The following is a 230686-nucleotide window of genomic DNA, read 5'->3' on the forward strand; positions in this document are numbered from 1 at the left end:
CAGTAACGGCCTCGCAGCCGTTAGCGAGACGGCGGCGAGATCAAGCATCGGGCGAGGGGATAGGTAGCCGGTCGGGGCAGCCGGTCGGCGCCTCGAAAACGATAACGGAGTCTAGGTCATGACACAGCGAATTGCGTATGTAACGGGCGGCATGGGCGGCATCGGCACGAGCATTTGCCAGCGGCTGCACAAAGAAGGCTACAGGGTCATCGCAGGCTGCGGCCCGAATTCGCCGCGCCGCGTGAAGTGGCTCGAGGAGCAGAAGGCGCTGGGCTTCGATTTCGTCGCGTCCGAAGGGAACGTCGGCGATTGGGAATCGACCAAAGCCGCGTTCGACAAGGTCAAGGCCGAAGTCGGCGAGATCGACGTGCTGGTGAACAATGCGGGCATCACGCGCGACGTCGTGTTCCGCAAGATGACCCACGAAGACTGGACCGCGGTGATCGATACCAACCTGACCAGTCTCTTCAACGTCACGAAGCAGGTGATCGACGGCATGGTGGAGCGCGGCTGGGGCCGCATCATCAACATTTCGTCGGTGAATGGGCAGAAGGGGCAGTTCGGCCAGACCAACTACTCGACCGCGAAGGCCGGCATTCACGGCTTCACAATGTCGCTCGCGCAGGAAGTGGCCACCAAGGGCGTGACGGTCAACACCGTGTCGCCGGGCTACATCGGCACGGACATGGTCAAGTCGATCCGCCCGGACGTGCTGGAAAAGATCGTTGCGACGATTCCGGTGCGCCGCCTCGGCCAGCCGGACGAAATCGGCTCGATCGTGGCGTGGCTCGCGTCGGAAGAATCCGGTTTTTCCACGGGCGCGGATTTTTCGCTGAACGGCGGTTTGCATATGGGCTGAGTTACAGGCGCGCCGCTCACAAGGCAGCGCGTTCTGGCTCGGATGGTTCCGGCGGCGTCCCGGTTGCGCAAATGCCCGATTGCGCAGCCGGCACGCCGTCCGCGCTCTACTTGCGCTCAAAGGCGTTACATGACCACTACTACAAAGAAAGCAGCCGAACGACTGATCAAGAAATATCCGAATCGTCGGCTCTACGATACCGAGACAAGCACGTACATCACGCTGACGGACGTCAAACAGCTCGTGCTGGACCAGGAGGATTTCAAGGTCATCGATGCGAAGAGCAACGAAGACCTGACGCGTGCGATCCTGCTGCAGATCATCCTCGAGGAGGAGAGCGGCGGCTTGCCGATGTTCTCGTCGTCGATGCTGTCGCAGATCATCCGTTTCTACGGCCACGCGATGCAGGGCATGATGGGCACCTATCTGGAGAAGAACATTCAGGCCTTCATCGACATTCAGGCGAAGCTCGCCGATCAGTCGAAGAACCTGTATGAAGGCAAGGCGATGAACCCCGAGGTGTGGTCGCAGTTCATGAACATGCAGGCGCCGATGATGCAAGGCATGATGACGAGCTACATCGAGCAGTCGAAGAACATGTTCGTGCAGATGCAGGAGCAGATGCAGAACCAGGCGAAGTCCATGTTCGCCACATTCCCGTTCACGCCGGGCGGCGCGGTCAACGTGCCGGGCGGCGCGGCCAACGTGCCGGGCAGCGCCAACACCGCGGCGCCGGCGAGCCCGCAGGCCAATCCCGAACCGGAAAAGAAGTAGCGGTCCGAGCGCGGCGTGCACCCGCATGGCGGTGCGGGCTTGCAGCACGGATGGTGCGGCGCGCAGCAGGCTGGGCGGCGCGAGCGCGGTACAATAGCGGGTTGCGTGCGCGGGACGCTGGTTCTTCGGATCTGGGCGTTGTGAGTTTCCAGTTCCCTGTCCTTGCCGCGCTGTCCCGATCGTCCCCATTGTCGCCACGTCACCGCTATACGCCGGATTCTCCTATGCCGCAGACCATTCCCTCCACCTCGCCGACGCCTTCCAGTCCGAAGGTCGGCTTCGTCAGCCTCGGCTGCCCGAAAGCTCTCGTGGACTCCGAGCAGATCATCACCCAGCTGCGCGCCGAAGGCTATGAAATTTCCGGCACGTATGACGGCGCGGACCTCGTGGTCGTCAATACCTGCGGCTTCATCGACGAAGCGGTGCAGGAAAGCCTCGACGCCATCGGCGAGGCACTCAATGAAAACGGCAAGGTGATCGTCACCGGCTGCCTCGGCGCGAAGAAGAGCGCGAGCGGCTCGGGGCTCATTGAAGAAGTGCATCCGAAGGTGCTGGCCGTCACCGGTCCGCACGCGTTGGGCGAGGTGATGCAGCACGTGCACACGCATCTGCCGAAGCCGCACGATCCGTTCGTCGATCTCGTGCCGGCCGCTGGCGTGAAGCTCACGCCGCGTCACTACGCGTATCTGAAGATTTCCGAAGGCTGCAATCACCGCTGCACGTTCTGCATCATCCCGTCCATGCGCGGCGATCTCGTTTCGCGCCCGGTCGCGGAAGTGATGCTCGAAGCGGAAAATCTGTTCAAGTCCGGCGTGAAGGAACTGCTCGTCATTTCACAGGACACGAGCGCGTACGGCGTCGACGTCAAATATCGCACGGGCTTCTGGAACGGCAAGCCGATCAAGACGCGTATGACCGATCTGGTCGGCGCACTCGGCGAACTGGCCGCGCAATACGGTGCGTGGGTGCGCCTGCACTACGTGTATCCGTATCCGAGCGTGGACGAAGTCATCCCAATGATGGCGGCAGGTCCGTACAAAGGTCACGTATTGCCGTATCTCGACGTGCCGTTCCAGCACGCCCATCCTGAAGTGTTGAAGCGCATGAAGCGCCCGGCCAACGCCGAGAAAGTGATGGAGCGCGTGAAGGCGTGGCGCGAAATGTGCCCGGACCTGACGATCCGCAGCACGTTTATCGCCGGCTTTCCGGGCGAGACCGAAGAACAGTTTCAGACGCTGCTCGACTTCATCCGCGAGGCGGAACTGGATCGTGTCGGCTGCTTTGCCTACTCGCCGGTCGAAGGCGCTACGGCGAACGAACTCGACGGCGCGTTGCCCGATGAAGTACGCGAGGAGCGCCGCGCGCGTTTCATGGAAGTGGCCGAGGAAGTGTCGGCGAAACGGATCGCGAAGAAGGTCGGCAAGACGCTGAAAGTGCTGGTCGACGAAATCAACGTCGACGGCGGTATTGGCCGCACGGCCGCGGATGCGCCGGAGATCGACGGCGTCGTGTATATCGCCCCCGCCGTGAAGGCGTCGAAGCGTTATAAGGTCGGCGATTTCGTGTCGGTGAAGATCACCGGCGCGGACGGCCACGACTTGTGGGGCGAGGTCTGAGCGATGTCGGTGAACATGTCCGCTAAACCGGAAGTCCTCGCGCTCGGCGAGGCGATGATCGAGTTCAACCAGTCGGCGAAAGACGAGCCGAACTATCTGCAGGGTTTCGGCGGCGACACGTCGAACTTCTGCATCGCGGCCGCGCGGCAAGGCGCGCGCACCGGCTTCGTGTCCGCGGTCGGTGCCGATCATTTCGGGCGCCTGTTCATCGATCTGTGGGAACGCGAGCAAGTGGATACCGCGCTCGTACGCGTCGACCCGCATGCGTCCACCGGCGTTTATTTCGTCTCGCATGGCCCGGACGGCCACGCGTTCGACTATCTGCGCGCAGGTTCCGCGGCGAGCCGTTATGCGCCGCGCGACCTGCCGCTTGACGCAATCGCCGCTGCCAAAGTCGTTCACCTGTCGGGCATCAGTCTCGCGATCAGCCTGAGCGCGTGCGACGCCGCGCTCGAAGCCATTGCGCATGCGCGCGCCAACGGCGTGCGGGTAAGCTTCGACACAAATCTGCGCCTGAAGCTGTGGCCGTTGAACCGGGCCCGCGCGTTGATGCTCGAAGCCATCCGTCAGACCGACATCTGCCTGCCGAGCTGGGACGATGTCACCGAACTCACCGGCTTGACCGGTCGCGACGAGATCGTCGATTTCCTTCTTTCGCACGGCCCGCGCGTCGTTGCGCTGAAGCTGGGCAAGGAAGGTTCATACATCGCGACGCCCGACGAGCGGCGCGTCGTGCCGGGCCACGTCGTCAATGCGGTCGATGCAACCGGCGCGGGCGACTGCTTTGGCGGCGCGTTCATCGCGCGGCTGGTCGAAGGCGACGATCCGTTCGAAGCGGCGCGTTATGCGAACGTCGCCGCGGCGCTGTCCACGCAAGGCTATGGCGCAGTTGCGCCGATTCCTTCGCGGGCGGCGGTCGAACAGATTCTGGCGGGCTGAGCGCCGCGCATTACGCGCCGCGATACCGGTCTAGCCAAAGCCAACCATCTTGAGAGACTAAACGAGGAGCGAGCAATGCAACGGGACGTGGTGGTGGTGAGCGGTGTGCGTACGGCAATCGGCGGCTTCGGCGGCAGTCTGAAAGACTTTCCGCCGACCGATCTCGGCGCGCGCGTCGTGCGCGAGGCGCTCGCACGCGCCAATGTGTCCGGCGACGAAGTCGGCCATGTGGTGTTCGGCAACGTCGTGCATACCGAACCGAAAGACATGTATCTTGCCCGCGTGGCCGCAATCAACGGCGGCGTCGCGCAGCACACGCCCGCGCTGACCGTGAACCGTCTGTGCGGCTCGGGCTTGCAGGCGATCGTGTCGGCCGCGCAATGCGTGCTGCTCGGCGACGCGGACATCGCGATCGGCGGCGGCGCGGAGAACATGAGCCGCGCACCTTATTCGATGCCCGCCGCGCGCTTCGGTCAGCGCATGGGCGACGCGCGCCTCGTCGACATGATGGTCGGCGCGCTGAACGATCCGTTCCAGTCTGTTCACATGGGCGTGACCGCTGAGAACGTAGCGCGCAAATACGACATTTCGCGCGAAGCACAGGACGCGCTCGCGCTCGAATCGCATCGCCGCGCAGCCAACGCGATCACGAGCGGTCACTTCAAGGAACAGATCCTGCCGATCACGATTCCGTCGAAGAAAGGCGACACCGTGTTCGATACCGACGAACACGCGCGCATGAACGCATCGGCGGAAGATTTCTCGAAGCTCAAGCCCGTGTTCGCGAAAGAAAACGGCACGGTCACCGCAGGCAACGCTTCGGGCATCAACGACGCGGCCGCTGCCGTCGTCCTGATGGAGCGCAGCGTCGCCGAACAGCGCGGCATCAAGCCGTTGGCGCGGCTCGTTTCGTACGCGCATGCGGGCGTCGATCCGGCCTATATGGGCATCGGTCCTGTGCCCGCGAGCCGCAAGGCGCTCGAGCGTGCCGGACTGACGGTTGCGGACCTCGACGTGATCGAGGCCAATGAAGCGTTCGCCGCGCAAGCCTGCGCGGTCAGCGAGGAACTGGGCTTCGATCCGGCCAAGGTCAACCCGAACGGCTCGGGCATTTCGCTCGGCCATCCAATCGGCGCGACCGGCGCGTTGATCACCGTGAAGGCGCTGTACGAACTGCAGCGCATTGGCGGGCGCTACGCACTCGTCACGATGTGCATCGGCGGCGGACAGGGCATCGCCGCGATCTTCGAACGGATCTGAATGGCCGGAAGCGCGGCAAGCAGTAGTCAGGCAATTGAGGAAAGAACGGATGCAGGAATCGAAATCGGTTAAAGGCGCGATGCGTCGGCGCGGCTGGGCGGCCGTGAGCGTTGCCGCATTGCTGTCCGTGAGCGCGGTGGCGTTGTCGCCGGAAACGGCCTGGGCGCAAAGCGACGCGGTAAAGGAACTCGCCGCGCCCCCGCCGATCCAGTTGCCGCTCAGGCCGAGCCCCGAGTTCGCCAGGTTCCCGCGCTATAGCGGCATGCTCGGCTCACGCCAGATCGTGCTGCGCCTTGGCCCGAAGACGGACGATCCGTCCGGCGTTCATGGCGAGTATCAGTTCACGGACACCGGTGAAGTGATCCTGATCGCCGGCGACCGTGATGGCGACACGCTCGAAGTCGAGGAATCGAACGACGGCACGCACATTACCGGCAACTGGGTCGGCAAGTTCGCGGCTGACGGTTCGGTGACCGGCGACCGGATGAACGTCGACGATTCGAACCCGCAGCCTTTCGATCTCAAGCCGCTGGCGGCAGGGCAAGCTGTGCCGGCAGCCGGCGCGGCCGCGGCGGCTGCCGCGAAAGACGGCAAAGCCGCTGCGGGCGACACGGCTTCCGCGACTCGCCCCGCTGCGACGGCGCCCGCAGCCGCTGCTCCGCCGGCAGCGCCAACGGGAGCAGGGCGGCCTGTAGGCGGCGTCAGCAACCTGCAAACCGGCGAGTGACCCTGCGCGGGGCTCGCGGCTCCAACGCCCGGCGCCCGGCGCCCGGCGCGGCGAAATTCCGCCGACTCGTCTACTCTTGCGTGAGCGGCGCGGCGTTCTCCGCTTTTCGCATCGTCTTTCTTCATTGAATTCACCATGACCCAATCCAAACTCAAACGAGCTTTGCAGACTCGCATCGTGCATGCAGAGGACAAGCTCACGCCGGGCTTCGAGTCTTTCTCCATGCCGGTCACGCGCGCGTCGACCGTCGTTTTTCCGGACCTCGCGACCATGCGCGCGCTCGACTGGAAAAACGACGCGCAATGGCGCTATGGTCTGCACGCAACGCCCACGTCGCTGGCTCTCGCGCAGCGCCTTGCCGCGATCGAGGGCGGCAATCATGCTCTGTTGCAGCCTTCGGGCCTGTCGTCTATTTCGAACGTGTACTTCGGGCTCGTCAAATCGGGCGACGACGTGCTGATTCCCGACAACGTCTACTCGCCGAACCGCGATCACGGCGACTGGCTCGCACGCGACTTCGGCGTGACGGTTCGTTATTACGACCCGATGATCGGTGCGGGCATTGCAGAACTGATCCAGCCGAACACGCGGCTCATCTGGCTGGAAGCGCCCGGTTCCGTGACGATGGAAGTGGCCGACGTGCCTGCAATCACCGCGGCCGCCCGCGCCCGCAACGTGGTGACGGCAATCGACAACACCTGGTCCGCCGGGCTCGGTTTTCGTCCGTTCGATCACGGCGTCGACATCTCGGTGCAGGCGCTCACGAAGTATCAGTCGGGTGGCGGCGACGTGTTGATGGGCGCCACCATTACCGTCGATCGCGAGCTGCATCTGAAGCTCAAGGCGGCGCGCATGCGCATGGGCCTCGGCGTATCGTCGGACGACTGCTCGCTGATCCTGCGCAGCCTGCCGACGATGCAGGTGCGTTTCCAGCAGCACGACCGCTCGGCGCTCGCGCTCGCGCAGTGGCTGAAGACGCGGCCGGAGATCGCCGCGGTGTTGCATCCGGCAATTGCGGACTGTCCGGGACACGAGTTCTTCAAGCGCGACTTCACGGGAGCTGGCGGACTATTTTCCGTCGTGTTCGACGGCCGCTATAGCGCCGCGCAGATCGACACCTTCTGCGAGTCGCTGGAGCTCTTTGCCATTGGCTGGAGCTGGGGCGGCGCGCATAGCCTCGTGATGCCGTACGACATTGCGTCGATGCGTACCGAAGGCGAGTGGCCGCATCGCGGCACGCTGGTGCGGTTCTATATCGGCCTCGAGGAAGAAGCCGATTTGCAAGCGGATATCGAGCAGTGTCTCGCGGCACTCGAGTGAACTGACGCTGCGTCGGCGCAGTGAGACAAGCCCACCGTGATGCGTTCACGGTGGGTTTTTTTCTTATGCTTCGCCCAACGCCTTGGCCGTTTGGCTGATTGTTAGGCGCCATCTCGACCCTGTACGATCGTGTACATCTGACCTCACTGCCAGGCACGATGGCGCGCTTCGATGAACCTGTCTTTGTGGATGTTGCTCAATCTCGGTGTGCCCATCGTCGGCCCCATCTTTACCTTGGCGCTGGTCGCACCCGCACACGGCTGGGCGGTTGCAAAGGAACTGATTGCAGACTCGGTCAAAGATGGGCAACTGTTCTGGTGTGCGATCGGGCTGTGCGCCGCCGGGGTTTATGAGCTGGTGACGGCGTTGGAGCAGGGCGGCAGGGCAGTCGCCGTTCTTGAGTTGGGCATGGTGACTTTTTGCCTGCTGGCTTTCGTATGTTCCATCATCGTCATGTCTTGCCTTCTCAACTCTCACTACGGCAGGGTAGCTAGACGTGTTAGTCGCCCCTACACGCAGCGGACCGGAGGGACTTTCTCGCGAGTGGCAATCGGTTGTTCGATCGTGTCTACCTGTGTTGCGGCTATCTTGTTGGCAATCCTACACATCTATGTGAACCGATTTATTGGATAGTGCAGCATTTATACTGGCTCTCTCAAGGAGGCACTTATGAACAAGCTAGTAACTTTCCTCGCGTCGGAGAGAAATCATTGGCGTATTTTAAAGTGGACCTCGATCGTAATGGCTATCGACCTTCTCTTCATGGTCGTGGCGTTGCTTTGGGCGTTTACGGAAAGATAGTCTGTCCAAGCTGCGCCACCTCGCGCAGCCATTAGACGCAACGAAGACGCAACGAAGACGCAACGAAACGCAACGAAACGCAACTCCCCACCCTGGCATCGAACCTCAAAACAAGCGCAACAACCCATCCAGACCCACGTAGTTGAACGCCACGCTGGCCGCTTCACGTACTACCGGCTTCGCACGGAACGCAACGGAAAGTCCTGCTTCGGCCATCATCTTGAGATCGTTGGAGCCATCGCCCATCGCAATTGCGCGCGACGGGTCGATGTTGAGCCGCGCGCAGGTCTCGCGCAGCGTGCGCGCTTTCACGTCGGCATTGACGATTTCGCCGAGCACTTTGCCCGTCAGCTTGCCCTCCACGATTTCGAGCGTGTTGGCGCGCGTGAAGTTGAGGCCGAGCCGTGCCTTCAGCTTCTCGGTGAAGAAGTTGAATCCGCCCGACACCAGCAGCGTTTTCAGTCCCGCTTCCTTCGCGCCTGCCAGCATCTGCTCGGCGCCCGGCGAAAGCTGCAGGCGTTCTTCATAAACGCGTTCGAGCGCGCTTGCGTCGAGTCCCTTCAGAAGCGCGACGCGGCGCGTCAGGCTTTCGTTGAAGTCTTTGATCTCGCCGCGCATCGAGGCCTCGGTGATCGCGGCGACTTCCGCTTTGAGACCGCAGAAGTCGGCGATTTCATCGATACATTCGATCGTGATCAGCGTCGAATCCATGTCCATTGCGACAAGGCCGAAGTCGTGCAACTGGCGGCCTGCTTCGACGAACGCGTAGTCCAGCCGATGCGTGCCGCAATAAACGTCCAGGTCCGGACGCTGCGCGATATCGGCGTCGGCGATGCGGATCGCGCTTGCGTCGACAACGGTGGCGTGCGAACCGCGCGCGAGCGCAACGAGCGTTTTGTGGTGATCGGCGGAAATCGGCGCAGGGCTTTGGATGACGAGGTTCATGAACGACGCATTGACCAGGAAAAAGGAGCACAGGGCTCGCGGGAGATCCGCTTATTGTAACGGTTCAACGGGATGTGCCATCGCGGCAAGGCTCAAACGCCGAAACGCCGAAACGCCGAAACGCCGAAACGCCGAAACGCCGAAACGGCGAAACGCCAAACGCCAAACGCCAAACGCCAAACGCCAAACGCCCAAACGCCAAACGCCCAAACGCCCAAACGCCCAAACGCCCAAACGCCCAAACGCCCAAACGCGGGTTAGCGGCAATGCAATCCCCGCGTGCCTGGTTCATACTGACGAGTCAAACGACGCTCGACGCTCACTGCATCCACGCCTTCAAGTCGCCGCGAGAACTCCATCAACGAGCGCTGCGCGAAGCGTACAGAGAAAGGCATCGACCAACGCTCGCAAAGCGCACCGAGAGCGCATCGAAAGCGCACTAAAAGCGCGGAGCACGGTCGTTGCGATGCAGGAGCAACAAAGCACACCATACGGAGACAACGCATGCCCACGGCGACCGCCGGCGACACAGCCATCCTCGCGCGCGACTTCGATCTGCGCCATCTGAGCCCTGAGTTCTACGCGAACCCATACCCGGTCTACAGCGCATTGCGCATTCATGAGCCAGTCAAGCGCATGCCCGACGGGTCGCTTTTCCTCACGCGCTTTCGCGACGTGCAGGCCGTATACCGCGACCCGAAGACCTTCAGTTCGGATAAGACCGTCGAATTCAAGCCGAAGTACGGCGACTCGCCGCTTTACGCGCATCACACCACGAGCCTCGTGTTCAACGATCCGCCGCGCCATACGCGCGTGCGCAAGCTGATCGCCGGCGCGCTGACTGCACGCGCGATAGCGGCAATGGAGCCCGGTCTGGTCCGTCTCGTCGACGGCCTGCTCGATGCCGCGGCTGAACGCGGGCGCATCGATCTGATCGGCGAGTTCGCGTCGGCGATTCCGGTGGAGATCATCGGCAACCTGCTCGACGTGCCGCATGCGGAACGCGCGCCGTTGCGCGACTGGTCGCTCGCGATTCTCGGCGCGCTGGAGCCGTCGCTCACCGACGCGCAGTTCGAGCGGGGCAATCGCGCCGTGACCGAGTTCGTCGACTACCTGCGCGATCTGGTCGCGCGGCGCAGGCGCGAGCCGGGCGATCCTCAACACGATGTCCTCACGCGCCTCATTCAAGGCGAGCGCGGCGAAAGCGGCGACGGCGAGCAATTGTCGGAAGAAGAGTTGCTGCAGAACTGTATTTTCATTCTGAATGCCGGTCACGAAACGACCACGAACCTGATCGGCAACGGGCTTGTCACGTTGACCGAATGGCCGGATCAGCGCGCCGCGCTGCTGGAAGAACCGTCGTTGATCGAATCGGCAGTCGAAGAATGCCTGCGCTTTGAGAGTTCAAACCAGCTCGGCAACCGCATGACGACTGTCGACACTGAGATAGGCGGCTTGCCGGTTGCGCGCGGCACGCCGATCACGCTGTGCATCGGCGCGGCCAATCGCGACCCGGAGCAGTTCCCGGAGCCCGACCGCTTCGATATCCGCCGCGCGCCCAATCGGCACCTCGCTTTCGGTTTCGGCATCCATCAATGCGCGGGTCTGTCGCTCGCGCGGCTCGAGGCACGCATTGCTATCGGCCGTTTCATCCAGCGTTTTCCTTCTTATCGACTGGACGGCGAGCCGACGCGCGGCGGGCGCGTGAGGTTTCGCGGGTTCGCTTCCGTACCGCTGATTTGCCGATAGAGGTGCAGGCGGCAATGCAGGGGACTCCGTAGTTTTTGCCGCCATCATGCAAGACTTACAGCGCGGCGTGCGGGTAGGCCAACGCCCTTGCGCCGCGCGTCGTTAAAAGGCCGTGGCACGCTTGGTGCTTCTTCATGGGTCTTAGGCCCAGGGGAGCGCACGATGGCACACATGATCTGGAAAGGCGCGATCAGCTTCGGCCTTGTCCACGTACCGGTGCAGTTGTATCCGGCCACGAAGTCGGAGAAGGTCGGCTTCAACCTGCTCGATAAGCGCACGATCGATCCGGTCGGCTATAAGCAGATCAACAAGCGCACGGGCAAGGACGTGACGCGCGATAACATCGTGCGCGGCTTCGAATACGAGAAGGAAAAGTACGTGGTGCTGACGGATGACGAGATTCGCGCGGCGAATCCGGAATCCACGCAGACGGTGGATATTCTGGCGTTCGTCGACGCACCCGACATCTCTTTCCTCTATCTCGACACACCTTACTTTCTGACGCCCGACCGCAAGGGCGAAAAGGTCTATGCGCTGTTGCGCGAGGCGATGAAATCGTCGGGCAAGGTCGGCGTGGCCAGTGTCGTCTTGCATAACAAGCAGCATCTTGCCGCACTGATTCCGGTCGGGCCGGTGCTTGCCTTGAACACGCTGCGCTGGGCGGAGGAAGTGCGAGACTTCGACGAATTCAAGCTGCCCGCCGAAGGCACCAAGGCGGCGGGTGTCAGCGCGCGCGAGCTCGACATGGCAAAGAAGCTGATCGACGACATGAGCGACAACTGGGACCCGTCGAAATACCACGACACGTTCCGCGACGACATCATGGCGCTCGTCGACCGGAAGGTCCGCGAGGGCAAGACCGAGGAAATCACGGACATCGAAGCGCCGCGCGAGTCGCGTCAATCGGCGGACATTCTGGATCTGTCCGACCTGCTCAAGCGCAGCCTTGGGCGCGGTAAGAGTAAGCCCGCTTCGGGCACGCGCAAGCGCGCTGCCGCCGACGAGACTGCCGACGAAGATAGCGATTCACAAGAGGACAGCGGCTCGACGGCGTCGCGTAAAAAGCCACGCACGACGCGCTCGACAAGCGCGCCTCGATCGAGTGGAAGCGGCAGTAGCAGCGGCAGTGGCGGCGGACGTGCCACGGCCAAGTCGACGACTGCGCGCAAGCGCCGCGCGGCGGCATGATGGAGCGGCGAGCGCAACGGGGCGCAGATAGCGGCACGAACTGCGGCACGAACCCGGCTATGCCCCGACCCGACCGCTCGGTTCGAGCGCCGCAAGCCGTCGCTACCTCGACCCCGATGGAGTCCGCGCCATGAACGACCGACTCGATCTCTATAACCGCAAGCGCCGCTTCGACGAAACGCCCGAGCCTGCCGGCGCCAAGGCGACGAGGAAGCGCGGCGCGCGCAACGCGGCGCGGCCAGGACCAGACGAGGGCTTGTCGTACGTCATCCAGGAGCACCACGCGCGGCGCCTTCACTACGACTTCCGTCTCGAACTGAACGGCACACTGCTTTCATGGGCGGTGCCGAAAGGGCCGTGCCTCGATCCGTCGGTCAAGCGTCTCGCTGTGCACGTCGAAGATCATCCGGTCGAATACGGTTCGTTCGAAGGCGAAATTCCGCCGGGTAATTACGGCGCTGGCACGGTGATCGTCTGGGATCGCGGCACGTGGGAGCCGGTCGGCGGCGCGGCCGAGGCGGCGCGTGCGTATCAGGCCGGCAAGCTCAAGTTTCACCTGCACGGCGAAAAGCTGCACGGCGGCTGGACGCTCGTGCGCAGCCACATGCGCGGCAACGCCGACAAGGAGCAGTGGCTGCTCATCAAGGAACGCGACGACGAGGCGCGTCCCGAGAGCGAATACGATGTTCTCGCAGAACAGCCCGGCAGCGTGCTCGGCGCGGCGCCGGCCCGCAACGGGAAAGCCGGCAAGCAGACGAACAAGCAAACAGATAAGCAAACAGATAAGCAAACAGATAAGCGGCCCGACAAGCAGGTTGCCGCGAAGAAAAGTAAGGCGGCCGCCGTACGCGGCGATCCGAAGCGGCCGGACATCGTGGCGACGCGCAGCAGCGAGTCGTTGCGCGAACTGGCCGCGTCGCCCGCGATAGAAGGTGCGGTGGCAGCGAAACTGCCTGCGACGCTGAAGCCCCAGTTGGCGACGCTCGTCGACGCTACGCCGCCTGGGGATGACTGGTCGTACGAAATCAAGTTCGACGGCTATCGCGTGCTCGCCCGCATCGACGCGAACGCGAAGGGCCGCAATGTGCAGGTCTTCACGCGAGCGGGCAACGACTGGACCGCGAAGTTCGGCAAGCAGGTGAAGGCATTCGAACAACTGGGCCTGGAAAGCGCGTGGCTCGACGGTGAAGCGGTGGTGCTCGACGAGAACGGCGTGCCCAACTTCCAGGCGTTGCAAAACGCGTTCGATTCGAACCGGCCGCAAGACATCGTCGTCTATCTGTTCGACGTGCCGTTTCTGAACGGCTACGACTTGCGCGGCGTGCCGCTGCAGCAGAGACGCGCAATCCTGCGCGCGCTGCTCGAACCGGTCGACGACAGCGTGCTGCGCTTTTCGAACGACTTCGACTTCAGCGCCGACGATCTGCTGAAAAGCGCGTGCGACATGGCGCTCGAAGGCATCATCGGTAAGCGGCGCGAAAGCGGCTATATGTCCGGCCGCTCGGCGACGTGGATCAAGCTGAAGTGCCGCCGACGCCAGGAGTTCGTGATCGGCGGCTATTCGGAACCGTCGGGCAGCCGCGCGGCGTTCGGCGCACTGCTCCTCGGCGTGCACGACAGCAAAGGCAAGTTGCAATATGCCGGGCGCGTCGGCACCGGTTTTGACGCCGCCTTGCTGCGCTCGGTGAAGAAAGAACTCGACGCACACGAGACGAAGCGCATGCCGTTCGCGAGCCCGCCGCGCGAGCGCAGTCGCACGCCGGTGCATTGGGTCGAGCCCGTGCTCGTCGCGGAATGCAATTTCGCGGAATGGACGAGCGACGGTATCGTGCGCCAGGCGTCGTTCGTCAGTTTGCGCAGCGACAAGCCGGCGCGCCAGATCGTCAAGGAAGCACCACGCAAGGGGGACGACGTGCAACAACAAACCGATATTGAGGCCGAATCCGACACGGCGCCGAAGAAGCGTTCGGGACGGCGCGCGGCGGCTGAGACTGATGGCGACGTGCAGACTTCGGGCGCAGATAAGAAGCGCTCCGCCGGCAAGGCAACGGGGGAAGAAGCAACGGGAATGCGCACGGAAAAGGGCGCAAGAAAGGTCGCAAGTAAGGGCACGGAAAAGGGCGCCGAAGCGGTAGCTAAAACCACCGCTAAGGTGACGGCTAAAACGACGGCCAAAACCGGCGGCGAAACAACGGCTACGACCACGGCGGCGGCGAAACCAGCGAGTAAAGCAGCAAAAACCACCACATCAAAAGAAGAAACCGCGGACACTAAAACCGCCGCTCCGCGGTCGAAAAAATCCGCGTCGCCCGCCGAAGTCGCCGGCGTTCGCGTATCGCACCCGGACCGCGTGATCGACAAGAGCACCGGCACGCGCAAGATCGACCTCGTGCAGTACTACGAATCGGTCGCGCAATGGATGTTGCCGCATCTGGCGGACCGGCCCGTGTCGCTCGTGCGCGCGCCCGAGGACATTGGCGGTGAGCTCTTTTTCCAGAAGCACAGCCAGAAGCTGTCGATCCCGAACATCACACAGCACCCCGGGCTCGACCCCGGTCATCCTCCGCTCATCACGGTGGAGAGCGTGAAGGCGCTGGTCGGCGCCGCGCAAATGGGCACGATCGAATTTCACACGTGGAATGGTGTGGCGTCGAATATCGAAAAGCCGGACCGCGTCGTGTTCGACCTGGATCCCGATCCGTCGCTCGGCTGGGACCGGATGATCGAGGCCGCTCAATTGACGCGCTCGCTGCTGGACGAACTCGGCCTCACGTCTTTTTGCAAGACAAGCGGCGGCAAGGGCTTCCATGTCGTGGTGCCGCTGTCGAAACACGCGGGCTGGGACGAGGTGAAGGAGTTTTCGCAGGCCGTCGCTCAGCACATGGCTAGCACGCTGCCCAAGTATTTCAGCGCCAAAATGGGCGCGCAAAATCGCAAGCAGAAGATCTTTGTCGACTATTTGCGCAATAACCGCGGCTCGAGCACGGTCGCCGCGTTTTCCGCGCGGGCGCGGCCGGGGCTGGGCGTTTCGGTGCCGCTCGCATGGGACGAAGTCGCGGCGACCACCGGCGGCGATCAGTGGAATATCGAGAACCTGCACGAGCGTCTTGCAAATCTGAAGAACGACCCGTGGGCCGATTACTCGAAGACGCGCCAGCGTATCACCGCGGCAATGAGAAAACGCCTGAACGGAGCGTAGCCGGCGCGTTCGCGTCGAGTGCGATACTGAACAGATAGAAGGAGCTGGCTATGAAGAGCACACCGCAATCGTCGGACGGCGGCAAGCAGGCCGATCCGCATGCCGAGAAGAATCCGCAGTCATTGGAGGACGCAGCCGCGCCGTTGCCGCATGAGAACGACCAGAGCGCCGGCTCCCAGCACGACGAAGAGCCACGGCCTATCGGCAAACAGGCGCATAGCGACGTCGAACGCGGCCTGCAGGACACGGACCGCCGCGGTGGCGGCGAGTATCAGGAAAAGACGCAGAACGACGCGCAGGCCGACGTCAACACGGATGAGAAATCGCCAGGCACGGCAGCCGGCAAGGGCGACTCGTGAGGCATTGCAAGCCGACTTGGGGAACCGTAGGCCCGCCTGCGGCACCGTGAAGTTGGCTTGGGGCGAGTGGCAGACCGACTGAGGTCGAGTTGTGTCGAACTGAAGGTGCTAGAGGCCGACTCGCGCCAATATACGAAACTGAATAGCGTTAATATGTTGTTATATTAAATTATATAAATTAATGCATTCTATTTAGAGGTATTTATTTATCGCTGTATCTCCGTGACCCGTGTTAATTCCGCGTTTAATGAGAGCGACGAATTTTGCGGTGCTCATCTGTTTGGCAGGTTTGCTGCATTCATGGCCGGACTGCTGCCGACATCGACGGACGTGGCGGCTTGCTGGCTGGCGTTGTCGCTGAGCCTCCGCGCATAGATCCTTAAATTCTCGGCGCGGCGCTGTTTGAGTTGCAGGTCCCGATTTCGCCGGTCGTCGACGCATTTCTACGCGCCAGCGACGCCACAAGTGGACACCCGTACCTAACGGCGCGGCATGATGCATCGAGGCAGGCCGCGCAACGCCGCTCGTCGTGTTCTACGTGGCGAGCATGACGTGGAACGCAGTACGGGACATCGGCGCCGTGCGCGAATCGGCTTTTAGCCGCTGAAGTGGGCAACGGTCGTCGGCGTTGCCGGGGATATGCTGCATTCCCATTGTCAGGCGAAACACCATGAGTAAAGCTATGCCGCTGGTTATGATTCACGGCCTGTTTGGGTCGCAGAGCTTCTATGCGCCGAACCGGCGCATAGCCGGCGTCGATGTTCATACCCCCGATCTGATCGGCTACCGCGCGCTGGGAGACAGCGCGGTTGAGCCGATCACGCTGGCCGGCCAGGTGGCGCATGTGATCCGCTATATGCAAGAGCGCGTCGGCGCGCCGAGTGTCCTGCTGGGACACAGTGTAGGCGGCGCAGTCGCAATGCTCGTAGCCGCGTCCGCGCCCGACCTCGTGTGCGGGGTGATTAATGTCGCGAAGGAAATTTCACGCTCGACGACGCATTCTGGTGTCGGAAAATCGCCGGTCTGGACGCCACCGCGTGGCAGGCAGAGCACGCGCGCCTCGTCGCCGATCCGGAGGGCTGGCTGAAGAGCGGCGGCATTGCCGTCACGCAGCAGCGTCTCGAGTGGGCGCGCACCGCACTCGCAAACCAACCGCGCGAAACGATTCAGGCAATGGCGCGCGCGGTGGTGGCGGAAACCGGCGCGCCCGATTTCCTTTCGCGCATTCGCATGGTCGTCGAGGGGGGCACTCCCTTCTTCATGCTCGCTGGCGAAAGGTCGGCGGCTGGATGGAACGCGCCGGACTGGGCGCACGCTGCGGCGCTGTCCTACGTGGTCCAGCCGGAAGTCGGCCACATGATGATGCTCGAGGAGCCCGACGGGTTCTGCCGAATCGTCAGCGGGATGGTCGCCCAGCTCGCGGCCTGACCGGAGGCGTCTATGACCGGAAACTGGCATCAGATCGGTAAAGCGGCGCATTGGGCACTGCGCAATACCCGTTACTTCCACGCAGTGGAGCGGACCTTCCAGCGCGCGGACGTCGAAGTCCGCGACGGAACGATGCCGCTATTATCAAAGTAAGAGAGGGCTTACGATCAAGTCCACGGATCAGCGGTCTGCCTGACATGACGCGGGCGGCTTCAAGCCCGCGCCGACTTCGCCGGTTCTTCAACGTCATCGGAACAAACACGGGAGCACCTATGAAAGCCGTTGGCCTTTACCGCTATTTGCCCATCGACCACGACGAAGCCCTGATCGACGTCGATATCCCGAAACCTGAAGCAACTGGTCGCGATCTGCTCGTGAAAGTCGAGGCCATCTCGGTGAATCCGGTCGACACCAAGGTGCGTGCGCCGAAAGACAGCGTCGAAAAAGCGCCGCGCGTGCTCGGTTGGGACGCCGCCGGCACGGTTGTCGCAGCCGGTCCGGACGTGACGCTGTTCAAGGTCGGCGATCCCGTGTTCTATGCGGGCAGCATCACGCGACCGGGCGCGAATAGCGAGTTCCATCTCGTTGACGAGCGGATCGTCGGACGCAAGCCCGCGTCGCTCGATTTCACCCATGCGGCCGCGTTGCCGCTCACGGCGATCACCGCATGGGAAGCGTTGTTCGATCGCCTCGGCGTCTCGCCGCAAGGCGCGCACGAAGGGCGCGCGGTGCTGATCTTCGGCGGCGCGGGCGGCGTCGGCTCGATTGGCATCCAACTGGCCAAACAGCTCGCGAAGCTGAAAGTGATTGCGACCGCGTCGCGTCCCGAGTCGGCGAAATGGGCAACAGAGTTGGGCGCGGATCATGTGGTCGATCACTTCGGCGACATGCCCGCTCAATTGAAGCAACTTGGCATCGAACAGGTCGACTACGTGCTGATGTTCAACGACACGGACAAAAACTTTCCGGTCGCGGCTGAGCTCGTCAAACCGCAGGGCGGCATCTGCTCGATCGTCGAAAACAGCAAGCCGGTGCCCGTTGAGTTGCTGAAGGCTAAGAGCGCCGCGTTTCACTGGGAGTTCATGTTCACGCGTTCAATGTTCGGCACGCCCGACATGATCGAGCAGCACAAGCTGCTGACCGAGGTGGCGCGTCTCGTCGATGCCGGCACGTTGCGCACGACCGTCGGCCAACACCTCGGCGCGATCAATGCGGCGAACCTTCGCCGCGCGCATGCTCTGCTCGAAGAAGGGCGCGCGATCGGCAAGCTCGTCCTGACCGGCTTCTGATAAAACCCGTCCACGCAAGCGGGGTAACACCCGATGCCCAGGGAGCGCGCGCGGCATCGCTTGGCGGTAGACTGGTGACGCATCATGCTAAAACGGTTGCGTGTCTCGCGTCCGCCGGCGGCTTCCGCGCGCTGCACCAGGATCATGCGCGGGCAGCCGCACTTGCGCGGGCATGCAGCGGCACAACAACGAGGTGACAGTATGAGCTCCAGCTTCAAACTCTCCGCCGTTCCGGTTGTCGCTTCTCTCGCTTGCGTGCTTTGTTGCGGCCTGCTCGCGCCTGCCGCTCACGCGGCCACGCCGATTACGGTGACGTCGCAATCCGCCCTCGACGGTCCGATTCGCTACACGGTCCGCGTCACATCCAAACAGTTCGGCAACTCGCAGGAAACGCGCACCATCCGCTCCGGTCAGTCGGACGACTTCACGTGGAAGACGGTGCCGCCCGGCGGCGCAATTCCGGCGACGGATGCATGTCCGAACTACGCGTCGCTGCCGCTCGACTCCAATGGCGCGATGATCCGCCAGACGCAGATCCGCCTTGCGCCGGTCGTCGCCGACGATGGCACCGCGACCGTGCAATTGAGCTTCCAGGCGCACAAGCCAGACGGCGTGAAGACTGTCACGGCCGGTGGAAAATCGCTCAAGTGTCCGAACGATGTCAGCGTGAGCCAGGTGCTGCGCTTTACGATGCCGGTGAACGGCAGCACGAAGACGCTGACGCTCAGTGACGGCACGGTCGTCGCGGTCAGCGCGAAACGCTGACCGCGCCGGACCGCCGGACCGCCGGACCGCAGGATCGCAGGATCGCCGGATCGCCAGATCGCCGGATCGCCAGATCGCCAGATCGCCGGATCGCCGGACCGTAGGACCGCTGGACCGCTGGATCGCCGGATCCAGTCTGAGCGGTTCAGCGCCGCGCGCCGGCCCGTTCGACCAGCCGCGCCGGCAGAAACCGGTGCTCCGCCGAAAAGAGGCGCCGGTAGGTGAGCAGCACCGCGCCCACCGTGCCGAGCGCCGATGATGCCGCGATCAGGAACATGATCACGATCTGATAGCGCACCGCCTGCAACGGCGACTGGCCGGCCAGCACCTGGCCGGTCATCATGCCGGGCAGGCTGACTACGCCGACCACGGCCATCTGGTTGAGCGTCGGCATCATACCCGCGCGCACCGCCTGACGAGCGGGCGCCTGCGCCGCTTCCCAGCGCGTCGCGCCGAGCGCTAACGCCATCTCCACGCGGTCGCGCCGGGCGGTCAGTTCCTCGGTCATTCGTTCGATGCCGAGCGAGACGCCTGTGAGCGTATTGCCGAGGATCATGCCGAGAATCGGAATCGCATATTGCGGTTCGTACCAGGGGTGAATGCGGATCACGACGAAGAGCCCAACCGCTGCCACCAGCCACGAACTGACCCAGATCGACAGCACACTGTCCGCGCGTTGTCCCGCGTATGTGCGGCTGCCGCGCTGCGCGCCCGCGAAGCCGGCGATCAGTGTCATCACGGTCATCAACGGCAGCACCACGAACCAGTGGTCGTAGCGGAACACCCAACCCAGCACATAGCCGATCGCGAGCAACTGCACGACGGTGCGCACGGCGGCCCACGCGAGCTTGCGTTCGAGATCGAGCTTGAGTGCCACCGACACCACACCGTTCACGACGATCAGCAACGCGGCGATCGCCACGTCCCAAAGACTCAGGTTTTGCAATGTCATCGGTTGGGCGCTCCTTGCGCGGACATGACGGCGGGCTCTTCGAGGACGCCCGCATGCATCGTCAGATGGCGCTCGCTCATGCGAGCAGCTTGTGCCGGATCGTGCGAGACCCAGATAGAAGCGTGAGCACGGCGATCGGCGCCGAACCATGCGCGCACGAGTCCTTCGATGGCGTGCGACGACTCGGGGTCGAGTGACGCAGTCGGTTCGTCGAGCAGGAGCACCTCGGGCGCGAGTTGCAGCACGCGAATCAGCGCGGTGATTTGCGCTTCGCCGCCTGACAGTTCGCTTGCGCGTTTGGCGAGAAAATCGCCCGAACGGCCCGCCTGCGCGACCAGATCAGCCGCGTGTTCGCGGTCGAAGCGCGTATCGCGATACGCACGCAGCTCGAACGGGTAACGCAGATTGTCTTCGACTGTGCCGTCGAGCAGCGCGGGCCGCTGCCGGATATAGGCGACGCTGCGCCGGTAACGCGGAATCGCGGCTCGGCCGACGGGCGCGCCATGCCAGACGATGCGTCCGGCGTCGAGCGGATCGAGCAGCGCGAGTGCCCGCAGGAACACGCTCTTGCCTGAGCCCGACGCTCCGGTGATTGCGACACGGTCGCCGGCGTGCAGCGCGAAAGTGGTGGACTGGAGCAGGGTCTGGCCGCGCGATGCATCGCGCCGGACGATGCCGTCGGCGAAGACGAAGGGGACATCGGTCATGGAAACAAGTGGTGCGTAGAGGGCGGGGTGCGCGATGCAGCATCATAAAGTGGACTGAGACCGGCCGCGAGCTGCCGAGCGCGCACCGCGCGCATAAAGCAACAAAGCGACGAACCTGCGAAGCACTGCGCCGGCGCTCGCGGGCACAATATCTGCTGCGCGATCGACAACCAACGAGCAAAAGGGAGCCTTTTGATGGCAGGGTCGAGCACAGTGGGAAGACGGGTCGGCAAAATCGTCGCATGGATACTCGCGATCATCGTCATCCTCGTGATTGCGCTCACCGTTTTCATTCTCACATTCGACTGGAACCGCGCGCGGCCCTACGTCAATGACAAGGTGACGCAGGCGATCGGTCGGCAGTTCACCATCAATGGCGATCTGAAGGTGGGTTTCCGGCACCGGGCCGGCGAAACCGGCTGGAAAAGCTGGGTGCCCTGGCCGCGTTTCTCGGCGGCCAACATCACGATAGCGAACCCCGACTGGGCGAAGCGCCCGCAGTTCGCGACGCTCGACGAGATCGACTTCCAGGTGAAGGTGCTGCCGCTCATTGCGCACAACATCGTGATCCCCGCGATCAACCTCGTGAATCCTTCTGTTGATCTCGAACGCATGGTCGATGGGCGCAATAACTGGACGTTCCAGCTGCCGTCGTCGAAAACGCCGTCGCAATGGAAGCTGCAGTTGCACGACATCGTGTTCGCGAAGGGCAATATCGCGCTGTCCGACGAGCAGAAGAAGGTCGACGTGCAGATGGTCGTCGATACGCTCGGTCAGCCGATTCCGATCGGCGAGGCAATGAAGCAGCAGGAGGAGGCCTCGCGCAAGGCATCGGCGGAAGCGGTCGGCAAGGACGGCGCGAAAAAATTGAGCGCCCAGGCTGAGGCGCAGGCGGCTTCGGCGGCCTCGGCCGCTTCCGCGGCGGCGGCTTCAGGCGCTTCTGCAACAGACATCCACGCATCTGGCACGACGGCGGCGACAGGCGCCGCGGGCGGGCTCACAGCGGGCGGTTCGAAGGGCGCAAGCGGCGCGGCGGTCACAGCGGCGTCCGGCGCGAGCGGTGCAGACGTGGCAGCGGCATCGAGTGCAAGCGGCGCTAGCGCTGACAGCACGAGCGCGGCGCGCGGCGCTCAGCGCGAGGTGCCGCCGTATGCAATCGGCTGGACCTTGAAAGGCACCTACAACAAGACGCCGGTCTCGGGCAGCGGCAAAGTGGGCGGTGTGCTGGCGCTCCAGGACGCCAACCGGCCGTTCCCCGTTCAGGCCGATGTGAAGGCAGGCGACCTGCACGTCGGTCTCGTGGGCACCCTCACCGACCCGGCGCATCTTTCCGCCGTCGATATGCGCCTGTGGGTGCAGGGCAGCAGCATGGCAAAACTCTATTCGCTGACGGGCGTGACGCTGCCCGACACGCCGCCTTACGCAACCGAAGGGCGGCTCGTCGGTCAGTTCAAGACCACCGGCAACGTGTTCAAGTATGAAAACTTTACAGGCCGCGTGGGCGGCAGCGACCTGAACGGCTCGCTGACCTACACGGCGCGCCGACCGCGACCGCTGTTGCAGGGTGAACTCGTGTCGCACCTGCTGCAGTTCTCTGATCTCGCGCCGGTGATCGGCGCGGATTCCAACGCGAGCAAGGCCAAGCGCGGCGATGCGGCCAGGCAGCCGTCGAGCAAGGTCTTGCCCGTCGAAGAGTTCCGCACCGACCGCTGGAAGGCGATCGACGCCGACGTGAAGTTCACCGGCCGGCGTATCGTGAAGAACGCCGATCTGCCGATCACCGATCTCTACACCCACGTCGTGATGACAGACGGCGTGCTGTCGCTCGAGCCGTTGAAGTTCGGCGTGGCCGGCGGCACGCTCGCCTCCAACATTCATCTGGACGGCAGCAGCGCGCCGCTGAAGGGACGCTTTGCGACCACCGCGCGGCATCTGAAGTTAAAGCAGCTGTTTCCGAACTTCAAGACGATGCAAAACGCGCTGGGCGAGATCAATGGCGACGCCGCGCTGACCGCGACGGGCAACTCGCCTGCGGCGCTCGCCGCCACCTCGAACGGCGAGGTGAAGGCGCTCGTCACCGAAGGTACGGTGAGCCGCTTGCTGATGGAAGCCGCGGGCCTGAACGTCGCGAACGTCGTGTATGAAAAGCTTTTCGGCAATCGGGACGTAAAGATCAACTGTGCCGCCGCGGATTTTGTTGCGACCAATGGCGTGCTCGATTCGCGCGTGTTCGCACTCGATACCGACGACGCCGTGATCGACATCGACGGCAACGTCAATCTGCGCGACGAAACGATGGACCTCGGCGTGCATCCGCATACGAAGGGGTTCCGCGTGTTCTCGTTGCGCTCGCCGCTATATGCGAAGGGCACGTTCAAGGACCCGCACGTCGGCGTGAACGTGGGCGCGCTGGCGTTGCGGGGCGGCGCGGCTGTGGGCCTCGGCCTGATCAATCCATTCGCGGCGCTGCTGCCCTTGCTCGCGCCGAGCAATAACAAGCCGTTGCCGTGCACCCAATTGCTGTCGCAAGTCCGGCAGGCTCCGACGGCGCCGCCGCCCGGCACCAAACAGAAGCCGAAGCCCGCCATTTCGCTCGAGGGGGTGCCGGTCAACAAGCGTTCAGCGGACGCGGCGTCGGCCGCGTCGGCGGCCTCAGCGCCTGCGCCGACTGGACGCAAGCCCGCGACGGTTTCGCCCGCGAGCGCAGCCCAGTACAAGGGAAGCTGATGCACTTTTTTCTGCCGGCGGACTGGTTCCACTGGAACCTTGGCAGCGGCTTTTCGTTCGTCTTTTTATGGTTGATCAGCGTGCCTTCGACATAGCGCGGGGAGCGCGGAGTCGGCGTAAGCGCGATGGCGCAGCACTGATGTAATCGGTTCGCGGGAGCGAATCGCGTCGCGCGATGAAAGAGAAGGAATGAGGCGAGGGGAAAGAGAAAGCTCGCGGTAGCTCTATGTGCAGGACTCGTGCTGGCAGCTTTTCAACACGCCGCGCTTCTCCCGGAGGAGCATGCGCGACACAGTAAGACTGACAACAGCGCTGACGACACCGCATACGGCAGCAAAAGCCTACGACAACGCGCAAGAACGGGCGAGAGGGCCCGCCTAACGCAACGACCGCGGCGTTGCGTCGCCCGCCGCATCTTGCCGGCGTACTCCGCGACGCGCGCCCACGCGTGTTGCGCCGAACTCGGTCAGGATCTTGCCGCGAGCGCGGCTCGCAAATACCAGGAATCCGAAGCCGTCCGCTTCATACCAGTAACCGCCGTTCTCGAGACCGTCGAGCGGCTGTTCCAGTGCATTCGTAATGGATTCGATGCAGCGCCGCCGCAATTCGGCCGCGGCCGGGTAAGGAGGATGTGCGCCGCGCACGCTGCATAGAAGCACGTCGAGTCCGGGCAACACATGTGCATAAAGAACCGGCTCGTCTTGCGCGCGAGCGCGCGCGATCTTGGTGTCAAGTTGCCCGAAGGGCTTGAAATGCCGCAGTACCGCGAGGAACGACTCATCGCCGTCCACCTTCGCGCGTCTACGCTTTTTCGGGAAGGACATAAAAATTCGCCTGAAAAAGAATTGCAAGAAACGCAGCGTCCTCATGCGACAACTCCCGGCTTCGCGCGCCGCACGTCGATCTTTTATAGCATACGACAAGGCCGGATTCACGATGATTCGACGACTCCGCCGCCTCACCGACTCCCGCACGAATCATGCCGAACCGCCTCGCCGCGCGCCTTCGCATTCCAGCACATCTGACTCCATCATAGACGCACGACGCGCCGAAAAAACATCTTGCACCAATAAAAATGTCTTTTTTATGTGGGCGCGGGCATCCTGCGCTCACGTTGAAATATTGCCGATTCACGTCGATAATGGCCCGTCTGGCTGGCGGGTTCCCGCGAGCTGCCGCTGCGTGAACGACCTTCGGGCGAACATGAAATTATTCACCAAGGGTCTGCTGCTGATCGCAGTGCCCAGCCTGGTGGAGCTGGCGCTTCTTGGCGTCGTCTTCGATACTCAGGAGCAGACAGCCCAGGCCGCGCAATGGGTTACCAATAGCAAGCAGATTCTTTACCAGTCATCGGCAATTGTCGATCCGCTGCTGCGCCAGGCCGCTCGGGTTCGTACCGGCATGGTGATCGGCGATCCGTCGTTGCTCGACCGGCATACGGTGTGGATCGACGTGAGCGACCGTCTGTCGAAGCTCGACGCGCTGGTTGCCGATACGCCGCAGCAGGTGGAGCGGGTTCATAAGATGAAGCGCGCAATCGACGCATATCGCGCCCAAACCGTAATGGTTTCGCAGGCGTTGCGTGATGGGCGCAATCCGCAATCGCTCGTTGCGCTCGAGAGTGGCGCGTTGCCGGAGCCAGTCGCCGCATTTCGCGACGAACTCGCGGCCTTCGGCGAAGAGGCTTCGCGTCTCGATGCGGAACGCTCGGCGGCTCTCGTGCGGCGTCGCGAGCATCAGCAATATGCGTTGATCGCCGCAGTGATCGGCTCCATGCTGATCTGGGCCGCTACTGCAGTCGTGTTTGCGCGCAGCATTGGGCGGCGCCTCGAAGTGCTGACCGATAACGCGGAGCGCCTCGGCAACGGGCGGCCGCTTGCCGCGCGCCTGTCCGGCAACGACGAAATCGCGGCGCTCGACGCCGTGCTGCATCAGACAGGCGCGCGACTGCGCGAGGCGGAGGCCGAACAGGCGTCGCTCAAGACGCGTCTTGAGGCGCGCGCGCAGGAACTGGCGCGCGTCAATGAGGAACTGCGCCAGGAGACGCAAGACAACGAAATGTTTATCTACAGCGTATCGCACGACTTGCGCTCTCCGCTCGTGAACCTGCAAGGTTTCTCGAAGGAGTTGCAGGTCTCGTGCGACGAGCTGGACAGCATTGTCGTCGAAGCGCGGCTGCCGGAAGCGGAACAAAAACGTATGGCGCATATTCTCGACAGCGATGTGCGCGAATCCTTGCACTACTTGCGTACTGCGGTCACGCGGGCTGCGGCGATCATCGAAGCGCTGTTGCGAATTTCGCGTGCCGGCCGGCTTGAATATCAATGGCAACGGGTGAGCGTCGCGCGCGTGGTGGCGCGCGTCGCCGATACCCTGCAGCGAGCCATCGAGGAGCGCGGCGCGGTCGTTACCGTACGCGAGTTGCCGCCGGCATGGGGCGACCCGGGCGCGATCGAACAGATCTTCAGCAATCTGATTGGCAATGCGTTGAACTACCTGGACCCGGCACGCAACGGACGCATCGAGATCGGCGCGCTCGAACCGGAGCCCGTCGACGAAAACGGGCCGCGCGCGGTTCGCATGCGCACGTACTATGTGCGCGACAACGGCCTGGGCATTCCGGCCGCCCATATGTCGAAGGTGTTCCGTGCATTTCAACGTCTGCACGGCGATGTAGCGAACGGCGACGGAGTCGGTCTGGCAGTGGTGCGGCGCACGGTGGAGCGGCATGGGGGGCGCGTGTGGGTCGAGTCGGCGCAAGGCGCTGGATCGACCTTTTTCGTGGTGTTGCCGGAGCAGCCCGCGCGCCCTTGAACCGCGCCGGGTGCCGTGCAAAAAGTTGCATGGAACGATTCGCGTCGCATCGCTCAATGCGTGCGCCGCATCTGCATGAACCGGGTCGAACCGACAGAATGGAGAGCATATGAGTCACGGGGAAACGGTCAGCATTATTCTGATCGAAGACGACGACGGCCATGCCACGCTCGTCGAGCGCAATCTGCGCCGTGCCGGCATTTCGAACGGCTTTGTGCGCTTTCGCGACGGTCAGCAGGCGCTGGATTATTTTTTCGGCGCAGACCCGGGTGGCTGCGCCGCTGCGGTGGGCGACAGTGTCGCAAGCCGTCATGCGAATGCCGAAGATCTGAAGAATTCAGTCGTACTGCTGGACCTGAAGATGCCGCGCGTCGATGGCTTCGAGGTGTTGCGGCGCCTGAAGGAGTCGCCACAAACGGCGCCCGTGCCCGTGATCGTGTTGACCACCACAGACGACCCCCGTGAAATCGCGCGATGCTATGAGCTCGGCTGCAATGTCTACATTACAAAGCCGGTCGAGTACGATGCGTTTATTGAAGCGGTGCGCCGCCTCGGCTTCTTCCTGCAGGTGGTCAAGCTGCCGTCCGGGCATCGCTTCACTGCGTCATCATGACGTGACAGGATTGCCACATACTCTCCAGACCTACTGACCGCGACCCGCGCATGTTCGAAGAAGTGTCCCCGCCGCCCGCAGCATGTATTCTCGTCCTCGATGACGACGAGGGCATCTTGCGGCTCGCGCGCAAGTCGCTCGAACGCGCCGGCTGCCGCGTTTGGGTCTGCGCAAGCGTCGAGGCGGCTCGCGAACGGCTCGTCGCCGGCGGTCTGGACCTGCTCGTGCTCGACTATCAACTCAGCGGGCCCCAAACGGGCCTCGACTTTTTTCGCCGGCTACGCTCGGAAGGCGTGCGCATTCCCGCCATCCTCGTGACAGGTTTTACGGACGAGTCGCGCGTAATCGAGGCGTTGCGCGCCGGCGTGTCCGACGTGGTGCCCAAGTCCGGCGATTACCTCGATTACCTGCCCGAAGCAGTGGAGCGGGTTCTGTCGCAAGTGCGCTTGCAGCGCGCGTCGGAAGAAGCGTTGCTGCTGCGCGATCGCGAGCAGCATTACCGCAACCTGTCGGAAGCGCTGCCGCACCTCGTGCTCACCTGCAATGCGTCGGGCGACTGCGATTTCCTGTCAAAGCAGTGGTACGACTACACCGGCCTTGGCGAGAACAGTTCGCATGGTTTGGCCTGGCTCGACGCCGTGCATCCGGACGATCGCGAAGAAGTGCGCCGTAGCTGGCTGAAAGCGGTGGCGAGCAATGCGGGCACTTATCGGCACGAACTGCGCATTCGCCGCCGCGACGGCGAGTACCGCTGGTTCGACGCGCGCATGGTCGCGACGCGCAACACCGAAGGCAACTTCAGCAAATGGTTCGGCAGTTGCACGGATGTTCATTCGGAGCGCGAAGCCATGCAGGAGCGCGAACGGCTTCTCGCTTCTGAACAGGCGGCGCGGCAGATCGCCGAAGAAGCGAATCGCGCGAAAGACCGGTTTCTTGCGATGCTCTCGCACGAGCTGCGCACGCCGCTCACACCGGTGCTGGCCGGTGCAAGCGTACTCGAGATGATTCCCGACCTGCCGGATCAGGCGCGCTCGAGCGTGCGCATGATCCGCCGCAATGTCGAACTGGAGGCGCGCCTGATCGACGATCTGCTCGACCTTACGCGCGTGGCCAACGGCAAGCTGCGCCTGTCGCTCGAAACGGTCGACGTGCATGAGGTAATAGACAGTGTGCTCGAACTCTTCCGCAGCGAGATCCAGGTCAAGCAGCAGGACGTGCATGTGCACAAGGACGCGAAACATCACTACGTGCTTGCCGATCGCGCGCGCCTGCAGCAGATGCTATGGAACCTGATTCGCAATGCCGCGAAGTTCACGCCTGACGGTGGACACATCTATGTGCGCACGCGCGATGAGCGCATGCACGTGCAAATCTGCGTCGAAGACACGGGCATCGGCATCGAGCCGGAACAGATTGGCAAATTGTTCAACGCGTTCGAGCAGGGCGATCAGAACATGACGCGGCAGTTCGGCGGACTAGGGCTCGGCCTCGCAATCACGAAGGCGTTAACGGACGTGCATGGCGGCACGGTCACGGCCCAAAGCCCGGGGCCGCATTGCGGCGCTACGTTCACCATCACGCTGCCGACCGCGGCGGCGCCTGCGCAAAGGTCGCAGGCGGTATTGCCCGAGCATGTGCATCCCGCCGGCGTGCTCAATATTCTGCTAGTCGAGGATCACGTCGATACGGCCGAGGTCATGGAGCAGCTGATTCGCACGCTCGGCCACGACGTCACGACGGTGGGCCGTGTGGACGACGCACTGGCCGCCACGCAGTTGCAGAATTTCGATCTGGTTATCAGCGACGTCGGCTTGCCCGATGGCACTGGCCTCGACTTCATCAAGGCGTATCGCGAGCATTGGGATACGCCTGCGGTCGCGCTGAGCGGTTTCGGCACCGACGAAGACGTACGCCGCTGCCTTGCCGCCGGTTTCACCTCGCATTTGACGAAGCCGGTCAATTTCGCGCAGCTCGAAACAATGATCGAGAGCGCGATCAACACGAAGGCGCGAAAGCAGACGTAACGCGAAGCGTGAACAACTGCTGTGAGCGGGTTCAAAAGCAAAGGCCTGTTGCGAGTGCGTCGCAACAGGCCTTTTTGCTGGGTAAAGCGTGCGAGCGCGCCTCGCCTGGCCGCTGGCTTAGCGCGGCGAATTTTTCAGCGAGTCGCGGATTTCACGCAACAGCAGCACGTCTTCCGCCGGCTGCGGCGGCTCCGACGGCGCAGCATCGGCCGGCTTGCGCAGATTGTTGATGAACTTGACCATCAGGAAAATGATGAACGCGAGAATGACGAAGTTGATGGCCACGGTAATGAACGAGCCATAACCGAATACCGCAACGCCCGCCGTCTGCAAGTCTTTATACGACTCCGGGTTGCCTTTGAAGCTCGCCGGAATGGCGCCGAGGCGAACGAATTTGTTCGAAAAGTCGAGGCCGCCCGTAGCGACGCCGACCACCGGCATGATCAGGTCTTTCACAACTGAATTGACGATGGTGGAGAACGCGCCGCCGATGATGACACCGACCGCGAGATCCATCACGTTGCCTTTAAGGGCGAATTCCTTGAATTCCTTGACCATGCTCATAGGGTTTCCTCCTGGATATCGATGACCAAATCATACCAATCTCAGACAGATAGGCCAGCCCTTCGGCCCGGAAAGCCCGGAAAAACGAGGATTGTTTTTATGCCGGAAACCGTGACATGCCCTGGCGGGCGCGTTCGATATGCGCAGCAAAAGTGACCGGGTCCGTGTTCGTGCCGCATAGCAGAACGCCCACGCGTTTGCCCTGCAGCTTCTCGCGCAGCGGTCCAAGCAGCGCTGCGGTAGCGGCGGCGCAAGCGGGCTCGACAGCGAGCTTCAGTTGTCCGAACAAGGTGAGCATGGCCGCGCGGAGTTGGTCGTCCGAAACGGTCACGAGTTCGTCGATATGGCGGCGGCACAACTCATAGCTGTATTCCTCGGTATGCGGCGCCATCAATGAATCCGCAATACCGTGCATGTGGCCCATCTTGACCGTGTGATTGGCGGCGAAGCTTTTTCCCATTGCATCCGCGCCTTCCGGCTCGACACCGAACACGTGCACGCCCGAATTCGCGAGCCGCATGGCCGTGGCCACCCCGGCCGCGAGACCGCCGCCGCCGATCGGCACGATCACGGCTTCCAGGTCGGGCGTTTGCGTGCTCCATTCGTAGCCGAGGGTGGCGGAGCCGAGCACCGTGCGATAACCGTTGAACGGGTGCACGAAATAGCGGCCTTCTTCGGCCTCGATGCGGCGCACGAGTTCGAAAGCTTCCGCAAGATCTTCAGCGAACACGATCTCCGCGCGATATTGCCGGCACAGAGCGACCCGCGCCGGATTCGCCGCGCGAAACAGCACCACCTTCGCGCTGATGCCGAGCCGCATCGCCGCATACGCGACGGCCACTGCATGGTTGCCGCCCGACACGCACGTGACGCCTGCGCTGCGTTGGGCTTCGTCGAGCGCTAGCAGGTTCGTGAACGCGCCGCGCGCCTTGAAGCTGCCGCCCGCTTGCAGCAGTTCGAACTTGAAGTTCACCACCGTACCTTCGAGCGACGCGAAGTCGAGCCTGTCGAACACCGGCGTTCGAGCCACCCACGGCGTCAGCGCGAAGTGCTGCGCGGCGATGTCGTCGAGAGTGGGGATCGGCTCGCCGTCGATCGTATGGTCGGTGTGCTGCGGCGTGGCGCTTGACATGGGCGTGGGCGAGATGTGGAGAGAAGCGGGCGATAATGAAAGTATGGTTTCTCGTTGCTCAGACGACGGTTTCAGTGCGCATGCGCTTCGACGGACATGCTGTGAATGAACTTGCGCAAGAAGCGTTCACACTGCACGAGCTGATCCAGCGCGACGAATTCATTCGCCTTGTGCGCCTGCTGAATGTCGCCTGGCCCGCACACGATGCTCGGAATACCCGCCAGCGAAAAGAGCCCGGCCTCCGTGCCGTAAGCGACCTTGCGCTTGTCCTGGTCCGCCGTCAGCGCGCGCACGAGTTGCGTGATGGCGGCCTGCTCAGACGAATCGAGTCCGGGCGCCGCGGCAATCTTCGTGATCTCGATTGCCGCCGATGGATGCTCGCGCAACATTTTCGGCAACAGTGTTTCGCGTGCGTACTGGTCGATACGCGCGAAGATCGGTTCGGGGTCGAGCGTGGGCAGATTGCGGAATTCGAACTGGAATTTGCACTCGGCCGGCACCGTATTGATTGCATTGCCGCCGACGATCGTGCTGGTTTGCGCGGTGGTGAACGGCACGTCGTACAGTTCGTCGAACGGGCCTTGCTCGCGGAACTGATCGGCCATGTCGCGGATATAACAGATGAGGCGCGCTGCGTACTCGATCGCGTTCAAGCCCTTCGGCGTGAGCGACGAGTGCGCCGCCTGGCCGCGCACGCAGCACTGGTACGCGTTGATGCCCTTGTGCGCCACGATGGGCCGCATGCTGGTCGGCTCGCCCACAATGCAGCCGTCCGGCTTCACGCCGCGTTTCATCAGGTCGGCGATCAAAAGCGGCGCGCCCGCGCAGCCCACTTCTTCGTCGAATGAAAGTGCGAAGTGAATCGGCTTGGCGAGCTTCGCGCGCTGCATGTCGGGCACGAGCGCAAGCGCCGCGCCGATAAAGCCCTTCATGTCGCAAGTGCCGCGCCCATAAAGCTTGTCACCGCGAATTTCCGGCTTGAACGGATCGCTGTCCCACTGCTGACCGTCGACGGGCACCACGTCGGTATGGCCCGACAACACCACGCCGCCGTTCGTTTCGCCGTTGTGTGCGGGGATCGTTGCGAACAGGTTGGCCCATTTGCCGCTGGGGTCGTGCGTGAGCGTGCCTTCAATGCCGAGCCCGCGCAGTTCGTCGCGCACGGTTTCGATCAGACCGAGATTCGGATTGCGGCTTACCGTGTCCATCGACACGAGACGGGTGACCCAGGGAAGCGAGACAGGCGTGGTGCCAGAGGCGGAAGCGGACGAAGCAGTTGCGGATGTTTTCGAGGACTGCGCTGAATCAGCGACATGAGACATGACAGGACTCCGGCATTTGAGTCTTTCGATCATACCCAAAAAAAGCCGCCCCGTATGCTGCGGCGCGCGTTTTGCGCGCCGCAGCATTGCCGGAAAACGCTAGACGTACCGCGTTTTTTCGCAGCCGCGCAGCGCCATGCCGACGGCGCGACGGCACGACGGCACGACGGCGCGACGGCACGACGGCACGACGGCGCGACGGCACGACGGCACGACGGCACGACGGCACGACGGCGCGACGGCACGACGGCGCGACGGCACGACGGCACGCAACGGGAACGCGGAGGCCCGATAGCGAACCTAACGCGCCGCGGCCGCCGCCGTGGTGCCCCGGCTTGGCGAGCCCAACGCCCGCAACGTTTCCTTGACCGTTGCCACCCGCACTGCAAGATCGGGACTGCGCGTTTCGATACGCAGCTTGTCCTGGCCCGCCAGTTTGATGTGCTTGTGCTTCTGCACCATCTCGATGATACGCATCGCGTCGATGGGCGGATTGGGAATGAATTGCAAACCGATCACCGCTTCGCCCGCGTCGATCTTCGAAATACCCAACGGCTTTGCCGCAAGCCGCAGACGATGCGTCTCCACGAGCGCATGCGCTTGCGGCGGCAACTTGCCGAAGCGATCGATCAGTTCTTCCTGAATGCCGTCGATCGCATCGTTGTGCTCGCAATTCGCAAGGCGCTTGTACAGCGACAGACGCTCCTGCACGTCGCCGCAATAGTCGGCAGGAAGAATCGCCGGCGCGTGCAGATTGATCTCGGTCGTGGCGGCGAGTGGCGCGGTGAGGTCGGGCTCCTTGCCGTCCTTGAGCGCCTTCACTGCGTCGTTGAGCATGTCGGTGTAAAGCTGAAAGCCGATCTCGTGAATCTCACCCGACTGCTTGTCGCCGAGCACTTCGCCGGTGCCGCGAATCTCCAGATCGTGCATGGCCAGATAGAAGCCCGAGCCGAGTTCTTCCATCTGCTGGATCGCTTCGAGCCGGCGTTGCGCCTGCTTGGTCAACCCTTGCGGATCGTGCACGAGCAGGTACGCATACGCCTGGTGATGCGAGCGTCCCACGCGTCCGCGCAGTTGATGCAGTTGCGCGAGGCCGAACTTGTCCGAGCGATGAATCAGGATCGTGTTGGCGCTCGGCACGTCAATGCCGGTTTCGATAATCGTCGTGCACAGCAAAACGTTCGCACGTTGGGCGACGAAGTCACGCATGACGCGTTCGAGTTCACGCTCGTGCATCTGCCCATGCGCGACCGCGATGCGTGCCTCGGGCACGAGCGCTTCGAGCATTTGCCGGCGATTCTCGATCGTCTCGACTTCGTTGTGCAAGAAGTAAACCTGGCCGCCGCGCTTCAGTTCGCGCAACATCGCTTCGCGAATCACGCTTTCTTCCTCGCGACGCACGAACGTTTTGATCGCCAGACGCTTTTGCGGCGCGGTCGCGATAACAGAAAAGTCGCGCAGACCTTCGAGCGCCATGCCGAGCGTACGCGGGATCGGCGTGGCGGTGAGCGTGAGCACATCCACTTCCGCGCGCAACGCCTTGAGCGCCTCTTTCTGCCGCACACCGAAGCGATGTTCCTCGTCGATGATCACGAGTCCGAGCCGCTTGAACTGCACGTCCGACGACAGCAGCTTGTGCGTGCCGATCACAATGTCTACGCTGCCTTCGTTGATCTGCTGGATCGCCGCGTTGACTTCCTTGGTCGACTTGAAGCGCGACAGTTCGGCGATTCGCACGGGCCAGTCGGAGAAGCGGTCCGAGAAAGTCTGCATGTGCTGTTCGGCGAGCAGCGTGGTGGGCGAGAGTAGCGCGACCTGCTTGCCGCCCATGACAGCAATGAAGGCCGCCCGCAGCGCGACTTCGGTCTTGCCGAAGCCCACGTCGCCGCATACGAGGCGGTCCATCGGCTTGCCGCTCGTCATGTCGCCGATCACGGCTGCGATCGCCGCGGCCTGGTCCGGCGTTTCCTCGAAGCCGAAGCTCTCCGCGAACTTCACGTAGTCTTTCGGTTCGAGCGCGAACGCGTGGCCCGAACGCGCGGCGCGGCGCGCGTAGAGATTGAGCAGTTCCGCGGCGGTGTCGCGAATCTGCTGCGCGGCCTTGCGTTTGGCCTTTTCCCATTGACCCGAGCCGAGCGAATGCAACGGCGCGCTTTCGGGATCGGCACCGCTGTAGCGCGAGATCACGTGCAGCTGCGCGACCGGCACGTAGAGCTTGCTGTCGCCCGCGTATTCCAGATGCAGAAACTCGGTCTCGCCTTCGCCGAGATCCATGGTGACGAGGCCCATATAGCGGCCTATGCCGTGCTGCGAATGCACGACCGGATCGCCGACCTTGAGCTCCGACAGGTCCCGCACCATCGAATCGACGTTGCTAGCCTGTTCCTGGCGGCGGCGACCGGCGCGCCGCGCGAGCGGCCCATAAAGCTCGGTTTCGGTGATGATCGCAATGCCGTCCACGGGGACCGCAAAGCCGTTCGCGAGCGGCGCGACGCCCAGCGAAAAAGGCGCGTCGCCCGTCAGCCAGTCCTGGAAGCTGTCGCTCGACGCGGGCTTCAGATGGTTGTCCGCGAGCAGCTGCAATAGCGTTTCACGCCGTCCCGCCGATTCGGCAGCGAACAGCACACGGTTGGGCGTGGTGTCGAGATAGGTGCGCAACGCCGATACGGGATCTTCCGCGTGCCGGTCGATCGCGAGATTCGGTAGCGGCGTGGACCAGCCGCCGCCTGCGTTGGCCGGCAGCACGAGCCGCGCGAACGGTTTCGCGAGTATGAAGAAGTCTTCGTCCGACAGGAACAGGCGCTGCGGCTCCAGAATGGGACGGTCGCGGTCGTGCGACAGGAAGTTGTAGCGCTGCTTCGTGTCGTTGCTGAAGCGCCGGATCGCCGCCTCGAGATCGCCGATGAACGCGAGTTGCGCGCCTTCCGGCAAATAGTGGAACAGCGTGGCGGTGTCGTCGAAGAAAAGCGGCAAATAATATTCGATGCCCGCGGACGGCACGCCGTTGCCGATGTCCTTATAGATCGACGCGCGGCTCGGATCGCCTTCGAACGTCTCGCGCCAGCGGCTGCGAAAAGCGGTGCGCGCGGCTTCGTCGAACGGAAACTCGCGGCCAGGCAGGAGACGCACGTCTTTCACCGGATACAGGCTGCGCTGCGTGTCGGGGTCGAACGCGCGGATCGAGTCTACCTGGTCGTCGAACAGATCGATCCGGTAGGGCAGCGGCGAGCCCATTGGATAAAGGTCGAGCAGTGAGCCGCGCACGCAGTATTCGCCCGGACGCACCACCTGGCTCACGTGTTCGTAGCCGGCCAGCGTCAACTGCGCCTTGAGCTTTGCCTCGTCGAGACGTTCGCCCTGGGAAAACGAAAACGTGTAGGCAGCGAGAAACGACGCCGGCGGCATCCGGTACAACGCCGTGGTGGCGGGCACGAGCAGGATGTCGCAACGGCCTTCGCCGAGATCGTGCAGCGTGGCGAGGCGCTCGGAAACGAGATCCTGGTGCGGCGAAAAGGTGTCGTAAGGCAGCGTTTCCCAGTCGGGCAACAGGCGCACGCGCGCCTGCGGCGCGAAAGAGCCGATTTCCTGCGACAGGCGCTGTGCGTCCACGGCGCTTTCGCACACGACGGCGAGCAGCGGCACCTTCTCGCGATAGGCGAGATGGTAGCGGGCGATCAGCAGCGCGTCGGACGAGCCGTGCGTGCCGTCGAAGGCAAAACGCTGGCCGGCTTTGACGAGCGCGACGGGCGGGGAGTACTGCGATGATGCGGCGATGTCTGGCATAGAAGAGAAAAGGCGGCCTCGGGCTCACACGGACGGCCAAGTTTACGCGTGTCGGGGCGTGGATGCGAAGGACCTATTATAAAATCCGTCCTTTACTTTGACCTCGCGGCATCCGCACTCGTGACTTCCCGTCTATTTGCCCTGATTCCGTGCGCAGGCACCGGCAGCCGTTCCGGCGCCGCGATGCCCAAACAATATCGCACTGTGGCCGGCCGCGACATGTTGCATTATTCGCTCGCCGCGTTCGACGCCTGCAGTGAGTTCGCACAAACGCTCGTCGTGATCGCGCCCGACGACCAGCACTTCGACGCGCGCCGCTTCGGCGGCTTGCGGTTTGCCGTGCGCCGCTGCGGAGGAGCGTCGCGCCAGGCGTCGGTGCTCAACGGCCTGCATGCGCTGACGGAATTCAACGCGCGCGACGACGACTGGGTGCTCGTGCACGACGCGGCCCGGCCGGGCATCACGCCTGGCTTGATCCGTACGCTGACGGGCGCGCTCAGGGACGATGCGGTAGGCGGCATCATGGCGTTGCCGGTCGCGGATACGTTAAAGCGTATCGACGCGGCATCGGCGGATGGGCGCATTGCCCGCACCGAATCGCGCGACGGCTTGTGGCAGGCGCAAACGCCGCAGATGTTCCGCATCGGCATGTTGCGCGAAGCGATCTTGCGCGCGCAGGCCGACGGCCACGACCTGACCGACGAAGCAAGCGCGATCGAATGGGCCGGGCATGCGCCGAAGCTGGTGCAGGGCAGCTTGCGAAACTTCAAGGTGACGTATCCAGAAGACTTCGATCTTGCCGAGGCGATTCTGCTGCGCACTTCGGCATCGTGATGAGTGATTTGATTTTTAGTGAACGGACTTGAGGACTTGACGCAGATGGATTTCAGAATTGGGCAAGGGTATGACGTGCATGCGCTGGTGCCGGGGCGTCCGTTGATTATTGGCGGCGTGACGATTCCGTACGAGCGCGGCTTGCTCGGCCATTCGGATGCCGACGTGCTGTTGCACGCGATCACCGACGCTCTGTTCGGCGCCGCCGCGATGGGCGATATCGGCCGCCACTTTTCCGATACGGATGCGAAGTTCGCCGGCGCCGACAGCCGCGTCTTGCTGCGCGAATGCGTGGCTCGTGTGAAGGCAGCGGGCTTCGCGATTGCGAACGTGGACAGCAGCGTGGTGGCGCAGGCGCCCAAGCTCGCACCGCATATCGAAGGCATGCGCGCGAACATTGCCGCCGACCTCGGCCTGCCGACGGACAAGGTCAATGTCAAAGCCAAGACCAATGAGAAGCTCGGCTATCTCGGCCGAGGCGAGGGCATAGAAGCGCAAGCCGTGGTGTTGCTGATCAAGGGCTGATGCACTTGTCGGCACTGCCGCAGCAGGAGCCGGGCGCACGGCGGCGAAAACGTTCGCCGCTGCGCCGGTTCAGGCGAGGCAGACCCGGAAGCCGATAGCTTATTCGGCGGCAATGCACTGCGCAGCCGCGTTGATCACGGCCGCGATGCGACCCACGTCGCGCAACTGCGTCGAACTCATGCCTTCGGCGATCAACGTATCGAAGTGCGACTTCACGCAGAAGTGACACTTGCCGATGATCGAAGCGGCCAGCGCGTACATCTCGAAGCGCCGTTTGTCCACGCCGCCGTGCGACGCGTAGGCATTCATGCGTAACTGCGCCGGTTGCGATTTCAGGTCCGCGTTCTCCGCCATCTCGACATACGGATACCAGACGTTGTTCATGCCCATCAACGCGGCGGCGGTCAGCGCGCCGTTCGTCTCTTCAGGAGAGAGCACGCCCGCGTTGCGAATCGCGCTTACGATTGCGGTGCTTTTGGCGGCGAAGGCGGCAGCCAGCGCGACGCCGACTGCGTCGTTGCCTTCGAGGGACGAGCGCGCGATCGTGCCGTCCAGGTTCAGGCGGATGTCTTTCGCGTAGTCGGGTATGAGCGCCTTAATGGAAGCCGGGAACTCCATTGTCTTCTCCTATCGGATTGTCGATAAAAAAGCCCGCGGCTCTTTCAAGCGTGGCGGGCTCGGGCGGCACGGCTTACAGCGTTGCGCCGCCGACTGCGCGGTTGCACGGACAGAGTTCGTCCGTCTGCAAGCCGTCGAGAATACGCAGCACTTCCTCGGGATTGCGGCCGACGTTCAGGTTGTTCACCGACACGTGCTGGATCGTGTTGTCCGGATCGACGATGAACGTTGCGCGTAGCGCCACGCCCGCTTCCTTGTCGCGCACGCCGAGCTGGTCGATCAACTCGCCCTTCACGTCGCCGAACGAATAGTGGTTCAGCTTGCTCAGGTCCTTATGCTCGCGGCGCCAGGCGAGCTTCACGAATTCGTTATCTACGCTGCCGCCTAGCAGCACTGCGTCGCGCTCTTCGAAGTCTTTCGCCAGCTTGGCGAACTCAACGATTTCCGTGGGGCACACGAACGTGAAATCCTTCGGGTAGAAGTAGATGATTTTCCACTTGCCCGGGAACGACTGCTCCGTGATTTCTTCGAACGCCGAGGCGCCGTTTTCCTCGTGATTGTTGAAGCCAGGCTTGGCAGCGGTGACGGTGAACGCTTCGAGTTTGTCGCCAACGGTTTTCATGCGAGTGCTCCTTCGTGTGTTGGAAAAAAAGCATGCTGAGGCTACCAGCGCGTCATCACGAGCGCGTGACAGGCTTTTCACTATAGCTCTATTGAACTATCGCCTCAATAGTTTTTTCCTAACAACCTGGATAGTTATTATTCAACGGAGCGGGCATCCGGAGTGCGTGCCTCGTGTGTGGGCCGTGTGCGTTCTTAGGCAGACACGGGGCGGCAAGCTCGCTTAAACGCCCTTGGCCAGAGGAAACTCGATGGTGACTTCCAGGCCCGGGCCGGGCGTGCGATTCCGCAGGCGCAGCGCGCCCCGATAACGGCCGACGAGCCGCTGCACGATCGCCATGCCGAGACCCGTGCCGTTCGCCTGAGTGCGCGCTGAATTCACGCGATAGAAGGGACGTGTGACAAGCGCCAGTTGATCTTCCGGAATGCCGGGGCCTTCGTCCACCACCGACAGTTCCACGCGCGAATGCGACACCCGCGTTTCCAGAATCACGCGCGGGATGCCGTCGCCATCGCTCAAACCATACTTGCGCGCGTTTTCCAGCAGATTGCCGACGACGCGCCGCATATCCGTTTCGTCGGCTTCGATCACCGCCGACGGCGCGAGCCGCGTGATAAGCCGCATGCTGTCCTCGCTTTGCATGCGCGCCGCGAGCTCGCTCGCAATGACGGACAGATCGACAGGTTCCGGCACGCGCTGCACCGGGCGCGCATAGTCGAGGAAGCGGCCAATGATCATGTCCATCTGCTCGATGTCGTCGACCATTGCGTCTTTCGTGCTTTGGTCCGACGGACTCATTTCCGTTTCGAGCCGCAGCCGTGCGAGCGGCGTGCGCAGGTCGTGCGAAATGCCTGCGAGCATCAGCGCGCGGTCGGCCTCGAGCTGCTCGAGGTCCTGAACCATCTGGTTAAAACTGCGATTGGTTTCAGCAGCCACGCCCATGCCGCGCTCGGGCAGCGGTTCAGGCGACTGCCCGGAGCCAACCTTGCGCGCGGCCATTGCGAGACGGGCGAACGGGCGGTTCACGAGACTCGTGATGAAGGCTGCGCCGAAGAGCGATAGCGCCAGCGCGAACACGCCCCAGCCGGCCCATTGCAAGCCCGTCGCGTTGTCGAGCTGATCGCGGTCGAGCGCGACCCAGTAATCGTCGTCGTCGATCTTGAAGCTGATCCAGACGCCGGGAATGTCGTTGACGCTCTGTGCGATCACGGTGTCGTCGCCGAGACGGCCGCGAATGTCGTGTTCGATCAGCCGGTTCAGCGACTCGTCGGGCTGGAGCTTGTACTTGTCGGTTGTTTCGCGCGGGTACACGCGCACCCCTTCATTGCTTTCCAGGTCTTGCAGCAATGCGCGCCGCAGATCGGGATCGGAATAGAGGAGTGCGGTGCGCGTGAGCTTCACGATCGCGACGAGCTGCAACGCCACGCGCTGCGCGCGCGGCTCGCGTTCGATCACCCGGAAGCTCTGGAACCACGCGGCGAGACTCACTGCGATCAACAGCGCGATCAACAGAAAGGTCCGCCAGAAAAGGCCGCCGAACGCGAGCGTCAGGAGGCGCCGGTCGATCCGCATGGGCCCTTCTTCTTATCTGAAAACAAAAGCAGGAGACGTGAACAAACTCAGGCTGCGCCGTCGGGAATGAACACGTAGCCAAGACCCCAAACGGTCTGGATGAAGCGCGGGCTGCCCGGATCCGGTTCAATCAGCTTGCGCAGACGGGAAATCTGCACGTCGAGGCTGCGGTCGAACACTTCGTACTCGCGGCCGCGAGCCAGTTCCATCAGCTTTTCACGCGACAGCGGCTGGCGCGGATGACGCGCGAACACCTTGAGCACGGAGAACTCGCCCGTGGTCAGCGGAATTTCCTGGCCGGCCTTGGTGAGCGTGCGGGTGGCGAGATTCAGCGCGAACTCGCCGAACTCGAAGACTTCGGTCGTTTCCGACGGCGCGCCCGGCAGCTCCGACGGCGACTGACGGCGCAACACCGCGTGAATGCGCGCGACCAGTTCGCGCGGATTGAAGGGCTTCGGCAAGTAGTCGTCCGCGCCCATTTCAAGCCCAACGATACGGTCGACGTCTTCTCCCTTGGCCGTCAGCATGATGATTGGCGTACGGTCGTTGCTGCCGCGCAGGCGCCGGCAGATGGACAGGCCGTCCTCGCCAGGCAGCATGAGGTCGAGCACCAGCAGATCGAACCGCTCACGCACCCAGAGCTTGTTCATTGACGGCGCGTTCTCGGCTACATAGACATTGAAGCCTTGCTCGCCGAGGTAACGGCGCAGCAGATCGCGCAGGCGCGGATCGTCATCGACGACGAGGATTTTCGAAGGGTTTTTGGTTTCCATGGTCGGCATCTTAGCGCGATTAGAAAGTGGTGCGCGTTTGCATCATTTATCGAGTTACAGTCAGTTACAAAATTTACCCGCACTGTGGCACGACGTAAAGCGGTGGCAGTTAGACTCCTTTACTGAATGCGGCTGTTCGGTGGATACTTCACTCGACTAAAACCCACGCGCCCGGCTCGTTACCGGGTTTGTCATACGCATTTGAGGTAGCCGGTTGCCGCGCCACGAAGGGAACAACATGAAGGGAGGGGTCTGGCCGAATGTGCGCCTGAGCGTGATTGCACTGGCGGTTGCCGGTACGCTCGCAGGCACATTGGGACCAACGCTCGCCCACGCCCAGCCTTCCGCCGACAGAGCTGCGAGCGAGCGCGCCCCCAAGGCAGGCAACTCAAGGGCAAGCCGCCACAGTTCCAGCGTCGAGCGTCCTGCATCAGACGCAATGTTGCGTACCGCAGTTCCCCCCGATCTCGATCAACGCCGCCGTGACGGACATATGACGCCGGACGAACGTCGTTTGTTGAGACAGCATATCGAAGACGCTGTGCGCGAGCTTTACAAGCGGTAGGCGCTTTGCTTGCGTTGTCTGCTGTGATTGCCCTGGTTGCGTTGCTTCATGCGTTGCTTGATGCGTTGCTTCATGCGGTGTTGATCTTTGTCGCTGTCCTGACGCTCTTGAGCTTTCGTTCTGCGCTTTCCGCGCGCTTCCTGTTTCTATCCAGCACTTCACGTGTCGCCCGCTGCGCTCACACGTTATGTGAGGAGCAGGCGTATGCAGCCGTAGTTCATTCGCGTAATTGATCGTGCATAGCACTGTGCATGCGAAAGCATCCGCGGCATGCGAATGCGCGGCGGACGCACCGACCAATGCGCGGCGCGATCGCGCAAGATGCGTCACGGCAGCAACGCGCGTAGGCTTCGTACATGCATAGCCCTCGACCGCAGAGCGCGCACTTGCGCATTGCAGGCCGGCCCGACTTATCGCCTGAAAAACCGAGCCTGCAACGGAAGAAGTCACCGACGCGAGTACATCATGAAACGACGCAGCTTTCTCTCGATGAGCGCCGCCGCCGGCGCGACTCTCTGGCTGCCTCGTGCGGTTCGCGCGCAGCCGGCGGCGCATACCGCAATGCAGCTTCCCGCGCTGCGTGCCGGGTTCGGCAACCTGCTGATCCTCGTCGAGTTGAAAGGCGGCAACGACGGCCTGAACACCGTGATCCCGTTTGCCGATCCTGCGTACTATCGGCTTCGCAAGAAAATCGGCATCAAGCGCGAGCACGTAATCCAGCTCGACGGCCGCACGGCGCTGCATCCGTCGCTGGAACCGTTGATGCCGCTTTGGCAAAGCCGGCAACTGGCGATCATCCAGGGCGTCGGCTACGCGCAGCCCAATCTCTCGCATTTCCGCTCAGGGGAGATATGGGACACGGCTTCGCACGCCGATGAGTATCTGCGCGACGGCTGGCTCACTCGCGCATTCAGAAGCGCCCCGTTGCCCGCAGGGTTCGGCGTGGACGGTGTGGTCATTGGCAATGCTGAAATGGGACCGCTCGCGAATGGCACTCGTACGCGAGCACTCCTGAATCCCACGCAACCGCCTGGCACCCCAAAAACCATGACATACGATGGCGGGCGGACCAAGCCAATGCCACGCGCGCCGCAACTGACGACCAGTTTTCCTTGCAGCGCGTTCGGCGCGTCGATCGAAACAGCAATGCACATGCTCCACGCCGACTATATGCCGCGCGCTGAAGCGGGCAAAAGCGGCGGCGTCGCGGCGATTCGCCTGACGCTAAACGGCTTCGACACGCATCGCAACCAGCCGTACAGGCACCGCTCGTTGTTGAAGCAGCTTGCCGAAGGCCTGACAGCGATGAGATCGGCGCTGATCGAACTGGGCCGTTGGAACGACACGCTCGTCATGACTTACGGCGAGTTCGGGCGGCATCCGCGAGAAAACGACAGCAACGGTACGGATCACGGCACGTCGGCGCCGCATTTCATGATGGGCGGACGTGTGCTCGGGGGCTTGCACGGTGCGCCGCCTGAGCTTGGACGGCTCGACGGCCATGGCAACTTGCCGGTCGCCGTTGACTTCCGCCGGCTTTACGCGACTGTACTTGCGAGGTGGTGGGGGCTCGATGCCGCGGCGATTTTACGGCAGCAGTTTGCGCCGCTGCCTTTGCTTCGCGCTTGACGGCCGGCGCGCTCGACGCCAACCCGGACGCCGCACGACGCGGCCCGCAAATGGCGCGCGGCGGCGGCACTCACTTCGCGCGCCAGGCGATCCACAGCTTGCGGATCGGCGTCAACGCGATACGTTGATGCAGCACGTGGTAGCCGTCGCGCTCGATCTCATCCAGCAAAGCGGAAGCGAGCGCTCCTTGCGCGAGCAACGCGCGCTGCGAGCGGCGCTCGCTGGCCGGCACAGCGACGAACGCCGTTTGCAAGGCATCGCGAGCGCGCTTCGTCTGAAAGCGCATGAGCTCGGTGAATGCGTCGCTATATTTTCGATTGATCAGGTCCGCCGCTGTCAGATTGAAGCGCTGCATTTCGTCAATAGGGATGTAGATGCGGCCGTGGCGCGCATCGTTGCCCGTTTCGACCACGAGCTGTGCGAGCAGCAGTGCTTCGCCTAACGGCGCCGACCAACCCGGCCCTTGTGACCCGTCGGCGGGGGCTTCCGTGCTCGCGGCGCGCGCCACTAGCGCGGCGAAGGTCCCGCCTACCGCTTGAACATAGCGCCGCAAGTTCGGATAGTCGAGGTAGCGCGCCTGGTCGAGATCCATCTCAAAGCCGCTCAACAGTGCCTGCAGCGCAGGGTATTCGGCCCTCGCGTCGGGCAGCGAGGCCGCGAGCGCCTTCGAAACCGGGTGCGTGGGCGTGCCCGCAGCTAGCGCGGCCAGTTCGTTCTGCCACCATGCGAGCTTGGTGCGGCCAATAGCGGGATCGCTGACTTCCTTGACCGTTTCTTCGAACTCGCGGCGCAGTGCGAACAGCGCGGTCAAGCGCGGCTGACTGGCTGCGGGAGCTTGCCGGAGTGCGTAGTAAGTGCTTGATCCTGGCGGCGCCGCTTTTTGCTGGCAATATTCGTCGAAATTCACGGGCTGGAATGTGGGGAAGGGCAGGCGAAGAGAGCACGGCAAGCGTGCATGAAGCCGAAAATTGTAGCATCGGCGGCGTAAGGACAGATGCGCGGCAGTTGCAGACAAGCGCGAATCAATGCGTTAGAATCTCGCGCTTACGCTTTTGGGCGCGCTCATTCGGGCGCCGCGCGAAGCGTGCAGGACATCGGGCAAGACGCACAACGCTTGTCCGGCTGCGAGGGTGGCGAAATTGGTAGACGCACCAGGTTTAGGTCCTGACGCCCGCAAGGGTGTAGGGGTTCGAGTCCCCTCCCTCGCACCACTTATCTGTAGCGCAAAACCCCGTCAAGTCATTGGACTGGCGGGGTTTTTCGTTTTCGGGCCGCTTGTTCGAGCGCGCTCAGGCGACCGGCGTTTCCGGCGGTGCCTGCGTGCCCGGCAGGTCGGCTTGCGCGGCGCCTTCGAGAAAACGTCGAGTCGATTCGAACGCCTGCAGCATCTGATCGGGCCACGGTGTTTGCAGCATGACCGCCTGATGGTTTTCGAATGCCGACGACAACAGCTTCGCCAGTTCCGGCGAGCGCAGATGGCGCAGCAGCACGCTGACTGCAATTGCCGTCGCCTGGCTCGCGCCGGCCGTCTGGAGTTCCGACGCGGTGAGCGCCGCGATCTGTTTGTTGATATCCACTAAAACATTCCTGAATAGATTGAACGATTGACTTGCGCGCCGCGCAGGTCATCGACTGAATGCGACCGATAACCGGGGCGCGGCGGCGGATCCCGAATTTTGACACGGTTGGTACATTGCCGCGAAGACAGCGACGCAGTTGCCGGAATCTGGCGAGCGGATAATCGCTTGGCGTGCTCCTGCGCGAATGACCTGCAGATGTGCGGCGTGGAATGACCGTCCCTGCCGGCTTTGATTTGCCAGGTTGACCACGTCGATTTATCGGCGCTTGTGAATCACATAATCGCCGCGGAAATTTCAGCAAATGTCGGGCGGAAGATGCCGGAATTCAGTTCACTTGGCTTCAATGCGGCTCGTTATCAAGTCGAAGCCGATAGCCGGTTGAAAACCTCGCTGTACATGTTATTCTGCGCGCCGATTTTCGCTGGTTTGCCAATGCAGTATTCGCGAATCAATCCGTTCGGACCGAGCCTTGCACCGTACGGATATCGCCGCAGAAGACAATAAAAGAGGGATGCGATGAGCGTGATATTTGCCGTGCTGGGCGCTGTGGTCGGCATGCTGGCCTCGTTGTCGAACGATCTGCCGGTCGGCTACGGCGCATTGTTCGGCGCGGTGGCGGGTATCGCGCTCGCCCGCCTGCGGAAAAAGAACTCCGCGCATGCCGGGCAACAGTCAGTTCCGTTGCCCATGACAATGGATGCGCCCGACGTGCCCGGCGACCTGGCGGGGCGCGTCGAAAGACTGGAACGCGAGGTCATGTCGCTCCGTGCCGAAATCCGGCAACTGCGCGAAAGTACGGAAATTGCGCCGGTCCAGAACGAGCTGCAAGCGCAACCACAAAGCGACGCCGCGACGCCCGTCGAGGCCTCGCGTGGCGCTGCAAAACATCGCTACCCAATCGCGCCGCAAGAGGCCGTGAAGCTCACGGCAAGAGCAGCGGTTGAGCACCCGCTTGAGCACCCATCGGTCGATGTGAATGCTACTGCGTCAGTCGAACAGCACGCGCACACCTCGCCGCTGGCGCCAGCCGTCGCGTCGGCGCGAGCCGACACCGCCGATAGCTCGCATGTCCAAACTCCACCGGTTCCTCCGCGCGGCCCAGGTGTCGTCGAGCGTCTTTTCAAAGCGGGCCGGGACTGGCTTTTCGGCGGCAATACGGTGGTGCGCGTCGGCATCGTCGTGCTTTTTTTCGGCATTGCGTTTCTGCTCAAATACGCCGCCGACAACAGTCTGCTGCCGATCGAATTCCGCCTCGCCGGCGTCGCACTCGCGGCGACCGCCTTGCTCGTGCTCGGCTGGCGCATCGGCGATAGTCGGGGCGCGTATGGGCTCGTGCTGCAGGGCGGCGGCGTCGGCGCGCTGTATCTGACGGTGTTCGCCGCGACACGGCTTTATCATCTGCTGCCCGCCGCCGCTGCCTTGCCGCTGATGGTCGCAACGTGCACGCTCAGCGCGTTTCTCGCGGTACGGCAGAACGCGCCGTCGCTCGCGTTCATGGGCAGCGCGGGCGGTTTTCTCGCGCCGCTCCTGCTGTCCACGGGTGGCGGCAGTCATGTCATGCTCTTTAGCTACTACGCGTTGCTCAATGCGGGCATCTTTGCAATTGCGTGGTTCAAGGCATGGCGTCCGCTGAATCTTCTTGGCTTCCTTTTCACGTTTTCGATCGGCGCGGCGTGGGGCGCAACTGCCTATCGCCCGGAATTGCTGGCCACCACCGAGCCCTTCCTGATCCTCTTCTTCGTCATGTATGTCGGTATCGCGTTGCTCTACGCGGTTCGTCGCGAGTTGACGGTCAGGCACTATGTCGACGGTACGCTCGTGTTCGGCACGCCGCTCGTTGCAATCGGCCTCCAAACGGCGTTGCTGAAGGGCACCGAGTTCGGGCTCGCATGGAGCGCTGTCGCGCTTGCCGCCTTTTACCTGGCAATCGCGGGCTGGCTTGCGCCGCGCCGCGGGCGCCTCGGCATGCTGTTCGACTCGATGTTCGCGCTCGCGGTGATCTTCGCCACGCTCGCCGTACCGCTCGCGTTCACGGGACCGACGACGAGCGCGACGTGGGCCATCGAAGGCGCCGCGCTCACGTGGCTTGCGGTGCGGCAACGGCGTCTCGTCGCATTTGCTTTCGGCTTGCTGATGCAACTGGCCGCGGCTGGCGCATTCGTCGTCGGCACCCTCGCGCCGTTCAACCATGCGCCGACATTACTCGTGCTGAACGGCGCTTATCTGGCGAGCGTGCTGATCGCGCTCGCCGGCATCTTCACCGGATGGCGCTTGCACGGCCGCAGCGAGGCGCGCGAGTGGCATGCATGGACGCCGCAGATCGGGATCGTCGCCAGTCTGTGGGGTTTGCTGTGGTGGGTGGGCGGCGGCCTCGATGAAATCGAGACGTACCTGCGCCTGTTTGTGCCGGCCGATCGTGAGCGTGTCTGCTCTGCGCTCATCGCTCTGTTCGCCGTCCTCACCGCGTGGCTCGCGCACGGTTTGCGTCGCAAGCTGCGGTGGCCGCTCGCCGAATGGCCGGCGCTTGCTCTCGTGCCCGTGCTCGCCGCGCTGACCGTCGGCCTCTTCACGCTGGATCTGAAGCCGGTGAGCGGTTATGGCTGGCTGGTTTGCATGCTGACCGCAGTCTGCGTCTACGCGCTGCTGTGGCGTCAACAGCGCGAGGTCGGCGATCGCGTTCTCGCGCCGCTGCACACACTGATGTTCTGGACGTCGGGCGCGCTCGCCGCCCTCGAAGGCTACTGGGCATTGCGCGCCTACGTGCCCGAAGGCGCATGGAGCTGGAGCGCGTGGGCGTACGGCTTCGGCTCGCTGCTGCTGGTGGTGGCGGGCGCAGGGCACCGTTTGCGCTGGCCTGTCGCACGGTTCCCGCGGGCGTATCAGGTGTGGGCTGCCGCGCCGCTCGCCGCGTTGCTGTGGGCGTGGAGCATAGCGAGTGTCACGAGCGACGGCAGCGCGGCGCCGCTCTTCTGGCTGCCGGTCTTCAACCCGCTCGACGTGGCTCAGATACTCGCGTTTGTCGCCTGTGCAATATGGTTGCGCCGGCTACGCGCATTGGGCGTGCAGTGGCATCCGCGTGCTTTCGATTACGCGGTGTTCGCGACATTGTTCCTGTGGTTCAATGCATTGCTGCTGCGTACATTGCACCATCATTTCGACGCGGCGTACGATATTGCCGCGGTGCTCGCGTCGTTCGCGTTGCAGCAGGTGTTTCTGGTCGGCTGGAGCGCGTTCGCCTTCGCGGGTTTGTGGCTCGCGAGGCGTGACAGCATCGTGCGGGTGTGCGCGATTGCTTCCACGCCGCTAGTGCTCGTGATGTGGCTTTGGACGTTCTACGCGAATCTGACGCAGGACGGCGGCGCGTGGGCGCGTCTGCCGTTGCTCAATCCGCTCGATCTGGTGCAGGCCGTGGTCTTCGCGTTGGCCGCGCTGTGGCTGGTGCGCGTTCGTCGTCTCGGCGTGCCGCTCGGCGACTACCGGTTGCCTTTGCAGGTGTTGGCCGGGGCAACCGGCTTTGTCTGGTTGAACGCGATGCTGCTGCGCACGCTGCACCATTGGACCGCGGTTCCATACGAGTTCGTCGAGATGTCGCAGTCGATGCTCGTGCAGGCGTCGGTATCGGTATTCTGGACGCTATGCGCACTCGCGACGATGATCTGGGCCACGCGGCGGGCAAGCCGTGTCGTCTGGTTCATCGGCGGCGCATTGCTCGCCGCGACTGTCGTCAAACTGTTCCTGTTCGACCTGTCGCACGTGACCGGTATCGAGCGGATCGTATCGTTTATCGGCATCGGCCTGATGTTGCTGCTGATCGGCTACTTCTCGCCGTTGCCGCCCAAGCTGGTGGTCGGGGAAACTGAACAATGAAGCATTTTCTGAAGGTGACGGCCTGGTGCGTCGCGATCGTGTCCGCGTGGGCCGCGGCGCCTGCCTGCGCTGAAGATTTCGCGCGGCACTTTGCGCTCCAGCTCGAAGAGGGCGCTGCCTATTACAGCGTCACGCTGCCGGCCGCCGTCTACGCCGCAAGTCAGCGCAACGATCTCGGCGACGTGCGCGTGTTCAACGGCGCGGGCGAGCCCGTGCCGTATTCGCTCGAGGGACCGCGCGAGCCGGCACGCACGCCGCCGACTTTGCGCCCCGCGCGATGGTTTCCGTTGCGCCCGGTGCCGGCGGGCCAGACTGGCGCGCCGCTCGGCGTGACGATCGCGGCCGACGGCTCGCTGCGTGCCACCGCTGCGCCGCCGGGCCGCGCCCAGCACGACACGGATCTGATCGACGCGGGAGAGGCCTCGCACGAGGGCCGCGCGAGCGCGCTGGTGGTTCATCTTCGTAACGATAACTACCAGGGGCGTGTGTCGGTGGAGTCGAGCGACGACTTGCGTAACTGGCAGCCCGCCGGCGACGCGCAATTGCTCAAGGTCAGCTACAACGGCAGCACGCTGAGCCAGGACCGGATAGAGCTGAGCGGCGCGCACGCGCGTTATTTGCGCTTGCACTGGCTCGACGGCGCGCCGTACCTCGAATCGATGAACGTGGAAGTGCAGGCGGCCGGCTCCGGCGGCGCGCAACTCGCGGACAAGCAGCGTGAATGGCGCGAGAACATCCTGGCGCAGGCGGGACCCAAGGCCGGCGAGTATTTTTTCTCAACTGGCGGACCTTATCCGATCGACCGCTTGCGGCTCCGTTTGCCGCAGCCGAATACGGTCGCGCCAGCCGTCGTGTACTCACGCGGCGCGCTCGGCGCGGCGTGGCACGAGGTGTCGAGCGCGACGCTCTTCCGTTTGCATAACGGCGATGTCGAACAGGACAATCCTTCGCTGCAGTTGACGCCCGACACGGACCGTCACTGGCGCGTGGTCGTCGACACGCGCAACGGCGGGCTGGGAAGCGGAGCATTGACTATCGCGGCGGGTTGGCGCCCCGCGACGCTGACTTTCGTCGCGCGCGGCGCGGCGCCTTTTACGCTCGGCGTGGGCAATGCTGCGGCGGTATCGACGGCGCTCGGGCGCGACGAACTGCTGATGGGAGCTTCGTCGGTGGTGGCCACGGCGCGCGTCGGCGAACCTGTGTTGCTCGCGCAGAATGCGAATGCGCCGTCGGCGGCGAGTGCCGATGCATACCGTCGCTATGTGCTGTGGGCCGCTCTGGTTCTCGCCGTCGGAGCGCTTGCGGCCATAGCCTGGCGCCTTGCTCGCAGCGTATCGCACAAGATGCCGGCCGGTGATGCCGCGGCAGCGGTGCCGGGAAGTACGGCGAGTGGTTTTGCGGGTACGTCTGCCGCGGCAACGGACACAGGCCACGCAGCGAGCGCTTCTGCTCAGAATGCAGCCAATTCAATGACCGGTGGTGTGGCTGGCACGACGCAAGCCGGGCATAAGCCCGATGGCAACGAGTGAATTGCGGCGTTCGAATAGTCAGCGACGCGCGCGGCTCGTGGCTGGGTTCGAGGGTCGAGAAGTGCACAACTCGTGGTGCGTTTGACGCCAGGGACGTGTGGAGCCCATGGTTGGTTTGGTGCCTGGAGCGCATGCAACTCATGGTTCGTTCGACGTCAGGAACGTATGGAACTCATGGTTCGTTCGACGTCAGGAACGTATGGAACTCATGGTTGGTTAGACGTCAGGAGCGCATGCAACTAATGGTTGGTTTAAAGCGCAGAGCGTGCGCAAATAACCCATGGCTGATTCCACCGCGCAACCTGGCGCGAAGTAAACCCACTGCGAGCGACACCTCTGCGCCGTGAAACTCGCGCAGTGCGCGTGGCCGCTTTTGACTCGTGGCTTACGCGTCAGGCGCAGTCATCATTTCGATGACTTTATCGAGCGCTTCGCCAAGCGCGAGCTTCTGTTTCTCGTCGAGGCAGTCGAACAGGTCGCCGTTCCACTTTCGCGCAATCGGCATGACCCTGCGATACAACGCGCGGCCCTCGGGCGTGAGCGACACGAGCACCACGCGGCCATCTTCCGCACTGGCTTCGCGTTTGACGAGCCCCTGTCTGATCAAAGCCTCGGCGGCGCGACTCGCCTGGCTCTTGTCGAGATTGGCATGCCTCGCGAGTTCCATGATCGAGAACGGTCCAAACGACCCCACCGACGCGATCACGCGAGCCTCCGGCAACGTCACGCCGAGCTTGTCCTGGTAACGCTCGCTGATACCACGCTCCGCGAGCTTGTTGAGTACATGCAGACGATATGTGAGGAGCTGTTCCAAGCCGGCTTTGGCGGAGTCCTTCATGGTCTTCCCGTGATGAGTGACGCGGTTGTGGCGCTGTGATTGTTGCCGCAACCATGCCGCCGGGTCAACGCGCGCCGTACTTCAAACGCGTCAGTTGTTCGGCCTCATCCGCCAGGAGACGTGCAGCGTCGCGAATCGCGAATTCAAGCGTGATCGGCCCAGGGGCCGGCGAGAAGCAACCACTGAAATATTCGGCAAGACGTGGCAGTGCTGCGGAGTCCACGGCGCCTGATAGCAGCGTGGCCGGCACACCCGCAGCCTGCGCATGACGGCACGCGATGAAGGGCGCCTTGCCGTGCAGCGTTTGCACGTCCGAGCGTCCTTCGCCGGTGATCAGCCAGTTCGCGCCCTGCAGTGCCGCGTCGAGGCCGATCTGCCGCGCGACCGTTTCCGCGCCTGGCTCGAACTGCGCGCCGAGCATGTGCAACGCGAAGCCGAGTCCTCCTGCGGCACCCGCGCCGGGAAGGTCGCGGGCCGTGCGGCCGAGCGCTGCTTCGAGCAGATCGGCGTAGCGGGCGAGGGCGGCGTCGATGGTGGCGACCTGCTCCGGCTCGACGCCTTTTTGCGGGCCGAAAACCGCTGTCGCCCCATGCTCGCCGGTAAGCGGATTGTCGACATCGGACATGCCGATGAACTGTGTGTGTTCGAGCCGCGAGTCGAGTTGTGAAACGTCGACCCGTGCAACGCGAGCCAGTTGCTCGGGCGTCGGTTCGAGTTCCCGGTCCTGGGCGTCGAATAGTTTCAGGCCGAGACCCGCGAGCAGGCCCGCGCCGCCGTCGTTCGTGCTGCTGCCGCCGAGCGCGACGAAAAACCGCCGCACGCCTGCGTCGAGCAGCGCGCTGATTGCTTCGCCCATGCCACGCGTGTTGCGCGCCTGAACAGGCACGCCCATTCCAACAGGGTCCGTAATGCCGACGATCTCCGCGGTTTCCACGATCGCGCTGCCGTCGGCGAGCACGCCTGTCAGCGCTTCGCGCACCGGGCCAGCCGCGCCGCGCACGGTCAGCTTGCGGCGCTCGCCGCCGCTCGTCAGCATGGCGTCGAGCGTGCCTTCGCCGCCGTCCGCCATTGGGCAGATTCGTACCTCGGCGTCCGGGCGGGCGCGCCGCACCCCCGACGCGATCGCCTGCGCGACCTGTTCGGCACCGAGCGAACCTTTGAACGAATCCGGGGCAATGACGACGACAGGCGAGGACGGCGAATTGGGCATGGTGTCTCTGAATGGTTGGAGTATTGCCGGGCGGGAAAGCCGCTGGCGAGGCGAGCGCTTTAGCGGACGCAGCGCAGCCCCGAGCGCGTTCGCTAGCTTATCAGCATGGCCGCGCCGACTGAATATCCCGATCGGCATAGCCGGCATCGTCATGCGTGGTGATGTGTGGCGCCACAATGCCGGGCTCTCGCGCCGGCTGCGTCGTGCGAGAAGCGCGAAACCGCTTCAAAAAGCGCCCGAAAGGGCTCCGGATGCCGATAAAAATGCGCGCAACCATCGAATCCCGGTTAGCCGCGCAAATAGTTTGCTAAAATATTCGGCTCTTTGGACTCAACCGTGCTGCCGGTGGCCTGCAAGCCCGCGGCGCAGGCGCGCAAATGCGGCACGGAGAAGATAACTGAATTCGCTCGAATAATTTTAGGACGATTGAAGCCATGGCTAACGTTGTTGAAAACCTCGGCAAGCTCGAACGCCGCGTAACGATTTCCCTGCCGAAGGACGCCGTGCAGAAGGAAGTGGACTCGCGTATCCGTCAACTCGCGAAGAACGTGCGCATGCCGGGTTTCCGCCCGGGCAAGGTGCCGCTCAAGATGGTGACGCAACAGTATTCGGGCCAGGTGGAAGCTGAAGTGCTGAGCGACAAGGTCGGCAAGGAATTCTTCGACATCAGCCGCGCCGAAAACCTGCGCGTCGCAGGCCAGCCGAGCTTCGCGCCGAAGGCCGACGCTAATGAGGGCGATTACGCCTTCGACGCGACCTTCGAGGTCTATCCGGAAGTGAAGCTGGGCGACGTCGCCACGGCTGAAATCGAGCGCACCACGACGACCATCAGCGAAGCGGAAATCGACCGCACGCTTGAAATCCTGCGCAAGCAGCGCGTGCATTTCCACGCTCGCGGCGAAGCCGGCGAGCACGGCGACGGCGGCGGTGACACGGCGGCCAAGGAAGGCGATCGCGTGTCGGTCGACTTCGTCGGCAAGATCGACGGTGAAGTGTTCGAGGGCGGCAGCGCTGAAGACTTCGCGTTCGTGCTGGGCGAAGGCCGCATGCTGCCGGAATTCGAAAAGGCAGCTACTGGCCTGAAAGTCGGCGAAACGAAGGAATTCGATCTGGCGTTCCCGGCCGATTATCACGGCAAGGATGTGGCCGGCAAGACGGCACAATTCACGATCACGATGAAGAAGATCGAGTGGCCGCACCTGCCGGAAATCGACGCGGAATTCGCGAAGTCGCTCGGCATTGAAGACGGCGACCTGACCAAGATGCGCGCGGAGATCAAAGACAATCTGGAGCGTGAAGCGAAGCGCCGCACGCAATCCATCGTCAAGAATCAGGTGATGGACGCGCTCCTGAAGATCTCGGAGCTCGACGTGCCGAACGCGCTGATCGAGCAGGACCAGGAGCGTCTCGTCGCAATGGCGCGTCAGGATCTGGAGCAACGTGGCGTGCCGAACGCTAAAGATGCGCCGATTCCTGCCGCTATGTTCAAGGAACAGGCCGAGCGCCGCGTCAAGCTGGGCCTGGTGCTGGCCGAGCTGGTGAAGGCGAACAACCTGCAGGCTAAGCCGGAGCAGATCCGCGCAGAAGTCGACGAGTTCGCGAAAAGCTACGAAGACCCGAAGGAAGTCGTCCGCTGGTATTATTCGAACCAGCAACGTCTTGCTGAAATGGAAGCGTACGTCGTTGAAGCCAACGTCGTCGAATTCGTGCTGAGCAAGGCCAAGGTGACGGACAAGGAAGTGAGCTTCGAAGAACTGGCAAGCGCAACGGCGCAAGCATAAGCGTCGCTGCAACGGCGTGCCGGCTGTCGGAGTGACGGCCCGCACGCCGTTTTTTTGTGCTGTTTTTGTGCAGTTTGTGTGCACTTGAATACGGGCTGGTCGACCACACCTGTCTAGCATCTAATATTTAGAATATTTCCAGACAAGGATCCATTGCATGACCTTTCGCGCCCAAATGCTGGACACGTTGACCTCCCAGTCGTCCCGGGATCTCGAAGCGCAGGCGCTCGGACTGGTGCCGATCGTCGTGGAAACGAGCGGCCGGGGCGAGCGCTCGTATGACATCTACTCGCGTCTGCTGAAGGAACGCATTGTGTTCCTGGTGGGCGAGGTGAACGACCAGACGGCCAACCTGGTGGTCGCGCAAATGCTGTTTCTGGAAAGCGAGAATCCCGACAAGGACATCTATTTCTATATCAACAGCCCGGGCGGCTCCGTGTCGGCCGGCATGGCGATTTACGATACGATGCAGTTCATCAAGCCGGACGTTTCCACGCTGTGCATGGGACTGGCCGCGAGCATGGGCGCGTTCCTGCTCGCAGCAGGCGCGAAGGGCAAGCGCTTCGCGCTGCCGAATTCGCGCGTCATGATCCACCAGCCGTTGGGTGGCGCCCGCGGTCAGGCGTCGGACATCGAAATTCAGGCGCGCGAAATCCTGTACCTGAAGGAGCGGCTCAATCATCTGCTGGCGCACCACACCGGCCAACCCGTCGAGCGTATTGCACGCGACACCGACCGTGACAACTTCATGTCCGGCGACGACGCGCAAGCCTACGGTCTGGTCGATCAGGTAGCCCACAAGCGCCCTTGATCGGGTGCGGGTTTGCGCTAAATCGGGGCAAATCCCGCGTCTGATCGGTTGTGAAATAATCAAGACTCGTCCGAGCGCCTGCGGCAAACGCCGTCACCTTGCTCAGCCCGGCCGCGCCCAACTGCGAGGCGGGGGCAAACGGCGTATCATGTAATCGAGTGTCCGGAGGCTCACACATCTATGGCGGACAAGAAAGGTTCTAACAGCGAAAAGCTGTTGTATTGCTCGTTTTGCGGCAAGAGCCAGCATGAGGTTAAGAAACTGATTGCGGGCCCGTCGGTGTTCATCTGCGATGAATGTATCGACCTGTGCAACGAAATCATTCGCGATGAAGCAGCAGGCGCGGGTATCGAGGCGGGCTTGTCCAAGTCCGATCTGCCGAGTCCGCAGGAAATCCGTGAAATTCTTGACCAGTATGTGATCGGTCAGGAACGCGCGAAGAAAATTCTCGCGGTTGCGGTGTACAACCACTACAAGCGCCTGAAGCATCTCGACAAAAAGGATGAGATCGAGCTGTCCAAAAGCAACATCCTGCTGATCGGCCCGACCGGTTCGGGCAAGACCTTGCTCGCGCAAACGCTCGCGCGTCTTCTGAACGTTCCCTTTGTCATTGCAGACGCAACCACGCTGACTGAGGCGGGTTATGTGGGCGAAGACGTCGAGAACATCATTCAGAAGCTGCTGCAAAACTGCAATTACGAAGTCGACAAGGCCCAGCGCGGCATTGTCTATATCGACGAAATCGACAAGATCAGCCGGAAGTCGGACAACCCGTCCATCACCCGCGACGTGTCGGGCGAGGGCGTGCAGCAGGCGCTGCTCAAGCTGGTTGAAGGCACGATGGCGTCGGTGCCCCCGCAAGGCGGCCGTAAGCATCCGAATCAGGACTTCATTCAGGTCGACACCACGAACATTCTGTTCATCTGCGGTGGCGCGTTCGACGGCCTTGAAAAAGTCATCGTCGATCGTACTGAAAAGACCGGAATCGGCTTTGGCGCAAGCGTGAAGAGCAAGCAGGACCGCGACGCCGGCGAAGTGCTGCGCGAAGTGGAACCGGAAGATCTGATCAAGTTCGGTCTGATTCCGGAACTGATCGGCCGTCTGCCGGTGGTGGCCACGCTCGGCAAGCTCGACGAAGCGGCGTTGATGAAAATCCTCGTCGAACCGAAGAATGCGCTGGTGAAGCAGTACCACAAACTGTTCAACATGGAACGCGTCGAGCTCGAAATTCGCCCGGCTGCGCTGCAGGCTGTGGCGCGTAAGGCGATTCGTCGCAAGACGGGTGCGCGCGGGCTGCGCTCCATCCTGGAACAGGCGTTGCTTGACGTGATGTACGACCTGCCGCAAATGAAAGGCGTGAGCAAGGTCATCATCGACGACAATGTGATTGACGGCGACGGCAAGCCCTTACTGATCTACGAAGACGCGCCCAAAGTCGCGGGTTCGAACTGATCGGCTTCGGGTACTGCAAAAAGCCGTTCATGGCGACGTGAACGGCTTTTTCGTTTATCGTGTGGTCAGAATGGTTGTTTTCACAATGGAGTCACTGAACCTTCGGAGTCACTGAACTTTTCCCACACGCGGAGGCCTTGCAATAGTTTCTGCTGGCCTCACCTATCGAACGAACTGATTCCACTCATGGGGAAATGAAATGTCAGGAACCCAACTCCTCCCGCAGGAACGCATTACGCTCCCGCTGCTCCCGCTGCGCGACGTAGTCGTTTTCCCGCACATGGTGATTCCGCTCTTCGTAGGCCGCCCGAAGTCGATCAAGGCTCTCGAAGCAGCGATGGAAGGCGGCAAGCACATCATGCTCGTCGCCCAGAAAACGGCTGCGAAAGATGAGCCGACCGAAAAGGACATGTACGAAGTAGGGTGTATTGCCAACATCCTGCAAATGCTGAAGCTGCCGGATGGCACCGTAAAGGTGCTCGTCGAGGGCTTGCAGCGCGCGAAAACGCTTTCCATCGAAGAACAGGAAACGCAGTTCTCGTGCGAAGTCATGCCGCTCGAGCCCGACCACGCCGACAGCGCTGAAACCGAAGCGCTGCGCCGCGCGATCGTGTCGCAGTTCGATCAGTATGTGAAGCTGAACAAGAAGATTCCGCCTGAGATCCTGACGTCGCTGTCGGGTATCGACGAAGCCGGGCGTCTGGCCGACACGATCGCGGCGCATCTGCCGCTCAAGCTCGACCAGAAACAGCACATCCTGGAAATGTTCCCGGTTATCGAGCGACTCGAGCATCTGCTCGCGCAACTCGAAGCCGAGATCGACATCCTGCAGGTTGAAAAGCGTATCCGCGGGCGTGTGAAACGCCAGATGGAGAAGAGCCAGCGCGAGTACTACCTGAACGAGCAGGTCAAGGCGATCCAGAAGGAACTCGGCGAAGGCGAAGAAGGTGCGGACCTCGAAGAACTCGAGAAGCGCATCACGGCTGCCCGCATGCCGAAGGAAGCGAAGAAGAAGGCCGACGCGGAACTGAAGAAGCTCAAGCTGATGTCGCCGATGTCAGCTGAAGCGACGGTCGTGCGCAACTATATCGATACGCTGATCGGCTTGCCGTGGCGCAAGAAGAGCAAGGTCAACAACGACCTCTCGAATGCGGAACGCGTGCTCGACGAAGACCACTTCGGTCTCGAGAAAGTGAAGGAACGCATTCTCGAGTATCTCGCGGTTCAGCAACGTGTCGACAAGGTGAAAGCGCCGATTCTGTGCCTCGTTGGGCCTCCGGGTGTTGGTAAGACGTCGCTGGGCCAGTCGATCGCTCGCGCAACGAACCGCAAGTTCGTGCGTATGGCGCTCGGTGGCGTGCGCGACGAAGCCGAGATTCGCGGTCACCGTCGTACGTATATTGGTTCCATGCCGGGCAAGATTTTGCAAAGCCTGACCAAGGTCGGCGTGCGCAATCCGCTCTTCCTGCTCGACGAGGTCGACAAGATGGGTCAGGATTTCCGCGGCGATCCGTCGTCGGCATTGCTCGAAGTACTCGATCCGGAACAGAACCATACGTTCGCCGATCACTACGTCGAAGTGGACTTCGATCTGTCGGACGTGATGTTCGTGGCGACGTCGAACTCGCTGAACATTCCGCCGCCGTTGCTCGACCGGATGGAAGTGATCCGTCTGTCGGGTTACACGGAAGACGAAAAGGTCAGCATCGCGCAACGTTATCTTTTGCCCAAGCAGAAGAAGAACAACGGCCTCAAGGATGGCGAGGTCGATGTGACGGAAACCGCGATCCGCGACATCATTCGTTACTACACGCGCGAAGCGGGCGTCCGTTCGCTCGAGCGTGAAATCTCGAAGATCTGCCGCAAGGTCGTGAAGATGCTTCTGCTGAAGAAGGCGGAAGGCGCGGTGAAGGTCGACGGCAGCAACCTCGATACGTTCCTCGGCGTGCGCAAGTACGACTTCGGTCTGGCAGCGAAGGAAAATCAGGTGGGCCAGGTCACGGGTCTCGCGTGGACGGAAGTGGGCGGCGATCTGCTGACCATCGAAGCCGCCGTGATGCCGGGCAAGGGCAATGTGATTCGCACGGGTTCGCTTGGCGACGTGATGAAGGAATCCGTCGAAGCAGCGCGCTCGGTGGTCCGCTCGCGTTCGCGTCGTCTTGGCGTCAAGGACGAAGCGTTCGAAAAGCAGGACATTCACATCCACGTACCTGAGGGCGCAACGCCGAAAGACGGTCCTTCGGCTGGTATCGCGATGACGACTGCGCTGGTGTCGGTGCTGACCGGTATTCCGGTGCGGGCCGACGTCGCGATGACAGGCGAAATCACGTTGCGTGGCGAGGTGCTGCCGATCGGCGGTCTGAAAGAGAAGCTGCTGGCGGCGCATCGCGGCGGCATCAAGCTGGTGCTGATCCCGGAAGAAAACGTCAAAGACTTGACGGAGATCCCGGACAACGTGAAGAACGCGATCGAAATCGTGCCGGTCCGCTGGATCGACAAGGTGCTCGAACTTGCGCTCGAACGTGTGCCGTCGCCGTTGCCGGAAGAAGAGCCGAAGCCTGCGTCGCCCGTTGCGGCCGAGCCCGGCAAGGACTCCGGCGCTACGGATGTCGTGAAGCACTAAGCTTTCAGCAAAATCCTTGCTGTACAAGAACCCGCGGTCTTAACGGCCGCGGGTTTTTTATTGCCGCACGATCCGGAAGACACTTGCGGCAACGCGCCTTGTGATTGCATCAAAAATCACGTGAACAGCGAACTGCTGACGTGCTAACTCGTTGCGCTCGCATCTAATGCATCCCCAAGTCGGCATCCCAAGCCGGCATCCCACGTCGCGAGATAAATAGACCGTCAGAACCGCCTGAATCAGGCTCAATCCCGGTTGACACGTGGGTTTCGGCCAATTCTAATGACTCGGCCCGGCATTGCCGCCGGCCAGATGATGTCAGGCGCTGCAAAGCGCCGTTCGGTTCTAAAACATTCTCGGGGGTAGGGATGAACAAGACGGAATTGATCGATCACATTGCGCAGCAAGCGGAGATTTCGAAGGCTGCGGCCGGACGCGCGCTCGACGCGGTGATCGGCGGTGTGAAAGGCACGTTGAAGAAAGGCGGTTCGGTGACGTTGGTTGGTTTCGGCACGTTTGCCGTCGGCAAGCGCACGGCTCGCACGGGGCGCAATCCGAGGACCGGCGATGCGATCAATATCAAGGCGGCCAAGGTGCCGAAATTTAGGCCTGGCAAAGCGCTAAAGGATGCGCTAAACTAATGGGCTTGCTGCTTGAGAAGCGTAGGTTCGCCAGTAGGAAGGGCGGCGAATTTGAATTACTGGTTGCTCGTTTCGGTTGTTGTTGAATCAAGCGAGACGGACCAATCAGGCAGCAATAGCAGAAGCACATGAATCATGAAGCCGGGTGCTTAGCTCAGTTGGTAGAGCGGCGCCCTTACAAGGCGTAGGTCGGGAGTTCGAGCCTCTCAGCACCCACCAGTTTCAGATTCTCTTAAAGTGTTTCAGCGCAGTGACGCAGTGAAAGCGCAGTATAAGGAGTGGTAGTTCAGTCGGTTAGAATACCGGCCTGTCACGCCGGGGGTCGCGGGTTCGAGTCCCGTCCACTCCGCCAGTATCCTCGAAAGGCGAACTCCGGTTCGCCTTTTTTATTGCCCGCTGTTGTAAGATCGGGCGTTCTGTTTTTGGCACTCACGCATGCTCGATTTTTTCCGCAATCACAAACGCCTGATGATGTTTATGCTCATCCTCGTCATTGTGCCGGGGCTGGGTTTTGTGGGTATTCAGGGCTTTCGCGGCTTCTTTGACGAAAGTGCAAACGTCGCAAGCGTCAACGGTCACAAGATTACGCGAGCAGAGTACGACAATGCGATGCGTCAACAGCTCGACCGCGCCCGTCAGATGCTCGGCGCGCAATTCGACATGAAGGCGTTCGATACGCCGCAACGCCGCAGCGAGATGCTGGACGGCCTGATTGAACAACGCGTGCTCGCCGATGAAACGCAGCGCCTGCACCTGACCGCATCCGACGACGCCGTGCGCCGCATGCTGCTCAACGATCCGGTGATCTCATCGCTGAAGAACCCGGACGGCTCGATCGACGTCGACCGTTACAAGCAACTGCTTGCCATGCAGGGCATGACGCCCGACCAGTACGACGAGCGCGTGCGCTACAGCATCGCCACGCAGCAGTTGCCTGCCAGCATTCAGGGCAGCGCGTTCACGTCGAAAACGCTCGCTCAGCATCTGACCGAACTCGCTGAGCAGCAACGCGAAGTGCAGGGCATCGCTTTCCACCCGCGCGACTATGCCGCGAAGGTGCAACCCACCGACGCGCAATTGCAGGCCTACTACGACGCACACCGTAACGACTTCGCCACGCCGGCCACGGCGACCATTCAGTATCTGGTGATGTCGCCGGCCACGCTCGCCGCGTCGGTGCAGCCGAGCGACGCCGACCTGAAGAAGTATTACGACGACAACATCGCGCACTACCGTACTGAAGGTCAGGTACGCGCCAGCCACATTCTGATCACCGCGCCGAAAGACGCGAGTGCGGCCGACAAGGCCAAGGCGAAGCAGAAGGCTGACGAGCTGCTCGCACAGATCAAGGCGCATCCTGAACAATTCGCTCAGATCGCGCAACAGAACTCGCAGGATCCTGGCTCGGCAGCAAAGGGCGGCGATCTCGGTTACTTCGGGCGCGGCATGATTGCAGGCGGCCAGGCGTTCGACGATGCCGTCTTCGCCCTGAAGAAGGACGAAGTCAGCGGCATTGTACAAACGGACTTCGGCTATCACATTGTCAAGGTCACCGACGTGAAGCCCGCCGTCACGAAGCCTTTTGACGAAGTGAAAGACCAGATCTCGAGAGACCTGAAAACGCAGTTGGCGAGCAAAGCATTCAGCGACGACTCCGAGGGCTTCACGTCGATCGTCTATGAGAAGGCGAAGAGCCTGCAGCCTGCCGCCGATAAGTACAAGCTGCAATTGCAGACGGCCACGGTCACTCCGCAGCCCGATCCCAAGCTGCCGCCCGACAGCCCGCTGAACAACGCGAAATTCCTCGCCGCCGTGTTCGCGAACGACGCAGCCGTGGCGCGCAACAACACGCAGGCAATCGACGTCGGCGCCAACACGCTGATCGCAGCACGCGTCACCGACTATAAAGCTGCGGCCGTGCCGGCGCTCGACGCGATCAAAGACAAGGTGCGTCAGAAGGTCATTGCGGCTCAGTCAATCGAAGCCGCGCACAAAGACGGCATCGCGAAGCTCGCGGAGTTCGAGAAGTCTAAGGCGACCACGGGTTTCTCGTCCCCGTTGAAGGTGTCGCGCAACGACGCGCAAGGCGTGCCTCCCGCTGCGCTAAGCGCAATCTACAAGGCCGATGCGCAAAAACTGCCGGCATACGTGGGCGTGGATCTCGGTGACGACGGTTATGCGATCTATCGTGTGAATGCCGTCGTCGCGGGTGCGACGGTGGAGCCGCAGCGTCTGGCCGCGGCGCAGCAGCAGATTGCGCAGGTGGAGTCGCAGTCCGAGGCAGAGGCCTACGTTCAGGCGTTGCGTGCCCGATCGAAAGTAAAGCTGTATGGCTCGCTCGACAGCAGCAACGCGCAGGCAAGCGACGAGTAAGCTTCGCCGCAACACTCGTCTTGCGCGTAGGTGTTCGTAGCGCGCCTTGGGTGCTCATCGACTCGCACTCGACCCGCACCTCGGCCGCTGCGAAATCATGCAAGCCGCGCCGAACGCGCGAACACAAAAAAGCCCCGCAAATGCGGGGCTTTTTCATTTTCGAATCTGTCTCGAAGCTGACATTAGGCAAGCTCGACGCTCATCGAACGATTTGCGTCGATCAGCGGGTTTAGGTCAGAGGCAAGAACTGATCGCGCTGGTGGCGTCGCTGCCCGCTGCTCCGTTCGCGCGGAAACCGACCCACGAGCCCTTGCCCGAGTACGAAGGACGCACCACGGCGGCCGCGCCGTTGGGCGGCTGCTGGCCCGGGACATACACGTCTACAGCCTGATCGTTGGCCAAGGTGTCTTGCGACACGACTTGCTGCTGGGAGCCGTCTGCCCATTTTTGCGCGATGCAGGTCGCAACGGCCTTCGGCGCTTGCTGGCTCTGTCCGACGGACTGGACGCCAGCCGGCGGCTGAGCGGCGCAGGCGGAAATTGCCACGGTCAAAGCGATTAACGGTAAGTATTTCACGTTATCTCCTCATAAGTCGCTCGGTATCGAGCCGGGTACACGGGATTGCGCAAGCATCAGATCAAGCTCGCGGATCCGTGTTCCCCGTAGTTTCGGAAACAAGCCGACAGCAGCTTTTCAGTGCGACGAACTTGTACGAAGGAGTGGCTTGACAGCGGGCCACACGTTGTTGAGTAGCACTGGCTGTGCCTGCTGCGTCGGATGGATCTGATCAGCCTGGAACATGTCGGGCTTATCGGCGATGCCGGCAAGCAGGAACGGCACGAGCGGCACGCTCAGTTGCTTCGCGAGCTGGCCGTATAGACCATGGAACTTTTGCGTATAGTCGGGGCCGTAGTTAGGCGGTACGTACATGCCGACGAGCACGACCTTCGCGTGAGCCTGCTGAGCCTGCTCGATGATCGTGCGCAGATTATCTTCAGTAGTCGAGAGCGGCACGCCGCGCAATGCATCGTTGGCACCCAGTTCGACGATCACGATGCTGGGCTTCAGGCGTTGCATGAGCGCCGGCAAGCGGGCCCGCCCGCCGCTCGTCGTATCGCCGCTAATGCTTGCATTGGCGACGCTATAATCGATTCGCTCTTCCGTGAGGCGCTGGCGCATCAACGCGACCCAGCCAGTGTCGCGGGGCAAGCCGTATTCGGCGGAGATGCTATCGCCAAGTACGACGATCACCGGCTTGGCCGGTTCCGGCGCGTTGGCTGCGCGAACCGCGAAGGTCGCCGAAAAGAGGGCGGCGGCCACTATGACCGAGCCGCTTGCCACCGAGCTCGTTGCCGAAGTCAGTGCATTCGCGCGAAGCTTCATGGCGCGCACTTTCAACCTACGCTTCACTATGCTAAACAAAACTGATCCAGTCATTGAAGTGCGGGGTTTGTGCAAGAAGGTTAAGGATGCGACGGGCGAACTGACCATTCTCGACAACATCGATCTGGCTATCGAAGCCGGCAGCAGTGTCGCGATAGTCGGCGCGTCCGGGTCGGGCAAGTCTACGCTGCTTGGACTGCTCGCAGGATTGGACAGCGCGAGTTCGGGCTCGGTTCGGCTACTCGGCCGCGAGCTCACCACATTGAACGAAGACGAGCGTGCTGCATTGCGCAGCGGCTCGGTCGGGTTCGTGTTTCAGTCGTTCCAGTTAATGCCGCATTTGACGGCGCTCGAAAACGTCACGTTGCCGCTCGAACTGCAAGGCGGCATTGGTACGCGCGAAGCCGCACTGCGTGCGCGCGGGCTGCTCGAACAGGTCGGCCTCGGCCAGCGCACCAGCCATTATCCGAAGCTGCTGTCGGGCGGCGAACAGCAACGCGTCGCACTGGCGCGCGCGTTCGTTACGCATCCGGCGATTCTCTTCGCCGATGAACCCACGGGCAGTCTCGACGCCGCGACCGGCCACGCAGTAATCGACCTGATGTTCCAGATGAACCGCGCGAACGGCGCAACGCTGATTCTCGTCACGCACGACGTGGAACTGGCGCGCCGCTGCGATACGACCGTAACGATCGAAGCCGGGCGTCTCGCCTGACGCGCACGCTGGGTCGTCAACGCTTCAAAGCCGCGCGCGCCCTTGCGATCAACGCGGAGGTCGACGAATCGTGTTTCTTTTCATCGACGCTTGAGGCCGTCAGATCGGCCTCGACCACCTTGCCGAGAATCTTGCCTAGTTCGACGCCCCATTGATCGAACGGATTGATGTTCCATACCGACGCCTGGACCAGCACTTTGTGCTCGTACAACGCGATCAGCGCGCCGAGCGAACGCGCGGTGAGTGCCTCGACGAGGAGCGTGGTAGTCGGGCGGTTGCCCGGAAACACCAGGTGCGGCGCCAGCTCCGGCTTGTCCGGACCGGCGACCTTTTTCGCTTCTTCGAGCGTGCGGCCGAGCATCAACGCTTCGCTTTGCGCGAAGCAGTTGGCGAGCAGCTTCGGATGATGGCTGACGAGCGGATGCTCGGGCGTGAGCACCGCAACGAAGTCGATCGGCACGATGGTCGGGCCTTGATGCAGCATCTGGAAAAACGCATGCTGACCGTTAGTACCCGGTTCGCCCCACGTTACCGCGGAGGTCGGATAGTCGACCATTGCGCCGTCGAGACGCGCCGACTTGCCGTTGCTCTCCATTTCCAGCTGTTGCAGATACGACGGCAGGAAGTGCAGCGCCTCCGAGTACGGCGCGACGAGATAGCTTTGCGAGCCGAAGAAGTTGCGATACCAGATGCCGATCATGCCCAGCAGCACCGGCAGACTTTTTTCGAGCGGCGCGGTGCGGAAATGCTCGTCCATGTCGTTCGCGCCGGCGAGCAGCTCGCCGAACTGCTGCGGCCCGACCGCGATCATGATCGACAGACCGACCGCCGACCACAGCGAATATCGGCCGCCTACCCAGTCCCACATCTCGAACACGTTCTCTTTCGCGATGCCGAACTTGACGACTTCGGAGGGATTCGCCGACACACCGACGAAGTGCTTCGCCAGCGCGTTCTCCGGGCAGCCTTTTTCCGTGAACCAGTCACGCAGCGAACGCGCGTTGGTCATGGTTTCGAGCGTCGTGAAAGTCTTCGAAACGATGATGGCGAGCGTCTCTTCGGGGTCGATCTGCTGCATCACGTTGTAGAGATCGGCACCGTCTACATTCGACACGAAGTGCGTGGTGATTTCCGGCGTGGCCAGATGATGCAGTGCGTGCACGACCATCTTCGGCCCGAGGTCCGAGCCGCCGATGCCGATGTTCACCACGTGGCGAATGCGCTTGCCTGTGTAGCCGGTCCAGGCGCCGCTCCTCACCTGATCGGCAAATGCGGCCATTTTCGCGCGTTCGGCCTGCACCTGCTGATGGAACGGCGCGTTGGGGTTGCTCGCTCGCAGCGCGGTGTGCAGCGCGGCACGGCCTTCAGTGGGATTGACGACTTCGCCCGCGAACATCGCGTCGCGGCGTTTCTCGACGCGGGCTTCGCGCGCGAGCTGCACGAGCAGCTTCAGGGTTTCGTCGGTGATGCGGTTCTTCGAGAAGTCGGCGGCGATGCCGCCGCCCGCTAACGCAAAGCGCTCGGCACGCGTCGGCGCTGGGTCGTTCCCAGGGGCGAACCAGTCGCGCAGATGCGCATCGCGGATCTGCTCGTAGTGCGTTTGCAGAGAGGACCAGGAGGGGAGCGAATTCTGGGTCATAGCGTCCGTCTAACCAAGGGGCACAAAGAAAGGCGCGCGCGAAGCGCCGCCGAGGATGATGCAACGATGCTGTTAGAGCGAGGCAGCACGGCCGGGTTCGCGGTGAGATTTCAAAGCCGGCGCAGCCATGAACGCCCGCTGATTCCGCCGCATGTCGCGAGTGACCGGTGCGAACCGCCGCGCCGTCAGCCAGTGTGCACGCAGCAAGCACGCTCGATTCGCGCGCGGTCCGCACGCGGCCGTAGTTACGACCGGTCAGCGCAGTTGCTCACGTACTTTCTCACTCGATTACTCAGTATAGCGGCGTTGCGTGACAGGCGGCAGCGCTTTGACGCAACGCCGCGCAGCAAGCAAGTAGCCGATGCGGCCCAATACCGATCGATACCGCTCAATACCCTCACGCAACATCACGATTGCACCGATGGATAAAACATGCGGTTCAACAAGCTGCGCACCATCGGCGCCAGTTCGCCAGCCGTGAGGCCGGCGGGACCGTGACCTTGCGCGCTCAGCGTGTCGGCGGCGAGGCCGTGCAGGTAGACGCCGGCCAAGGCCGCCTCGTAGCCCGGCAAGTGCTGCGCGAGCAAAGCGCCGATCATGCCGCCGAGCACGTCGCCGGTGCCGCCCGTCGCGAGCGCGGCATTGCCGGTCGGATTGATCGTGAGACGGCCGTCGGGGGCCGCGATGACCGTGCCGGTGCCCTTTAGCACCACCACGCTGGCAAAGCGCGCGGCGAGAGCGCGCGCCGCGCCGAGCCGGTCACGCTGTACGCCGGCAACCTCCGTGCCGAGAAGGCGTGCGGCTTCGAGCGGATGTGGCGTGAGCACGCAGGGATCGCCTTGCACGCCCCGCGCGGTGACGGCCGCGGCCAACGTGGGGTCTTTCGAAATCAGATTGAGCGCGTCGGCGTCGAAGAGCTTCGGCACATCGAGTTGCAGCACATCGTGCAACACCCGCGTGGCTCGCTCGCCGTGGCCCATGCCGCAGCCGAGCGCCAGCGCATCCATCTTGTCGAGCGGCAAATCGTCGACGGCATGCAGCATCAGTTCGGGATGAGGCGGGTCGTAGGGCGGGGCGCCCGCGCCCAGCAACGCGACGTGGACCTTGCCCGCGCCGGTGTAGAGCGCCGCGCGCGACGCGAGAATCGGCGCGCCGCACATGCCGGTGTCGCCGCCGACTACCGCGAGACTGCCGAACGTGCCCTTGTTGGTCGCGAAATCGCGCGGCGGCAGGAACGAGCCAAAGAGTTCGGGTGCGTTCAGTTGCACCGCCGTGCGCGCGCTGCAGTCGACGCCGATCGGCGCGACCGTTACCGAGCCGGCGAGATCGCGGCCTTGTGCGGTGAAGAGCCCCGGCTTGGCGGCGATGAAGGTGACCGTGTGCGTCGCGCGCACGGCTGCGTCGCCGTCGCCGACAATCGTGCCCGTGTCGCTGTCGAGGCCGCTCGGCACGTCGAGCGCGAGCACGCCGCCTGTGTGCGGCCGGGTTTGGCTGCGTTGAGAGAACTGGCGCGCGGTCGCAGCGAACACGCCTTCCAGCGTCCGCGCGAGGCCAATGCCGAACATGCCGTCGACGAGCCACGTGTAGCCGTCGAGCGAGGCAGGCGGCGCGGTGGTGATTTCGACGCCGGATGCACGTGCCGTGGCGAGCGCCCAGCGGGCGTCGTCCGGTTTCACTTCCACGGGCATGCACAATTCGACGGCGATGCCGGCTATGTGCAGCTCCGCCGCGAGAATCAGCGCGTCGCCGCCATTGTTGCCGGGGCCGGCTATCAGCCAGACGCGCTGCCTCGATTTTTCAAGCGACGTGTCGCGAGTGAGCTGTTCGAGCAGGAAGCTGGCTGCCGCCTTGCCGGCGCGGTCCATCAGCGTGTGCGCCGGCAGCGAAGCGGCGGCTTGCGATTCCGCGATCCGCAGGTCGGTCAGCGTCAGCAGCGGGAGGGCGCGGTTATCCGGGCGAATCAGTGTCGGCGGCGTAAGGTCGGCTTCGGTCATGGCGAGGCGGGCGGTCACCTTTGTGCAAGGTGCGAGAGCGTCTGGAATCGCTATGGTAGTGCCGATGTGCGCGCGATGCGTCGATTCCGGCGCACGCGCTGTTACTTGAACCGCTCCGCCCGCAATGCGGCGAGCGTTTCCTCGGGCAGATCCGGCGCCTTGCCCGCGACCAGATCGGCAATCAGCTTGCCCGCGCCGCACGCGAGGCCCCAACCGGAGGGCCCGTGGCCCACATTGACGAAAAGCCGCGGATGCAGCGCGTTGCCGATCACCGGCAAGCCGTCGGGCGACAGCAGCTTGATGCCTTCCCAAGGCAAGGCCGCTGAGATACGCGCCGCCCCCGGAATCCAGTCATGTGTCGCCTGGCCTAGCAGCGCCAGCGCTTCTTTCGTCAGCGCTTCACCGAGCGGCTTGTCGATCAGATTGGCGCTTTGCAGGACCGCACCGCCCGCAATGCGCAAGCGGTGATTCATCCGGCTGATCCCAATGCGCTTGATCGCGTCGACGATAGCGACATGCGGCGCGCATTCCTCATGTGCGATAGGCGCGACGAGCGTATGCAGGCGCAGCGGATGCAGCGGCAAGCCCAGGCCGAGGCGCTCGAGCAGATCGAGGCTGCCGTGACCGGCGGCGACCACGATCGCGTCCGCGTGGATCACATCGACTTCGCGTGACCGGGACGCCGCGCCCGGCCGAGGCGCGAGTTCAACAGCGGCGCGCTGGCCGTCGAGGCGGATCGCCGAGACCTGGCAGCCGAGCATGAACTGCACGCCGCCCTGGGTGTCGAGCGTCTGCTTGATGAGTTTGGTGAACAGCGGACAATTGGCGGTTCGCTCATGTTCGAACAGAACGCCTCCCGCGAATTCCGGTTCGGTGCGCACCGAATGCTCGTACGCTGCACATTCCGCAGGGCTCAGTACATGATGCGGCACTTCGTAGAGCGCCAGCAGCCCGAGCGCGGGCTGCAACTGCTGCCACTCCTGCGCGGAACGGACCAGGTAGAGAAGACCGCTCGCCTGTTCGAACTCGAAGCCGAAGCGCGCTTCCATGTCGGCCATCGCTTCGCGCGACAGCTCGATAAGCGGACGCAACAACCGGTATTGGCGACCGAACTCGTCCGGCTCCTGCAGTTCGGCCAGCTTCTTCACGAACTGGCGCGCCGGCCCGTTGAAGCCGGGCTTGCTGATCACGCCGTTTTTCGCATTCTGGCGGCTCGCCATGAAAGTCGGGCCGAACCAGACGTCGAGCGGCGTCGGCAGGACGGTGCCGCCGTGTCCATAGGTCGCGCCCTGCGCGACGGTGGCGTGGCGCTCGACGACGCATACCCGATGGCCGGCGGCGCGTAGCTGATAAGCGGTGGCGACGCCCGCAATCCCGCCGCCAATGACGATGACATCCATTGTTCTGATTCGATTTGCCGGGCGGGGGCCGTTGTGCGAGCCCCGCTAGGCGTGACATGCGGCGCGGCCGGACATGGCGCGAAGACATGACTCCCGGATCCGATCCGGGCAGGACTCGCGACATACTGCCGGCGGCAAGGCCAAAACCTTGCTCGCACCGATCTGATGAAAGGGCGAATGATAGCAGTCAACGCCCGCGCATGGCCATGCGCGCTCCCGCCCGGGCGCCGCCCGCGGCACGCGCGCAGCGTATTCCGGGCCCATGGCGCGGCCCGCTGGATGGCCGTTCCCGGGGTATAATCCCGGACTTCCTTTCCGCCTCATGTCGCCATCACGCGCGACTCTTCGGCATCATTGAGCGACGCAACGTCAAGTCCATGGCCCACTTCTCGTGTTTCCCCGGCGCTTCGGCCCTTTCCGATTTCCGTCAAACCCGCCTGCTCGAAACGCTTACGCGCATCGACCCGAACATCACGGGCGTGCGCGGGCAATATCTGCACTTCGTCAACGCGCAGACCCCGCTTTCCGCTGAAGACAACGCGAAGATCGAGGCGCTGATGCACTATGGCCATCCGCTCGAAGAAACCAGAGAGCGCGGCGCGGCTGAAACGTTTCTGGTGGTGCCGCGCTTCGGTACGGTGTCGCCGTGGGCCAGCAAGGCAACGGACATCGCGCACCTGTGCGGGCTCACACAGGTGCGCCGGATCGAGCGCGGTGTCGAGTACACGGTCACGCTGAAAAGCGGCCTGCTGGGCGGAAAGAAGGCCCTCTCCGACGAAGCGCGCGAGGCCGTCGCCGCCGCGTTGCACGACCGCATGACCGAGAGCGTCGCGCCGTCGCGCGATCATGCGCTGCATCTGTTCGACGAATTGCCGGCCAAGCCGCTGCAAACCGTCGATGTGCTGGGCCAGAGCCGGCGCGCGCTGGAAGCAGCGAACACGGAACTGGGCCTCGCACTCGCCGACGACGAGATCGACTACCTCGTCGACGCATTCACGAAACTCGGCCGCAATCCGACCGACGTCGAACTGATGATGTTCGCGCAGGCCAACAGCGAGCACTGCCGCCACAAGATTTTCAACGCGGAATGGACCATCGACGGGGAGAAGCAGGACATCTCGCTCTTCAACATGATCCGCAATACCGAGAAGCTCAATCCGCAAGGCACGATCGTCGCGTATTCGGACAACTCGGCGATCATGGCGGGCGGCATGGCCGAGCGCTGGTTCCCGCGCACGCCGGAGAAGCTTGGTGAGAACGAACTGCCGGAACACTACCGCCGCAGCGTCGAACTCACGCACACGTTGATGAAGGTCGAGACGCACAACCACCCGACCGCGATCTCGCCGTTCCCGGGCGCCGCGACGGGCGCGGGCGGTGAAATTCGCGACGAAGGTGCGACGGGTCGCGGCGCGCGTCCGAAGGCGGGCCTCGCGGGCTTCACGGTGTCGAATCTCGAATTGCCCGACGGCGTCGAGGCGTGGGAAAACGCACGCGATGTCGCCGAGCCGCTCGCGCATCGCAATCCGAACGACAAGCATGAAGCGTATGGCCGCCCGGACCGCATCGCGTCGCCGCTGCAAATCATGATCGACGGCCCGCTCGGCGGCGCCGCGTTCAATAACGAATTTGGCCGGCCGAATCTGGGCGGCTATTTCCGCGCCTACGAGCAGAACGTGGCGGGCCTCGTGCGCGGCTATCACAAGCCAATCATGATCGCGGGCGGCATCGGCAATATTTCGGATCAGCACACGCACAAGCACGACCTGCCGGAAGGGTCGCTGCTGATCCAGATCGGCGGCCCGGGCATGCGCATCGGCATGGGCGGCGGCGCGGCGAGTTCAATGGCGACCGGCACCAATACCGCCGAACTCGACTTCGACTCGGTTCAGCGCGGCAACCCGGAAATCGAGCGGCGCGCGCAGGAAGTGATCAACGCGTGCTGGCAACTCGGCGACAAGAACCCGATCCTGAGCATTCACGACGTGGGCGCGGGCGGTCTGTCGAACGCGTTCCCGGAAGTAGTGGACGGCGCGGGCAAGGGCGCGCTCTTCGATCTGCGCAAAATCCAGCTCGAAGAAAGCGGCCTGTCGCCGCGCGAGATCTGGTCGAACGAAGCGCAGGAGCGCTACGTGCTCGCTATCGCGCCCGCCGATCTGCCCGCTTTCAAGGCCATGTGCGAGCGCGAACGCTGCCCGTTCGCCGTGATCGGCACGGCAACGGCCGAACGTCAGCTGAAGCTGATCGATCCCGAACTGAAGGACGACAACGCGCATCAACCGGTCGACATGCCGATGGAAGTGCTGCTCGGCAAGGCGCCGCGCATGCATCGCGACGTCAAGCGCGTCGAGCCGAAAGTCCAGCCGGTGGATGTGACCGGCATCGCACTCTCGGAAGTCGCGGTGAGCGTGCTGCGTCATCCTACGGTCGCGAGCAAGTCGTTCCTCATCACGATTGGCGACCGCTCGGTGGGCGGCACGACGGCGCGTGACCAGATGGTCGGCCCGTGGCAGGTCCCGGTTGCCGACGTCGCCATTACGACCATGGACTACGCGGGATTTCGCGGCGAGGCGATGACAATGGCCGAGCGCACGCCGCTCGCCGTCATCAACGCGCCGGCGTCGGGCCGCATGGCGGTCGGCGAGGCGGTCACCAACATCGCGGCGGCGCCGATCGCGTCGCTCGACAAGCTCAAGCTGTCGGCGAACTGGATGGCCGCGTGCGGCGCACCGGGCGAAGACGCGGCGCTCTACGAGACGGTCAAGGCTATCGGCATGGAACTGTGCCCGGCGCTCGGCATCAGCATTCCGGTCGGCAAGGATTCGCTGTCCATGCGCACCAAGTGGGAAGACCGCGGCGTCGCGAAAGAAGTCGTCGCGCCGGTTTCGCTCATCATCTCGGCATTCGCGCCGGTCGAAGACGTGCGCCGTCATCTCACGCCGCAACTGCGTCGCGCAAGCGGTGCGGACGGCGTGGGCGACTCCGTGCTGATCGCGATCGACCTCGGCCGCGGCAAGCATCGTCTGGGCGGCAGTATTCTCGCGCAGGTCACGCAGCAGATCGGCGATACGGTGCCTGACGTGGACGATCCGGAAGACCTGAAACGCTTTTTCAACGCAATCCAGTCGCTGAACCAGGACGGCAAGCTGCTCGCCTACCACGACCGCTCCGACGGCGGCCTGTGGGCGACCGTATGCGAAATGGCGTTCGCGGGTCACGTCGGCGTGTCGTTGAATGTGGACATGCTCGTGCTCGATCCGCATCACGAGTCGGATTACGGCGACGCGAAAGACTGGGCAAAGCAGACTAGCGGCCGCCGCGAAGACCGCACGATCCGCGCGCTCTTTACCGAAGAACTCGGCGCCGTGATTCAGGTGCGCGCGGCCAACCGCGATGCGGTGTTGGCCGCGTTGCGCGAGCACGGTCTGTCGGCGTGCTCGCATGTGATCGGCAAGATCAACGACCGCGACACCATCGAAATCTATCGCGACGCGAAGAAGGTCTACGAAGCGCCGCGTGTCGAACTGCATCGCACATGGAGCGAGGTGAGCTGGCGCATTTCGCGTCTACGCGACAACCCGGCTTGCGCCGACGCTGAATACGACGCGCTGCTCGACGCCGCTGATCCGGGCATCACCCCGGTGCTGACATTCGACCCTGCGGAGGACGTGGCCGCGCCGTACGTCGGCAAGAGCGCGCGTCCGCGCGTGGCAATTCTGCGCGAGCAGGGCGTGAACTCACACCTTGAAACGGCGTATGCGTTCGACCGCGCCGGTTTCGACGCGCACGACGTGCACATGAGCGACCTGCTTGCGGGCCGCGCCGACCTGGCGGACTTCGCGGGTGCGGTGGCGTGCGGCGGATTTTCGTACGGCGATACGCTCGGCGCCGGCGAAGGCTGGGCGAAGGCGATCCGCTTCAACTCGCAACTGGCCGATATGTTCGCGGCGTTTTTCGGCCGCGCGGACACGTTTGCGCTCGGCATCTGCAACGGCTGCCAGATGATGAGCAGCCTCGCGTCGATGATCCCCGGCGCCGAAGCATGGCCTAAGTTCACGCGCAACAAGTCAGAAAAATTCGAGGCGCGCTTTTCGCTCGTGCAAGTCGAGGCGTCGCCGTCGATCTTCTTCGCCGGCATGGAAGGTTCGCGCATTCCGGTCGCGGTTGCGCACGGCGAAGGTTATGCCGACTTCTCGCAGCAAGGCGATGCGTCGAAGGTCGCGGTGGCGATGCGTTACGTCGATCACCGTGGTCAGGCGACCGGGCAGTATCCGTTCAATCCGAACGGTTCGCCGGACGGCATCACGTCCGTCACTACGCCCGATGGCCGCTTCACCGTCGTGATGCCGCACACGGAGCGCGTGCATCGCGCGGTGCAGATGAGCTGGCATCCGGAAGGCTGGGGCGAGGGCGCCACGGACGCAAGCCCGTGGATGCGCGTGTTCCAGAACGCTCGCCGCTGGCTGGGGTGATGGGGTAGAGCGGGATCGGCCTCGGGGGAGCGCAACTTCTGTGCGTTCCCGGCGTCGGCGGCCCGCGCGCGCCCCCTGACGGAGACGAAATGCGGCGTTGAGCGGGCCATTAAAAAAGCCCCGTTCAGTCATCAACTGAACGGGGCTTTTTGCGAACAATATCGAAGTTTGCGAATTGCCGCTTACTGAATCTTCGCGTTCTTGCGCAGACCTTCTTCAAATGCCTGCAGTTTTTCCTGCTGGATCTGCTGCACGATCTGCGGGCGCACCTGCTCGAGCGGCGGCGGCGTAATGCTGCGCACGTCGTCAACGCGAATGATGTGCCAGCCGAATTGCGTGTGCACCGGCGTGTCCGACATCTGGCCTTTCTGCAGATGCGTGGCCGCGTCCGCGAATTCAGGCACGTAAGCCTTCGGGTCCGACCAGTCCAGGTCGCCGCCGTTCTTGCCCGATCCCGGGTCCTTTGAGAATTGCTTGGCAAGATCCTCGAAGCTCGCGCCGCCCTTGATCTTCGCGATGAGGTCCTTCGCCTGCTGCTCGTTGTCCACGAGGATGTGATGCAGGTGATATTCCTTGCCGCCTGCGTCCTTGATCAGCGCGTTGTAGCGAGCGGTGACTTCCGCGTCGCTCGGCGTGTTTTTCTTCACGAAGTCTTCGATCAGTGCGCGCAGCACGACGGTTTGCTGAGCGACAGCAATTTGCGCCTTGATGTCCGGACGATTCGGCAGGCCGCGGCGCAGCGCTTCCTGCATCAGGATTTCGCGGTTGACGAGTTCTTCACGCACGGCCATTTGAAGTTGCGGCGTGTTTTGCTGGCCTTGATGAACCAGTTGGTCGATCAGCGCGTCGGCGCGCGCTTTCGGAATCGGCGTGCCGTTCACGACGGCGATGTTCTGTGCGAATGCAGGTGCGGCCGCAAACGCAGCCAGCAATACCCAAAGACGGGTTTTCTTCAAGGTCATCGGAAGTTTCCTAGCGGGGCAACAAAGCGAATTCTTCGGGCGTGTAAGCCGTGATTGCAAGGGCATGAATGCCGCGCTGCATGCCATCGGCCAGCGCATCATACACCATGCGATGCCGCGCCACGCGGGGCTTGCCGGCGAATGCGGCAGCCACGATCGTGACACTGAAATGACCGCCGGCGGCAGCGCCGGCGTGGCCGGCGTGCTGCGCGCTGTCGTCGGTGATCTGGATCGACGCGACGGGCGCGAGCGCGGCGGTGAGGCGCGCTTCGATCAGCGCGGCACGCTCGGCGGTGGTGGCGTGCATGAACGTATCGCTCATGTCATTCCTCCTTCATGTACTTGGACAGCCACAAGCTCTGTCCGACGATAAACACCACCAGACAGCCTGTCGCGCCGAACAGTTTGAAATTGACCCACTGGTCGGTCGTGTAGTTGTACGCGACGAACAGATTGAGCAGTCCGAGCAGCACGAAAAAGATTGCCCAGATCACGCTCAGCTTGCCCCAGATCGCATGCGGCAGCGTGATCTGCTTGCCCATCATCGCTTCGATCAGGTTCTTGTTGAACGCCAGTTGCGACACGATCAGCACGACGGAAAACGCCCAGTACAGCACAGTCGGCTTCCACTTGATGAAGGTGTCGTTGTGCAGAACGAGTGTCGCGCCGCCAAATACGGTGACGACACCGAGACTCACCCACAGCATCGGGTCGACTTTACGGTGGCGGAAGGCCACCCACGCGATCTGCACCAGCGTGGCGACGATCGCTACTGCGGTCGCCGTGAAGATGCCCCACACCTTGAAGGCGACGAAGAACAGGATGATCGGGAACAGATCGAACAGGAATTTCATTTATCTGACGGGAAGTCGGAGAGTGGGTCGGAGGGGCAAGTGCGCGGCGTCGAGCGCCGCGCCTGACTGCTAAAGGCCGCTTCGGCGCGGTGTCGCGCCGGCGGACGCGAGATTGCCCGCCGACGCCGACCGCAATTCGCCAGTTGAGGCACAGAGCGCGCAGACTCCGGCACTGCGTTACTTGGGGTCGAATTGTAACGCAGCCGAATTGATGCAGTAGCGCAGACCTGTCGGCGCCGGTCCGTCTTCGAAGACGTGGCCGAGATGCGCGCCGCAATTCTTGCATTGCACCTCGATACGCAGCATGCCGTGCGAGCGGTCGGTTTTCTCGGCGATCACTTCGCCGTCGATCGGTTTGAAGTAGCTCGGCCAGCCGCAGCCGGCGTCGAACTTGGTATCCGATTCGAATAACGGTGTGCCGCAACAGACGCAATCATAGATGCCGCACTCCCAGTGATCGTGATAACGACCCGTGAACGGGCGCTCGGTGGCAGCATGGCGCGTCACCTGATATTCGATGTCGGAAAGCTGCTCGCGCCACTCGGCGTCGTCTTTCTGCACCGCCGGGGTGTCGTGCTTGAGGTCGTCGGGATTGTTCATGGTCGGTTCCTGTCTCGGGCTTGTAGTGAGAACGGCTTGCAGCGTGCGCGTCATGACGAGCAGCTGACTTCCAGCGAGCTCGCCCAGTCGGGCGGCAACCCGGCGTACGCTTCGTGCTCGGGCTGCTCGTCGAACGGACGACGCAGCACGGCGGCGAGACGCTCCAGTTCGGAAAAATCCTTCTCTTTCGCGCGGCGAATCGCCGTTTCCGCCAGATGATTGCGAAGAATGAATTTGGGGTTCACGCGGTTCATTGCAATGGCGCGCGCGGCGTCGTCGCGTGTTTCATGGGACAAGCGCGCGCGATACTCGTTCGCCCAGGCATCGAACGCGGCGCGGTCGAGGAACAGGTCGCGCACCGGCGCATCGCCGCTCGCGTCATGTTTCGACATACGGGCGAGGTTGCGAAAAGTCAGCGTGAAATCCGCCCGGTTCGCGTGCATCACGTCGAACAGGCGGTTGACCAACGGCGCGTCGCCGTCGTGCCCGGTCTCGAGACCGAGCTTCGCCGCCATGCGCCGCTCGAGCGCCGGTCCGAAGCGGTCCTTGAAACCGCCGAGCACGCGTTGCGCGTCTTCAATGGCTTTGTCGTTCCGCGCGCTTTCCTCGTAGCGTTCGCCAAGTAGCGGCAGCAGTCCTTGCGCGAGGCAAAAGAGATTCCAGTACGCGATCTGCGGTTGCATCCGGTACGCATAACGACCCTGCGAGTCGGAGTGGTTGCAGATGTAGCCTGCGTCGAAGCCGTCCATGAAGCCGAACGGACCATAGTCGATGGTAAGGCCGAGGATCGACATGTTGTCCGTGTTCATCACGCCGTGGCAGAAGCCGACTGCCTGCCATTCGACCATCAGATCCGCGGTCGACAACACCGCCTCGTTCAGCAACCCGAGATACGGATCGTCGGCCTCGCGGCAATGCGGATAGAAGCGCTCGATCACGTGATCGGCGAGCGCGCGCAGCGCGTCGGTGCGATCGTTCGAATAGAAGTGCTCGAAGTGGCCGAAGCGCACGAAGCTCGGCGCGACGCGCGTAACGACGGCAGCGGTTTCGATCTCCTCGCGCCGCACCGGCTGGTCTGAGCCGATCACGCACAACGCGCGCGTGGTCGGAATGCCGAGGTGATGCATGGCCTCCGAACAGAGGAACTCGCGAATCGACGAGCGCAGCACCGCGCGGCCGTCGCCCATGCGCGAATAGGGCGTGCGCCCGGCGCCTTTCAACTGCAGCTCGAAACGCTGACCGCCATGTTCCACTTCGCCGAGTCCGAGCGCGCGGCCGTCGCCGAGCTGACCCGCCCACACGCCGAACTGATGCCCCGAATACACCGACGCATAGGGGAGCGCCTCTGCCGGCCATTCGCGGGTGCCGTTGCCCGAAAACAGCTCGGCGAACGCCGGATCTTTTTCGAGGCCCGGCTCTAACCCGAGCAGCGCGGCGGTCTCGGCCGAAAAACCGACGAGGTACGGCGCGCTCAGCGGCGTGGCCGGCAGACGCGTGAGAAACGTGCTGCCGAGCCGCGCAAACGCGCTTTCGGTGGGGGTGGTAAGAGCTTCGGAAAGTGCCGCCAAAGGCCCGGACAGGCTTGCAATGCTTGGGGAAAACGACATGTTGAGCGCCTCACTATTAACCGATATTGTAAGTCCGCACCCGCGGCGCTGCTGGTGGGCCGGCATTCGGCCCGTGCGTGAACCGTGCGTGAACCGTGAGTGAACGGTGTGTGGTCCGCCTGTGGCCCGAGTGCGGCCCGTGTGTGGCGCATACAGACGTTCCAGTGTTGGCGGATGCGTGACCCGCTTGTCGATTGCTTCAGCAATTTCACTGCCGCGCCGGTTTCTACCTAACGGCGCTCCCTTGTCCGCACCCTGAAAAGAAAAAGGCCAGGAGACGACCCTTTATGACGATGCCGCTGCTTGGCCAGATGATGGATGTGCCTCTCACCGTGTCCTCGCTGCTCGCGCACGCCGCGCGGCATTTCGGCAGCACCGAGATCGTGTCGCGGCGTATCGAAGGCGACATGCATCGATACACTTATCGCGATTGCGAACGGCGTGCGAAGCAGCTCGCGCAGGCCTTGATCGCGCTCGGCGTTCAGCCCGGCGAGCGTGTCGCGACACTAGCGTGGAACGGCTACCGGCATCTCGAAACCTATTACGGCACGACCGGGTTCGGCGCCGTGTGCCACACGATCAACCCGCGTCTTTTTCCCGACCAGATTGCGTACATCGTCAATCATGCCGACGATGCCTACGTGCTGTTCGACACCACCTTCGCGCCGCTCGTCGACGTGCTCGCGCCGCAATGCCCGAAAGTACGCGGCTGGGTCGCTCTCGCCGACGAAGCACATCTGCCGGCGATGCAAACGCCCGCGCTGAGTTACGAAATGCTCGTGAACGCACAGGACGGCAATTTCGAGTGGCCGCCAATCGACGAGCGTCAGGCGTCGTATCTCTGCTATACGTCGGGCACCACCGGCAACCCGAAAGGCGCGCTGTACTCGCATCGCTCGACGGTGCTGCATGCGTTCGGCGCATCGCTGCCTGACGCAATGAGCTTGTCCGCGCGCGATTCCGTGCTGCCCGTCGTCCCCATGTTCCATGTCAACGCATGGGGCATCCCGCACGCCGCGCCGCTCACCGGCGCAAAGCTCGTTTTTCCCGGCAAGGACCTCGACGGCAAGTCGCTGTTCGAACTGATGGAGCGTGAGCGCGTCACCTATTCGGCTGGCGTGCCGACCGTCTGGCTCGGCCTGCTGAACCATCTGCGCGATGCCGGCGCGCGCTTTTCGTCGCTCGAGCGCACGGTGATCGGCGGCTCCGCGTGTCCGCCCGCGATGCTGCGCACGTTCGAGGACGATTACGGCGTACAGGTCATTCACGCATGGGGCATGACAGAAATGTCGCCGCTCGGCACGCTGGCGAAGCTGACCTGGGAGCAATCGCAGCGCCCCTTGGCGGAGCAGCGCAAACTGCTCGAAAAGCAGGGACATGCGCTATACGGCGTGGATATGAAGATCGTCGGCGACGACGGCACGGAGTTGCCGTGGGACGGCGTCGCGTTCGGCGATCTGTATGTGCGCGGGCCCTGGGTGATCGACCGGTATTTCCGCAAGGACGACTCGCCGCTCGTGGACGGATGGTTCCCGACCGGCGACGTCGCGACCATCGACCGCGATGGCTTTTTGCAGATCACGGACCGCTCGAAGGACGTCATCAAGTCGGGCGGCGAGTGGATCAGTTCTATCGACGTCGAGAACGTCGCCATTGCGCATCCGGCGGTCGCGGAGGCGGCGTGCATCGCATGCGCTCATCCGAAGTGGACGGAGCGTCCGCTGCTGGCTGTGGTCAAGCGCGCGGGCCTCGACGTGACGCGCGAGGAACTGCTCGCGTTCTACAACGGCAAGGTCGCCAAATGGTGGATTCCCGACGACGTGGTGTTCGTCGACGCATTGCCGCATACGGCCACGGGCAAGCTGCAAAAACTGAAGCTGCGCGAAATCTTCCGCGATCATGTGCTGCCGTCGGCGCTGGAAGACCAGATGTACGAGGGAGACTGCCCGCTTGCCAGGGGAAACCCCGCCTGACGATAAATTGAACGAGCGTGCTTTTTTGTGTATTCTGCCTGCTGACACCGGAACGGCCGACCTGAACTCGAGACGAAGGTTGGAGCACTTAAGCCAGACATAAGTCGGCTGGTGGAACCGGACGGGCGGCGCGCGCTGCGCCGCCTCATCTCAAGAATGCGATGCGTCGCACGGAGGCAGGCAGATGGCAGTGGACTACACAACCCATGACGGCGTGGCCGTCATCACGCTGAACAATCCTCCCGTCAACGGCCTCGGCCTGTCGACCCGGGCGGGAATCGTCGAGGGCATCGAGCGTGCGCAGAACGATCCGGCCATCAAGGCCATCGTGCTGACGGGCGCGGGCAAAGCCTTCTCGGGCGGCGCCGACATCACCGAATTCAATACGCCGAAAGCCACCCAGGAGCCGACTCTCGCCACCGTCATCAAGACCGTGGAAAACAGCGCGAAGCCGGTGGTCGCAGCGATTCACAGCGTCGCGATGGGCGGCGGGCTCGAACTCGCGCTAGGTGCGCACTACCGGATCGCCGCGCCCGGCGCGCAGATCGCGTTGCCCGAAGTGAAGCTCGGCATTTTGCCGGGCGCGGGGGGCACTCAGCGTCTGCCGCGTGCAATCGGCCTCGAAGCCGCGCTCAACATGATTGTTTCCGGCACGCCGGTTATGTCGCAGCAGCTGGCCCATTCCGGTCTCTTCGACGAACTCGCAGAAGGCGATCTCGCCGAAGCGGCGCTCGCGTTCGCGCGCAAGGTCGGCGCAAAAGAAGGCCCGCATCCGAAAGTGCGCGAGCGCAAGATCGAGCATCCGAATGCCGAAGGCTTTATCCAGTTCGCTCGCAATAGCGTCGCAACCGTCGGGAAGAATTTCCCCGCGCCGCTCAAATGCATCGACGCAGTCGAGGCCGGCGTGAAGAACGGCTTCGACAAGGGCCTCGCGGTCGAGCGCGAATGTTTCGTCGCGCTCGTGCAAACGCCCGAGAGCCGTGCGCTGCGTCACGCGTTCTTCGGCGAACGCGCGGCGAGCAAGATTCCCGACGTGCCGGCCGATACGCCAGTGCGCGAGATCCGCCAGGTCGCGGTGATCGGCGCGGGCACGATGGGCGGCGGCATCGCGATGAGCTTCATCAATGCGGGCGTTCCCGTCACGCTGCTTGAAACGAAACAGGAGGCGCTTGACCGCGGCCTCGCCACGATCCGCAAGAACTACGAAGCAAGTGTGAAGAAGGGCAAGCTCAAGCCCGAAGCGCTCGAAGAGCGCATGGCGCTGATTACGCCCACGCTCTCCTACGACGACCTGAAGAACGCGGATCTGATCGTCGAAGCGGTGTTCGAGGAACTCGGCGTCAAGGAACAGGTGTTCAAACGTCTCGACGAAGTTGCGAAGTCCGGCGCGATCCTCGCATCGAACACCTCGACGCTCGACGTGGACAAGATCGCCGCTTTCACCAGGCGAGCGCAAGACGTGGTCGGCATGCACTTCTTCAGCCCGGCCAACGTAATGAAGCTGCTTGAAGTAGTGCGCGGCAAGGAAACCGCGAAAGACGTGCTCGCCACCGTCATGAGGCTCGCGAAGAAGATCAAAAAGACGGCGGTGGTGTCGGGGGTGTGCGACGGCTTTATCGGCAACCGGATGATCGAGCAGTACATCCGCCAGGCGCTTTTCATGCTGGAAGAGGGCGCGCTGCCCGCGCAAGTCGATCGCGCCATTGAAAAATTCGGCTTCGCGATGGGCCCGTTCCGCATGAGCGATCTGGCCGGCAATGACATCGGCTGGGCGATCCGCAAGCGCCGCTACCAGGAATATCCGGAGATGCATTATTCCAAGATCGCCGACCGTCTGTGCGAGACGGGGCGTTTCGGCCAGAAAACCGGCGGCGGCTGGTACGACTACAAGGCGGGCGACCGCACCGCGTATCCGTCGAAACTGGTCGACGAGATGATCGTCGCTCACTCGAAGGAAACGAATACGGAGCGCCGCAAGATCGGCGACGACGAGATCGTCGAGCGTCTCGTATTTGCGCTCGTCAATGAAGGCGCGAAGATTCTTGAAGAAGGCATTGCGTCGAAGGCGTCGGACATCGACATGGTGTATCTGACCGGCTATGGCTTTCCGCTCTATCGCGGCGGCCCGATGCTGTACGCGGACACCGTCGGCCTCTACAACGTCGAGCGCGCGATTCGCCGCTACGCATCGCAATCCAATGGCGACGCGTGGCAGCTTGCGCCGCGCATCGCCGAACTCGCGGCCCAGGGCCGGGGCTTTAACGGCTGACGCCGCGCACGGCACACGCCGCTCATATCGAACGACAGCGGTGGCGCGCGTTCTTGCGACGCGGCGGCGATATCGCCCGCACGGAACACACGCGCCACCCTCGCCATCTACAAGTAGGAGACTTGCATGACTGACGCCGTAATCGTATCGACCGCCCGCACGGGGCTCGCCAAATCATGGCGCGGCGGTTTCAACATGACGCATGGCGCGACGCTCGGCGGGCACGTGACGCAAGCCGCCGTCGAACGGGCGAAGCTGGACCCGGCGCGCGTGGAGGACGTGATCATAGGTTGCGCCAATCCTGAAGGCGCGACGGGCATGAACATCGCGCGGCAGATCGCGCTGCGCGCCGGCTTGCCGGTTAGCGTTCCGGGCATGACGGTGAACCGTTTCTGTTCGTCGGGATTGCAAACCATCGCGCTGGCCGCGCAACGCGTAATTGCCGGCGAGGGCGACGTGTTCGTCGCGGGCGGCGTCGAATCCATCTCGTGCGTGCAGAACGAGATGAACCAGCACATGATGACCGACGGTTGGCTCAGCAAGAACAAGCCGGAAATCTACTGGTCGATGTTGCAGACCGCCGAGAACGTCGCAAAACGCTATTCGATTTCGAAGGAGCGTCAGGACGAATACGGCGTGCGCTCACAGCAGCGCGCCGCGGCGGCGCTGGAAGCCGGCAAGTTCAAGGACGAGATCGTGCCGTTGACGGTGCTCGCGGGCGTCGCCGACAAAGCGACCGGGCAGCTGTACACGAAAGAAGTGACCGTCAGCGGCGACGAGGGCATTCGCGCGGACACGACGCTCGAAGGTGTATCGAAAATCCGCACCGCGCTGCCGGGCGGCGTCATCACGGCGGGCAACGCGAGCCAGTTCTCAGACGGTGCGTCCGCTTGCGTGGTGATGAACGCGAAGGTCGCGGAGCGCGAAGGGCTGCAGCCGCTCGGCATTTTCCGGGGCTTCGCGGTGGCCGGTTGCGAACCGGACGAGATGGGCATCGGCCCGGTTTTCGCGGTGCCGAAGCTGCTCAAGCAGGCGGGCCTGAAAGTCGAGGACATCGACCTGTGGGAATTGAACGAAGCGTTCGCGGTGCAGGTGCTGTATTGCGCCGACAAGCTCGGCATTCCGCATGACCGTCTGAACGTCAACGGCGGGGCTATTGCAGTCGGCCATCCGTATGGCGTGTCGGGCGCGCGGCTCACCGGGCATGCGCTGATCGAAGGCAAGCGGCGCGGCGCGAAGCTCGTCGTTGTGACGATGTGTATAGGCGGCGGACAGGGCGCGGCGGGGCTGTTCGAAGTCGCGTAATTATGTGGTCGGCGCTTCACGTGATCAGGGCAGGGCGGTGCCGGCCGCGGGCAGGCTCAACGCTCCCTGATCGACGAAGCGCGTCGTGCCGGTCAGGCCGCCCGCGAGCTTGCCTCGCATAATGTACGGAATCTGCCCCGACTGCGCGGCGCCGCCCTGCATCGCGCCCGCGAACGCGAATGCCTGGCGCACGGCGGCAAATGCGGGCACCGTCAACGGCACATTGACAACTGTTTCGCCAAAGCGCGGCACGGTACCGCTCTGGTCGCTGACGCCGCTCGCGAACGGCTTGCCGTTCAGTTCGAGATCGAGCGACACGCCATTGAAGCTGACCGCCGAATCGTTCGGATTTTGCACGCGCAGTTTGACGTTGAAGCGCATCTCGAAGCCCTGACTTTCGATCGGTTCGATGCCGGCGACGCTCACGCGCAACGGGTCGCCGCCGAAGAATCCGGCGCAGCCGCTCACCGTGAGCGCGAACACAGCGCATAACGCGGCCACGCGGAACAGACTCGCGCTGAACAGCATGCGGACGAAGGACATGACCGGCACCTCGAAGAGCGGATGGGGTCATGCATTGTAGCTGGCGATCTCCGGTGCGCGGGGCTGTCTCATGCGGCCTTTCGGGTGGCCAGTCGGGTGGTGGCTCATGTTGCGTCTCAGGTTGCGCGCCGCAGCGTCGCTTTCAGGAATGTGGCCAACCAAAGCACGGCTCGACCTGTCGCGCTACTGCCTCTGTCTTCAGCAAGCGACGGTTGCACCACGAAGGCCGCAGCCTGCGCATGCGCCGCACTGATCGATATCATGCCGTGTTGCCGTGCCACGAAGCACTGGCCCTCGTGCAATGTGACGGACGTCAATGGAACGGCATCGCCGAGCCAGGCGAGCGAATGATCGCGAAACGCCAACTGCAGATCGCCTTCAACGGCAACGACGGTGCTTGTTGCGCGCACGTCCTGGAGGGCGACTTGACCGGCAGTGACGCGTGACAGATTGACGGTGGGGCGAGTTGACATGACCGTTTCCTTGAGACCGTTTGCATGCCATCCAGCATATTGAGCAGGTGCCCGTGAACACAGCCTCAGTCATCCACAATCTGAACCGCTACAAGACGGCGGTTTGGCGCGCTGTATCGGTCGAAATGAAGAGAATGTGTATCTGTTGCGGCGCACCCGCGGTGCGCACCATCGGCTTATGAGCCGATCCACCTACATGCACACGCACACGCCGATGCACACCGTCACGCAGTCACCGCATTCGGAGCATTCCGCGCATTGCGCGGACCTCGCGCCTGCGGACGATTCCCCGGCGAGCCAGCCGCTTTATCGTCAACTGGCCGGCCACTACCGTCGTGCAATCCGCAACGGAGTGCTGCGTCCCGGCGAGCGCATGCCGTCGATGCGCGCGTTCATGCAGCGCCACGGCGTAAGTCTCGCGACGGCGACCGAGAGATCGAAGACGACCCGTATCGAGAGCTCGTCGACAGCGCGCAGCCGCTGCGCTCGCTGAAGGCGTGGGACACCGACGGCACCGTGATCCACTGCACGTCGTTCAACAAGACGCTCGCGCCCGGCATGCGGATCGGCTGGATCAACGGCGGGCGCTGGCATCCGCGTATCGGCATGCTGAAATTTGCGCAGTCGCGTCATAACGAGCAGCTGTCGCAAGTCGTGCTTGCCGAGTTTCTCCAAACGAACGCGTATGAACGGCATTTGCGGCGTCTGCGCGATCGCTTGAGGTTGCAGCGTGAGCGGATGTCGGCGGCAATCGGCGCCTCCTTTCCCGATGGCACGCGTTTTACGCCGCCCGCTGGCGGCATGTTCTTCTGGATAGAGTTGCCGCACGCCGTGTCGTCGGCTGCTTTGTTCGATGCCGCTCTGAAGCAGGGCATTCGTGTGATGCCGGGCACTGTGTTTTCGAACGCGGGCCGCTTCGCTCGGTTCATCAGGCTCAGTTGTCCGAGCACGGACCTCGAACTCGCGGATGAAGCCGTGCTCAAGCTTGGCCGGCTTGCGACAGCCATGGCCGCGCGCGCGGCGGCGCAAGCGGCGTGAACGCGTCACGCCCGGCGAGCCGAAGTTTCGCTCGTCACTGCGCAGCGCCATAGCGGGTATCATTTCCTCTCCTTTGGCGCGGTGCGTCGTCGCGTGAATGCTGCTGCATCGCACATTCATTGCGAGTTGTGCGCCGCCCTCATGTCAAGACAAGCCAACCTGAAGCCGCAATGACCGATTCATCTTTATCCACCGCGACGGGCGCGTCGTTGCCCGAGAGCCCCTTCGTCGACCGGCTCGGCGCGCAGCTCGTGTCGGCGGCGGACGGCGTCAGCGAAGTGACGCTCCCTTTGCTGCCCGAGCATATGAACACGTGGGACGTCGCGCACGGCGGCGTGACGATGACGCTCGCCGACGTTGCGCTCGCGATGGCCGCGCGCAGCCTCGCGGGCGACGGTGTCGGCGTGGTCACGGTCGAAATGAAGGTCAACTTCATGCAGCCCGGCCGTGGCGAATTGCGCGCGACAGGCCGCGTGCTGCACCGCTCGACGACGATGGCCTATTGCGAAGGCGAGATCCGCGATAGCGAAGGGCACTTCGTCGCCAAGGCGCTCGGCACGTTCAAATACATGCGCCGTCTTGCCGTGGGCCGCGACGTGACACGCCAGCGCTTGCGCAGCGACCCATCGGCGAAACCAGGTCCTAGCGACGGCTGAACGCGTGCGAACGCGTGCGAGGCATACGGCGTTTGCATCCGCGTTGTCCGAGCGCAGGCCGAGCGCGCGACTAGCTGCATTGCCGGAGGAATATGCGGTCGGCAACCCGCAGCCCGCAACCCGTAGTCGGCAATTCACAATCAGCAAACCAGGGAGACGATCGTCATGCCACAGATCAACCGTCAGTTCGTGCTGGCTTCGCGTCCGCAAGGCGCCGTCACGCCCGAGAACTTCCGCCTCGTCGAAACGCCGCTTGCACCGCTTGCCGACGGAGAAGTGCGCGTGCGTAATCACTATCTGTCGCTCGACCCGTACATGCGCGGCCGTATGAACGACAGCAAGTCGTATGCGCCGCCGCAGCCGCTTGACGAAGTGATGATCGGCGGCACGGTCGGCGAAGTGATCGAGTCGAAGAATCCGAAGTTCGCGGTCGGCGACAAGGTCGTCGCAATGTTCGGCTGGCAGGAGTACGGCACGTCGAACGGCGCGGGTATGCAGAAAGTGGACGACACGCATGTGCCGCTGTCGGCTTATCTCGGACCGGTCGGCATGCCGGGCGTGACCGCGTGGTATGGACTGAACCGGATCATCGCGCCGAAGGCTGGCGAGACGGTTGTTGTCAGCGCGGCGAGCGGAGCGGTGGGCAGCGTGGTCGGCCAACTGGCGAAAGAGGCGGGTGCGCGCGCGGTGGGTATCGCGGGCGGCCCGCAGAAGTGCCGGTATGTGGTGGAGACGCTTGGCTTCGACGCCTGCGTAGACTACAAGGCCGGCAACCTCTATCAGGACCTGAAGGCGGCGACGCCGAACGGCATCGACGGTTGCTTCGAGAACGTCGGCGGCGAAGTGCTCGACGCGACGCTCGCACGCATGAACCCGGCCGGCCGCATCGCGCTTTGCGGGTTCATTGCGGGCTACGACGGCCAGCCGGTGCCGCTCAAGCACCCGTCGCTGATATTGACGCAGCGTCTGCTCGTGCAGGGCTTTATCGTCAGCGAGCATATGGATGTCTGGCCGGAAGCGCTCAGGCAGCTTGGCACGCTGGTCGCGCAGAAAAAGCTGCACTATCGCGAAAGCATCGCGCAAGGGCTCGATGCGGCGCCCGAGGCGTTCATCGGCTTGCTGAAAGGCAAGAACTTCGGCAAGCAGCTTGTGAGGTTGATTTGATGTGATGCGATTGCGGCGGCGGGCGGATGAAAGCGCCTGGAGCCGCACTTGCATTCACAGCCGCACTTGCAGCCGCACTTGCAGCCGCGCTTGCAGCCGCACACAAAGGAGTCCATGGATGTTCGAATTTGCAGGCAAGGTCGCGGTCATCACCGGCGCGGCTAGCGGCTTCGGCCTTGCGTTCGCGCAGAAAGGCGCGGCGCTCGGCATGAAGCTCGTGCTCGCCGACGTGAACCCCGACGCGCTCGCGCAGGCTGTCGATACGCTGCGCGCGGCGGGGGCCGATGCGATCGGCGTGCCGACCGACGTGTCGAGCGCAACGCAGGTGGAGGCGCTCGCGCAAGCCGCGCTCGATGCATTCGGCAAGGTGCATCTGTTGTTCAACAACGCGGGCGTGGGCTCGGGCGGGTTGCTGTGGGAGAGTTCCGCCAACGACTGGTCGTGGGTATTCGGGGTCAACGTAATGGGCGTCGCGCACGGCGTGCGTGCGTTTGCGCCGATCATGCTGGCGCAGAACGAGCCCGCGCATATCGTCAACACCGCATCCGTCGCCGGCCTGCTGTCGCCGCCCGCAATGGGCATCTACAACGCGTCGAAACATGCGGTCGTGTCGCTCACCGAGACGCTGTATCACGACCTGCAAATCGCGCAGGCCGGGCGTGAGGCGAGCGGCCGCGTCGGCTGTTCGCTGCTGTGCCCCGCGTTCGTGCCCACGGGCATCGCCGATGCCGAGCGCTCGCGGCCCGCTGAACTGCGCAACGAGAGCCGCCCGACGCGCTCGCAGATCGCTGCGGGCAAGCAACTGCAACGCGCGGTGCAATCGGGCAAACTCAGTGCCGCGGATGTTGCCGGCGTCACGTTCGAGGCCATCGCCGCGCGCCGTTTCTATATCGTCACGCACCCGGCCATCATGGCGACGGTGAGACTGCGTCACGAGGACGTCGAGCAGTTGCGCGATCCCACCGATCCGATGTCGCTGAAGCCCGAAGTCAGGCACGCGGGTTCCGACTAGAGCCGCTCGTTGCGCGCAGTGCCGCGCGCCACTTTTCAACCTGCGGCGCGTATGCGCCATTCAACGTTACCTGCGTCACATGCCGCTGAATCCGAAGATCGAGCAGGTGCTCGACATGATCGCGCGCGCAAAGCGCCCGAAGCTCCATGAAATGACTGCGCAAGCGGCGCGCGCGTCGTATCAGAAAAGCGCACCGATTCTCGAGATCGCGAGCGCGCCTATGTTCGCCGTCGAAGACCTGCGCGTACCGACGCGCGACGGCGCAACGATTCGCGCGCGTCTTTATCAGGCCGTCGAGCCGAGCTGGGCCGAGCCGGCTCCGGCATTGGTCTACTATCACGGCGGCGGCTTCACGGTCGGCAGCGTCGATACTCACGATGCGCTGTGCCGCATGTTCGCGCGCGACGGAAAATGCACGGTGCTGTCGGTCGACTACCGGCTCGCGCCCGAACACAAATTCCCGACCGCCGTCGACGACGCTTTCGACGCGCTCGTCTGGCTTCATGCTCACGCGGCGGAATTCGGCATCGACGGCAAGCGGCTTGCGGTAGGCGGCGACAGCGCGGGCGGCACGCTGGCCACGGTCTGCGCGGTGCTCGCGCGCGACGCCGGCATCGCGCTTTCACTGCAATTGCTGATCTATCCCGGCACGACCGGCTATCAACAGACCGATTCGCACTCGCGCCTTGCCGACGGCTTCCTGCTTTCGGGCGAGACGATCCAATGGTTTTTCGATCAATACGTACGCGACACGAGCGATCGCGACGACTGGCGTTTCGCGCCGCTCGACGGCAAGTGCGGCGCACCCGACTTCAGCGGACTCGCGCCAGCCTGGATCGCGACCGCCGAATACGATCCGCTGAGCGACGAAGGCGACGCCTATGCGCAGAAGCTGCGCGACCATGGCAACGAAGTCACGCTCAGGCGCTACCCCGGCATGATCCACGAGTTCTTCAAGATGGGCGGCTTCGTGCCAGATGTTGCGCACGCGCACGCGGAGGCCGCCGCGGCATTGCGCACGGCATTCGGCGAGCAATGATTACGCGATTTGCCGCTCGACGTTGAACGCGAAGCTGCGCTCGAAGTCGCCCGGGCGCGCGATCCGGTGTGAGCCGTTATCGTCGCTTCGCTCGGCGACCGCCACGCTGACCATCTCCGCGTTCGCGATTACGCGCAGCGCCGTCGTGCCGCGCGTGCCGTACTCGGGCGTTTCGATGAACGCCGCCGACAGCGCCCGTTCGCGCTCGAGCGAAATGCCGGTGGCAGGCAACTCATCGTCGGGGGCGACGCGCGGGTCGCGCATCAGGTCGATCAGGCGTTCGAGCGGCGGCATCGGGTTGCGCGTGAGGAGCGCACTCAAATCGGCCCGCTTTCTGACGAGCTTCGGCCACGGCGTGTCGAGCACCGCGTTCGAGATGCCGTGTGTGCCGGGCGTAAGCAGCGCGGGGGCGACGTTAGAGCGGTTGCAATACCAGGCGAGTTCGCGGCGCGTCCAGTCGCCCACCAGCAGGTTGAAGCCGTTGTACATGTCGCCGGTTTTCGCCACGCGTCGCAGATAGGCCAGCGGCGTTTCGTGCGAGCCGCCGTCTGTGCCGCTGTTCTCACTGCCGTTCTCACCGCCGTTCTCACTGCGGTTCGCGGCGGCGCTGGCCGAAGCCAGCCAGTCGCTGACGAGGGTGCCGCGGGTCGGCGCATCGGCGCGCATCTCGTACGGCGCGCGGTAGTTGGTCAGGGCTGCAAATCGACCGTCGCGCGACATGCCGAGCCACGTGCCGCCGCCCAGCAAGTCCCGGCCGGCCAGCACGCCCGCCGCGTCGCTCCACCAGGCGATCGGCTCGGCCGTGCGCCGGAAGAATTCGTCGCGATTCGCGGCGAGCGTGAAGATCGGGCCGTCGACCGCATCGGGTCGCCAGTCGAAGACGATCAGGCACATCGGGGGCGTCTCCCGGTTGGGGGCTTCGGAAATGACATGGCGGGCAGGAGTTCTCGCGAGGGCGCCGCGAGAAAGCGGCGCCTTTTCGTCCAACTGCGCCGCGCCGCATCTAGGAGGGCGTTCAAACCTCGGTGGGCAGGCCGTACGGAAGCGCGAGGAACCGCAGCGCCGGACCTTCCGCCGCGCCTAGATGCACCGAGCCGCTTTCGAGCGCCGCCAGCTTGGTCTCCACCAGCAGATCGACGCCGCCGTCACGCGCCGATGCCGCGTTCACCACCATGCCGCACGGCTGACCGGGATCGTCGGAGTGAAAGAGTTCGGCGCCGGCCTGCACCGTATCGAGTTCGCCCGCCACGTTGGCGAGCGACGTGCGCCGCTTGATCGTGCCGCGATACTGGCTGCGCGCCACCACTTCCTGGCCGGGATAGCAGCCCTTGCGGAAATTGACCGCGCCGAGCACGTCGAAATTGACCATTTGCGGCACGAATTGCTCGACCACCGGCTGCGTGATGCGCGGCTCGCCTGCGCGAATGTCGAGCCAGTCCCAGACTGCCGGCGAGACCTGCTTCAACTTTTCGCGAAGCTGCGGCAAGTGAGCTTCGATTTGCGCTTTCGGGCCGATCCACAGATAGCGCAGACGCTCGAACGCATCGGGCACGCGAATCAGCGAGCCGGCTGCGCCGTCCACCTTCACATGAACGCCGTCGGGCAGCGCGTCGAATACGCCGGACAGCGCCTTGCGGACATCGCCCGCGAGGCCGATCACGGCGAGCTCGCCGCTTGCATCCACGAGTTTTGCTTTGGCGCGCAGAACGAACATGGACAGGCGCTTTTGCACCGCCGCCTGCACGTCTTTCGAGACCAGCAGACGGATCGTGTCGCCGCTGCGCCACGTCAGAAACGACGCCAGCAGCCGTCCTTTTGCCGAGCAGTAACCCGCGAGACGCGCGTTCGCGGCGTCCAGGTGCTGCGTGTCGTTGGTCAACTGCCCGTGCAGGAAGCTCGCGGCGTCGTCGCCGGTGGCGTCGATCACGCCGAACTGCGTGAGCGCCATGTAGGCGCCGTGTTCGAGCACTGCGGCGAACTCATCGGCGGACGGACGCGGCAGCACGGGCAGCGCCGTGGCGGACTGGCCCGAGGGCGCGCCGCCTGGGGTGGCAGGAACAGCGCCTGAAGCAGTAGCGGAAGGATTGCCTGAAGCGGTAGCGAGCGGTGTGTTCATGGATTCCTGGAACAGTCAATTCTGACTTTAGCTAAGGCAAACAAGTATTATATGCAGTCCAACCCAGTCACGTTTTCATGTCCCTCTTCAAGAAATGTTTCGTCGCCGGCTCGATTATCGTCGTGCTGGCCGCAGCCGCGATTGCTGGCGGATACCACTGGGCCAACAGCCCGCTCGAGCTTAACCCCGCGCAACTCGACGTCACCGTCAAACCGCACAGCAGTCTGCGCAGCGTCACGCTGCAGCTGAACCGCAGCGGCGTGCCGGTCGAGCCTGAACTGTTCATCGTCATGACGCGGCTGCTCGGTCTTCAGAGCGAACTCAAATCGGGCAATTACGAGTTCAAGACCGGCGTTACGCCGTACGAAGTGCTGCAAAAAATCGCTCGCGGCGACGTCAACGAATACGTTGCGACCATCATCGAAGGGTGGACGTTCAAGCGCATGCGCCAGGAACTGGACGCCAATCCGGCGCTCAAGCACGACAGCGTCGGGATGAACGACGCGCAGCTGATGAGCGCGATCGGCGCGCCGGAGGCGTCGATCGGCAACGGCGAAGGGCTGTTTTTCCCGGACACCTACCTGTTCGACAAGAATACGAGCGATCTCGACGTGTACCGCCGCGCATATCGGCTGATGCGCGCACGCCTCGACGAAGCGTGGCTCGCGCGCTCGCCGAACCTGCCGTACAAGACGCCGTATGATGCGCTGATCATGGCGTCCATCATCGAGAAGGAAACCGGCAAGAAATCCGACCGCGCGATGGTCGCCGCCGTGTTCGCGAATCGTCTGCGCGTGGGCATGCCGCTGCAAACCGACCCGACCGTGATCTACGGCATGGGCGAGAGCTATAGCGGCCACATCCGCAAGAAGGACCTGCAGACGGACACTCCCTACAATACCTACACACGGATGGGCCTGCCGCCGACACCTATCTCGCTGCCGGGCGTGGCGTCGCTGCAAGCGGCGATGAACCCTGCGCAAACCAGCGCGTTGTACTTCGTCTCGCGCGGCGACGGCAGCAGCATATTTTCCGACACCCTCGGCGATCACAACAAGGCCGTGGACAAATACATTCGAGGGCAATAATGGCGCGCGGCAGATTCGTTACGTTCGAGGGCATAGACGGCGCCGGCAAGACCACGCATCTGGCCTGGTTCCGCGAGCGGCTGGAACAGAAGGTGGCGGCCACCGGCCGCTCGGTGGTCATGACACGCGAGCCCGGCGGCACGCCGCTCGGCGAGCAGATCCGCGAGATCGTGCTGCATCAGAAGATGGATCTCGAAACCGAGGCGCTGCTGATGTTCGCGCTGCGCCGCCAGCATCTGGCCGAAGTGATCGAGCCGGCGCTCGCGCGCGGCGACTGGGTGCTGTCCGACCGCTTCACCGACGCCACCTTTGCCTATCAAGGCGGCGGCCGCGGGCTGCCGCGCGACAAGCTCGAAACGCTGGAGCGCTGGGTTCAAGGCGGCTTCCAGCCGGATCTCACGGTGCTGTTCGACCTCGCACCCGAGATCGCGAACGAGAGGCGCAGCGCGGCGCGCGATCCCGATCGCTTCGAGAGCGAATCGACCGCATTCTTTGACCGCACCCGAGCCGAATATCTGCGTCGCGCGGACGAAGCGCCTTATCGTTTCGCTATCATTGACTCTTCGCAGAGCATTGCGCGAATTCAGAAACAGCTTGAAGAATTGCTCGCAAGTCTATGACATTAAATCCATATAAACATTTATTATCTGTGAACAAGATGCTCGTGAAATACCTCAGATAACGCGTCCAACTGACTGATCAGAAAGAGAAAAGATGATTTATCCGTGGCAAACCGATGACTGGAACCGCCTGCAGCAATTGCGCGACCACTGGCCGCACGCCTTGCTGCTGCATGGACAGGCGGGCATCGGCAAGCTGCGCTTCGCGCAGCATCTCGCGCAAGGCCTGCTGTGCGAGGACCGGAGGGAGAACGGCGAACCGTGCGGCGCGTGCGTCGCGTGCAACTGGTTCGCGCAAGGCAACCATCCCGATTACCGTATCGTCGTGCCCGAGGCGCTGGCGGCCGAAGCCGGCATCGGTAACGGTGCGGACGACAAAGCCGAAAAAGCCGATGCCGACGAAGGCAAAAAAACGCGCGCGCCCAGCAAGGAAATCAAGATTGAGCAGATTCGCGGCTTGCTCGACTTCGTCGGCGTGGGTTCGCACCGCGGCGGCGCCCGTGTGGTCGTGCTGGCTCCGGCGGAGGCGCTCAACATCGCGGCGGCCAATGCGCTGCTGAAAACACTCGAAGAGCCGCCTGCGGGCGTCGTGTTCCTGATGGTGTCGGCGCGGATCGACCGGCTTTTGCCCACCATCATCAGCCGTTGCCGCCAATGGCCGATGAGCCTGCCCGCGCCCCAGGCCGCGACCCATTGGCTCGCGGCGCAAGGCGTGTCCGAGGCGCCGGCGCTGCTCGCCGAAGCGGGCGGCGCGCCGCTGACCGCACTCGCGCTCGCCAGCGACGAAAACCGCACGCTGCGCGACTGGACGCTCAAGCAACTGGCCGCCGGCCCGGAGTGCGACGCCTTCGCGTGCGGCGAGGCGCTGCAAAAGCTGCCGGTGCCGCTCGTGCTCGGCTGGCTGCAACGCTGGATGTACGATCTGCTCGCGCAGCGCACCGCGGGCGCGCCGCGCTATTTTCCGCAGGCGTCGGCGGCTTTGACGCGCTGCGCGTCGCAAGCCGACGCGAGCGCGTTCGCCCGCTTCATGCGGGCCGTCACGCGCCAGCGCGCGGTCGAGAATCATCCGCTGAATGCGCGGCTCGTGTTCGAGGAACTGTTTCTTGGCTACCGCGAGCTCTTTGCATGACGCAAGGCGGCGCTCCAGACGCGCGGCGAGCGTCGTTTCCATCCGTTACCGCTTTACATGTTAGCCGCTTCTTCAATTCAATCTGAAAGCACCATGAGCCTGTCTTACCGCGATGCCACGCTCGACGATCTGCCTGCCATCGTCGCCATTTACAACTCGACGGTAGCCTCGCGCCAGGTGACCGCCGATCTCGAACCGGTCAGCGTCGAAAGCCGGGTGGAATGGTTTCACGCGCACGGGCCGCAGAAACGTCCCCTATGGGTTGTCGAAGACGCCGAACAGCCTGGCCGTCTGATCGCCTGGCTGAGCTTTTCGGACTTCTATGGCCGTCCCGCCTATCAGCGCACCGCCGAAGTCAGCATCTATCTCGACGAAAGCGCGCGCGGCAAGGGCCTCGGCAAGCAGTTGCTGGCGGCCTCGCTGGCGGCGGCGCCGGCACTAGGCATCGACACCGTGCTGGGATTTATCTTCGGTCACAATGAGGCGAGCCTGCGCCTGTTCCGCGGCTTTGGTTTCGACACGTGGGGCTCGCTGCCGCGCGTGGCCGTGCTGGACAGCGTGGAGCGCGATCTGGTGATCGTCGGCAAGCGCCTCGACGCGCACGGCGCGGCAGCCTGACCCGCCACGGGTCATTCATTTGCAGGACATCATCATGTTTGTCGATTCGCACTGTCACATCAATTTCGAAGGACTCGCCGACCGCCTGCCGCAGGTGCTCGAGAATATGCGAAGCCACTCGGTCACGCACGCGTTGTGCGTGTCGGTGGATCTGGAAACGCTGCCGTCCGTGCTGGAAATCGCGAGCCGGCATGAGAACGTGTACGCGTCGGTGGGCGTGCATCCCGACCACGAGGACATGCGCGAGCCGAGCGTCGCGGAACTGGTCGAGTTGGCCGAACATCCGAAAGTGGTCGCAATCGGCGAGACGGGGCTCGATTACTACCGCCTCGAAGGCCGCTCGATCTCCGATATGGAATGGCAGCGCGAGCGCTTCCGCACGCATATCCGTGCCGCGCATGCCACCGGCAAGCCGCTCATCATCCATACGCGCTCGTCGTCGCAAGACACGCTGCGCATCATGGCCGAGGAGCGCGCGAGCGAGCCGGGCGGCGTGATGCATTGCTTTACCGAGCCGTGGGCCGTGGCCGAACAGGCCCTTGCGCAGAATTTTTACATCTCGCTGTCGGGCATCGTCACTTTCAAGAGCGCGACCGACGTGCAGGACGTCGCGCGCCGCGTGCCCTTGGAGCGCCTGCTGATCGAAACCGACTCGCCATACCTGGCGCCGGTGCCGTATCGCGGCAAGCCTAATGAACCTGCGTACGTCAGTTATGTCGGACGTTTCATCGCGCAGCAGCGCGACATGACGGACGAAGCGCTGGCCGCCGCAACCACGCAGAACTTTTTCCGTCTCTTCAAGCTTCCCGCGCCGGTCGGCGCGCTGTGAAAGCGGATAAATATCAATAGGATAGGGGCCAACCCTAAAGTAAAACATGATGAACGATTCCACTTTGATCCACGCGCGGCAAGCCGCTCAAACGGCCCGTGCAGCATGCACGTCTGCGCGCCGCAGCTTCTCCCGCGCCGCGCTGGCGGCCACGGTGGCGTGCGCCGCGCTGAGTTCGCTGATAGCGGCGCCGGCCCAGGCCGCGCCGATCGATTCGCTGATCAAATCGGTCAAATTCGACGACGTCGACGGTGTCAAGAAACTGCTCGCCAAGGGCATGGACCCGAACAGCGTCGATAATCAGGGCATGCCGCTTCTGGTGCTGGCCGCGCGCGAGAAATCGGACAAGGTCGGCGCCGCGCTGCTCGCGAATCCGAAAACCAACGTCGAGATCGAAGACAAAGCCGGCGAAAACGCGATGATGATGGCCGCGCTGAACGGCGACATCGACTTCGTCAAACAGTTGATCGCGAAGGACGCCGAAGTGAACAAGAAGGGCTGGGCGCCGCTGCACTACGCGGCCGCGAACGGCCACGACGACATTGTGAAACTGCTGCTCGACCATTCCGCCTACGTGGACGCAGGCTCCCCGAACGGCACCACGCCGCTGATGATGGCGGCGCGCGGCGGCCATGTTTCGACGGTGAAGCTGCTGCTCGACAACGGCGCGGACCTGACGGTCAAGAACCAGATCGGCCTCACCGCACTGGATTTCGCGAAGACCTACAAGGAGCCGGACGTCGTCGAAGGCCTGACCGCGCGTTTGCAGCAGATGCAGCAAAAGTAGAGCGCGCGGCGCACCGGCATGTGCCGGTGTACGCCGCTGCTTGCCTGAAGATCGCGGCTGCCGGCCTGCTGCCGCATCGCAAAACAGTGCAGAATGACGACTTTGTTGCGGCGCGTTCGCGCGCCGTCCGCATGCGGCAACAGACCGCCTGATAAACGACCCTGGAAAGGAACACCATGCTGCGGGCTTTGATTTTCGCCAGCGCGTTTGCCGTACCGTTGTCGGCAGCCGCGTTCACGGGAGGCGACCTCAACAAGCTGTGCACAAAGACCGACGTAGCGTCGCGCAGTGCGTGCGCCGCATACATCGAAGGCGCCGCCGACGGCATCTTCAACACCATCGACGCGATCGGCGGCACGACGGGCCCGCGCGTCGGGCAATACTTCTGCTTGCCCCAGGACGCGCGCTCGGCGCAACTGACCGACGCGGTACGCAAGTACATCGCGGAAAATCCGATTGTCGGGGGCTACAACGCGAGCACGGCGATCTCACTGGGACTCGGCAAAGCGTTTCCTTGCAAAAGCGGCAGTTGATATGAGCTGAAAGGACGTGTGCTGCACGACGCACACACGTTCTCCCATGAGCCGGACGCGACACTGCACGTACGCGGCCGGCTCGAAAAGCGGAGCGCATCTTTCGATGCGCGCGTCCGCGTCGAAGGCGCTTCACGGTGTTTTTCAGTGCGCCTTTCACGAGCGCGTCCGGCGGGTCCGTCCCGCGGCGCGCGTCACATTTTGCCGTCGCCGCGTTTCATGGCCGCCGGCCTCTCCACACTCAATCGAAAAGGAGTTTGTCCTTCATGCCTTTTCTCGAAGAACTCGACCACCTTGACCGCATCGCCGAAGCACCGCTGCATACGTGGCTGGGCGCTTTGATGATCTCGGTCGTCGCCGTACTGATCGGCATCGGCGTGCACCGCGTGGGCGCACGTATCGTGACCCGAATCGCGCGGCCTTATCCGCTCACCAGTGTCGTGCTGCGCTATATCGACAAGCCTTCGCTGTTCGTGCTCATCATTCTCGCGCTGGAAGCCGTATGGTGGGAGGCGCCTGACACGCTCACCTTCATCTCGCCGTTGCGCGACGCCGCGGCGATCGCGCTGATCGGCGCGTTGACGTGGCTGTCGGTGCGTTCGGCGGCGGCCATCGGCGAGGCAATCATTCAGGCGCATCCGCTCGATACCGCCGACAATCTGCAAGCGCGCCGCATCCATACGCAGGCGAGAGTGCTGGCTCGCTCGGTGATGCTCGTGATCGTGATCGTCGGCGTGGGCGGCGCGTTGATGACCTTCCCGAATGTCCGGCAGATCGGCGCGAGCCTGCTTGCATCGGCGGGCGTGGCCGGTCTGGTTGCCGGTATCGCCGCGCGGCCGGTGCTCGGCAATCTGATCGCCGGCTTGCAGATTGCGCTGTCGCAACCCATTCGGCTCGACGACGTCGTCGTGATTCAGGGCGAATGGGGGCGCATCGAGGAGATCACCGGAACATATGTGTCGGTGCGTTTGTGGGACCAGCGGCGGCTGATCGTGCCGCTGCAATGGTTTATCGAAAACCCGTTTTCGAACTGGACGCGCAGCAGTTCGCAAATTATCGGCACGGTGTTTCTCTACGTCGATTACCGGATGCCGCTCGCGCCGCTGCGCGAGGAACTTGCGCGCATCGTCGAGGCGGCGCCCGAGTGGGACCGGCGCGTGCAGGTTCTGCAAGTCACCGAGGGCACGGAGCGCTCGATGCAATTGCGCGCCCTCGTGAGTTCGCTCGATTCGGGCCTCAACTGGGATCTGCGCTGCCGCGTGCGCGAGGGGCTGCTCGACTTCATCCAGAAGCACTATCCGCAGTATCTGCCGCGCGCACGTGCGGAGGTCTCCGCAGAACTCGAAAACGGTAAGAGCGAGCCGCTCGACTGGGTTCCGCGCAGCGCTCGCACGCCGGCCGGCAGCACGGCGGCGCATACTGAGGCAGACCCGGTGGCGAGCCGGCCCGGTCAGGCGGCGGCCGCGGCAGCGCCGTCGCACAAGGCAAAAGAAATTGCCTAGCGGACCGCAGGCGTCCGCATGGGGCTTTCTGCTCGGACCGACGCCGTCGGCGATGCAACCGATCGGACGTCAAAGGGTCGAACCGTCCACTTACTCATAAACTCGGCGCGGCATGGCGTGCACCATGCGAAAGTTTTCGAGGCGCTCGCTGCGTGACGAGCGCCGGCTGCACTCTGGCAGATGCCGCGCGCAACAAGGAGGACTAGCAACATGGGCCGACTGATCGTCGTGTCGAATCGCGTCGCAACGCCGACGGAAACCAAAGGATCGGCGGGCGGGCTCGCCGTCGGCGTGTTCGGCGCGCTCAAGGATGCCGGAGGCGTGTGGTTCGGCTGGAGCGGCGACGTGGTTAGCGAGACCGTCGCCAATGCCGGGCCGACGCTCGAACAGGACGGCGCGGTCACCTTCGCGACGGTGGGTCTTACGCGCAAGGACTACGACCAGTACTACCGCGGCTTCTCGAACGCGACGCTGTGGCCGGTGTTCCACTACCGCAACGACCTCGCGCGCTACGAGCGCGAGGAGTATGCAGGCTACCGCCGCGTCAACGCGTGGCTCGCGCATAAGTTGATCAAGCTGCTCGAGCCAGACGACGTGATCTGGATTCACGACTATCACCTCATCCCGTTCGCGGAAGCGCTGCGCAGCGAAGGCATCACGAACCGCATTGGCTTCTTCCTGCACATTCCGTTTCCGGCGCCGCAGATTCTGCTCAACATTCCGCCGCACGAGGAGTTGGTGAAGTCGCTGTCATGCTACGACCTGCTGGGCTTCCAGACCGCGACCGATCAGGAGGCGTTTCACGATTACGTCACCCGTCACGCGCGCGGCTCGGTGTCGAACGGTCTCGTCGAAGCGTTCGGCCGCAAGCTGCGTACGGGCGTCTACCGCATCGGTGTGTTTCCGGACGAGATCGCAGAGCAGGCAAAGCGCTACGAAAGCCGTCAGCACGTGCTCGATCTGAAGCAAAGCCTCGAAGGCCGCAAGCTGATCATGAGCGTCGACCGGCTCGATTATTCGAAGGGGCTCGTCGAACGCTTTCGCGCGTTCGAGCATCTGCTGGAACGTTCGCCCGAGTGGCGCGGCAACGTCACGCTCGTGCAGATTGCGCCGCCCACGCGTTCGGACGTCGCCACATACCAGAAAATCCGTCAGGATCTGGAGTACGAAGCAGGGCGCATCAACGGGCGCTATTCGGGCCTCGACTACACGCCGATCCGCTATCTGAACCAGCAATACGACCGCTGGAAATTAATGTCGCTGTTCCGCGAGTCGCAGATCGGCTTCGTCACGCCGTTGCACGACGGCATGAACCTCGTCGCCAAGGAATATGTCGCCGCGCAGAATCCCGACGATCCGGGCGTACTCGTGCTGTCCATTTTCGCGGGCGCCGCGGCTGAGCTAACAGGCGCGTTGCTCGTGAATCCGCACGATGCGATCGGCATGTGCGAGGCCTTGCAGCGCGCGCTGCAAATGCCGCTCGACGCGCGTCAGCGGCGTCACGAGATCAACATGGCGGCGCTGCGCAAGAACGATCTCGGCGTGTGGCGCGACAGCTTCCTGCGTGACTTGCGCAGTGTGCCGCTGCAGAAGCCGGCCGTGGGCGGCGGGCATAAGTAATGAGCGGTCCGAAACGGGATGTCACGCGCGCATGCCGGCGGGGCAAACGGGGCACGCGAGGTAGCGGGGTACCTGCGGCCTGCCGGACATCGTATCCACGGGTGGCCGCGTGCTGACCGCGCTCGCCATCGCCGGATACCGGTCGTTGCGCGAATTGATCGTGCCGCTTGGGCGGCTTAACGTCATCACAGGTGCCAACGGCAGCGGGAAGTCGAGCGTCTATCGTTCACTACGTTTGCTAGCCGATACGGCGCGTAGCGGCGTGATCACGTCGCTCGCGCGCGAAGGCGGCTTGCCGTCCACCTTATGGGCCGGCCCGGAGCGTTTTTCCCGAGGCATGCTGAGCGGCGAATTCGAGGTTCAAGGCACGACCCGCAACTCACCGGTGAGTCTGCGGCTCGGCTTCGCTGGCGACCAGTTCAGCTATGCAATCGACCTCGGCTTGCCGCATCCGGGTACAAGCAGGTTCGTGCTCGATCCCGTCATCAAGTGCGAGTGCATCTGGAGTGGACCGGTGCTGCGGCCGTCGGCGTTGCTGGTGGACCGGCAAGGAGCGGCGCTGCGCACGCGCGACGAAAACGGCGACTGGCAGACGGTCCCGCAACCCGTCGCGAGCTTTGACAGCATGATGACCGAGTTCGCCGACCCGCGCGGTGCGCCGGAGATGATCGCGGTGCGCGAACAGATTCGCTCGTGGCGCTTCTATGACCATTTCCGAACCGACGTCGACGCGCCCGCGCGCCCGCCGCAAATCGGCACGCATACGCCGGTTCTCTCCGACGACGGCGCGGATCTCGCCGCGGCTTTGCAAACCATTCGCGAGATCGGCGACCCTGTTGCACTCGACGCCGCCATCGACGATGCGTTTCCCGGCTCGCGGCTTGACGTCGCGACACAAGACGGCCGCTTCGAAGTCCTGATGCAGCAGCACGGCCTGCTGCGTCCGCTAAAGGGCGCAGAACTGTCAGACGGGACCTTGCGTTATTTATTGCTGGTGGCCGCGCTGTTGACGCCGCGTCCGCCCGCGTTGCTGGTGTTGAACGAGCCGGAAACGAGTTTGCATCCGGACCTGTTGCCGGCGCTCGCACGGCTGATCACGCGGGCTGCCGCCCACTCACAGGTGCTTGTCGTCTCGCATGCGGCGCGGCTGATCGCGGCACTCGAGCGCGAAGACGCGAGCGAGTCGATCGTGCTCGAGAAGCATTTCGGTGCAACGCGTCTCGCCGATGCCGAAGAGCGCGATATACCGCCGTGGAAATGGCCGTCGCGTTGAGGCCGAAAACGTATGAGCGGCCCTCATATTTCGATGTCCCGTGCGATGTAAGCTGAATGTAACAGCGCCCAAAAAATGCAATACCGGGCGCTTTTTAGCGCCTGCCAGGGAATAATGCTCCGATGCCTGTGGCGCGCGCGCCGGCCTCAGCGCATTAATCGAAAGACGGAAGACCTGCTTCCCGGTCCGGCGCCGCTAACAAGGCGGTATGAACCGGGCCGCCGCACAAGCCAGCGCCGCAACCGTCAGTTCACGGAGACAACTATGAAGATTGCGCAGATCGCCCCCTTGACCGAATCGGTGCCGCCGAAGTTATACGGCGGCACGGAGCGCGTCGTGTCGTACATCACCGAGGCGCTCGTCGAACTCGGCCATGACGTGACGCTGTTCGCAAGCGGCGACTCGGTGACGAGCGCGAAGCTGGAGGCCGTGTGGCCGCGCGCGCTGCGCCTCGATCCCGGCATTCGCGACCGCGTGGCGCCGCACATGCTTCTGATGGAACTCGTGCGCCGCCAGGCCGAAGAGTTCGATGTCCTGCATTTTCACCTCGACTATTACTCATTCTCGGTGTTCAAGCGGCAGGAGACACCGTTCGTCACGACCATGCACGGCCGCCTCGATCTGCCCGAGCAACAGCCGGTGTTCGACACATTCAACACCGCGCCGGTCATTTCGATTTCGAACGCGCAGCGCCATCCGCTGCCGCAAGCGCGCTGGCTGACCACGGTTTATCACGGCCTGCCGGAGAAGCTTTATACGCCGCAGCCGGTCGAGCAGAAGTACCTCGCGTTCCTCGGGCGCATTTCGCCTGAAAAGCGCGTCGACACGGCTATCCGCATTGCTGGGCGTTGCGGTATGCAGATCCGCATCGCGGCAAAGGTCGACACCGCGGATCGCGAATATTTCGAGCGTGATATCAGGCCGCTATTGGACTTGCCGCACGTCGAGTTCATCGGTGAGATCGCCGATCATCAGAAGGCCGAATTCCTGTCAGGCGCCCATGCACTGCTGTTTCCGATCGACTGGCCCGAGCCGTTCGGCCTCGTCATGATCGAGGCCATGGCTTGCGGCACGCCGGTCGTCGCGTTCAATCGCGGCTCGGTGCCGGAGGTGCTCGAAGACGGCTTGACCGGCTTTATCGTTGAAGACGAGATCGGGGCGGTGGCGGCGGTCAACCGGCTGCACAAGATGCCGCGTGCCGGCGTGCGTCAGCGCTTCGAGGAGCGCTTCACATCGCACCGGATGGCGCAGCAATATGTGGATGCGTATCAGTCGGTGATTCGCGCGCAAAAGCGTTCGCGTTTCAAGGTGGTGGACAGCTCGGGGCGTTGATTGTCGCGAGCGGGGCGCGCAGACGGTTCAGCACGATTGGCCACCGGGCCAACGTGCGCACTTGCGCATTACGAGAAGCTCATGCCTGGTCTGCGCACCGTTTGCCGGAACCGTAAGTTGAACGCATGAAAGGTGGGCAAGGGGTGGGCAAGGCCGGCCTCCGCGACGGAGCCGGCCTGTCGTGAGATTTCCGCGCACTGCGATGCCTTGCGCGGTTCACACTGCGCAAGCCCCGCGTCCAACCCGGACACCGTTGCGGGAATCAGGCGAATCGGACGCGCAGCCGCATACGTCCGCGGGCGGTTGTTCGTGATGCGAGGCCGCTGGTCCGCCGCCAGATTCTCAGATCTTCAGGCGCGAAACCTTTGTGCCCTGCAACGACAGATCACCCATCAGGCCGGTATTGGTCAGCACGAATACCTCGACAGGCGCCGTAGCGGTGTTGGTGTCGATCGCGCCGTTCGCCCCCATCTTCACGAGCGCGACCGAAGCGTCGGCGCCTACCGACCAGCCGTCGGCATTGCGGAATTTGTCGAGCGCGTCCTGCGTCATGAACAGGAAGATGATGGCCTTCGACTGTGCGCCGGCCTGCAAGCCGAACGAGCCGGAAATCGTGCTGTAGTAGCCCACCGTGCTGCCGCCCACGCGCAGCGAGCCTTCGCCGTACTGCCCGCCGACGATGAAGCCGGCCTGCAGGACCGACGGGAACACGAGCACGCCGCGCGCCTTCGAGACGAGTTCGTGTGAACCCTTCACGGTCGTGTAGAGACGCGACAAGGTGCCGTCGACGCTGGCGTCGATCGACTGACGTTTGGACGCGTCGGTGGCCGGTGTGTCGTGGCCGCCCTTGTTGGTGGTACAACCGGCAAGTGCAAGGCCTCCGAAAGCGAGCGCAGCGGTAGTCTTCATCATGAAGTGTCGTCTTTGCATCGTTTTTCTCCGTATGGTTCCGGGGCGCAGCCGCGGAAGTTGCGGGGCTGCCTTCTGAGTTATATCACACGGCACGCCAAAAGGCGCCCTCGCACGTATAGGCGAAAAGCCTTATGCGGCGGGGCTTTGCGGGGGATCGAAAAAGACGCGCTGTAAATCTGACCGGCTGCCGCAACGAGGCTCGCGGGGCGCAGAAAGCGTGATCGAACGGGCTCATGGCGTCGCGGATTCGCTTGCGGGTTGTCGAGCGGCGGGCGCACGGAAACCCATGCAGATGCCAATTTTTACCGATTCGGATGCCCTGCGATTCGCGTCACGATCGAACGAAAAGTGTTGTCTCGACGCCGCACACTATCCGCCGTGGTTAGCCGGGCTCTTGACCGCCGGCGGGCGCCTGAGTGCGCGCCGCACCCCGCCGATCAGCACACCCACGGCAAGCAGCGTGAGCGCCGGCACGATCCAGTAACCGACGAACGCATGCCACAGATAAGCCATCAGGGTAGAGCGGCGCACGCTGTATTCGTTGCGGGCGTCCTGCTGGCGCGGCGCGTTGGCCGCAAGCACATCGGCCGGGCAACCGGCGGCTTGCGCCTCGTCGGGCTTGCCGTGGCAGCGGGCGGGGGCGCCGGCGGCACGCTGTGCGTCGGTGAAATTCCAGGTGGTCAGCGCGCGCTCGAGGTCGACGGCGTTGTAGGCCATCTCCTCGCGAATCTCGCTGACTGCAACGATCGCCACGGGCACGGCCCAACATACGATGACGACCAGCCACCGCCTCAACCAGCGGTTTTTATGCTTCGATACCATCCTTGCCTCCAATCGATGCTTTTCGGCATCAACGACAAGATGGCGGCCCGTATGGATATTGTGTGGGGTGGGCCGTCTCCGCAGCCATCATAGAAGAAAAACGGCGCGTTCGGGCGGCGGCACGGAGAGGGGCGGGGAAAGCGGGTACGTGAAAAACGCAGACAGCATATTGCGAGGATCGGGCGCCGCGCGAGGCACGCGGCGCTTTCCGGCAATGCCCGCAGCTTAGTTAGCCGGCGCGGATGACAGGCAGCTCTTCATGAACGTTTTGCGCTCGTCGCCTTTCTTGCCGGTGGCTTGCACGTTGCACGCCTTCATCTTGTCCTGCTGGCTCATGGGTGCGGCAGCCGGCTTCGCGGAAAGGCAGGTTTTCATGAACGCCTTGCGCTCGTCGCCTTTCTTGTCGGCGGCCTGCTTGTTACAGTCCGCCATCTTCGTTTGCTGGCTGTTCTCTGCAAACGCGGGCGAAGCGAGGACGGTGCCGAGTACCAGTGCAGCGATTGCGGATTGAAATTTCATGTGACACTCCATCGGTGTAAAAACGTTTTGGTCTTCCTGCACGCGGGCGTCGACGCATCCGGCCCTCGGCAAGTCCATTATGGCAAATGCTGTCTGCATCAACGGCCAAAACCGCGTTTGCGCTGACATGCGCACCCGCGCGTTTTCCCTGATGAAGCAGCGATTGCGGCATTCGCGGAATTCAAAAGGCGCAATCGCCGACCGGCCATTATGTTATGCATTGCAGATTAATCCACAAATGCAGTTGGGGCTGTAAATCGGGCTGTTGCCGCCGCGAGTGCCGGAATGAGAAAAATTCGCGCTGCATTGACTTTTTGCTGCACCCGCACACGAATGGCAATTGGTAAGGAAATCCGAACGGAAATGCTGAAATCTATCTCCCCCGCAGCCGTGCGCATTGGTGCGCCGATGCTGTCGTGTCAGACCAACCAAAGGAGCATGCCATGCACTACCTGTTGACCTATGATCTTGTGCCGGACTATCTCGAACAGCGCGGCGCTCACCGCGAGCAGCATCTGAAACTTGCGTGGGCTGCGGCGGAGCGCGGGGAACTGCTGCTCGCCGGCGCGTTGAACGAACCCGTCGACACTGCCGTGCTGCTTTTCACCGGCGAGTCGCCCGCAGCCGCCGAGGCCTTTGCCAAGGCGGATCCGTACGTGCAAGCCGGCCTTGTGACACGCTGGCGCGTGCGCGAATGGACGACCGTGGTCGGCGAGGGTGCAGCCAGTCCCGTCCGTTAGAAGACGCCGACGTACGCGCGGGCGAGGTGTTTCGCCCGCGTTGTCGGTAAGACGCGGGAAGGCTTTCTTGCCACATCGATGTCATCGATCGTTGGCACCGTGCACTCGATGCGCTCACAACGAACCGGCCCATGCGGCCGTGCAAAGATTTAGCAAGATTTCGAGTGCCGTCGTGCTGCCGAATTCGTATTGGTTATTCGCGGCTTTTTCGAATTCTCAGGCTCGCTACAGAAAAACCGGTGCTATCGCAGCAAGCATTTCCGTTACGGCCTGACGTGAAAAGATGGAATGCACAAGAGAAGTTTGTTTCTATCCGTAACACTTGTCGCAACGATATTCACGCAAACCCTGATGATGGTATGCTTCGTGCACAATTCTCCCATGCACGAGTGAGACCACGTTCTGTGCTTCGCAATAGGGACAAACCGCACTAATACAGGGCGGTATTGATCACCAGACAGAACGTACAAAACATATTTGTGCAACCGAGGGTTACACACGGATCGTGAAAGTTGAATCCGTGGTCAGCCCAAAGCCGCGGCCCGGCCAGGCTGCGTGGAGAAAATCCATGTTTTTCGATGAGCTAAGCAATGACGAATGGGCGCTGCTGGCAGCGCTTGTCTCAGATGAGCCGGCCGTCCGTCTGAACCGACGCGGGCGGCCCCGCGCCGACCCACGTGTCGTGGCCAATGCAGTGTTGTGGATCCTGACCACCGGAGAGCCTTGGTCGAAGCTGCCGGGCCGGTATCCGTCGGGTCCTACTTGCCGGCGCCGCTTTGAAGAATGGCAGTTGAACGGCACGCTGCTCGAGATGGTTCGGCTTCTGTCCAGGACCGGGCGCACGTTCGCGTACGTCCCTCAACCTACGCCGCTGGTTGCGGCCAAGCCTGTGGCCAAACCGGCGGCGCAGGCGGCAGAAACCTCAAGATCGCGCGACGAGGCTCCGCGTGGTGTGTCGTGGAAAAGCCCCGAGTCCTGGCAGGCGCCCGGCACGAGCGGCAACGCCGCGAATGCGCTGCACGCGGCTCTGCCGTCTCACGCGCGCGACTGGCGTTCTGCCGATCCGTTTGCGGACATCACACGTCAGTTGGCGGGTATCGACAATGTCGCACCAACCGAACAGTTCGCACCGTACACACCATCGGCACCGTCCGCACCCTATGCACCACGGGCTGTAGCGCGCGCGCCGGCCTTTCCGACGCCCTCGGTCGCCTACGCGCCGCGCCCTGCGCTGCGCGTGGACTTGCGCGCAATGGGCGAAGCCGGTGCGGTTGGCGCCGCCATGCAGGGCTTGGATTCCGCGATTGCCTCGGCGCGCACGATGCCCGCAGCGGCGTTGCAGCGCAGCCCGCTGCCGGCGAGTCTCGCACCGCGTGGCCGGCAAGTTGCCGAGCGGCACGGCTATCTGATCTATGTCGCCGCCGAGCGCGTGCCTAACGAGATGTATCGCGCATGGGCGGAGATCATGATGGACGGCAGGCGCGTCGAGCGTTCCGGCCTCGTCGGTCCGCGTTTCGCCGATCCTCAGGCCGCCGAGCAGTATGCGTTCGAGTGGGCGGCGCAGTGGGTCGATCGCGAGTGCCGCACGCTGGCCGCAGCGCAAGCCGCGCCGCAGGCTCGCGCGCCGCAACCGCATGCAACGCCAATGCAAGCGCACAAGCCTGCCTATGCGCCAAATGGACCAGCAAGCCACGCGCCGAATGCTGCGGCGCCGGCTCGTCCGTTACCCGGCATGCGTCATTTGCCGGAGCCGGTCGCCGCGCATCATGGCGCGCCGTTGCATGGTCCTCTGAATGCGTTTCGCGGACCGCTGCGGCGTTATCCGGGCGAACCGGCCGCGGTGACCGCGTCAGGCCCGGTGAATATCCCAAATGCGGTGGATGCTGCGGACGCGGCAGCACATGCGGTCACCGAGCGCGAACCAGCAGAGCGTTATCCGTCATACACAGAACTCATCTCCCACGCGGGATGAGCATGCAGTACCCCGCGGCTGTCGGAGCAACCGCCGCAGGTTTCCGCTTCATTCGCTGTGATTCAGGGCTGTGCCTGCAAGTAACTTCGCGTACGTGATTCAGTGCTTCACTGGCGTCCGTATGTGTCGTCGAAGCGCACGATATCGTCTTCGCCGAGATACGAACCGGATTGCACCTCGATCATTTCAAGCGGCATCTTGCCGGGATTCTCAAGACGGTGCGTGACGCCTAGCGGGATATAAGCCGATTCGTTTTCGGAGACGATAAAGCGCTCTTCACCTCGCGTGACGAGTGCGGTGCCGCGCACGACAATCCAGTGTTCCGCGCGGTGATGATGCATTTGCAGCGAGAGGCGAGCGCCCGGTTTCACGACAATGCGCTTGACCTGGAAGCGCTCGCCGGTGTCGACTGAATCGTAATTGCCCCACGGGCGATGCACCTTGCGATGATTGGCCGCTTCGAGGCCGCCCTCGCTGCGAATGCGCGCCACGACCTTCTTGACGTCCTGCACGCGCGATTTGTCCGCGACGAGAATGGCGTCGGCCGTTTCGACTACGACGAGATCCTGCGTGCCCACGCAGGCAATCAGGCGTCCTTCCGAATGGGCAAACGTGGAAGATGCGCCTTCGAACATCACGCGCCCGCGGCCGACGTTCTGCTCGGCGTCTTTCTCAGAGATGTCCCAGATCGCATCCCATGAACCCACGTCCGACCAGCCCGCCTGCAAAGGCATGACGATGCCCGAGGCGGCGGTCTGATCGTGGCCGAGTTGCTCCATCACTGCATAGTCGATCGAGTTGGACGGCGACGCGCTGAACGCATCGCGCTGCAGGCGGAAGAAATCGCCATCCGATTTGCCGCCCGCATAAGCCGCGTCGCACGCTTCGTAAATGGCGGGCTGAAAGTGGCGGATCGCCTTCAGCCACGTCGACGCTCGCATGATGAAAATGCCGCTGTTCCACCAGTATTCGCGCGATTCGACGTAGCGCTGCGCAAGTTCGAGGTGGGGCTTTTCGACAAAGCGGTCGAGCTTGTGCGCAGTGATCGGAGCGTTCGCGTCTGCGTTTGCGTTGGCGGCATCCTGTGCCTGCGTTTCATCAGGATTGCCAGGCGTAGCGATAGGCGCGCCGATCCGGATATAGCCATAGCCCGTTTCCGCGCGGGTCGGCACAATGCCCATTGTGACGATATTGCCCGCCGCCGCGTGCTGCACGCCTGCGGCGACCGCTGCATGAAATCCGTCGATGTCGGTCACCGCATGATCCGCGGGCATCACGACCATGATGCCGTCCTCGTCCTGCGCGGCGATTGAAAGCGCGGCCACGGTCAGCGCAGGCGCCGTATCGCGGCCCACGGGTTCGAGAATCAGCCGAGTCGGTTTGCCGCTCGTGCGCAACTGCTCTGCGGTCGTGAAGCGCTGTTCCTCGTTGGCCACCACGACGAGTTGCCCGGTCAGCGGATAGCCGGCCTCAAGGCCGTCGAGCCGGCGTGTGGTGGATTGCAGCAGCGAATCTTCGCCGAGCAGGCCGATCAACTGTTTCGGGTGCTGTTCGCGCGACATCGGCCACAACCTCGTGCCGGAGCCGCCCGCCAGAATCACGGGATGGACCTTGAGTTTGACGTGCGCGGACGTCGCTTGCGTGGACCGGGTGTCGGCGGACGTGGCCGTAACCGGAGCTGTCATGATGGACTCCTCGGGGGCTGGGTGAACGCATCGAGTTTTATCACGAAGGGCGAAATCAATAAAAGCGCGTTAAATGGAAACTATATAAAGCGCGCTATAAATTCAATGTCTCGTGAACAAGGAATGTCACCGCTGCTTTTCCAAAAATAAAAATTAAGCGAAAAAAACAGCCAACGCATTTTTTTACGCTGACGCATGGACGAGACTATCGGTCGAAGCGGTAGGACGCCAACAAGATTCGAGGCCGAGCAACGCCGTGAACGGGCGAAACGCAACCAGTTCACACCGCCATACCGCATATTTTGCGGTAAAAGATACCGAATAAATTGCATAAAAAACATAGAATTTTTGACCGATACATTTTGAGATTTTTGCGGCCTTGCGAAGCGAATTTTAATAACGCTTTATCTATACCTGCAGAAGGACATTCACTCATTCCGAGACACGTTTTTCGCTGCGGCCGAGCATCCGGTTGGCAATGCGGGGAACGGAATTGCAATTAGCACGGCTTCAATCGGTTTCGCGTCGGGCAGTTATTTGCCAACGCGAATACCGGCGTTGTGCGCGCTGCTGCCGGATCGAAGAGGCCGCGTGATTCGAACCCACCAGCCGACTAACCAACGGCATGGCACTTGACTGACGAACTGAGGGGCAGCACATGCTGAGCGTTCTATCGAGAATCATCGACATCGCGATGGTCGCGCTCGGCGCCGCGATCGCGGCGGCCGTGCACAGCGGGGAAGCGGTGTGGCTGGACGATATGCAAAGCGTGTCGCTCGCCTTCGACGTCCTGCTCGTGGTGGTGTTCTTTCCGGCGCTCGGCATCTATCAGTCGTGGCGCGGCAAGCCTCTGTACGACCTGCTGTGCCGCGTCGCGGGCGGCTGGGCGATGGTGGAAGTCACCGGCGTGCTGATCAGCTTCAGCCTGCATCGCGCGGATAGTCTGTCGCGGCTGTGGCTCGTGTATTGGGCGGTCGTCACGATCGTGCTGCTGATCGTCACGAAGGTGATCGTCTATTCGATTCTGCGCGGACTGCGCCGCGAAGGTTTCAACCAGCGCGCGGTGGCGATTGTCGGCGGCGCGCCGTATGGGCGCTTTCTGATCCAGCAGATGCGCAGCCGTCCGGACGCGGGCTTCAGCCCGGTAGTGGTGTTCGACGGAGACGCCACCATCAACCCTTACGAAGACCCGGATACGTCCGACGCGATCGAAGGCGTGCCCGTGGAGCGGGACTACCAGCGCATGATCGAGCTCGTGCGTCAGCGCGCGATTCGCGAGTTATGGCTCGCACTGCCGATCTCGAAGGAGAAGGAGATCCATCGCTTCGTGATGGATCTGCGCAACGACTTCGTGAACATCCGCTTCATTCCGGATGTGCGCAGCCTGACTCTTTTCAATCAGCCGATGGTCGAGTTGCTCGGCGTGCCGGCGATCAATCTGGCGGCGTCGCCGATCACCGATTTGCGCGTGCTGCCCAAGCGCATCTTCGATCGGCTCTTTGCGCTCGCCGCATTGACCGCGCTCGCTCCGTTGATGCTCGTGATCGCGGCGATGGTCAAGCTCAGTTCGCCAGGTCCCGTGTTCTTCCGCCAGAAGCGCAAGGGCATCGACGGGAACGAGTTCGAAATCTACAAATTCCGCTCGATGAAGGTGCACAAGGAAGAGGCCGGCAGGATCACCCAGGCGACGCGGCGCGACCCGCGGATTACCGCTGTCGGCGCGTTCCTGCGCCGCACGAGCCTCGACGAACTGCCGCAGTTCATCAACGTGCTGCGCGGCGAGATGTCGGTGGTCGGGCCGCGTCCGCATGCGCTCGAACACGACGACATCTACAAGGACCTGGTGAAGGGTTACATGCACCGCTACCGGATCAAGCCGGGCATCACCGGGTGGGCGCAGATCAACGGCTATCGCGGCGAAACAGACCGCATCGAAAAGATGATGGGCCGGGTCAAGCTCGATCTGTACTACATGCAGCACTGGACCTTCTGGCTCGACATCAAGATCGTCGTGCTGACGCTGTGGAAGGGCTTTGTCGGCAACAACGCATATTGAACCAACTCCAATTTCCTGCGAGGTAATACATGAACCTGACGATCATCGGTAGTGGCTACGTAGGCCTCGTAACGGGAGCATGTCTGGCCGACATCGGCCACGACGTCTTCTGTCTCGACGTCGATCAGCGCAAGATCGACGTGCTCAACAACGGCGGCGTGCCGATCCATGAACCGGGTCTGCAGGAGATCATCGCGCGCAATCGCAAGGCCGGCCGCCTCACGTTCTCCACCGATGTCGAAGCGGCGGTCGCGCACGGCGACATCCAGTTCATCGCGGTCGGCACGCCGTCGGACGAAGACGGCTCCGCCGATCTGCAATACGTACTCGCCGCCGCGCGCAACATCGGCCGCCATATGACGGGCTTCAAGGTGATCGTCGACAAGTCGACGGTGCCGGTCGGCACGGCATCGCGCGTGCGCGAGGCGGTCGCGCAAGAGCTCGAGAAGCGCAATCTCAATCACATGTTCTCGGTCGTGTCGAATCCCGAGTTCCTCAAGGAAGGCGCGGCGGTCGAAGACTTCACGCGGCCCGACCGCATCGTGCTGGGTTGCGACGAGGACGTGCCCGGCGAAAAAGCGCGCGAACTGATGAAGCGCCTCTACGCGCCGTTCAACCGCAACCGCGAACGCACGCTCTACATGGACGTGCGCTCGGCGGAATTCACCAAGTACGCGGCGAACGCAATGCTCGCCACGCGCATCTCGTACATGAACGAGCTCGCGAATCTGGCCGATCGCGTGGGTGCCGATATCGAGGCCGTGCGTCGCGGCATCGGCTCCGATCCGCGCATCGGCTACGACTTCCTGTATGCGGGCTGCGGCTATGGCGGTTCGTGTTTTCCGAAAGACGTGCAGGCGCTGATCCGCACGGCCGCCGATCACAACGCCAACCTGCGCATTCTCGAAGCGGTGGAAGCCGTCAACGATACGCAGAAGAAGGTGCTTGCGCAGAAGATCGTCGCGCGCCTCGGCGAAGACCTGTCGGACCGCACGTTCGCCGTGTGGGGCCTCGCGTTCAAGCCCAATACCGACGACATGCGCGAAGCGCCGAGCCGTGCGCTGATCGCCGAGCTGCTGCGCCGCGGCGCGCGCGTGAAAGCCTATGACCCGGTCGCAATCGACGAATCGAAGCGTGTGTTCGCGCTCGATCTGAAGGACGTGCCGCAGCAGTACGCACGCCTTCATTTCGCGAACGAAGAGATGGAAGCTGCCGAAGGCGCCGACGCGCTCGTGATCCTCACCGAGTGGAAGGTCTTCAAGAGCCCCGACTTCGACGCGCTGAAAGCGATTCTGAAGACGCCGCTCATTTTCGACGGCCGCAACCTGTATGAACCGGACACGCTGCTCGAACTCGGCATCGAGTATCACGCGATCGGCCGTCAGCATGCGTTGCGCAATGCGCCCGCGCGAGTCGGCGCAAACGGCCTGCCGCTCACGCCGGCGGACGCGCTCGCGGCAGCGGAGGCGGGCCACTAGGCCGGCTCGCAGGTCGCTTGCATGCTGAACCGCCGCGCATCTTCACGGAGCCCCGACATGTTCGCCAATGTTCTGATCGTGTGCCACGCCAACGTCTGCCGTTCGCCCGCCGCCGAAATGCTGTTCAAGGCACGCCAGGGCGCGCGCGCGCATGCGTCGGCGGGGTCGATTGCGTTTCATTCGGCGGGCGTGCGGGCGATGAACGGTCACGGCATGGACCCGGTCATGCGACGCCTGCTCGCCGAGCGCGGCGTCGCCTCCGGAACGCATCGTTCGCGGCGTCTTGACCGGCAACTCGTGCGGTCCGCCGATCTCGTGCTCGTGAGCGAGCGCGCGCAGGTGAGCGAAGTCGAAGCGCTCGATCCGGCTTCGCGCGGCAAGGTCTTCCCGCTCGGCAAGTGGGAAGACGTGCCCGACGTCGCCGATCCGCACGGCGGCGAGGAATCCGCTTACAGGGAGAGTCTCGTGCTCATCGAACACCTGGTCATGGGATGGCTGAAAAAAATATGCTGATGAAAATACACGCTACACACGCAATCGCGAACCGCAAAGCAAACCTCAGAGCGAACCTCAAAGCCAGGTTCGCCGCCACGCTGCTGCTGACGTCGTTCCTGACGGCCTGCGCCACCGCACCGGGCAACTATCTCGACACGTCGCGTCTGAAAGACGACGGCCAGCACGAGAGCCAGCCCGCGGAAACCTATCCGGTCCATGTAATCGACGCGAGCGTCGTCGCTGCGCAAGCCCAAGCCGAAGCAAGCGCGCCGCCGCGCCCGCTGCCCACGTCGACCTTCAGCGATCCGTCGCAATACGTCTACCGGCTTTCGCCGCAGGACATTCTCGGCATCACCGTGTGGGATCACCCTGAACTGACCACGCCGCAGGGCAGCACGCTGTCGGCGGGCGGCACCAGCACGCAGACCATCGCCGGCGCGTTGCAGCAGCCGTACACGGCAGCGCTGCCGGGCCAGGCCGATCCGTACGGCCAGACCATCGCTGCCGACGGCACTATTTATTTCCCGTTCGTCGGCCGTATCCGGGCTGCGGGCAAAACCGTCGGCGAACTGCGCGATCAGCTCGCGAGCGGCCTCGTGCGCTTTATCCGCAATCCACAGGTCGACGTGCGCGTGCTGTCGTACCGCGGCCAGAAAGTGCAGGTCACGGGCGAAGTGAAGACGCCGGGCCCGCTCGCGGTGAGCGACGTGCCGCTCACGCTGGTCGATGCGCTGACGCGCTCGGGCGGCACGACTGCCGACGCCGATATCCAGCGCGTGCGCCTCACGCGCAACAACAAGCTCTATGTACTCGATGCGAACCGCATGCTGGATGCCGGCGACACCACTCAGAACGTGATGTTGCAAAACGGTGACGTGATCAACGTGCCGGACCGCAGCAACAGCCGCATCTTCGTGATGGGCGAGGTGAAGACGCCGATCCAGCTGCCGATGCTCAAGGGCCGTCTCACGATTGCCGACGCGCTCACGCAAGCGGGCGGCATTCTCGACACGGATGCCAATCCGCGCCAGATCTTCGTGATGCGCGGCATGCGCGAGCATCCGACGACGCCGGACGTGTACCGCCTCGACATGACACAGCCCGACGCAATCATGCTGTCCGCGCAGTTCCAGTTGCAGCCGATGGACGTCGTGTATGTGGGCACCGCTGCATCGACCACGTTCAACCGTGTGTTGCAGCAGGTGTTGCCGAGCGTGCAGACGCTGTTCTACCTGAAGCAGCTCACGCGCTAAGCGCCTGAGCCGCGACAGGCCCGCGCCGCGCCATCCTCCGATGGCCGCGGCGCGGGACCGAGGCGAAGCCAGGAAGCAAACGCACGAAACGAGCACATCAGCAGACACATAAGCAGACAGATAAGCAGACAGATAAGCAGACAGATAAGCAAACGCCGAAGCAGATGCACGCACGCAACCGCAAAAGCAACCGATACGGGATCGAATCGTGAGCAATCAAATCTCTCCACACATCACCGGTCCGCTCAGGACCGAAGAAGAGGACGTCGTTCTCGGGCAACTGTTGCAAGTGATCCTCGACGACATCTGGTGGCTGATCGCAATCGCCGCGGCGGTCGTCGCGATTGCCGGTGCGTACTGTGTGCTCGCCAAACCGATCTATTCGGCCGATGCGCACGTGCGCGTCGAGCAGGCCGACAACACGTCGCAGGCGCTCACGCAGACGCAGACCGGCGCCGCGATCACGAGCGGCTCGACCTCGCTGCCGACAGACGCCGAGATCGAAATCATCAAAAGCCGCGGCGTCGTGGGTCCTGTGGTCGAGCAGATGAAGCTGAACTTCAGCGTCACACCGAAGACGCTGCCGCTTCTCGGCAGCATTGCCGCCCGCATGGCGACGCCCGGCGAGCCGGCGCGGCCATGGCTCGGCCTGACGTCGTATGCGTGGGGCGGTGAAGTGGCCGACATCGATTCGATCGACGTGCTGCCCGCACTCGAAGGCCAGAAGCTCACCATGAAGGCGCTCGACGGCGGCCGTTACGAACTGCATGCGGAAAACGGCGCGCTGCTGCTGCGCGGACAAGTCGGGCAGCAGGCGCAGGGCGGCGGCGTGACGATGCTGGTGAACAAACTGGTCGCGCGTCCGGGCGAGGAATTCACGGTGGTCCGCGCGAACGATCTCGACGCGATCAGCGCGTTCCAGTCGGCAATCAACGTGCAGGAGCAGGGCAAGCAAACCGGCGTGATCCAGATTTCGCTGGAGGACAAGAATCCCGAGCATGCCGCGCTCGTCGCCAATGCGCTCGCGCAGTCATACGTGCGCCAGCATATTTCGAACAAACAGGCCGACGCGAGCAAGATGCTCGACTTCCTGAAGAGCGAGGAGCCCCGCCTGAAGTCGGACCTGGAACGCGCCGAGGCCGCGCTGACCGCGTATCAGCGCCAGTCCGGCTCGATCAATGCGAGCGAGGAGGCGAAGGTGTACCTCGAAGGCAGCGTGCAGTACGAGCAGCAGATCGCCGGCTTGCGTCTGCAGATGGCGCAGCTCACCGAGCGCTACGGCGACGACCATCCGATGCTCAAGGCCGCGCGCGAGCAGATGGCCGAGTTGCAGGCGCAGCGCACCAAATACGCGGACCGCTTCCGCGATCTGCCGGCCACCGAAGTGAAAGCCGTGCAGTTGCAGCGCGACGCGAAGGTGGCGGAAGACATCTACGTGCTGCTGCTCAATCGCGTGCAGGAGCTTTCGGTGCAGAAGGCCGGCACGGGCGGCAACGTGCATATCGTCGACGCCGCGCTGCGCCCCGGCGCGCCGGTCAAGCCGAAGAAGGCGCTGATCCTGTCGGCGGCCACGATCCTCGGGCTGATCGCGGGCACCGGCTTTGTGTTCCTGCGCCGCAATATGTTCAAGGGCATCGACGACCCGGAGCACATCGAGCGCGCGTTCCATCTGCCGGTGTTCGGGCTCGTGCCGATGAGCGCGGAGCAGACGCTGCTCGAAAACGGCTTCCAGCGCGGCGGCGAACGCCTGCGCTCGGTGCTCGCGAATGCGCGTCCCAAGGACGTCACGGTCGAGAGCTTGCGCAGCCTGCGCACGTCGATGCAGTTCACGATGATGGACGCGAAGAACCGCATCGTCATGCTCACGGGCCCGATGGCAGGCGTCGGCAAGAGCTTCCTCACGGTCAACCTGGCGGTGCTGCTCGCGCATTCGGGCAAGCGCGTGCTGATGATCGACGGCGACATGCGCCGCGGTGTGCTCGAACGCTTCCTCGGCGGCACGCAGGATAACGGCCTGTCGGAACTGCTGAGCGGCCAGATCTCGCTGGAGGAGGCGATTCGCGCGTCGGAGATCGAGAACCTGACTTTCATTTCGTGCGGGCGCCGTCCGCCCAATCCGTCCGAGCTGCTGATGTCGCCGCGTCTGCCGCAATACCTCGACGGTCTCGCGAAACGCTACGACGTGATCCTGATCGACACGCCGCCGGTGCTTGCGGTGACCGATGCGTCGATCATCGGCGCGTATGCCGGTTCGACCTTCTTCGTGATGCGTTCGGGCATGCATAGCGAGGGCGAGATCACCGACGCGTTGAAGCGTCTGCGCGCAGCCGGCGTGCACGTGCAGGGCGGCATCTTCAACGGCATGCCGGCGCGGGCTCGCGGCGGCTACGACCGCAGCTACGCGGCGGTCCAGGAATATCTGAGCACCTGATCGGGCAGGAGCACACGACGATGAATGACAAAGGACATCGCAATAAGGACATCGCAATGAAAGTGACGGTACTGGTTCCGACTTACCGCCGCCCGGCCGACCTCGCGCGCTGCCTCGCGGCGCTGCAACGGCAGTCGCGCGCGCCCGATGAAGTCGTGATGGTGGCGCGCGCCGACGACGAGGCAACCCATATGTGTCTGCGCGATCCGGCGGTGCCGGGCATGCTGCCGCTCTCGGTAGCGCTGGTCGAAGCGCCTGGCCAGGTCGCGGCGCTCAATCGCGGACTCGACGCCGCCAACGGCGACGTGATCGCGATTACCGACGACGACGCCGCGCCTCATCCCGACTGGGTGCAACGCATAGCAGCCGCGTTTGAGAGCGACGCCCGGCTCGGCGCGCTCGGCGGGCGCGACTGGGTGCACGAAAAAGGCCGCGTGCTGGACGGCGAGCGGCCGTTGGTCGGCAAGGTCACGGCACACGGCAAGATCATCGGCAACCATCATCTCGGCGTGGGCAGCGCACGCGAAGTCGACATTCTGAAGGGCGCCAACATGAGCTACCGGCGCGACGCGGTGCGCAACATCCGTTTCGACGCACGGCTGCGCGGCGCGGGCGCCCAGGTTCACAACGACATGGCGTTCAGCCTCGCGGTGAAGAACGCCGGCTGGAAGCTGATGTACGACCCGCGCGTCGCGGTCGATCATTTCCCCGCCGAACGTTTCGACGACGACCGGCGCGACGCGCAAACCATGGCCGCGTTGCGCAATGCCGCGTTCAATTTCCATCTGATCCTGCGCGACCAGCTGCCGCCGTTGCGCCGCGAAACCGCGTGGTGGTGGTGGACGCTCGTCGGCACGCGTGTTTATCCGGGCCTCACGCATGCGGCGCTAGCGCTCGTGTCGAAAGAGGCGCGCCTGAAGCTGTCGCGCTGGCGCGCGGTGCGTACCGGCGCGCACGAAGCCCGGCGCGCGCTGTCGCGCACCGCCTGAGCGGCGGCCAATGCAACGGGCGCGAGCAGCACGCAGCGCCTCACACGCTACAGCATCGGCAAAGGGAGTGTCTGCATGAGTACGAAGGTCCACGTTCATCTGTTTTACGGCGCCGATCCGCGTTTCTATCGACCGGGCGACAACATCGGTTGTCTGTACGGCTATCACCACGCCGAATCGGACGCCTTTGCGCTCACCTATTCGCAGGACGCCCGCGAAGGCAAGCCGATGCGGCTCGTTCGGCGCGCTCTGAAGGCCGCGCTCGGCTTCGACTTCATTCATACGTGGCGCAATCGCGCGGAAATGCTGCGCTCGGATGTGATCTGGACGCACACCGAACAGGAATGGCTGTCGGCCGCGCTGATGCTTTTGCTGAGCGGGCGCAAGGCCGGCGCGGACTCTTCGCCGCTTTTGCTCGCGCAAAGCGTGTGGCTGCTCGACAAGTGGCCTTCGTATGGAATCGTGCGTAAATGGCTGTATCGCAAGCTGATGACTCGCGCCGATCAGCTGACCACGCTCGCGAGCGAAAACGCTGCGTTATGCAACCGCTATTTCAATCGGGACGCGAAGCCGCTTCTCTATGGTTTGAACACGCGCGACTTTCCGGTTAAAGCGCCGACCGAATGGAAGCCGCATTCGCCGATTCGCATTGCCGCGATCGGCAACGACCGCGACCGCGACTGGGACACGCTCATCAAGGCGTTCGGCAACGACGCGCGCTACACGGTGAAGCTCGCCACGCGGCGCCGCATTCCCGCGTCGCTGCGCGCGCCGAACGTCGAAATCGCGCTGTTTTCGGGCATCAGAAAACAGCACGAACTGTATGACTGGGCCGATGTGATCGTCGTGCCGTTGCGGCCGAACACCCACGCGTCGGGCATCACCGTGATGCTGGAGGCGGCGGCAGTCGGCAAGCCGATGGTCGCTACCGACGTCGGCGCCTTGCAGGACTATTTTCCGGCGGGCGAGGCCGCGTACATTCCGCCGTTCAATGCGCCTGCGTTGCGCGATGCGGTCGACCGGCTCGCCGCCGCGCCGATAGACGCATTGCGGCAGGCGCAGGCAGCGGCTGCCGGTTTGCTGTCGCGCGATCTGACCACGCAGCACTACGCCTTGCAGCATGTGCGCATCACGCAGGAGATGCTCCGCGCTCGCGGCGCCGCTGCACGCGGCCGCGTGGCGCCTTCTGCCGACGCGGACAAGGCGGTGGGCGCTCGTGGTCAACGTAGCGCCGCGCAAGAACCGCGCGGGGGCCTCTAAGCGATGTCGACGTTTCCGCGAGCAGACCTTCCGCCCACACCGGGCATGCCGGGTGGTCCTGGCATGCCCGGCACCGTACGCGCGCCGCGCACCGCGTCGCGCAAACGCCGCGAGTGGCTGCCCGCGGCCATGCTGTGGCTGGTCACGGCCGTGCTGATCGTCGCGCATCAGGGCACGGTGCTCACGCTCGCGTTTCCGGTCCTCGCAATCGCGACGGGCCTGTGGCTCTACTTCAAGAGCCCGGCGCGCTATATCGGCTTTATGTGGTGGCTCTGGTTTCTGAGCCCGGAAGTGCGCCGTCTCGCCGACTGGTCCAAAGGTTCGTTCACGCCGACGAGCCTGATCCAGGTCGCGCCGCTCGCCGTTACGATGATCAGCGCGTTATCGCTCGTACGCTACTACAGGCTGCTCGGACAACGGCGCGGCCTTCCGGTGCTGCTGATCCTGCTCGGGCTCGTCTACGCCTATCTTGTCGGCGTGATTTCGAGCGGTCCGCTCGCGGCCACCTACGACCTCGCGAACTGGCTGTATCCGATTCTGATCGGCTTTCACATCATGGCCAACACGCGCCAGTATCCGCTGTACCGCGACACCATCGTGAACACGTTCATCTGGGGCATGCTCGTGATGGGCGGCTACGGTCTGATCCAGTTTTTCATCATGCCGCAGTGGGACGCACTGTGGATGCTCGGCTCGCAGATGAACTCGCAAGGCGACCCTGTGCCGATGGGCGTGCGCGTATTCAGCACGATGAATTCGTCAGGGCCGTTCGCGTTCGCGATGATGGGCGCGATGGTGTACGTGATGGCGGCCACGCACCGCGTGCGCTGGGTCGCCGCGGCGCTCGGTTTCTTTTCGTTTGCTTTGAGCCTCGTGCGCTCCACATGGGGCGGCTGGGTCATCGCGTTGCTGATCCAGCTGATCAAGTCCAACAACAAGGTACGGGTGCGTATTGTCGCGAGCGCGGTCTTGCTCGCGGGACTGTGCGTGCCGCTCCTTGCCGTCGGTCCGGTGGCCGAGCGGATGCAGGCGCGTTTATCGACCATCGTCAATCTGAACGACGACCAGAGCTACGCGGCCCGCAACGAGTTCTATGCAACCTTCGCGAAAACGGCCTTTACCGATGTCTCCGGCGAAGGCATGGGTGCGACCGGCACCTCGACCAAGCTCTCGAACGACGGCGGCCAGCTCGGCCAGTACGGCAACTTCGACAGCGGCGTGATGAACATCCCGTTCGTGCTTGGCTGGCCCGGCACGCTGCTTTACATGTCCGGCATCGTCTGGCTATTGACGCGCGCCGTGCTTGCGTCGTTCAGGCTGCGCAACGACAAGTACGTATCGGCTTGTCTGAGCCTGTGCCTTGCGACTTTCGCGATGCTCGTGTTCACCAATTCGCTGGTCGGCACTGGCGGGCTGCTGCTTTTCATGAGCGTTTTTTCAATTCTTTCCGCGGTGCATTACGAAAAAATCAACCGCGCCGGTACGTTATTCCGCACGCAACTTTTCCACGGAGGCACTGATTGAGAGTCGCCATTGTCACGCACGTTGTGCGCCATAACGACGGCCAGGGGCGCGTCAACCACGAGATCGCGCGCGCGGCGCTCGACGAGAATATCGGCGTCACGCTGATCGCCTCGCACGTGGCGCCCGATCTGCTCGTTCATCCGAATGTACGCTGGGTGCCGATGAAAATCGGCCGCTGGTGGCCGACCAATCTGCTACGCCAGCAGGTGTTCGCGTTCAAGAGCGCGATGTGGCTGCGCTCGCATCGCCGCGAATACGACGTGCTCCACGTGAACGGCTTTATCACGTGGATGCCCGCCGACGTCAACACGTCGCACTTCGTGCATAGCGGATGGCTCGGCAGCAAGTACTACCCGTTCGGTCTCACGAAGGGCGCATGGTCCGCGTACCAGTCGGTGTATACGCGCTGCAATGCGTTGCTCGAGCGCTGGGCCTACCGGCGCTCCAAGGTCATCACGGCGGTGTCGCAAAAGGTCGCCGATGAAATCCGCGCGATCGGCCTCACGCCGGATAACCGTGTGGACGTGATCTACAACGGCGTCGATACGCGCGGCTTTGCCGCGGCCACCGGCGATCGCGCGAAGTTCGGTTTACCGCAAGACGCATTCTTGCTGCTGTTCGTCGGCGATCTGCGTACTCCGCGCAAGAACCTCGGCACCGTGCTGGCCGCGCTCAAGCATTTGCCCGAGCACGTGCATATCGCGGTGGCGGGTTTTCTGCCGGGCAGTCCGTATCCGGACGAGGCGAAGGCGCTCGGCATCGCGCATCGCGTGCACTTTCTCGGGCTCGTCAAAGAGATGCCGGTGTTGATGCATTCGGTCGATGCGTTCGTGTTTCCGTCGCGTTACGAGGCAATGAGCCTGTCGCTGCTCGAAGCGATGGCGGCCGGGCTGCCGGTCGTGACCGCGCGTACCGCTGGCGGCGCGGAGATCATCACGCCGGAATGCGGGATCGTGCTCGACGATCCGGACGATCCGAAGGCGCTCGCGGGGGCGGTCGCACGCCTCGCCGCCGATGACGACGCGCGTCGCAAGATGGGCGTGGCCGCCAACGAACTCGCGACCGGTTTCGGCTGGGCGCGCATGGCCGCGCAATATATCGCGCTGTATCGGCAGATCGAAGGGCAGCAGAAGAATCGCCGGCGCAAAGAAGCCGAGGCGGCAGTGGTTGCGAAGACCGACGCGCTCACGCTGAACACGCTGGCCGGACACAAGCGCGTTGAATGACGCGACGTGCGACCGTTCACCACAACTCACCGGATACAAAGAGGCAACGACAATGACGACAAGCTCAATCAAATCGCTGCAGATCGGGATGCACTGGTTCCCGGAGCGCGCGGGCGGCCTCGACCGCATGTATTACTCGCTGGTCGGCGCGCTGCCGGGCGTGGGCGTCGCGGTGCGCGGCGTCGTGGCCGGCTCGCCGAAGGTTGCCGCCGACACAGGCGGCGCGATCAACGGTTTCGGCTCCGCGGGCCAGTCGCTACCTTTGCGGTTGATGGCCGCGCGCCGCGCGCTGCGCCAGGAAATCGGCACGTCGCGGCCCGACGTGATCTCGTCGCACTTCGCGCTCTACACGTTCCCCGGTCTCGACGTGACGCGCGGCATTCCGCAGGTCTCGCATTTTCAGGGACCGTGGGCCGACGAGAGCCATGTCGAAGGCGCGGATTCACTCGGCCAGCGCGCGAAGCGTTATCTCGAACAATCGGTCTATGCGCGCTCGTCGCGTCTCATCGTGTTGTCCGAGGCGTTCGGCAAGATTCTCACTTCGCGTTATCGCATTTCGCCGGAGCGTGTGCGCGTGGTGCCGGGCTGCGTCGACGTCGAACAATTCAATCTGCCGATCACGCCCGCCGAGGCGCGTCTGAAGCTGCAATTGCCGCAGGACAGGCCGATCGTGCTGGCGGTGCGGCGTCTCGTGCGGCGCATGGGCCTCGAGGATCTGATCGATGCGGTCAAGCTGCTCAAGCCGAGCCACCCTGATGTGCTGCTTCTGATCGCGGGCAAGGGGCGTCTCGCGGACGAATTGCAATCGCGCATCGACGAGGCCGGCTTGCAGGACAACGTGAAGCTTCTCGGCTTCGTGCCGGATCAGCATCTTGCGGCGCTTTATCGCGCGGCGAATATCAGCGTGGTGCCGACAGTCGCGCTCGAAGGCTTCGGTCTCATCACGGTCGAGTCGCTCGCGTCCGGCACGCCGGTGCTGGTCACGCCGGTTGGCGGCTTGCCCGAGGCCGTCGCGGGCCTGTCGCCCGATCTGGTGCTGCCGGAGACCGGCGCGAAGGCGATCGCGGCGGGACTATCCGGCGCGCTGAGCGGCTCGCTGAAGCTGCCCGATGCCGATGCGTGCCGGCGCTATGCGCGCGAGAACTTCGATAACTCGGTGATCGCGAAACGGGTCGCGTCGGTGTATAGCGAGGCTATTGCCGCGGGCGGGGTGCATTGATCGAGCAGTGAGACGTGCGGAAGGAAATGAAAAAGGCGGCGGCTCCTGTACAAGGGAGCCGCCGCCTTTTTTCGTACGCTTACTTTTGCGCCGCCGCCACTGCATCGCCGCGGTGTTGCCCGCATCATCGCAATGCGGGCGTGCGCGGCCGCTGATTAAAACGTCTCGTGATGCTGATTGCGCCCAATGTCCGCATGAACCATCATGTGGCACAGTTGTTCGAGTGTGGTTTGCGCCTGCCAGCCGAGTTTCTCGCGCGCCTTGTCCGCGCAGCCGATCAGCAGGTCCACTTCGGCCGGCCGGTAGAACTTCGGATTCACGCGTACGAGCGTCTTGCCAGTCGCCACGTCGACGCCCGTTTCGCGCTCTTCCTTGCCCGACCACTCGATCTGATAATCCGCCGCCGCGAACGCCATGCGCACGAAGTCGCGAACGGTTTCAGTGCGGCCGGTCGCGAGCACGAAGGTGTCCGGCTCGTCGGCTTGCAGCATGCGCCACATGCCCTCCACATATTCGAGCGCGAAGCCCCAGTCGCGTTTCGCGCCCAGATTGCCGAGTTCCAGCACGTCCTGCTTGCCGAGCTTGATCTTTGCAACCGTGTCGGTGATCTTGCGCGTCACGAATTCGCGGCCGCGCAGCGGCGATTCGTGATTGAACAGAATGCCGCTGCTCGCAAAAAGACCATACGACTCGCGATAGTTGATCGTCGACCAATGCGCGAACAGCTTCGCGACGCCATAGGGACTGCGCGGATAGAAGGGCGTGTCCTCGCGTTGCGGCACCGCCTGCACGAGCCCGAACATTTCCGACGTCGACGCCTGGTAGTAGCGCATCTTCGGATTGAGAATGCGGATGCCCTCAAGCAGGTTCAGCGCGCCGATGCCGGTCACCTCGGCGGTCGTCACCGGCTGGTCGAACGATACGCCCACGAAGCTCTGTGCGGCGAGGTTATACAACTCGTCGGCCTGCGCGCCTTCGAGCAGGCGCAGCGTCGAGCCGAGGTCGGTCAGATCATGTTCGACGAGACGCAGATTCGGATGGTCGAGCACGCCCAACTCGCGCATGCGCCAGAAGTTCACGGAACTCGTACGCCGATAGGTGCCGGTTACCTGATAGCCCTTGTCGAGCAGCAATCTGGTCAGGTAGGCGCCGTCCTGTCCGGACACACCGGTGATGATCGCTTTGCGTGGTTGGCTCATAGCTTGCCTTCAATATTGGTAAAAGAAAAAAAGAGCACCTCAGAGCGTGCCATCCAGGAGCCGCCGCACCAGCGGTTCGACGACCTGAAAATCCTGCTCGGCCTTGAGCCTGTACAAGCCCGGCTTCGGATGCGCGCCGTCGGACATCAACGTCTTCCAGTCCGGCAGACTGCTGATGTACGCAAACTGGTCGACGAGGGGCACCTGCTGTTCGGCGGCCACACGGCGCGTCATCGCGACCATCGAGGCGAGCCGCGCATTCAGCCGGTTATCGGGCATCGGATTCGCTGTCTCCAGCACCGGCTCCTTGCCGAGCGCGCGAGCGGTTTTGACGAGCGCGGTTTGCGCTGCGTAGAACTGTTCGGGCGTCTGGTTCTGCATCACTTCGTTGATGCCGTAGTTGATCAACACGATCCGCGCGGGCGACGCCGCGAGCCGTTCGCGCCATGGCAAACCGGCGGTAGGCCCGGCGCGCCGATTGCCCGTGCCGTCGAGCAATTGCGTGGCCATCGTGCCGCCCACGCCATAATTGGCCACGCGCACACGGTCGCCATGATGCGTCTGCAACTCGTCCTGCAGATAAGCCACGGCATTCTGCGCTTGCGGCGCGCAACGGCCTTCGCTGCATGAAATACCGAGGGTGGTCGAATCGCCGTATGCGTCGATCAGCACCTGTGTCTGCGCTTGAATGTGCGCTTGAATCTGCGCTTGAGCGGCTTGAACGATGCCGGCCGGCGCAGACAGAGACAGTGCCGCGAGCGACGCGAATGTGGCGGCCGCCGTGGGCCGTGCGGAGCGTCTCATGCGCGGCTTTGCGGTACTTGCGGCGCAGCGCTCGCCACGCCCGCACCGGACCCGGCCGTCGCTTGCAAGTGGTCGCGAGAACCGAAGATCAGGCGTTTCTCAAACCCGAACCACGTGAGACTTGCATACGCGATCGTGATAGCGAGCGCGAGCGCGGCGCTCACATAGCGGTTCATTTGCAGGGGCCACAGCGCATGGAGCACGCTCAGATGAATCAGATAAATCGTGTAGCTGATCGTGCCGATGTACACGAGCACCGGATTGCACAGCAGCCGTTTGACGATGCCCTTGCTTTGCAGGGCGATGACCACGACGGACGTGCAAAGCACCAACGAAATGCTGTAAAGCCCCGCATTCGAGAGCGGCGTATTGGCCGCGCGAAACCGCGGAAAGTGCAGATGCAGCCAGGCGAGCGCGGCGAGGGCAGCGATCAGGCCCAGCACCGCGACGCCCTTGAACGGTTCGAGTGCGTGACGATCGCGCCGCACGGCGACGGCGAGCAGCGCGCCGGCCGCGAGCAGATCCATGCGAAACGGCGTGAGGTAATAGATCGGCCAGAACGAATCGAACCAGGGCGTGGCAACTGCGCGAAGCACCGGCACGAGCAGGATCAGCGCGGCCGCCACCCACGCGAGCACACGCTCGGGCACGAGCAGAATGACGAACGGCCAGACGATATAAAACTGCTCTTCAACCGCAAGCGACCACAGCACGTTCAGGCTGTCGTGCCCGCTCTGATTCAGCGCATCGCCAATATTCGTTGCGAAGAACGCGTACCACTGCCAGTGCTGCGCCCAGCCGAAGCCGAACAGGATCGAGGAGACCACCATCAGCAGCAGATAGGGCGGCAGGATGCGCCGTGCACGGCGTGCGTAGAAGTAGCCGAAGTACGACTGCTCGCGCGCCTTGCGTTCGAGCAGGATGCCGGTGATCAAAAAGCCGCTGAGAACAAAGAACAGATCGACGCCCATCCACAGCGGTGCTTTCAACGCGTGCTGCGCGAACACCGCTAACACGGCGATCGCGCGCAAGCCGTCGAGCTGCACGATGCGGCGTGAATGGGAAGGCGCTGTGGGCAGTGCGCTAGCAGTCATGAACCGTCCATGGTGTGAAGCGGAAGAGCCGCGAGGAGCCGCGAGCAGGGGCAGAAAGCCAGTGGCGCCCGCTGCGGCCGCGACGTTGGTGCAATTGATTCTAGGCAAAAGAAAATCGCGAAAAAACGGGAATGAAATGGATAAATGAATCAGATTGAAACAGGGTGTTTCGTTATGCATTTGCGCGGCGTTTCCATGCTTGTGTCGCGCTCATGACGATGGGTGCACTCTGGTTGCAAATAACGTGATGAAGTGACCCTCCACACTGCCTGGCCTGGTGAAAAGATGAGCGACAGCGGTGCGTGCATGGATCGTTCGCCACTCCGGACGGAGATACTTTCTTTTAATCTATTTTTAAAATGATTTCTTTCGCATCGTTTTAAATCATCGAATATTTTTGAATTATTTTCGATTTTCGTCGCGGCGTTTTTTACGCGTAATGTGAACCCTGCGGATTGGGCGGCCAGGGACTGCGCGTGCGCCGCGCACCGCATTCGCTCGACGCGACGTACCGCAGCGTGGCGCGGCCTGCGTGGCCGAAGCGGGAGGGCGCGTGTGCTGACGCCGTGCCGGAAAGCAAGCTTCGCACTGCGCCGTCATCTTTCACTGAGTTTTGTATGTGCCGATAGCTGCGCGCGTTCATGAATGGCGCTTGCCATAACTCTTGCATGGGCGCTTGCAATGGCGCTTGCATTGGCGCTTGCGTCAGCACGCTCGCATATTCGCGTACCCGCATCACAGTTCTGTCAAAACATCGGTTCGCATCGACTGGAGGACATACCTTGCCTCGTTTCACGTTCAAAAGCTGGCTTGCGGTATCCGGGTGCGCCGTCGGACTGGCTGCTGCATCGGCCAGTTTGACGGCTCGCGCGGAAACGGCGTTGAACGCGAAGACGTCATGGATCGGCAACACGTTTGGCTTCGGCGATGGCACGTGGGCGCAAATCAACATCACGGCGATCGCGGTCGCGCCCGACGGCAAGGTCTATACGAATGCGCCGTGGGACGAAAGCGGCGCCGAGGCGAGCGTCTATCAGAACGGCAAGATGCTCGGCTTCGCGGGCGGCACGCATGGCTGGGGCAACAGCGGCGGCAACGCGATTGCGATCAATCGTAAGTACGCTTTTGTCGCCATTGCGGTCGGCAACGAAAAAGGCCGGCTGGTCGAGCAGGGCGTGTGGCCGGCAAAGGGCAAGCAGTGGTTTGGCATATCGCGCCGGCAGATTGCCGATCCAAAGCGTGCCGCGCCGTTTCAGCCCGCTGCGAAAGCGGCTGACCCGCATGCGCAACTCGCGGCCGGCTTCCTGATGATGAACGAAGTGCCGACGGGCACGAGCGCCGAGATCGGCGGACTCGCGGTCAACGACACCACGCTGTATGCGTCCAATACGGCGCGCGACCGCATCGAGGTGTACGACGCCGAGTCGATGCAGCAGAAGGCCACGTGGAACGTGCACGAGCCTGGCCGGATCACGCTTGCGCCGGACGGCACGCTGTGGGTGCTGAGCGGTACGCGCAACGATCGCGCGCCGCATGTCGAGCGCTACACGCCGGGGGGCAAGCGCATCGACGAGAACATCGAACTGCCTGCCGATACCCTGGCAGTCGATATCGCTGCCGATGCGAAAGGCCGCATTCTGATCGCCGACAACGGCCCGCGACAGCAGGTGCTGTTCTTTGGCAAGAACGCTGGCCGTTACGCACAGTCGGGCTCACTGGGCGAGCGCGGCGGGATTTTTAGCGGCGTCGCGGGAAGGCCGGGACCGCAACGTTTTAACGGACTAACAGGCGTAGGCGTGGATGCGAGCGGAAACGTCTATGTATCGACCAACGGCATCGGCCCGCGTTATGAGCCGATCGGCGCGGGCCTCGGCGCGACGCTCGAAAGCTACGCGCCTGACGGCAAGCAGAACTGGCTCGTGCAGGGACTGCTTTTCGTCGATGGCGCGTGGATCGATCCGTCGCGGCCAGACAGTGTGTATACAGGCAACAAGCGTTTCGAGCTCGATCTTTCGAAGCCCGCTGGACAGGACTGGAAATATGTCGGATTCCTGTCTAACCGCTTCAGATACCCGGACGACCCGGTCTTTCACACCGATCAGTACCCCGGCTTGCCGATTGCCCGTAAGCTGAAGGGCCACACGTTCCTGTACCTGACCGACATGTATGCGGACCATCTGAAGATCTATCGCTTCGATCCGCAACACGATGGTGAAACGGCGATTCCGTCCGGCTTTATCGCTGGCCGCGAGCGCGCGGTCGCCAGGGTGCCGAACGCGCCGCCGGGCGGCGACTGGATCTGGCGCGACGCGAACGGCGACGGCAAATTCAACACCGACGAATTCGCCCCGAACACGAGCGGCACGAAGCTCGCGGGCGGTTGGGGCTGGTGGGTCGACACCGCGGGAGACATCTGGCGCACGCGTGACACCAAGGGCATTTATCGCTTTCGCATCGCCGGTCTGGATGCGAAGGGCAACCCCGTCTATTCATATTCGGACCTCACGCAGTACCCGGTGCCGCAACCGTTCACGGAACTGCATCGCGCGATCTACGAGCCTGACACCGACACGATGTACGTGAGCGGCTATACGCCCGACACGCCGGCCGATCGCGGCTTCTGGAAGGAAGTGGGCCGCGTGCTGGTGCGCTACGACAAATGGTCGAGCGGCAAGCCGGTGCAACGCTATTCAATCGCGCTGCCGTGGCAGACCGAGAGCAAGCCCATCGCGACGATTATCGGCCTCACGGTTGAGGGGCAATACGTCTTCGGCGTCGAACCGGTGGGCGCGGTGCATGTGTGGGACAAGGACAGCGGCCGCGAACTGGGCGTGATCCGGCCCGGCCCCGAAGTGGGCCGCGCGTCCGGCTGGGTCGACGTACCCAACGGCATCAGCGCGGCGAAGCGAGCCAACGGCGAGTACCTGGTATTCGTCGAGGAAGACGCACGCGGCAAGGTGCTGATGTACCGCTGGAAACCTTGACGACTCGTCGGCAACACCACGCGTGACGGAAAAAAACAGGCAATCGTAGTCGAACCCAGGGTATCCGATGGACAAAGGCATTCTCAAGAACGTAGCGATCAACTTCTTCGGTCTCGTGCTGCCGACTTTCGTCTCGCTCGTCACCGTGCCGTCGTATATCCGGCTGCTCGGCGTCGAGCGCTACGGCGTGATCAGCCTCGTGTGGACGCTGATCGGCTACTTCGGGATTCTCGATCTGGGCATGAGCATGGCCGCGCAGAATCACATTTCGAAGGCGCGCGCGTCGGGCAACAAGGACGAGAGCGCGCGCGTGTTCTGGAGCGCGACGTGGCTCAATCTCGTGACGGGCGTGATCGGCGGATTGACCATCTATTTCGGCGCATTTCTCTACACCGCGTATTTCACGAAGTTGTCGCCGGAACTGCAGCATGAGGTGTACATGGCACTGCCGTGGCTCGCGGTGGCGATCCCGATTGCGAACGTCTCGTGGGTGTTCGCCGGCGCGATCAACGGCGCGGAACGCTTCGGCGTCTACAACACGAATCAGACCATTGGCACGTTCCTGTTCCAGCTGCTGCCGCTCGGTGCGGCGCTGTGGCTCGGCGCGAGCTTGCAGAACGTGCTCGCCGCCGCGGTTTTCGCGCGCATTCTCGCCGCGATCCTGCTCGGCCGGTCCGCGCTAAAAGTGCTTGAAATACGCGGTATTCTGCCGCCGCAGCTCGGCGTGGCGAAAGGGCTCTTCAACTTTGGCGGCTGGATGCTGATTGCGAGCGTCACCAACATGATCGCGGAATCGCTCGACCGCGTGATGCTCGGCACGAGCCTCGGCGCGCGCTTCGTCACGTATTACACGGTGCCGCAAAACCTCGTGACGCGCTTGAACATCGTGCCCACCGCAATGGTGCGCACGCTGTTTCCACGGCTTTCCGCGGTAGGCCGCGCGGACGCCGACACCATCACGCAGCAGTCGCTCGAATTTCTCAACGGCGTGTTCACGCCTGTCGCGTTGATCGCGATGCTGGTCCTCGAACCGTTCCTGCATCTTTGGGTCGGCAATGAAATCGCGACCGTCGCGGCGCCCGTGGGACGCATCATGATCGTCGCGGTATGGCTCGTGGGCCAGGCCAACGTGACGCGGATCCTGATCCAGTCGCAGGTCAATCCGGCCACGGCCGCGCGCGTCGGTTTATTCGAATTGCCCTTGTTTGCGGGGGCTTTGTGGTTCGGCATCACGCATTTCGGATTGACTGGCGCGGCGATCGCAGTGGCCGGTCGCGCGCTGTTCGACTACGCGGTGCTGTTGCGGCTTTCGGCGATCCGCGCACGGCAAATCGCGCTCGACATGCTCGCCCACCTCGCTTTCCTGCTGGCGAGCCTCTGGCTTTCCAGCTTCCTGCCGGGCCTCGCCATGGCGATCGTCGCCGGCTTGTTGATGGTGGGCGCGAACATCGCCTGGTCCATCACGATGACACCCGCCTTGCGCGATCTAGCGCGTTCACTGCTGTTGCGACTGAATCCGAGGAAAAGCGCATGAACCACGAAGTCCTTGAAGAAGCCGCGCTGCAAGCTCCGACGCGCAGCGCGCTGGCCGAATTGACCACCGTTCCTACGGCTGAGGCGCCGCCGCGGCGTGCCGCATTGCGCGGCGATAAAGCAGTGCGCGTGGCGATCGTGCACGACTGGCTCGTGACGTATGCGGGCGCGGAGAAGGTGCTCGAACAGATAGTGGCGTGCTTTCCGGACGCGGACCTGTTCAGCCTCGTCGACTTTCTCGACGATCGCAGCTTTCTGCGCGGCAAGCCTGTTACCACATCGTTCATCCAGAAGCTCCCGCTCGCGCGCACCAAATACCGCACGTATCTGCCGCTGATGCCGCTTGCGATCGAGCAACTCGATGTATCCGCCTACGACGTGGTGATCTCGAGCAGCCACGCAGTGGCCAAGGGCATTCTCACCGGTCCGGACCAGGTGCATATCAGTTACGTGCATTCGCCGATCCGCTATGCGTGGGATTTGCAGCACCAGTATCTGCAGCAGTCGAAACTGACGAGCGGGCCGAAGTCGGCAATGGCGCGGCTCATTTTGCATTACATCCGCAACTGGGACATCCGCACGGCGAATTCGGTGGATGGCTTTATCGCGAACTCCGATTTTATCGCGCGGCGGATCAGGAAGGTCTATCAGCGCGATGCGCAGGTGATCTTTCCGCCGGTCGACGTCGAAGCGTTCACGCTGTGCACGCAGAAGGAAGACTTCTATCTGACTGCCTCGCGGATGGTGCCGTACAAGAAAATCGACCTGATCGTCGAGGCGTTCGCGCGCATGCCCGAGAGAAAACTCGTCGTGATCGGCGACGGTCCCGACATGCAGAAGATTCGCGCGAAGGCGGGGCCGAATGTCGAGATCATGGGCTACCAGCCGTTCAAGGTGTTGAAGGATCGGATGAGCCGCGCCAAGGCTTTCGTCTTCGCCGCCGAGGAAGACTTCGGCATTTCGGTGGTCGAGGCGCAGGCGTGCGGCACGCCTGTCATCGCGTATGGCAAGGGCGGTGCGCTCGAAACGGTGCGCGATCTGTCGGAGCCGCGTCCGACCGGCATGTTCTTCGACGAGCAGAGCACGGATTCGATCATCGCCGCGGTCGAGCGTTTCGATGGACACGTGAAGCGCTTTTCGCCAACCGATTGTCGCGCGAACGCCGAGCGTTTTTCTGCGGCGAACTTCCGGGAACGCTTTTTCGCCCATGTGCGGGCTTGCGTGCCAGCGCTGCACAACGCGACGCTGCCGCCGTACGCGCCGTATGAAGCGGATCCGGCCGCCAATGCGCCGCGTATTCTCGCTGTCGATCAAAGCGGCGTACTAGGCGGCGCTGAGCTGTCGCTGCTCGAAATCGTCAAGGCGCTGCGCTCGCGCATGGAAGTCGTGCTGTTCGACGACGGCCCGTTCCGTACCGCGCTTGATAAAGCGGGCGCCAGTGTCGAGGTGCTCGATGCGGGTGCGCTGCGCAACGTGCGCAAGCAGGGCGGTTCGTTGCCGAAGGGGCAGGCGCTGATGGGCCTGATGTCGCTCGTTCGCGCGACGGCCAGACGTGCGCGCAATGCGCAGGTGATCTATGCGAACACGCAGCGCGCAATGGTGATCGGCGCGGTCGCCGGCAAGCTCGCGAGGCGGCCGGTGGTCTGGCATCTGCGCGACATCGTGAGTCCGGAGCATTTCGGCGGCAAGCAGCTCGCGATCATCAAGTGGTGCGCGCGACTCGGCCTCACGCATGTGATCGCCAATTCGGCCGCCTCGGCGCGCGCGTTCGCCGACCTTACGCATTTCGACGACAAACGCATCGACGTGGTGTTCAACGGCATTTCAGCGGCACCGTTCGACGCTTTGCGCAACGTGCCGCAAGCCGCGCTGCGCGAAAAGTTGAACCTGCCGGAAGACGCCTTTCTGGTGGGCTCGTTCAGCCGCCTCGCGCGCTGGAAAGGACAGCATGTGCTGCTGCAGGCGCTAGTGCTCAATCCGCACATGCACGCGGTGCTGGTTGGCGCGCCGCTCTTCGGTGAAGATCAGTACGAGATCGAATTGCATGCGTTCGTCGCCGCGCATAGTCTCGGCGACCGTGTGCATTTTCTTGGCTTCCAGCACGATATTCCCGCCTGCATGTGTGCGGTGGACGCGGTGGTGCACACGTCGATCACGCCAGAGCCGTTCGGCCGGGTGATCGTCGAAGGGATGCTCGCGCAACGGCCGGTCGTGGCCGCGCGCGCGGGCGGAGTACTTGAAATTATCGACGACTACGAGAACGGCGTGCTGTGCACGCCGGGCGATGCTCATGCTTTGGCCGACGCGCTAGCCGAACTGCGCTCGAACGACGAACTGCGCGACAAGCTCGTCAAAAACGGCTACAGGACGGCGCTGAGCCGCTTCGGTACGGCGAACTATGTCGAGAGCGTGGAGCGGATCCTGAGGCGCGTGGCGGGGCCGGGCAAGGCTGCCGGCGCGTGACCTGCGTGACCGGCGTGACCTGTATGAGCTGCATGAAGCACGAAGGCGGTGAAGCGCGTGGCTCGATGAATCGCGCCCGGGACCGCCGACGCGCGGCGGACAACGCGGCGAGAGGCACTGCCGGAAGCACCTGTTACTGAAACGATTGACGCGGGGTAGGCAGGGACTCGGCCGGTTCCTGTCATTTGGCGCAGCGGGGCGGACGTCACTGACTTTCGCCCCGCTTTTTTACGACTACTTCCCGAACGCGCCTTTAGCGGATTTCGGCTTGAAACTGGCGGACCACTTCATCGCCGGTAATTCGACCAGCCGGTAGAACACGTAAGCTGCCGGCACGGCGACGAGCATGTAGCCAAACGACGGCCAGATCGACATCTGCAATGAAGAGCGGAACAGTAGCGACGAAAGCAGCACGAAGATCGGCAGATGAATCAGATACAGCGAAAAGCTGAAGTCGCCAAAGCGCGACAGAAGCCGCAAGCCCCAACCGTCGCGCTGGTTGCCGTTGCCGCGCTCCAGCGCCTTGTACAGATAGAACGCGAAGCCGATTGCCCACAACTGGAACGCGCCGTATTGCCCGTAGTGAAACGCCGCGCAACCAAGCGCGATGAATGCAGCGGCGAGCGCATAGAGCCACCGCGGCGAACCAGTCTGTGCGGAAGTGCGGGCTCTCGCGTCGGCAATCCATGCGCCGAGGGTCCACGAAAACCAGTACGACGTGAAGAACTGAATGTCATGCCGTTCGAGCACATACGCGGAAACGACGTTGACCACGGCGACGATTGCGAGCACTGAGGTCATGCCGATACGTCGACGCAGCGCGAATAGCAACGGGTAGATCGCGTAAAACTGCACTTCGAGCGAAAGAGTCCATAGCGCGCCGTTCGATCCATACGTCTTGCCTGCCACGCCTTGAAGCGAGAACAGGTTGACGAGAAACGCCTCTACGCCGATCTCGCGAATCTTGTGACTGACAGGCGGTAATTGCAGACTGAACCAGTCGAGCGCGAGCGTCAGCAGCAACGCGGCGAGCAGCACCGGATAAATGCGCGTAAAGCGGCGCACCCAGAAATTGGCTGCGTCCAGCCGGTAAGCCGCGTTGTTAGCGAGCCGTAATGCGCCGCTGCGGTGAATGCAGTAGCCGCTGATTACGAAAAAAATCGGCACACCCGCCGATCCCCATGCAATAGGGAAAGTCAGATAAGCGGCAATCGTATTCAAACTCAATGAATGCCCGGCATTCTGATGAAACGCCTGCATGCCGACCCATTCGATCTGGCGGCAATGGAAATACGCGACGAGCAGCGCGGCAAAGCCTCGCATTGCGTCGATCACATGTTCCTTGCCCGCGCTGTCGGCACGTTCGTCGCTTTGCGCGCGCGACGCGGCAGGCCTCAAAGGCGGGGAGAGGGGCAGGGATGAGCCGGCGGCATCCAGTGCTGAGTCGCTCATGCGCGGTCCTTTATTTGAAGTAATGCAATGCGGATCCGCACGCGCGATTCGCGCACGCGGTGCATCACATGCTAGTGCACGGCGCGCACAAAAAATGAATAAAAAAATGACAGTCTTTTTCTATTTAAGTGGCTTTTGTGACCAATTGTAATTGCGCATTAAGTAGATGCGTCTGGACAATTATTTATCGCTTTTGTCGTGTTAATTTACTGCACGGATTCTCCTGATGAGAGGTGAAGTCATGAACCTGCATTTGCTAGCCGGCATCGCCGTGCTTCTGATCCTCGTCAGCGCCTCCGCTTATCGCGAGGCGCTGCGCAATGAGCCGATCCGCCGTTTCCGCATCAGTCCAGGCAAGCTGCCGCAACTCGACGAAAACGAGGAAGCCCGCCAGTAAGCGCCACAAAGCGCCGATGAGCGCCGATGCGTTTGCTGGCGGAAGGGCGTCACGCGTTCCGGCACGAGCGCCGCCATGGGTAATTTTTTCGGAATCGCCCGAAAATAATTCGATTTTGCAAAGTAAATGTTGCCTATGTCTTTCGGAAATGGCGCAAATAGATGTGAATCGGGCTAATTAAGCATTATTTGTGAAATTCACGCGGGATCTAGCGCAATTTTTTTGTTAGCCTTTCGGGCGACGTCGCGGGGCCGCCATGCCCGCGGACACCAATTTCTAACCGATCTGGGAATGCCTACCATGCTGAAAGTCACCAAAGCCGTGTTTCCCGTAGCGGGCCTCGGGACACGATTCCTGCCGGCTACCAAGGCGAGTCCGAAGGAAATGCTGCCTATCGTCGACAAGCCGCTCATTCAGTACGCTGTCGAAGAAGCGATTGCCGCCGGCATCACCGAAATGATCTTCGTGACGGGCCGCAGCAAGCGCGCTATCGAAGATCATTTCGACAAGTCGTATGAGATCGAAGCCGAACTCGAGGCGCGCAACAAGCAGAAGCTGCTCGACCTCGTGCGCAGCATCAAACCGGCCAACGTCGACTGCTTTTATGTGCGTCAGGCGGAAGCGCTCGGCTTGGGCCACGCTGTGTTGTGCGCCGAAAAGCTGGTGGGCGACAGCCCCTTCGCGGTGATTCTTGCCGACGACCTGCTGCACAGCTCCAAGCCCGTCATGAGCCAGCTCGTCGATACGTTCAATCACTATCACAGCTCGGTGATCGGCGTCGAAACCATCGCGCGCGAAGACAGCCGTTCGTACGGTGTCGTGGACGGCCGCGAGTGGGAAGACAATGTGATCAAGCTCTCGGGTATCGTGGAAAAGCCGGCGCCGGACAATGCGCCGTCGAACCTCGGCGTGGTGGGCCGCTACGTGCTGATGCCGACCATCTTCAAGCACATTCGCGCGCTCAAGCCGGGTGCGGGCGGCGAACTGCAATTGACCGATGCAGTGCAGTCGCTGCTGACTGAAGAGCAGGTGCTCGCGTATCGCTACTTCGGCACGCGTTTCGATTGCGGCAGCAAGCTCGGCTATCTGAAGGCGACGGTGGAGTTCGCGCTGCGTCATCCGGAGGTGAAGGAGGAATTCGAAGCGTATCTGCATGCATACATGCGGGCCCATACGCAGGGCAATACGCAGGAAAATCCGGAAAGCCTGGAGACTCAGTACACGGCCGAAGCGGCTTGATCCGAGCCTGGACACCGTGATCGCGCGATTCGTGCAATTGGTGCAATTGGCGCAACTGGCGCGGGATCGCATCCAGGCATCACGCAGAAGCATCACGCAGAAGCGCGCGAAACATCGCGCGCATTGAAAACGGGCGCCCCGAATCACGCGGGCGCCCGTCCTTTTTTGCCGCGCTCGAAATTTAAACTTCTTCGAGCCGCGGCGCGATATCAAGCTCAGCCATTCTTCACTTGCAGACGGAACTTGTGCAGCAACGGTTCCGTGTAGCCGCTCGGCTGCTGGCGTCCTTCGAACACGAGTGCTTGCGCGGCCTTGAACGCAATGGTGTCGAACGCGGGCGCCATGGGCTTGTAATGCGGATCGCCGGCGTTCTGCTGATCGACCACTTGCGCCATGCGTTTAAAGGTCTCTTCGACCTGCTCGCGCGTCACCACGCCGTGATACAGCCAGTTCGCGATGTGCTGGCTCGAGATACGCAGCGTCGCGCGGTCTTCCATCAGGCCGACGTCGTGAATATCGGGCACCTTCGAGCAGCCCACGCCCTGATCGATCCAGCGCACCACGTAGCCCAGAATGCCTTGCGCGTTGTTGTCGAGCTCGGCGCGGATTTCGTCGGCGCTCCACCTGGCCGTTTCGACGACGGGAATCGTCAGAAGGCCGTCTAGCAGTTCGTCACGGACGCTCGCATAGTCGGTGCGCTCCAGCTGCTGCTGAACCGCCTGCACGTCGATCTGATGATAGTGCAGCGCATGCAGCGTTGCCGCGGTCGGCGAGGGCACCCACGCGGTGTTCGCGCCGGCCTTCGGATGCGCGATCTTCTGTTCGAGCATGGCGTGCATCAGATCGGGCATTGCCCACATGCCCTTGCCGATCTGCGCGCGGCCGCGCAGGCCCGCGTGCAAACCGACGAGCACGTTGCTGCGTTCGTATGCGGCAATCCATGCGCTCGACTTCATGTCGCCCTTGCGCATCATCGGGCCGGCTTCCATCGCGCTGTGCATTTCGTCGCCGGTACGGTCGAGAAAGCCCGTGTTGATGAACGCCACGCGTTCCGACGCCTCGGCGATACACGCGAGCAGATTCACGCTCGTGCGGCGCTCCTCGTCCATGATGCCCATCTTGATCGTGTTGCGCGGCAGCTTGAGCAGATCTTCGACGCGCGCGAACAGTTCGCTCGCGAACGCGACTTCGGCGGGGCCGTGCATTTTCGGCTTCACGATATAGATGGAGCCAGTGCGCGAATTCAACTTGTGCTTGCGGTCGTGCAGCGCGCACAGCGTGGTGATCACAGCGTCGAGAATGCCCTCGGGAATCTCGGCCCCGTCCTTCGTCAGCACAGCCGGATTGGTCATCAAATGACCGACGTTGCGGATGAACAGCAGCGAGCGGCCATGCAGTACGACGGGCGCCGTGCCGTTCGCGGCGACATACACGCGGTCGTCGTTCAGACGGCGCGTGAACGTCTTGCCGTTCTTCGTGACCTCTTCGGTCAGATCGCCGTTCATCAGACCGAGCCAGTTGCGATAGAGCTGAACCTTGTCGTCGGCATCGACGGCTGCAACCGAGTCTTCGCAGTCGATGATCGTGCTCACCGCCGCTTCGACCACCACGTCCTTCACATGCGCGGTGTCGGTCTTGCCGATCGAATCGTTCGCGTCGATCTGAATCTCGAAGTGCAACCCGTTATGTTTGAGCAGCACCGCCGACGGCGCGCTCGCGTCGCCCTGATAGCCGACTAATTGCGCGGGCGTCCTGAGTTCGCTCGTACCGTTCTTCAGCGCGACGGACAGCTTGCCGCCTTCCACGATATAGCGCGTCGCATCGGCATGCGAGCCGTTTGCAAGCGGCGCCGCTTCGTCGAGAAACTTGCGGGCATAGGCGATCACCGCGGCGCCGCGCACCGGGTTGAAAGTTTTCTGCCTGTCGGCGCCGTTGGTCTCGGGGATCGCGTCGGTGCCGTACAGTGCGTCGTACAGGCTGCCCCAGCGCGCGTTCGCCGCATTCAGCGCATAGCGCTGATTCGACAGAGGCACCACGAGTTGCGGGCCCGCCTGTTCGGCGATTTCGGTGTCGACCTGGTCGGTCGTAGCCTTCACGCTCGCGGGCGCCGGCACGATATAGCCGATGCCTTCAAGAAACGCACGATAGGCACGCAAGTCGCGCACCGGCCCGGGATTGGCGCGATGCCAGTTGTCCAGTTCCGTTTGCAGGCGGTCGCGCTCGGCGAGCAGCGCACGGTTTTTAGGCGCCAGCTCGTGCACGAGGGCGTCGAAACCCGACCAGAATGCGGCGCTGTCGATTCCGGTGCCGGGCAGGGCTTCGGTTTCGACGAACTGGTCGAGATTGGCGGCGACCTGCAATCCGCCGCGCGGGTTCATCTGAGTCATCGACTGCTCCATCTGTCTGAGTGGGGCCGAAGTGGGGACATCGGCCCGCGTTGGGGCTACTGCTGGGACGATCCTGTTTCGGATTGTTGCGTTTCGGGTCCGGGGCAACGCAATCACGACGGCACTCGTGATCGCGCTCGCGTTGGCGATGGGTAGAGCCATCGCCATGGCTGACTCAGACGCCAAGCGCCTGAATACCGGCCTTGGCGATCTGCGCATCCTGGTCGGACTTCACGCCCGATACACCGACCGCGCCGACCACCTGGCCTTCGACGATCACCGGCACGCCGCCTTCGAGCGTGCCGAGCAGCGGCGCGCTGAGAAACGCGGTGCGGCCGTTGTTGATCATGTCCTCGTACGCCTTGGTTTCGCGCCGTCCTATCGCGGAAGTGCGGGCTTTTTCAGTCGCGATGTACGAACTCGCGGGCGCACTGCCGTCCAGACGCAGCATGCCGAGCGGGTGGCCGCCGTCGTCGACCACGACGATTGCGACGGCCCACTTGTTTTTCTCGGCTTCCGCGCGCGCGGCTTCGAGGATCCGGGTCGTTTCGGCTACGGTCAACACGGGTTTGCTCAGCATAATCAATTTCCTGTCTCGTTCATTGTAGGGTGCGACATGCAGGGACCGTGAAAGGCGATGGTCCGCGGCAGGTCCCTTGCGAATCAGCCTGATTGGGGATTCTACGTCCAAGCGCGATGTGAAGAAACGGCCTCCTTCAGTGGGACATCGGTAGCCATCGGTGGCACCCTCGGTGGCCACCTGTCATGGCCGGCGCTGAGCGGCGCATCCGAAGAGCGCCATGCGGGAATACCCGACGCGAAACGGCCCGAAACCGACGCACGGCAGCGCCGTTCAAACGCGGTCACAGTGCCGAACCGATCTACAATCGAGCCTTGATTCAAGACTTGCCATACAAAAACGAGCGAGTGCGTGATCCGGCGCTCGCGCATCCAACGTCCACGCCCCACATCATGCCGACCATCAGCGAGCTTTTTGTCTATCCGATCAAATCCTGCGCGGGTATCGCGTTGAACGAAGCGCGCGTGTTGTCCACGGGCCTCGAATACGACCGCGGCTGGATGGCCGTCGACTCGAATGGCGCAATGCTCACGCAGCGCGCGTATCCACGCATGGCGCTGATCAAGGTCGAGATCGCCGCACAAGAACTGGTGATCCGCGCGCCCGGCATGAGCGAATTGCGTACGCCGCTCGACGCCGCGCAACCCGGTACGGCGGCGAGGGTCGCGACCACGGTATGGCGCGACGCGGCCTATGGACTCGACACTGGCGACGAATGCGCCGAGTGGTTCTCCACATTTCTCGGCATGCCGGTGCGACTGTTGCGCTCAGATCCGGAGCGCGAGCGCATTGTCGATCCGGCTTATACGGAGAGTGTGGGCGGCGCCACCACGCATTTCGCCGACGGCTTCCCACTGCTCGTGATCGGCCAGGCGTCGCTCGACGACCTGAACACGCGCCTGAATGCGAAGGGCGCACCGTCCATTCCGATCGATCGCTTTCGTCCGAACCTGGTGTTAAGCGGGCTCGATGCTTACGAAGAAGACTATGTTGAAACGCTGAGGGTGGACGATGCGACTGCGGACAGCGCGCAAGGTGTCGAACTGCGCCTTGTCAAACTATGCGCACGCTGCCCGATGCCGACCATCGACCAGGCGAAGGGCGAGCGCGATCCCAACTGGCCGGACGAACCGACCGACACGATGAGCGTCTATCGTGCGAACCCGCAGCGCAACGGCGCAGTCACCTTCGGCAACAACGCGCTAGTGACGAGCGGGGCGGGCGCATGGCTGCGCGTCGGCCAGGCATTCGAAGCAGAGCTGGGCTTTGGCGACTAGTGAAAGTGCGGCCGCTGTTTGCAACGGTCGCGTTTCTATCGATGCGGTGGCGCTGGCGCTGGCGTGAAGTGCAACGCCCTCACGCGGCGCGAGCATGCGTCGCGTTATCGCGCGATGACGCATCTTGCGCCCAACCTGTCTCCATACTCTCACCGATCGCGCTGCCTATCAGTATCACGGCGGGACTGCCGAAGCCCGCATCTGTGGCATCGGCCGCCAGGCGGTCGAGGCGCGTCAGCAAGCGCCGCTCATTGGCGCCGCCAGCCCATTGAACGACCGCAGCCGGCGTCCCGGCAGGCAGGCTCGCGAGCAACGCGCTGGCGAGGCTGCCGATACGCCGCATCCCCATATAGATCGCGAGCGTCGTTCGCGTCGCCGCCAGTGCGGCCCAGTCCGGTTCGCCGTGATCTTCCGTGTGCGCGGTGACGAACGTGACGCCGTGACAATGACGGCGATGCGTGAGCGAAATGCCGAGCCCCGCCGCGGCAGCGAAGCCCGACGAGATGCCATTGACGATCTCGACAGGAATCCCCGCGTCGCGCAACGTCGCGAGTTCCTCACCGGCTCGGCCGAATAGCAGCGCTTCGCCGCCTTTCACGCGGACCACGTGCAGCCCCTTCTGCGCATAACGCCGCATCAGGCGCTCGATAAACGCTTGTGGCGTCGAACGGCAGCCACCGCGCTTGCCGACCCGAATCACGCGCGCTTGCGGCGCAAGCGTCACGATCTCGGCATTCGCCAGATCGTCGAGCAGCACGACGTCCGCGGCGGCGAGGGCTTTCGCGGCTCGCACAGTGAGCAGATCCAGTTCTCCTGGCCCCGCGCTCAATAACGTGACCTTGCCGGAGTTCGTGTTCATCGCGATGTCCTTAGCTTCTCTCTGTGGCCGCCGGGCAGGGTGCCGCCGGCGCCAAACAAAAAACGGCGTCCGCCCGTGATGGTCACGAGGGGACGCCGTTGTCCGATGCTGCTCAGTTGCCGCTCACTTGCCGCTCATTGATTCGCAATCTGGCGAGGCACTGCGTTGTGTCTTGCCAGGTGATGCCGTCGAGTTGCGCCGGCTGCGTTGCCGGAGCGGCATTCATACGCCAACGTTTATGCAAGTAGCAGGCCAACGCTGCGCGAGGTGACGTCGGCGCGGCGTATCCGTTCGAGTCGAAGCTCCGGCGATGCGCGTCCCAACGCGTGGCCGACGCCCTGCCAGCCGCTCATTGACAGAGCGCGACGTGACCCCGGCGCTCGCCGTGAGGGAATTGTATGCACCAGCCACGCGCCCGCTTTCGGTACGCGCACAGTGCTGCGTCGCACCATCGCTGTGCTGGCCTGCATCGAAATGCGTCGCGGGCCCGGTGCATCGACGACTCGTGCAACTGTGCCCGAAGCCCCACGCGACGGGGAGCACGTGCAATTGCGTGCAATTGGCACAGCCCTTGCATTGAGTCGTGCCATCGGATCAACGTGGATCCGCCGCGAGCGCTATACAAAGCACTTGCCGCACTACCAGGTCAGGACAACGGCGTCCCCCGAATTCAGTCATCGACTGGGTTCGCGGGACGCCGTTTTTATTTCCGGCGCCGCATTGCCGATGACGGCATGGCGGCGACCGATGCCCAGCACATTGAGGAAACCGCGGTCATGAAAATCATCGTTATCGGTCACGGGATGGTCGGTCACAAACTGGTCGAGTGTCTGGCGCAAGACGCCGCGCACGGCCTCGACATCACGGTGCTGTGCGAAGAATCGCGTCCGGCGTACGACCGCGTGCACCTCTCCGAATTCTTTTCCGGCAAGACGGCGGACGACCTCTCGCTCGTCGAGCCAGGCTTCTTCGAACGCCAGAACGTGTTGCTCAAGCTCAACGCGAAGGCTGTCGCGATCGACCGCACCGCGCGCACCGTGACTGTCTCGACCGGCGAGACGCTGCCGTACGACAAGCTCGTTTTCGCGACCGGCTCCTATCCGTTCGTGCCGCCGGTGCAGGGACGCGAGCGCACCGATTGCTTCGTTTATCGAACCATCGACGATCTGGAGGCGATGCAGGAATGCGGCGCACGCTCCAGGACCGGCACGGTGGTAGGCGGCGGGCTGCTGGGTCTCGAATGCGCGAAGGCCTTGCGCGACATGGGCCTGCAAACGCATGTGGTCGAATTCGCGCCGCGCCTGATGGCGGTCCAGGTCGATGAAGGCGGTGGCCGCGTGCTGCGCACGAAGATCGAAGAACTCGGCGTGACGGTGCACACGCAGAAGAACACCACGGCGATCGTCGACGGCGAAGAGGGCACGCACCGCATGCAGTTCGCGGACGGCACGCATCTCGACACTGACATGATCGTGTTCTCGGCGGGCATTCGTCCGCGCGACGACCTCGCGCGCGAAAGCGGCCTGACGCTGGGCGCGCGCGGCGGCATCGTGATCGACAACGCCTGCCGCACGAGCGATCCGCATATCTATGCAATCGGCGAGTGTGCGCTGTGGAATGGCCAGTTGTTCGGCCTCGTCGCGCCCGGCTACGACATGGCGCGCACGGTGGCCAAGCAACTGCTGGGCGAGGCCGCCGAATTCGCGGGCGCCGACATGAGCACCAAACTGAAACTGATGGGCGTGGACGTCGCGAGTATCGGCGATGCCCATGGCATTACGCCGGGCAGCCGCGCCTATCAGTTCAGCGACGAGCGCAAGCAGATCTACAAGAAGCTCGTGGTCTCGGAGTGCGGCAAGTATCTGCTGGGCGGCGTGATGGTCGGCGACGCAAGCGAATACGGCACGCTGTTGCAGATGATGCTCAACCGGATCGGGCTACCGGAGTCCCCCGAATTTTTGATCCTGCCGCAAAGCGACGGCAAGGCGAAGCCGGGACTCGGCGTCGACGCGCTGCCGGACGCCGCGCAGATCTGCTCGTGCAACAACGTGTCGAAGGGCGACCTGTGCGCCGCCGTTTGCGCGGGCGCGATCGACATCGGCGCGCTCAAATGTGCGACTACCGCAGGCACTTCCTGCGGCGGTTGCGTGCCGCTCGTCACGCAGGTGATGAAGGCCGAGATGAAAAAGCAGGGCCTCGCGGTGAACAACCATGTGTGCGAGCACTTCGCGTATTCGCGCCAGGAGCTGTATCACATCGTGCGTGTGGAAGGCGTGCGCAGCTTCGGCGAACTGCTCGCGAAGCATGGTCATGGTCTCGGCTGCGATATCTGCAAGCCGGTGGTTGCCAGCATTCTTGCGTCGTGCTGGAACGAATTCGTGCTGAAGAAAGAGCACGCGTCGTTGCAGGACACCAACGACTACTACCTCGCCAACATTCAGCGCGACGGCACGTATTCGGTCGTGCCGCGGATGGCGGGCGGCGAAGTGACGCCCGACGGCCTGATCGCCGTCGCTCAGGTCGCGAAGAAATACGGCCTCTATACGAAGATCACCGGCGGCCAGCGCGTCGATCTGTTCGGCGCGCGCGTCGAGCAACTGCCGTTCATCTGGGAAGAGCTGATCGCGGCCGGCTTCGAGTCGGGCCATGCATACGGAAAATCGCTGCGCACCGTGAAGTCGTGCGTCGGCTCGACGTGGTGCCGCTATGGCGTGGGCGATTCCGTGGGCCTCGCGGTCGAGCTGGAGAACCGCTATAAGGGTTTGCGCACGCCGCACAAGATCAAGTTCGGCATCTCGGGCTGCACACGCGAATGCGCGGAAGCGCAGGGCAAGGACGTCGGCATCATCGCGACCGACAAGGGCTGGAACCTGTACGTGTGCGGCAACGGCGGCATGAAGCCGCGTCATGCGGAACTGCTCGCCTCCGACCTCGACCGCGAAACGCTCGTGCGCTACATCGACCGCTTTCTGATGTTCTACGTGCGCACCGCCGACCGTTTGCAACGCACCAGCGTGTGGCGCGAGAACCTCGAAGGCGGACTCCAGTATCTGATCGATGTGATCGTCGACGATCACCTGGGCGTGGCCGACGAACTCGAAGCGGACATGCAGCGCGTGATCGACACCTACGAATGCGAGTGGAAGAAGGCGGTGACCGATCCCGAAACGCGCAAGCGCTTCCGCCATTTCGTCAATAGCGACCAGTCCGACAGCACCGTGAGCTTCGTCGAGGAGCGCGGACAGATCCGCCCGGCGACGCACGACGAACGTCAATCGAAGCTTGCCGCCATTCCTGTCGTAGCCGAAACCGTTTGATTCTCTCGCATCATTGAACAAGGAGTTCCGCCATGAGTAACGACCGCTTGCCGAAAACCTGGACGCTTGTTTGCACGCTCGACGACATCGTTCCGAACACGGGAGTCTGTGCGCTCGTCAACGGTGAACAGGTCGCCGTATTTCACGTGAACATGGACGAAGACAACGCAGCCGTATACGCGATCGAAAACTTCGATCCGGGCTCGCACGCAGCGGTGCTCTCGCGCGGCCTGATCGGCAGTCTCGGCGAGCGCGTGGTGGTCGCCTCGCCGATCTACAAGCATCACTTCGATCTGCGCACCGGCGAATGCCTTGAAACGCCGGCGCATTCGGTGAGCACGTTCCCCACTCGCGTGGAGAACGGCCAGGTGTGGGTCGCGGTTTGAGTCGCGCGGTTTCCACTAACTTTTTGAGCGACGTTGCCCGCTATGTCTTCGACTAACGTAAAAACCGTGTGCCCGTACTGCGGCGTTGGCTGCGGCATGGTGCTGCACGTCGAGGACGGACAGGTCGTCAAGATTTCCGGCGACAAGGAGCATCCCGCGAACTTCGGGCGGCTTTGCACGAAAGGGCAATCGGCGCACGTCGCGTTGCGCAAGTCTGGTCGTCTGGAAGGCGCGTTCGTGCGCCACGCGCGCGGCCAGGACCCGGCGCCGCTGCCGATGGCGCAAGCGATCACCGACACCGCCGCGCGCTTGCGCAAGCTGCTCGACGAACATGGGCCGGACGCGTTGTCGTTTTACGTGTCGGGCCAGATGTCGATCGAAGCGCAGTACCTCGTGAACAAGCTCGCTAAAGGCTTCGTTCGCACCAACAACATCGAATCGAATTCGCGCTTGTGCATGGCGAGCGCGGGCAGCGGCTACAAGCTCTCGCTCGGTGCGGACGGCCCGCCGGGATCGTACGACGATATCGACCACGCCGATCTGTTCTTCGTGATCGGCGCAAATATGGCCGACTGTCACCCGATTCTCTTTTTGCGCATGATGGATCGCGTGAAGGCCGGTGCAAAACTGATCGTTGTCGATCCACGCCGCAACGCGACCGCGGAGAAGGCGGACCTGTTCCTGCAGATCAAGCCCGGCACCGACCTCGCGCTGCTCAACGGCCTCTTGCATCTGTTGCACGAAAACGGCCATACGGACAGCGCCTTTATCGACGAGCACACCGTTGGCTGGGACGCGATGCCCGCGTTTCTCGCCGACTACACGCCCGAGAACGTCGCGCAAATCACGGGCCTTTGCGTCGACGACATCCGCCGCGCCGCGGCAATGATCGGCAACGCGAAGGAGTGGATGAGCTGCTGGACCATGGGCCTCAATCAAAGCACGCATGGCACGTGGCACACGAACGCGATCTGCAACCTGCATCTCGCGACGGGCAAGATCTGCCGCCGCGGCAGCGGACCGTTCTCGCTAACTGGGCAGCCCAATGCAATGGGCGGTCGCGAAATGGGCTACATGGGACCCGGCTTGCCGGGGCAGCGATCCGTATTGGTCGACGAAGACCGAGCGTTTATCGAGGACCTGTGGAGCATTCCGAAAGGCACGTTGCGCACTGAAGTCGGCAACGGCACCATCGACATGTTGGCGCGAATGGCCGCGGGCGAGATCAAGGCTTGCTGGATCATCTGCACGAATCCGGTCGCGAGCGTCGCGAACCGGCAGAACGCCATTGCCGGTTTGAGCGCGGCGGAACTCGTGATCGCGCAGGACGCGTTCCTCGATACCGAGACCAACCGTTACGCGGATGTGCTATTGCCTGGCGCGCTGTGGGCCGAAGCCGGAGGCGTGATGATCAACTCCGAGCGCAATCTCACGTTGATGCAAAAGGGCATCGAGCCGCCAGGCGCGGCGTTGCCGGACTGGCAGATCATCGCGCGAATTGGCTGCGAAATGGGCTTTGCTCACGCGTTCAGCTACGCAAGCGCCGAAGAAGTTTTCGCGGAAATCACGCGCGCGTCGAATCCGAAAACCGGTTACGACCTGCGCGGTGCGAGCCATCGCCGCCTGAAGGAAACGCCCTTGCAATGGCCGCTGGCAGCCGACGATTGCGCCGGGCGCAATCCGCTTCGCTACATCAACGACGGCGTTAATCAGCCGCTCCTGCAGCGAGCCGACGGCACGCGTGCGCGGCTCGTGTTTCCGACAGCGAGCGGCCGCGCAATGTTCTTTGCGCGCGCCTTCGCGGCGCCGGCCGAGTTGCCGGATCGCGAATTTCCGGTCGTGCTGAACACGGGCCGCTTGCAGCATCAATGGCACACGATGACGAAGACCGGCAAGGTCGCGATGCTCAATAAGCTGAACCCGGGTCCGTTCGTCGAGATTCATCCGGAAGACGCTGTCACGCTCGGCATCAAACCGAAGGACCCGGTGGAAATCCGCTCGCGTCGCGGCCGCGCGGTTCTGCCCGCAGTGGTGAGCGATCGCGTGAGCGCGGGCAATTGCTTCGCACCGATGCACTGGAACGATGTTTTCGGCGACGACCTGTGCATCAACGCGGTGACGAGCGACGCAATCGATTCGGTCTCGCAGCAGCCCGAACTGAAGTTCAGCGCAGTTGCGCTAAGCCGCGTGGAGCACGACACCGCTCAGTCTGATCCGGCTGAAGACGGCGGCACGCTGGCCGAACTAGCGGCAGAAGGCGAGGTGGCGCACGGCTCGATGAATGGCGCCGCGAGCGGCGCGTCATCCACTGAACTGCCGGCAAGCGCGAGGGAAGCAAACATGCCGCGTATCGACGCACTCACGAATCTCCTTCAATTGCCGCCGGTGCCCACGCCGTCGTTCAATGACCGCGAGCGTGCGTATCTTGCTGGCTTCGTCAGCGGGCTGCGTTCGGCGGAAGCGCACGGCGTCGATGCCGTGCCGGTTCTGCCGGCTAGCGCGCCGTTCGATTTCGCGAACCGTCTGTACGTGGACGGCTTGCTCGCGGGTCTCTATAGCCGCGGCGCCACGCACGCGAGCGCAGCGAATGCGACGCTGAACCGCGCACATGCGGACACGCAAGAGTCTGGCGTGCGAATCGTGCGCACGCGCCCGAAGGTCACGTTGCTGTGGGCTTCGCAAACGGGCAACACCGAATCGCTCACCGAGCGTTACGCGACGCGTCTGATGGAATCCAGATTCGAAATCCGTACCTCGTGCATGGCCGACTATGCCGTGTCGACGCTTGCAAAAGCGCAGTACGTGCTGCTGATGACAAGCACCTTCGGCGACGGCGACGCGCCCGACAACGCGCAAGGTTTCTGGACGCAATTGTGCGCCGACGGCGCGCCGCGTCTCGACGGCGTGCGCTTCGCAGTGCTCGCGCTCGGCGACCGCAATTACGACCAGTTCTGCGGCTACGGCCGCCGGCTCGACGAACGTCTCGCCGCGCAGGGTGCGCTGCGTCTGATGGAGCGCATCGATTGCGACGGCGAATATCAGGAAAGCGCGGACGCGTGGCTCGAACGCGTGATCGTGCGCATCAACGAAGAAGATGCCGCGCTGCATGCGGTGCCGCCGGACGGCATGATCAACGCAGTGGTGCCGGGCGCCGTGCCCACCAAGACGCGTCCCGCCGCTTCGCGGCTCGTCACCAACGTTCGTTTGAACAAGCAGGGCGCGGCGAAGGACACGCGCTACTTCTCGCTTGGCACGGGCGACTCGGGCCTCGAATACGAAGCGGGCGACGCGCTCGGCGTGTGGCCGAGCAACTGCCCGGAACTGGTCGAAGAACTGATCGAACTCGCAGGCGTGAGCGCGGATACGCCGGTGCATGTTGCGAGTGCGGGCGAGATGCGACTCGCGGATGCCCTTGGCAAACACTACGAGATTGCACGTCCGAACCCGGACGCGCTCACCTTCATCGCATCGCGCAGCAGCAACGGTGCGCTGCGCGAACTGCTCACCCCCGAGCGCCGCGCCGACCTCAAGCAGTGGCTGTGGGGCCAACAGCTTGCGGACGTGCTGCACGAGTTTCCCGTGAAGCTCTCCGCGACCGAATTGACGGGCATGCTCAAGCGCCTGCAGCCGCGCTTGTATTCGATTGCGTCGAGCCCGAAAGCGCATCCGGGCGAAGTCCATCTGACGGTATCGGCTGTGCGGTACAACAACGGCCGGCGTCATCGCAAAGGCGTCTCGTCGACGTTCCTTGCGGACCGTGCCGACGACGTGAACGTGCCCGTGTTCGTGCAAAAGTCGGCACACTTTCGTCCTCCTCATCAATCCGATACGCCGATGATCATGGTCGGTCCCGGCACCGGCGTTGCACCGTTTCGCGGCTTTCTGCACGAGCGCCGTGCACGCGGGGACAAGGGACGCAACTGGCTCTTCTTCGGCGAGCAACATGCCGCGACCGATTTCTACTATCGCGACGAACTTGAAGCACTGCGCGACAGCGGAGTGCTGACTCGCCTCGACGTGGCTTTCTCGCGCGATCAAGCCGACAAGATCTATGTGCAGGACCGCATGCGCGAGCACGGCGCTCAGCTGTGGGCATGGCTCGAAGAGGGCGCACATTTCTATGTATGCGGCGACGCGAACCGCATGGCGCGCGATGTCGACGCCGCGTTGAAAGAAGTGGTGGCAAAACACGGCGGCATGAGCGATGACAAGGCCAGCGAATACGTGAGCCGCCTCGCGCGGGAAAAACGCTACGCACGCGACGTTTATTGAGCGCGATGCGCGCATCGGATTCAAGCTTCAAGGAGCACCCAGTTCTGCATTAAAAATCGGACCCGCATGGCATAGACGTTGCATGGATAACGCGGGTTCCAACATAGCGATCATTCCGGTGCGTGACGATGCATGCGGTCAGCCGAATGATCGAAAAATCAGTTTAGTGAGGATGTCTGATGAAAAACGTGATGAGCTCCCTTAAGAGTGGAGACTGGCGCGCGCTGGTAGCGTGTTTCCTCTATTTCGATACCGGCTTCACGGTCTGGGTTCTATATGGCCCGCTCGCGCCGTTCATCAGCAAGAGCATCTCGATGACCCCCGCGCAGCAAGGTCTGCTGGTCGCGGTGCCTGTGCTCTCCGCAGCGATCTTGCGGGTGACGCTCGGCAACCTCTATCAATCGGCGCATGGTAAGCGCATTGCGTTGCTCGGCGTGCTGCTGTCGGCCGTGCCGACCATTGTGTTGCCGGTGCTGCCGTTCGTTCCGTCGTACACGCTGCTGCTCGTGCTCGGTGTGTTCCTCGGCGTGGGCGGTGCGAGCTTCGCCGTTGCATTGCCGATGGCCGGCAGCAACTATCCGCCGAAGGTCCAGGGTCTCGTGTTGGGACTCGCTGCCGCGGGGAACATCGGCGCGGTGCTCGACGGTTTCCTGTTCCCGCAACTCGCCACTCACTACGGCTGGCAGGCCGCAACGGGCGGTGCGTTGCCCTTGCTCGCTATCGCCGGGATCACGCTGTACTTCTGGGCGAACGACTCCGGCGTGAAGACGGGCAGCGTGCTGCGCGCATTCGGAAGCTTCGTGGTGACGCTCGTCGGCTTGATCGTGCTCGTGCTGCTGGTCGAAGCGGGCATCTTCGGTTCGGGCAAGACCGGTGTGCTGCTGTTGCCGGTGATCGGTGCGCTGCTTGCCATCGCGGTGCTGCCCAAGCGTTATCGCGCGGTGCTGGCGGAGCGCGACACGTGGGTCATCATGCTCGTCTATAGCATCACGTTCGGGGGTTTCGTGGGTATGTCCTCGTATGTGTCGCTGCTGCTTACCAATCTCTATCAACTGTCGAAGATCGACGCGGGCCTCTTCATGGCGCTGCTCGCCGCGACCGGCGCGCTCGTGCGGCCGCTTGGCGGCCTGATCGCCGACAAGGTTTCCGGCGTGCGCGCACTGACCTTGCTGCTCGCCATCATATCGGTGTGCGACTTCGTATTCGCCGCAGTCATGCCTACGCTCGCGGGCGGCATTGCGCTGCTGCTTTGCCTGTACCTCGCCTTTGGCCTCGGCAATGGCGCGACGTTCCAGCTCGTGCCGCATCGCTGGGCCGGCCGCACCGGCCTGATGTCGGGCATCGTCGGCGCGGCGGGCGGCATTGGCGGTTTTTATCTGCCTGTCGTGATGGGCATGGCGAAGGAAAGCACCGGTTCATATCAGATGGGCTTTGCCACCTTCGGCGCGCTGGCCGCCTGTGCGTTTGTCGCAATCGTCGCGCTGCGTCGGCCGTGGATGGCATGGTCGATGCAATCGGGCGTGATGCACGCTCATGCAACCGAGTAAGGCAACCGGGTAACGACAAGCAGTAACCCAGCGCATCAACGGCCGCGTCAACGTGCAAGCAATAGCGCGCCGACGCAGCCTGCCGATCCGGATCTTCAGAAGTAGATATGCTCACAACAATAGAACGGCTTCAGGGCGCACGGTCCGACCCGGCGCAAGCGGACGTGTCCAGCGAAGTGTTGAGCTCGTTGATCAACATTGCAGGGCGTCAACGGATGCTTTCGCAGCGCATCGTCTTCAAGGCAATGCTCGCGCTGCGTCAAAGCGCCGGCGCGCTGGCCATCGCGCAAGAGACGTTGCGCACCTTTGCGGACAGTCATGCGGCACTGGTGCAAGGCCGCGATGGTTTGCCGGGGCTCTTTTCGCCAGCTCTGCGCGAGGCTTTTCATGGCAACGGGAGCGGCAGCGGACACGTCGCGAAGAAGATCAAGGACTTCATCGCATTGGCGTGCGCAGCGCTCGACGCAATAGCGCACGACTCTGCGAGCGCCGAAAGTGCTGTCGAGGCCCTGGTCGCGTCAGCGGACCCGTTGCTAAGCGACCTGCATGGCGTGACAGCGGTCTACGAAGAGGAAAGCCGCCGCATTGCGCGTGCCCAGAAGAAAGAGCAACAGCACTTGAACGAGCGGATCAAGTCGCTCGCGAGAGAAGCGCATATCGTGTCCTTCAACGGTCAGATCGTGGCGAGCCGCACGGACGTGACCGGCCGCGAGTTCGCGGTCGTGGCCGGCGTAATGACTTCGATCACGAAGGAACTGGAGGCAGTGGTAAGCGCATTCGTGAAGAAAACCTCTGGCGCGTGATCAGTAGTTCGCGCAACGCGCAGCGCGCCTGATACTTATCGCCGGCCTCCGGCCCACCTGCCCACAGGTGCCCATCCCGGCTATGCTTGGCGTTTTCGCAAACGTCGAGGCAAGTACATGAACAGCGGATGGCAGGCCGTGTGGGCGACGGCCAAGGCAGAATTCTCCGATCTCGGGGATCCGGCCGATGTAACGCAGGTGCTGATGCGTCTCGGGCTCGCGCTGATATTGGGCGGCGTGATCGGATTCGAGCGGGAAATATCGCGGCGCGACGCCGGTATGCGCACGCACATGATGGTGGCGGTGGGCGCGGCCCTGTTCGTCGTCGTGCCGCTGCAAGCCGGTTTTTCGCAGGACAACATGAGCCGCGTGCTGCAAGGACTCGTGTCCGGCGTCGGCTTTCTCGGCGCGGGCGCCATCATGAAGCTCAGTGCGCAGCGCGAGGTGCGCGGCCTGACGACGGCGGCAAGCCTTTGGCTCAGCGCCGGCGTCGGTGTGGCCGCGGGCCTCGGGCGCGAGGCCACGGCGATTCTCAGCGTGGTTATCGCGCTGCTGATCCTGTTGAGCGCGCGCCTGGTAAAAGGCCACATGCCCGACGGCAAATAGCGGGGCGAGCGTTAGAACTTATGCCTCAGTGCGACGCGCACGGCGACCTGCGTGCCCGTCGACGAAGGCGCCTGCACACCAGGAATGAACGCGTTGTCGAGAATCGAATGGGTCGAGTCTCCCGTGACCTTCTGGTACTCGCCCTGCGCATACACGTCCGTGCGGTTGGACACGTTGTAGTCCGCCATCAGTCCGACCGAATGGATTTTCGGCTTCACGCTGCCTGACGATGCATCGTAATTCTCAATCGTGTACACGTACTGCGCACCGACGAAAAACGCGGGCGTGAACTGATATTTGCCGTTCACTTCGAAGTTCTGATACTTGAGCGTGTTCAACGCGACGCCCGGCGCCGCGAGCGGAACGCCGATATAGCCATTGCCGGTCGGGCTCTTATAGGTGGAGTTCGTATACGCGAAGCCGACGATGGCCGAGCCGAACGTATAGCCGATGCCGCCGCCGAAAACCCGCATGCGTGCGGCGATGAAGCTCGCGTCGTTCGCTGTGATCGCGCCTGTCGCGCCCACCCCGGGATTGTTTGCCTGCAGATAGGCCGCCGCGATCAGCAGACCGCCGGTTGCATACTGGGCGCCAAAGCTATACGCGCGGTTGTTGGCGAAGTTCGTGTCGTTGCTGAAGCTATAGACGCCCCCGAACTGCAGGCCCGCTATTTGGGGGCTCGTGTACTTCACGCTATTGCCGAGCCGGAAGGAGTTGTCGGTGTTGTCGTTGTCGTACGGATGCGCGAACAGGTAGCCGGCCCAATTGCCGTTAGCCGTGGTCTGCGCGAGGTAATCCACGACCGAATCGTACTGGCGGCCCAACGTGAGCGTGCCGAAGCGGCTGTCGCTCAATCCCACAAAGGCCTGGCGGCCGAACATGCGGCCACCCTGGCCGAGCCGCCCCGAGTTCACGTCGAAGCCGTTTTCCAGCTGAAACACGGCTTTCATGCCGCCGCCCAGATCCTCAGAACCTTTCAGGCCCCAACGGCTGCCCTGCGCGTAGCCGCTCGCCATTTCCCACACTGCGCCGTGCCCGGCGTTGTTCGTGTAGTCGAGGCCTTCGTCGAGCACGCCATAGAGCGTCACGCTGCTTTGTGCGAACGCGCACGGAGCAGCCAGTGACGCAAGGGCTGCAAGAGCACTGAGGGTAGCGGTGGCGGACAAGGTTTTTTTTATCATCGAGAGCTCCAGACGTTGGAAATGAGCGGCGTGTGGCCGAGGCTTGGCGCGGCCGCTGCTTTTTGGCGAAGCCCGGATTCTGCTATTCGTGAGCGGGTTCTCGAATGAGGCACATCCCTGGATAAACGTGACTTTTTCGAATGTTTGTCCCGCGAATTATTCGCTTGTGGCGGGTCATGACCCAGACAAAAATTCCGTCCATGCACTTTCGCATGAAGCCGGAAATGACTGGCCATGCGTTTCCCGCACAGCAAGAAGAAGGAGACAAACATGCGACTCGACCGAAACTTTGCCAATGGCCGTTTCCTCGAACCCGCCGCCGCAGCCGGCTGCGCCGATCACGAATTGATCGCCGTCTACAACCCCGCCACTGAAGCGCTCATTGCGCACGTCACGGCCGCGAGCCCCGCCGAGGTCATCGCAGCAGTGGACGCCGCCGCGGTCGCCCAGAAGGCGTGGCGCAAGCTGCCTTCCGCGGAGCGGGGCGCGTATCTGCACAAGCTCGCCGACGCGTTGACCGAATGCGCGCCGGACATTGGCGCCGCGCTTGCGCTCGAATCGGGCAAGAGCGTCGCCGACGCCACCAGCGAAGCCGTCTACGCCGGTCAGATCACGCGTTACCACGCGGAGTGGGCGCGCCGCATCGAAGGCGAGGTCATTCCAAGCGATACGCCCGATGAAAACCTCGTGCTGCATCGCGAGCCGATCGGCGTGGTTGCCTGCCTGATTCCGTTCAACTATCCGGTCTATACGTTCATGCGCAAGGTGGCGCCCGCGCTGATCGCCGGCAACACGGTGGTTGTTCGCCCGAGCAGCAACACGCCCACCTCGGCATTCGAAATCGCGCGGGCAGTCGAGAAGGCCGGCCTGCCCGCGGGCGTCGTCAACATTCTGGCCATGAACCATGCGACTGCTCAGGCGCTTTGCACGCATCCCAGAATCGGCATGATCACGCTGACGGGCAGCGTCGGCGCGGGCCGCAAGGTGCTCGAGTACTGCAAGGAGAATATCGCCAAGCCGTCGCTCGAACTGGGCGGCAAGACGCCCGCCATCGTCGAGGCCGATGCCGACCTCGAGACAGCCGCGCGCGAACTGGTCGCCTCGAAGACCACGCATTGCGGGCAGCTTTGCACGGCGATCGAACGCGTCTACGTGCAGGAAAGCGTGCGCGACCGCTTCGTCGCGCTGCTCAAGCGCCACATGAGCGCGGTGGAATTCGGCGACCGCAGCGAGCAACCTTCGCTGATGGGTCCGCTTGTCAATGAAGCGTCGCGACAGTCGATCCACGCGATGGTCGAGCGGGCGATTGCAGCGGGCGCGACGCTCGAAACGGGCGGCAAGCTGCCTGCGTCGGCGGAGCGCAAAGGCTTTTTCTATCCGGCCACGCTGCTGTCGAACTGCCGCCAGGACATGGAGATCGTGCAGGAAGAGACCTTCGGTCCGGTCATGCCGGTCGTCAAATACCGAACGCTCGATGAAGCGCTCGAAATGGCCAACGACCACCAGTTCGGCTTGTCTTCAGTGCTCTACACGGAGAACTACCGCAGCGCGATGAAAGTCGCCAACGGTATCGAGGCCGGTGAACTCTACGTCAATCGCACGCCGGCCGATCCGTATCAGGGCTTCCATGCGGGCTGGAAGCGCTCGGGGCTCGGCGGCGACGACGGCAAGCACGGCATGCTCGAATTCACGCAGACCCGTCTCGTCGTCATGAAGTACTGATCTCGAACCGGCGCGCGCCGCGCCGTGCATGGCAGTCCGCAAGGCACGGCGTGCGCTTGCCTTGCTTCGTCCAGAGGCAGCGAAGCGCTGTCACTCATAACAAAACATATTGGAGACGCACAGGCCGCTCATGCGGCGCTGTGTCCCTCAGGAGGCTCACGTGTCATCTCAACCCGTTCGATCGTCTTCGACCCCGGCAGCGCTTGCGTTAGGCGAGATGGAAGCCGACATAAAAGCCGGCATAAAAGCAGACCCACAAGCCGCGCTGCAACACACGAAGGGGCGCCGCTATACGCAGTTGATGTTGCTGGTGCTCGCCGCCGGCGCTATCTATCCGATCCTGTATCTGCGGCAGGTCTATCAGCCGACCATGCTCGAAGTGTTCCATATCACCGATAGTCAACTCGGCTATCTGTATTCGTCACTCGGTACGATTTTCTTGCTGAGCTATCTGCCGAGCGGCTGGCTCGCGGATCGCATCGCGCCGCGCTTGCTGATCTGTTTCTCGCTGATCGCAACCGGTGCGCTCGGGCTGTGGTATTCGAGCGCGCCGTCGTTCCCGATGCTGATGTTGATCTTCGGCGGCTGGGGCCTGTCGACCGGCCTCACGTTCTGGGCGGCCGTCATCAAGCGCGTCACGATGATTGCCGGCACGAACGAGCAAGGGCGCTTCTTCGGTCTGCTCGACGGCGGGCGCGGTCTCATCGAAGCGATGCTCGCGACGGTCGCGATCACGCTGTTCGCATGGGCGACGCAGACGAAAGGCGAGACGGTCGCAGCCGGCTTCCGAATGGTCGTCTACATGTACGCGTTCCTGTGCATCGCGCTCGGCGTCGTACTTGTGCTGGTGAAGGATCCGCAAGGCGAACAGGGCGCCCGCGCCGACGCCGCGAATCGCGCAGCGCGTCGGCGCAGCAACGTATTCGCCGATCTCGCAACGCTCGCGAAAATTCCCGAACTGTGGCTCGTCGCAGCCATTGTGTTCTGCGGCTACCAGGTGTTCTGGGCAACCTACAGCTTTTCGGCCTATCTGCACGAAGGCGATATTGGCCTGACGGTCGTCATGGCCGGCACGATCACCACCCTGAAACTGTGGATGCGGCCAATCGGCGGCATTGGCGGCGGCTTTCTCGGCGACAGATATTCGAAGGTGTCCGTGCTGGTTATCGCGCTCTTCCTCGCCGCGCTGTCGCTGATCGGACTGATGGCCGCGCCGCGTATTTCGAGCCATGTGCTGCTGGTGTTTCTCGTGCTGTTCATCGGCGTCCTGACCTACGCGATTCGCGGGCTCTACTGGTCGCTGCTGGATCGCTGCAACATTCCGGTTTCCACGATGGGCCTTGCAATCGGTCTCATCTCCGTACTTGGCTATTCGCCCGATGTGTTTCTGCCGCTCATCAACGGTTACTTGACGCAGACGTTCCCGGGCGTATTCGGCTATCAGCTGTACTTCGGCTATGTGGCCGCGATGGCGGCGCTCGGCGGTTTCGCCGGACTCGCGCTCAGAAGCATGCTCAACAGGAAAGAGGTTGCGTAAATGAAAGTTGTCTCGCTCGAAACGCATGTCGTTGCCGTACCGCCGCCGCACGTAAGCGGCATGTACTGGATCTTTGTGAAGCTGAAGACCGATTGCGGCATTGAAGGCGTTGGCGAAATCTATTCGGCCACGTTCCATCCGAAAGCAATGACGCATATCGTCGACGATGTGTTTTCCCACTACCTGCTCGATCATGATCCCCATCATATCGAGCGGCTCTGGCGCGAAGCGTATTCGAGCGGTTTCACGCAACGCCCTGACCTGACGATGATGGGCGTGGTGAGCGGCCTCGAAATGGCGTGCTGGGACATCATCGGCAAGGCCGCAGGCAAGCCGGTTTACGAGTTGCTCGGCGGCATGGTCAATCCGCGCCTGCGTTCTTATACGTATCTGTACCCGAAGAACAGCCGCGGCGAATACGACTACGACGATCCCGACCTCGCCGCCGAATGCGCCGCCGAGAATGTGAAGCGCGGCTTCACGGCGGTGAAGTTCGATCCTGCGGGGCCGTACACGGCTTACTCGGGGCATCAACTGTCGATGGAAGTGCTCGACCGTTGCGAGACGTTCTGCCGCCGCGTGCGTGAAGCGGTGGGCAGCAAGGCCGATCTGCTGTTCGGCACGCATGGGCAGATGGTGCCCTCATCGGCGATCCGGCTTGCGAAGCGCCTCGAGAAATACGATCCGCTCTGGTTCGAAGAGCCGGTGCCGCCGGGTCAGGAAGAAGCGATGGCGCAAGTCGCGCGGCACACGAGCATTCCAGTCGCAGCGGGGGAACGTCTCACTACGAAGTACGAATTCTTCAAGCTGCTGCAGGCGGGTGCTGCGTCTATTCTGCAATTGAACGTGGCGCGCGTGGGCGGCCTGCTCGAAGCGAAGAAGGTTGCTGCACTTGCCGAGGTGTACTACGCACAGATCGCGCCGCATCTGTACAACGGTCCGATCGGTGCGGCGGCGAGCATTCAGCTAGCAGCATGCACGCCGAACTTCCTGATCCAGGAAAGCATCGGCACATGGGACGGTTTTCACGCGGCCGTGCTGACGAAACCGCTGCAGTGGGAAGACGGCTACATCATCCCGTCGCGCGAGCCTGGCCTCGGCGTCGAACTGAACATGGCAGTCGTCGCGCAGCACACGCCGTACACGGGCGAGCGCCTGCATCTGCAAATGGCCGCGCAACCCGCCGACGTGAAAGATCTCGCGCCGGCCAAGGGCTGAATGCCGCGCGGCCTTTTACAAGCATTCAATCAATTGACCGCCACTCTGGCGACATAGAGCATGAACTACGACTACATCATCGTCGGCGCCGGGTCGGCGGGCTGCATTCTCGCCAATCGCCTGTCGGCGTCGGGCGAATACTCCGTGCTGCTGCTGGAGGCGGGAGGCAAGGACAGCTCGTTCTGGTTCAAGGTTCCGGTGGGTTTCACAAAGACGTATTACAACGAAACCTACAACTGGATGTACTACAGCGAACCGGAACAGGAGCTCGATAACCGGCCTATTTATTGTCCGCGAGGCAAGGTGCAGGGCGGCTCGGGTTCGATCAACGCGATGATCTACGTGCGCGGCCAACCGCACGATTTCGACGATTGGGCGGCAGCCGGAAATCCAGGCTGGGCATTTCGCGACGTACTGCCGTATTTCCGCAAGCTCGAATCGCATCCGCTCGGCGACACGGAATATCACGGTGCTCACGGTCCGATCCGCATTTCGCCGATGAAAGACGCCGCGCATCCGATCTGTCATGTGTTCCTGAAGGGCTGCGACCAGGCCGGCTACCAGCGCAGCGACGACTTCAACGGCGCACAGTTCGAAGGTGCCGGCATTTACGATGTCAACACGCGCAACGGCCAACGCTCGTCGAGCAGTTTCGAGTATCTGCATCCTGCTCTCGCGCGCAAGAATCTCACGGTCGAACACAATGTGTTGGCCAATCGCGTTCTTTTCGAGGGCAGGCACCGCGCTATTGGCGTGAGCGTCACGCAGAACGGCGTGGCCCGGCGTTTCATGGCTAAGCGCGAGGTCATTCTCGCTGCCGGCGCGGTCGATTCGCCGAAGCTGCTGCAACTGTCCGGCCTCGGCGATAGCGCACTGCTCGCGAAATACGGCATTACGACGATCAAAGAATTGCCCGCGGTCGGCCGGAATTTGCAGGACCATCTGTGCGTGAGCTTCTATTACCGTGCGAACGTGAAGACGCTGAACGACGAACTGCGGCCGCTCGTCGGCAAGCTCAAGCTGGGGCTGCAGTACCTGCTCACGCGCAAGGGGCCGCTTGCCATGAGTGTGAATCAGTCGGGCGGTTTTTTCAGAGGCAGCGAGCGCGAAGCGCAACCTAACCTGCAGCTTTACTTCAATCCGCTGTCGTACCGCGTACCGAAGAGCAACAAGGCGAATCTGGAACCCGAACCGTATTCGGGTTTCCTGCTCGCATTCAACCCTTGCCGGCCGACGAGCCGCGGCTCTATCGAAATCGCGTCGAATCGTGCGGAAGACGCGGCGAAAATCCGCCTGAACGCGCTGACTACGCAAAAGGATATCGACGAGGTGATCCAGGGTTGCGAACTCGTGCGCAAGGTAATGGCGTCCCCCGCATTAAAGGAAATCACGGTCGAGGAAATCTCGCCGGGGCCGGGGGTGGCGAGCCGCGAAAGCTTCCTGCAGTACTTTCGCGAGCAGTCCGGCTCCATCTATCACTTGTGCGGCTCTTGCGCGATGGGCAGCGATCCGCGCACGTCCGTGGTGGATGCGCGTTTGCGCGTCCATGGCGTTGCGGGATTGCGCGTGGTGGACGCGTCGGTCTTTCCGAACATCACCTCCGGCAACATCAATGCACCCACAATGATGGTCGCGGAGAAGGGCGCCGACATGATTCTCGAAGACGCGGCCGCGCACGTCGCGCGCGAGCCTCATGTGGTGGAGTTCGCCACCGCTGCTTAATGATGGTTGGCCCTTGTTCAGAGGGTGTCTGAAACGCGGCGCCGATCACAATCGATCGGCACGGCTTTTTCATCTCTGCAATATCGACGCCGTAGCCACCATCCACGCCGCGGCTATCACTACACGTCGCCCAACGGCATCGCCTCGGACGACTCGAAAGCCCGTTCGCCCAGCCAGATTTCCTGCTGCAGCCAGTTGCGAAACAGCGTGACGTGCGGCAGCTCGTCCTGCCCCGCGCGGGTGACGAGCCAGTACGACTGGTGGCCGTCGACGTGCACGTTCAACACCTGCACCAGCCGGCCTTCGGCGAGTTCCCGCGCGATCATGTGGCGGTCTGCGATCGTCACGCCGAGCCCGTCTATGGCCGCGCGAATCGCGTGGTCGAGCAGATCAAACTCATAACCGCCGCGCGTATCCACATTCTCGATTCCGGCGGCCTTCAGCCAGTGTTGCCAGGTCAGGTAACGCTGATCCGCGCTGGCGAGCACATGCAACAGCGTGAACTCGTTGAGGTCGATGGCGGCGCGGCCAGCCTGCCGCGCGAGCAATGCCGGCGCGCAGACTGCGATATGCCGTTCGTTCATCAACAGACGATTGTCGAAACCTTCCCACTCGCCGTTACCGAAGCGGATCGCGCAGTCGAGCACGCCTGATTCCGCGAGTTTGTCGTCGACGCGAGTGGACAGGCTCAATTCGAGGTGCGGATGCGCGTCGCGCAGCCGGCCGAGGCGCGGCATCAGCCAGCGGCTCGTGAAGGTGGGCGGTGCGTTGATGCGCAGGCGGTTGCGATGCGTTTTCTCCTGCAGGCTGCGTACAGTGAGTTCGATACGGTCGAACGATTGCTGCAGCGCTTGCAGAAGTACGCGGCCGGCGGCAGAAAGCTCCAGATGGTGATGATGTCGTTGCAGCAGCGTCTCGCCGATTTGCGCCTCCAGTTGGCGCACTTGCCGGCTCACCGCGCTTTGCGTGACGTTCAGCAATTCCGCGGCGCGTGTGAAGCTGCCCGTGCGGCCAGCCACTTCAAAGGCTTTGAGCGCATTCAGCGCGGGCATTTTGCGTTTCAAGGTGTTCGACCGGGGAAGGAGGCGCGCGGTGCGCGATGTGCCCGGTATTCTAGCGTTTGCGGTGCGCGAAGCGATGCACGCCGCATGGGGCTTTTCGCCGGTTTCCCGGCTGAGGGCGAGGGAACGCGGCCCGAACGCGGAACTGTTCGTCGAACCGTTACGCAGCCGCGTGAACCCGGGTTTTACTGGAGAAGTTAATCCGCCGTCCGCCGATCCGCCAACGCCTTCTCGCAATCGGCAAGAACCTGCCGCACGAGCCGGGCTTGTGGATCGAGTTCGTCGGTGTCCAGGATTTCTTCGACAGCGTCGCGCGCCCAGTCGGCGTCGACAAAGCGCGCGTGCCGGCGCGCAATCTCCAGAGCGGTGGCCGACAACTTCGCAATGGAGAGCCAGTCGGCTTCGCGCGCGCGCCGGTCGAGCCATTTGTGGGCAGCCTGTACGTGGAACGCCGCGTCGGGCCAGTCCTCGTTGAGGTAATAAGCGCCGAGGCTGCCGCACGTGAGCCAGCACAACAGCTCCAGACGGTCTCGCGGACTCAGATGGTGGCGTACATCACTCATGGCGACGCTCGCTGCGGTAAAGTGCTTTCCGGGGGAGGCGGCGTGCGGCCGTCCTCCGCATTTATTAACAATATCACGCAGAATTCACCAGCGGCAATTCCCGGGCGTACCCTGGCGCACACGGCCTCCCGACACGGCGCCCGCACCGGCGCTGCGCGAGCAGCGGAAAATCCCGCGACGCGCTAACTTAACGGATTCTTCCCGATCACCGCATCCGACGTCCTATGCTGCAAATCCTCGGCAAGACTTCATCCATCAACGTGCGCAAGGTGCTGTGGACCTGCGCCGAACTCGGCCTCTCGTTCGATCAGGAAGACTGGGGCGCGGGGTTTCGCCCGACCAACGACCCGCAATTTCTCGCGCTCAATCCGAACGCCATGGTCCCCGTCATCAAGGACGGCGACTTCGTATTGTGGGAATCCAACTCGATCATTCGCTACCTCGCCGGCCGCTACCGGGATCGCGGCGAGTCGCTATATCCGGGCGACCCGTGCGAGCGCGCGCGATGCGACCAGTGGATCGACTGGCAGGCGAGCGAACTGAACCGCTCGTGGAGTTACGCGTTCCTCGCGCTCGTGCGGCACTCGCCGGCGCATCGCGACGCGCAGCAGATCGAGTCGTCGCGGGCTAACTGGGCGAAGCATATGGCGATCGTCGAAGGGCAGTTGCAGCGTACCGGCGCGTTCATCGCGGGCAACGCGTTCTCGCTCGCGGACATTCCGATCGCGCTGTCGATCAACCGTTGGCTCGAAACGCCGATCGAGCACGATGATCTGCCTGCCGTGGCCGCTTATATGACGCGTCTCGCGGAGCGCGACGGTTATCGCGAATACTGCCGCAACGGCACGCCGTAAGCGCGGCAGCGAGCAGAGGAGAACAGAAGGGAAACTGGAAGAGGGCAAACCGGACAAACGACACGGGGCCGCAACGGCCCCGCAAACGCAACCGCAACCGCTCAGACCTGAACGAGCCGCGGAATCTGCACATCGGGATTGACGTCGGCCTCGTAATCGACGCCCGCGATCTCAAAGCCGAAAAGACGCAGAAAATCCGTCTTGTAGCCGCTGAAATCGGTAAGTTCGTAGATGTTGTCGTTGGTCACCTGGTCCCACAACGCCTGAACCTGGTTTTGCACGTCGGGGTCCAGTTCCTTGTAGTCCGCGCGCAAGCGCCCTTCGTCGTCGATGTGCGGCGTCGAACCGTACAGGCTCTCCTTGTAGAGGCCGTAGACCTGTTCGATGCAGCCTTCGTGCGTGCCTTTTGCCTTCATGACCTTGAAGAGCAGCGACAGGTAAAGCGGCATCATCGGAATCGCGGAACTCGCTTGCGTGACGACCGCCTTCAGCACCGAGACGCGCGCGTCGCCGCCTTTGGCCGCGAGCTTCTCGCGAATGCCGAGCACTTTCTGGTCGAGGTCCTTCTTGGCGGCGCCAATCGAGCCGTTCCAGTAGATGTCGTGCGTGATTTTTTCGCCGAGGTAAGTGAACGCGGTCGTCTTTGCGCCGTCCGCGAGCACGCCGGCTTCCAGCAGCGCGTCGATCCACATTTGCCAGTCTTCGCCGCCCATCACCGCGACCGTGTGGTCGATTTCGGTTTGCGTGGCAGGTTCGAGCACGGTTTCCTTGATGACTTCCTTGTCCGTGTCGATGCCGCGCAGGCTGACCGCCTTCCCGACCGGCTTCAACGTGGAACTGAACACTTCGCCGGTTTTCGGATGCGTGCGCTTGGGCGCGGCGAGGCTGTACACGACCAGATCGACCTGGCCGAGATCGCGCTTGATGACCTCGATCGTGCGTGCCTTGACTTCGTCCGAAAATGCGTCGCCGTTGATGCTCGTCGCGTACAGGCCTTCTGCGCTCGCGAATTTCTCGAACGCCGCGCTGTTGTACCAGCCGGCCGTGCCGGCCTTGGTTTCGCTGCCGCCGCGCTCGAAGAACACGCCGAGCGTATCCGCGCCGCAGCCGAACGCCGCGGTGATGCGCGCGGCAAGTCCGTAGCCCGTGGATGCGCCGATCACCAGCACCTTCCTGGGGCCGTTGGCGATGGGACCGCGTGCCTTGACGTATTCGATCTGTTCCTTGACGTTGGCCTCGCAGCCCGTCGGATGGGTGGTTACGCAGATGAAGCCACGCACGCGCGGTTTGATGATCATGAAGCACCTCTTGTCGGAATTGGCGACATTATAGTGGCCCGCGCCGGCTCCTGGCGTGGCGCGCGGGATAGGTCATGAGGAGCGCCGAGCGGGCCGCCTCGCCTGCCGGAAATCGAGCCGCGCCGCACATCTTGGTAGGATTCAGCCTTTTCCGGCAGACGGTAACCAGTGTGAAGCGTTTTATTTCCCTGATTCTGGAGACCCTCGACCGAGGTCTGACCCGCGCGAACCCGCTCGTGGCCGGGGCGCTGCGGCACCTGCGCCATCCGAGCCGCCGCGGCGTGCTGCGCGCCTGCGCGGCGCTTCCGCTGTTGTTCGTGCTGTATGTGCTGATCCTGATTCCGTTCACACCGGGTATCGGCGATATTCGCAAGGCCAAGATCGAGCAGCCCGCGCGCATTCTCTCGGCGGACGGCAAGCTGCTCGCCGAGTTCAAGCCGTCCAACCGCGAGTGGGTCAAGCTCAAGGACATCTCGCCGAATGTGGTCAATGCGCTGATCGCCACCGAAGATCATCGCTTCTATCAGCATTTCGGGCTGGACTGGCGGCGCACGGCATCGGCCGCGCTGCATACGTTTTCCGGCGACCGGCAGGGCGGCTCGACGATCACGCAGCAACTCGCGCGCAATCTCTATCCGGACGAAATCGGCCGTGCGCCGACGCTGACCCGCAAGCTGAAGGAGGCCATCACCGCTTTCAAGATCGAGGCGCTCTACACGAAGGACGAGATTCTCGAAACGTACCTGAACACGGTGCCGTTTCTCTACAACGCGTACGGCATCGAGATGGCGGCACGCACGTATTTCGACAAGTCCGCGTCGGACCTGAACGTGCTCGAAAGCGCGACGCTCGCGGGCATGCTGAAGGGCAACAGCTATTACAACCCGGTGCTCAACCCGGAGCGCGCATTGCAGCGGCGCAATACGGTGCTCGCACAGATGGTGAAGTTCGGCAAGCTCACGCCCGCCTCGTTCGAGACGCTCAGGAAACGGGCGCTGCGCATCGACTTCGAGCGGCAGACCGAGCCGCCGGGACCCGCGCCGCACTTTGCGCAGCAACTGCGCAAGTGGCTCGCGGCGTGGGCCGATCGCAACGACTACAACATTTATTCGGACGGCCTCGTGGTGCGCACCACGATCGATTCGCGCCTGCAGACCATGGCCACCCAGGCGGTGAACCTGCAGGGCAACCAGTTGCAAGGCATCGCCAATGCGGCGTGGGGCAGCCATTCGGGCTGCTCGAACGGCAAGGATCTGCTCGCGGCGTTCCTGCGCGAAACGCCCGACTTTCGCGCCGCGAAAGACACGGGCCTGACCGACGACGATGCGCTCAAACGCGTATCGTCCGACCGCAACCTCGTGCAGTCGGTCTGCGAATCCAAGACCCGTGTGCAGGCCGATTTTCTCGCGATGGACCCGCGCAACGGCCAGATCAGGGCGTGGGTCGGCAGCCGCGATTTCAGCCAGGATCCGTTCGACCACGTGCAGCAGGCGCGCCGTCAGCCTGGCTCGACGTTCAAGCCGTTCGTCTACGCGGCGGCCTTCGAGGCGGGTGCGAAGCCGACCGACACACTCGTCGATCAACCGGTCGAAATACAACTGGCGGGCGGAGAAGTCTGGCGTCCGAGCGACGAAGACGAACCGAGCGAGCGGCCGATCACGCTGCGCGACGGTCTTGCATATTCGCGCAACCGCATCACCGCGCAACTGATGCAAACGGTCGGCCCGAACAAGGTCGCGCGGCTCGCCCGCGCCATGGGTGTGCGCGACAGCCCACTCGATGCCGTGCCATCGCTCGCGCTCGGCACGAGCCCCGTGACGCTGAAGGAGATGGTGTCGGCGTACGGGACGATTGCCAACCTCGGCGGATACGTGGAGCCGGTGATGGTCACGCGCATCGAAGACCGCAACGGCGAAGTGCTGGCCGACTTCGCGCCGGCGCAACCGCAACAGGAACTGCCCGCGGACGCCGCCTGCACGCTTGTCGACGTGATGCGCGATGTCGTGAACCGCGGTACGGGATCGGCGATACGCGGGCGCTTCGGCGTGCGTGGCGACGTGGCCGGCAAGACCGGCACGACGCAGGGCAACGCAGACGGCTGGTTCATCCTGATTCATCCGCAACTCGTGGCCGGCGCGTGGGTCGGTTTCAACGACAGCCGCGTGACCTTGCGCAGCGACTACTGGGGACAGGGCGCGCACAGCGCGTTGCCGATCGTCGGCGACTTCTTCCAGCGCGCGCAGCGCTCGAAGCTGGTCGACACACGCGTGAGGTTCGCCACCGAGCAGCAGCCCGGCTGGTTCGCCGAGCGTTCCGAGCGGCTGCGGGCGTGGTTCCAGCATCTGTTTCCATCGCCGACGGTGAAGTCTCAGACGGCCGTGACGGCTCGCAACACCACGCGGCGAGCGCCGGCGGCGCCGGCGGCGACGGCTTCGCCGGGGGCGGCGGCAGAAGGTGTGACGGCTGAGGCTGCAGCCAGCGCAGCAGCGGCGGCCAGCGCGGGATCGCGGGCGTTACCGCCCCTGCTGCCGAGGCCCGGCGAGGCAACGGCTTCCGGCTCGACAACGACTTCGGTGTTCGGCAGCGAGCCTGTGCACGGCGACGCGCAGGGCGCCGGCACGGCGGCATCGGCGCCGACACCCACGCCGGACGACGTCGTGCCGCCGGACGCCGTGGGCACCGGGAGTCAATCTGGCGCGGCGAACGGCTCGCCCTGACGGCGACGAGGTGCCGCGCCGCGTTGGCTAGTATTCCGCGACTGGCGGCCCCGCCGCGTCGCGTCCCGCCGTGCCCGCCGACGCTTCCAGCGCGGGGTCGTGATGCAGCAGCAGCGCGGCCGCCGCGCCGACGAGGCCCGCGCCTGCGAGGCAGAGCAGTCCCGCGCCGAAACCGCCGGTGCTGTCCTTGATCCAGCCCATCGCGTAAGGTCCGAAGAATCCGGCGAGATTGCCGAGCGAATTGATCGCCGCGATGCCGCCGGCAGCCGCGGCGCCCGACAGGAACGCAGCCGGTAACGTCCAGATAACCGGCAGACAGCCGAAAATACCGAAGCCGGCAATCGACAGCGCAATCATTTTCTGCACGGGATTATCGAGCCCGGCCGACGCCGCGATGCCGAGCGCTGCGACCGTCAGCGCGATCGCCACATGGCGTTTGCGTTCCAGCTTGCGGTCCGAATGACGTCCCCAGTAAACCATGCTGATTACGCCGACGATATACGGCAGCGACGTTACAAAGCCCGTCTGCAAGTTAGTCAGACCGAAGGCCTTGACGATCTGCGGCAGAAAAAAGCTCAAGCCGTAATTGGTAGCGTTGGCACCGAAGTAGATGAGCGCGATGGCGAGCACGCGCCGGTTGAGGAGCGCTTCTTTCACACTGAAGGCATGCACGGCTTCGCGATGCTCGCGTTCCTGCTTCTGACGTGCGACGAGCCAGTCGCGCTCATCGGCGGCGAGCCAGCTTGCGTCGGCCGGCTTGTCGGTCAGGTAGAACCACACCGCGAACGCCAGGATCAGAGCGGGCAGGGCTTCGATCAGATAAACCCATTGCCAGCCGGCGAGGCCGGCGAAGCCGTCCATGGAGAGCAGGGCGCCCGAGATCGGCCCGCCGATCACCGTCGACAGCGGAATCGCCGCCATGAAATAGCCGACCACGCGGCCTCGATACGCGGCGGGAAACCACAATGTGAGCAGGAAGATGACGCCGGGGAAGAATCCCGCTTCGGCCACGCCTAGCAGAATGCGCAGGCCGTAGAACACATGAGCCGCCGACAGTCCCGTGTAGTGCGCGATATGTGGGATATACGCCATCGCACCGGCAAGCAAACCCCACGTGAACATGATTCTCGCGATCCAGCGGCGCGCGCCGAATTTTTCGAGCAGAAGATTGGACGGCACTTCGAAGAAGAAGTACGCAATGAAGAAAATCCCGGCGCCAAAGCCGAATGCGCTTGCGGAAAGCCCGAGTGCCTTGTTCATCTGCAGCGCGGCGAAGCCGACGTTGACGCGGTCCAGATAGGCGATGAAATAGCAGACGATCAGGAACGGCACGAGCCGAACCGTCACACGTTTCATGGTACGTGCTTCGAGTTCCATCGATGTCTCCTCCAGTTCATTGTCCGGATGGTTTTGAAGAGGTCGTTACAGACTAATCGCTCAACCACGATTCGGGAAGCGCTTTAAACAGTTCCAGCGCGCCATTTGTCGATGCTGCATCTGCACAGATTGTTCATGTGAGGGCAACAGTGTTTTTGAGCCGTGAGGCTGATCTCGCATGCGTTATTCCGGATAATTGCGGCTGCGGGAAAACCGAACCGACCGCCCTGAAACGACTCGGTGCGCGGTCACGAAACGATCAGAAAAGCCAGGTGCATCATGTTGAACAAGCTTCGCGATTGGGCTCGCGTCGCCACTGCGGCGCTCGCGATGGGAGGCGCGCTTGCCGGCTGCGCATCCTCGACGCATGTCGTCGCAACCGATAAACCCGGCACGTACACGGTCGCGGCAAGCGCGACGGGCGGACGCATGGCATGGGCGCGCGCGCACGGCGAGGCGCTGAACGAAGCGCGCGATTACTGCGAGCGGCGCGGCATGCAGAGCAGCATCAATGTGGAAACGGTGAGCGGGGTGGAGATGCTCACGACGCATGCGTCGTCGGTCAACTTCGAATGTCATCCGAAGTTCTAGCGCAGAGATGCGCTGCGCGACACGCTTGAGCGAATGTCACGGAGCGTGTGCCGTTAATTGATGTGGAAGGTCGGGAGCTTGTTGTCCCTGGTGTCCCTAGCTGTCCCGCTACGAAGATGGCCAGGAGCCTGGCGGGTTCCGCGTCGCGCATGATTGCATTGCCACGCAATAAGGTTTGCAGATAAGCGGCAGGAAGTGTTCGCTAGCGCACAGACGAGCCCCATAGTGCTTGTTCAACTTGGCTTGTTCTCTCCGATACGGTCTGCCTGAATTGGCGACAGCGCGTCCCGCTTGCGGACGCAGCAATAGATCGGCCACAGGTTGTCTCCGCGTCGCCCTCGGACATGCCGGGAAGAGTAAGCGCGTACGCAGCTTCTTCCTGCTCCTGAAGGAAGAGGTGCCGCCATGAGGCCGCTTACCGTTTCTGTCCTGGCGCTGGCGCTCGCAGGATGCGCCGCGGATCACACCGCCTCGAACAATGCGTCGTCGGCGCAGCCCGGCAGTTGCAAGGTCGCGACAGAGGGCGAGATCGCGGCGTTATTTGATCGATGGAATCAATCTCTGCAGACCGGCGACCCGCACAAGGTGGTCGCCAACTATGCGCAACGGTCGATTCTTCTCGCGACGGTATCCAGCAAGCCGCGCCTGACGGTTGCGGACAAGGAAGACTATTTTCATCAGTTTCTACAAGATCGTCCTTCCGGAAAGATCGACCTTCGTTTCGTTGAGGTCGGCTGCAATTCCGCCGTCGACGCGGGGCTCTACACATTCACGTTCGCGCGAACTGGCGTGGTTGTGAAGGCGCGCTATACGTACACCTATCGCTGGGACGGGACGCAATGGCTGATTACCAGTCACCACTCGTCGGCGATGCCGGAGAAGGAATGAGGCCCGCGCTTCGTCATGGTGATCGTCCCGGATGTCATGATGTGAGCCTCCCGTCAAAGGTCGGCCAGCATGACATGTGAAGGTTCAGCTTTGCCTGGGTACGCGAACGTCAAATGCTAACCGTTGACCGCCTCCGAGGGGTCCTGGCGAACGCGCCGTCGTTCTTGTGGCGGCTTGCCACGAATGTGCTCTTCGATGCGATAGAGCGCGCCGATGCGCTCACGTGCTTCGCTGGTGATCGGCGATGCCCGGAGCGCGTGCCGATCATGTAGCTTTCGACCTGCATGCGCCATGCACGCAGCTTCGTAAAACAGACCGCCCAGATACAGGTCCGTATCGATCGCGCAACGCACTCTGATCCTGATGCTGCACCGGACCCCGTTCCAGATGCATGACGTGTAGTTGTGAATACCGCGAGGCGCAAGAAATCAATCGCGCGTTGCCCGACGAGCCGCCATATTCAAGCGAAGGATCACCTCAATGGCGCGACTCCCGCTCCCACTCGTTTTCGTCCATCGCCAGCCGGAAGCCGAGATGCGACATGCCATTCATCGGGTCCGTGCCGCGGCGCGCGCTGGTTCGGTAGCTGATACAGTAAGTTTCGCTGCACAGGAACGAACCGCCGCGCGTGACGCGCTCAGGGGCCGCGGCGGTCGGACCGTTTTCGGGATCGTAGCTTGATGCAGGGCCGTGAGGATCGCTAACGACACGTCGGGACGCCGCCTCGACGCGAAACGCGTCTACACACGATGTCGAGGCTTTTTTTAAATGTCGGGGTCTGGGCTAATTAGAAATGTCTGATCTCAGAGGTTGGTGTGGAGTCTGTCTTTCACGGGTTTCAACTCATACAGTGTTGAAGGACTGCTTATGAACGGGCAGGGCGTGTCAGTCCGTTCAGTGTGCCCTTGCAGACCGACGGCCTGGTTTTGATGCTGCCTTTGGCTGTTTTGTGTGTTGCGTGGCGAGCTGCAGGATCGTTTCATTCAGATCGGTCTGCGTGAATGCGCGCGGCTTCTTCGTGCCCGGCGAGCCTGTCAGTTTGCGTACGGCCGCACCGCGATTCGTGCGTGACGGCGAGCCCGATACACGACGATTATCGCGTTGGGCCTGCAGGGCCTGCGCGACCTGCAGCGTATAACCCAGCCGCTTGTGCTCAACGACGGCCCCCTGGTCGATCTCCGCGAGCTTGTCGTACGGCACACAGGGCAGCGCCACGCCACCGGCCCGCAGTTCGATGCGACCGTCCGGGTACTCCCATACGTCGATGTAGCGGCCGATCAGCCGGCGGGTGGCCGGCGTATCGTCGAGCAGCCAGATCATGAGGTCATTCAGGACCGTCAACGATTCCGACACCTTGCGCATCACCCGCCACGTCAGGATCGCGTCCAGATCCTCGTCGGCGCGCAGCGGCCGGTGTGCATCGAACGGGCTCCTGGGCGGCTTCGCAAAGCGCGCGTTGTACGCGGCCATGAAGGCGGGCGCCCAGGCGTTGGCGGCCTCCTGTGTGCTGATCCCGCGCAGCCTGAGTTCCTTGACGAGCCGGTCCTGCAGCGTCAGGTTGGCGCGCTCGACGCGCCCCTTGGCGGGGCTCGAGTTCGCGCAGAACGTGTCGATATTGAGCTCGTACATCGCGCGGCCGAACTGCGTGACGCCCCGCGCGCCGTTGCGGCTGTACGTTGGCCGGAATACGCTGGCCCGGTCGCTGTAGAACGCCACCGGCTTGCCGTAGCGCTCGAGGTACGCGCGCGTCGCCTCGAAATAGCTGAAGGTCGACTCCGTGGCCGCGAAATGCAGCACCATCAGGCGGCTGGTCGCATCGTCGACATACACCAGCAGCGTGCAGGCGGGCGCGCGCTCCTCGAACCAGCGGTGGTCGCTGCCGTCGATCTGCACCAGTTCGCCGAGGCAAGCGCGCCGGGCACGCGGCTGGTGGATCTTCGGTGGCCGTTGCCGGCGCGGCACCCACAGCCCGGCATCGCGCATCCAGCGCCGCACAGTTTCCTTCGCCAGCACCAGGCCATGACATTCGGCCAGCTTCTCGCACGCGAGGGTCGGTCCGAAATCGGCGTAGCGCTCACGCACGAGTGCCATGGCCCGTGCACGCAGATTGATGGGCAACTCGCGGTTGCTCGGCTTGCCACGCTTGCGCGACACCAGCCCGGCTGGACCCTCGGTCTCATAACGCCGGCACAGCCGGCTGATCTGACGCTCACAGAGATCCAGCCGCTCGGCTGCCTGAAAGCACCGCAGACGGCCTTCAACGACAGCCTCGATGACCTTGACTCGTTCCAATTCGCGCATGGTTGCCGTGATCAGGCCACGCCCATTCATGATTGCCCCCTGGGTCAACGCATCGGGACAGCGTGCGCCTGAGGGCGGCAAACCGGACATTTCTAATTAGCCCAAACCGGACATTACTAAAAAGCTCCTACAACGATTTGGTTGATAATTTATCTTATGTCAAATGGACTTCCCACAGAAGCCGCAATACAGTGCGACCCATTCCTCCAGGCGACTTGTCATTCGGACCGCGACGTCGTCGGATAGCCTCGCGATTCCGTCCCACGCTTCCTCCGAGGTCATTACGGCTCTCGCCCATGGATCACCGTTTTATCCGGGCATGGCCCGAGCATATCTGTCGATGAACACCGGTCTTAGAACGCGGTTCCCGTGGCCATCTCGAAGATGAAGTCCTTGAGCAGGACCTTGGCTTCGTCGGTGCGCGCGCCGAACTCGGCACCGACCAGCACGCCGTCTTTTTTGCGCCTGACGTTTCTTGCGACGCAATTCCATAGGACAGCGTGCGTCTTGCCATCTGTCGGCAAACGCAATGCGAGCTTGAAGTGCTCGCCGGTCATCAGTGCCGCATCGGGCAATGACAATTGAAGACCATCGATGCTGACGTTGACGACAGTCGCATCGTATCCCGCGGCGGCGGCATCGTTACGAATGACGCGGGCGGCCACCCTGGTCTCGACGCGTCGATGGCGCCTTACCCTGTGTTTGACCACCTTCTCGGGATGCGCGAGCACTACGAGATCGGTAGGAGCCGCGTGACGTGCGGTCACCCGTGTGCCGAATGTATACACGTCTCGCCCGAATATCATCTTTGCCTGGACCATGACCCCGGGTTGCAGCAGTTCATCACCCGTTGGCGCAGTCACGATCAGCGCACTCCCCTTGACGGTGCCGACATACGCAGTTTGCACCGAGCGTCTGTCCAAGCCCTCCACTGTGAGTTGCAAGCAATCCAGTGCCTGGGTCAGTGCGGGAAAGTCCACGGTGATTGCAGTAGCGGCGCTCGATGCTGGACGATGGTTCGCGCTCGAAATCAGTATGCTGCCGGCGGAACCGCTCCCGTTCCGTGGCCCGGCCCTGCTGTCGTCGCGATATGCACCGACATCGAAAAGGCGCTCAAGCTGCGCCTCGGAACTAATGCAGCAGCCCCGGTTCAGAAGCAGTCTGCCATTAGCCGTGTAAATCGAAAATCTGATGGGCGCACCCAGTTGGACGTCCCCTCTGCAGACTTGTACAAAGGCCATGGTGATCGACGGTATGAGTTGGACAGGTGGACTTCGCGCCGTTGCTTCGCGGCGGCTCGAATCATCGCGAGTCACCCGACTGTATCGCGGCAGTCGAATCACAAACGTGCGCCAACGCTCTTCCGTCACACTAATCCCACGGACCCCGCGCCTGTATCTGAAGACGATGCGCTCGTCCGCCCGCAATGATGTTTTTGCGGGCTTGATAGAAGTTGGCACTTGGTCAGCGAGTCACGCTCGGCTTTATCCGCGATCGCTCACGGGCCATTCGGCGCCCCCCCTGCTACACCCGTGATTGACATAAAGCCGGTCGCCACGGGCGGCCTTGTAGGAGCTTTTTAGTAATGTCCGGTTTGGGCTAATTAGAAATGTCCGGTTTGCCGCCCTCAGGCGCACGCTGTCCCGATGCGTTGACCCAGGGGGCAATCATGAATGGGCGTGGCCTGATCACGGCAACCATGCGCGAATTGGAACGAGTCAAGGTCATCGAGGCTGTCGTTGAAGGCCGTCTGCGGTGCTTTCAGGCAGCCGAGCGGCTGGATCTCTGTGAGCGTCAGATCAGCCGGCTGTGCCGGCGTTATGAGACCGAGGGTCCAGCCGGGCTGGTGTCGCGCAAGCGTGGCAAGCCGAGCAACCGCGAGTTGCCCATCAATCTGCGTGCACGGGCCATGGCACTCGTGCGTGAGCGCTACGCCGATTTCGGACCGACCCTCGCGTGCGAGAAGCTGGCCGAATGTCATGGCCTGGTGCTGGCGAAGGAAACTGTGCGGCGCTGGATGCGCGATGCCGGGCTGTGGGTGCCGCGCCGGCAACGGCCACCGAAGATCCACCAGCCGCGTGCCCGGCGCGCTTGCCTCGGCGAACTGGTGCAGATCGACGGCAGCGACCACCGCTGGTTCGAGGAGCGCGCGCCCGCCTGCACGCTGCTGGTGTATGTCGACGATGCGACCAGCCGCCTGATGGTGCTGCATTTCGCGGCCACGGAGTCGACCTTCAGCTATTTCGAGGCGACGCGCGCGTACCTCGAGCGCTACGGCAAGCCGGTGGCGTTCTACAGCGACCGGGCCAGCGTATTCCGGCCAACGTACAGCCGCAACGGCGCGCGGGGCGTCACGCAGTTCGGCCGCGCGATGTACGAGCTCAATATCGACACGTTCTGCGCGAACTCGAGCCCCGCCAAGGGGCGCGTCGAGCGCGCCAACCTGACGCTGCAGGACCGGCTCGTCAAGGAACTCAGGCTGCGCGGGATCAGCACACAGGAGGCCGCCAACGCCTGGGCGCCCGCCTTCATGGCCGCGTACAACGCGCGCTTTGCGAAGCCGCCCAGGAGCCCGTTCGATGCACACCGGCCGCTGCGCGCCGACGAGGATCTGGACGCGATCCTGACGTGGCGGGTGATGCGCAAGGTGTCGGAATCGTTGACGGTCCTGAATGACCTCATGATCTGGCTGCTCGACGATACGCCGGCCACCCGCCGGCTGATCGGCCGCTACATCGACGTATGGGAGTACCCGGACGGTCGCATCGAACTGCGGGCCGGTGGCGTGGCGCTGCCCTGTGTGCCGTACGACAAGCTCGCGGAGATCGACCAGGGGGCCGTCGTTGAGCACAAGCGGCTGGGTTATACGCTGCAGGTCGCGCAGGCCCTGCAGGCCCAACGCGATAATCGTCGTGTATCGGGCTCGCCGTCACGCACGAATCGCGGTGCGGCCGTACGCAAACTGACAGGCTCGCCGGGCACGAAGAAGCCGCGCGCATTCACGCAGACCGATCTGAATGAAACGATCCTGCAGCTCGCCACGCAACACACAAAACAGCCAAAGGCAGCATCAAAACCAGGCCGTCGGTCTGCAAGGGCACACTGAACGGACTGACACGCCCTGCCCGTTCATAAGCAGTCCTTCAACACTGTATGAGTTGAAACCCGTGAAAGACAGACTCCACACCAACCTCTGAGATCAGACATTTCTAATTAGCCCAGACCCCGACATTTAAAAAAAGCCTCGACAGGCCTCCCGTTTGCGGCCGCTTTCAGCGCGGCGGTAACCTTGGAAGGAACTAACTGAAGGGCACGAGTGGGGTCGCGTGCTGCCGAAGGCAGCTGCGCAAGAGCGAAGCATATATACCAATCGCATGAGTCGGCACCCGGCCATGAAGGAGTACTTCGGGGCCTGTGCCGACGTTCATCGTCTCAAATCAAGTCGCCGCAGAAACCCGGTGCTAGCGGCTCTTGCCGACCCGGTTGATGTCCATCGTGTAGCCTGCATGTCGATGCATGCTCGCTGTTCTGGCCGTAAAGACCCGTCTCTTTGACCTGTCCCATTCCTGACAGCTCCTGTCCAAGGCTCGCCTGAATCTGCGACAACACCTCCGCGATCAAAGCATGTTTCCGCCGGAACGCGGCTCGCCTGTTAGAAGGCACCTGGCCAATCTGCCGATGGTGCAGGATGCGAGGTAGGATGAAACGATCACCAGACTCCACGCCACCGATTTCACGCCAGAAAGCGTCGTAGTCAGCGTGAAACCCCTTGTCCCGAGCGTGTGACACGTGCGAGCTTTTCGCGACAGCTGCGAGCACCGGGATGTTCAGCAAACGGCACAACTCGCAAAGCGCCTCCATTACGGCCGCTTTGGGACGAAGACCATGACACGCTTTCGTCGCGTCACGTACACGTTCCCGATCAATTCCGGCTGGCCCCTGTAGGCCACCAATCAAAAGCACCCACGAGCGCGTCTGCGCCGAGTACTCGATGCTTACCGTGGCCCACGCAAGATCGACCCCGGTGTGCCGGTCCATCCACGCCACTGTCAGCAGGCCTTCACGCCAGCACCGCGTGGGTTCGCGCAAAACGATGTCGTATTGAAGCGTGGACGACAGTGAGACCGATTCGCCAAGCAGATAGATGCGGGCCGTGAGCGCATCGCCCACCATTTGCTCCATCGCCGCATAGTGTCCGCAAATCAGCGCGGCCCGACTGAGGGCCGGCATGTCCGCCCGCCCGAAACGATGGAATGGTTTTTCTACGAAGCGCCGGTTGTGGACGGCGAGATCGGTCAATAGGGATTGCCTGCTCAACGCCTGAAACCAAAACCATGCCGCGCGTGGATAGATCCCGGAATACAACAAAATCCGAAACCCTCGGAAAAGGGACTTTGGACTCGTCCCGATAACGGTTTTTCGAAGTAGCGTGTACGTGTTTGAAAACGTCGCCATCCAATCGGTCCAACAGCGGGACGGCGCTGCGATGTCAGCGGCAAGTGCCGTATAAGCCCAAGGCTCGGTCCCGCGTGGCGCCCAGCGAACGGCATTTTTTAACTTCATATTTTTCGCGCCCAGTTGCGACCGCCGACGATGGTCGGCTGCTCGGCGCAGATTGTAACGTCAAAAGATTACGATTTATTACAAGGGCCGCTTCTGGAGGTTCCATTAGGAGCCGGAGTACAGACCGGAGACAACACCATGAGCGAGAGCGCCGCTATTTGATGCCGATTGCCATCGAGTCGGGGCCGACAAGCCGCTCCACACGCACCCGCGTAAAGCCCGCCTCGCGCATCCATTCGATGCATTGCGCGCCTGTGTAGTCGAAGCCGCCCGGAGTTTCGATCAGCATGTTCAGACTCATTAGCAGGCCAAAAGCGTTGTCCCGGCGCTCGTCGTCGATCATCGCGTCATAGACGATGAGGGAGCCACCATCCGGCAGCGAGTCGTGGCACTTGCGCAGCAAGGCGCGCTTCTGGTCAAGATCCCAGTCGTGCAGGACGTGGCCCATCACCAGTACGTCGGCTGTTGGGCACGGATCGTCGAAGAAATTGCCTGCGTAGAAGTGCAGTCGCTCCTCCAATCCGTGCGATGCGACGTATTCCTCGAAGACAGGCCGCACTGGGGGCAAGTCAAAGCCGCCACCTGACAGATGCGGATGCGCGAGCGCGACCTGCACCGGCAGCGCGCCCTGTGCCGCGCCGATGTCAATGAACGTACGGTAGTTCTGCCACGGAAACTGCTGCGCGATTGCTCGCGCAGCCCCGAGACTGACGCCGCTCATCGCGTGCAGGAACGTCCGCAATCGTGCTCCGTCGCTATAAATCGCCTCAAAGACGTTCCCGCCCTGCCTGGACTCGTTTTGTGGCATGCCGGTGCGCAACGCTTCTGTGAGCGAGCCCCAGAACGGATACAGCCGCGAGTTCGCCATTTCGAGCAGCCCGCCGACGTAGCTCGGCTTCTCCCGGTCGAGGAAGAGATCGGCGTCTCGCGTGTTGCTGTAGACGCCGTTAGTGCGGTTCAGGAGCTTGAGCGCGACAAGTGCGTCCAGGAAATCGAGCGCCGATCGCGGATGCAGCCCCAACGCCCCAGTGAGTTGCAAGGCGTCTTGCGGGCCGCGTGCGAGATGGCTGAACAATTGCACTTCCACAGCCGAGAGCAATGTCTTCGATGCCCAGAACCCCATCGCCACCTGCAGGATCTGTTCGGGCGAAGGCTCCGCTTCTGTCGCGTGATCGGCGCGCGGCGCCTCTTGTTGCGTGGCTGATACTGATGCCATCGATGTCTCCTATACGAAGATCGTTCGTCGTCGGATCGCATTTGGCAGGCGCACGATCGCTCTCAGATGCCCGCTGCAGCACGCAGAGATGTACGTGATTTATCCGGATCGTTCCTCGTTCAGCCGCCGCGGAACTGATCCGCGCGCGCTGCATCCGGCAGAAGAACGCGCCGGCGCCATCCCGTCGTCCGTGCGCAAATGAAGTCTCAATGTGATGGTTCCACTATAGAGTCCGCTTTCCTGTTGGGCAATGCTGACCCGTGCCCCAGCCCACCCCATGTCTGCGACCGTCGCCGCTGGTTGTCAACTACGGGCGGTCACAAAGTCGTAAATGTCTATATCGCCGACAAACAATGCGAAATGGCGATTCCCCTGGCCGATACTGTCGCCGGCCGCTGGTCCCGATCAATCCATCTGTTCTTGCAATGCCTTTGCCTTGTTTGAATAGTAATGGAAAGCGGCCGTGTCGCCATTGCGCCGAAACACTTCGCTAATCTGCCGCGCGGCCTTGGCAGCAATGTTGAAGGCAGCGATCAGATCATTACGGTCCTGATCTCCTGGTGGTTTGCCATCAACAAACTTCCCCGCGACGTATCCAGACGGCGTTTCAATGACCCCGAGGGAGAGGCGCCCACGCTTTAGCTCTCCGAAATAGGATTCGACGACTTTACCGTTAGAGTAAGCACGCAAAACTCCGTATCCGTCCGCTATTCCGTCCGCAGAGCAACCGCCGCTCCACCGGAAGACGGTGAAGTCCCACGAAGCGGGGGTCTCAAATCGGCATCCCGAACGCGTATCCGCCCCATTCAGCGCAGACGCGCAACCGTCCCGCGGAAATGCACATCCCAATACCGCCGCTACGATGGCGACGGGCAAGGCTCGCAAAACAAACGGCAAGCGCTTCATTTCAGTACTGCGGGCCAGCTTGCGACGAGGTCCTTGCCCGCCTCGAAGTGCATTCCGTCTTCGGTAGGAAAGGCGGCTCCCCAATACCAGCCGTGGCGATTAAAGATGGGACAGATAAGAGTCAGGCCGACCTGCACCTTGTTGTCTCCGCGTGTATCGAGCACGCCGGCTATCGTCAGGTCGACAGCTGTGCCCCACGAGTGATTGGAAATCGTTGTCGCACTACCGCGCCGGTAGCGGCAGCACAACATACCCGCCGTTCCGATCTGCGCGGCGAGATCGGGCAACTCCCGCCCGATGTCCGCGAAAACCTCTCGCAAGCTGTCCACAGCAGGCAGCAACCCCTGAACGCGGAAATTCCCAATCCGGGCGACCACTACGTTTCTCTTCAGCCGCGAGTCGGTCAATGGCTGGCAGTCGGACGAATAACTTTGGCGCGGTTGCCCTAGCGTGCTTTTCATGAACGCGTCGGAGACGGGGTGTATGCCATGATTAATGGTGTTTGCCGCGGGGCGCGAGACGAGGCGCAGAAACGGAGAAAGCACGGAAGGTGGATGATGTTCGAACGCCACTAAATGACGCCAGGACCTTCCGTTCGGGTCAACGCGTCCATCCGGAAGCTTTGTGAACTGCCGCTGGAAACTCTCAATCGCCTGGATGGTTTCCTTGTCGCAGACACCTGCGGGCGGAGCGAGACTGGTGAATCCGTGCTGGACCAGCAGGGTTTGAACCAGAGCGACGTCGTCTTTGTTGTTCGCGCCACCCTGACCTACAGATTTAGCAATGCTTGCAGTCATAGATGACCTCGCCGCGAAAACGCCTGCCCTAATTCGCAAACGTCGATAACCTGAATGGATACGCGGTTGCGCCGGGACTTAAAAGCCCCTGCTCTACTCCGATGGGCACCTGACCATCGCCCGGCCCATACAACCAATACGTAAAATAGAGCGCCCCCGGACTACTCACGGCCAGTCGCTCCAAGACCTGGAACGGACCGCTATTGATCTTGCCCAGCTGCGGCACGAGGTTGATATCGGTCGAGCCGCCTAGCGTATGTGGAATCGCATGTCCGCGGTGGTACATGCCACCGTTACTGAGCGGATGTCCACGCATTCGCGTCGCAATTTCCTTGCGGGGCACACTGCTCTTCCCTTGACTGATTCCCCATGCTGCAACCAGGCGTTCGGTAGAAACGTCGAACAGATAGGAGAATCCTCCAACGGAAGCTTCGATCAGCTCGCAAGATGCAAACCGTCGGAAATAGTCGTTTGCCCACAAATCAACCAGAAGCGGAGTAATCACTTCGTGCAACGCTGTGTCCGCATCCGTCCGCGAAAGATGAGGCAAAAACAGGTTCAGTTCCGCGTAGTTCGTCATGCATCACCTTGCATTTCATGGCGCCAATTCTCGCCCCGCCGGCCCAACGGTCACGCTGTCCTGCAGTCGCCGCCGCACATCGCCCACATCCACGCCGCCAACCCCCGTGCTATCAACGATCGGCATGTACTCCGCCGGCGTATGCAGCAAATACGCCTGCATTTCGTCGATCACCACGCGGTCGCTCGGGTCGTAACCCAGCTTCGCTAGTTGTCGAGTCAGTTCTGCGCGTTCTTCAAAGCTCAGCGCTCGCCACCAGAACGCGCGGCACGCTTGCGCATACGCACTGTTCGAAAAGTACAGCCAATGCCCTAATTCGTGACTGAGTATTGCTGCTCTGACGGCGGTGTCGATCGTCCCTCCACCCGGCCCTGGTCCAAGACCCGGAATAGTGATCAGAAAATCGTGAACGCTCACCGCTTTCCAGTTCCGTTGCACTTCGCGGATCAGATGCCATCGCACAAGGATCGTCCGCAGCGCGCGCTCGTCCTGGCTCAGCACCACGCCTTGCTCGTGCGCCACTTCGAAAAAATGCGCCAGTTCGACCGTGCTGAAATCGTTGCCGACGGTCAACCCGGCGGAATCAGTGCCGAAGCGCCGCGCATGCGCCGCGATGGCCGCCGCGGGCACTACGCGATTACGCGGCATATCCCGCCTTTCCAGCAACGCAACTATTCGTGCAAACATGGCGCCCTGTTGCGCGAGGCTTGCCGCCTGCATCACGTAGAGCCCCGGTTTATCCGTAATGCTGAACAATTGCAGTCTTGCGTCGGATGCAAGGGCAGCTTGCAGATCAGCAAGCGGCAAACGTCGCGCGCCAGTTTCGCGATCTACTGCGACCGTAAGTGCTTCACTCGTGCCATCGGCCGCGCTCACCGAGGCATTTGCCTGCGCAGCGACCGCGACTGGCGTTCCGGAAACAAACAGCAGCGCCGCCATTGCCGCCCGGGCAGAACACGCGCGATAACTTTTCATCAGCGTCGGCCCGAAATGCAGCTACTCGGTGACGGTAACTATCGTCACACGGCGATTCTCCGGCGCCGTCGGATTGCGCCTGTTCAACGGCTCGGAAGAACCTTTACCGAGCGACGACAGCCGCTCCGGGGCGATCCCGTCTTTCTGTGTCAGATACTTGACGACCGCGGCCGCGCGATCTTCGGAGAGCTTCATGTTCGTATCGGGCGAACCGCGCGGGTCGGCGTGCCCTTCCACACGAAACCGGTACGCGGCGAGCTTTTCGGACTGTAACGCGCTGGCAACCTTGTCGAGCGCCGCTTGAGCGCTGTCGGTGAGCGTGGCCGAATTGCTGGCGAATGTAATGAGCATTTGGGCGGCCGGCTTTCTCGCGGCTGCCGTAGGTCGCGCCGCGCCAGACGGCTGCTTGTTCGAGAGCACGAAACCGCGTGTCACGACGTCGTCACTGGGCTCGTCGGGCTCCAGTGCGCGAGTCACCGACTGCTCGTTGATGTCCTGCTCGTTCAGGACGGGTTCTGCCGCATGCGTGGGCGAGCAAAACAATGCAACGAGCCATACCGCTACAACAAGTAGAGCGCTTCCCGCGCGTTGCCCGGAAGATGAATGTCTAAGGCGCGACATACGGCGATCTCCGCAGAATGCATGACAGCCTCACCTTCAAAGACGAACGATGGGCAGACAATTTGAAACCACTGCCTGCCCACAGCGCGCTGCGGTGAGTTATGTCTGCATACCCGGATTCGATATCACTGCAGCGTCAGTTCGACAATCGAATCCCATTCATTCGTGCCAACGTCGAGAAGGCTCGCGAACCGCAAGCCGCTCATCGCGCCCGCACAGATTCTCGCCGATGCCGCCAGGTCGGGCGACCCCTCGGTCCACCAGATACCTTGTCCTGCTATGGCAGCTTTCACAAGCAACGTTGCGAAGCCGTCATCGGATGCGTTTCTTACCGCGAGCCGCCATGGCGTCGCCTCCTGATTACCGCCGGAGAATTTCACGGCGCGCAACGCCTCATCGAATCCATCGAGTGAGAACTCTGGGGTCAATGTAGTCAACGCCAGTTGCGTCAAGCGGTCATACCATCCTTGTGCGCCGCTCAGCCGGCGCCCGAGCTCCGCCCCCTCGAATGCCTGAGCAATCGTGAACGGAAAGTAACGCCCGACGCGATCGACGCCCGGCATCAACACGCCTGCCCACGCGTTCACGCCATACACATGTGGACCCAGCGCGAAACACCACACCGGCGCATTCAGATACAACGGCAGCCATTGCGCACCGAAGCGCTGCTGCGCAGCCAGCATGTTTTCCTGCAGGCCCCGGTCCCAAGGCCTCAAGAACTCTGCGGGCAAGCGCCGGGATACGAAGTCGCCATGCGTGCGCACCTTGCCGAAGAAGCCGGGCTCTGGGAAGATGCTCGCGCTCATAACCGGTCCGGGCAGCGGAACTGCTCGACGATGCCGCGCCGAAACGGATTCACGATACTGCTGGCCGCCAGTTCGAATTCCGCGCGACGGCCATCCGAGTCGAAGCTCAGACGGAACCGGTCCGGCTGCGAGGTAGGCTGCAAGTGCGCGCCATCAAGCAGGTGCAGCAGCGCCCACGGACCACCGGCGCGTGCTGCAGGTGCGCCACCTGGCGGCGTAAACTCGACGTGCGCGTCGCCCGTCCCTTTGCCGCTCGGCCACTGAAATACCATTGATTGTTGCGCGCCCGGTTTTACAACCAGTTGCTGTCCGTCGATGTCAAGCGTGAACTGCACGATTGCTGGATCGATCGTCAGAGGCTTCACTTCGAAGCGCACCGATACATCGCGCCCGCCCGCGCGGAAGAATGCATCGCGGATCTGCGCCGCACGCTGGAACTGGACGAGTACATCCGCAGGTATGCCGAGCGTCTCGGTGCCGCTGCGCCAGCGCCATTGCGGCCCCGACATGTCGACGAGCGTCGCCAGGTTCTTCTGGAAGAAATCGTCGATCAACCCGCCCGGCCCGAGCAGCCTGCCGAAGTCGTCGGGCGCGGCATCGCGCGTGGACCCGCGCACGAGCGGATAACGGCCGTCGAGCGCCCGCCGGCACAACTGCGCGACGTTCGCCTGCCACAACGCATTGAGCCGTGCGCGCTCGCCCCCGACCATCAGCAATCCGGCACCGGCCGCGACGTCGGTGGCTACCGCTGCCAACGGCGGCGGCGAGCCTTGCGCGACCAGCTTGAGCTTGTTCAACGCATCGCCCGCAGGGGCCGCGAGACCCTGGCGGCGCGCGGCGTCCGCTGCCTCCAGATAGGCCGCCGCATCCTTCAACGCGGCGAGTTGCACGTCCAGCGGAACCGGGCCTGCCGCGCCGGGTTTGCCCGCGAGATCGTGTAGCGCCTGGAAATGTGCATCGACAGGATTGAGTTCGGCCGGTGGTGGCGCTGCCACGTCTTCCGGCTGGTTTCCCAAGGCGCTTTCCAGGCGCTTCCTGGCCGCATCGAGCTTGCCGCCCAGCGCGGCGACGCCCTGCTGGGCCAGCGATCCGCCGGTCTTCGCGTCACCCAGCGTGGTCTCCTGCGCGGCCGCCAGCATCAACGATCGCAACGGAGAATCCGGCGCGGACAAGAGGTTCGCCACGCGCGCGCCTTTTTCCAGGCCGTCGAACGGCACCACGTCGATGTCGTTCAGCAGCCCGTCCCACTGCCGGATGTACTCATCAAAGTACAGGCGCGTGATGCCCGTCCTCAAATCTTCTATGCCGGTTGGTGTCAACACGGATTCCTCACGGCCGAGAACCCAGTCGTCCTTCGCGATATTGAGCACCGCCTCGTTGCGCAACTGGATGAACTTGCGATAGCCGGCCCGCGTGTAAGCTCCGGAAACGCCACGCGTCAACGGTGCGCCGCTCTTGCGCACGAGCACCAGCGCCGCGTTGCGGCCTGCCGCGTTGGCGACGCTGAACTCCGGAAGGCCGGCCTGTTCGAGATTGCGCTTGACGCGGTTGAAGAGCCGTTGCGTCAGCGGCATTCTCGCGATGACCGTACGTGCCTGCGCGATCAGATCCTTGTCGAGCGGTAGCGACGCATCGAAGCGCGCCGGCTGGAATAGCGCTGCAAGATGGCCGTCGATATCGTTGCGCTGTTCGTCGCTCGCAGCACGCAACGGACCGCGTCGCCAATCGACATCGGCCCACAAACGCACGGAGTCGGCGTCATAGTGCAGCGGGTCGCCGAGCATCAGATAGGCGCGCAGGACTTCATACTGAAAGTCCGGATTGTTCGCGTCGCCACGCCGCAGCTCCTGTTCCATTGTGCCGACCACGAGCGGCAGCAAGGTCTGCCGCAGCAAGCGCCGATAGCTCGCCTGCGCTTCGAGACCCAGCTTGTCGCCCTGATAGAGGCCGAGGCGGGACAACCCTGGCACGCTTTTGTCGCGGTCCGCGTAACCGCCGGGAATATCGCGCGCGGCGTTGAGCAACGGCAGCAGCGCAAGCGGGTTATCGCTTTGCGCAGTAGTCTGCGCGAGTTTCTGCAACTGGCCGACATGCTGTTCGACATCGGCAATATAGGCGCGATTGCGCTGATAGCTGACAAAGAACAGCAGCAGCGCGACGACCGTGAAGATACCAATGGCTGCCAGAGCCGCGCGCTGGAACCACACGCGGCGCCGTTCCAGCTTCCGGTTCGCGCCGGCCAGCCCGGCTTCCTCGAAGATTACGTCCCGCAGCAAGCGCGTGATGAAGTACGCGCGTCCGCTCGAAGCGTCCGGCACCACGACCTGTTGCTGCAGGCCGAGCGCCGCGGCCACGGCGCTCATCACGCGGTCGATCGGCCGCCCCTCCTGAGTGCCGCTCGTGAAATAGACGCCACGCAACAGCGCGGACTGCTCGAAACGCGAGGTACTGAAGGTCTCGTCGAGAAAGCCTTTGAGCACGGACTCGAGACCGGCGAACTGCTGTGGGAAACCATAGACGAGCGCGCGCCTGCGCGTGTCGGTCTCGCGCTGCATGCGGTTCAGCACGCGGGCTTGCAACTGCTTCTCCAGCGCGTCGAATTCGACGGGGAATGCGGCGAGCGCCTCGTCGGGCAAGCCTTGCTCGTTGAATGGAAAAGTCATGCCCCATACCTGCTCGCGCTCGTCGCGGCCGAGATCGTCGAAAAACTCGGCGAAGCCTGCGAGAAGATCGCATTTGGTCACCACCACATAGACGGGAAAGCGCATGCCGAGCTGGCCGTACAGTTCCTTGAGCCGTTCGCGCACGGCGTTCGCCTGCTGTGCACGTTGCGTTTCCGACAGTTGCAGCAGGTCGCCTGCCGACAGCGCCACGATCACGCCGTTCAGCGGCCGGCGCGGACGATACTTGCGCAACAGTTGCAGGAAGCCGGCCCAGGCGGCCTGATCGGCTTCGGCGAAACTGTCCTGTGTGGTGAAGCGGCCAGCGGTATCGAGCAGCACGGCGTCGTCGGTGAACCACCAGTCGCAGTTGCGCGTGCCGCCGACGCCGCCGATCGACTGTTTGCCGAGCCGGTCGGCCAGCGGAAACTTGAGGCCGGAGTTCAAAAGCGCAGTGGTCTTGCCGGTGCCGGGCGCGCCGACGAACATGTACCACGGCAACTGATATACGTACTGGCTTCCGAAGCGGCCCTTCACGCGAGCCTTTCGCAATGTCGCCATGGCGGCTTCGAAACGCTGCTTCAAGGCCGCGACGTCGGCCTCGGATTCCTTCTTGCCGGTCGCAGGCGCGGCTGGCTCCTGTGCCACGACGCGAGTGAACCTGACGTTGACGAGGCGCATTGCGATCCAGCGCACGATCCAATACAGCGCCCATAGCAGCAACAGCACGACAATGACCGTCAAGCGGCTGCCGGGCGTGTCGAGCGGCTCGTGACCCGCGTATCCGAGCAGCGGCCCTTCGACCCAGACGATCAGCGCAAGCGCCAGCACGCCGAGCAACGACAGCACGATGGGCCGTCTCAGCCAGTTGAAGATTTTCATGGCCGGCTCCCTTGCACGCGCGGCGCGCTAGTCACTACGGCGCTCACGATGCCGCCCCCGGCGCAAGAACCGTGATATCGACCCGGCGATTCTTCGCGCGATTCGCACTGGTGTCATTGGGCACGATGGGCTCGGCGTCACCGCGCCCTTCGGCGCTAAAGCGGCCCGGCGTGCCGGCGCGGGCCGCGAGCATATCGCGCACGGCTTCCGCGCGCGCCTGCGACAAATGCCAGTTCGACGGGAAGCGCGCGGAGAGGACCCGCTGATTGTCCGTGTGGCCCGCGACGACGACATTGCCCTGCACTTCCTTCAACGCGTCGCCGATGCGTTGTATGAGCGGCACGAAGCCCGGCGCGAGATCGGCGCTGCCCGAGGCGAACAGGCCGTCGCCATTGATGGTGACGACCGTGCGATCCGGCAACTCCGCGACGCGCACGAGGCCGCGCGCAATTTCAGGCGAGAGGAACTGCGAGAGCCTGGGCGCGAGCTTGGGCGCAGCCGTCAGTTTCGAGGCGAGCGCGGGAGCCGGCGCGACGCGAATACCGTGAAGCGCTTCGAAAACGCGATCGGACCTGTCGTTCAGACTGAAGCTCAACAGCAGATGAACGACCACCAGCACCACGCACGCAACCGCCGCCGTCACCCACACTGGCACGAGGTGCAACAACGGCTTGCGCTCCGCCTTCACGGGGAGCCAGTGCGGCGACAGATCGCGCTCGGCGGCGCCGCGCTGTCCGCGAATCATCTGTTCGAGGCGCTCGCGGATCGTGTCGAGTTGCGTCCGGCCCCCGTCGATCAGCCGGTAGCGGCCTTCGAAACCGAGGCCGAGAATGACATACATCAATTCGAGTACATCGACGTTGGCCGCCGGATTTTGCGCCAGGCGCTGAAGAATCATGTAGAAACGCTCGCCGCCCGACGCCTCGTTATGAAACATGACGAGCAGGCTGCGGCTGCCCCATAGGCCCGCGCCCCACGGCGTGCTCGCGATCGCCTCATCGAGAAAGGTGCACAAGCAGTAGCGCGACGCGCCGAGCTTTTCGTCATCGATCCCGTTGGCGCGGCCTTGCGCTTCGAAATTGCGCACCATCTGCACCAACTGATTGCGCAACTCCTCGACATTCGGATGAGTCGGCAACAGACGCAGCGGCAAGGCCAGTTCGATCAGCGGATTCGCCGCTCGCAACAGCGGATTGAGACCCCCGCCTGCCGCCAGCATCGGCCCGGGTGTTGTCGCGGCCGCCATCAACGCCGCGCGCGCGCCGCCGGGCGTCGGGATCAGGATCGTCGCGCCGGGATCGTCGGAGCGGCCGCGCAGTTCGTCAGGACTCACGATGAACTTCCTCAAATCGATTGCATCAGCGGCGAATTGCCCAGAACTCCATCGTCAGCCCGGGGAAGTCGCCGGCGACATGCAGCGCCATACCGGCGGAACTGGAGAACTGCTTCCACAAGTCGTTGCCGCGGTCGAGTTCGAAGTAGGTAAAGCCCGCATGAAACGGCAACTGCCGGGGCGCCACGGGCAACGCACGCAAGCCGACGCCAGGCAATTGCAGGTTGACCAGATCACGAATGCGCTCGATCGGCCCGATCTTCACCTGCGGCGGGAAGCCGGTCAGAATCTGCTCGGCCGGCATGTGCGCGCGCACCGCAAGGACGAAGGCGGCCCCGGTGAACAGCGTCTTGTCCGGCACGAGCGCCACGCGCAAGCCGAACTTGCGTTCTTCGAGCGGAATCGGCACCGCGTGCGGATCCATCACCATGCCTAGAGATGCGCGTATATCGTCGATCACCGGCGCAAACGTCTCTCTCAGCCATTCATGGCGATAGACCGGATACGCTTGCGGCCGCTTCGACGGCTGGCTGAAGGTCGCCAGTTCGCCGGCGAGCTGCACCGCCATCCGGTAGAGCTCTTCGGGGTGCAGGCCGGTCATCGTCGAGAGATGGGAGGCGAGCGGCTCGTGGCGGTTGACCAGTTGCAGCAACAGAAAGTCCGCCACCTCCGCGACACCGGTCACACCCGGCTGGGCAAGGCGCGCGGCCAGCGCTTCGCCGCGCTGATGCAGAAGCCCCACCAGATCGTCGACGAAAGCGCCAAGGCGGCGCGCTACCCGATAGTCGAGACACGGCGGGCTGTAGTCGTTTTCCAGTACGACCCGGTTGTCTGGCAGGCGTTCGAGCACGCGGGCAACTCCGAGCGCCGTGTAGCCGTTCGCCACTTCGGGAGCGAGCGCGAGGCGCACTCGCAATTTGCCGATCTGCATCAACGCGGCTCCCGCATTGGGATCGTTGCTGTCGCTCACGTCGAGTTCGGCGATGCGGTGCCGCGCGAAGTTTTCCTCGCTCGCTTCGTTGCCAGTTTCGGCGACACCGGGTCTGCGCACCGGCAGCGCCAGTTGGACGAGCATGTTGCGCGTGCCTTCGGGAATGTCGAGCGGCTCCGGCAAGTCGTCGTCGGCAGGAAGATCGAATGGCGTGCCGTCAGGTAGCACGCCCGAGCACGACAACAGCGCGAGCTTGCCGAGCTTGAGCAAGGGCTCGTCGATGCACAGCGCCGTAAAGCCCCAGCTATACGAATGCAGGCCGCTCGCGCGTGCCTCCAGTTGCCTCTGCAGATAGCGGTCGTGCTGCTGCAGATGCTGGGGCTGAAGAAACATCCCCTCCGACCAGATGACTTTGCTGTTCCAGGACATATCGTCTCGTTCAAAGGTAAGTCAGGTGGATTTGGCCGGGTGCTTCGGCTGACGCTCGCGGGCCGCGTGCAGTGCCTCGATCTGGGCCTCATATGCGTCGTTGAAGGCTTTGCCGAAGAGTTTCTGAAAGTCGTCGTCGGCTTCGCGCGCGACCGTGCCCCGCAATTCGACGAACAGATCCCATAGCTTCGCCTTGCGGTTCGACAGCACTTTTTCGAGCGCACCGGGCTCCTTCAATTGGGCTTCGATCGTCGCGGGATCGAAGCGGTCGAGCACGTGCGCGAGCGCCGCGCGCATGCCGGCGAGCACGGCGAGTTCGTGTGCCTCGATGTCGTCGAAGGCGCGCTTGAGCGCCTCCTCCGGCGGCAGATAGCCGGCGCTGCGGCCAGTCAACATTTGCGCAAGCGCGCTGTCGACGTCGGGGAAAAACTTGAGCGGGTTGTTGTCGCGCGCGACGATCATCGTCGTATCGAGGCGCGCTTCGCGTTTGGTCATCGACCGTGCGCGCAGTACGGCCATTGTTCCGCGCAGCGACTCGCGCAGCATTTCGCCGATGAGGCGCGCGAATTCCGGCTCGGGCAGGTTCGGCGGGCGTGATGCATCGAGGCCGAGACCTTCGAGCAATGCGTGGATGGTGCTGGCGTTTTCGCTGATCGGGGCGGAAGTATCGCGACGTGCCGCTGCGGCGGGCGCGCCAGGCGTGGCCGGCGGCGCGGCTGATTGGCCAGTGTCACCCGCCTTCGTGGCGAATGTCCGGAGCGGCGCAAGGTCTGCGGTCGGTGACGGCACGGAATTTTGCGGGGTGATTGGAGCGGGCTGTGGATCAGGGGTTGTAGCCTCCGGCTGGATCGACGCAACAGGCGTGACAAGCCGCGCGCTAGCCGCTTGTGGCGCCACGACCGGCACGACCACCGGCACCACCGGAGCAGACGGCCCAGAAGACGCGGACGGCTGAGCAGACGGCGTCGCGAACAGATCGTCGAACGGTGTGGCTGCGGCCCCTGTCATCGAGGTATCGAGCAGTCCCGGCGGCAAGCCCGTTGGGCCGCCGCTCGGTGCAGCCGCCGTGGCCGCCGTCTCGTGCGCCGCATGACGCGGCGCTGCCGCAGGCGACGGACCGCCCGCCTGCGCCGGCGTTTCCCATTGCGCCAACGCATCGGCGAGCGGATCGTAATTGGCCGGAATGCCTGCAGCGGGCGGGGACGCTGTGCCCTGCTCCTCCCGCGGCGGTTGCGGAGCCGAAAACGCTTGCATCTCCGGCGACACGTGATCGCTCTCCGAACCCGCAAAGCCCGGCCGCGACGATATCCGCTGCTGTTCACCGAAGCCCGGCTGGCCGAACGGATCGAGGGAGCCAATACGCAACACATCGCCTTCTGGATCGGCCAACGGTCCGCCGAGCACCTGCGCGGCGCTCAGAGGATCGCGGCCGCCCGTCAGGCCGCTCAACGGAGCAGTCTGCTCGCCAATCGACACCTCCAGCAGATACGGCCCAATCAGCAGACGGTCGCCGTCCGCGAGCCGGGCCTCGCGCGTGCCGCCCAGCGCTCGCTGATTCAATACACTCGGATTGCTGCCCAGGTCGCACAGCAAATAGTCGCCGCCGCGAAATTCGACGCGCGCGTGAACGCGTGAAATAGCGCGCTGCTGGTCGGGCAGCACGAGCGTGCAGTCGGTCGCGCGGCCAATCGTGCCGCCCGTCGGACCGAACGCAACGGCAATCGGCTCGGCCAGCGTTTCGTCGTTGAATCGCACGACCCGCAGCGAAAGAATCGGATAGCTCACTTGGCTCCCCACAACCGGTCAGGTCAGTAACAAGTCACGATTTAACTTTCTTGGTGCCGTCGTCGGCGTCTTTGGGTGCGCTCGGCGCGGTCGGCGACGAGCCGCCGCCCGCGCCCGCCGAGCCGCCCGAATTGAGCAGGATCGGCGTGCCCGACACCGCCACGCTCACTGGCCCCACCACCACGAACGCGCCGCCCGCCTTGAGCGTAATGCTCGCGCCCGCTTCGATGACGACGTTCATGCCCGCCTTGATATGGATGTTCATGCCGGCGTCGATCGCATAGTCCATCCCCACTTTCTCCTGCAACTTCTGCCCGACCTTGAGCGACGCGTTGCCGCCGACCTCGGCGTTCTGGTCGCCCGTCACCGCGTCGTGGCGTGCGCCGGCGATCGACACGAATTCGTTTCCGGTGACCTTCAGATGCCTGTCGTTCCGGACGTTGCACAGCATGTCGTTGTTCACCCACGTTTCGTGATTCTTTTCTGCGTGGAAGAACAGTTGCTCGTCGCCTTTGTTGTCGTCGAAACGCATTTCGTTGAATCCGCCGCCGCCTTTCGTCGAATTGCTTTTTAGCGTGGAGAGCGCCTGATTCGCCGGCAGTTCGTACGGCGGCATGGTATTGGCGTTGTAGACGCAGCCCGTGACGAGCGGCCGGTCCGGATTGCCCTCGACAAAATCGACGATCACCTCCTGGCCGATCCGCGGCACGAAGAACGTGCCCCAGCGTTTGCCGGCCCAGCCCTGCGACACGCGCACCCAGCAACGCTTCATACGGGTATCCGCATCGGCCGGCGGCGCAAACTGCTCCCAGTGAAACTGCACCTTGATACGGCCGTACTTGTCCATGAGGATCTCTTCGCCGTCGGGGCCGACCACCACGGCAGTTTGCGGACCCGCGACGACCGGCTGCGGTGTCAAGCGCTCCGAGCGGAAGTGATTCTCCTTGCGAAACGCAGTGAACGAGCAATCGAAAAACGGCAGCGATGCATCGCTGCGAGCGGTCGATACATAGACATCCGAATTTATTTCGTAGACCGCGCTAATCACCAGATATTCGTGGTTCTGCGCGGTAGAGGCATGATCCTGAAGCTTGAACTGGCCCCCGGGCCAGATGCCGCGTGCGCTTGAACGGCCCGAGATACTGTCGTTGCGCGCCTCGCGAATCTCGATACCGACCTTCGCATAACGGTCGCCATCGGCGGCCTCGACGTGACCGCTCAGATGCTCCTGCATCGTGTAGACCGGCGGGTCGTAGACCTTCGGCCGCGTGGCACGCGACAGCAGCCCTTGCTGATTGCTCAGTGAAGGCTTTTCGAAATCGTAGTCGTTGACCTCGTATTTTCCGGTCTGCAATTCGGCGCCCGAACTCCACGCGTAGATGCATTCCTTCTCGTGCGAAGGCTCGTACCAAGCATCGTAAGAGATAGACGGATAGTGATCGATCGGCCCATGCACATCGCTCGAGTCGGTCAGCACCATCGTATGCTTGCCCATCTTGTGCTCGAAATAATAGTAAATGCCTTCATGCTCCATCAGCCGGCTGACGAAAGCAAAGTCGGTTTCCCGGTACTGCGCGCAATGCGGCAGCGTCGGATATGTCGCCTGACATTTATCGCTGACGTCGACGTTGTAGTCCTGAAGCACACTCGTCACGATGTTCAGCACACTCTGCTCGTGAAAGAAGCGGCTGTGCGAGGCGCGCGTCAGCAGCCACAGCCGCGGGCGCACCACCGCTTCATAGCGCGCCATGCGATTGCGAGTGCCGTCGCCAGGCGCGACGATCCGGAACGCGGTGACGATGCCGTTGAACTGGCGCTCGCCGTCGCGTGGCAGCGAGAGCGCGACAGAGATGTCATGGCCCAGCAGATCGGCTGCCTGCAAGTCGTTGCGCGTGCTCAGCAGGTCGAGCCGCCACTCGGAGAGGCGCCCCAACTCCTCAGTACCGCTCATATGCAGGAACAGCAGATCCTCGCCCGCAGGCGCGCAACTGACGGTGACGTGTCGGTTCGGGATTTGCGTGGTCATGTCATGGAATCATCGTTTTGACAGTCGCCGGATTGATGATCGTGACCACGCCGCCCCAGTTGCACATGCAGGTCGATACGTTGTCGAGCGAAGGCTGGTTGCCGAGCAGCACGCTCGGCGCACCCGGCGTCCACGGCGTCATCGTCGCGGGAATGCAGGGCATCGGCGTGAGCACGCCCATCGCGGCCGCCGTGGCCGCCGCGACCATGGGATTCGCGGGCGAGGTGCACATGCCAAACGGAAGAATGTTGACGAGCGGAATGTGATCCATGATGTTGGCCGCGGGCGGCCCCTCGCCCATCACCCGGTTGACCGGCAGCACCACCAGAGACGAGGGCGCCACGCCGAACGAACATTGCAGCGTTGCGCCCATGCTGACTTGTTGCGGCATATGAATGCGTCCATCATGCGAAGAACTCTGAAAACCCGCGCGCGTCGCTTCGATGAATCAATCGAAGGTATAAACGAATTCGCCGTCGCGCGCCCCGATCTGCACTTTCGTCACCGAGCTTCCGTTCATCATCCGCGTCAGAAACTCGGTGCTGATACGCGGCAACAGCGTGTTGGTCAGAATCGCGTCGATCATGCGGCCGCCGCTTTCCAGTTCGGTGCAGCGGCTGCCGATCAGCTTCACCACGTCGTCGTCGTAGCTGAACGGAATCTTGTGCGACGCGCGCACGCGCTTCTCGATTCGTCCGAGCTGCAAGCGGATGATCGCGCCAAGCATTTCGTCGGATAGCGGGTAGTACGGGACCACCACCACGCGCCCCAGCAAGGCTGGCGGAAAAACCTTCAGCAACGGCTCGCGCAGCGCTTTCGCGATACCCTCGGGCTCCGGCATCAGCTCCGGGTCCTTGCACAAACTCAAGATCAGGTCCGTTCCCGCGTTGGTGGTCAACAGTATCAGCGTGTTCTTGAAGTCGATCACGCGGCCCTCGCCGTCTTCCATCCAGCCTTTGTCGAACACCTGGAAGAAAATTTCGTGGACGTCCGGATGCGCCTTCTCCACTTCGTCGAGCAGCACCACGCTGTACGGACGGCGGCGTACCGCCTCGGTCAGTACGCCGCCTTCTCCGTAGCCGACATATCCGGGCGGCGCCCCCTTGAGCGATGACACCGTATGCGCTTCCTGATACTCGCTCATGTTGATCGTGATGACGTTCTGTTCGCCGCCGTACAACACCTCGGCGAGCGCGAGCGCGGTCTCGGTCTTGCCGACACCCGAGGTGCCGGCGAGCATGAACACGCCGATCGGCTTGTTCGGATTGTCGAGACCGGCGCGCGATGTCTGAATGCGTCGAGCGATCATTTCGGTGGCGTGCGCCTGACCGATGATGCGCCGGTTCAGGTTCTCCGCAAGCTTCAGCACGTTTTCGATTTCGTTGCGCACCATCCGGCCTACCGGTATACCGGTCCAGTCCTGCACCACGGAAGCCACAGCCTGCTGGTCGACGGTCGGCAGGATCAAAGGATCTTCGCCTTGATGTTCGGTTAGCCGGGCCTGAAGTTCGCGTAGCGCGGCGAGCCGGGCGTCGCGCGTTGCAGCGTCGCTGGCTCCGCTCTCGCCCGATTCGGCGGTTACACCGGTTTTGGCGGTTTCATTGGCGCCTTCGACCTTGCCAGTCTCGCCGCGCAGCTGTGCGCGCAGCGCGAGAATCTGCGTCACCAGTTCCTTTTCCGCCACCCAGCGGCTCTCCAGCGTGGCGAGGCGAGCCTGTTCGGCAGCCAGTTTTTCGGATGCGGCGGCCTCGCGCTCCTGCGTATTCACCCCAACCGCCGTTTCGCGGCCGATAATCTCCAGCTCCGTTTCAAGAGCGGCAATGCGCTTGCGCGAATCGTCGACGGAAGCCGGCGTTGCGTGCTGACTGACCGCCACGCGCGCGCACGCGGTATCGAGCAGGCTCACCGCCTTGTCCGGCAACTGGCGCGCAGGAATGTAGCGGTGCGAGAGCCGCACTGCGGCTTCGAGTGCTTCGTCGAGCACCTGCACCTTGTGATGCTGCTCCATCGTCGAAGTGACGCCACGCATCATCAGGATCGCTTTGGTTTCGTCGGGTTCGCTCACCTGCACGACCTGGAAGCGCCGCGTGAGTGCCGGATCCTTCTCGATGTGCTTCTTGTATTCGGCCCACGTGGTGGCGGCGACTGTGCGCAGCACGCCGCGCGCAAGCGCCGGTTTCAGCAGATTCGCCGCGTCGCCAGTGCCGGCCGCGCCGCCCGCGCCAACCAGCGTGTGCGCTTCGTCGATAAAAAGAATGATCGGCTTTTCCGAAGACTGCACCTCCTCGATCACCTGCCGCAAGCGGTTCTCGAACTCACCTTTCATGCTCGCGCCCGCCTGCAACAGACCGACATCGAGCGTGCGCAACTCCACGCCGCGCAAGGAGGGCGGCACGTCGCCGGCCACGATGCGCTGCGCGAAGCCCTCCACGACCGCGGTCTTGCCGACGCCCGCCTCGCCGGTCAGGATCGGGTTGTTCTGGCGGCGGCGCATCAGGATATCGACTACCTGGCGAATCTCTTCGTCGCGACCGACGATCGGATCCAGCTTGCCGTTGCGCGCCTGCTCCGTCAGATCGGTGGTGAAGCGCCGCAGTGCTTCCTGTTTGCCCATCGCGGCAGGCGGCACCGGCCCGCCTGCACCGCCGGCGCTGCCGGGATCGCCGCTATCGCGCTGTGCGCCGGCCGTCTGAAAACCGTCGCTCGCGCTCATCCCCGCTTCCGGCGACTCGCGCAGCATGCTGTCGAATTCGTCGACGAGCGAATCGAGCTTGATGCGCTCGAACTGCCGCGAGATACCGTACAGTCCGTTGCGCAGCGACGGTGTCTTCAGCAGTCCGACCATCAGATGACCGGTGCGCACCTGGGCCTCTCCGAACATCAGCGAACCGAATACCCAGCCGCGTTCGACCACCTCCTCGACTTGCGACGAGATATCCGTCACGGAACCCGCTCCACGCGGCAGGCGGTCGAGCGCGTCGGTCAAATCGCGCGCCAGCCCGGAAGGATCGAGTCCGTAATGTTTGACGATGCGGTGCAAATCGGAGTCCTGCAACTGGAGAATCTGGTGAAACCAATGCACCAGTTCGATATAGGGATTGCCGCGCAGCTTGCAAAAGACATTCGCGCTTTCGATTGCGCGGAATCCGAGCTTGTTCAGCTTGCCAAACAATGCCGCCCGTTTGATCTCGGCCATTTTGCTAGTCCCTCGCTGATGTCTGTGGCGACGCGTCGGAAAGCGGCGTGCGGGCCGCGGCGGCAACCCGCGAGCGGCCATCCGGACCGGTCGGATGCAACAGCAACTGGCGCTGGTCACCCTGCGCCGTGCCGCGCAGCGTCCACGTGGTGTATCCGAGCCGCGTGTGACGCCCGAGTCTTAAGCGCGGCACCTCGTCTTGTCTGAGCACCAGCCGAAGGTCCCAGTCGAGCCCGTCGCGCGCATAGTTGCGCAGCCAGTCGGCGAGGCGGTTCAGGCTCTCGCCGCCCGGCAAAAAGCGCTCATAGTCGGCGCGGCTCAACGGCCCAATGACGATGCGGAACTTGTGCTGGCAATCCCACACGCGTGCGCCGAGCACCGTCGAGACGCCGAGCGCGGCGGACCCGTCCTGCGAGCCGAGGCGCGATAGCGAACCGGCGGGCAACGCCATCCAATGGCCGACCCACTGCTCGATCTCGACCGGCAGGTTGAAGAAACGCGCCAGCACCAGCTTCAGACCCGCGGCCGGACGCGTCGGCGCGGCAAGCAAACCGGCGAAGTGCAGCTTGGAGAAATCAGGCACGGCGTCGCGGTCTCGCAGCGTCGCCTCGCCGAGTCCGAACAGACTGCCGACATAAAAAGAGAAACGATCCCGCCCGGGACGATCGAGGCTCACCGCAGGCTGCGCATTGGCCCAGGCGCGGTAGAAAAGCGACACCATCCGGTGATGAAAGACGTCCAGAAAACGGGCGAAGGTCGGATCGTTCGCGTTGCGCGCACGGTCGCGCACGTACTCCGTGAGATGAGTCGGCAGCGGACCATGCGGCCCGAGCAGGCCGAAGAACTTGACCGCAAGGCGCGCGGGGTGGTGTTCGCTCGCCGCTGTGAAGGCGCCGAGCGTGGTGGGATGGAACACCAGCTCCGGTTCCTGCACGAAGCGAATCGCATCGTCGCGAGGCTGCAGCGACTCGCCCACGCGGGGCTTGTCCGGATACGCATTTTCCAGCAGCCGGATCGTCTGGAAAAAGTCAAAGCGATGCGCTTCGTCCTCGAGCCGGCGCAACAGTGTCAGAGCGTCCAGCATTGTCCGACCCTCGCTGGCCAGCGCATGATCTCGCCGCGCGAGACGGTCTTCACGACGGTCTCGGCGAACGAGTTGATCGATACGTATTGAGCAAAATAATGCGCGAGCACGGCGCCGAGCAAAAATGCGCCGGCGCCTTCGAACGCTGCTTCGTCGAGCGTCAGCGTCACTTCCAGTCCACGGCCGAACACGATCGGCCCCGCGCAGGGCAAGCGCCGTGTCACCGGACGAGAATCGATCGAGCGCACTCCTTCGATCAGGCGCTGGCTCGCGATGTCGTCGGAGGGGCAGTAAAGGCCCAGCAGATCGCGCAGCGCCCGGGCGCCCTCCTGCGCGTCGTTGTCGAGCAGCGACGCGTAATTCAGCGACAGGTGGCTCAACAGCCGCCACGCCACCGCGCCATGCGCGTACGAGGGCAGCGGCCGGCTCGGGCCGCTCACGCAGCGTATGGTTTGGACCGGCGCTTCCACGTCGAGCGTGAAATCGGCGGGCCCGACACCGATCGGCATGGTCAGCGGCAAGTCGCGGTTTGTACACAGCACCTGCAAGCCGAGCTGGCGAAGGTCGCCGCGAAACGGCGCGTTTGCCGCGTCCACCAGCGCGACAAACATCTCGCTGCCCAAATAGCTCGTGCGCGGCCCGCGCTCGTGCTGTCGCGCGGAAGGCAGGCGTTTCTCGCGGCGCACCTGGTAATAGGCACCGGCCCGATATGTGGCTCCGAGATCGCGCGCGTGATAGAACGGCTCGAACTGCTGTTCGCCGCCGGCACCCGCGCTGTAACCGGTCGCCGCCTGGATCTGATAGATCTCGAAGTCCATCGGCCGTGTTCGGTCGGCGACCACGTGATATTCGAATTGCTCGTCAGACAGCGCAATTCGATCCGTGCGCCGCGAAAACAGGTTGACCGCGGGCGTGCAATGCAGCGCGAAATTCGTGGCGTCGAGCGATTGTTCGAGCAGCGGATCATTGCGCCTGAGCAGCACGATCACCTCGATCTCCGTGTCGGCACAACGCCGCAATGCCGCCTGCAAGCCGTCGATTGCCACAAACATGAAGCGCTGCGGAAATGCGAAATACTCCTGCAAGAGCCGATAGCCGCCAAACGACTGCCGGCTGACCGGCAGCAACGCTTCGTCTTCCGTAAAACCAAGCGGGCGCAACGCCGTCGCGGGCAACTGCACATGCCAGGCGGCCGGACGTTTGGCCGGCATCACGACGACGCCGCTCACCGAACCGAGCAGACGTTCATGAATGCGCGTGGCGAGCCCGTCGGTGCCGCGCAGATAGAGTGTCAGCCGGTCGAGCTTCAACTGGTTGAGCTTGAGACCGGCGGTCGCCCGCAGGCGCAGCCTGAGGCCGGCCTTGATAGCTCCCCCAGCGGCCATGCTCGCCGGCAACGCGCTATCCATGCCGCCGAGCGAGCCTGAATGCGTAAAAAATCTGGCCTCGGCGATTTCGAGCGGCCAGAGCGTCAGTTCATGCGCGCTGCGGTATTCGCAGCGCGTCGAGCCGTTCTTGTCGAGCACGCTGCGCAGTGCGCTGCCGCGGGCAATCCGCACGCCGTCCGCGAGACTGGTGCTCGTGAGATCGGGCTGAATCTGCACCACGGCCATCGACGGCGTCGGCGTGAGGTAATGGGGATACACCAGTTCCGCGAGGTGCTGCGTGAAGCGCGGAAACTCATCGTCTATTTTCAGCTGGACGCGCGCCGCAAGAAAGCTGAATCCCTCGAGCAGACGCTCGACATAGGGGTCCGCGCATTCGAGACTTTCGAGTCCGAGCCGCCCGGCGATTTTCGGAAACTCGCGGGCGAACTCGCCGCCCATCTCCCGGAGATGCTGCAGCTCCTGACTGTAGTATTTGATCAGGTCTGGATTCATGGTTTCAGCGCGGTCCGCCCTGGTCGATCACCCGGATTTCGCCGGCTTCCAGGTCCAGTTCGGTCCTGAAGTAGAGACGCTCCGGATAAGGCTGCGCCCACAGATCGCCCTCGACGAGAAACGACACGGTGTTATGACGCCCAGTCGTTTCTTCGAGCTGCATGGAACTGACTCGCACCGTATCGCGCAAGATGCGTGGCTCGAACGCCCAGATCGCGTCGCGCACCAGCTTGCCGAGTTGCAGCGGATCCATGCCGGATGCAGTCTTGCCGGCAATGTCCGGTAAGCCGAAATTGATCACCGAGGTCGCAACATAGGGATAGCCCGTGAGATCCTGCACCGACGCGAGGCCATTGGCGTTGAGCAGCCACGCGAGATCGCGCTGCACGCTCTGGCGCAGCGCGCGCATCGACAGGACGCGGCGCTCTCGCGGCTCCACTTTCTTCTCGGGTTCGAGGTCGGTCAGCCGGTCGAGCAGCGAAGGCTGCAGGCGGTCCCGGGCGGTAAGCTCAGCCATGGTTCGGCACGGCCGCGCCGCCCTCTTGCGGATGCATGTCGCCACTCGTCAGTTCGATGGTGCGCACGTCGAATAACGCATAGTCGTCGACATCCGAGGTGAACATGCGCTGCCCCACGGGATGCGAAGCCGCTGTATCGTCACTGGCCCATTCGGTCAAATGCGCGAGCCACAACGAAGGATTCTTTTCTGCGAGCGTGCCTGGATAGCGAGTCGGAATGAGGCCGGCTGCCTGGCCGTCGTTGGCCCACGTGAAGACGGCCGGCATCCAGACGCGATCGCGCAGGTCCGATGGCGGCTCGATTTCGATGCGTTTGATGCGGGCAAACGGAATCCAGTAATAACGGCCGTTCAATATGGTTTCCAGCGTGGGGCCAAGCCGGTTGTCCGCGTCCGCCAGCCACGCGAATGGCTCGCCGTTCAATGTCCCGGCTGTAGCGGGCGCCTCGTCAAAGGCCTGCGCGCGCGCGGCGACCGCCGCGCGGGTGTCGCCGGCGGCATCGAATCGTAATGCTTCGAGTAGTAGCGCGAGCCAGCCGGTCGGCTCGCCGAAAATCAGCGGCGCTCGCTCGCCTTTGAAAACCGCCTCGCGCAGCGCCTCGCATTGCAGCGCTCCGCGATAGGTTTGCACCATGGGCAACGCCGCGGCATCGAGCTCGCCCGCTACGTTGAGTTGCGTGAGCGCACGATCCCATGCCCCGGTTACCGCGAGTAACTGGAACAGAAAGACGCGATATGCGGCTTTCGACGGCTCCTTGCGAACCCGGCTTTGCAATTCACTCAGGCACCCGTCGAGATCGCCTTCGCGCAAACGCTCTTCTGCGGTCATGCTGGCTCGCTCCGGTCAGGCTTACGTCATGCCACGCGCCATCGCACTGCGGCGGCGCGGCCCATGCAGTGCGGTCGCCCTATGCGGTCACCCGTTCAACTCTCGGCGTTGGCGGGAATATTCCATTTCACTTCGACCACGCCGCCCTCCTTCGCACCCTTCGCGTTCTGCGGCTGATACTCGACATGGAACTTCTCGAAGTTGAGCGTCACGTTTTCGGTAAAGCGCTCTTCACCACCCGAACCTCCCGTCGAATAAGAGCTAACCAGCACACCTTCCAGTGTGATCTTGTAGTACTCCAGCGGATTGTCGCCGCCCGCCTTGCGCACGGTCAGTAGCGCTTTGTCGATGTGCGTGCCTTTGGTGCAGGCCGCCATGATCGGCGGACTCGCCTTGTCGCTGTATTTGGTAAATGAAAGATCCTGCACCGACACCTTGCCGGCCCCGCCCCCAGTGCCCATATGCATCGTGCCGCTCTGGCTCAGGCCCCAGCTCCACGCGAGCAACTCGATTTCCTCCTTATGGGTCTTGTCCTGCGACTCGCCCTTGATATCGCCCAGCTTCATGAACATATCGATGGCCATGTCTTCCTCCACTCAAAACGATTCGTCACTGCAATAGGGTTTCCGTTATGCCGCCTTGGCGGACGGAAGCTTTGAAACCAGCCGTAGCGATACGGTCAGACCTTCCAACTGATAATGCGGACGCAGGAAAAACTTCGATGTGTAGTAACCCGGATTGCCTTCGACCTCCTCGATGACCACCTCCGCGGCGGCGAGCGGCCGTCGCGCTTTAGACTCTTCCGTCGAGTGCGCCGGATCGCCATCCACGTACTGGAGGATCCAGTTTTGCAGCCAGCGCTGCATGTCGTCCTTCTCCTTGAAGCTGCCGATCTTGTCGCGCACGATGCACTTCAGGTAATGCGCAAAGCGGCTGCATGCGAACAGATAAGGCAGACGCGCGGCCAGGTTCGCGTTAGCGGTGGCGTCGGGGTCTTCGTACTCCGCCGGCTTATGCAGCGACTGCGCGCCGATAAAGGCAGCGAAATCGGAGTTCTTTTTGTGGACGAGCGGCATAAAGCCGTTTTTCGCCAGCTCCGCTTCGCGGCGATCGCTGATGGCGATTTCGGTTGGGCATTTCATGTCGACGCCACCGTCATCCGTGGGGAACGCATGCACCGGCAGATTCTCGATCGCTCCGCCCGACTCGATGCCGCGAATCCGCGAGCACCAGCCATACATCTTGAATGAGCGGTTGATGTTGGTCGCCATCGCATAGGCCGCATTGGCCCACGCATACTTGCTGCTGTCCGCGCCAGCCGTGTCTTCTTCGAAATTGAACTCATCGACCGGATTGGACTTGGCGCCGTAGGGCGCGCGCGCAAGAAAGCGCGGCATGGCGAGGCCCACGTAACGCGAATCCTCCGAATCGCGCAGCGAGCGCCACGCTGCATGCTCGGGGGTCTGAAAAATCTTTGTCAGGTCACGCGGATTGGCCAGTTCCTGCCACGAATCCATGAGCATCACAGCGGGGTCGGCGCCCGCGATGAACGGCGCGTGCGAAGCGGCCGAAATCTTCGCAATCTGCGTCAGCAAATCGACGTCCGGTCCGCTGTTATCGAAGTAGTAATCGGCTACCAGCGCGCCATAAGGCTCTCCTCCGAACTGGCCGTATTCCTCTTCGTAGAGCTTTTTGAAGATGGGGCTTTGATCCCACGCGGTGCCCTTGTATTTCTTGAGCGTCTTGTGCAGATCGCCCTTCGATACGTTCATCACGCGGATTTTCAGCGACTCGTCCGTCTCCGTGTTGTTCACCAGATAGTGCAAGCCGCGCCATGCGCTCTCGACCTTCTGGAATTCCTCCGAGTGGATGATCTGGTTGATCTGCGCGGTAAGCTTCGCGTCGATCTGCGCGATCAGCGCTTCGATCGTGGCGAGCACATCGCCGGAAATCACGTTGCTGTCGCGCAGCGCCTGTTCGGCGAGCGTGCGCACCGCGGTTTCCACGGCTTCCTTCGCCTTGTCGCTCTTCGGTTTGAATTCCTTTTGCAGCAAGTTGGCGAAATCGCTCACTTCAAGCGCCGTTTCGCGGGGTTGCGCTTGCCCTTGGGTGGTAGGTTCAGCCATCGTAGACTCCCCTTAGATCACGCTCATTCCTGCGGCTTCGGTGCGGATGCTAACGACTGCAGCAACGCTGGGTCGTTCAGCAGTTTCGCGATCAGATCCTCCGCGCCGGTCTTGCCGTCCATGTAGGTCAGCAGGTTTTGCAACTGGCCTCGCGCCTCCAGCAGTCTGGACAACGCATCTACCTTGCGCGCGACCGCCGCGGGCGAAAAGTCGTCCATGCTCTCGAACGTCATGTCGACCGCAAGATTGCCCTCGCCTGTCAACATGTTCGGCACCTGCACCGCGACACGCGGTTTCATCGACTTCAGACGTTCGTCGAAATTGTCGACGTCGATCTCGAGAAACTTTCGATCTGCTACCGGCGCGAGCGGGTCCGCCGGCTGACCCGAGAGGTCGGCGAGCACACCCATGACGAAAGGCAGATTGACCTTCTTCTCCGAACCGTAGACCTCGACGTCATACTCGATCTGAACGCGCGGCGCTCGATTGCGCGCGATGAACTTCTGGCTGCTTTCCTTTGCCACGACTGTTCCCCTGGTTGACGCTGCACGAGCCGAGAGCGGCGTGGCGCGTGACTGGCGTTGCAAAACGTGAAAAAGCCATCCCTGCTCGACTACTCGTTCTCATTCTCGATACCGCCGACCTGCCGCGCCTGGCCCATGCCTTCGGGCGCGAGGTCCTGCAAGATCTCCATGAAGCTTTTGTCGACCAGACGACGCGCGCGCATCAGCAACATCGGCACCGGACTGGAGGGTTCCTGGCGCTCGTAGTAAGCGCAGATCTTGTCGATCATTCGCACGACGTCCTGGCGATTCAAAATGTCGCCGGAGATCTGCATGGCGGTCGGCGTCGCGAGCTTGCGTGCTCCGGCGTCCGCCTCGCCAGCCTGCGCATCCGTGACAACGGGGCCGCCGCCTGTATCGCTGCTCGTATCTCCGATACGCTCGCCGATAAAGTCGGCGGCTCGCCGCAGCATCCGCACGAGCGGCGCGAGGTCGATCGAACGCGCAGCGCCGACACGTTCGGTCAACACCGTTTCGATGCGCGTGGCGCTCCTCAGCGCGTCGCTCAAGGCCGCATGCGTTGCGACCGCGTCTTCGTGCGCATCGGCGATGGCCGCGTCGATAGAACTGAGCGACTGCGCTTCGGCGTCATCCGGCGACGGTACTTCGCCGGTTGCATATTCGATGCTGCGCAAGGTGATCACGCCGTGTGCGCGGGAAGACACGAGCGGCGCATCGCGAACGTCGAGCAGCAGGCCGGACTGATCGGTAAGCGCAGCAAGCGCGTTGACGCGGGCAGTGGGATCGTTGTCGTCGTCGGGATCGAGCCGTGGATAGACGTGGTCCCAGCGCTGTTCCAGCAGGCCCTCGATAAGCGCGAGACTCTCCGCAAAACCGCTGAAACCTTCACGGTTCAAAAGCGCGCGAGACAGGTGCACGGCGATACGCAGATCGCGGCTCTTTGCCAGCAGGCCGAGCGATAACGTTTCCGCAATTTTCCAGTCTGGCGGGGTGGCGGCGACAACGGTCTCACCGTACTGCACATCCGGCTTGCCATGTACGACCTGTTCCAGTTCGAGGAACTCAGAGTCGTACTCGAGGTCGTCCCCGCAAGGATTGGCATCTGAAATTTCGGCAAGCATTGCGCCGGCAGCAAGCGTGGCCATGTCTCGGATCGGTCTCGGATGAATAGTCTCTACGTACCGCGAAGGCCGGCACGGGGCGCCTCGATTGCAATGAATCAGCACTTCCAGAAGCGCATGTCAAGTTCATTCAATTGCTTATGCGCCCGTAATTCAGTGCAGCATTCTCACTCCGGACTTTCTCCACGGCCAATCCGAATACGAGAGTAGCACGCAGCCTGAAAAAGCAAAGGCAGGCATCAATAAAAATGAGGTTGCGTTAATTGAATCAACTATTATCCAGTCGTTCAGGTTCATTAACTATTTAAAACGCGACCGTCAGCTTACATGCCTGTAAACATAAGACGATATCATTGCTTCGGACATGCTTTCGGCTTTTCTGGCGGACTATCCACCGTTTTTCCAGCCATATAGGTAAACGAACGGGACGCTATCTTTTTTCAAGAATTTCCGTGCCATCAAGAGGCAACCCCGGCCGCGCATGCATTTAAGGGTTTATACCAGACGCGTTCGGACCGCAGCGTGAATTACCATTAATCACACATCAGCTTTAACAGTTTGCGAATGAGATCGAGCCAATAAACCGGCTATCGGTCTGGCGCTGCTGTTGGCGCAATTTTTGTGCATATGCGAATTGCGCGGGACCGGACGTACGCTTTACCGATCGCAGGCGGCCGCGATGCTTCATGTTCAATGCCAGCCCACCGGCGAGGTGGACAGCAAAGCGCCGCGGCAGCAGAGCCCAGCACTGCGGGGGGACAGGTGGAAAATACCCAAAGCACCACGGCAATCGTCGACCACGCAATGGACGGCATGCTTCCCGACCTGTGGCAGCGGCGCACATCGTTAAGTCACGACGAAATGGCGTCCATCTATACGATCGTGCGGCGTGCGTTGAGGGGCTATCACCCGTCAGAGTTGCAGGCGCTAGGCGAGGACAAGGAAGAGCTCATCTCGCAGTTCCTCTATCTGAAAGTATTCCGTCTGGAGTCCGCGCCGACGGCAGCAACCAGCTTCCCGCTGCACAGCGCGCCCTCGAGCAGCCATGCAGTGTGCGCGTACTTTCGCCGCTATCTCATCGACTGCTTGCGCAGTGCGGCCCATCAACACAACGTGTCGCTGGATGAAGGCGACGTCATGCTCGAACTCGACCGTCAAACGGCTTTCCATCCCGATCCGATCGGCTCAGTTCTGATGCAATACGGGTTGCACGAAGCAGAAGTGCGCGAATCGGCGTCGCACTTCATCGACTCGCTCGACGACGCCGACCGCATGCTGCTCGCCGGCAGTCTTGGCTGGCTCTCGAACAAGAAAGGCGGTCTGTCGCAAATAGCAGCGCGCTATGGCATTGCTTCGTATCACTACCGCGCGCGTAAGCTTGGTGTCACGTTGAAGAAGCGTTCGATACCGGCCGACTTCGCCCGCACGGGAATCGGCCAATGGATCGAGGGCAGGCTCGGCATCGACATCGTACCGGGCAATCGCATCGCCATTTTGCTGGTGTTGGGCATTCTGTCCGCACAGTCCCACGCGCAGGAATGAGCTCGCAAGACCATCAGCCAATGAGGGGTCAACGGTGCAACTCGTCACCGCAAGCCTGACTGACCAAGGCGGCCGGCCACGCAATGAAGACTCGTTCGGCGACTGGTCGAGCGAGCGGCTCTACTGTTGCGTCGTCGCGGACGGCGCCGGTGGACACGGGGGCGGCGATACGGCCTCGCGCATTGTCGTCGATTCAGTGCTGGCGGATTTGCGCTATCTGACCGTTACCGAATTGCCGCCGACGGGCGAGCGGCTTGTCAGCGCGCTAGCGCATGCGAACGAAAACATCGTCGAAGAACAATCGCGCGGTAGCGGCGACGAAACGGACATGCGGTCGACAGCCGTAGTGCTGGCGATCGACCGCGAATGCCGAACCGCTGCATGGGCGCACTGCGGAGACACGCGGCTCTACTGTTTCCGCCAGGGTCAGATTCACGCGCAGACTCGCGATCACAGCATGGTTCAGGAAATGGTCGACGCACGGTTGCTCCTTGCAGAGGAGATACGCCATCATCCGCGCCGCAACGTGCTGTACGCCGCGCTCGGCACAGAAGATCAACTGGACATTGCGGGCTCGGACGGCACTTTCGCATTGCTTGAAGGCGATGCTTTTCTGATCTGCACCGATGGTCTCTGGGAATACGACGAAGAAACCTTTGTTCGCGATGCGCTCGCGTCCGCCGGGACGCCCGCTGCGTGGCTCGACGCGCTTGCCGCCAGAGTGCGCGCGACCGCCAGGGCCAATCACGACAATTACACCGCGGTCGCGGTATGGGTGCGAGGCGATGATCTGGAGACGACGGTGTTGAAACCGACACCTCGTTCGGCGCTGGTTTAGCTATACCCGCTCCCCGCTCCCCGCGCCACGTTGCAAGATGCGCACGTCTCGCGCGGCTTGGCCCCTCACGCCTAAAAATCTCCGCAACCGTGCTGACCAGTCAGCACCATACAGCTGTTCAGATTCGGTTGCGAGCGAACGCGCTTCCATTCCACGGCGAGCAGATCCTGCGTATCACCGGGTGGCGCCGTTGTGAAGAGCGGCTGGTTCGAGCCGACGCAAATGTTGGTGCCTTGCAGGTTGTTTTCATAGACAAAGGTTCGTTCGTCGTTGCCGAAAAAAATTTGCAAGCCGCTTTGGGCGACCGGCTGGGGAACCAGTTGCTCGACCGTCAGCGTGCCCGCAACGTTGTTCACCACGTAACCTGCGCTCGACACGAAATTCGGATCGATCGCATACTGCCCGGCGGGCGAAGCCGGCGTCGCAGCCGAGCTCAGGCTGCCGCTCAGCGCGCCCGCGGCGGTGTCCCCATTGATAAGGCCGCTCGCGGTGTACGTAAATGGCGGATTGGGCGCGCCGATTGGACGCGTTTTGCCATCGGCAGTGACCGTTAGCGTAGGCCGGTCGACATACACGAAATGGTTGCCTGTCGCGGGCACCATGCCGCCCCAACTGCAACCAGAGCCGAACACGCACCCGTAGAAATTGGGCTGCGCGCTGTTGGGCTGCACGTTTCCACGCGTTTCGCCATTCCACGTCAGTGCCCACGTTCGCCACGCGTTGCCGGCGCTCAGCGTCCCGCTTCCAGCATTAGTGAAGACGCCCCCTTCCATCACAAGGTCGATCGATCCGCCAGCGTTCAGATTCGTATTGGCTCCGCCAGTCGGTCCGCCGGGCGACGCCGCGCCACCGCCCAGCCCAATATTGCCCGTGGCTGCCTGGGCGTTGAGACTGCCCGTGAGTGTGGAGTTTGTGCCGTCGATCGTCGTTACAGTGCTGGATGTGGAATTGAAGGTGCGACTGACGACCGGACCGATCACGAAACCGCTTGAATTCTGGAAGTCGACACTGCCCGCGCCGACCATCGACAGCACGCCAATCTGGTTTTGCGGGTCGGTCAACAGGAACGCACCCGGGCCTGCGAGCATCAGCCCGGCCGCCTGAATGCCGCCGGGATCGGTAACCTGCCCCGCCGATGCCAGCGTCAGCGTTTTGCCGGGTAACGACAAGCCAAAGGGCAATGTAATGCCCTGGCTGCCTGAGCCCGGATTGGCTAGTGTCAGGCTGGTGCGGAAGCTGGGGCGCGGCGGGGTGCAGGCGGTGCTGCCCGACGGGCATTGCCCGTTCACCGTAATGGGACCCGTGTGCGTGCTGGACCCGAGGACGATCGTCTGCAAGGTCGTCGCGAACGTCTGGACTGTCGATGAATCGATGTTGAAGCCCCCACCCGTGCCGAATAAGCTAATCGTCGTCTCGTCGAGCGCGGTAGTGGCGAAATTGTTCGAAGCATCGACCGAAGCGGGCGCCAACACCAGGGTGCCGTTAGGTGCGTCGATGGTCGCGGACCCGTCGATGGTCGAGGACCGACTGAGCAGGCTGCTGGTGCTGCCGTCGTTGGAGGCACGCAAAATGACGGAACCCCGATCGCCAGCCGTGATCGTGACCGGTCCCGGGTTATCACCGGACTCTGATGGCAGCGGTACGGCGCCAATCGCCACACCGGCGTCCGCGGTGTTAGTCGATCCGGTGAGCAGGACGGAGCTGCCGGAACCTTGAGCCTGAACGCTACCGTTCAGGATCAGGACGCCATAGTCGAAGAGCTGATTCGTCGGGCCTTCGGTTCCTGTTGGGCCCGCCACCGCCCCACGAAGATCAATGCGATTGCCGTTCACAGACCGAATGGAGGAGCCGTCGGTCAGCAGAACCCCGTATGCGTTCGACCCCGTCGCGCTGCCGAACACGGATATCACGCCCGTGTTCGTGGAAATTTGCGAGGGTTGCCCTTCCGTGCCGGCACTGTTTTCGATACGGACACCGTCAACCGAAGCGGCGGACGAAACCGCTGCCCGGCTCGTTCCGATCAACGTAATGTTCCCGCTCGTTGTCGTAATTGAGGAGCCGTCAATTACCGCGGCGGGTCCCTGGTTGGAGGCGGCTGAAATTGAGACGGCCCCATTCAATGTCGTGATGCTGCTGTTTGTGAGACTAACCGGACCGTTGTTGGCAATCGAAAAGTTTCCTCCGCCGGTGGCTACATTCGCGGTGGTCAGACTGACGGTACCGGTGCCGACCGTGGACGCATTGACGTTCGCCTCCAGAACCACGTTGAGCGGGCCTGACAGAGAGGTGATGTCTTGCCCGGCATCCGTGATGGAACCGAGTGCGCTGAGCGTGAGCGTCGGTGCCGCACTGGAGTTTGCGGCGGTCGCCGTCTTCTGGATTGGCGTCAGGATGAGGATGTCGCCGGCTTGCGCCCCAACGCCTGCTGAGGCGGCCGTCGAAATCGTCACCGAAGTTCCGGCGTTCAGTTCGGTGGTGATCAGCGAGCTGACCACCTGGCTATCCGCGCCCGCGGGTTCGAACGTCGTGGGCGTTGTGCTATTGCCGGGCGTCTCGGTCGCGGGAGTGCCGGACGCAGCCTGGACGATATCGATATTCTGCGGGTCGAGTTTCCACGTGCCACCCTTGCCTTTAGGCGCAGAGGCGTCGATCTTCGCCCCAGTGGTGTCCAGATAGTGCCCGGACGTCTCGATCAGTCCGCCGTCGCCGCCCTGCGGGCCGCCGGTCGCAGACAGCATGCCGTAGATGCGGCTGACGATATTGCTGAACGCCACCACATTTCCGCCATTGCCGTTCGCCAGCGCATCCGCACGAACGTCCGCCGTCGGCGCCATCCAGACACCGTTCGCATTGCGGATGTCGGGGTCCGCGCCGCCTGCGCCGCCACCCAAACGAATCTTGCCGCCACCCGCCGCACCGCTCGCGTCGACATGCGCGCCGTCCAGAAGCGCGACGTTGAAGCCCGTGGCATCGATGCGCCCGCCCGTCAACCCGGCGCCGCCGGTTGCGTCGAGCGTGCCGCTCAACTGCGCCACGCCGCTCCTGCCGCCATCCAGCAGGATGTGGCCGTTGCGTTCGGTCAGACTCTGTGCACGAACGATGCCTTGCTGGTTGATCACGGTCCCCGCAAGGGCATCGGCCGACTGCGCGCTCATCACAACCACGCCGCCATCCGCAGCCAGGCTGCCGGTGTTTCCGAGCAACGCGTTCGCGGTGCCCTGATTGATCTTGAGGGTCGTCAAGCCATCGCCAGCGAAGTCGAGCGTGATATCGCTGCCCGCGCCGAGCGCAACGGTGCCGAGCCGCGCGGCCACGGTCCCGGCGTTACTGACCGTGCCGCCGAGCAACGCAATGGTCCCTCCGCCCTGCGCAGTGAGCGAACCCCGATTGACAACAGCGCCCGGAGACGCCCCCACGAAATGGAAATTGCCGGCAAGGAAATCCGCGTCCCCGATATTCAGCGTCGAGGCGATCATCGACCCGACATTGACCACCGAACCCTGCGCGAAGATCACACCCGAGGGATTCACCAGAAACACCTTGCCGTTCGCCTGCAAGCGCCCGGCGATGACACTCGGGTCGTTGCCGGTCACACGATTGAGTAGCGCCGAACTCGCCGACGGCTGCGCGATCACGACCGATTCTTTCGGGCCGATAGAAAACGAATTCCAGTTGACGATCGCATTGGGCGTCTTCTGCCCGATGTTCATCTGCCCCCCGCTCGGCGAGGTGACGCTGACGGAACCGGAGACCACCTGAGCGCCGGTCGGATTAGCGAGCAACGATGGCGGGCAGGACGCGGCGAGCAGCAGCGCCGCCGCCCCGGCGGTAATGGAGGCACGCCTCCATAGCACACTGCACGGCTTTTTCATGGCAGACCTCCGCGCCGGACAGACCCGGCTACACGCGTTGGAACAAGCCCTTTCCTGTTGCTCTGCTCTGTCCGTCAGCAGCACTGGACGAAAAGAGGAAGTCCGATGGTTAGTCTCGGGCTCAAAACGCCTTGGACAACTGCACGTAAATCCGCGGCACGCGATCGTTATTGGTCGTGTCCGGTCCGGTCGTGCGCCACGCAATCGTGCCTTGCACGGAGAACCCGGCCGGGGCGGCCCAGAATGCGCCGATGCCTACTCCGCTGCGCGTGATGCTGTTGGCGCCCTCGGCCGGTCGCGGGTTCGCGTTGTAGCGGCCCGCGCCGAAGTCGAAGAAACCCAGGAGCGTGAGCCGCGACGTCACCGCGTAACGCCCCTCCAAAGTCGCGACGAAGCCTTCGTCGACGAGCGCCTCGGAAGGCGAATATGCGCGCACAGCATGCGGTCCGCCGAGCAGGAAGCGAGACGAGTTGTCAAGCGTCGTCGCAGCATACTGACCGGATATGCCCACGAAAATACTTGCCTTGTCGGTCAGCGCATTGAGCCGGTTGGCAAAGAACGTCACGCGCATTTCCGTGCCGGCTGTATTTCGTCCAAGAGCCGATTCGTCGAGCGCCCGGTCCGCCTCCGACTTGAAGTGGAGCGAGCCGACCAGCAACGCCAGATCGGCACTGTTGAAGCCGCCGCCGAGCAAACCGTCACGGCTCTCGTAACTGAGCCCGACGCTGCCTTCGATCATCGACCTGTGAATGTGCTGGGAAACGAGGCCGATGTTGTCGATCAGATCGCGGTACTCGAGGTTCGCTCGTCCGAGCAGATTGACATTGCGGGCTCGCACGAGCGGATGCGTCACCGTCAGATCGACGACGGTGGCTTCGCCTTGCGCATCGAGCGACGAAAACTCCTTGCCGAGCGCGTAGTTCAGCCGCGCCGCCGCGACGCCGACTCGTGTGCCGTACGGATTGACGGGCGCTTCATAGCCGATGCGTCCGTATGCGGTGTCGAGCCGCTCGCTGCCGAGCAGGCGCAGATCCAGGTTGTCGCCAATCATGAATGGCGAGTTCAACCTCGCCAGCGCGCCGAGCCGCCAGGTGCCGCTCGACGGCACGCCGAAGTTGTCGATATCGGCGGCGAAGCTCCAGCGTTTGGCGGGCGCGACGTTGATCGTCAGATCGGCCGTGCCGACCTCGCTGCCGGCCTCGATCGCCGACGACACCACGATGCCCGGTAAATCCGAGAGCAGCAGCATCGTGCGTTCGAGGTCGTGCTGCTGGAGCGGCGCGCCGACCGGAATCGCAGCCACTCGCTCACGCAGCAGCGACTCGCGCACCGGCGTGCCCGCCGCCACGTTCAGATTAATGTGCCCAACGCGTCCTTCGAGCACGCTCAGCTGGAGATTGCCGTCGCTGACGTCCTGCGGCGGGATCACCACCTGCGCGAGTACATAGCCGCGCTCGCGATAAATGCGCGTCATGCGTGCGGCAATTGTCTCGATGTCCGCAAAACCAATTGCCGTGCCGATCCGGTCGCGCACTGGCGCGAGCAACTGGTCAGCCGGAATCGTATCGTTGCCGCTGATCGAGATGCTCTTGAGCACGAACGTCGGTCCGGGCGCAGTCACGCCGGGCGGCGCGGGGGGTGGCACGGCCGGCAGTGCGGCCGCTCCACCGGGCGGCGCGGGACGTGTCTCGCGCGGCTGCGTCTGGTTGAGCAGACTGCCGGCGTTGGGCAAGGTCTGCCCCCACGCCAGTGCGCTGCTGCAGGACACAACGGCGGCAATCAGTCGGATTCGGATCATCGCCATTCAGCGCGCGATCGTCACGCGCCAGCCTCCCATCAGATCGAACGGTGCCCAGAAAAACGGATGCGAGAAACGCGGGTTTTTGAGCACGGTCAATTGCGCGGTCCGCATCGCGTCGATGGCCTCACGCCCTTCGGTCAGTTGTGCGTAGAAAGTGCGCATGGTCAGCGCGCTCGATTCGTCCGCGACCGGCCACATCGACACGATCAGGCTGGTGGCGCCCGCATAGAAGAACGCGCGCGTGAAGCCGAGTATTTCGTCGCCACGCGCAATCCGGCCAAGCCCGGTCTCACACGCGGACAAGGTCACGAGCGCGACGTCCTTGAGGTCAAGGTTGTAGATGTCCCGCGCGAGCAGCACGTCGGGGCCGTCGGCGGGCTGTCCAGGAGGTGCCAGCAAGATACTCGAATGCAATGGATCGAGCGTGTCCGCCTGGGCGTGCGTCGCGACGTGCAGTACTCGGCCAGCGGGCGCGTTGTCGCGAAAGCTCACGCGTGTCGCCGCGCTATGCAGGAACACCTCGTTGCGCGCGAAGAGCGGCGCGACGCCCTTCACTTCCGCTTCGGCGCCGGGCAATGCGAACGCGGGCGTGATGGTCGGATTGCCGAATGCGACCAGGTTGCTCGCGATCCTCTGCTGTCGTTGCGCGAGCTGCACCGCGATACTCGCCGACGGTTCGAGCGCAATGGCATGACGTTCTATCAGAAAGCCGCTGGCGTCGTGAAACGCCTGAAACGGCAAATAGTGAAGCGCGCCGTGCGGCACGATGATGAGTCGCTCGTTCGGGCGCAGGCCGAGCGGTCCGATCAGCAATGCGTTGAACTTGTCGCCATAGGTCAGCGCGGCCGTACTTCGGCGCACGATGGCATTGCGCAGGTCAGTGACGGCGGCGCTCAGGTCCGCGCGCGAGATCGGCAGCGTGTGTCCGGTCAGGCCGTCGCGACGCACGACCCAGACAACCAGCGATTTTTCGAGGCTATGAAATTCGACAATCGCCTCGTCCGGCTTCAGCGCGCTGCGCGTCGCGGCGAGACTCGGCACCTGCCCGTTCAATTGCAGGTTGTCCACACCGGCATCGACGCGGTTGCGCACCACGTCGAGCAACGCGCGCGCGCGGCTGCGTTCGGACAGATTCCAGGCGCTCTCGTAATCGCCGGTTTCGAGCGTCAACGCGATCGCCTGTTCGAACACCGTCTGCGTGTCGCCGAAAAGGCCGGTCTTGAATTCATCGCTGTGAAAGCGCGCGCGGATCTTCTCCGCTTCGCCGACGGCCGTGAGGTATGCGTCGCGGGCCGCGGGTCGGTTACCCAGCGCGAGGTTCGCGCGGCCAATTCCTTCATAGGCCCATAACGCGTCGTAGCCAGCGTCGCTCGATGCGCCGCTTTGCTTTAGCAGCGCTTCAAAGGCGCGTTTCGCGTCATCGGGCTTGCCTTCGGCGAGCAGAAGGTTGCCCTCGATTCGCCGATAGGCCGGCGCGAACTCCGCGGTTGCGGGCGGGCCGGCGGCGTCAAACGTCGTGCGCGCGGTGCTCGTGTCGCCCGCTGCGATGCGGGCGTTGGTCATCGACAGCAGAACCAGTGGCTTATAGCGCGGCGACGCGGTGGCGAGCGCGTCGTTGTACGCGGCGAGCGCCTCTTGCGGATTGCCACGGCGCAACGCGACGTCGCCGAGCACCTTGTTGGCCGGCGCATAGACCTGCTCGGGCGCCTTGGGCGTGGAGGCGAGCGCGTCGCGTGCATAGCGCACTGCGTTGTCGAGGTCGCCCGCGTAGCTGTAGGCGATCGCCAGATCGCGCTTGGAGAGCGCCGCGAGGTCGGCGTTATTGGTCTGCCCGGCGATTACCAGCGCGCGCGCCGCGGCGTTGACGCTGTCGCGGAAGTCACCGCGCTCCGCAGCCGCGACCGACATGCTGCAATAGTCGTAGGCAGGCAATTTGACGCGATCGCGCGACAACAGAAGCCGCCCTTCCGCGGTCAGCGTATTGAGCGTTTCGGCGTCGCGTTCGCGTTCGACGGCCTGGCGAAAAGCGGGAGATTCGGGCGCGAGCCCAGTGTTGCTGGAACGTTCTGCTACGGGAACGGACGCGTCAGCCGCGAGCGCTCCGCCTGCTGCAAGCAGCATGGCCGAACCGAAGGCGAGCGCTGCGGCTAGCAGCGTCGCGTCATTACGCAGGCTCAACGCCGCAGGGTGGCACCGCGTCCTGAGGGCAATGCGCACCATCCCGCTCGGCAGACCTTCGCGCGCGTTCACGTCTAACATCCTGCAAGACGGTAAAAGGAAACGGCTGGCGGACGGAATGCGCACACGGCCTGCGGCTGCATGCGAAGTTCGACTACATCGTTGTAAACGATTTGGCCCCACGGATTTTGAAATCCCCGGCGTGCGCGCTGAACGAATGGATTCGCCTGCTTGCGCGCCGTTTTTCAAAAATCGTCGCGCTGATCGTCTTAAAGATGCACGCGTCTCACGCGTGGCGGTGACGCTTGCGTGCGCGGTGCTTCGTCATGGAATACTCCAGGGAGCCAAAGCCGATGAGCAGCCCCGACGACAAAACGGTGATCGTGCAGCGGCAGCCCGCGCCAGATGGTCAGCAAGGCGGCGCGGATGCAGCGGATCCGGACCGCACCGTCGTCACCCGGCCACCAACGCCCGCTGGCAATGCACAACACGCACTGCCCGCCGGCACGCGGCTCGGCGAGTTCGAGATCGTGAGCGTGATCGGCGAAGGCGGTTTCGGCATCGTGTACCTCGCCCACGATACGCAGCTCGGGCGAAACGTCGCAATCAAGGAATACATTCCGGCCGCGCTCGCCTCGCGCGTCGGCACAGCCGAAGTGTCGGTCAGGTCGCAGCGTCATGAAGACACCTTCCGCGCGGGACTCAAGAGCTTCATCAACGAGGCGCGACTGCTCGCGCGCTTCGATCACCATTCCCTCGTCAAGGTGTACCGGTTCTGGGAAGCGAACGGCACGGCATACATGGTGATGCCGTACTACGAAGGCATGACGCTGCGCGACGGTTTGCGCCTCATGCCCACGCCTCCAGACGAAGCATGGCTGTTCGGCCTGCTCACTCCGTTGATAGACGCGCTCGCGGTGCTGCATGCGGCACAGTGCTATCACCGTGACATAGCGCCGGACAACATCATGTTGCTCAAAGGCGGCGGGCGCCCGCTTCTGCTCGACTTCGGCGCGGCGCGGCGCGTGATTGGCGACATGACGCAGGCGCTGACGGTCATTCTGAAGCCAGGCTATGCGCCGATCGAGCAATACGCCGAAGTAGCCGCGCTTAAGCAGGGGCCATGGACCGACGTCTATGCGCTCGCCGCAGTGGTGTATTTTGCGATTCTTGGTAAAACGCCACCGCCTTCGGTCGGCCGCATGATGAGCGACACCTATGTGCCGCTCGCCGATGCGGCGGCGGGCCGGTATTCAGAGCGTTTCCTGCGTGCGATCGACCACGCGCTCGCCGTGCGTCCGGAAAGCCGCCCACAGAGCGTGCATGTGCTCGCTAGGGAACTGGGTATTTCGATGCCCGATCCTGCCGACATTGCGAGCGGCAGCGATGCATCTGGAGTGGGCGATCTGCGCGGCTCATCGTCGAGCGCGACGTTGCGCAATCCCTCGAGTGCCAGCGGCGAATCCATGGGCGAAAGTAACAGCACACAGCGCCGCCCACAACCGCCGGCAGCCGCCGTGCTCGACGCGAAGAATCGCAACAGAACCGGGTTGATCGCCGGCGCCGCCGTTTGCGTCGTTGCGCTTGCGGCCGTCGGTGCCTGGATGGCAACGCGTTCGTCGGCACCGGTCGCGACGGCACCCCGCTCTTCACCTCCATCTTCACTTACCAGCGCCGAACCGTCTTCACACTCGGCCCGGATGGCTGCGGTCGCGCCATCCGTGAGCCCATCGCCGCCACCGGTGTCTCAGGCGGCGGCAACGCCGCCTCCAGACACACTTGCGGCCTTCACGCCCGGCAGCGAATTCGAGCGGATCGCGACGCTGGCTGATCCCGCTATTCATGTCACTGGAACACTGCGCAGCACGACGGCCCGCATCGGCAAGGATCATCTGCAATTCAAGGTGAGCAGCAACCGCGCCGGCTACGTCTATGTGTTCATGGTTGACCCGTCCAATCAGTACCTGATGCTGTTTCCGAACGGACTGGACCGCAACAACACGATCACGGCCGGGCAGACACTCTCGCTGCCGCGTGCGAGTTGGCCGATGCTGGCGGGCGAGCCGCCCGGGCCCAACCGTTTTCTGGTGCTGGTGTCGCCTGAGCCGCGCGATTTCTCTGTGGCTGGCCTGAAACCCGGAGCCGTGTTCGCCGCCTTTCCGGAGGACGCCCAACGCGAGGCCGCGACGCGGCGCACATCTCAGTATTCGCCGTTTGCCGGCAAGCCACTCTGTGCAGCGGGTGCGTCAGACTGCCCCAATGAATTCGGCGTGACCAGCTTCACCATCGACGCCGTCAAACCGGCGGGATAAACGCGCGCGCAATGTTCGGCGGGGAGGCCGCATGCAGACCATATGTTGCTTGCGTTGTCTGCATGCCTTGCCAGCCTTGTTGGCGGGGAGCGCGAACAACCCGTCCAGGAAACGTCTATGAAAACGCGCCGGTATGGCGCCGTCGGCATCAGATGCCGATTGCCTGGTCAGCGATCCGGTGCTTTGCGTCGACGACGCCCCATGACCTTTGTCTCCTAACCGTGGCCCGCCGCGGTGCCGGTTCCTAGTGGCGAATCGTCAAAGGACGCCAACTGGTCTTGTCTTGCGGCGGTGTCCAGTTCGCATCGGCGATATCGGCGATGGGCTGGTAGTTGCCATTGGCTGTCGGCTCGAGGAAGCGGCACCAGTTTTCGGGGACATCCTCCCAGTCGATGTGCAGGCACAAGCGACCTTCCTCGGTGACGTTCCAGCGGCCGCTCGCGCTGTGCGCGCCGTTACGGAAGCCCGCGCCGCCCCAGTAGACGGTGAGCGTACCGTCGGGCTTATTGACCCACTGTCTGAGAGCGCCTGCCGTATTGGTTCGTAGCATCGTCGAGCCCGGCAGCAACGCCAGCAATTGGTCCCGAGTAAGTCGCGCAGGACGCCCCGCACCTGCCCCGTGCTGATCGTCGGGACCGGCAGAACCCGCCTGCGCTCGCGGACTTGTATTGGCTTGCGTCTGCTGCGGCTCTGATGCCGGCTGCGGTGTGTGCGCCGGTTGCGGCAACGCCGTTGCCGGCCTGGTTGCAGTCGGCTCGATTACAGTTGGTTGGGACGCAGGTGGTGCGCCCGGGAGAGCCGCCGCGGAGACCGTCGACGCTGCCGTGGGCACACTGGCCGCTTGCTGTGACCGGCTTGCTGCAGGAACCGCCGTTTCCGAAGCAGCCTTCGCGTGGAGCTTTGCCTTCGCCGCGGCGGCGCGTTGCTCCGCTTTGCGTTTTTTCTGCGACTCGTCAGCGCGCGGCTGGGACGCCTGATCGAGAACAAAATCGACGCGCTGGATGCGGGAGCCGGACTCTCGCATCAAAAGTTGGGCAGACTTCGATGCCGGCAAAACGGCGCCAGACTGCGCAAATTGAGTTTCCTGCGCCCGCGCGGCATCGAGACAAAGCAGCGCAAGCGCCGCGGGGAAAACCATTGTCCCAATCGGGTGGCTCAACGTGGTACCAGTCCACATCGTAGGTCTCAGCTTAGAAGAGACAAAATGTCCGGCTCAAGCTTCCAACAAAATAGTCTATCGGCGCAGCTCTTAGCAATCGGAAGTTTGCCCGACGGACGCTTTCCAGAAGTCCCGCAGTTGATGTGTAGGGCGACCGATCTGGAAAAGTGAAATCCAGTAGGCACAGGCGCATGCATCCCCCAGGAGCGCGCCATACAAATGAACTTTGTCATGGTGCGGCGGTGTTGACGTAGACGAGCAGCGCCTGACTCACGTTCTACTCCTTTTTGTAGGACGGTTCGGCCGTGCGCAGATTTCAAAACCACGCGTGCGAATTCGTCTACAGCGACAAGAGGGTCGCAGCTCGTCTTATCAGGACCCGCCCGTCGTCCAAAGAGCTAGCGGCAAATTGCAAAACGATCCGCCTGAAACGAATTAGCAATCGGGTATGCAAAGGACGGAAAATGCATCTATTTTCACGGCTGTTTCGCAATGATCCGCGGCTTCAGGCGTGCCTCACGTCCGATCCGGCACACATCACGCCCGGTTGCGTCGGGGATTCGGTCGGCAAGATCCAGACGGCGCTTGCCTATCTGGACGGCGCGCAGATCGTCGCGCTCGAGTTAGAGACAAAGCGGTATGGACCGTCTACCGCTGCGGCCGTGCTTGCTTATAAACAAAAGCGCAACATCATCAACCGCGCCTATCAGACCAAAGCCGATAACATCGTCGGCAAGATGACTATCGCCGCCCTGGATAAGGAAATTGCACAGCGCGAGAGACAGACGCGAATAACGATAGAAAGCGTCTGTTGTCGCTTCGATCAAAAGACCGGCGCGCCGGTCTGAAACTGAAAGGAGAGTCGCGTGGGTACCGCGTGGGAAGATCCGGTCAAGAACAGAAAGCAGTTGACTGTCTTCGCGGGCAGCAGCATAACAGGCGGCAAATGGTCCGGTGTGTTTTCCAACGCGATCAAGGAATTCAACCGACTCTCTACCGCTCACGCGCTCGGAGTCGTGCTGACTCAAACGACTCAGGCACCCGATTCAAACGGCCCGGGCGGGGCGAATGTACAGTTCGAAGCCGGTGCCGGCAGCGTGAATTTCACCGCATTCGGACAGGCATTTTCGGTATCTGTGGACGGTAAAGCTCTCGCGGGGCACACATCGCAGGTCATGCTTTCCTTCAACGGCGTCGCGCGCATCGCGAAGGCCTTTATCGTAGTGCCGGTCACTCCTGAAATCGGCGATTTGGGGCGACGCGTAGCCGGCGATGGAATAAAGCTGCTGATTGCGGTCCACGAATTGTTCCATGCCTGCGGGTTATCCTCCACCGATCATAATCCCGACGATCTTTTCAACGGCTTCCCCCAGGCTATCAAAGGAGGGACACCGGCGGAAGACAGAATCGAGGTCAACCATCATAAGCGACTCCCGCCGCTGTTTCTCAGTTCCATGACCATTGGTGCCGTTCAGGCGCTCTGGAAATGAGCGTCGTTTTCCAGGGCACTCTGAGTGGGCGTTCGTTTCATCGAAATATACTGGAGACCTAACTATCTGTCTGCAGTCGCTCGTGACACTAAGACAGTGTATGACTCACTCCTTGGAGGAGGAGCGTGGCCATATGATGAAAACGGCCGCCACCAGGCGACGCGAACCTGAACTGTGGCGGAAGTGGCAGCGCTACGCAAACGACCTGGGGCACCCTTGTTCGCCACCATCTAACAGTACAGGTGCGCCGGGCATATCGATGACATTCTGATGTCGTCAGAGCTAGGGGATTCCCCTACAAAAGAGCATGCCAAATGTTGCTTACACGACGTTAGAATGATTCCACTTATTGGGAAATGCATCCGCTCAGTCAGGTAAGCCGTGCGCGGTCGGTGATTCGGTGGCGCACCGGGTTTTCTCTGCCTGACGGCCATGACGATAATTAAGGAGAGCATGAATGAGCCTTTTTGAATCCGATCATTTCATCGCATCGCAGACCAACAACGCTGTCGCCCTCTTCGCCTTGACGAATACGACGTTCGAGAGCTTCCAGAGACTGACCGAACTGAATCTGCAAACCATTCATTCGGCACTTGCGACGAGCGAAGCTTACTGGCATGAAGCGCTGTCGGTTAAGACGCCCGAGGAATACCTCACGTGGCAGGCAGGTCTGATACAGCCCGCAGCCGAACAGGCTCTTTCATATAGCCGCCAGCTATACGACATCGCGTCGAACACCAATGCGGAATTGACGAAGGTTGCCGAAGCACATTACGAGCATGAGAATCACTCTGCACGAACACTTGCAGACGACCTTGTGCAGAACGCACCCGCCGGGACAGACCTCACGACCACCGTATTGGAATCGGCCCTCCCAACCTCCCCAGATGCGAGAGAGACCGTCCGCAAGGCGGCCAAGCAGGCCATCGAAGCTGCCAAGGGCCCCCGCACGTCGATTAAATAGGTCAATGCAAAGATGTCCAGCCAGTAATCGCGACGCCGGACACCGGTTTCAGCATTCACCCGTCAGTTCGAAGACATACCGCTTCGTGAGGAGGCACGCATGTTGAGTCCGCATGAATTCACCACCTTGATGCTGGTGAACGCTGCACCCGATCAGATCAGACCCGACCGAGAGGAAATTCACACACTGCTGGCGTGTCAACTCGTGAACATTGAACTGCTGACGACCGGACAGCGGCAGCTAAGCATCACCCCACAAGGCCATGCCGTCCTGAAAGCCGTCGGGCGGGTGTGTTGATCAACCTCCGCCGACCTGCGGCCTGTCGTTCAACGAAGGTTCAAACGAACGTTCAACGCAAGGATAGAAGAAGCGCCTGTAGTGCACCGTCAGCCGGTCCGTAATCGCAGACCGGACGCAACGAAGGAGACTGCAATGGGTGAATCCTGGCTTGGGGTTGTGATCGGTATGTTGGTACTGGTGATTGCGGCAACCGGCGTAATCGCTCACTACCGTCGTGAATATCGTCGTGAAGAGTTACTCAGGAACCTGGATCACCACGACTGGTGCCGCTGGTCCCGGTCCAGGCGGTGACGGTTTCCTGTGCGACAGCGCGATTAGTCGCGCATGTTCGAACACTGACGAACAATAAATCAGAAAAACATCAAGCGCTTATGTCAACGCAAACGCACGCGGAAAAAGACTTGGCTCATATCCAGACGATGATCTCTGAGTTGGAGTACATGGATTGCGGCCACAATACCGCAAAGGCAAATGTCGTAATGCAACCAGACTACTGGCGAACGCGTATTCGCGCCGTGCTTGCACTACCGAACATACCTATCCACATCCACAAGCAGGGTTCGGAACTTCTTGTGAGACTGGATCGGCTCCACGTAGGCTCGCGGGCTAATGCCAGACGCGCCCGGCATCAAGCGTAACCGAAACAGCATCCGCCCTGCGATCAACCGCGATGAAATTCGTTCACCGGACGAGTGTATCGTCTATGGCCCGCTGCCCGGCGCTGAATGTTTCCATTGCGGAACGTTTTTCCGCTAGAAGGAGAAGCGAATGACTCAGGCCAGACACTTTGAATGACGCCCAATACATTCGTAAGTCGTCCAGCCGGTTTCGGCGCGGACCGGCCGTGGAATGACAGCTTCCGTGTGCGGGTAACTGACCGTTTCTGAACCCAAAGCGGACAGGCTGGCGAGACCTGCTACAAATTTTCCCAGAAGATTGTCGATTTTCGATCCTCAGCTTCGTCGTCAGGGTATCCCCACCCAAAGGATCTCCCATGAAATACCTCGGCTTGGCCTACTTCACACCCGAAAAATTCGCCGCGATGGCGCCAGGCGACGTCAAGGCATTGGTAAGCCAATGCCCCGCATTGGACGAAAAGATGCGAGCTACCGGCAAGGTTCTGATTTCCGCGTCGCTTGGCGATCTGGACAAATGGACGACGCTCCGCCCGCGCGGTGGCAAGACGCACATCACCGATGGGCCCTACACCGAGTCGAAGGAAGTCGTGGGCGGCCTGTTCATCATCGAGGCGGATACCCGTGACGAGGCGTTGCGCATCGCCTCCATGCACCCCGCGGCCACGCTGGGCGAAGAAGGCGGATGGGTCGTCGAGCTTATCCCCCTGGATTTCTACCTGGCCCGATGAGGGCTGGGACGCGTGCCTCAAGAAAGCGTTGGCGCCCCGCACTCTACCCGCTCGGGACGGAGTGAGCGGCGCGCAAGGCCTCGTCTGCGACAGCCAGCCGTGACGCCATGACCTTGACGACAAAACGGTGAATTTGCTGCACGGTCACAGGGTCGTCGCGTTCGAGCGCATGCAACGACTCGAGCGTCAAACGCAGGACGCGTGCGGGACCCTCCGCGAGCACATCCGCACTGCGCGCCTGCTGCGTGTACACCGCCATTTCGCCGACGATCGTACCCGGCCCGAACGAACGCAACCTGAGGTTACGCCCATCGGCAAGCGGCAGTGAGACAGTGACACGGCCGCTCTCGACGAAGTACATGGCGTCCCCCGGCTCGCCGCGACGGAACACCGGCTGCCCCGCCCTAAGCTCGCGCACTTCCAGAAGGGCCAGCAGCCTTGTGAGCGCGCATGGCGTGAAATACTGTGCGAGCATCGTGTGGAAATCCTCTTCGGCGCGCGGCAACGCGCGTGAGTCCGAGGCGAGAAGCGTATCCTCGATCCATTCCAATCCCGCATCGAGCGTAGAGAACTCGTGGATCCGGAGATTCAGCGTGCCGGTCTTCATGAGTAGATCACGCGAGCGTATCGGCAACCCCGTCAGCACCAGGTCCGCATTAGTCGTTGCGCACATCTGCCAAAGCTTGACGAAGCTAACCGATACCGATGCGTCCATGCCGTTGGTCGACGCGAAATCGAGCACGACAAAGCGAACGGACAAGGGCCCGCGCGTGGCCAGCCGTTGGCGCACTCGCTGCAAGATCGAATTGGCCGTACCAAAGAAAAGAAAACCCTGCAGACAGGTTCCGCACACCTGTGCACCGAGTTCGTGAAGCCGTTCGGTGGCCTCGATACTGCGTTCGACAGTCGATGTACGCGTGCTCCCGTCGAACTCCATGCGAACGCAGCTGACGCGGCCGTACAGCAACGCGAACATCACACATGCGGCGACCACTCCGGCCACCACCCCCGTGACGACGCCGTAAAACGCAATCGCGCCCAGAATAAGCGGTACAAGCAGGTACTCATGCCAGTTGAGCTTGCCAAAAGCACCGACCAGCCACTGGATCAACAGACGCACTCCCATGAAGAGCTGCAACCCGACCAGCACCGGCACCGGGAATAGCGCCACCAGATCCGGCGAGACGGCCAGCACGAACAGGCAAGCAAGGGCGGCGAACACGCCGGCGAGACGACTTGTCGCGCCAGCGCGTGCATTGAGCATCGATCGATTGAACGACTGGTAGCCGACCATTCCGCCTAACATCCCGCTCGCGATATTGGCGATGCCGGCCGCACGCATCTCGCGGTTCAGATCGATATCTTCCCCTGTGGCTGCGCCTATCGCAGTCGAATTCATCAGGATCGAAATCGCCGAAATCGACGTAACGACGAGGGTCTCCGGCAAATGCGCACCGATTGCCGCCCAGTCGACCCCGCCGTGCATGAGCGATGCAGGCAAATGCAACTCGGGAATTCGTATGGCATGCGGCGCCACGCGCGGAAGCAACAATCGCGTGTCGCGGGCGTCGTCGATCGACAGGCCGGCCGCAAAGAGGAGCACGTAAAACAGGGCGACGCCGAGTGCAAGCGTGATGGGCAGTGCCGCAGCGTGTTTCCAGGTGCGCGACAGAAGCGTGGCTGACGCGCACACGAGTAAAGCCGGTGTCCAGACCAGCCAGTTCAGGTGCGTCACCAGCGCCAAGGTGTGCCAGTTCAAGGGCTCGCCGGTCACGACCCGAAACGCGCCGGCCAGCAGCAGGTAGCCAGTCCCGGCAAGGAAGCCGCCTACAACCGGGTAAGGCAGGAATTGCAGGGAACGGCCGCGCCTGGACGACCCGAGCGCATACAGAATGACGCCCGTCACCACCGAACACAACGCGATGGCGATCAGCACCGTCAGCAAGATTGTTTGCGGTGTTCCGCCGTCAGCCCGCACGCTGCTTGCGACCCCGGCCGCCACACCGGCAAGAAACGCTGTGGCGTTGCCGTCGGGTCCGGCGATGTTCACGCGCATCGAACTCATCAAGGCGATCACGAGTGCCGTCACTACGCAACTGATGAGAGCGGTGGGCACCCCAAGCCCGGCGTAACGGGCGAGATCCGCGCTAAAGATCATGGTACCGAGGCTCATTGCATAGCAGAGCATGACCAGCATCGACACCATGCCGGCCGTCAGATCTCCGGCCAGTCCCCGAATGCGTAGCCCGGAGCGGGGGCCGGATGAGGAACCTGACATGGCTGGCTTCACAGTATTTCCCCGTGAGAGCGGATGCAATCTTGCCTGGGCTGTGCGGTTCGCGCGGCACGCCGCGGCTGCGACGTGTTCGAACATCACCTATCGTTTCGGATGACGAACGACCGCAGATCGCGCTCGCCTCTTCGCGGGACAACGCGGCCGACCCGTCGTGCAGTATCCGTCGCGGCCGCAGCCAGTGTCAAACACACCGCGGCACAGCAGCACGGGGGCACCCGGCGGGCGGCATCTGCCCTCCCCGCGTCGCTCATGCACGGTATCCGTCTCCCTCGCGCTGGACGTACACTGTATTTTGATCGGGAATACCTTCAACGAGCGTATCTGACCATTGCGCCCGTCGCAGCGCGGCAACGGACGAGGCGTCGATTCGTCTGATCCGTGGGTCCAACACGGCCCGGTCCGGGCCAAGCGTTCGATGAGCTGTGCGGCAATGAGCGGCGCGGAGTAGATTCGAGAGCATCGGATTGGTGGCGGCGATGGATATCGATCAGTGGCTGCACGCATTGGGACTTGGGCAATACGCTCCCGCATTTGCCGGGAACGACATCGACCTCACGATGCTGGAACAGCTAGACGACGCGGACCTCAAAGAACTCGGCGTCCTCTCGCTCGGCCACCGCAAGCGCCTACTCGCGGCAATTGCCGATCAGCGCGTCGCCCTGGGCGCAGCGCCGCCCGCCGTGGATGCGCCCGCGAGCGAGCGCCGGCAAGTCACCATTCTCTTCGCCGATCTGTGTGGCTTCACAGCGCTGTCGCAAACACTCGATCCTGAAGAGTTGCGCGAATTGACCGGCCGCTACACCGCGCTCGTCGATGGGATCGTGCTCGGCTACGGCGGTACGATCGATAAGCACATCGGCGATGCCGTGATGGCCATCTTCGGCGCACCGCGCGCGCACGACACCGATCCGCTTCGCGCGGCGCGTGCCGCGCTGGAAATTCATGAGGCACTTAACGGACTGGCCGAGCAAGTGTCGCTTCCGCTGAGGGCGCATGTGGGCATTGCCAGCGGCGAGGTAGTCGCGGGTCCGTTCGAGCGCGCGGACGCACAGGACTACACCGTGCTTGGCGAGTCCGTGAACCTGGCAGCCCGGCTGGTTGCCGCCGCCGGGCCTGGAGAAACGCTGCTCTCCGATGGCGCGCATCGCGCACTCGGTCAATGCGTGATAAGCGACGCCGGCGGCGCGATGCGCTTCAAGGGGATCGATTCGCCGGTGCACGTGTGGCGTCTGCGCTGTCTAGCCGGTGAAACTGTCACCGCAAGCCGAAGTGTTTTTGTCGGCCGCAAGGCTGAACTCGAGCAGTTCAAGGGCCTCGCCCGCGCGTGCCTCGAGCAGCGGGCCGGCCACGTCGTGTATGTCCGCGGCGAGGCGGGCATCGGCAAGACGCGGCTCGTCGAAGAAATGCGCCGCTTCGTCGAAACGCTGGGCTTTGCCGGCCACCGCGGCCTCGTGCTCGATTTCGGCGTGGGCAAAGGCCAGGATCCCATCCGCGCCATTGTCGGCAGCATGGTGGGCCTCGCACCGGCGGCCGGCGTCGATGAAAGGCGCGCTGCCGCCGCACGGGTTGCTGCCTCCGGGGCCGTCGGCCCCGAGCAGCTTATGTTTCTCCACGACATCCTCGACCTCACGCAAACCGGTGAAGGGCGCACGCTTTACGATGCGATGGACAGTGCTGCACGCGCGCGCGGCAAGCGCACGGTCGCGGCAGCGATCGCGGAGGATGTCTGCCGCCATGGGCCAACCCTGATTGTCGTGGAAGACCTTCATTGGGCCGACCCGCAGGTGCTCGGTTACCTGGCCGCCTTCGCCGCGGCGATCGCGAACGGTCCGGGCCTGCTCGTCATGACTTCGCGCGTGGACGGCGATCCGCTCGACGCGGCATGGCGAGCCAGTTGCCGCGGCACGCCTTTTGCCACGATCGACCTTGGCCCGCTGCGCAGCGAGGAGGCGCTGAACCTTGCCGGCAGCTTTATCGATGCCACCGGGCGTGTCGCGCGTGCCTGCATCGAACGAGCCGGCGGCAATCCGCTGTTCCTCGAACAACTCCTGCGTAACGCCGAGGAAGGCAGCCAGGAAGCGGTCCCCGCCACAATCCAAAGCCTCGTGCTGGCGCGCATGGACCGGCTGACTACGCGCGACCGCGAGGCACTCCAGGCCGGCGCAGTCATTGGACAGCGCTTTGGCCTCGCCTTGCTGCGGCGGCTGATCGATACACCGGACTACGTCTGTCACGGGCTCGTCCGCAACGCGCTCGTCTTGCCGGAAGGCGAAGATTTCCTGTTTGCCCATGCGCTCATCCAGGAGAGCATCTACTCGACGCTGCTGCGGGCACGCCGGCGCGAGTTGCACCGCCTCGCCGCCGACTGGTTTGCAGCGACCGACCCGGTGCTGCGCGCCCAGCATCTCGATCGCGCCGAGGACGAGCGGGCGCCGCTGGCCTACCTCGACGCCGCGCTCACGCAACGCGCGGCCTACTTCACCGAGGCGGCATTCCGGCTAGTCGGGCGAGGTCTGCAAATTGCGCAAAAAGATACGGATCGCTACGCGCTGACCTGCTTCAAGGGCGAACTTCAACGAGACCTCGGCGACATTCCAGGCTCGATCGCGACGTACCGTGCGGCCGTGGCCACCGCGCCGAATGAAGCGGATCTCTGTCAGTCCCAACTCGGGCTCGCCGAAGGTCTGCGGGTATGCGAAGGCCTCGCCGAAGCCCTGCCGCTGCTCGACGCCGCGCAGCAAGTGGCGGAGCGTCTGGGCAAGGTGCCCGAACTCGCACGCCTGCATCACTTGCGCGGCAACATCCTGTTTCCGCTTGGCAGGATCGAGGATTGCCGCTCCGAGCACGAGCGCGGGCTTGCCTATGCACGGCAGCTCGGCATCCCCGAAGCGGAGGCGCGTGCACTCGGCGGCCTCGCGGATGCTGCCTACGCACAAGGGCGCATGCGCACCGCCTTCGAGCACTTCAGCCTGTGCGTTGCGTTGAGCCGCGAACACGGTTTCGGCCGCATTGAGGTCGCCAATCGCTCGATGGCCGGCTTCAGCAGGATCTTCCTCAACGAGGCATGCGCGGCGCGCGAGGACGTAAGCGCCGCCGCGCACGCTGCGGCGCTGGTCAGCCAGCCGCGTGCGCAGATGCTGTGCGAAACGTTGGGCGTGTTTGCCTGCTACGAAATGGGTGACATGCCGGCTACTTTCGCTCATCTCGAGCGCGAGATGCAGATCATCCGTCAACTGGGCGCTCGCCGCTTCGAAGCACAGAACATGGAAATGCGAGCGCGCGCACTGCTCGACAGCGGGCATCGGCGAGAGGCCGCCGAATTGCTGCGCGAAGCGCTGGCGATTTGCCGCGAGGTGGGAACGCAGTTCAGCGCCCCCAAGGCCGTGAGCGCACTAAGCTGCGCCGTCGAGGACGACGATGAGCGCACACGTCTGCTCGCCGAAGGTGCGGACATGTTGCGGCGCGGCGCGGTCGGGCACAATCATCTGTGGTTCTACCGCGATGCGATCGAAGCGATGTTGTCCGCCGGCGACGCAGCCGGCGCACTGCACTACGCCACTGCCCTCGAAGACTATACGCGCGTCGAGCCGCTGCCTTGGGCGGAACTGTTTGTGAGGCGCGGGCGCGCCCTCGCTCGTGCGAAACACAACCATTCTGAAGGAACGCGGCGCGAACTCGAGCGCGTACGCGCGGACCTCGTGGAAGCGGGATACAGCAGCTATCTGCCTGCGATAGACGCTGCGCTCGCCTCGTAGCGCAGGCGTTGCCCGATGTATTCCATCGATTCGACAACGCGGGCGGTGCTCCTGTCGTTGCATCGTCCTCGCGACACAACGGTGCCATTCGCGCCCCTGCCTTTAATTGAACATTTCTGGCCGCAAGTCGCTCACTTCGATGATCACATCGGCGGGCAGGTTCGCCCGGCGTGCCGCAGCGCGGATGGCTTCGGCGTTGGGCGCCTCGTACAGGCAATAAGTCTTCTTCTTGTCCGCACTGAGAAACGAAAAGAGCCACTCGACGCCCTCCTCGTCGTTGATCAGTTTCACGGCACTCGCGCTTGCGCCGGTGACCTCCAACTGTTCCGCAAAATTTCGTTCAATCATAAAACGTGGCATCGGATCCTCCTTGATGAGTGGCTCTCACCGCTGCGCCTCGCAGCATGCAGCCGTGTACTAGTGTGTGAGCCCTGTGCTTGTCCCAGCGGCACGGATGCGCTCCACGAGGGCAAACATCTTCAGTTCGCTGGCCGCGGTGGCCGCCGCGGCGAGCAGGTCTTGCGCTCGTGCTCTATCTTCGATGCGATTGCGCGCTGCCAGCATGAGGGCGAATTCGTGCCGGCTATGCGCCAGCCAGGGCGGCGCTCGCAAGCGCTCATCCATGCACAGCGCGTATTCGAAATGCTCTTCGGCGACGGACCAATCGCCAAGAGTGCCGGCGAGCATGCCGAGATGCCGTGCCGCCGATCCGCAGCACAGCGTAAAAACAGGAACGGTGACGACCTGGTCCCGGAACGGCAGGAGACGGGCATAAATCTGTTCGGCGCGGCCGACGTCGTGGAGCCGCGCAGCGACTTCCGCCAGATACGTCAACGTGACGAGCCGCTTGCTGTCTACGGGGATGCTGGATTCCGATTCCGCAAGCCGTTCGAGATTGTCGCGGGCCTGAGCGTCGAAGCCGAGATCGCTGCAGATCAACATGAGCCCGGGCCGCCACGCGGCATCTTCGGAATGCTCGTCGACGAACCGCTTGAAGAGCGGCGCTACCTCGGCGAGCCGGCCTTGTTCGCGGCGTATCGAAAACATCTGCATGCCGTAGACGCCCGTTGCCAGTTTCGCGTCGACGCTCTGCGCCATTTTCAACGACTCTCGCGCCTTGTGCTCCGCCACGGGGAAGTCCCCGACGAGTATGGCCCGCATCGCCTGCGCACCTGTCACACACCATTTGTCGACGAAATGCTGCCCACTGGTGGCAATCTGCCGATATCTTTCCAGCGCGCTCTCGAAGCGTTCCACCGCGCCGATCTCCAGGTAGCCGGCAAGACATCGAGCGCATGCGTGACCTATGGTGTGCGCATCACCGAGATCTTCTGCAATCTGGCTCAATTCCTGTAACACGTTTGCACGCTCCGGGAATTTGTCCGCAGGCAAAGGGCGAGCCCCGATATGCATCATGTCGCATGCCAATGCGTCGAACAGGCTCGGCAGGTCGTTCAGGCGTCTGGCTAGAGCGACAGCCTCCAGAACCAGTTCGTCGGCTTGTTCACCTGCACCGGTCATGTGAACGGTGCGGACCAGCCGACTCAACAGGCGGCAGCGCTCGACGGACTCCTCGGTGCCGATCAAGCCGAGCGCCTCTTCCAGCAAGGAAAGCGATGCTTTGCCGGAGCCTTCGAGGAACGTCTCGGCGGTGTCGAACCCCAACGCCGCCTGCACAAGAAACGACGACAAGTTCTGCTCGCGAGCAACTTGCGCGGCCTGCCGGAAGGTCGCTATCGCCTCGCGGCGGGCCAACCGGATCTCCGCTCCGCCTCTTGTCAGCAGCAGAGGCACCAGGTGGGCTGCCCGATCCTGATTACTGTAGGAACATCGGCTTATCAATTCAAGCCCGCGCTGCGCGTGAGCGATAGCCTCGTCGTAAGCTGCGCCGGCAAGGGCCTGCTCCCCGGCACGCTGCCAGTAGCCGATTGCGCGATCCGGCAGGTCGGCCGCAGCGAAGTTCTGAGCGATCAATTCGGGCTGCCGACTGACCACTTCCGGATAATGGTCCTCCAGAGCAGCGGCGATCAGCGCATGGTATTGGCGGCGGCGCGCCAGCAACAGGGATTGATAGGCGATCTCCTGGATCAACGCGTGCCGGAACAGATACACGTCTCCCTCCCCCGGTTTAACAGAAGCAGGGAGGATGATTTCGGCTTCGATCAGGCGGTCTAGCGTTTCCTGCAGATCGTTCTCCGACCTGGACGCAATCAGGCCAAGCAGCTTCCTGCCGAATTCCCGCCCCACCGTGGCCGCGATCTGGGCGGTTTCCTTCACGGCCGGCTCCAGCCGGTCGAGCCGCGATAGTAGCGAGCCCTGTAACGTGTCCGGGATCGCAATGGTCTGCGGCGTTCCTTTCAACTCATAGCTTGTTCCGGCATCCCGCAACAATTCGCCTTGGAGGACGGCCTTTGTCAGCTCCTCGACGAAGAGCGGCACGCCGTCCGTTTTGGAGACGATCTGATCGAGTACGAAAGGCGGCAGCCGCTTTCCATTGGCGAGCCTTTCGATCATCGCGATGCAATCGCGGCGCGAGAGCCGATCGAGGTTCACCTGCACGAGATGAGGGTAAATCCATCCCGGTTCGAACTCGGGCCGCGCCGTGAGCAGTAGCAGGAGCGGAGTGGCCACGAGCCGCTCGAGCACCAGCCGAACGAACTCGAGGGATGACGGATCGATCCAGTGCGCGTCCTCGACGATGACGAGCACCGGCTGAACTTGCGTCGACTTTTCGATGATGGCGACGAGCACGTCGAGCGTGCGGCGTTTGAAGGACGGGGATGAGGCATCGATTGCCTGATGGCGCCCGCCCGCCGGAATTCCGAGCAAGGTCGTCAGCACGAGAAGCGTCTCGTCGGCATCCAGTCGGAGTCGTGCAATTGCCGCCTCCAGCCTGTCCAGATCCGACGAGTCGGGCGCGTCGGGGCCGAGGCCAAAGGCGCGCCGCAGCCAGCGTAATACCGGCCAGAAAGGGCTGTTGCAATAGTACGAGGAACAGTGGAGCGAAACGACCGCATGGTTGTCGCCACTGATGCCGTCGCCGAATGCCCGCAGCACGCGAGATTTTCCGATACCCGGCTCGCCGCTCAACACGACGCAGCGCATTTCGCCGTCGACGCTCTGCTTCCAGCGTTGCCGGATCATGTCGAGTTCCGCGGCTCGGCCGACGAGCGGCGTGATGCCGTAGACCGCCCTGACTTCGAAGCGGTCGATCGCATCCGTTTGCGCCACCACGCGTTGGACTCGAACCGGACCAGTGATCCCTTTCAGCTCTTGCCAACCGAGGTCTTCGAGCAGGAACGATCCCTCGATCAGGCGCTGGGTGGCCGGGCCCACGACGATCGCGTCGGGCGGAGCGACCGACTGCAGCCTTGCGGCGATGATTGGCGCCTCTCCGACGATCGCCTGGTGGTCCCGCGTGGATCCAGCGCCAATCGCGCCGGCGACGACAAGTCCCGTCTCGATCCCGATACGCATCTGCAGGCGTACGCCGTGCTCGAGTTCGATGCGATCGTTGGCCTCTCGAAGCGCCGAAACGACAGCGAGAGCGGAGAGCACCGCGCGCACGGCATCGTCTTCGTGCGCATTCGGGTAGCCGAAGTAAACGAGCAGGCCGTCACCGATGTAAAGCGCGATGTGACCTTCATGAACTTCGATCACGCTCGCACAGACTTGATGATAGATCCCTAGCAGGCGTCGCATGTCCTCGGGATCGAAGCGCTCGGCGAGAGCCGTGGAATCGATCAGGTCCACGAACATCACGGTGAGTTGCCGCCTCTCGGCCACGGCGGTTTCGCGCGCAGCCGGCGAAGACGAGTCTGCTGGTTCCTTCGAGCGGTCGAGCGATCGCGCGTGGGATTCGCTCCGTGCCGCAAGCCCTTTTGCGAGCCGCTTGCGGTCGCCGAGCGTCAGGCCGAGCTCCTTTAAATCGCCCTCGGACAGGTCGCCGAGCACGTCCCAGTCGATCCCTTG

At 62.9% G+C, this 230686-nt stretch carries 176 protein-coding genes, 3 tRNA genes and 3 pseudogenes (1 of these 182 cut by a window edge); 102 read left to right on the forward strand and 80 right to left on the reverse strand.

Annotation, left to right across the window (positions count from 1 at the left end; all coding sequences use genetic code 11):
• Positions 1–118: 118 nt before the first annotated feature.
• From RW095_RS27425 to RW095_RS27460, 8 genes are all read left to right on the forward strand, one after another.
• The gene (locus tag RW095_RS27425; protein ID WP_128594961.1) at positions 119–859 is read left to right on the forward strand and encodes a 3-ketoacyl-ACP reductase; all 741 of its coding nucleotides are present in this window, start codon (positions 119–121) and stop codon (positions 857–859) included.
• A gap of 129 nt (positions 860–988) precedes the next feature.
• Positions 989–1633 carry a polyhydroxyalkanoate synthesis repressor PhaR gene (gene phaR / locus RW095_RS27430; RefSeq protein WP_201701500.1) on the forward strand — a complete coding sequence of 215 codons (645 nt, stop codon included), beginning with the start codon at positions 989–991 and terminating at the stop codon, positions 1631–1633.
• Between the two features lie 224 nt (positions 1634–1857).
• Entirely contained in the window at positions 1858–3249 is a 1392-nt protein-coding gene (gene rimO / locus RW095_RS27435; protein WP_317021938.1) for a 30S ribosomal protein S12 methylthiotransferase RimO, read from the forward strand.
• A gap of 3 nt (positions 3250–3252) precedes the next feature.
• A complete protein-coding gene (locus tag RW095_RS27440; RefSeq protein ID WP_317021939.1) occupies positions 3253–4188 on the forward strand; it encodes a sugar kinase in 936 nt (311 codons plus the stop codon).
• 75 nt (positions 4189–4263) lie between these two features.
• Entirely contained in the window at positions 4264–5448 is a 1185-nt protein-coding gene (bktB, locus tag RW095_RS27445) for a beta-ketothiolase BktB (protein WP_317021940.1), read from the forward strand.
• Between the two features lie 49 nt (positions 5449–5497).
• A complete protein-coding gene (locus tag RW095_RS27450; protein WP_317021941.1) occupies positions 5498–6175 on the forward strand; it encodes a hypothetical protein in 678 nt (225 codons plus the stop codon).
• Between the two features lie 135 nt (positions 6176–6310).
• A complete protein-coding gene (locus tag RW095_RS27455; protein WP_317021942.1) occupies positions 6311–7495 on the forward strand; it encodes a cystathionine beta-lyase in 1185 nt (394 codons plus the stop codon).
• A 171-nt stretch (positions 7496–7666) separates the two neighbouring features.
• On the forward strand, positions 7667–8128 hold the full coding sequence (locus tag RW095_RS27460; RefSeq protein ID WP_317021943.1) for a hypothetical protein: 462 nt from the start codon (positions 7667–7669) through the stop codon (positions 8126–8128).
• A gap of 273 nt (positions 8129–8401) precedes the next feature.
• On the opposite strand, the gene serB is transcribed toward RW095_RS27460, so the two are convergent.
• Entirely contained in the window at positions 8402–9241 is an 840-nt protein-coding gene (gene serB, locus RW095_RS27465; RefSeq protein ID WP_317021944.1) for a phosphoserine phosphatase SerB, read from the reverse strand.
• Between the two features lie 504 nt (positions 9242–9745).
• Between serB and RW095_RS27470 the strand changes: the two genes are divergently transcribed.
• The 9 genes from RW095_RS27470 to RW095_RS27510 all read left to right on the forward strand — a co-directional run bounded on the left by RW095_RS27470 (position 9746) and on the right by RW095_RS27510 (position 19218).
• Positions 9746–10990: a cytochrome P450 gene (locus tag RW095_RS27470; protein ID WP_317021945.1), complete on the forward strand. Its 1245-nt coding sequence runs from the start codon at positions 9746–9748 to the stop codon at positions 10988–10990.
• Positions 10991–11152: 162 nt separating this feature from the next.
• Positions 11153–12178, forward strand: coding sequence for a non-homologous end joining protein Ku (ku, locus tag RW095_RS27475; protein ID WP_317021946.1), 1026 nt, complete (start codon positions 11153–11155; stop codon positions 12176–12178).
• A 130-nt stretch (positions 12179–12308) separates the two neighbouring features.
• A complete protein-coding gene (ligD, locus tag RW095_RS27480; RefSeq protein WP_317021947.1) occupies positions 12309–15377 on the forward strand; it encodes a DNA ligase D in 3069 nt (1022 codons plus the stop codon).
• A gap of 50 nt (positions 15378–15427) precedes the next feature.
• Positions 15428–15736 (forward strand): hypothetical protein, encoded by a 309-nt coding sequence (locus RW095_RS27485; RefSeq protein ID WP_317021948.1) that lies wholly within the window; start codon positions 15428–15430, stop codon positions 15734–15736.
• Positions 15737–16406: 670 nt separating this feature from the next.
• Positions 16407–16823 (forward strand): alpha/beta fold hydrolase, encoded by a 417-nt coding sequence (locus RW095_RS27490; protein ID WP_317021949.1) that lies wholly within the window; start codon positions 16407–16409, stop codon positions 16821–16823.
• An 86-nt stretch (positions 16824–16909) separates the two neighbouring features.
• Positions 16910–17164 carry a hypothetical protein gene (locus RW095_RS27495; RefSeq protein ID WP_317021950.1) on the forward strand — a complete coding sequence of 85 codons (255 nt, stop codon included), beginning with the start codon at positions 16910–16912 and terminating at the stop codon, positions 17162–17164.
• Between the two features lie 12 nt (positions 17165–17176).
• A complete protein-coding gene (locus RW095_RS27500; protein ID WP_317021951.1) occupies positions 17177–17317 on the forward strand; it encodes a hypothetical protein in 141 nt (46 codons plus the stop codon).
• A gap of 119 nt (positions 17318–17436) precedes the next feature.
• Positions 17437–18453 carry a zinc-binding alcohol dehydrogenase family protein gene (locus RW095_RS27505; RefSeq protein ID WP_317021952.1) on the forward strand — a complete coding sequence of 339 codons (1017 nt, stop codon included), beginning with the start codon at positions 17437–17439 and terminating at the stop codon, positions 18451–18453.
• A gap of 201 nt (positions 18454–18654) precedes the next feature.
• Complete coding sequence (locus RW095_RS27510; RefSeq protein WP_317021953.1) at positions 18655–19218, forward strand: DUF6013 family protein; 564 nt, start codon at positions 18655–18657, stop codon at positions 19216–19218.
• Positions 19219–19363: 145 nt separating this feature from the next.
• Here the strand turns inward: RW095_RS27510 and RW095_RS27515 are convergent, their stop codons facing one another.
• Entirely contained in the window at positions 19364–20170 is an 807-nt protein-coding gene (locus RW095_RS27515; RefSeq protein ID WP_317021954.1) for an ABC transporter permease, read from the reverse strand.
• Complete coding sequence (locus tag RW095_RS27520) at positions 20167–20877, reverse strand: ABC transporter ATP-binding protein (protein ID WP_317021955.1); 711 nt, start codon at positions 20875–20877, stop codon at positions 20167–20169. The genes RW095_RS27515 and RW095_RS27520 overlap by 4 nt, the downstream gene beginning before the upstream one ends.
• Before the next feature lie 195 nt (positions 20878–21072).
• Between RW095_RS27520 and RW095_RS27525 the strand changes: the two genes are divergently transcribed.
• On the forward strand, positions 21073–23604 hold the full coding sequence (locus RW095_RS27525) for an AsmA family protein (RefSeq protein WP_317021956.1): 2532 nt from the start codon (positions 21073–21075) through the stop codon (positions 23602–23604).
• Positions 23605–23981: 377 nt separating this feature from the next.
• Here RW095_RS27525 and RW095_RS27530 read toward each other — a convergent pair whose 3' ends face one another.
• Positions 23982–24473, reverse strand: coding sequence for a hypothetical protein (locus tag RW095_RS27530; protein ID WP_006048904.1), 492 nt, complete (start codon positions 24471–24473; stop codon positions 23982–23984).
• 334 nt (positions 24474–24807) lie between these two features.
• On the opposite strand from RW095_RS27530, the gene RW095_RS27535 reads away from it, so the two are divergent.
• From RW095_RS27535 to RW095_RS27545, 3 genes are all read left to right on the forward strand, one after another.
• Entirely contained in the window at positions 24808–26418 is a 1611-nt protein-coding gene (locus tag RW095_RS27535) for a sensor histidine kinase (protein WP_317021957.1), read from the forward strand.
• Positions 26419–26527: 109 nt separating this feature from the next.
• Entirely contained in the window at positions 26528–27031 is a 504-nt protein-coding gene (locus tag RW095_RS27540; RefSeq protein ID WP_317021958.1) for a response regulator, read from the forward strand.
• A 50-nt stretch (positions 27032–27081) separates the two neighbouring features.
• On the forward strand, positions 27082–29055 hold the full coding sequence (locus RW095_RS27545) for a hybrid sensor histidine kinase/response regulator (RefSeq protein WP_317021959.1): 1974 nt from the start codon (positions 27082–27084) through the stop codon (positions 29053–29055).
• Between the two features lie 117 nt (positions 29056–29172).
• Here the strand turns inward: RW095_RS27545 and mscL are convergent, their stop codons facing one another.
• The 4 genes from mscL to mfd all read right to left on the reverse strand — a co-directional run bounded on the left by mscL (position 29173) and on the right by mfd (position 35856).
• Positions 29173–29619: a large conductance mechanosensitive channel protein MscL gene (mscL, locus tag RW095_RS27550; RefSeq protein WP_128586479.1), complete on the reverse strand. Its 447-nt coding sequence runs from the start codon at positions 29617–29619 to the stop codon at positions 29173–29175.
• Between the two features lie 97 nt (positions 29620–29716).
• A complete protein-coding gene (locus RW095_RS27555) occupies positions 29717–30751 on the reverse strand; it encodes a threonine/serine dehydratase (protein ID WP_317021960.1) in 1035 nt (344 codons plus the stop codon).
• Positions 30752–30822: 71 nt separating this feature from the next.
• Positions 30823–32073 (reverse strand): acetylornithine deacetylase, encoded by a 1251-nt coding sequence (gene argE, locus RW095_RS27560; protein WP_317021961.1) that lies wholly within the window; start codon positions 32071–32073, stop codon positions 30823–30825.
• Positions 32074–32373: 300 nt separating this feature from the next.
• On the reverse strand, positions 32374–35856 hold the full coding sequence (mfd, locus tag RW095_RS27565) for a transcription-repair coupling factor (protein ID WP_317021962.1): 3483 nt from the start codon (positions 35854–35856) through the stop codon (positions 32374–32376).
• Between the two features lie 120 nt (positions 35857–35976).
• Here mfd and ispD point away from each other — a divergent pair, with 120 nt between their 5' ends.
• Both ispD and ispF read left to right on the forward strand, forming a co-directional pair.
• Positions 35977–36690, forward strand: a complete 714-nt coding sequence (gene ispD, locus RW095_RS27570) for a 2-C-methyl-D-erythritol 4-phosphate cytidylyltransferase (RefSeq protein WP_317021963.1) — start codon at positions 35977–35979, stop codon at positions 36688–36690.
• A gap of 45 nt (positions 36691–36735) precedes the next feature.
• Positions 36736–37215, forward strand: a complete 480-nt coding sequence (gene ispF, locus RW095_RS27575) for a 2-C-methyl-D-erythritol 2,4-cyclodiphosphate synthase (protein ID WP_128594985.1) — start codon at positions 36736–36738, stop codon at positions 37213–37215.
• A 99-nt stretch (positions 37216–37314) separates the two neighbouring features.
• Here the strand turns inward: ispF and RW095_RS27580 are convergent, their stop codons facing one another.
• From RW095_RS27580 to ompR, 4 genes are all read right to left on the reverse strand, one after another.
• The gene (locus tag RW095_RS27580; protein WP_317021964.1) at positions 37315–37833 is read right to left on the reverse strand and encodes a carboxymuconolactone decarboxylase family protein; all 519 of its coding nucleotides are present in this window, start codon (positions 37831–37833) and stop codon (positions 37315–37317) included.
• A gap of 73 nt (positions 37834–37906) precedes the next feature.
• A complete protein-coding gene (locus tag RW095_RS27585) occupies positions 37907–38455 on the reverse strand; it encodes a peroxiredoxin (protein ID WP_013588377.1) in 549 nt (182 codons plus the stop codon).
• A 222-nt stretch (positions 38456–38677) separates the two neighbouring features.
• On the reverse strand, positions 38678–40027 hold the full coding sequence (locus tag RW095_RS27590) for an ATP-binding protein (RefSeq protein ID WP_317021965.1): 1350 nt from the start codon (positions 40025–40027) through the stop codon (positions 38678–38680).
• Positions 40028–40074: 47 nt separating this feature from the next.
• Positions 40075–40809, reverse strand: a complete 735-nt coding sequence (gene ompR, locus RW095_RS27595; protein ID WP_006048917.1) for an osmolarity response regulator transcription factor OmpR — start codon at positions 40807–40809, stop codon at positions 40075–40077.
• Positions 40810–41038: 229 nt separating this feature from the next.
• On the opposite strand from ompR, the gene RW095_RS27600 reads away from it, so the two are divergent.
• Together RW095_RS27600 and RW095_RS27605 are read left to right on the forward strand one after the other, a co-directional pair.
• Positions 41039–41365, forward strand: coding sequence for a hypothetical protein (locus RW095_RS27600; protein ID WP_317021966.1), 327 nt, complete (start codon positions 41039–41041; stop codon positions 41363–41365).
• Between the two features lie 465 nt (positions 41366–41830).
• Positions 41831–42994 carry a DUF1501 domain-containing protein gene (locus RW095_RS27605; protein ID WP_317021967.1) on the forward strand — a complete coding sequence of 388 codons (1164 nt, stop codon included), beginning with the start codon at positions 41831–41833 and terminating at the stop codon, positions 42992–42994.
• A gap of 70 nt (positions 42995–43064) precedes the next feature.
• On the opposite strand, the gene RW095_RS27610 is transcribed toward RW095_RS27605, so the two are convergent.
• Complete coding sequence (locus tag RW095_RS27610) at positions 43065–43901, reverse strand: squalene/phytoene synthase family protein (RefSeq protein WP_317021968.1); 837 nt, start codon at positions 43899–43901, stop codon at positions 43065–43067.
• Between the two features lie 217 nt (positions 43902–44118).
• Here RW095_RS27610 and RW095_RS27615 point away from each other — a divergent pair.
• A tRNA-Leu gene (locus RW095_RS27615) sits at positions 44119–44205 on the forward strand.
• A gap of 78 nt (positions 44206–44283) precedes the next feature.
• Here RW095_RS27615 and RW095_RS27620 read toward each other — a convergent pair.
• Positions 44284–44571, reverse strand: a complete 288-nt coding sequence (locus RW095_RS27620) for a hypothetical protein (protein ID WP_128589766.1) — start codon at positions 44569–44571, stop codon at positions 44284–44286.
• Between the two features lie 519 nt (positions 44572–45090).
• On the opposite strand from RW095_RS27620, the gene RW095_RS27625 reads away from it, so the two are divergent.
• Together RW095_RS27625 and RW095_RS27630 are read left to right on the forward strand one after the other, a co-directional pair.
• Positions 45091–48441 (forward strand): DUF2339 domain-containing protein, encoded by a 3351-nt coding sequence (locus RW095_RS27625; protein WP_317021969.1) that lies wholly within the window; start codon positions 45091–45093, stop codon positions 48439–48441.
• Complete coding sequence (locus RW095_RS27630) at positions 48438–49970, forward strand: DUF3999 domain-containing protein (RefSeq protein ID WP_317021970.1); 1533 nt, start codon at positions 48438–48440, stop codon at positions 49968–49970. The genes RW095_RS27625 and RW095_RS27630 overlap by 4 nt, the downstream gene beginning before the upstream one ends.
• A gap of 385 nt (positions 49971–50355) precedes the next feature.
• Here the strand turns inward: RW095_RS27630 and RW095_RS27635 are convergent, their stop codons facing one another.
• The gene (locus RW095_RS27635; RefSeq protein ID WP_317021971.1) at positions 50356–50808 is read right to left on the reverse strand and encodes a MarR family winged helix-turn-helix transcriptional regulator; all 453 of its coding nucleotides are present in this window, start codon (positions 50806–50808) and stop codon (positions 50356–50358) included.
• 64 nt (positions 50809–50872) lie between these two features.
• Positions 50873–52018, reverse strand: a complete 1146-nt coding sequence (locus tag RW095_RS27640; protein ID WP_317021972.1) for a glycerate kinase — start codon at positions 52016–52018, stop codon at positions 50873–50875.
• A gap of 434 nt (positions 52019–52452) precedes the next feature.
• Between RW095_RS27640 and tig the strand changes: the two genes are divergently transcribed.
• The 8 genes from tig (at position 52453) to RW095_RS27680 (ending at position 61699) form a co-directional block, all read left to right on the forward strand.
• Positions 52453–53799: a trigger factor gene (gene tig, locus RW095_RS27645; RefSeq protein WP_317021973.1), complete on the forward strand. Its 1347-nt coding sequence runs from the start codon at positions 52453–52455 to the stop codon at positions 53797–53799.
• 157 nt (positions 53800–53956) lie between these two features.
• The gene (gene clpP, locus RW095_RS27650; RefSeq protein ID WP_006048927.1) at positions 53957–54610 is read left to right on the forward strand and encodes an ATP-dependent Clp endopeptidase proteolytic subunit ClpP; all 654 of its coding nucleotides are present in this window, start codon (positions 53957–53959) and stop codon (positions 54608–54610) included.
• Positions 54611–54790: 180 nt separating this feature from the next.
• A complete protein-coding gene (gene clpX, locus RW095_RS27655; protein ID WP_006048928.1) occupies positions 54791–56062 on the forward strand; it encodes an ATP-dependent Clp protease ATP-binding subunit ClpX in 1272 nt (423 codons plus the stop codon).
• 199 nt (positions 56063–56261) lie between these two features.
• Positions 56262–58685, forward strand: coding sequence for an endopeptidase La (lon, locus tag RW095_RS27660; RefSeq protein WP_128595009.1), 2424 nt, complete (start codon positions 56262–56264; stop codon positions 58683–58685).
• 368 nt (positions 58686–59053) lie between these two features.
• Positions 59054–59326, forward strand: a complete 273-nt coding sequence (locus RW095_RS27665; RefSeq protein WP_317021974.1) for an HU family DNA-binding protein — start codon at positions 59054–59056, stop codon at positions 59324–59326.
• A 143-nt stretch (positions 59327–59469) separates the two neighbouring features.
• Positions 59470–59545 (forward strand) — tRNA-Val (locus RW095_RS27670).
• A gap of 56 nt (positions 59546–59601) precedes the next feature.
• Positions 59602–59678, forward strand: a tRNA-Asp gene (locus RW095_RS27675).
• 83 nt (positions 59679–59761) lie between these two features.
• Positions 59762–61699, forward strand: coding sequence for a SurA N-terminal domain-containing protein (locus RW095_RS27680; protein WP_317021975.1), 1938 nt, complete (start codon positions 59762–59764; stop codon positions 61697–61699).
• A gap of 234 nt (positions 61700–61933) precedes the next feature.
• Here RW095_RS27680 and RW095_RS27685 read toward each other — a convergent pair whose 3' ends face one another.
• Both RW095_RS27685 and RW095_RS27690 read right to left on the reverse strand, forming a co-directional pair.
• Positions 61934–62275 carry a hypothetical protein gene (locus tag RW095_RS27685; protein WP_128589651.1) on the reverse strand — a complete coding sequence of 114 codons (342 nt, stop codon included), beginning with the start codon at positions 62273–62275 and terminating at the stop codon, positions 61934–61936.
• Between the two features lie 117 nt (positions 62276–62392).
• Positions 62393–63082, reverse strand: coding sequence for an arylesterase (locus tag RW095_RS27690; RefSeq protein ID WP_193414873.1), 690 nt, complete (start codon positions 63080–63082; stop codon positions 62393–62395).
• Between the two features lie 28 nt (positions 63083–63110).
• On the opposite strand from RW095_RS27690, the gene RW095_RS27695 reads away from it, so the two are divergent.
• Positions 63111–63797, forward strand: coding sequence for an ABC transporter ATP-binding protein (locus RW095_RS27695; RefSeq protein ID WP_027804288.1), 687 nt, complete (start codon positions 63111–63113; stop codon positions 63795–63797).
• Between the two features lie 16 nt (positions 63798–63813).
• On the opposite strand, the gene pgi is transcribed toward RW095_RS27695, so the two are convergent.
• The 3 genes from pgi to RW095_RS27710 form a co-directional block, all read right to left on the reverse strand.
• Positions 63814–65436: a glucose-6-phosphate isomerase gene (gene pgi / locus RW095_RS27700; protein ID WP_317021976.1), complete on the reverse strand. Its 1623-nt coding sequence runs from the start codon at positions 65434–65436 to the stop codon at positions 63814–63816.
• Positions 65437–65843: 407 nt separating this feature from the next.
• On the reverse strand, positions 65844–67430 hold the full coding sequence (locus tag RW095_RS27705; RefSeq protein WP_317021977.1) for an NAD(P)H-hydrate dehydratase: 1587 nt from the start codon (positions 67428–67430) through the stop codon (positions 65844–65846).
• A gap of 101 nt (positions 67431–67531) precedes the next feature.
• Entirely contained in the window at positions 67532–68830 is a 1299-nt protein-coding gene (locus RW095_RS27710; RefSeq protein ID WP_317021978.1) for an FAD-dependent oxidoreductase, read from the reverse strand.
• A gap of 377 nt (positions 68831–69207) precedes the next feature.
• On the opposite strand from RW095_RS27710, the gene purL reads away from it, so the two are divergent.
• Positions 69208–73302 (forward strand): phosphoribosylformylglycinamidine synthase, encoded by a 4095-nt coding sequence (purL, locus tag RW095_RS27715; protein ID WP_317021979.1) that lies wholly within the window; start codon positions 69208–69210, stop codon positions 73300–73302.
• 182 nt (positions 73303–73484) lie between these two features.
• On the opposite strand, the gene RW095_RS27720 is transcribed toward purL, so the two are convergent.
• The 5 genes from RW095_RS27720 to RW095_RS27740 form a co-directional block, all read right to left on the reverse strand.
• Entirely contained in the window at positions 73485–74264 is a 780-nt protein-coding gene (locus tag RW095_RS27720) for a peptidylprolyl isomerase (RefSeq protein WP_317021980.1), read from the reverse strand.
• A 10-nt stretch (positions 74265–74274) separates the two neighbouring features.
• The gene (locus RW095_RS27725; RefSeq protein WP_317021981.1) at positions 74275–74586 is read right to left on the reverse strand and encodes a BolA family protein; all 312 of its coding nucleotides are present in this window, start codon (positions 74584–74586) and stop codon (positions 74275–74277) included.
• A gap of 1 nt (position 74587) precedes the next feature.
• Positions 74588–75118, reverse strand: coding sequence for a septation protein A (locus RW095_RS27730; protein WP_027778365.1), 531 nt, complete (start codon positions 75116–75118; stop codon positions 74588–74590).
• 177 nt (positions 75119–75295) lie between these two features.
• A complete protein-coding gene (msrB, locus tag RW095_RS27735) occupies positions 75296–75718 on the reverse strand; it encodes a peptide-methionine (R)-S-oxide reductase MsrB (protein ID WP_317021982.1) in 423 nt (140 codons plus the stop codon).
• A 50-nt stretch (positions 75719–75768) separates the two neighbouring features.
• On the reverse strand, positions 75769–77325 hold the full coding sequence (locus RW095_RS27740; protein ID WP_317021983.1) for a protein adenylyltransferase SelO: 1557 nt from the start codon (positions 77323–77325) through the stop codon (positions 75769–75771).
• A gap of 287 nt (positions 77326–77612) precedes the next feature.
• Here RW095_RS27740 and RW095_RS27745 point away from each other — a divergent pair, with 287 nt between their 5' ends.
• The 3 genes from RW095_RS27745 (at position 77613) to RW095_RS27755 (ending at position 82872) form a co-directional block, all read left to right on the forward strand.
• Positions 77613–79298, forward strand: a complete 1686-nt coding sequence (locus tag RW095_RS27745) for a 3-(methylthio)propionyl-CoA ligase (protein WP_317021984.1) — start codon at positions 77613–77615, stop codon at positions 79296–79298.
• 184 nt (positions 79299–79482) lie between these two features.
• Positions 79483–81567: a 3-hydroxyacyl-CoA dehydrogenase NAD-binding domain-containing protein gene (locus RW095_RS27750; RefSeq protein WP_317021985.1), complete on the forward strand. Its 2085-nt coding sequence runs from the start codon at positions 79483–79485 to the stop codon at positions 81565–81567.
• Positions 81568–81693: 126 nt separating this feature from the next.
• Complete coding sequence (locus tag RW095_RS27755; RefSeq protein ID WP_317021986.1) at positions 81694–82872, forward strand: acetyl-CoA C-acyltransferase; 1179 nt, start codon at positions 81694–81696, stop codon at positions 82870–82872.
• A gap of 24 nt (positions 82873–82896) precedes the next feature.
• On the opposite strand, the gene RW095_RS27760 is transcribed toward RW095_RS27755, so the two are convergent.
• On the reverse strand, positions 82897–83415 hold the full coding sequence (locus tag RW095_RS27760) for an LEA type 2 family protein (protein WP_317021987.1): 519 nt from the start codon (positions 83413–83415) through the stop codon (positions 82897–82899).
• 116 nt (positions 83416–83531) lie between these two features.
• Complete coding sequence (locus RW095_RS27765; RefSeq protein ID WP_317021988.1) at positions 83532–83888, reverse strand: hypothetical protein; 357 nt, start codon at positions 83886–83888, stop codon at positions 83532–83534.
• A 178-nt stretch (positions 83889–84066) separates the two neighbouring features.
• Here RW095_RS27765 and RW095_RS27770 point away from each other — a divergent pair, with 178 nt between their 5' ends.
• From RW095_RS27770 to RW095_RS27795, 6 genes and pseudogenes are all read left to right on the forward strand, one after another.
• Positions 84067–84381, forward strand: a complete 315-nt coding sequence (locus tag RW095_RS27770) for a GntR family transcriptional regulator (protein WP_317022865.1) — start codon at positions 84067–84069, stop codon at positions 84379–84381.
• Positions 84312–84926, forward strand: a pseudogene (locus RW095_RS27775) (aminotransferase class I/II-fold pyridoxal phosphate-dependent enzyme); the annotation flags it as partial. The gene RW095_RS27770 and the pseudogene RW095_RS27775, both read left to right, overlap by 70 nt.
• A gap of 170 nt (positions 84927–85096) precedes the next feature.
• Positions 85097–85582: a PaaI family thioesterase gene (locus RW095_RS27780; RefSeq protein WP_317021989.1), complete on the forward strand. Its 486-nt coding sequence runs from the start codon at positions 85097–85099 to the stop codon at positions 85580–85582.
• A gap of 165 nt (positions 85583–85747) precedes the next feature.
• Positions 85748–86746, forward strand: a complete 999-nt coding sequence (locus RW095_RS27785) for an NADP-dependent oxidoreductase (RefSeq protein ID WP_317021990.1) — start codon at positions 85748–85750, stop codon at positions 86744–86746.
• 118 nt (positions 86747–86864) lie between these two features.
• On the forward strand, positions 86865–87758 hold the full coding sequence (locus RW095_RS27790) for an SDR family oxidoreductase (protein ID WP_317021991.1): 894 nt from the start codon (positions 86865–86867) through the stop codon (positions 87756–87758).
• Between the two features lie 79 nt (positions 87759–87837).
• Positions 87838–88797, forward strand: a complete 960-nt coding sequence (locus RW095_RS27795; RefSeq protein ID WP_317021992.1) for an alpha/beta hydrolase — start codon at positions 87838–87840, stop codon at positions 88795–88797.
• Here the strand turns inward: RW095_RS27795 and RW095_RS27800 are convergent, their stop codons facing one another.
• Both RW095_RS27800 and ygfZ read right to left on the reverse strand, forming a co-directional pair.
• Complete coding sequence (locus tag RW095_RS27800; RefSeq protein WP_317022700.1) at positions 88798–89691, reverse strand: NRDE family protein; 894 nt, start codon at positions 89689–89691, stop codon at positions 88798–88800. It abuts the gene before it with no gap.
• A 121-nt stretch (positions 89692–89812) separates the two neighbouring features.
• A complete protein-coding gene (gene ygfZ / locus RW095_RS27805; RefSeq protein ID WP_317021993.1) occupies positions 89813–90913 on the reverse strand; it encodes a CAF17-like 4Fe-4S cluster assembly/insertion protein YgfZ in 1101 nt (366 codons plus the stop codon).
• Between the two features lie 77 nt (positions 90914–90990).
• Between ygfZ and mltG the strand changes: the two genes are divergently transcribed.
• The 11 genes from mltG to RW095_RS27860 all read left to right on the forward strand — a co-directional run bounded on the left by mltG (position 90991) and on the right by RW095_RS27860 (position 102244).
• Entirely contained in the window at positions 90991–92001 is a 1011-nt protein-coding gene (gene mltG, locus RW095_RS27810) for an endolytic transglycosylase MltG (RefSeq protein WP_317021994.1), read from the forward strand.
• A complete protein-coding gene (gene tmk, locus RW095_RS27815; protein ID WP_317021995.1) occupies positions 92001–92621 on the forward strand; it encodes a dTMP kinase in 621 nt (206 codons plus the stop codon). The genes mltG and tmk overlap by 1 nt, the downstream gene beginning before the upstream one ends.
• Before the next feature lie 94 nt (positions 92622–92715).
• Positions 92716–93750: a DNA polymerase III subunit delta' gene (locus RW095_RS27820; RefSeq protein ID WP_317021996.1), complete on the forward strand. Its 1035-nt coding sequence runs from the start codon at positions 92716–92718 to the stop codon at positions 93748–93750.
• Positions 93751–93843: 93 nt separating this feature from the next.
• Positions 93844–94368 carry a GNAT family N-acetyltransferase gene (locus tag RW095_RS27825; RefSeq protein ID WP_317021997.1) on the forward strand — a complete coding sequence of 175 codons (525 nt, stop codon included), beginning with the start codon at positions 93844–93846 and terminating at the stop codon, positions 94366–94368.
• A gap of 34 nt (positions 94369–94402) precedes the next feature.
• Positions 94403–95197 carry a TatD family hydrolase gene (locus RW095_RS27830; protein ID WP_317021998.1) on the forward strand — a complete coding sequence of 265 codons (795 nt, stop codon included), beginning with the start codon at positions 94403–94405 and terminating at the stop codon, positions 95195–95197.
• Positions 95198–95243: 46 nt separating this feature from the next.
• Entirely contained in the window at positions 95244–95984 is a 741-nt protein-coding gene (locus RW095_RS27835) for an ankyrin repeat domain-containing protein (protein WP_317021999.1), read from the forward strand.
• 176 nt (positions 95985–96160) lie between these two features.
• Entirely contained in the window at positions 96161–96517 is a 357-nt protein-coding gene (locus RW095_RS27840; RefSeq protein ID WP_317022000.1) for a Rap1a/Tai family immunity protein, read from the forward strand.
• A gap of 266 nt (positions 96518–96783) precedes the next feature.
• Positions 96784–98019 (forward strand): mechanosensitive ion channel family protein, encoded by a 1236-nt coding sequence (locus RW095_RS27845; RefSeq protein ID WP_317022001.1) that lies wholly within the window; start codon positions 96784–96786, stop codon positions 98017–98019.
• A gap of 210 nt (positions 98020–98229) precedes the next feature.
• Positions 98230–99639: an alpha,alpha-trehalose-phosphate synthase (UDP-forming) gene (otsA, locus tag RW095_RS27850; RefSeq protein ID WP_317022002.1), complete on the forward strand. Its 1410-nt coding sequence runs from the start codon at positions 98230–98232 to the stop codon at positions 99637–99639.
• Positions 99640–99748: 109 nt separating this feature from the next.
• A complete protein-coding gene (locus RW095_RS27855) occupies positions 99749–100912 on the forward strand; it encodes an AAA family ATPase (protein WP_317022003.1) in 1164 nt (387 codons plus the stop codon).
• 264 nt (positions 100913–101176) lie between these two features.
• The gene (locus RW095_RS27860; protein ID WP_020065944.1) at positions 101177–102244 is read left to right on the forward strand and encodes a glycosyltransferase family 4 protein; all 1068 of its coding nucleotides are present in this window, start codon (positions 101177–101179) and stop codon (positions 102242–102244) included.
• A gap of 342 nt (positions 102245–102586) precedes the next feature.
• Here the strand turns inward: RW095_RS27860 and RW095_RS27865 are convergent, their stop codons facing one another.
• The 3 genes from RW095_RS27865 to RW095_RS27875 form a co-directional block, all read right to left on the reverse strand.
• Positions 102587–103174 carry a BPSL1445 family SYLF domain-containing lipoprotein gene (locus tag RW095_RS27865; RefSeq protein ID WP_317022004.1) on the reverse strand — a complete coding sequence of 196 codons (588 nt, stop codon included), beginning with the start codon at positions 103172–103174 and terminating at the stop codon, positions 102587–102589.
• A 351-nt stretch (positions 103175–103525) separates the two neighbouring features.
• Positions 103526–103978, reverse strand: a complete 453-nt coding sequence (locus RW095_RS27870; RefSeq protein ID WP_317022005.1) for a hypothetical protein — start codon at positions 103976–103978, stop codon at positions 103526–103528.
• 225 nt (positions 103979–104203) lie between these two features.
• Positions 104204–104497, reverse strand: a complete 294-nt coding sequence (locus tag RW095_RS27875) for a PsiF family protein (RefSeq protein WP_128591853.1) — start codon at positions 104495–104497, stop codon at positions 104204–104206.
• Between the two features lie 443 nt (positions 104498–104940).
• Here RW095_RS27875 and RW095_RS27880 point away from each other — a divergent pair, with 443 nt between their 5' ends.
• Positions 104941–105237 (forward strand): YciI-like protein, encoded by a 297-nt coding sequence (locus tag RW095_RS27880; protein ID WP_317022006.1) that lies wholly within the window; start codon positions 104941–104943, stop codon positions 105235–105237.
• Positions 105238–105805: 568 nt separating this feature from the next.
• Positions 105806–107209, forward strand: coding sequence for a transposase (locus RW095_RS27885; RefSeq protein WP_317022007.1), 1404 nt, complete (start codon positions 105806–105808; stop codon positions 107207–107209).
• 107 nt (positions 107210–107316) lie between these two features.
• On the opposite strand, the gene RW095_RS27890 is transcribed toward RW095_RS27885, so the two are convergent.
• The gene (locus tag RW095_RS27890) at positions 107317–108894 is read right to left on the reverse strand and encodes a mannose-1-phosphate guanylyltransferase/mannose-6-phosphate isomerase (protein ID WP_317022009.1); all 1578 of its coding nucleotides are present in this window, start codon (positions 108892–108894) and stop codon (positions 107317–107319) included.
• A gap of 658 nt (positions 108895–109552) precedes the next feature.
• On the opposite strand from RW095_RS27890, the gene RW095_RS27895 reads away from it, so the two are divergent.
• The 10 genes from RW095_RS27895 to RW095_RS27940 all read left to right on the forward strand — a co-directional run bounded on the left by RW095_RS27895 (position 109553) and on the right by RW095_RS27940 (position 122825).
• Complete coding sequence (locus RW095_RS27895) at positions 109553–110950, forward strand: undecaprenyl-phosphate glucose phosphotransferase (protein ID WP_317022010.1); 1398 nt, start codon at positions 109553–109555, stop codon at positions 110948–110950.
• Between the two features lie 29 nt (positions 110951–110979).
• A complete protein-coding gene (locus tag RW095_RS27900) occupies positions 110980–112428 on the forward strand; it encodes a UDP-glucose dehydrogenase family protein (protein WP_317022011.1) in 1449 nt (482 codons plus the stop codon).
• Positions 112429–112485: 57 nt separating this feature from the next.
• Positions 112486–112941 carry an arsenate reductase/protein-tyrosine-phosphatase family protein gene (locus tag RW095_RS27905; RefSeq protein ID WP_317022012.1) on the forward strand — a complete coding sequence of 152 codons (456 nt, stop codon included), beginning with the start codon at positions 112486–112488 and terminating at the stop codon, positions 112939–112941.
• Positions 112935–114176 (forward strand): polysaccharide biosynthesis/export family protein, encoded by a 1242-nt coding sequence (locus RW095_RS27910; RefSeq protein WP_317022702.1) that lies wholly within the window; start codon positions 112935–112937, stop codon positions 114174–114176. Before RW095_RS27905 ends, RW095_RS27910 begins: the two co-directional genes overlap by 7 nt.
• Positions 114177–114408: 232 nt before the next feature.
• Entirely contained in the window at positions 114409–116607 is a 2199-nt protein-coding gene (locus tag RW095_RS27915) for a polysaccharide biosynthesis tyrosine autokinase (RefSeq protein ID WP_317022704.1), read from the forward strand.
• 56 nt (positions 116608–116663) lie between these two features.
• Complete coding sequence (locus tag RW095_RS27920) at positions 116664–117596, forward strand: glycosyltransferase family 2 protein (protein WP_317022705.1); 933 nt, start codon at positions 116664–116666, stop codon at positions 117594–117596.
• Positions 117597–117671: 75 nt separating this feature from the next.
• A complete protein-coding gene (locus RW095_RS27925; protein WP_317022013.1) occupies positions 117672–118856 on the forward strand; it encodes a glycosyltransferase in 1185 nt (394 codons plus the stop codon).
• Positions 118857–118919: 63 nt separating this feature from the next.
• Positions 118920–120380, forward strand: coding sequence for a glucose-6-phosphate isomerase (locus RW095_RS27930; RefSeq protein WP_317022014.1), 1461 nt, complete (start codon positions 118920–118922; stop codon positions 120378–120380).
• Positions 120377–121606: a glycosyltransferase family 4 protein gene (locus tag RW095_RS27935; protein ID WP_128592320.1), complete on the forward strand. Its 1230-nt coding sequence runs from the start codon at positions 120377–120379 to the stop codon at positions 121604–121606. Before RW095_RS27930 ends, RW095_RS27935 begins: the two co-directional genes overlap by 4 nt.
• 52 nt (positions 121607–121658) lie before the next feature.
• A complete protein-coding gene (locus RW095_RS27940; protein WP_317022015.1) occupies positions 121659–122825 on the forward strand; it encodes a glycosyltransferase family 4 protein in 1167 nt (388 codons plus the stop codon).
• 155 nt (positions 122826–122980) lie between these two features.
• On the opposite strand, the gene gmd is transcribed toward RW095_RS27940, so the two are convergent.
• The 3 genes from gmd to RW095_RS27955 are packed head-to-tail and all read right to left on the reverse strand — an operon-like array spanning position 122981 to position 125922.
• The gene (gene gmd, locus RW095_RS27945; protein ID WP_317022016.1) at positions 122981–124024 is read right to left on the reverse strand and encodes a GDP-mannose 4,6-dehydratase; all 1044 of its coding nucleotides are present in this window, start codon (positions 124022–124024) and stop codon (positions 122981–122983) included.
• A 39-nt stretch (positions 124025–124063) separates the two neighbouring features.
• The gene (locus RW095_RS27950; RefSeq protein WP_317022017.1) at positions 124064–124828 is read right to left on the reverse strand and encodes an SGNH/GDSL hydrolase family protein; all 765 of its coding nucleotides are present in this window, start codon (positions 124826–124828) and stop codon (positions 124064–124066) included.
• Positions 124825–125922, reverse strand: coding sequence for an acyltransferase family protein (locus RW095_RS27955; protein ID WP_317022018.1), 1098 nt, complete (start codon positions 125920–125922; stop codon positions 124825–124827). Before RW095_RS27955 ends, RW095_RS27950 begins: the two co-directional genes overlap by 4 nt.
• A gap of 782 nt (positions 125923–126704) precedes the next feature.
• On the opposite strand from RW095_RS27955, the gene RW095_RS27960 reads away from it, so the two are divergent.
• From RW095_RS27960 to RW095_RS27970, 3 genes are all read left to right on the forward strand, one after another.
• Positions 126705–128906, forward strand: coding sequence for an NHL repeat-containing protein (locus RW095_RS27960; protein WP_317022019.1), 2202 nt, complete (start codon positions 126705–126707; stop codon positions 128904–128906).
• 67 nt (positions 128907–128973) lie between these two features.
• On the forward strand, positions 128974–130440 hold the full coding sequence (locus RW095_RS27965) for a flippase (protein ID WP_317022020.1): 1467 nt from the start codon (positions 128974–128976) through the stop codon (positions 130438–130440).
• The gene (locus RW095_RS27970) at positions 130437–132902 is read left to right on the forward strand and encodes a glycosyltransferase family 4 protein (RefSeq protein WP_317022021.1); all 2466 of its coding nucleotides are present in this window, start codon (positions 130437–130439) and stop codon (positions 132900–132902) included. Before RW095_RS27965 ends, RW095_RS27970 begins: the two co-directional genes overlap by 4 nt.
• A 234-nt stretch (positions 132903–133136) precedes the next feature.
• Here the strand turns inward: RW095_RS27970 and RW095_RS27975 are convergent, their stop codons facing one another.
• On the reverse strand, positions 133137–134354 hold the full coding sequence (locus tag RW095_RS27975) for an acyltransferase family protein (protein WP_317022022.1): 1218 nt from the start codon (positions 134352–134354) through the stop codon (positions 133137–133139).
• A 226-nt stretch (positions 134355–134580) separates the two neighbouring features.
• Here RW095_RS27975 and RW095_RS27980 point away from each other — a divergent pair, with 226 nt between their 5' ends.
• A complete protein-coding gene (locus tag RW095_RS27980) occupies positions 134581–134751 on the forward strand; it encodes a hypothetical protein (RefSeq protein ID WP_317022867.1) in 171 nt (56 codons plus the stop codon).
• Between the two features lie 300 nt (positions 134752–135051).
• Complete coding sequence (galU, locus tag RW095_RS27985; protein WP_317022023.1) at positions 135052–135990, forward strand: UTP--glucose-1-phosphate uridylyltransferase GalU; 939 nt, start codon at positions 135052–135054, stop codon at positions 135988–135990.
• Between the two features lie 215 nt (positions 135991–136205).
• On the opposite strand, the gene RW095_RS27990 is transcribed toward galU, so the two are convergent.
• Both RW095_RS27990 and RW095_RS27995 read right to left on the reverse strand, forming a co-directional pair.
• The gene (locus RW095_RS27990) at positions 136206–138377 is read right to left on the reverse strand and encodes a malate synthase G (protein ID WP_317022024.1); all 2172 of its coding nucleotides are present in this window, start codon (positions 138375–138377) and stop codon (positions 136206–136208) included.
• 175 nt (positions 138378–138552) lie between these two features.
• On the reverse strand, positions 138553–138957 hold the full coding sequence (locus RW095_RS27995) for a heme-binding protein (RefSeq protein ID WP_128595042.1): 405 nt from the start codon (positions 138955–138957) through the stop codon (positions 138553–138555).
• 392 nt (positions 138958–139349) lie between these two features.
• Between RW095_RS27995 and RW095_RS28000 the strand changes: the two genes are divergently transcribed.
• Complete coding sequence (locus tag RW095_RS28000) at positions 139350–140234, forward strand: MOSC domain-containing protein (RefSeq protein ID WP_317022707.1); 885 nt, start codon at positions 139350–139352, stop codon at positions 140232–140234.
• A 79-nt stretch (positions 140235–140313) separates the two neighbouring features.
• Here the strand turns inward: RW095_RS28000 and cobA are convergent, their stop codons facing one another.
• A complete protein-coding gene (cobA, locus tag RW095_RS28005) occupies positions 140314–141093 on the reverse strand; it encodes a uroporphyrinogen-III C-methyltransferase (RefSeq protein WP_317022025.1) in 780 nt (259 codons plus the stop codon).
• A gap of 776 nt (positions 141094–141869) precedes the next feature.
• Here cobA and nirB point away from each other — a divergent pair.
• From nirB to RW095_RS28035, 6 genes are all read left to right on the forward strand, one after another.
• Positions 141870–144410: a nitrite reductase large subunit NirB gene (gene nirB, locus RW095_RS28010; protein ID WP_317022026.1), complete on the forward strand. Its 2541-nt coding sequence runs from the start codon at positions 141870–141872 to the stop codon at positions 144408–144410.
• A 32-nt stretch (positions 144411–144442) separates the two neighbouring features.
• Positions 144443–144796: a nitrite reductase small subunit NirD gene (nirD, locus tag RW095_RS28015; RefSeq protein ID WP_317022027.1), complete on the forward strand. Its 354-nt coding sequence runs from the start codon at positions 144443–144445 to the stop codon at positions 144794–144796.
• A gap of 42 nt (positions 144797–144838) precedes the next feature.
• The gene (locus RW095_RS28020; RefSeq protein WP_317022028.1) at positions 144839–149068 is read left to right on the forward strand and encodes a bifunctional nitrate reductase/sulfite reductase flavoprotein subunit alpha; all 4230 of its coding nucleotides are present in this window, start codon (positions 144839–144841) and stop codon (positions 149066–149068) included.
• Positions 149069–149247: 179 nt separating this feature from the next.
• Positions 149248–150615 (forward strand): MFS transporter, encoded by a 1368-nt coding sequence (locus RW095_RS28025; protein ID WP_317022029.1) that lies wholly within the window; start codon positions 149248–149250, stop codon positions 150613–150615.
• A gap of 107 nt (positions 150616–150722) precedes the next feature.
• Positions 150723–151418: a type IV pili methyl-accepting chemotaxis transducer N-terminal domain-containing protein gene (locus tag RW095_RS28030; protein ID WP_317022030.1), complete on the forward strand. Its 696-nt coding sequence runs from the start codon at positions 150723–150725 to the stop codon at positions 151416–151418.
• A gap of 117 nt (positions 151419–151535) precedes the next feature.
• A complete protein-coding gene (locus RW095_RS28035) occupies positions 151536–152024 on the forward strand; it encodes an MgtC/SapB family protein (protein ID WP_317022031.1) in 489 nt (162 codons plus the stop codon).
• An 11-nt stretch (positions 152025–152035) separates the two neighbouring features.
• Here the strand turns inward: RW095_RS28035 and RW095_RS28040 are convergent, their stop codons facing one another.
• Positions 152036–153205: a porin gene (locus RW095_RS28040; RefSeq protein WP_317022032.1), complete on the reverse strand. Its 1170-nt coding sequence runs from the start codon at positions 153203–153205 to the stop codon at positions 152036–152038.
• Between the two features lie 270 nt (positions 153206–153475).
• On the opposite strand from RW095_RS28040, the gene aldA reads away from it, so the two are divergent.
• The 4 genes from aldA to RW095_RS28060 all read left to right on the forward strand — a co-directional run bounded on the left by aldA (position 153476) and on the right by RW095_RS28060 (position 159404).
• Positions 153476–154927, forward strand: a complete 1452-nt coding sequence (aldA, locus tag RW095_RS28045) for an aldehyde dehydrogenase (protein WP_317022033.1) — start codon at positions 153476–153478, stop codon at positions 154925–154927.
• A 217-nt stretch (positions 154928–155144) separates the two neighbouring features.
• A complete protein-coding gene (locus RW095_RS28050; RefSeq protein WP_394365219.1) occupies positions 155145–156464 on the forward strand; it encodes an MFS transporter in 1320 nt (439 codons plus the stop codon).
• Positions 156465–157682 (forward strand): mandelate racemase/muconate lactonizing enzyme family protein, encoded by a 1218-nt coding sequence (locus tag RW095_RS28055; protein ID WP_317022035.1) that lies wholly within the window; start codon positions 156465–156467, stop codon positions 157680–157682. It abuts the gene before it with no gap.
• A 60-nt stretch (positions 157683–157742) separates the two neighbouring features.
• Positions 157743–159404 carry a GMC family oxidoreductase gene (locus tag RW095_RS28060; RefSeq protein WP_317022036.1) on the forward strand — a complete coding sequence of 554 codons (1662 nt, stop codon included), beginning with the start codon at positions 157743–157745 and terminating at the stop codon, positions 159402–159404.
• Between the two features lie 119 nt (positions 159405–159523).
• Here the strand turns inward: RW095_RS28060 and RW095_RS28065 are convergent, their stop codons facing one another.
• Positions 159524–160456 (reverse strand): LysR substrate-binding domain-containing protein, encoded by a 933-nt coding sequence (locus RW095_RS28065; RefSeq protein WP_317022037.1) that lies wholly within the window; start codon positions 160454–160456, stop codon positions 159524–159526.
• A 206-nt stretch (positions 160457–160662) separates the two neighbouring features.
• On the reverse strand, positions 160663–161028 hold the full coding sequence (locus RW095_RS28070; protein ID WP_128595054.1) for a hypothetical protein: 366 nt from the start codon (positions 161026–161028) through the stop codon (positions 160663–160665).
• Positions 161029–161252: 224 nt separating this feature from the next.
• Here RW095_RS28070 and RW095_RS28075 point away from each other — a divergent pair, with 224 nt between their 5' ends.
• Positions 161253–161882 carry a glutathione S-transferase family protein gene (locus RW095_RS28075; RefSeq protein ID WP_317022038.1) on the forward strand — a complete coding sequence of 210 codons (630 nt, stop codon included), beginning with the start codon at positions 161253–161255 and terminating at the stop codon, positions 161880–161882.
• 101 nt (positions 161883–161983) lie between these two features.
• On the opposite strand, the gene fabV is transcribed toward RW095_RS28075, so the two are convergent.
• The gene (gene fabV, locus RW095_RS28080; protein WP_317022039.1) at positions 161984–163180 is read right to left on the reverse strand and encodes an enoyl-ACP reductase FabV; all 1197 of its coding nucleotides are present in this window, start codon (positions 163178–163180) and stop codon (positions 161984–161986) included.
• A gap of 170 nt (positions 163181–163350) precedes the next feature.
• Between fabV and RW095_RS28085 the strand changes: the two genes are divergently transcribed.
• Positions 163351–165897 carry a penicillin-binding protein 1A gene (locus RW095_RS28085; RefSeq protein WP_317022040.1) on the forward strand — a complete coding sequence of 849 codons (2547 nt, stop codon included), beginning with the start codon at positions 163351–163353 and terminating at the stop codon, positions 165895–165897.
• 27 nt (positions 165898–165924) lie between these two features.
• On the opposite strand, the gene RW095_RS28090 is transcribed toward RW095_RS28085, so the two are convergent.
• On the reverse strand, positions 165925–167274 hold the full coding sequence (locus RW095_RS28090) for an MFS transporter (RefSeq protein ID WP_317022041.1): 1350 nt from the start codon (positions 167272–167274) through the stop codon (positions 165925–165927).
• 279 nt (positions 167275–167553) lie between these two features.
• On the opposite strand from RW095_RS28090, the gene RW095_RS28095 reads away from it, so the two are divergent.
• Together RW095_RS28095 and RW095_RS28100 are read left to right on the forward strand one after the other, a co-directional pair.
• Complete coding sequence (locus tag RW095_RS28095; RefSeq protein WP_317022042.1) at positions 167554–167865, forward strand: hypothetical protein; 312 nt, start codon at positions 167554–167556, stop codon at positions 167863–167865.
• A 405-nt stretch (positions 167866–168270) separates the two neighbouring features.
• Entirely contained in the window at positions 168271–168753 is a 483-nt protein-coding gene (locus RW095_RS28100) for a DUF4440 domain-containing protein (RefSeq protein WP_317022043.1), read from the forward strand.
• A gap of 116 nt (positions 168754–168869) precedes the next feature.
• Here RW095_RS28100 and RW095_RS28105 read toward each other — a convergent pair.
• The 4 genes and pseudogenes from RW095_RS28105 to RW095_RS28120 form a co-directional block, all read right to left on the reverse strand.
• Positions 168870–169085: pseudogene (locus RW095_RS28105) on the reverse strand (IS66 family transposase); the annotation flags it as partial.
• 145 nt (positions 169086–169230) lie between these two features.
• Positions 169231–169494, reverse strand: a pseudogene (locus tag RW095_RS28110) (SUMF1/EgtB/PvdO family nonheme iron enzyme); the annotation flags it as partial.
• A 153-nt stretch (positions 169495–169647) separates the two neighbouring features.
• Positions 169648–171084 (reverse strand): ISNCY family transposase, encoded by a 1437-nt coding sequence (locus RW095_RS28115; RefSeq protein ID WP_317016276.1) that lies wholly within the window; start codon positions 171082–171084, stop codon positions 169648–169650.
• Positions 171085–171407: 323 nt separating this feature from the next.
• Positions 171408–172481: a PilZ domain-containing protein gene (locus tag RW095_RS28120; RefSeq protein ID WP_317022044.1), complete on the reverse strand. Its 1074-nt coding sequence runs from the start codon at positions 172479–172481 to the stop codon at positions 171408–171410.
• Positions 172482–172723: 242 nt separating this feature from the next.
• Here RW095_RS28120 and RW095_RS28125 point away from each other — a divergent pair, with 242 nt between their 5' ends.
• Positions 172724–174160: an ISNCY family transposase gene (locus RW095_RS28125; protein WP_317016276.1), complete on the forward strand. Its 1437-nt coding sequence runs from the start codon at positions 172724–172726 to the stop codon at positions 174158–174160.
• Between the two features lie 326 nt (positions 174161–174486).
• Here the strand turns inward: RW095_RS28125 and RW095_RS28130 are convergent, their stop codons facing one another.
• Together RW095_RS28130 and RW095_RS28135 are read right to left on the reverse strand one after the other, a co-directional pair.
• Complete coding sequence (locus RW095_RS28130) at positions 174487–175509, reverse strand: DUF535 family protein (RefSeq protein ID WP_317022045.1); 1023 nt, start codon at positions 175507–175509, stop codon at positions 174487–174489.
• 262 nt (positions 175510–175771) lie between these two features.
• On the reverse strand, positions 175772–176833 hold the full coding sequence (locus RW095_RS28135; RefSeq protein ID WP_317022046.1) for a methyltransferase: 1062 nt from the start codon (positions 176831–176833) through the stop codon (positions 175772–175774).
• Here RW095_RS28135 and RW095_RS28140 point away from each other — a divergent pair.
• Entirely contained in the window at positions 176814–177035 is a 222-nt protein-coding gene (locus RW095_RS28140; protein ID WP_317022047.1) for a hypothetical protein, read from the forward strand. The two genes, RW095_RS28135 and RW095_RS28140, sit on opposite strands and share 20 nt — an antisense overlap.
• Positions 177036–177238: 203 nt before the next feature.
• Here RW095_RS28140 and RW095_RS28145 read toward each other — a convergent pair whose 3' ends face one another.
• From RW095_RS28145 to tssA, 21 genes are all read right to left on the reverse strand, one after another.
• Positions 177239–177739, reverse strand: coding sequence for a hypothetical protein (locus RW095_RS28145; RefSeq protein ID WP_317022048.1), 501 nt, complete (start codon positions 177737–177739; stop codon positions 177239–177241).
• Positions 177736–178536 carry a M15 family metallopeptidase gene (locus RW095_RS28150; RefSeq protein WP_128584885.1) on the reverse strand — a complete coding sequence of 267 codons (801 nt, stop codon included), beginning with the start codon at positions 178534–178536 and terminating at the stop codon, positions 177736–177738. Before RW095_RS28150 ends, RW095_RS28145 begins: the two co-directional genes overlap by 4 nt.
• Before the next feature lie 28 nt (positions 178537–178564).
• Positions 178565–179116 carry a DNA/RNA non-specific endonuclease gene (locus RW095_RS28155; protein ID WP_317022049.1) on the reverse strand — a complete coding sequence of 184 codons (552 nt, stop codon included), beginning with the start codon at positions 179114–179116 and terminating at the stop codon, positions 178565–178567.
• A gap of 15 nt (positions 179117–179131) precedes the next feature.
• The gene (locus RW095_RS28160; protein WP_317022050.1) at positions 179132–180091 is read right to left on the reverse strand and encodes a hypothetical protein; all 960 of its coding nucleotides are present in this window, start codon (positions 180089–180091) and stop codon (positions 179132–179134) included.
• A gap of 21 nt (positions 180092–180112) precedes the next feature.
• Positions 180113–180712, reverse strand: coding sequence for an OmpA family protein (locus tag RW095_RS28165; protein WP_317022051.1), 600 nt, complete (start codon positions 180710–180712; stop codon positions 180113–180115).
• Positions 180713–180837: 125 nt separating this feature from the next.
• Complete coding sequence (gene tagF / locus RW095_RS28170) at positions 180838–181518, reverse strand: type VI secretion system-associated protein TagF (protein WP_317022052.1); 681 nt, start codon at positions 181516–181518, stop codon at positions 180838–180840.
• Positions 181515–185060, reverse strand: coding sequence for a type VI secretion system membrane subunit TssM (gene tssM, locus RW095_RS28175; RefSeq protein WP_317022053.1), 3546 nt, complete (start codon positions 185058–185060; stop codon positions 181515–181517). The genes tagF and tssM overlap by 4 nt, the downstream gene beginning before the upstream one ends.
• Before the next feature lie 43 nt (positions 185061–185103).
• Positions 185104–186393: a type VI secretion system protein TssL, long form gene (tssL, locus tag RW095_RS28180; RefSeq protein WP_317022054.1), complete on the reverse strand. Its 1290-nt coding sequence runs from the start codon at positions 186391–186393 to the stop codon at positions 185104–185106.
• A gap of 25 nt (positions 186394–186418) precedes the next feature.
• The gene (gene tssK / locus RW095_RS28185) at positions 186419–187753 is read right to left on the reverse strand and encodes a type VI secretion system baseplate subunit TssK (RefSeq protein WP_317022055.1); all 1335 of its coding nucleotides are present in this window, start codon (positions 187751–187753) and stop codon (positions 186419–186421) included.
• 21 nt (positions 187754–187774) lie between these two features.
• Complete coding sequence (gene tagH / locus RW095_RS28190; RefSeq protein ID WP_317022056.1) at positions 187775–189538, reverse strand: type VI secretion system-associated FHA domain protein TagH; 1764 nt, start codon at positions 189536–189538, stop codon at positions 187775–187777.
• Between the two features lie 34 nt (positions 189539–189572).
• Entirely contained in the window at positions 189573–191564 is a 1992-nt protein-coding gene (locus RW095_RS28195; RefSeq protein WP_317022057.1) for a type VI secretion system Vgr family protein, read from the reverse strand.
• Between the two features lies 1 nt (position 191565).
• On the reverse strand, positions 191566–191955 hold the full coding sequence (locus tag RW095_RS28200; RefSeq protein WP_317022058.1) for a DUF4280 domain-containing protein: 390 nt from the start codon (positions 191953–191955) through the stop codon (positions 191566–191568).
• A 57-nt stretch (positions 191956–192012) separates the two neighbouring features.
• The gene (gene tssH, locus RW095_RS28205) at positions 192013–194760 is read right to left on the reverse strand and encodes a type VI secretion system ATPase TssH (RefSeq protein WP_317022059.1); all 2748 of its coding nucleotides are present in this window, start codon (positions 194758–194760) and stop codon (positions 192013–192015) included.
• 4 nt (positions 194761–194764) lie between these two features.
• Positions 194765–195844, reverse strand: coding sequence for a type VI secretion system baseplate subunit TssG (gene tssG / locus RW095_RS28210; protein WP_317022060.1), 1080 nt, complete (start codon positions 195842–195844; stop codon positions 194765–194767).
• Positions 195829–197724, reverse strand: a complete 1896-nt coding sequence (gene tssF / locus RW095_RS28215; RefSeq protein ID WP_317022061.1) for a type VI secretion system baseplate subunit TssF — start codon at positions 197722–197724, stop codon at positions 195829–195831. Before tssF ends, tssG begins: the two co-directional genes overlap by 16 nt.
• Positions 197725–197728: 4 nt before the next feature.
• On the reverse strand, positions 197729–198241 hold the full coding sequence (gene tssE / locus RW095_RS28220; RefSeq protein WP_128598298.1) for a type VI secretion system baseplate subunit TssE: 513 nt from the start codon (positions 198239–198241) through the stop codon (positions 197729–197731).
• Positions 198234–199070: a type VI secretion system accessory protein TagJ gene (locus RW095_RS28225; protein ID WP_317022062.1), complete on the reverse strand. Its 837-nt coding sequence runs from the start codon at positions 199068–199070 to the stop codon at positions 198234–198236. The genes tssE and RW095_RS28225 overlap by 8 nt, the downstream gene beginning before the upstream one ends.
• A gap of 95 nt (positions 199071–199165) precedes the next feature.
• Positions 199166–199654 carry an Hcp family type VI secretion system effector gene (locus tag RW095_RS28230; protein WP_128588221.1) on the reverse strand — a complete coding sequence of 163 codons (489 nt, stop codon included), beginning with the start codon at positions 199652–199654 and terminating at the stop codon, positions 199166–199168.
• 45 nt (positions 199655–199699) lie between these two features.
• Positions 199700–201196: a type VI secretion system contractile sheath large subunit gene (gene tssC / locus RW095_RS28235; RefSeq protein ID WP_317022063.1), complete on the reverse strand. Its 1497-nt coding sequence runs from the start codon at positions 201194–201196 to the stop codon at positions 199700–199702.
• 23 nt (positions 201197–201219) lie between these two features.
• On the reverse strand, positions 201220–201720 hold the full coding sequence (gene tssB, locus RW095_RS28240) for a type VI secretion system contractile sheath small subunit (RefSeq protein ID WP_128588217.1): 501 nt from the start codon (positions 201718–201720) through the stop codon (positions 201220–201222).
• Positions 201721–201809: 89 nt separating this feature from the next.
• Positions 201810–202865: a type VI secretion system protein TssA gene (gene tssA, locus RW095_RS28245; protein WP_317022064.1), complete on the reverse strand. Its 1056-nt coding sequence runs from the start codon at positions 202863–202865 to the stop codon at positions 201810–201812.
• A gap of 837 nt (positions 202866–203702) precedes the next feature.
• Here tssA and RW095_RS28250 point away from each other — a divergent pair.
• Together RW095_RS28250 and RW095_RS28255 are read left to right on the forward strand one after the other, a co-directional pair.
• A complete protein-coding gene (locus tag RW095_RS28250) occupies positions 203703–204383 on the forward strand; it encodes a hypothetical protein (protein ID WP_236597360.1) in 681 nt (226 codons plus the stop codon).
• Positions 204384–204417: 34 nt separating this feature from the next.
• Positions 204418–205221 carry a PP2C family protein-serine/threonine phosphatase gene (locus tag RW095_RS28255; RefSeq protein ID WP_317022065.1) on the forward strand — a complete coding sequence of 268 codons (804 nt, stop codon included), beginning with the start codon at positions 204418–204420 and terminating at the stop codon, positions 205219–205221.
• 71 nt (positions 205222–205292) lie between these two features.
• Here RW095_RS28255 and RW095_RS28260 read toward each other — a convergent pair whose 3' ends face one another.
• From RW095_RS28260 to RW095_RS28270, 3 genes are all read right to left on the reverse strand, one after another.
• Complete coding sequence (locus tag RW095_RS28260; protein ID WP_317022066.1) at positions 205293–209093, reverse strand: two-partner secretion domain-containing protein; 3801 nt, start codon at positions 209091–209093, stop codon at positions 205293–205295.
• A 121-nt stretch (positions 209094–209214) separates the two neighbouring features.
• On the reverse strand, positions 209215–210891 hold the full coding sequence (locus tag RW095_RS28265) for a ShlB/FhaC/HecB family hemolysin secretion/activation protein (RefSeq protein WP_317022067.1): 1677 nt from the start codon (positions 210889–210891) through the stop codon (positions 209215–209217).
• Between the two features lie 6 nt (positions 210892–210897).
• Positions 210898–213144 (reverse strand): CHAT domain-containing protein, encoded by a 2247-nt coding sequence (locus RW095_RS28270; RefSeq protein ID WP_317022068.1) that lies wholly within the window; start codon positions 213142–213144, stop codon positions 210898–210900.
• A 281-nt stretch (positions 213145–213425) separates the two neighbouring features.
• Here RW095_RS28270 and RW095_RS28275 point away from each other — a divergent pair, with 281 nt between their 5' ends.
• The gene (locus tag RW095_RS28275) at positions 213426–215384 is read left to right on the forward strand and encodes a serine/threonine-protein kinase (RefSeq protein WP_317022069.1); all 1959 of its coding nucleotides are present in this window, start codon (positions 213426–213428) and stop codon (positions 215382–215384) included.
• A 244-nt stretch (positions 215385–215628) separates the two neighbouring features.
• Here the strand turns inward: RW095_RS28275 and RW095_RS28280 are convergent, their stop codons facing one another.
• Positions 215629–215934, reverse strand: a complete 306-nt coding sequence (locus RW095_RS28280; protein WP_317022070.1) for a DUF995 domain-containing protein — start codon at positions 215932–215934, stop codon at positions 215629–215631.
• Positions 215935–216848: 914 nt separating this feature from the next.
• Here RW095_RS28280 and RW095_RS28285 point away from each other — a divergent pair.
• From RW095_RS28285 to RW095_RS28310, 6 genes are all read left to right on the forward strand, one after another.
• Positions 216849–217391 (forward strand): peptidoglycan-binding domain-containing protein, encoded by a 543-nt coding sequence (locus RW095_RS28285; RefSeq protein ID WP_317022071.1) that lies wholly within the window; start codon positions 216849–216851, stop codon positions 217389–217391.
• A gap of 18 nt (positions 217392–217409) precedes the next feature.
• The gene (locus RW095_RS28290; protein ID WP_317022072.1) at positions 217410–218033 is read left to right on the forward strand and encodes a hypothetical protein; all 624 of its coding nucleotides are present in this window, start codon (positions 217410–217412) and stop codon (positions 218031–218033) included.
• A 457-nt stretch (positions 218034–218490) separates the two neighbouring features.
• Positions 218491–218997 (forward strand): phasin family protein, encoded by a 507-nt coding sequence (locus RW095_RS28295; protein WP_317022073.1) that lies wholly within the window; start codon positions 218491–218493, stop codon positions 218995–218997.
• Between the two features lie 99 nt (positions 218998–219096).
• Positions 219097–219294, forward strand: a complete 198-nt coding sequence (locus RW095_RS28300) for a hypothetical protein (protein ID WP_027798037.1) — start codon at positions 219097–219099, stop codon at positions 219292–219294.
• 135 nt (positions 219295–219429) lie between these two features.
• Positions 219430–219588, forward strand: a complete 159-nt coding sequence (locus RW095_RS28305; protein ID WP_317022074.1) for a hypothetical protein — start codon at positions 219430–219432, stop codon at positions 219586–219588.
• 703 nt (positions 219589–220291) lie between these two features.
• A complete protein-coding gene (locus RW095_RS28310) occupies positions 220292–220663 on the forward strand; it encodes a YciI family protein (RefSeq protein WP_317022075.1) in 372 nt (123 codons plus the stop codon).
• Between the two features lie 43 nt (positions 220664–220706).
• Here the strand turns inward: RW095_RS28310 and RW095_RS28315 are convergent, their stop codons facing one another.
• Positions 220707–222941 carry a SulP family inorganic anion transporter gene (locus RW095_RS28315; protein ID WP_317022076.1) on the reverse strand — a complete coding sequence of 745 codons (2235 nt, stop codon included), beginning with the start codon at positions 222939–222941 and terminating at the stop codon, positions 220707–220709.
• Positions 222942–223435: 494 nt separating this feature from the next.
• On the opposite strand from RW095_RS28315, the gene RW095_RS28320 reads away from it, so the two are divergent.
• Positions 223436–226714 (forward strand): adenylate/guanylate cyclase domain-containing protein, encoded by a 3279-nt coding sequence (locus tag RW095_RS28320; protein WP_317022077.1) that lies wholly within the window; start codon positions 223436–223438, stop codon positions 226712–226714.
• Between the two features lie 102 nt (positions 226715–226816).
• Here the strand turns inward: RW095_RS28320 and RW095_RS28325 are convergent, their stop codons facing one another.
• Together RW095_RS28325 and RW095_RS28330 are read right to left on the reverse strand one after the other, a co-directional pair.
• Positions 226817–227074, reverse strand: a complete 258-nt coding sequence (locus RW095_RS28325) for a DUF4242 domain-containing protein (RefSeq protein ID WP_027798033.1) — start codon at positions 227072–227074, stop codon at positions 226817–226819.
• A gap of 57 nt (positions 227075–227131) precedes the next feature.
• Positions 227132–230686: the 3' portion of an AAA family ATPase gene (locus RW095_RS28330; RefSeq protein WP_394365202.1), read on the reverse strand. The gene runs 69 nt beyond the window's last position; only the last 3555 of its 3624 coding nucleotides appear in the window; its start codon lies off the right edge, out of view — the gene reads right to left on this strand; the stop codon is at positions 227132–227134.

This window comes from Paraburkholderia kirstenboschensis, assembly GCF_032806925.1.
In the GTDB taxonomy this organism is placed as follows: Bacteria; Pseudomonadota; Gammaproteobacteria; order Burkholderiales; family Burkholderiaceae; genus Paraburkholderia; species Paraburkholderia kirstenboschensis.

Bases quoted from the DNA above. Each gene is read 5' to 3' on its own strand.
- RW095_RS27425 (WP_128594961.1), top strand. From the start codon at position 119: ATGACACAGCGAATTGCGTATGTAACGGGCGGCATGGGCGGCATCGGC.
- phaR (WP_201701500.1), top strand. From the start codon at position 989: ATGACCACTACTACAAAGAAAGCAGCCGAACGACTGATCAAGAAATAT.
- rimO (WP_317021938.1), top strand. From the start codon at position 1,858: ATGCCGCAGACCATTCCCTCCACCTCGCCGACGCCTTCCAGTCCGAAG.
- RW095_RS27440 (WP_317021939.1), top strand. From the start codon at position 3,253: ATGTCGGTGAACATGTCCGCTAAACCGGAAGTCCTCGCGCTCGGCGAG.
- bktB (WP_317021940.1), top strand. From the start codon at position 4,264: ATGCAACGGGACGTGGTGGTGGTGAGCGGTGTGCGTACGGCAATCGGC.
- RW095_RS27450 (WP_317021941.1), top strand. From the start codon at position 5,498: ATGCAGGAATCGAAATCGGTTAAAGGCGCGATGCGTCGGCGCGGCTGG.
- RW095_RS27455 (WP_317021942.1), top strand. From the start codon at position 6,311: ATGACCCAATCCAAACTCAAACGAGCTTTGCAGACTCGCATCGTGCAT.
- RW095_RS27460 (WP_317021943.1), top strand. From the start codon at position 7,667: ATGAACCTGTCTTTGTGGATGTTGCTCAATCTCGGTGTGCCCATCGTC.
- serB (WP_317021944.1), bottom strand. From the start codon at position 9,241: ATGAACCTCGTCATCCAAAGCCCTGCGCCGATTTCCGCCGATCACCAC.
- RW095_RS27470 (WP_317021945.1), top strand. From the start codon at position 9,746: ATGCCCACGGCGACCGCCGGCGACACAGCCATCCTCGCGCGCGACTTC.
- ku (WP_317021946.1), top strand. From the start codon at position 11,153: ATGGCACACATGATCTGGAAAGGCGCGATCAGCTTCGGCCTTGTCCAC.
- ligD (WP_317021947.1), top strand. From the start codon at position 12,309: ATGAACGACCGACTCGATCTCTATAACCGCAAGCGCCGCTTCGACGAA.
- RW095_RS27485 (WP_317021948.1), top strand. From the start codon at position 15,428: ATGAAGAGCACACCGCAATCGTCGGACGGCGGCAAGCAGGCCGATCCG.
- RW095_RS27490 (WP_317021949.1), top strand. From the start codon at position 16,407: ATGAGTAAAGCTATGCCGCTGGTTATGATTCACGGCCTGTTTGGGTCG.
- RW095_RS27495 (WP_317021950.1), top strand. From the start codon at position 16,910: ATGGCGCGCGCGGTGGTGGCGGAAACCGGCGCGCCCGATTTCCTTTCG.
- RW095_RS27500 (WP_317021951.1), top strand. From the start codon at position 17,177: ATGACCGGAAACTGGCATCAGATCGGTAAAGCGGCGCATTGGGCACTG.
- RW095_RS27505 (WP_317021952.1), top strand. From the start codon at position 17,437: ATGAAAGCCGTTGGCCTTTACCGCTATTTGCCCATCGACCACGACGAA.
- RW095_RS27510 (WP_317021953.1), top strand. From the start codon at position 18,655: ATGAGCTCCAGCTTCAAACTCTCCGCCGTTCCGGTTGTCGCTTCTCTC.
- RW095_RS27515 (WP_317021954.1), bottom strand. From the start codon at position 20,170: ATGACATTGCAAAACCTGAGTCTTTGGGACGTGGCGATCGCCGCGTTG.
- RW095_RS27520 (WP_317021955.1), bottom strand. From the start codon at position 20,877: ATGACCGATGTCCCCTTCGTCTTCGCCGACGGCATCGTCCGGCGCGAT.
- RW095_RS27525 (WP_317021956.1), top strand. From the start codon at position 21,073: ATGGCAGGGTCGAGCACAGTGGGAAGACGGGTCGGCAAAATCGTCGCA.
- RW095_RS27530 (WP_006048904.1), bottom strand. From the start codon at position 24,473: ATGAGGACGCTGCGTTTCTTGCAATTCTTTTTCAGGCGAATTTTTATG.
- RW095_RS27535 (WP_317021957.1), top strand. From the start codon at position 24,808: ATGAAATTATTCACCAAGGGTCTGCTGCTGATCGCAGTGCCCAGCCTG.
- RW095_RS27540 (WP_317021958.1), top strand. From the start codon at position 26,528: ATGAGTCACGGGGAAACGGTCAGCATTATTCTGATCGAAGACGACGAC.
- RW095_RS27545 (WP_317021959.1), top strand. From the start codon at position 27,082: ATGTTCGAAGAAGTGTCCCCGCCGCCCGCAGCATGTATTCTCGTCCTC.
- mscL (WP_128586479.1), bottom strand. From the start codon at position 29,619: ATGAGCATGGTCAAGGAATTCAAGGAATTCGCCCTTAAAGGCAACGTG.
- RW095_RS27555 (WP_317021960.1), bottom strand. From the start codon at position 30,751: ATGTCAAGCGCCACGCCGCAGCACACCGACCATACGATCGACGGCGAG.
- argE (WP_317021961.1), bottom strand. From the start codon at position 32,073: ATGTCTCATGTCGCTGATTCAGCGCAGTCCTCGAAAACATCCGCAACT.
- mfd (WP_317021962.1), bottom strand. From the start codon at position 35,856: ATGCCAGACATCGCCGCATCATCGCAGTACTCCCCGCCCGTCGCGCTC.
- ispF (WP_128594985.1), top strand. From the start codon at position 36,736: ATGGATTTCAGAATTGGGCAAGGGTATGACGTGCATGCGCTGGTGCCG.
- RW095_RS27580 (WP_317021964.1), bottom strand. From the start codon at position 37,833: ATGGAGTTCCCGGCTTCCATTAAGGCGCTCATACCCGACTACGCGAAA.
- RW095_RS27585 (WP_013588377.1), bottom strand. From the start codon at position 38,455: ATGAAAACCGTTGGCGACAAACTCGAAGCGTTCACCGTCACCGCTGCC.
- RW095_RS27590 (WP_317021965.1), bottom strand. From the start codon at position 40,027: ATGCGGATCGACCGGCGCCTCCTGACGCTCGCGTTCGGCGGCCTTTTC.
- ompR (WP_006048917.1), bottom strand. From the start codon at position 40,809: ATGCCGACCATGGAAACCAAAAACCCTTCGAAAATCCTCGTCGTCGAT.
- RW095_RS27600 (WP_317021966.1), top strand. From the start codon at position 41,039: ATGAAGGGAGGGGTCTGGCCGAATGTGCGCCTGAGCGTGATTGCACTG.
- RW095_RS27605 (WP_317021967.1), top strand. From the start codon at position 41,831: ATGAAACGACGCAGCTTTCTCTCGATGAGCGCCGCCGCCGGCGCGACT.
- RW095_RS27625 (WP_317021969.1), top strand. From the start codon at position 45,091: ATGAGCGTGATATTTGCCGTGCTGGGCGCTGTGGTCGGCATGCTGGCC.
- RW095_RS27630 (WP_317021970.1), top strand. From the start codon at position 48,438: ATGAAGCATTTTCTGAAGGTGACGGCCTGGTGCGTCGCGATCGTGTCC.
- RW095_RS27635 (WP_317021971.1), bottom strand. From the start codon at position 50,808: ATGAAGGACTCCGCCAAAGCCGGCTTGGAACAGCTCCTCACATATCGT.
- RW095_RS27640 (WP_317021972.1), bottom strand. From the start codon at position 52,018: ATGCCCAATTCGCCGTCCTCGCCTGTCGTCGTCATTGCCCCGGATTCG.
- tig (WP_317021973.1), top strand. From the start codon at position 52,453: ATGGCTAACGTTGTTGAAAACCTCGGCAAGCTCGAACGCCGCGTAACG.
- clpP (WP_006048927.1), top strand. From the start codon at position 53,957: ATGACCTTTCGCGCCCAAATGCTGGACACGTTGACCTCCCAGTCGTCC.
- clpX (WP_006048928.1), top strand. From the start codon at position 54,791: ATGGCGGACAAGAAAGGTTCTAACAGCGAAAAGCTGTTGTATTGCTCG.
- lon (WP_128595009.1), top strand. From the start codon at position 56,262: ATGTCAGGAACCCAACTCCTCCCGCAGGAACGCATTACGCTCCCGCTG.
- RW095_RS27665 (WP_317021974.1), top strand. From the start codon at position 59,054: ATGAACAAGACGGAATTGATCGATCACATTGCGCAGCAAGCGGAGATT.
- RW095_RS27680 (WP_317021975.1), top strand. From the start codon at position 59,762: ATGCTCGATTTTTTCCGCAATCACAAACGCCTGATGATGTTTATGCTC.
- RW095_RS27690 (WP_193414873.1), bottom strand. From the start codon at position 63,082: ATGAAGCTTCGCGCGAATGCACTGACTTCGGCAACGAGCTCGGTGGCA.
- RW095_RS27695 (WP_027804288.1), top strand. From the start codon at position 63,111: ATGCTAAACAAAACTGATCCAGTCATTGAAGTGCGGGGTTTGTGCAAG.
- pgi (WP_317021976.1), bottom strand. From the start codon at position 65,436: ATGACCCAGAATTCGCTCCCCTCCTGGTCCTCTCTGCAAACGCACTAC.
- RW095_RS27705 (WP_317021977.1), bottom strand. From the start codon at position 67,430: ATGACCGAAGCCGACCTTACGCCGCCGACACTGATTCGCCCGGATAAC.
- RW095_RS27710 (WP_317021978.1), bottom strand. From the start codon at position 68,830: ATGGATGTCATCGTCATTGGCGGCGGGATTGCGGGCGTCGCCACCGCT.
- purL (WP_317021979.1), top strand. From the start codon at position 69,208: ATGGCCCACTTCTCGTGTTTCCCCGGCGCTTCGGCCCTTTCCGATTTC.
- RW095_RS27720 (WP_317021980.1), bottom strand. From the start codon at position 74,264: ATGACCTTGAAGAAAACCCGTCTTTGGGTATTGCTGGCTGCGTTTGCG.
- RW095_RS27725 (WP_317021981.1), bottom strand. From the start codon at position 74,586: ATGAGCGATACGTTCATGCACGCCACCACCGCCGAGCGTGCCGCGCTG.
- RW095_RS27730 (WP_027778365.1), bottom strand. From the start codon at position 75,118: ATGAAATTCCTGTTCGATCTGTTCCCGATCATCCTGTTCTTCGTCGCC.
- msrB (WP_317021982.1), bottom strand. From the start codon at position 75,718: ATGAACAATCCCGACGACCTCAAGCACGACACCCCGGCGGTGCAGAAA.
- RW095_RS27740 (WP_317021983.1), bottom strand. From the start codon at position 77,325: ATGTCGTTTTCCCCAAGCATTGCAAGCCTGTCCGGGCCTTTGGCGGCA.
- RW095_RS27745 (WP_317021984.1), top strand. From the start codon at position 77,613: ATGACGATGCCGCTGCTTGGCCAGATGATGGATGTGCCTCTCACCGTG.
- RW095_RS27750 (WP_317021985.1), top strand. From the start codon at position 79,483: ATGGCAGTGGACTACACAACCCATGACGGCGTGGCCGTCATCACGCTG.
- RW095_RS27755 (WP_317021986.1), top strand. From the start codon at position 81,694: ATGACTGACGCCGTAATCGTATCGACCGCCCGCACGGGGCTCGCCAAA.
- RW095_RS27760 (WP_317021987.1), bottom strand. From the start codon at position 83,415: ATGTCCTTCGTCCGCATGCTGTTCAGCGCGAGTCTGTTCCGCGTGGCC.
- RW095_RS27765 (WP_317021988.1), bottom strand. From the start codon at position 83,888: ATGTCAACTCGCCCCACCGTCAATCTGTCACGCGTCACTGCCGGTCAA.
- RW095_RS27770 (WP_317022865.1), top strand. From the start codon at position 84,067: ATGAGCCGATCCACCTACATGCACACGCACACGCCGATGCACACCGTC.
- RW095_RS27780 (WP_317021989.1), top strand. From the start codon at position 85,097: ATGACCGATTCATCTTTATCCACCGCGACGGGCGCGTCGTTGCCCGAG.
- RW095_RS27785 (WP_317021990.1), top strand. From the start codon at position 85,748: ATGCCACAGATCAACCGTCAGTTCGTGCTGGCTTCGCGTCCGCAAGGC.
- RW095_RS27790 (WP_317021991.1), top strand. From the start codon at position 86,865: ATGTTCGAATTTGCAGGCAAGGTCGCGGTCATCACCGGCGCGGCTAGC.
- RW095_RS27795 (WP_317021992.1), top strand. From the start codon at position 87,838: ATGCCGCTGAATCCGAAGATCGAGCAGGTGCTCGACATGATCGCGCGC.
- RW095_RS27800 (WP_317022700.1), bottom strand. From the start codon at position 89,691: ATGTGCCTGATCGTCTTCGACTGGCGACCCGATGCGGTCGACGGCCCG.
- ygfZ (WP_317021993.1), bottom strand. From the start codon at position 90,913: ATGAACACACCGCTCGCTACCGCTTCAGGCAATCCTTCCGCTACTGCT.
- mltG (WP_317021994.1), top strand. From the start codon at position 90,991: ATGTCCCTCTTCAAGAAATGTTTCGTCGCCGGCTCGATTATCGTCGTG.
- tmk (WP_317021995.1), top strand. From the start codon at position 92,001: ATGGCGCGCGGCAGATTCGTTACGTTCGAGGGCATAGACGGCGCCGGC.
- RW095_RS27820 (WP_317021996.1), top strand. From the start codon at position 92,716: ATGATTTATCCGTGGCAAACCGATGACTGGAACCGCCTGCAGCAATTG.
- RW095_RS27825 (WP_317021997.1), top strand. From the start codon at position 93,844: ATGAGCCTGTCTTACCGCGATGCCACGCTCGACGATCTGCCTGCCATC.
- RW095_RS27830 (WP_317021998.1), top strand. From the start codon at position 94,403: ATGTTTGTCGATTCGCACTGTCACATCAATTTCGAAGGACTCGCCGAC.
- RW095_RS27835 (WP_317021999.1), top strand. From the start codon at position 95,244: ATGATGAACGATTCCACTTTGATCCACGCGCGGCAAGCCGCTCAAACG.
- RW095_RS27840 (WP_317022000.1), top strand. From the start codon at position 96,161: ATGCTGCGGGCTTTGATTTTCGCCAGCGCGTTTGCCGTACCGTTGTCG.
- RW095_RS27845 (WP_317022001.1), top strand. From the start codon at position 96,784: ATGCCTTTTCTCGAAGAACTCGACCACCTTGACCGCATCGCCGAAGCA.
- otsA (WP_317022002.1), top strand. From the start codon at position 98,230: ATGGGCCGACTGATCGTCGTGTCGAATCGCGTCGCAACGCCGACGGAA.
- RW095_RS27860 (WP_020065944.1), top strand. From the start codon at position 101,177: ATGAAGATTGCGCAGATCGCCCCCTTGACCGAATCGGTGCCGCCGAAG.
- RW095_RS27865 (WP_317022004.1), bottom strand. From the start codon at position 103,174: ATGCAAAGACGACACTTCATGATGAAGACTACCGCTGCGCTCGCTTTC.
- RW095_RS27870 (WP_317022005.1), bottom strand. From the start codon at position 103,978: ATGGTATCGAAGCATAAAAACCGCTGGTTGAGGCGGTGGCTGGTCGTC.
- RW095_RS27875 (WP_128591853.1), bottom strand. From the start codon at position 104,497: ATGAAATTTCAATCCGCAATCGCTGCACTGGTACTCGGCACCGTCCTC.
- RW095_RS27880 (WP_317022006.1), top strand. From the start codon at position 104,941: ATGCACTACCTGTTGACCTATGATCTTGTGCCGGACTATCTCGAACAG.
- RW095_RS27885 (WP_317022007.1), top strand. From the start codon at position 105,806: ATGTTTTTCGATGAGCTAAGCAATGACGAATGGGCGCTGCTGGCAGCG.
- RW095_RS27890 (WP_317022009.1), bottom strand. From the start codon at position 108,894: ATGACAGCTCCGGTTACGGCCACGTCCGCCGACACCCGGTCCACGCAA.
- RW095_RS27895 (WP_317022010.1), top strand. From the start codon at position 109,553: ATGCTGAGCGTTCTATCGAGAATCATCGACATCGCGATGGTCGCGCTC.
- RW095_RS27900 (WP_317022011.1), top strand. From the start codon at position 110,980: ATGAACCTGACGATCATCGGTAGTGGCTACGTAGGCCTCGTAACGGGA.
- RW095_RS27905 (WP_317022012.1), top strand. From the start codon at position 112,486: ATGTTCGCCAATGTTCTGATCGTGTGCCACGCCAACGTCTGCCGTTCG.
- RW095_RS27910 (WP_317022702.1), top strand. From the start codon at position 112,935: ATGCTGATGAAAATACACGCTACACACGCAATCGCGAACCGCAAAGCA.
- RW095_RS27920 (WP_317022705.1), top strand. From the start codon at position 116,664: ATGAAAGTGACGGTACTGGTTCCGACTTACCGCCGCCCGGCCGACCTC.
- RW095_RS27925 (WP_317022013.1), top strand. From the start codon at position 117,672: ATGAGTACGAAGGTCCACGTTCATCTGTTTTACGGCGCCGATCCGCGT.
- RW095_RS27930 (WP_317022014.1), top strand. From the start codon at position 118,920: ATGCCCGGCACCGTACGCGCGCCGCGCACCGCGTCGCGCAAACGCCGC.
- RW095_RS27940 (WP_317022015.1), top strand. From the start codon at position 121,659: ATGACGACAAGCTCAATCAAATCGCTGCAGATCGGGATGCACTGGTTC.
- gmd (WP_317022016.1), bottom strand. From the start codon at position 124,024: ATGAGCCAACCACGCAAAGCGATCATCACCGGTGTGTCCGGACAGGAC.
- RW095_RS27950 (WP_317022017.1), bottom strand. From the start codon at position 124,828: ATGAGACGCTCCGCACGGCCCACGGCGGCCGCCACATTCGCGTCGCTC.
- RW095_RS27955 (WP_317022018.1), bottom strand. From the start codon at position 125,922: ATGACTGCTAGCGCACTGCCCACAGCGCCTTCCCATTCACGCCGCATC.
- RW095_RS27965 (WP_317022020.1), top strand. From the start codon at position 128,974: ATGGACAAAGGCATTCTCAAGAACGTAGCGATCAACTTCTTCGGTCTC.
- RW095_RS27970 (WP_317022021.1), top strand. From the start codon at position 130,437: ATGAACCACGAAGTCCTTGAAGAAGCCGCGCTGCAAGCTCCGACGCGC.
- RW095_RS27975 (WP_317022022.1), bottom strand. From the start codon at position 134,354: ATGAGCGACTCAGCACTGGATGCCGCCGGCTCATCCCTGCCCCTCTCC.
- RW095_RS27980 (WP_317022867.1), top strand. From the start codon at position 134,581: ATGAGAGGTGAAGTCATGAACCTGCATTTGCTAGCCGGCATCGCCGTG.
- galU (WP_317022023.1), top strand. From the start codon at position 135,052: ATGCTGAAAGTCACCAAAGCCGTGTTTCCCGTAGCGGGCCTCGGGACA.
- RW095_RS27990 (WP_317022024.1), bottom strand. From the start codon at position 138,377: ATGACTCAGATGAACCCGCGCGGCGGATTGCAGGTCGCCGCCAATCTC.
- RW095_RS27995 (WP_128595042.1), bottom strand. From the start codon at position 138,957: ATGCTGAGCAAACCCGTGTTGACCGTAGCCGAAACGACCCGGATCCTC.
- RW095_RS28000 (WP_317022707.1), top strand. From the start codon at position 139,350: ATGCCGACCATCAGCGAGCTTTTTGTCTATCCGATCAAATCCTGCGCG.
- cobA (WP_317022025.1), bottom strand. From the start codon at position 141,093: ATGAACACGAACTCCGGCAAGGTCACGTTATTGAGCGCGGGGCCAGGA.
- nirB (WP_317022026.1), top strand. From the start codon at position 141,870: ATGAAAATCATCGTTATCGGTCACGGGATGGTCGGTCACAAACTGGTC.
- nirD (WP_317022027.1), top strand. From the start codon at position 144,443: ATGAGTAACGACCGCTTGCCGAAAACCTGGACGCTTGTTTGCACGCTC.
- RW095_RS28020 (WP_317022028.1), top strand. From the start codon at position 144,839: ATGTCTTCGACTAACGTAAAAACCGTGTGCCCGTACTGCGGCGTTGGC.
- RW095_RS28025 (WP_317022029.1), top strand. From the start codon at position 149,248: ATGAAAAACGTGATGAGCTCCCTTAAGAGTGGAGACTGGCGCGCGCTG.
- RW095_RS28030 (WP_317022030.1), top strand. From the start codon at position 150,723: ATGCTCACAACAATAGAACGGCTTCAGGGCGCACGGTCCGACCCGGCG.
- RW095_RS28035 (WP_317022031.1), top strand. From the start codon at position 151,536: ATGAACAGCGGATGGCAGGCCGTGTGGGCGACGGCCAAGGCAGAATTC.
- RW095_RS28040 (WP_317022032.1), bottom strand. From the start codon at position 153,205: ATGATAAAAAAAACCTTGTCCGCCACCGCTACCCTCAGTGCTCTTGCA.
- aldA (WP_317022033.1), top strand. From the start codon at position 153,476: ATGCGACTCGACCGAAACTTTGCCAATGGCCGTTTCCTCGAACCCGCC.
- RW095_RS28050 (WP_394365219.1), top strand. From the start codon at position 155,145: ATGGAAGCCGACATAAAAGCCGGCATAAAAGCAGACCCACAAGCCGCG.
- RW095_RS28055 (WP_317022035.1), top strand. From the start codon at position 156,465: ATGAAAGTTGTCTCGCTCGAAACGCATGTCGTTGCCGTACCGCCGCCG.
- RW095_RS28060 (WP_317022036.1), top strand. From the start codon at position 157,743: ATGAACTACGACTACATCATCGTCGGCGCCGGGTCGGCGGGCTGCATT.
- RW095_RS28065 (WP_317022037.1), bottom strand. From the start codon at position 160,456: ATGCCCGCGCTGAATGCGCTCAAAGCCTTTGAAGTGGCTGGCCGCACG.
- RW095_RS28070 (WP_128595054.1), bottom strand. From the start codon at position 161,028: ATGAGTGATGTACGCCACCATCTGAGTCCGCGAGACCGTCTGGAGCTG.
- RW095_RS28075 (WP_317022038.1), top strand. From the start codon at position 161,253: ATGCTGCAAATCCTCGGCAAGACTTCATCCATCAACGTGCGCAAGGTG.
- fabV (WP_317022039.1), bottom strand. From the start codon at position 163,180: ATGATCATCAAACCGCGCGTGCGTGGCTTCATCTGCGTAACCACCCAT.
- RW095_RS28090 (WP_317022041.1), bottom strand. From the start codon at position 167,274: ATGGAACTCGAAGCACGTACCATGAAACGTGTGACGGTTCGGCTCGTG.
- RW095_RS28095 (WP_317022042.1), top strand. From the start codon at position 167,554: ATGTTGAACAAGCTTCGCGATTGGGCTCGCGTCGCCACTGCGGCGCTC.
- RW095_RS28100 (WP_317022043.1), top strand. From the start codon at position 168,271: ATGAGGCCGCTTACCGTTTCTGTCCTGGCGCTGGCGCTCGCAGGATGC.
- RW095_RS28115 (WP_317016276.1), bottom strand. From the start codon at position 171,084: ATGAATGGGCGTGGCCTGATCACGGCAACCATGCGCGAATTGGAACGA.
- RW095_RS28125 (WP_317016276.1), top strand. From the start codon at position 172,724: ATGAATGGGCGTGGCCTGATCACGGCAACCATGCGCGAATTGGAACGA.
- RW095_RS28130 (WP_317022045.1), bottom strand. From the start codon at position 175,509: ATGGCGACGTTTTCAAACACGTACACGCTACTTCGAAAAACCGTTATC.
- RW095_RS28135 (WP_317022046.1), bottom strand. From the start codon at position 176,833: ATGGCATCAGTATCAGCCACGCAACAAGAGGCGCCGCGCGCCGATCAC.
- RW095_RS28145 (WP_317022048.1), bottom strand. From the start codon at position 177,739: ATGAAGCGCTTGCCGTTTGTTTTGCGAGCCTTGCCCGTCGCCATCGTA.
- RW095_RS28150 (WP_128584885.1), bottom strand. From the start codon at position 178,536: ATGACTGCAAGCATTGCTAAATCTGTAGGTCAGGGTGGCGCGAACAAC.
- RW095_RS28155 (WP_317022049.1), bottom strand. From the start codon at position 179,116: ATGACGAACTACGCGGAACTGAACCTGTTTTTGCCTCATCTTTCGCGG.
- RW095_RS28160 (WP_317022050.1), bottom strand. From the start codon at position 180,091: ATGAAAAGTTATCGCGCGTGTTCTGCCCGGGCGGCAATGGCGGCGCTG.
- RW095_RS28165 (WP_317022051.1), bottom strand. From the start codon at position 180,712: ATGTCGCGCCTTAGACATTCATCTTCCGGGCAACGCGCGGGAAGCGCT.
- tagF (WP_317022052.1), bottom strand. From the start codon at position 181,518: ATGAGCGCGAGCATCTTCCCAGAGCCCGGCTTCTTCGGCAAGGTGCGC.
- tssM (WP_317022053.1), bottom strand. From the start codon at position 185,060: ATGAAAATCTTCAACTGGCTGAGACGGCCCATCGTGCTGTCGTTGCTC.
- tssK (WP_317022055.1), bottom strand. From the start codon at position 187,753: ATGTCCTGGAACAGCAAAGTCATCTGGTCGGAGGGGATGTTTCTTCAG.
- RW095_RS28195 (WP_317022057.1), bottom strand. From the start codon at position 191,564: ATGACCACGCAAATCCCGAACCGACACGTCACCGTCAGTTGCGCGCCT.
- RW095_RS28200 (WP_317022058.1), bottom strand. From the start codon at position 191,955: ATGCCGCAACAAGTCAGCATGGGCGCAACGCTGCAATGTTCGTTCGGC.
- tssH (WP_317022059.1), bottom strand. From the start codon at position 194,760: ATGGCCGAGATCAAACGGGCGGCATTGTTTGGCAAGCTGAACAAGCTC.
- tssG (WP_317022060.1), bottom strand. From the start codon at position 195,844: ATGCTGGACGCTCTGACACTGTTGCGCCGGCTCGAGGACGAAGCGCAT.
- tssF (WP_317022061.1), bottom strand. From the start codon at position 197,724: ATGAATCCAGACCTGATCAAATACTACAGTCAGGAGCTGCAGCATCTC.
- tssE (WP_128598298.1), bottom strand. From the start codon at position 198,241: ATGGCTGAGCTTACCGCCCGGGACCGCCTGCAGCCTTCGCTGCTCGAC.
- RW095_RS28225 (WP_317022062.1), bottom strand. From the start codon at position 199,070: ATGACCGCAGAAGAGCGTTTGCGCGAAGGCGATCTCGACGGGTGCCTG.
- RW095_RS28230 (WP_128588221.1), bottom strand. From the start codon at position 199,654: ATGGCCATCGATATGTTCATGAAGCTGGGCGATATCAAGGGCGAGTCG.
- tssC (WP_317022063.1), bottom strand. From the start codon at position 201,196: ATGGCTGAACCTACCACCCAAGGGCAAGCGCAACCCCGCGAAACGGCG.
- tssA (WP_317022064.1), bottom strand. From the start codon at position 202,865: ATGGCCACGCTTGCTGCCGGCGCAATGCTTGCCGAAATTTCAGATGCC.
- RW095_RS28250 (WP_236597360.1), top strand. From the start codon at position 203,703: ATGGCGTCCATCTATACGATCGTGCGGCGTGCGTTGAGGGGCTATCAC.
- RW095_RS28260 (WP_317022066.1), bottom strand. From the start codon at position 209,093: ATGAAAAAGCCGTGCAGTGTGCTATGGAGGCGTGCCTCCATTACCGCC.
- RW095_RS28265 (WP_317022067.1), bottom strand. From the start codon at position 210,891: ATGATCCGAATCCGACTGATTGCCGCCGTTGTGTCCTGCAGCAGCGCA.
- RW095_RS28275 (WP_317022069.1), top strand. From the start codon at position 213,426: ATGAGCAGCCCCGACGACAAAACGGTGATCGTGCAGCGGCAGCCCGCG.
- RW095_RS28280 (WP_317022070.1), bottom strand. From the start codon at position 215,934: ATGCTACGAACCAATACGGCAGGCGCTCTCAGACAGTGGGTCAATAAG.
- RW095_RS28295 (WP_317022073.1), top strand. From the start codon at position 218,491: ATGAGCCTTTTTGAATCCGATCATTTCATCGCATCGCAGACCAACAAC.
- RW095_RS28300 (WP_027798037.1), top strand. From the start codon at position 219,097: ATGTTGAGTCCGCATGAATTCACCACCTTGATGCTGGTGAACGCTGCA.
- RW095_RS28305 (WP_317022074.1), top strand. From the start codon at position 219,430: ATGGGTGAATCCTGGCTTGGGGTTGTGATCGGTATGTTGGTACTGGTG.
- RW095_RS28310 (WP_317022075.1), top strand. From the start codon at position 220,292: ATGAAATACCTCGGCTTGGCCTACTTCACACCCGAAAAATTCGCCGCG.
- RW095_RS28315 (WP_317022076.1), bottom strand. From the start codon at position 222,941: ATGTCAGGTTCCTCATCCGGCCCCCGCTCCGGGCTACGCATTCGGGGA.
- RW095_RS28320 (WP_317022077.1), top strand. From the start codon at position 223,436: ATGGATATCGATCAGTGGCTGCACGCATTGGGACTTGGGCAATACGCT.
- RW095_RS28325 (WP_027798033.1), bottom strand. From the start codon at position 227,074: ATGCCACGTTTTATGATTGAACGAAATTTTGCGGAACAGTTGGAGGTC.